Source organism: Nocardiopsis nanhaiensis, assembly GCF_054778635.1.
The window spans coordinates 1-207,506 of sequence record NZ_BAAGZJ010000002.1 but is presented as its reverse complement, the minus strand read 5'-3'; the positions used below and the strand labels follow the sequence as shown (position 1 = coordinate 207,506).

Genomic DNA, 207,506 nt, shown 5'->3' with positions numbered 1-207,506 from the left:
ACTTGCGCCGCCGGACCCACCGCTCCAGCTCGGCTCGGTCTTCAGCGGTCAGGTCCAGCGGTGCGAGTTTGGGTCCCGGTCGTGCCATGGCACAACCCTAGGCAATTTAACAACTCAGGACACTAGGCGCGGATGGGGGCGCCCAGGCCGGGCCGGCCAGTCGAAGGCCTCCGCCGGGGCCGCCGTGGCCGGCGTCTGCCTGATGTGCCCGAAATGGCCGCGGTGAGGGTCTGGTCCCCGGATTCGGGGAATCCCGTCGGTAACGGTCCGGAGGCCGGGGCGGGAGATCGGGAAACCACCGAGTTCTCCCCGGCTACTCAACAGCGACGGGCGCCGGGAGGGCACGTCGGGTGAGGAAGGCGTGCCGAGGTGGACGAGTGGTCGGAGACCGGACGGGAGGGTACCGAGGGGGTCGGACCCCGTCGGGTGAGCGTGCACCCCGAGCTCGGTGACGGGGACCGTCGGCGTCTGGCGGAGGGGCTGGCACTGAAGGCCAAGGAGGTCGGCCAGCCCAGCGATCTCGCGGGGCACGGGAACCCGGAGGCGGAGTCAGTCAAGGAGTCGTCCGCTGCCCTGCGGGTTCTCCTGTTGTCCATGGGCATGGTGTTGGCCGTGGTGATGTTGAACGACCCCGCGGTGTTCGTTCTCCTGTTGGTGCCCAGCATGGCCGTCGGCGGCGCCGCGTACTTCAGGCACGGACGCCTGCGCGCGCTCCGCGAACACCGGGCCGCGCGCGAGGCGGTCGAAGACGCCGTCGATGAACTCCAAGGGTTCTTCGTCAGCGGTGACATGCTCGACACCTCCGCCCGTCGGATGCTGGGGCGGACCCAGCGGGCAGTGGATTGCGTGTTGGGCTCGGACGCGCACCGGCGCGGCCTGCTGCTCGACGAGGTACGCAACAGGGTGGTGTTGGCCGACGCGGAGTGGGCGGTGGCCCAGTGCCTGCTCCGGCAGTCCCGGACCCGGCAGCGGATCGAGGCCACGCCCCTGGTCGGTGAGCGCAGCCGCCGGGCGGCCGAGCGGGCCCGAGGCGTCCTGGAGGAGGACGTGGCCGAGGTCGGGCGGCGGATCCGGACCCTGGAGGACTACGCGCATCTGGTCCGCGCGGCGGAGCTGGAGGAACAGGACCGCCGCACCGCCGCCGAACTCGACGCGCTCGCCGACCGCACCGCCGAGGCCGGTGCGGCCCACCCGCACCAGGAGGAGGCGCTCTCCCACCTCGTCCAGGCCCAGGCGCTGGCCCTGCGCGTGGCCGCCCTGACCACCGATCCCTAGGTCTCGCCGGTGGGCCGCTGGGCCCAGGCGGGTTTCCAGGTCTCGGCCGCGGCCGCCCTCAGGCCCCCGAGCGCCACGTTCCCTGGGCGACGTCGGGTACGAAGTCGGCGAGCCGCTCACGTGTGGCCGAGTCGGTGAGGTCGATCCTGCGGCCTTCCTGGGCCGACAGGTAGGCCGCCATGAGGAGTTCGGTGACGTCCCGGCCGTCGAGGAGGTCCTCCCGGGGCGCCTTGCCGTCCATGAAGCGCTCGGCCATGTGCCGGTTCTCGTCGGTGTAGCCGTAGGTCGCCGCCTCGTCGGGAACCACCGGCATCAGCCCGCCTTCGGCGTTCTGCTTCTCCACCAGGTCCTCGCCGGACCGGCCGGCGATCTCGCGGCTGAGGAACACCCGCGACTCGGTGTCCAGGCTGTTGGAGGACATGGAGTACTCCGGCCCCAGCAGTTCGTAGCTGAGCCGGAGCCCGGCGCCCACGTAGCTCCAGGACGTGGTGGCCTCGGCGACCACCTCGTGGCCGTCGCCGTTGCGGTAGACCACCGTGGCGCGCGCGTAGTCCTCCGCGGGGCGGTTCCGGTAGTCCACCTCCGGGCCGTAGCGGCTGACCAGCTCGTCGGAGTAGTGGGGGCGCGTCCACTTCAGGCAGGCGATGGTGGCCTCCACGCTCACCGGCCGAAGCCAGTCCCGTGCCCGGGTGCCGGGCGGGGTGAGGAGGTAGCGGGCGGCCTCGACGCTGTGGCACATCATGTCGTTCAGGACGCCGCCGCCCTGCTTGTCGCCCTGCCAGAACCACGCACTGTGCGGTCCGCTGTGCTCCTCGGCGCAGCGCGCCAGGTAGGGGGATCCGGACGCGGCGGCGCCGCGAGCCCACACCAGTTCGTGGGCGCGGGTGACCCCGGGCGCGAAGACCTGGTTCTCCAGGTAGCCGTGGAGCAGCCCGGCGTCTTCGACCAGACGCAGGACCTCCTCGGCCTCGGCGACCGTGCGCCCCAGGGGTTTCTCGATGGCTATGCCGCGCAGGCTCGCCCGGCCCGAGGAGACCTCTTCGCAGATGGCCCGCACCGTCTCCAGACGCACGTGGTTGGGCGTGGTCACCCACACCGCCTGCACATCGGGGTCGCGCACCATGGCGCGTACGTCGTCGTAGCCGGCGGGGTCGCCCACACGCAGCTGCCGTGCCAGGTCGCAGACCTGTGCCACGGTCTTGGCCGTCCGGCCGCAGACCGCAACCACGTCGGCCTCGCGCACCCCGCGGAAGGAACGGGTGTGGAAGTCGGCGATGAACCCGCTGCCGACGATGCCGACGCCGAGTCGGCCGTTCTGTGATGTCACGTTGGAGTCTCCAAATCCGGTGGTTGGCCACGCTGGCGCCGGGCGGGGAGCCTGTGGGGGCACGGCTTAGCCGCGTAGGCGCTTCTGTCTGCCGTAGGCGGTCAGGACGATGATCAGCACGATGCCGAAGAGGATCTGGCGCGGTGCGTCGCCCCATTCGCCGCCGCCGATCTGCATGGTGCGCAGCAGCGAGTCGAGGACGGTGAGCAGGATGGCGCCGATCACGGTGCCCAGGTAGCCGCCGACGCCGCCGATCAGCGCGGTGCCGCCGATCACCGCGGCCGCGACGCTGTTGAGCATGTAGTCGGCGCCCAGGTTGGTGTAGACGTTCTGGGTGTAGCCGAGAAGCAGCAGGCCGCCCACCCCGGCGAACAGCGAGGACAGCACGTAGGCGGTGAACTTCACCGCGGAGGGGTTGACCCCGGACAGGTAGGCCGTGGTGCGGTTGGCCCCCACCGCGTAGAGCCGCCATCCGAACGAGCTGCGCCGCAGCAGCCAGATCACCAGGATGGTCAGGCCGAGCCACAGCCACAGGACCCCCGGGATGCCGAAGACCGTGTCGCCGGTGACCAGCTGGTTGAGCAGGGGAGCCGCCGAGCCTTCGGGACGGCCGCCGGTGTAGAGCCGGATGAACCCGGTAACCACGGCGATCATGCCCAGGGTCATGACCAGTGGCGGGACCCTGAACACGAGGACGCCGATCGCGTTGACCACGCCGATCACGCAGGCCGAGGCCAGCGCGGCCAGTACGGCGAAGGTGAAGCCGTCGTTGCTGCCGTCCATGAAGCGGGAGGCGACGATCGCGGACAGCGTCGCCGCCGATCCCACCGACAGGTCGATGCCCTCGCCGCCGGCGATGATCACCAGGGTCTGGCCGATCGCGATCACGCCGAGGAAGGAGGCGACGGTCAGGGTGGTGACGATGTGGCCCCAGCTGGCGAAGGCTGGTGCGTAGAGGCTGGCGGCAGCCCACAGCACCAGGGTGACGGCGCCGGAGATCACCACCGGGTCGCGGGACAGGCGGCGCAGGGGGATGGTGGTGGTCATCGGTGGCCTCCCGTTGCCCCGAGGGTTTTGCCGTTGCGGGCGGTGAGCAGCCCGGCGAGCGCGATCGCGGCGATGATGATGCAGCCGTAGACGAATTCGCGCGCGTTGGTGGGGATCCCGGCGAAGAACACCAGGCCTTGGATGAGTGAGAGGACCACGGCGCCCACCAGGGCACCGCCGACCCCGCCGGATCCGCCGCGCAGCCGGGTTCCTCCGATGACCAGTGCGGCGATCGAGCCGAGGGTGAGTTCGGTGCCCAGGGTGGGGTCGCCGGCCCCGGCGTCGGCCAGGAGCGCGACCCCGGCCAGGGCCGCCACCAGTCCGCCCAAGGTGTAGGACAGTACCCGCACCGTCGACACCGGCACCGCTGAGGTGTAGGCGGCGTCGGCGTTGCCGCCGACGGCGTAGAGGTGTTGGCCGAAGCGGTGGCTCCGCAGCAGCCGCCAGCCGAGGAAGAGGGCCAGCAGCAGCACGGCGGGGATCGGCACGTACAGTGCCAGGACCATGCGGTAGGTCTCGGTGAGGACGGGGGACGCCTGGCCGCCCGGTGCCGGCAGTACCAGCAGCGCCAGGCCGCCGAACACCGAGCTGGTGGCGAAGGTCGCCACGATGGGTTGCAGCCGCAGGACCGCCACGACGAGGCCGTTGAACAGTCCGCAGGCGGCCCCGGTGGCCAGGCCCGCGGCCAGGGCCAGGGGCAGGCGGCCGTCGTCGCCCTGCATGAGTACCACCGACACCGCCGAGGAGAGGGTGACGATGGTGCCGATCGACAGGTCGATGCCGCCGCCGAGCACGATGATGGTCTGCGCGGCGGCGACGGTGGCCAGGGGGAGGAACGTGGCGAAGCTGGCGCTGAGTCCGTAGGGGGAGAAGAAGCCGGGTTGCAGGGTCGCCGAGGCCGCCACCGTGATCAGTAGCAGGAAGGCCACAGCCAGGGTGGGCATGCGCACTGACAGCACCGCTTGCACCGGACGCGGCCGGTGCGCCCGCTTGGGGCCGGTCGTGAGGTTCATGGCCGTCCTCCGTCCGGTCCGTCGTCTGTGCCGTGGTCCGAAGCGGGTCCCGGGTCGGGGCCTGGACCCTGCTCCGGGTCGGGCATCTCCGCCGCCGACTCTGCGCTGTGCGCGGCGGCCACGTCGCCGCCGGTGATGTGCATGGCGCTGGCGATCAGCGTGTCCTCGGTGAGCCGGTCCCCGGAGACCTCGTCGACCACCCGGCCCTCGAACAGGACCAGCACCCGGTCGCACACCTCGACCAGTTCCCGGTCGTCGCTGGAGCTGACCAGCACCGCCGCCCCGGAGGCCGCGAGTTCGGCCACCACCTGGAACATCTCGGCCTTGGCGCCGACGTCGATTCCCTTGGCGGGGTCGTCCATGAGCACCACCGTCGGTTCGGTGGGAAACCACTTGCCCACCACGATCTTCTGCTGGTTGCCGCCGGACAGCGTGGAGACCGGGTCGTCCAGTGATCCGTAGCGGGTGTTGACCCGCTCGGCCACCGCGCGGGCGGCGGCGACCTCCCGGCGTCGGAACAGCGCCACCCCCAGGGCCGCGCGCCGGCCCACCGAAGGCAGGGCGAAGTTCTCCAGGATGGGCCGCCCCAGGGCCAACCCCTGGCCGCCGCGGTTTCCGGGGACGTAGCAGAAGCCGGCCCGTACCGCCTGTTTGGGCGAGCGGGGGCGCACCTGCGCTCCGTTCAACAGCACGGTGCCGCCGGTGCGGCGTCCCGCGCCGAACAGGGTTGCCATCAGCTCGGACTGGCCCTGGCCTTGGAGGCCGCCGAGCCCCAGTACCTCGCCCGCGCGGACCTGGAGGGAGAGTCCGTCGAGCCGTGGACCGGTGAGTTCGCGTACTTCGAGGCGCGGGGTGGAGGCCGGTTCTCGATCGGGTGCTTGGTGGGGTGCTTGGTGGGCTGGCTCCTGTTCGGGCGCTTGGCCGGGTGCCCGGTCCGGGGCGGGCCGGGACGCGGCTTCGCCCGACATCAGTTCCACCAGTTCGCGCTCGGGCGTCTCACCGACCGTCACCGTGGCCACGGCCGTCCCGTTGCGCATCACCGTGGCCCGGTCGCACAGGGACAGGATCTCGGCCAGCCGGTGGGTGATGAACAGGACCAGCACGCCGCGCTCACGCAGTTCGGAGACGACATCGAAGAGCACCTCCACCTGGCCGCGGCGCAGGGAGGCGGTGGCCTCGTCCAGCACCAGGACCTGGGGGTCGCGTACCAGCGCCTTGCACACCTCGACGATCTGGCGCTCTCCGGGGTCCAGGTCGCCGGTGCGCTCCCGGGCTGGCACGCGGCCGCCGAAGGCGGGGGCGAACCGCTCCAGCCAGGGCAGGGCACGGGCCAGCGCGGCCCGCCGGTCGCGCAACCCGAACCGGGACGGTTCCACCCCGAGCACCAGGTTGTCCAGGACGGTGAAGTCCTCGACCAGCGACAGCTCCTGGTAGACGGCGCTCACCCCGGCGGCCAGGGTGTCGCGGGGCCCTCGGGGCCGCAGCCGCTCGTCCCGCAGGAGAACTCGGCCCGCGTCCGGGGCGACCACCCCGGTGAGTACCTTCAGCAGTGTCGACTTGCCCGAGCCGTTTGGGCCGAGCACGGCGTGCACCGTTCCCGCGTCGGCGCTGAAATCGGCTCCGTCCAGCGCGGTCACGCCTCCGTAGCGTTTGCGCACGCCGCTCATCCGTAGAAACGGCGGTGTGTCCACGAGTCCTCTCCCTGGTTCTGGGGGCGCGTTCGGCGTCCGGCCGTCGCCTACGCCCGAGTGGGGCGGTCGCGGCCGGAGGGTGTTCCGGGAGGTCACTCGAAGTAGGCGTCGGCCTCCTCCGGGGTGAGCCCGTGGTCCACCGCGTAGGCGTCGTTCTCGTCCTCGACCTCGGCGAACTGCTCGTCGAAGTTGTCGTCGGTGACCGTGTCGGGGATGGGCAGCCAGGCGTTGTTGTCCTCGATGGAGTCCTCGGCGAACTCCTCGCCCTGCAGCATGCGGATCACCACGTGCAGCGCCGAAACCGAGACCGACGGCGGGTTGGGAACGCCGACCGTGGAGAAGTCGCCGTCCTCGCGCTGGGCGTCCCACTCGCGCATGAAGCCCACGCGGGCCTCGCCGGTCATGGTGACGTCGTCCAGCGCGTCCTCGGCCTCCAGCGCCTGGAACGCGCCGAGCGCCATGCCGTCCTGTACGAAGAGCCCGTCGACGTCGGGGTTGCTGGCGATCAGGTCCCGGGTGACCGTCTGGCCCTGGTTCTGGTCCCATTCGGCGTAGTCGTTGGCGACCACTTCCACCCCGGCCTCGTCGAAGACCTCGCTCGCGCCGCCCCAGCGGTCCTCGTTGGCCGGGTGGCCGTCGATGCCGTTGACCGCGATGATCTCGCCGCCCTCGCCGACCTGCTCGGCCAGCCACTCAGCCGAGATGGAGGCCCACTCGCTCTGGTCGATGACGACGTTGACCACGTCCTCGGACTCCACGGCCTGGTCGATGGCAACGATCTGGATGCCCTGCTCGGCGGCTTCGGCGAAGACCTGGTCGAGCGCGGTGGGGGAGTTGGGGTTGACGACGATCGCGTCCACGTCGGACCGGATCAGGTTGCGGATCTGCTGGATCTGGCCGTTGACGTCGACGTCGGCGCTCTCCACCACCAGCTCGTCGACCACCCCTTCGGCCTCGTACTCCTCGAAGGCCTCCTCGAGCACCGACAGCATCTGCTCCCGCCACTCGCTGCCGATGAAGCCGTTGCTCACGCCGATGGTGAACGGGCCGTCGGCGCCGTTCCCGTCGGCGTCCCCGTTTCCTTCGGGCGTGGTGCAGGCGCCCGCGACGAGCAGCGTGCCCGCAGCGGCCGCGGCGCCAAGTGCGCGCAGTCCGTGACGACGTCGCCTAGGCATGATCCGGTGCGCATTCGAACCCATGAGGGCCTCCAAGTGCCTGGTTCGCTGAGGGGGGTCACGTGCTGTCTGGGAGGGCGTGCCGCCTTGTCGGGCGCGGCCGTGGACAGCGCACGGTCGATCTGCTCGGGGGTGGGGACGGGTCCAGGGCCAGGCAGTTCACCCTGTGACTGGGATCACGAACCTACGCACTCTTGTGTCGATCGTCAATGACCTTTTTGCCGATCGCTGATGAAAGTCACGGTTGATCCGAACTTAGGGCGCACAAAAGAGGGGGCGGGCGGTGCGCACACCACCCGTCCCCGCGCTCGATCCGTGCCTATCCCTAGGGGCGGGCCGCCGCACGTTCGGCCAGGCGCCGCCGCTGCGGAACGACCGTGTACTTCGGGTCGGCTGCCGACTGCACCCCCGCCTGGAAGACCCCGAGGCGGGTCGCGGCCGAACCCGCGAGCAGCGCTGCGCCGCTCAGCGCCGACACGGTACGGCTGCGGCGGCCCACGATCGCGCCGACCGCGCCCGCCAGTGTGAGGGCCTTCGCCGAACGCATGAGCGTCCCGGCGCGTCCGGTCTCGTAGGGTTCGCCGACCATGCCCATCCGGCGCTCCATGTAGGTGGACAGCGCTGCCTCGGCGACCGCTCCACCGACCGCGACCCGGCGTGCGGGCGCGCTCGGCTCGGTGGGGGAGACCAGTAGACCCATGCCGCCCGCGGCGGCCGCGGCCGAGGAAGCGAAGACGAACGGCATCTCCCGGTAGCCGTCGTGCCAGGCCGGAACGGCGGTGTCGCAGATCAACGGAGCCGTGTAGGTGGCCACGAGCGGGCCCATCAGGCCCGCGCTGACCGTCGCGGCCCGCCCGGTCCGGGGGAACCAGCCGGTCGCGGCGGTCACCGCGGCCACGCCCGCCATCGGCCCGTAACCCATCAGGAACCAGGAACCCACGCTCATCGGCGAGCTCGGTTTGAACACCCGCAGCATGTTGAGGAAGCGCTCGGGACGGCCGAGGTCGTGGATGAGGGCAGCCGTCGATCCGGAGATCGCCGCCAGCGCAACGTACTTCAACGGTCGTGCCAGGTCGGGGCGCCCCGTGGCCTCTGCCCCCGCAGCCAGGACCGACGAGCCCCCGGCGAGCCCGCCCAGGAAGAGGTATCCGCCGATGTCCCGGGCCTCCCACACGATCTGGTTCAGGATCGGGCGCCCGTAGTAGGAACGGAAGTCCGCGTCGGGCACCCGGGTCGGCTCGCCGCCCCGGCGCCCCTTGCCCCGGCGCTGGCCGCGCCCACCTCCGCGGTCCTCTTGGGCGCCTGTGCCGCGCACCTGCCGAGGGGCCGCCGTGTCGGCCGCGCCGGTGATCGCGTGCCGACCCTCGTCACGGGACTTCTCCCCGGGTGTCTCGGGTGTCGTCATCGTCGCCTCCCCATGAAAGCGGCCGCCGCACCGGCCAGCAACACGGCCGCGGCCGCCCCCGCGTGCCGCCACATCGACGGAAGGTCCCTGGTCGTGACCACCGGGTCCGGCGGCAGCCCGTAGACCTCCGGCTCGTCCAACAGGAGGAAGAAGGCTCCCGCGCCGTCGACGCCGTTGTCGGGGTCCTCCCCGTACAGCTGGGCGGACGAGATCCCCGCGCCGTGCAGGTCCGCCAACCGCTGGTCGGCTCGCTCCCGGAGTTCGTCCAGGTCACCGAACTGGATCGAGTCCGTGGGGCACGCCTGCGCGCAGGCGGGCTGCATACCGTCCCCGATCCGGTCGTAGCAGAGCGTGCACTTCCATGCCCGGCCGTCGACCTCCCTGCGGTCGATCACCCCGTAGGGGCAGGCCGGGACGCAGTAGCCGCAGCCGTTGCAGATGTCCTCCTGGACGACCACGGTGTCGAACTCGGTGCGGAACAGGGCACCGGTGGGGCACACGTCCAGGCAGGCCGCGCTCGTGCAGTGCTTGCACACGTCCGAGGACATCAGCCACCGGAAGTCGCCCCGGCCCTCGGACGGGGTTGCGGAGTCCTCCCCGGTCCGCTGGCCGGGGAGGGAGAACGAGGGCATCCCCAAGTCGACGGGGCCGTCGGCGGTGCGTCCCACCCCCGGATCCTGGTGGCCCAAAGGCTTGCGCTGCTCGATGAAGGCCACGTGGCGCCAGGTATCGGCGCCAAGTCCGCTGCTGTTGTCGAAAGACATGGCCGTGAAGTCGAGCCCCTCCTCGGGGACCAGGTTCCACTCCTTGCAGGCCACCTCACAGGCCTTGCAGCCGATACAGACACTGGTGTCGGTGAAAAAGCCCAAGCGGGGACGGTCTTCGTCCGCCGGTTCCCTCGGTTGGCCGTCAGCGGTCATGGTCACGCCTCCGTTCCGGACTGTTCCGTGATCCCGGCCCTGTGCCGGTACTCCTCGACCAGCTCGACCCGGTCGCGGCCCCTCGGCCGCCGGCCGGGTCTGATGTCGGCGGTGAGCGCCTTGACCTCCTGGATGTGTACGTTGGGATCCAGGGAGATGGACATCAGCTCGTTGGCCGCGTCGCCGGTCGTGTAGCCGTTGGGACCCCAGTGGTAGGGCATGCCGATCTGGTGGACCGGACGGCCCTGCACCCGCAGCGGGGCCATCCGGTCGGTGACCAGTACCCGTGCCTCGATGGCGTTGCGCGCGGTGACGACGGTGGCCCAGCCGCCGTGCTCCAGACCCTGCTCCGCGGCCAGCTCGGGGCTGACCTCGCAGAAGAACTCGGGCTGCAGCTCTGCCAGGTAGGGGGTCCAACGGCTCATGCCTCCCGCGGTGAAGTGCTCGGTGAGCCGGTAGGTCGTCAGCACGAAGGGGTAGACGTCTGCTCCAGAGCTTCCAGCGGCGGGGTGGTAGCGGTTGAGCTCGTGCGGGAAGAGTAGCCGGGTCGGGTTGCGCTCGTGCCCGTACAGCGGGTTGGTGAACGGGGTGTCCTGCGGCTCGTAGTGGGTGGGCATGGGGCCGTCGTTCAGTCCTGCCGGAGCGAACAGCCACCCCTTGCCGTCGGCCTGCATGATGAAGGCGTCCACCCCGCTCAGCGCCTCCACCCCCGCGGCGTCTTTGGAAGGCCGGTAGCCGGGCGCCTTGTCGGGTTCGAAGTCGGCGACGTCGTGTCCGATCCACCGGCCCCGCTCCTCGTCCCACCACACCAGGGCCTTGCGCTGGCTCCACGGCCGGCCGTGCGCGTCGGCCGAGGCACGGTTGTAGAGGATGCGCCGGTTGTCGGGCCAGGACCACGCCCACTCGGCGGCGATCCAGTCCTGCTCCCCGCCGGGCTTCTTGCGCGCCGCCTGGTTGACGCCGTCCTTGAAGACGCCGCAGTAGATCCAGCATCCGCACGAGGTCGAGCCGTCCTCGCGGAGCTGGGTGTAGCGGTCCAGCGCGCGGCCCTCGGCGTCGTGCCCGTTGATCTCCCGAAGGACCGCTTCGGCGTCGGGCTCCTCGCCCTCCTCCAAGGGGTAGTCCCAAGTGAGGTCGAGGATCGGGCGGTCCTTGGGGTCCTCGGAGTCGGCGAGCTCTTGGCGGATGAGACGCCCCAGGTGGTACATGAACCACAGGTCGCTGCGCCGGTCACCGCTCGGGAGGACCGCGCGGTCGTGCCACTGCAGCGTCCTGTTGGTGTTGGTGAAGGTGCCGGACTTCTCCGTGTGCGCCGCGGCGGGGAAGAAGAACACCTCGGTGGCGATGTCCTCGGTGCGCATCTCGCCGGACTCGATCTCGGGCCCGTCCTGCCACCAGGTGGCGCTTTCGATGAGCGAGAAGTCGCGGACCACCAGCCAGTCCAGGTTGGCCATGCCGAAGCGCTGGGCCCGGCTGTTGGCCGAACCGACCGCGGGGTTCTCCCCCATGAGGAAGTAGCCCTTGCAGACCCCCGCGATCTGCTCCATGACCGTGTCGTAGGTGCTGTGCGATCCGGTGAGCCTGGGGACGTACCCGAAGCAGAAGTCGTTGTCCGCGGTGGCGTGCTCGCCCCACCATGCCTTGAGCAGGCTGACCGTGTAGGACCGCATCTGCGACCAGAACCCCTTGTGCGGGTACCCGGCCGCCATGACGTAGCCGTCCAGGTCCTGTTCCTCGTGCGCGTGCGGCATGGGCAGATAGCCGGGCAGCAGGTCGAACAGGGTGGGGACGTCGCTGGACCCCTGGATGCTGGCGTGGCCGCGCAGTGCCTGGATGCCGCCGCCGGGGCGGCCGATGTTGCCCAGCAGCAGTTGGAGGATCGAAGCGGTCCGGATGTACTGGGAACCCACGGTGTGCTGGGTCCACCCGACCGCGTAGCAGAACGCGCTTGTACGGTCGGGCCCCGAGTTCTCGGTCAGGTGGTCGCAGACACGGCGGAAGACGTCCTGGGGGATGCCGCAGATCTCCTCCACCATCTCCGGGGTATAGCGCGAGTAGTGCCTCTTGAGGACCTGGAACACGCAGCGCGGGTCGGTGAGCGTCCGGTCCTCGCGGCCCGCGTCGCGGATCACCGCTCCGCCCGCGCCCTGCTGCTCCGGGCGCCCCGCGTGGCTGGTGCCCGGGTCACCCTCCTTGCGCGTGCGGTGCAGCTGGTTGCGGTCCCCGGCGGCCGCGGCCACCTCGGCTCCCTCATAGCTCCAGGAGGAGACGTCGTAGGCGCGGTCCGTCTCGGAGAACCCGGAGAACACCCCGTCCAGGTCCTCGGTGTCCTGGAAGTCCTCCCCGACGATCGTCGCGGCGTTGGTGTACTCCACGACGTAGTCGCGGAAGTACTTCTCCTCGGTCAGGACGTGGTTGATGACGGCCCCGAGGAAAGCGATATCGGTGCCCGCTCGGATGGGAACGTGCAGGTCGGCCAGCGCGCTGGTGCGGCTGAAGCGGGGATCGACGTGGATGACGACCGCCCCGCGCGCCTTGGCCTCCATCACCCACTGGAAGCCCACGGGGTGGGCCTCGGCGAAGTTGGAGCCCTCGATCACGATGCAGTCGGAGTTCTGCAGGTCCTGGAGGAACATGGTGGCCCCGCCCCGCCCGAAGGACGTCCCCAGCCCTGCGACGGTGGAGCTGTGGCACACCCGAGCCTGGTTCTCGACCTGGATGACGCCGAGGGCGGTGAGGAGCTTCTTGATCAGGTAGTTCTCCTCGTTGTCCAAGGTCGCGCCGCCCAGGCTCGCGATACCGAGTGTGCGGGCCACGCGCTGACCGTCGTGCTCCTGCTCCCAGGTCTCCTCCCTGGTCCGGATCACCCGCTCCGCGACCATGCGCATGGCGGTGTCCAGGTCGAGTTCCTCCCAGTCGCGGCCGTAAGGCGGCCGGTAGAGGACCCTGTCGCGCCGAGCCGAGCCGGTGGTGAGCTGGAGGCTGGCGGAGCCCTTGGGGCAGAGCCTGCCGCGGCTGACGGGGGAGTCGGGGTCCCCCTCGATCTGGATGACCTGCTCGCCGCGGACGTAGACGTTCTGTCCGCACCCCACGGCGCAGTAAGGGCAGACCGACTTCACCACGCGGTCGGCCTCCGCCGTGCGCGGACGCAGTGTCTCGCTGCGCTCGGACTTGGCCGCTGCGCCGAGGCCCATTCTGTCAGTACCGGTCACTTGCCGCAGGACCGGCCACGAAGCCAACCAGTTCCACACACCCATGGCAGACCCCCCGGGCCCGCGACTGGAGCGGGCCGTCGACGTGTCCCGCGCCGCTCCGGAAGATCAGGGCGCGGTTAACCACCGTGCGACGGATCGGGAGTGGAGACGAGCCGACACGCTTATGCCGAGCCGACTCCACCTTTGGCGAGGGTTTTCCTTGACCGGGGTGCGGGCAGTGCCGCCAGCAGGGACCCAAACATCGGGGGGTGAGAGAGGTGCCAGGAGTAGACGAACTTCCGGACACCCTGCGCCGGTCGCCGGAGAAGGCGCAGCGCACCTGGATCGAGGCGCACGACAACGCGGTCCGGCAGTACGGGGAGGGCGAGCGTGCGCACAGGGTCGCCTTCGCTGCCCTCAAGCGCACGTTCGAAAAGGTCGGCGACCGCTGGGAGCCGAAGCAGGCCAAGGGCCCGTCGGACGCGCAGGCCGAGAACCCCAGGGCCGGCCGGCGTGCGGGCGGAGACCTGCCGACGGCCGGAGGGGTCGACGCCAACGCCACCAAGGGCCACCTCTACAAGCGGGCCAGGCAGCTCGGTCTGCCCGGCAGGTCCCGGATGACCAAGGACGAACTGGTGGACGCCCTCCAGAAGGAGAGCGACCGCCGCACCGCGGGGTCCGGCGGATCCGCGTGAACCGCGCTACACCCGGACCGGCACTGGTGCCGGGCCGGTCGAGGAGGACGGGACATGGTGCAGAACGTCGCCAACCATCTGCTGCGGCGGCTGTCGCAGTGGGGTGTCACCGAGGTATTCGGATACCCGGGGGACAGCGTCAACGGGCTCGTGGCGGAGATGGCGCGAGTGGAGGACGGCCCGCGGTTCATCCAGAGCCGCCACGAGGAGATGTCGGCCTTCGAAGCGGTCGGCTACGCCAAGTTCGGCGGCCGCTTCGGCGTGTGTATGGCTACAGGCGGCCCCGGGGCGATCCACCTTCTCAACGGCCTCTATGACGCCAAGCTCGACCACGTACCGGTCGTGTCGGTGATCGGCCAGGCCAGCCGCAGCGCCATGGGCGGCGCATACCAGCAGGAGATCGACCTGCACAGCCTGTTCAAGGACGTCTCCAGCGCTTTCCTCGAGACCGTCAACGTCCCCGAACAGCTGCCCAACGTCCTGGACCGGGCGATACGCACGGCTCTCGCGGAGCGGGCACCGACCACCGTGATCATTCCGGCGGACGTTCAGGAACTCGACTACTCACCGCCGGAACACGCCTTCAAGCACGTGCCGTCCAGCGCGCCCGACCGGGCGGCCGCCGGTGGTTCGGTGCTGCCGCCCGACTCCGAGTTGGACCGGGCCGCCGACGTACTCAACGCCGGTGAGCGGATCGCCGTCCTGGTCGGCCAGGGTGCGAGGGGAGCCGCGGACGAGGTGCTCCGGCTCGCCGACGCGACCGGCGCGGGTATCGCCAAGGCACTCTTGGGCAAGGACGTCCTGTCCGATGACCTGCCGCAGGTCACCGGTGCTATCGGGCTGCTGGGCACCCGCCCTTCCTGGGAGCTGATGCGTGACTGCGACACCCTGCTGATCGTGGGGTCCAACCTGCCCTACACCCAGTTCCTGCCGCCCTTCGGCAGGCGGGCGGTGGAGATCGACATCGACCCGCGGTTCATCGGCATGCGCTACCCGACCGAAGTGAACCTGGTGGGCGACGCCGAGGGCACCGTGCGAGGGCTGCTGGACCGCCTCGAACCGGACCCGAAGCTGAAGAAGGGCCGGGACCGCTGGAGGCGGACGGTCGAGGACAACGTCCAACGCTGGTGGAGCGTCCTGGACGCCCAGGCCGGGGTCAGCGCCGACCCGGTCAATCCGATGCTCGTGGTGCACGAACTCTCGCCGCGCCTGCCCGGAGACGCCGTGGTCACTGCAGACTCCGGTTCGGCCACCAACTGGTATGCGCGCTTCCTGCGGATGGGCGCGCACAACCGCGGTTCGCTCTCGGGAACACTCGCCACCATGGGGTGCGCCGTGCCCTACGCGATCGGCGCCAAGCTCGCCGCCCCGGACCGCCCCGCCGTTGCCCTGGTGGGCGACGGTGCGATGCAGATGAACGGGTTGACGGAGCTGCTGACGGCCCGGCGCTACCGGGACCTGTGGGAGAACCCGACGCTGGTCGTGTGCGTACTGCACAACAACGACCTCAACCAGGTCACCTGGGAGCTGCGGGCGATGGCGGGGTCCCCGAAGACCCCCTACTCCCAGGACCTTCCCGACATGTCCTACGCGGAGTTCGCCGAGTCGGTGGGCCTGGTGGGGATCCGCGTGGACCGGCCGGAGGACGTCGGCCCGGCATGGGACCGTGCACTGGCCGCTGACCGGCCGGTCGTGCTCGACGTGCACTGCGACGGGGACGTGCCGCCGATCCCGCCGGAGGCGGAATGGGATCAGATCGCCGACATGCTCAGGTCCATGCTCGGGGGCGATCCCGACCGCAAGGGAGTGGTGGCCAGGGGGCTGGCCACCAAGATCCAAGAGTTTCTGCCGCACAGCCGGTAGACGCGCGGGCCAGTGGGCGCAGGAAAGGGGTGGGGCGTCGGCCCCACCCCCGATGCTCGGCTTCCGTCGGGCTCAACTCCCCTGGATCTCCCCGCCGGTCGGTGTCAGCGTCTCTCCCGTGTAGAAGGACGAGAGCCGGTCGCTGGCGAAGAAGACGTAGGACGGCGCGATCTCGTCGGGATCCGCGGCCCGCCCCATCGGCGCCTGCTTCCCGAAGCCCTCGGTGCGCTCGGACCCGAGCGTGGACGGGATGAGCGGTGTCCACACCGGCCCGGGCGCCACGCAGTTCACCCGCACACCCCGGTCCATCAGGACCTTGGACAGCGACAGTGACAGGTTCATGACGGCGGACTTGCTCGACGCGTAGTCGATCAGCGAGTTGTTGCCGCGCAGGCCGTTGATCGACCCGGTGATGATGATCGAGCCACCGTCGGGGATGTGCGGCAGGGCCTCGCGTACCGTCCAGAAGACCCCCATCACGTTGACGTCGAAGGTGCGCCGCAGCTGCTCGGTTGTCAGGTCGGTGAAATCCTCCACCGGGCTCTGCGTGGCCGCGTGCTCCACGAGGACGTCGATCCCGCCCAGTTCCTCGACGGCGCGCCCCACGAGGTGGGCGCAGTGCGACTCGTCGGCAACGTCGCCCCGGACGCCTACGGCGCGGCGTCCCTCCTTCTGCACCAGGCCGACCGTGTGCTGGGCTTCGGCGTCCTCGCTCAGGTAGCCGAAGACGACGTCGGCACCTTCCTTGGCGAAGGCCACGGCGACGGCCCGGCCGATCCCGGAGTCGCCGCCGGTGATCAGGGCCCGTTTGCCCTCGAGCAGCCCCCGGCCCTCGTAGCCGCGCATCTCGTCGCGCGGCTGCGGGTCCATCGGCTCGGTCCGGCCCGGATGCGGTTGCTCCTGGGCCGGTGGATGTCTCCCGTTCATGTACGGCCTCCCTTCCTCAGGTGCACCGCTGCCCGGACAGGGCAAGCGCCACACCCACTTGCCGGACAGATACCAATCCTTTGCCGTGGCGGCGACCTGGAACTGGGCGCCGGGAAGCGGCGCACACTTCGGGCTGAGGGGGAGCGGCTGGGAGTATGCGGGGCATGGACATTCTGAGCAGCCGCGTCCTCTTGCGGCCCATCGACCTCCTCCGCAGCCGGGACTTCTACCGCGACGTGCTGGGACTCGCCGTGCACCGCGAGTTCGGCGGCCCCGAGGCTCCGGGAACGGTCTTCTTCCTGGGCAACGGGCTGCTGGAGGTCTCCGGGACATCCGAGCCGTCCGGGGTGCCCCCGCTCTCGCTATGGGTGCAGGTGCGCGACGTCGAGGCCGAGTACGCCCGCGTGACAGCGTCCGGGGCCACCGGCCTGCGAGAGCCGAAGCAGGAGTTCTGGGGGCTGGTCGAGGCCTGGATCACCGACCCCGACGGGGTGCGGATCGTGCTCGTCCAGATCCCCGACGACCACCCCCTGCGCCGGGACCAGCGCACTTTCTGAGCCCTTCGCGCGATCCCGGGTGGTCAGGGGGAGGGGGAGGCCTCCGGTGCGGGCAGGTCTGCGTGCGCGGCCAGCAGGCGGCCGGCGTGGTTGACGTGGTCGCTCATGGCGCTCCGCGCGGCTTCGGGGTCGCGGGCCCGAAGCGCGTTCAGCACGGCGAAGTGGTCGTGCTGTGTCGCGTCGGGCCACCCGCCCACCCGGTGGTAGTAGCGCAGCGGCACGTACCGCGTGGCGGTTCTGAGGAACCAGGTCAGCTTCGTGGTGGCCGCGGCCCGGTTGATGGTGCGGTGGAACTCGTGGTTGAGGCGCTCGACCGCGGTCAGGTCGTCGCGGCCGAGTGCGTCGACCAGCTCGGCTTGGAGGGCGTCGAGCTGGTCGATCTGCTCGTCGGTGAGCAGCGGGGTCGCGCGCGCCGCCAGTTCACCCGCGATCTGTGCCTGGACCCAGAACAGGTCCAAGAGGTCCTGTTCGGAGAGCGGGGCGACCGTGAAGCCCCGCCGGGGCTCGAGGGTGAGCAGCCCTTCGCCCCGTAGGGCGACGAGCCCCTCGCGGACCGGTGTCACGCTCATGCCGAGCTCCTCGGCGATCCGCTCGACCCGCACGAACTCACCGGCGCGCAGTTGCCCCGTGAGGACGAGCTCGCGCACGTGAGCCGCCACTTCGTCGCTGAGCTGGGGTCGGGCCATCGGGTTGCTCCTGTCGGGTGCCGCTCTGCAGGTACCTCCTGAATCTACCCTCTCCATGGATAATGCATTATATTTTCTGTGGCGTGGAACGCGCGCCCCAACGAGAGCGTGAAGGAGGCGTGGTGGTCGAACACGGACACGACCAACCGCTGGCTGGCTTGAGGATCGTGGAACTGTCCAGCTTCGTGGCGACGCCGCTGTGCGGCCTGGCGCTCGCGCAGCTCGGGGCCGAGGTGATCCGGGTCGAACCGCTCGGGGGTGCCCCGGACCGCGGTCGGTGGCCGCTGAGCGAACAGGGGACCAGCCTCTACTGGACGGGGCTGAACCGCGGCAAGAAGGCGGTCGAGGTCGACCTGTCCCAGCCTGAGGGCCGCCGCCTGGTGGCCGAACTCGTCGCCGGTGGCGGCGAGGACGGGGGAATCGTCGTCAGCAACTCCGAGCGCCACACTGACCTGGGCTACGAAGCCCTGAGCCGACTACGCCCCGACCTCATCCACGTCCAACTGGTGGGCAGGCGCGACGGCGGCACGGCCGTCGACTACACGGTCCAGGCGAGCTCCGGGTTCCCCCTGGCGTCCGGTCCCGACAATCACGAGGGTCCGGTGAACAGCACCGTTCCCACCTGGGACCTGGCCGCGGGCCTGTACTTGGCCAGCGGACTGCTCGCCGCCGAGCGCCACCGCTCCAGAACCAGTCGGGGCCGCAGGATCCGGGTCGCTCTCGAGGACGTCGCCCTGGCCACCGCCGGCACACTCGGGCACCTCGCCGAGGCACAGCTGCGCCCCGATTCCGCCCGTACCCCGGACGGCAACCATGTCTACGGGTCCTTCGGACGCGACTTCCAGAGCGCTGACGGCGAGCGGTTCATGGTGGTCGCCCTGACCCCGCGGCACTGGTCCGACCTGGTGGAGGCGACCGGCCTCCGGGAGGTGTTCGGCGCGCTGGAGCACAGCCTCGGCACCGACCTCTCCGACGAGGGGGCGCGCTACACGCACCGGGAGGAGCTCGCCGGGCTCATCGCCGGGTGGTTCGCCCGTCACCAGTCCGACCGGATCCGCGAGGCCCTCGGCGCGACCAGGGTCCTGTGGTCGACCTACCGCAGCTTCGCCCGGATCGCGGCGAACGGCGCCGAAACCCTGCGCGAACACCCCCTGTTCCACCTGGCAGAACAGCCGGGCGTCGGCGCCCACTACGCCCCCGGAGGGCCGGTCGCCGTCGACGGCGAGAACGCCCGCCCCGGCCCGGCACCCCGGGTCGGTGAGCACACCGGGGCCGTTCTCGGCGGAGCGCTCGGGCTCGCCGAGGACGACCTGAAGGGCCTGGTGGAGCGCGGGGTCCTGCGCGGCGCCGACCCCGGCACCTGAGCGCTCTGCGCCCCCGAACACACCACGCCACGGCCCAGGCGCCACACGGGCTGCTTGGCATGTCGGCCGAACGAACATCGTACGAAGGACGGGAACGGATCATGAGCGGACTCTCACCGGACGAACAGGACATGGTGGACGTGGTCGCCACGTTCGTCGACCAACGGGTACGGCACCGGGTCAGGGACTTCGAGCCGACCGACACCTATCCCGAGGAGTTCATCGAGGAGATGAAGAAGCTCGGGATCTTCGGGCTCCTGGTGCCCGAGGAGCACGGCGGGGTCGAGGTCGGCGCCGCGTGCTTCGCGCGGATCACCGAAGAGCTGGCCCGGGGCTGGATGAGCCTGGCCGGTGCCATGGGAGGCCACTCGGTGATCAGCTACCTCATCCGCGAGTTCGGTACCCCCGAGCAGCGCGAGCGCTACCTCCCCGGCATGGCCGACGGCTCCGTCCGCGCCACCATGGCCCTCACGGAACCCGCAGGGGGCAGCGACCTGCAGGCCATGCGCACCCAAGCGCTGGCCGACGGCGACGCCTACGTCGTCGACGGGTCCAAGACCTGGATCTCCAACGCCCAGCACGCGGGGCTGATCGGCCTGCTGTGCGTCACCGACCCCGAAGCCGAGCCCGCCCACCGGGGCATGAGCGTCCTGCTGGTCGAGCCGGGTGAGGGGATGACCGTCTCCGGCAAGATCCCCAAGCTCGGCTACCGCGGTGTCGAGGCCTGCGAGGTGACCTTCGACCGGATGCGGGTTCCGGCCGGCGCGGTTCTGGGCGGGGAGCCGAACCGGGGCTGGGGCCACATGATGCGGGGCCTGGAGGTCGGCCGTATCCAGGTGGCTGCACGGGCGGTCGGTGTGGCCCAAGCGGCCCTGGCCGACGCCGTCTCCTACGCCCAGGACCGGGAGTCGTTCGGGAAACCGATCTGGAAGCACCAGTCGGTCGGCAACCTGCTGGCCGACATGGCCACGAAGGTGCGCGCGGCCAGGCTCATGACCGTCGACGCCGCCGAGCTCCTGGACGGGGGCGAGCGCACGGACATGGAGGCGGGGATGGCCAAACTGTTCGCCTCCGAGACCGCGATGGAGGTGGCGCTGGACGCCATGCGGGTGCACGGCGGTTACGGCTACTCGCGTGAGTACGAGGTCGAACGGTACTTCCGGGACGCGCCGCTGATGATCCTGGGTGAGGGAACCAACGAGATCCAGCGCAACGTGATCGCCGCGCAGCTCGTCGCCCGGGACGCGGGGGGTTAGGGCGTGTTCGGGCGGCACACCCTACGTCGGCTCGTCGGCGTTCGAGTGCTCGGCCGGCGGTGCCGCGGGCGGTCCCATCAACAGTCCGAACGAGACCAGCACGAGCACCACCGGCCCCGCGTATACGGCGAACAGGTTCCCCATGGGAAAACTGATCGCCACCCAGGCGTATCCGCAGGCCAGGCCGGAGAAGCGGACCATGTTGTGGATGCCCAGGGCCGTACCGTGCGTGGCGGCGGTCGAACGCATGACGCCGAGCGCGGCGCTGCTCTGGACCGCGCCGATGGCCGAGCCCACGACCACCAGGGCCACCACCGTCACCGCCACCACCGCGACCCGGTAGTCGGCCGTGCCCACCGCACCAAGGGCCAGCAGCCCCAAGCCGAGCGCCGCGAGCCCTCCCTGGAGTACCGCCCGTGGGGTGAGGCGCGTACCGATCCAGGACGACACGGGTGCGAACAACGTCATCGACACTGCCAGGGAGAGCGTGATCAGTGCGATCACCTCCGGGCCCATCCCGAAGTCGCGGCCCAGGTGGAGCGGGGTCGCGACGACCACGACCCCCAGACACGTCATCACCGTGCCCGCGGCGGCGGTGCTGCGCAGGTACCGGCGCTCGACCAGCAGGCGGAGGTCGACCAGGGCCGCCGGGCTGTAGTGGGCGAGCAGGGCGTGCACGCACAGCGCGACCACCCCGAAGCCGACGAGCCCCAGCCCCACGGCGAGGCCGCCCTGCTGTCCCGCCCAGGTGAACGCGCCCACCAGCGAGCCCACACCGATGATCAGCGTGATCATTCCTGTGGCGTGCATCGGCGGGCGCCCGGAGGGGGCGGCGGGCACCAAGCGCGCGATGAGCACCATGACGGCCAGGCTGATCAGCGCGTGGGTCCCGAAGACCGCCCGCCACCCGAGCAGGTCGGCGATCAGGCCGCCCAACGGCAGTCCCAAGGCCTGGCCGACACCGATCGCCGAAGCCCATGCGGCCATCATCCGTGCCCGCTGCCGAGGCCAGAAGTAGGCGAGCGTCTGCTGTACCGCCGGCGGCGTAGCCGAACAGGCGACCCCCTGCAGCGCGCGCATGAGGACCAGGAACCACAGCTCCTGGCTGAACGCGGCACCGATCTGGGCCGCCACCATCAGGGCGAGGGAGGACGTGAGGACGAGCCGGGGCCCCAACCGCTCGCACGCCCAACCGGCCACCGGTGAGAACAGCACCATCGCCAGGGTGAAGGCGCTGACGGCGAAGACGATGCCGCTCGGCGACGCGCCCAGGGCGGAGGCGATCACGTTGATCGGCGCGCTGATGATCGTGCTGGTCAGCGTGCCCAGGGTCGAGCTGGCCAACAGTACGACATAGGCCGTCCGTCTGGGCTCGATCGAGCCGCCCGGTGCGGCTTTCCCCGGGGCGTTCACTCGCCCCGGCTCGCCGCTGACCCGGGTTCGCGCTCCCGCTCGGTCGGCGCCTCGGCGGCGGCCGGTCCGACGGTCAGCCGGACCACCACGGCGAGCACGGCGACGACTGCCGTTCCCAGCAGGCTGCTGGCCTGTTCGGGAGCCAGGGCCGCGAAGCCCGCCACGAACGCGACCCCTCGGGTGAGGGGCCCCATCGGGCGCTCCACTCCGATCAGATAGCCCTCGAAGGCACAGCAGATGACGACCACCCCGATCACCGCGAACAGGATGGCCAGTGCGACCTCGCCGGGGGCGGCGCGTCCCACGAGGGCGGGGTTGAGGGCGAAGCAGAACGGGATGACGTACATCACCGTGCCCAGGCGCATTGCGGTCAGGCTTGTGGCCAAGGGTTTCGTCCCGGCGATTCCTGCCGCCGCGAAAGCGGCCAGGCCCACCGGAGGTGTGATGTAGGAGACCGTGGCCCAGTAGATGACGAACAGGTGGGCAGCGATCGGGTCGATGCCCAAGGCGACCAGCGCCGGGGCCAGCACGATGGCCAGCAGTACGTACACCGCCGAGACGGTCATGCCCATACCCAGCACGAAGGAGGTGATCGCCCCGGCGACGAGGACGAGCGCAACGGAGCCGCCCAGTGCGTGGACCATCTCCCGGGCCAGGGACAGCGACACCCCCGTTATCGACAGGCCTCCGATGATGAGTCCGACGCCCGCGATGATCCCGACGATCTCGGCCAGCGTCCGGCCAGCGCTGTAGAAGAGGTTGGCGACCTGCCGTCCTCCGAGCCGGTCGCGGCGGCGCAGCACGGCATACAGCAGCAGTCCGGCCACGACGATGAACGGGGCCTGCGCCTCGCGGTGGTAGTACACCAGGAGGGCCAGCAACGCGGCGAGGGCGACCACGAAGGGCCAGCCGCGCAGCAGGACGGGCACCAGGCGGGGTAGCTGGACGCGGGGAAGACCCCGCAGACGCTTCTTCGCGGCGTAGGCGTCCACTTGGACGTAGATGCCGAGGTAGAGCAGCAGAGCGGGGATGGCCGCAGCCAAGGCGATCTCACCGTAGGGGACACCGACGAAGGAGACCATGAGGAATGCCGCGGTCCCCATGATCGGCGGGGTGAGCGAGCCGCCCGATGAGGCGGTCGCCTCGACGCTGGCCGCGTACTTTCCGGAGAGCCCGGCTCGCCGCATCGCCGGGATGGTCATGGGGCCGCTGGTCAGCACGTTGGACACGGCGCTGCCGCTCATCATGCCGAGAGTGGCCGAGCTGGCCACGGACACCTTGGCCGACCCGCCTCGGGTGGTGCCGAAGATCGACTGGGCGAAGTCGTGGAAGAACGCGGCGCCGCCGGTGTGCTGGAGGACCACACCGAAGAGCAGGAACCCGATGAGGATGCTCGCCGCGGTCTGCAGGGGCAGGCCGAGGACGGACTCCACACCCATGGCGTGCATCTGCGCGAGTCCGACGAAGTCGTACTGGATGCCCTCGAGGATCCCGATCGGGATCCCGCCCGCGATCAGCGGGTAGAGGGAGAAGGCGGTGGCGATGCCCGTGACGATGATCCCCGCGGTGCGCCGCAGCGCCTCGAGTACGAGCACCCACTGCGCGTAGCTCAGCAGTACGGCCAGGCTGGGGGCGACGTAGTCCCATCCTTCGGTGAGGATGCGCTCGCCGTGGAGTCCGAAGTACACGTTGATGCCCAGGACCGCCGCGGCGAGGGCGGCGTCGTAGGCGGGCACGCCTGTGCGGCCGTGCCTCTTACTCACGGGGAAGGCGATGAAGACGATCGGGAGGAACGCCGCCAGGACGAAGTAGAGGAACTCGTTGATGAGCAGCGTGCGCCCGAACGGGTTCCAGTAGAAGACCTGGCTGAGGGTCAGGGCGATGCCGACCGCGGTGAGCAGGATGACGACGCCGCGCCAGGGGCCGTTGCACCGCGTGGTTGCCGGAGGGGCGGCCGCATCCTCGGTGGATGCGCTGCCGGTGGAGCCAGCTGGGCCGGGGGACTCTGGGTTGTCAGGGAACTTGGCGGCGGGTGGTGCGCTCGCGGGGCGCCCGAGGTCGCTCATGAGCCTTCTTCCTCGTTGGTGGTGTCCTCGGCCTCTGTGCCGCCCTGCGGTTCCCCGTCCGAGACGGGTTCGGGGACGGATACGTCGGCCTTCACCTCGGGCCAGGACTCGCGCCGGTTGTCGTCGTCGGCCACCTCGGGCCAGCGTTCGCGCAGCGTCTCGCCGCGTTCGACGAGTTCCTCGTTGAGGCGCTCGGCGTCTTCTGACCACGCGCCCTCCTCCTCGAGGAAGTGGACCAGGCCCTCGTGGAAGGGCACCTGTTTGGGGGCGGTGAGGACCTCGTCCTCGGACCAGTACGGGACCGTGGCCGTGGAGTTCTCGTAGTGGTCGAAGTTGTCGACGATGCTGCTGATCGCCTGGTGGACGATCTCCGGGTCCGTGTCGGCGTAGGTGACGACCGGAACGGAATAGAGCATGCCGTTGTCGGTCTCGCCCTCCTCTTGGCCGGGTGCGCCGCCGAACTCGCCGATCTCGACCGACGGGGATATGGACGTGACCTGCTCGACGCTCTCCGGTGAGGTGTCGTCCATGCTGAGCCAGCGGACGGAGAATGCGGACTCGAGCTCGTAGAGGGACGAGCCGTAGACCTGCTGGAAGAGGACGTCGAGCATGCCGGACTGCAGCGCGCCGGGCTGTTCTCCGTAGCCGACCTCGACGGGGTTGACATCATCCCAGGTCAGTCCGCCGTAGGCCAGGTAGGCCTCGAGCTTGTTGTTCACCGACGGGTTGGCGGTGATGTAGGGGAAGTCGGAGCCGCGCAGGTCCTCGAAGGACTCGATATCGGAGCTGTCCGGTACGAGGAGGCCGTGGGGTGCGACGGGGGCCCAGACGACACGGACGTCCTGTGGCCCCCACAGCTCGGTGGTGAAGTCCTCGTCCCCCTCGAAGGAGAAGATGTACTCGTCACCGGTCCGTGAGAAGTGGGCCGGGCCCTCGCGTAGGGGCGCGAGCCGCCCGATGCCCGTGTCGGAGGTGATGATTCGGACAGGGGTGTCCTCGTGGGTGGTGATGGCGTCGGCCACCGCTGCGACGTCGGCATAGGTCGAGGTGCCGGTGCCGTAGGTACTCCAGACCATCTGCCGGAGCTGGCCGTCCTCGTCCAGCTCGGAGGTGGTCGCGCAGCCGGTGGCCGCGATCGCGGCTGAGAGGGCGATGGCCGCGGCGCTCCGCCGGGGGCGGGCGGCGGGCTTTCTCATGATGGATCCTCCCAGGCATCGACTAGGGCGAACCCCTGTGTCTTGGATCACTGTGCCTGTGAGGTCATGCACATTTCCAATACTTTGTCATGGGGTGGCCGATACCTGGATCGCATCAATCTTTGGCTCTGGCTTGCTCCATCGCAAAAAATCTGGGCATGGGGGCGCGAGTGGGGGGCGCCGACGCTGTGCCCGCGCCGCGGGCCGGTGGCCGAGGTCAGGGCTGGTTCGCGCCGACCAGATGCGCCGGGGTGGGCAGGGCTTCCTCGGAGGCCAGGAGCACCTCGCGCAGGGCGGGGCTCACCTCGTGGCGGCGCCACGCCAGGCGGGCGAGGGAGGGTTCGAGGGGTTCCTCGATCCGGACGCGGCGGATGCGGTCCTGGGGGACGTTGTCTACCACGTTGTCAGTGGTGAAGGTCAGCCCCACCCCGGCGCCCACCAGAGCCATCACGGTCCACGAGTCCGAGGCGACCTGGACGATGTTCGGCGAGAAACCCGCTTCATAGGCCGTGCGGATGAAGGCGTCCCGCAGGCTCGACCCGGGGTCGGCCGGCAGTGCCACGAAGGGCTCGTCCCGGCACTCGGCGATGCTCACGACCTCGCGGTCGGCCAACCGGTGCCCTTCTGGGACCGCGAGGACGTAGCGCTCCTCGACCACGACCCGGTGTGCGATCCCCGGAGGTTCCACCCGCCACCGGACGATGGCCAGGTCCATGGTCCCGTCGATCACCGACCTGAGCGCTTCGTTGGCGTAGGTCGTGCTCCGCAGCCGCAGTTCGATCCCTGGCCGCCGCTGGCGCACCAGCCGGCTCAGGTCGCCGACGAGCAGGTGCGAGGACGGGCCCGCGAACCCGAGCCGTACCAGGCCCGTCTGCCCCTCCCCGGCGGAGCGGACCGCGCTGCGCGCCACCCGGCACCCCTCCATGACGTCGTTGGCTGGCTCGATGAGCGCCCTGCCCGCCGTGGTCAGCTGTACCGAACGGGTGGTGCGCACGAACAGCTGCGCGCCCAGGTCGCGTTCGAGCTGCTTGATGGTGCGGGTCAGTGGAGGCTGGGCCATGTGGAGCCGTTCTGCGGCGCGGCCGAAGTGCAGTTCCTCGGCCACGGCGAGGAAAGCTTCCAGGTGGTGCAGGTTCATGGGCAGAACCTATGCCACAGGAGTATCAATGGGCCATGGGTCGGGTATTGGACGCGCAGCAATGCGGCTCGGGAAGCTGGGCGGTATGACCCACACCGCTCCCAAGCCCCCAGTCCCGGAGGCCGCCGTCCTGACCGAGGACCGCGGCCACGTACGGATCCTCACGCTCAACCGGCCCGAACGGCGCAACGCCCTCGATCTGGCCGACCGCGGTGCGTTGCTGGCCGCCCTCGAGGAAGCCGACTCCGACGCCGGTGCGCGTGCCCTGGTGCTCACCGGTGCGGGCCCGGTCTTCAGCGCCGGCGGCGACATCGCCTCGATGTCGCCGGACCCGGAGGTCGCCCGGATCCGGCTCGACACGGTCAACCGGATCGCGCGCCAGATGCTCACCGCCGGTACGCCGGTCGTGGCGGCGGTGGAGGGGGGCGCCTACGGTTTGGGCCTGTCTCTGTCGTGTGCCTGCGACACCGTGGTGGCCGGGCGCGGGGCGGACTTCGCTGCCTCCTTCGCCCGGATCGGACTGGTCGCCGACACCGGCCTCTTCTACAGCCTGCCCAAGCGCGTGGGCGCTGCTCGGGCCCGCCAGCTGCTGATGAACGCCCGCACTGTGCCTGCTGAGGAGGCCGAACGGATCGGCTTGGCCGACGAGGTGGTCGACGACGGCGCGGCACTGGAGCGCGCCGTCGCGGTGGCCGCACGCCTGGCCCGTTGGTCCGCGCCGATGGTGGCCGCGACCCGGCGCATCCTGTCCCAGCCGGACCAGAGCCTGGAGGCCCTGTTGGCGGCGGAGGCCGAGGCGCAGATCGAGCTGCTCGCCGGGCCGGAGTCCGCTGAGGGACGGGCCGCGTTCCTGGAGCGCCGCCGAGCGGATTTCGTGGACCCATGATTGTTGAATTTGAGGTATTAATCAGGATTTATTAGGTATTGGACACGTATGAGCGGAGCGGTCATCATCGGGAGCATGAGTTCCGAGACAGAGGTCACCTCCGAAGACTTCGCCGACATCCACGCGCAGGTGCGCGACTTCGTGCGTACCAAGGTCGTCCCGCGGGAGAACGAGATTCTCGCGACCGACGCCATCCCCGAGGACATCCACCGGTCAGCCGCGGACATGGGCCTGTTCGGATACGCGATCCCCCAGCGCTGGGGCGGCCTCGGGCTGGACCTCGTCCAGGACGTCGAGCTTGCGATGGAGTTCGGCTACACCTCCCTCGCCCTGCGGTCCCTGTTCGGCACCAACAACGGCATCGCCGGGCAGGTCCTCGTCAACTTCGGAACCGACGCCCAGCGCGAGCGCTGGTTGGCGGGCATCGCCTCCGGCGAGGTGATCGCCGCCTTCGCCCTCACCGAGCCCGGGGCGGGTTCCAACCCCGCCGGCCTGCGTACCAAGGCCGTCCAAGAGGGATCAGAGTGGGTCATCGACGGCCGTAAGCAGTTCATCACCAACGCTCCGATGGCCGGCCTGTTCGTCGTGTTCGCCCGCACCGGTGAGCCCGGCCCCCACGGCAACGGTATCGCCGTCTTCCTGGTCCCGGCCGACGCGCCCGGCGTGACCGTGGGGCCGAAGGACGCAAAGATGGGCCAAGAAGGCGCCTGGACCGCGGACGTCACCTTCGACTCCGTACGGGTCGGTGCGGACGCCCTGGTCGGCGGTGAGGAGAAGGTCGGCTACAAGGCCGCCATGACCTCGCTCGCCAGGGGCCGCGTGCACATCGCCGCCCTCTCGGTCGGTGCCGCCCAGCGCGCGCTCGACGAGTCCGTGTCCTACGCCGCGGCCAACACCCAGGGCGGTGTCCCCATCGGGGAGCACCAACTGGTGCAGGCGATGCTCGCCGACCAGTACACGGGTGTCGCGGCCGGGAGGGCGCTCGTCCGCGACGCCGCCGCCAAGTACGTCAGCGGCGAGGACCGGCGCATCGCACCCTCCGTCGCCAAGCTCTTCTGCACCGAGATGGTCGGCAACGTCTCCGACTTGGCGGTCCAGGTGCACGGCGGAAGCGGCTACATGCGGGAGGTCCCGGTCGAACGCATCTACCGCGAGGTACGCCTGCTGCGCCTGTACGAGGGCACGAGCGAGATCCAGCGACTCATCATCGGGGGCGGCCTGGTCCGCCAGGAAGGTGCGAAGCGCCAGTGACCGGCCAAGCGGAGCCCGGGACCCTGCCCCTGGAAGGCGTCGTGGTGGTGTCGCTCGAACAGGCCGTGGCCGGCCCGATCGCGACCCGTCACCTCGCCGACCTCGGCGCCCGGGTGATCAAGTTGGAACGCCCGGGAGAGGGCGATTTCGCCCGCTCCTACGACGAAGCCGTCAACGGACTCGCCTCGCACTTCGTGTGGTTGAACCGTTCCAAGGAATCGGTCTGCGTCGACCTCAAGTCCGAGCAGGGACGGGCCGTCGCCCGCGCACTCATCGCCAGAGCCGACGTGTTCGTGCAGAACCTCGCGCCGGGCGCGACCGAGCGACTGGGCCTCGGTGCGCAGGACCTGCGCGAGGGCCACCCCGAGCTGGTCGTGGTGAACCTGTCCGGTTACGGCACCTCCGGCCCCAAGGCCGCACGGAAGGCCTACGACATGCTCATCCAGGCCGAGTCCGGGATGGTGTCGGTGACCGGGACGCCGGAGACCCCCACCAAGACCGGGGTGCCCAACGCCGACATCGCCGCCGGACTCTACGCCGGGATGTCCGTTCTGTCGGCGCTCTACCGCCGCGAGCGCACCGGGGAGGGGGCCACGGTCGAGGTCTCCATGTTCGACTCGGCTGTGGAGTGGATGGGCCACGCCATGTACATGCAGCTCTACGCGGAGCGGCAGATCCCCCGCATGGGCCTGAGCCACGCCTCCATCGCCCCGTACGACGCCTACCCCACCAAGGACGGCGACATCCTCATCGGGGTCCAGAACGACCGGGGGTGGCGCGCCCTGGTCGCGGACGTGCTCGGTCAACCCGAGTACGCGGACGACCCGCGCTTCCGGACCAACCTGCTGCGCGTGCGCAACCGGGCGGAGTGCGACGCGTTCGTGGCCGACCGGACCAGCCTCTGGAGCACGTCGGACCTGGACGAGCGTCTGGCCGAGGCGGGTATCCCCGCGGCCCGGATCAACCAGATGTCCGACCTGGTCGAACACCCCCAACTCTCCGAGCGCGACCGGTGGCGCACGATCGGCACCGAACGCGGAGGCATCCGAGCGGTGCTGCCTCCGATGACCTACGGCGACGTCGAGATGCGCATGGACCCGGTGCCCGCGCTCGGGGCGCACACCGAGGCGGTTCTGCGGGAGCTCGGCTTCGACGAGGAGGCCGTCGGTGAACGGTGACCGACACCCAGAGGAAACCGCGACCCCAAGGAAAAAGGACACCATGACACTGTTGGAGGGCCGCACCGCGGTCGTCACCGGAGGAGCCCAGGGCATCGGCCTCGCCGTGGCACACGAGTTCGTCTCCCATGGAGCCCGGGTGGTCATCGGCGACGTCGACGCCGACCGCGCCGCCGAGGCCGCCGCCGAACTCGGAGGGCCGGACACGGCCCGCGGGGTCGCCTGCGATGTCACCCGCGCCGACGAGGTCGAGGCCGCGGTCGCCCTGGCCGTCGAGCGGTTCGGCAGCCTGGACATCATGGTCAACAACGCGGGCATCACCCGCGACGCCACCATGCGCAAGATGACCGAGGAGCAGTTCGACCAGGTCATCGCGGTGCACCTCAAGGGTTGCTGGAACGGCACCCGGCTGGCCGCGGCCGTCATGCGCGAACAGGGAAGCGGGTCGATCGTCAATATCTCCTCCCTGTCGGGCAAGGCCGGCATGGTCGGCCAGACCAACTACTCCGCCGCCAAGGCCGGAATCGTGGGCATGACCAAGGCGTCCGCGAAGGAGCTCGCCCACCGCGGCGTCCGGGTCAACGCGATCCAGCCCGGACTGATCCGGTCGGCGATGACTGAAGCCATGCCCCAGAAGGCGTGGGATCAGAAGATGTCCGAAATCCCGATGGGCCGTCCCGGCGAACCCGCCGAGGTCGCCGCGGTCTGTACCTTCTATGCCTCCGACCTGTCCTCGTACATGACCGGCACGGTCTCCGAGGTCACCGGCGGACGGTTCATGTAGATGGGCACCGATACGACCGCCGGCCCCGGCAAGGACCCCGCCGACCCACCACCACGAAAGGTGCGCCCCATGCGTGATGTCGTCATCTGCGAACCCGTCCGGACACCGATCGGCCGCTACGGCGGCGTCTTCAAGAGCGTCACGGCGGTCGATCTCGGCGCTCAGGCACTCCGGGGACTCTTGGAGCGCACCGGCCTCGATCCGGCGGAGGTCGACGACGTCATCCTGGGCCACTGCAACGGCAACAGCGAGGCACCGGCGATCGGCCGCGTCGTCGCGCTCGACGCGGGCCTGCCGGTCACCGTGCCCGGCCAACACCTCGACCGCCGCTGCGGATCCGGGCTGCAGTCGGTACTCAACGCCGCCATGGGTGTGCTCAGCGGAGCCCAGGACCTCGTGGTCGCCGGCGGCGTGGAGAGCATGAGCAACGCGGTGTTCTACTCGACCGACATGCGCTGGGGCGGGGCCAAGGGCGGGATCCGTGTCCACGACGGGCTCGTCCGCGCCCGGGAGACCGCAGGAGGGTCGCACTACCCCGTGCCCGGCGGCATGATCGAGACCGCTGAGAACCTGCGCGCGGAGTACGGTATCCCCCGCTCTGAACAGGACGAACTCGCCGTGGCGTCGCACGCCCGAGCCGTGGCCGCCCAGCACTCGGGCGTCTACGCGGAGGAGATCGTGCCGGTCACGGTCCGCGGCCGCAAGGGCGAAACCGTGGTCGACACCGACGAGCACCCGCGCGCCGACACCACCCTGGAGAGCCTGTCCGGGCTCAAACCGATCATGGGGGCCCAGGACCCCGACGCCACGGTGACGGCGGGTAACGCCAGCGGTCAGAACGACGCCGCCGCCCTGTGCGTGGTCACCACCGGGGACAGGGCCGCGCAACTGGGGCTGCGGCCGCTGGTCCGCCTGCGCACCTGGGCCGCGGCCGGTGTGGCACCCAAGGTGATGGGCATCGGCCCCGTGCCCGCCACCGCCCGCGCCCTCGATCAGGCCGGGCTGGACCTGGCCGACATCGACGTCGTCGAGCTCAACGAGGCCTTCGCCGCCCAGGCGCTCGCCGTGATGCGGGAGTGGAAGTTCACCCCCAAGGACCTGGAGCGCACCAACGTCCACGGCTCCGGGATCTCCCTGGGACACCCGGTGGGCGCTACCGGCACCCGCATGGTCGGCACGCTCGCCCGCGAGCTCGACCGGAGCGGCGGAAGGTACGGCCTCGCCACGATGTGCATCGGCGGCGGCCAAGGGCTGGCCGCCGTGTTCGAGGCGGTGGACCCCCGATGACGCGCAGGATCACCGGTATCGACGAGGTCCGCGCCCTGATCGGCGCGGACCTCGCCCCGGGGCCGTGGCTGACCGTCGACCAGGAGCGCGTGGACCGGTTCGCCGAGGCCACCGGCGACCACCAGTGGATCCACGTCGACCCCGAGCGCGCGGCGGCCGGACCCTACGGGGGCACCATCGCCCACGGCTACCTCACCCTGTCGCTCATCCCCGGGCTCGCCCTCCAGGTCTACGAGCTAGCGGTCGGGTCCGCCCGGGTCAACTACGGGGTCGACGCCGTACGCTTTCCCCAACCGGTCCCGGTCGGCGGCCGTGTCCGGCTCGCCGCCCGCTTCCTGGAGCTTGCGGAACGGGGCGGATCCCACCGGCTGCGCACCCGGTTCACGATCGAGATCGAGGGGCGGGACAAACCCGCCTGCGTGGCCGAGGGCATCACCCTCCTCCTACCCTGAACGACCCCGCCGGTCCGCGACCACGTACCACAGCGAACCCGCGACGCCGCCAACCCCCGACCCGAAGGAGCGCCCGCGATGGGCCGTCTCGTCACCACTGAAGGACTGACCGAGGAGCAGCAGGAGATCCTCCGGGTCGTCCGGCAGTTCGTGGACCGGGAGATCCTGCCGGTCGCGACCGAGCTGGAGCACAAGGACGAGTACCCCACCGACATCGTGGAGGGGCTCAAGGAGCTGGGGATCTTCGGTCTGACGATCCCCGAGGAGTACGGGGGGCTCGGTGAGTCGCTCCTGACCTACGCGCTGGTCGTGGAGGAGATCTCCCGGGGCTGGATGAGCGTCTCCGGGGTCATCAACACCCACTTCATCGTGGCCTACATGGTGATGCGGCACGGCACCGAGGAGCAGAAGAGGGACCTCCTGCCGCGGATGGCCGCCGGCGACCTGCGCGGGGCCTTCTCGATGTCGGAGCCCGCGCTGGGATCGGACGTGTCGGCGATCTCCACCAAGGCGACCGGGCTCGACGGCGGCCGGTACTCGATCACCGGCCAGAAGATGTGGCTCACCAACGGCGGATCCGCCAACCTCGTTGCGCTCCTGGTCAAGACCGACGAGGGCGCCGACTCCGTCTACCGGAACATGACCACGTTCCTGGTCGAGAAGGAGCCGGGCTTCGGCGAGACCGCCCAGGGCCTCACCGTCCCGGGCAAGATCGACAAGATGGGCTACAAGGGGGTCGACACCACCGAGCTCATCCTCGACGGGCACCGGATCGGCGCCGACCGGATCCTCGGCGGTACTCCGGGCCGGGGCTTCTACCAGATGATGGACGGCGTCGAGGTGGGCCGCGTCAACGTGGCGGCGCGGGCCGTCGGTGTGGCCAACCGGGCCTTCGAACTCGGCATCTCCTACGCGCAGCAGCGCGAGACCTTCGGCAAGGCGATCGCCGACCACCAGGCCGTGCTGTTCCGGATCGCGGAGATGGGCACCAAGGTCGAGGCCGGGCACGCCCTGGTCGTCAACGCTGCCCGGAAGAAGGACTCCGGTGAGCGCAACGACCTGGAGTCCGGCATGGCCAAGTACCTGGCCGCCGAGTACTGCCGCGACGTCGTGGAGGAGTCCTTCCGTATCCACGGCGGCTACGGGTACTCAAAGGAGTACGAGATCGAACGCCTGTACCGGGAGGCCCCGATGCTGCTCATCGGTGAGGGCACCGCGGACATCCAGCGCATGATTATCGGCCGCCGACTCCTGGAGGACTACCGGCTCTAGCCGGTCAGAATTCTCTTCGGGGAGCCGGGACACCCTGCCAGCACGGGTGTCCCGGCTCCTTTCGTGTGCGCACCCCCTCCGCGTCGCGCCGCGGGCGTTGAATCCTGGGGGCCGAACCACTATCGTTCAGTGGTCACCTTAATCGTTCACTGAACGATTAACCCGTTTCCGCCGAAACCGAGCCACGGACACTGAGGGGAAGCCATGCCGCGTCCACCGCGCCCCGCGGAAGACCCGCCGCGGATCCCGCGCAGAACCACACTGCTGGGCGGCGCGGGGGCGCTCGGCGCCGCCGTCCTGCTGCCCGGCTGCGGCACGGTCGGCAGGGAGGCGGCACCCCCGATCCCAGAGGGTGCGGCCACCGGTACCACCGCCGACGGCGGGGTACTGCGGATGGCGCGACCGCCCGCGTCGCAGGCCGAGACGCTCGACCCGGTCAGCTCGCTGTCGGCCTACGAGTACCTCGGCGCGCTGTACAACCGCCTGGTCCGCATGGACGAGGACGGCCAGGCGGTGCCCGACCTCGCCACGGAGTGGGAGTCGACCGAGGACGGCACCACCTGGACCTTCCGCCTGCGCGACGGCGTAACCTTCCACGACGGCACCCCGTTCACCTCGGCGGACGCCGCCTACACTCTGCGCCGCATCGTGGACCCCGAGCTCGCCTCGCCCCAGGGCACGGTCCTCGAGCCCCTGCTCGACCCGGGCCGGATCGGCACGCCGGAGCCGGGCGTACTGGTCGTCGAGCTCAAGGAACCCCACTTCGAGTTCCCCGCGCTCCTGACCAACTACCACTGCTACGTCGTCCCCGACGGCAGCGGCGACACGATCGGCGAGACCGGGATCGGCACGGGGCCGTTCCGCCTCGACGCCTTCTCTCCGGGAGGCCGTGGACGCGTGGTCGCCAACGGCGACCACTGGGAGGGCCCGCCCGTCCTGGACGCCGTCGACATGGTCTCGATGACCGACATCCAGGCCCGTACCAACGCCCTGCTGGCGGGGCAGGTCGACCTGATCTCCCAGACCAACCTGGACTTCGCCACCGCTCGCGTGGTCAAGGCGTCCGAGCGGGCCACCATCGCGCGCTCGGTCAACGCCCAGTGGTACGTCCTGCCGATGCTCACCACCGCGGAGCCCTTCACCGACCCCCGGGTGCGCCGGGCGATGAAGCACGCCTACGACCCACGGCACATCATCGACGTCGCACTCCAAGGCACCGGCGTGGTGGGCAACGACAACCCGGTCCCGCCCGAAACCCCCTACTGGACCGACCACGCCCTCGAACACGACCCTGACCGGGCGCGCGCACTACTCGCCGAGGCGGGCCGGGAGAACCTGCGGCTGGACCTGTACACCTCCAGCTACGACCCGGTGTTCACGCCGATGGCGCTGGCCTACCGTGACTCGGTGGCCGAGGCCGGGATCGACATCACCGTGCGCAACGCCTCCGCCGACTCCTACTACACCCAGATCTGGATGCAGCGGCCGCTGATGGCCACCTACTGGTACACCGGCCGCCCCGCCGACCAACTGCTCAACCAGGTCTTCCGCGGCGGCTCCTCCTACAACGAGACCGCGTGGTCCGACGAGGACTTCGACGCCCTCCTGGACGACGCCCGCCGGGCCGCCGACGAGGACCGCCGCCGCACCCTCTACGAGGACGCCCAGCGCCTGGTGGTGGACGAGGGCGGCGCGATCACCCCGATGTTCGCCGACCGCCTGGTCGGCCACTCCCGGGACGTCCTCAACTACCGCGAGACCGGGTTCGAGTTCGACTACCTCAACATCGGATTGAGGCCCTGATGCTGATCTACGTGACAAGAAGGCTGCTGTCCGCGGTCATCACCGTCCTCCTGGCCTCGGTCATGGTCTTCGCCGCCGTGCAGCTGCTGCCGGGCGACGTGGCCACCCAGGTGCTCGGCCAGGACGCCACCCCCGATGCGGTGGCCGCGCTGCGCGACCAGATGGACCTGAACCGCCCGGCCGCCCTGCGCTTCGTCGACTGGATCACCGGCGTGGTGCGCGGCGACTTCGGCGTCTCCCTGGTCTCCGGGGAGGCCGTGGCCGGAACCCTCTGGCTGCACCTGCGCAACACCATGCTGATCGCGGTGGCCACCGTCGCCGTCGCCGTCACCTCCTCCATCGTGCTGGGCGTGCTCGCGGGACTGTACCGGGACCGCTGGCCGGACACCGTGATCTCCGTGCTCACCCTGGTGGGGATGAGCGTCCCCGAGTTCGTCGTGGCGACCCTGCTCGTGCTCGCGCTGTCCATCACGATCCCCGTCCTGCCCGCCGTGGTCCTGGACGAGGCCTCCGCGCCCGTCGCCGACCTGCTGCCCGCGATCGTGCTCCCCACCATCGCGTTGTCAGTCGTCATGACCGCCTACATCGTGCGCATGACCAGGACCAGCGTCATCGACGTCATGGCCAGCGAGTTCGTCACCACCGCCCGGCTCAAGGGCATCAGCACCGCCCGGGTCGTGGTCCGCCACGCCCTGCCCAGCGCCCTGCTGCCCACGCTCAACGTGATCGCGATGAACGTCGCCTGGCTGGTCGGCGGGGTCGCCGTGGTGGAGAACGTCTTCAACTACCCCGGCATCGGCCAACTGATGCTGGAGTCCGTGCACAACCGCGACCTGCCGGTCCTCCAAGCCATCGCCGTGATCAGCGCCGTGGTGTACGTCCTGTGCAACCTCGCCGCCGACCTCGGGGCGATGGCGCTCAACCCGCGCCTGCGCACCGGTGAGAGGAGCTCCTGATGACCGAGCCACACCAGGGCGGGAGCGCACCGGGCGCCGCCGCGTCCTCGGCGCCCGGAACCCTGCGTCGGACGCTGCGCTCGCTGACCCGGTCCACGCCCGCGATGGCCGGCCTCGGCCTGGTCGCCCTGCACGTCCTGCTGGCCCTGCTCGCCCCGCTGATCACCCCGTACTCGCCCACCGCGAACGCACCCGACCAGGCGCTCCTGGGACCGAGCTCCGGGCACTGGGCGGGCACCGACGCCATGGGGCGCGACGTGCTCACCCGGGTGTTGTACGGCGGGCAGTACGCGCTGATGGTCTCGTTCGCCGCGACCGCCTGCGCGGTGGCCCTGGGCACCCTGCTCGGCTGCGTCACGGCGCTCCGGGGCGGCTGGTTCGACGACGCCCTGATGCGCGTGCTCGACGCGGTCCTGGCGATCCCGCCGATCCTGGCCCTGCTGGTGGTCGTCACCGTGCTCGGCGCCGGACCCGTGGTGATCGTCCTGGCGGTGACCATCGTCTACGCGCCCCAGGTGGTGCGCGTGGTCCGCGCAGCCGCACTGGGGGTGGCGCCCCTCGACTACGTGACAGCAGCCCGCGCACGCGGTGAGCGCACCCTGTCCATCCTCGCGCGCGAGGTGCTCCCCAACATCGCCAACGTCGTCTCCGTCGAGTTCGCCATGCGCGCCTCCTGGGTGGTCCTGCTCATCAGCTCGCTGTCGTTCCTGGGCTTCGGCGCCAACCCGCCGACCCCGGACTGGGGACTGATGGTCGCGGAGAACCGAACCGCCATGGTCGTGGTGCCGTGGGCGAGCCTGGCCCCGATCATCGCTCTGGCGACCCTGGTCGTCGGGTTGAACCTGTCCGCAGACGGCCTCGCCAAGGCGTGGGGCGTCGACCGCGCGAAGGAGAGCTCATGAGTACCGGTAACCCGCACGGCGCCGGCGACCGGGGCGACGCCGTGGTGAGGGTCGAGAACCTGTCCGTGGCCTACCGTTCGGGCGGCACCGACGTCACCGTCGTGCGCGAGGTTTCGTTCGAAGCCGCCGCGGGCGAGACCGTGGCCGTGGTCGGGGAGTCCGGAAGCGGCAAGTCCACCGTCGCCGGAACCCTGCTGGGCCACCTGCGGCACGGCTCCAAAGTCACCGGCGGCCGCGTGGAGGTCGTCGGCCGTGACGTGCTCTCCCTCGACGCAGCGGGCCTGCGGGGCCTACGCGCCAACGACGTCGCCTTGGTCGGTCAGAACGCGGGCAACGCCCTCACCCCCTCGATGCGGATCGGGCGGCAGATCGAGGAATCACTGCTGCCCCAAGGGCTGGCCCGCGAGCAGCGCCGCGCACGGGCCCGCGCCCTCGTGGCCAAAGTCGGGCTGCCCGACCCCGACGGCATCACCCGCCGCTATCCGCACCAGCTCTCGGGAGGCCAACAGCAGCGGGTCGCGATCGCCATGGCGCTGGCCACCGAACCCCGGGTGCTGGTCCTCGACGAGCCCACCACTGCATTGGACGTGGTCACCCAGGCCCGCATCCTGGACCTGGTCGCCGGGCTCAGTGACGAACTCGGACTGACATCGGTCCTGGTCAGCCACGACCTCGGTGTCGTGGCCCGGATGGCCGACCGGGTGGTGGTCATGCGCCGGGGCGAGGTCGTCGAAGCCGCTGACACCGCAGACCTGTTCGCCGACCCCCAGCACGCCTACACCCGCCACCTGCTCGCCAGCGTGCCCCGGATCGGCGACCGGGGACTGGCCGAGGTCGGCGAGGACGGTACCCGGACCGTGCGCTCGCGCGAGCCCGTCCCGGACGAGGCCCCCGAAGTGGTGTCGATGCGCGACGTCACCATCGACTACGGGCGCAACCGGGCCGTGGACGGGGTCACGCTCGGCCTGCGCCGCGGCGAGGTCCTCGCGCTGGTGGGGGAGTCGGGCAGCGGAAAGTCGACGCTGGCCTGGTCCCTGGCCGGACTGCGCGCACCCACCTCCGGCAGCATGCGGCTCCACGGCGGTACCGACAGCGGTAGCGGCACCGGCACCGACGGGGACCGCGGGAACGGGGCGGAGGGAGACCTGGCCACAGGGGCACGGGAGCGGCCCCTGGCCGTCCGGCGGCGGGTCCAGCTGGCCTTCCAGAACGCCGACACCTCCCTCAACCCGCGCCGCATCGTCCGCGACGCGGTCCGCAGGCCCCTGCGCTTCTTCGGGCTCGCCGAACGCTCCGACGCCGACGACCGCGCCCGCGAGCTGATCCGGGACGTGGCCCTGGACCCCGCCCTCTCCGACCGCCTGCCCGAACAGCTCTCCGGCGGCCAGCGCCAGCGCGTGGGCATCGCCCGCGCCCTGGCCGGCGACCCGCGCGTGGTGGTCGCCGACGAGGTCACCACCGCGCTGGACGTCTCCGTCCAGGCTTCGGTGCTGGCCCTCCTGGACGACCTGCGCGCCCAGCGCGACCTGGCGTTCGTCTTCATCAGCCACGACCTGGCGGTCGTCCGCGGAATCGCCGACCGGGTGGCGGTCATGCGCGACGGGCGCGTCGTGGAGGAGGGGCCCGTCGACGCGGTCTTCTCCGGACCCAACCACCCCTACACCCGCCGCCTCATGGAGGCGGTCCTGGAACCGGCGCGGGGCGGGGGCACCGCGCCGGTTCCCCCTATCGGAGCGGTAGCCGAGCGGATCTCCGCCGAGGCAGCCAGCGGGGCAGACGACCCCGTATGGATCGACCTGGGCGATGGACACCGCATCCGCCGCTGGGACCCGGACGGTCCCGCCGACGGAGCTTGACACCACGAACACCATGAACGGGGGAGCATGCGGTACCGCGAGGACTTCGACAGAGAGGTCGAGGTACGGGAGCACTGGATTCCGATGGCCGACGGCACACGGCTGCACGCGCGTGTCTGGCTGCCGGCCGACGCGCTGGCGGACCCGGTGCCCGCGCTGCTGGAGTACCTGCCCTACCGGAAGGGCGACTGGACTGCGCCGCGCGACGCCCAGCGCCACCCCTACTACGCGGGCCACGGCTACGCCTCGGTGCGGGTCGACCTGCGCGGGTCGGGCAACTCCGAAGGGGTGATGCGCGACGAGTACAGCGAGCAGGAGATCGACGACGGCGTCGCGGTCGTCGAATGGCTCGCCGCCCAGCCCTGGTGCACCGGCAGGGTCGGGATGTTCGGCATCTCCTGGGGCGGCTTCAACTCGCTCCAGATCGCCGCCCGGCGCCCCGAAGCGCTCAAAGCGATCGTCACCGTGTGTTCGGCCGACGACCGCTACGACAACGACGTGCACTACATCGGCGGCTCCGTCCTGGGCATCGACATGGCAGGGTGGTCAGGCACCATGCTGGCCTTCACCGCCCGCCCGCCGGACCCGACCGTGGTCGGCGACGCCTGGCTGCCCCAGTGGCGCGAACGCCTGGAGGTCCTTGAACCGTTCATCCACACCTGGCTGGACCACCAGGAACGCGACGACTACTGGCGGCACGGCAGCGTCTGCGAGGACTACTCCGCCATCGGCGCCGCCGTCCTGGCCGTCGGCGGCTGGGCCGATCCCTACCGTGACACCGTGCTGCGCCTGACCGAGCACCTGCCCGGACCGGTACGCGGCATCCTTGGCCCTTGGGCACACCAGTACCCCGACATCGCGCTGCCCCCGGGCCCGCACATCGGGTTCCTCCAGGAGACGGTGCGCTGGTGGGACCACTGGCTCAAGGACGCCGACAACGGCGCCATGGACACACCGCTCCTGCGCTCGTGGATGCAGGAGCCGGTCCCGCCCGCGACCGCCTACGAACAGCGCCCGGGCCGCTGGGCCACCGACGAGGCCTGGCCGTCGCCGTCCACCCGGTGGACCGAGCGCGTGCTCGGCGGCAACGCCCCCGTCCGGGTGCACAGCCCGCAGCACACCGGGGTCGACGCCGGCCGGTTCTTCCCCTACGGCAACGCCACCGACCTGCCGCCCGACCAGCGCGAGGAGGACGGTCGCTCGACCTGCTTCGACACCCGTCCGCTCACCGACCGTACCGAGATCCTGGGCCGCGCCCGCGTCCGGCTGCGCATGGACGCCGACCGGCCCAAGGGCACGGTGATCGTGCGGGTGTGCGACGTCGCCCCCGACGGAGCCTCCACCCTGGTCACCCGGGGCGTCATGAACCTGAGCAGCCGCCACGGCCGCGACCGCACCGTGCCTTGGGGCCCCGGGACACCCGAGGACGTCGAGGTGGAGCTGACCGGCACCGGTTACGCCTTTCCCGCCGGGCACCGGATCCGCGTCGCCGTCTCCACCGCCTACTGGCCGTGGGTGTGGCCCCAGCCCGACGACCCGGCCCTAACCGTCTGGCCCGCCGACAGCGCGCTGCTACTGCCCGAACGCCCCGAAGGCGCGGACGAGGGGCGGGCACCGGTCGTGTTCGAGGAGCCCGAACAGGCCGCCCCGCTGCCGATCGTGCGCGGTGCCTCCGGTGAGCGCCCGGAGCGCGTGGTCACCCACGACGTGGGCACCGGTGAGTGGGTGCTCGACGTCGACCCCAACTACGGGGGTTCGCGCACCTACCCGGACGGCCTCGTCTACACCGAGAAGGCCCGTGAGCGGTACCGCATCCGAGTCGACGACCCCCTGTCCGCCGTGGCAGGATCCGACTGGGAAATCAGCCTGTACCGGGAGGGATGGGACGTATTGGTGCGGACGTCCAGTGAGCTCACCGCCACCGCCGACCACTTCGTCGTGCACAGCACACTGGAGGCGTTCAGCGGGGGAGAGGTCGTCACTACCAAGGAGTGGCGCCGGGAGATCCCCAGGACCGCGGGATGACCGCCGAACCCCGGGGCACCGACCCCCGGAGCGGACCCAAGCGCAGAGCCGTGGCACCCGACAAGCGCACCCGGCAGCCCACCGAGGTCCGCAGGAGACTCATCCTGGAGGCCGCGGTGCCGCTGGTCGCCGAGCACGGTGCCGGCGGGGTGAGCCTGCGCGACATCGCCCGAGCGGCCGGGGTGTCGGTCGGAACGGTCACGTACCACTTCGCCGGGGTCAAGGAGATCATCAGCGAGGCGGTGTCGATCGAGATCGACGGCTACTACCGGCCGCTGGGCGAGCGGATGCTCGCCCTGCCCACGGCGTCCGAGGGCCTGGAAGCCCTGGTCGAGGGCGTGTTCACCATCGAGACCGACCGGCACTGGCGGTTGTGGTTCGACAGCTGGGCCTCGTCGGCCAGCCTGGCCCCGGACTCGCGCCAGCACCGCCGCTACGAGGACTGGTCGGCCAGTGTCGCCCGGCTGATCAGCCGCGGGCGCGACTCCGGGGAGTTCCACTGCCCGGACGTGGAGGAGACCACCACCCGCTTCAACGCGCTGGTCGACGGCCTGGCGCTGCGGCGCCTGCGCGGGGCACCCCCGCTGTCCCTGGACCAGGCCCGGGCCCACCTGCGCCGCTTCCTCACCTCGGAACTCGGGTTGGCCCAAGGGCTGTGACACCGGTTCCGAGGGACCGCCGGAACCGTCCGGGCGCGGCACCGTAGGCACGCCGGAACGCCCGGGAGAAGGCGAAGGGCGAGGTGTAGCCCACGCGCGCGGCCACCGCCTCCACCGGCAGATCCGTGTCCCGGAGCAGTCCCCGGGCGGTGTTCAGCCGCCACCAGGCCACGTAGGCCATCGGCGGCTGGCCCGCCAAGGCGGTGAACCTGCGTGCGAAGGTCGCCCTGGACATCCGTGCCGCCGCGGCCAGAGCCGCCACGGTCCACGGACGAGCCGGGTCGCCGTGCACCGCGGCAAGGGCCGCACCGACCCCCGGGTCGGCCAGCGCCCGGGCCCACCCGTCGGGGGCCTCGCCCTCGGCCCTCTCCTCCAGGCAGGCGCGCAGCGTGTACAGGAGGAGGGCGTCGAGGAGCAGGGCCACCAGCGCGTCCGTGCCAGGGCGGGCGGTCGCGGTCTCCTCCCCGAGTACGGCCAGCACCCGCTCCAAGCGGGGCTCGCGGCCTTCGGAGGTCCGTACCCGTACGTGCTCGGGGAGGGCGGACAGGAGCGGGTGCGTGCGTTCCCGGTCCAGCCGGTAGCCGCCGCAGACGAGCACGGTGGAGGGCCCAGAACCGGGGACGGCGGGCGCACCGAGGGCCCCGAAGGTGTGCCGCCCGAACCCGCCGCCCGTATCGGGACGTGCTTCCTCCAAGGTCTCCGTCGGAGGATCCGGGGTGTCGCCGAGGCCGTAGCCGCCGCCGTGCGGGGACAGCACCACATCGCCCGGCCCGAGGCGCTCGGGTGGCTCGCCGTCCTCCGGGAACATCCAGCACCCACCGCTCAGGACGGAGAGGAACCCGGCCACGTCGGGATCGCCCGGCATCCACCACCCCCAGCTGCTTCCGCGCAACTCGACGCGGGCGCCGCCGGGGATGCCCGCACGCATCGATTCCACGACGTCGCTAAGGAGGTCCATGCCCGGAGTCTAGACCCGATGAGCGTCTGGGGTAGGGAAAGCAGACTCTAAAGCATGGAACGTCTCATCAGCACTTCCTAGGGTCGTCGGTATCCGATCCGAACAGTCGAGGAGACACCGTGCGCACCGCTGAGGAACTCTCCCGTACGCCAGTGGCCGAGGATCCCGCCTGGCGGGACCTGGTGGTCCTGTCCGAATCCCCGTTCGTGGCGCCGACCGCCGTCACCGTGGAAGGCGACCCGGCGGGCGCACCCGAACCGGAACGCCTCACCACCGAAGGCGGACAGCCGCTCGTGCTGCGGACCGACCGTCGGCACGGCACCGGCGTCGTCGTGGATCTGGGCCAGCTCGCCATGGGCTACCTGGAAGTGGCGGTCGAGCACGTGTCCGGGGCGCCGCTGCGGGTGGCGCACGCCCAGTTCCGTGACCAGCTCTCCCACGAAGGCGACGGACTGGCGGCCTTCTTCGGTACCGACGCCAAGCCGTGGGAAAGGGTCGACGTGTTCGCTCCGGTCGCCCGGCCGACCGTGCTGAGCAGCGAGGGCAAGCGCGAGACCCGCTACCTGCTCCTGACCCTCGACGGCCCGGGGGAGGCGGTGATCGACCACGTCCGGATCCGGTCCACCATCTATCCGGTGGTCCGGGACGGCTACTTCCTCTCCAGCGACGACCTGCTCAACCGGGCCTGGCACAACAGCGCGCACACCGGCGACCTGGCGTCGGTCAGCGAGGACAGCGCGCTCCCCGGCGCACCCAAGGGACCTACCCCCTGGATGCTCACGACCCCCTTCGACCGAGTGCTCTTCATGGGCGACCTCCACATGCAGGCACTGGCCGGATACCAGCAGAGCGGCGACTACCGGTGGCTCGTGCGCAACTCCCTGCGCCAGTACGGGTGGGTGCAGAACCCCGACGGGTCGCTTCCCACGGGCGTCTCACACCTGGTGCACGGCGACCCCGGCGACCCCGGGCCGCCCAACGGGTGGCGCGTACCGGAGAACGGGCCGGAGCCCGACCTGGCACTGGGATGGGTGAACGAGGGCGTCTCCCTGTTCCGTGACATCAGTATCCACAGCTTCACCGCCTTCTGGGTCGCGTCCCTGGCCGACCACCACCTGTACACGGGGGACACGCCCTTCGTCCGCGCACTGCTTCCGGTCGCCCGCAGGGCGGTGGCCTTCCTGGAAGCACGCACCGACGCCGACGGCCTCTTCCGCGAGGAACAGGACCGTCGGACCGACCCGGAGGCAGCCCTGGCGGTGGTCGCGAACTGGTCTCCGCTCGACCTGGCCGCCGGCGTCGACTCCCTGACCAACGCGGTCTACTACGACGCCCTCAGGGGGCTGGCCGCCCTTGAGCGCGACGCAGCCGACGACCCGGCCGCCGCTGAGCGCTGGACCGCCAAGGCCGAGAAGGTGCGCGCTGCCCTCGTCGCCCGCCTGTGGGACGAGCGGGCCGGAGCCCTGGTGCTCAACACCGACGACCCCACCCGGGACCACTCCGGCGACGCCAACGCGGGCAACCTCGTGTTCGGCACACTGGACCATGGGGATGCCAGGCGGGTCATGCACTTCCTGGGCACCGAGCTGGCCACCCCGTACGGCACCCGCTCCAGCGAGTTCGAGGACAATCCCTATCGGGCCTCGGACATCCAGGGCTACATCCAGGCCCTGGAAGCTCTGGGCCGGGTCCGGTACGGCGACGTCCAGGGCGCCCTGGCCCTGATCCGCCGCTGGTGGGGTCACATGCTCGACGGAGGGCCGGGCACCGGCTGGTTCTCCTGGAACACCGACGGCACCCGCGAGCGCGGCGAATACGCCAGCACCCCCTGGACCACCGCGGTCCCCGCGCTCGGCGAGGGCGTCCTGGGGGTGCGCCCCACCGCGCCCGGGTTCCGCCGCTGGCGGGTGGCACCGCAGCTCGCGGACCTCGCTTGGGCGCAGGGCAGGGTGCCGACGCCGGGCGGGGGCCTGGCGGTGCGCTGGAAGCGGGACGAGGACTCGTTCAGGCTCACCGTGGAGCCCTCCGGGGGCGAGGGCGAGGTCGTGGTGCCGCTGTCCGGCCGGGACCGGAGGATCGCCGTGGACGGCGTGGTGCTCTGGGACGGCGCTCGCGCGACGGACGCGGCCGGTTCGGAGAGCACCGGTACGGGGGTGCCCCGCCTCTCCGGTGACGGTGTCGTGTTCCCCGGGGTCCGAGGACCGCACACCTTCGCTTGGTCCCTAGAGGCCCACTAGCAGGTAGGCGAGCGGGCCGGCGATGAGGATGCTCAGAATGACCCGCTGGAACCAGATCACCACGAGCTGACCCACCGTCAGCGGGATCTTGGTGGCCAGGACACAGGGGACCAGGGCGGAGAAGAAGACGATCGCGGAGACGGACACGACGCCCACCACGAGCCGGAGCACCAGGTCCTCGTGCCCGGCGGCCACCGTGGCGGGCAGGAACACCTCCGCGATACCGACCGAGACGGCCCTGGCCGCCAGCTCCGGGTCGGAGAGCCGTACCAGCCAGGTGAAGGGCAGGAACACGTAGGCCAGAAGGTCGAAGACAGGGGTGAAGCGCTCCAGGATCAGACCCAGGGTGCCGACGGACATGATCGAGGGCAGGATCGCCATGGACATCCGCAGCCCGTCGCTGAAGTTCGTCCAGATGTTGCGCGGCAGGGAGGGCGCCGCTCCCAGCGTCTCCTTGGCCTTGCCCCAGGCGTGGCGGATCCGGTGTCCGGTGACCTCTTCTTCGGGTTGCGGCGCCGCGCCGGGGAACGGGGCGTCCGGGACGCGGCTCAGCGGCGGGATGCGCACGGCGACCGCGGTCACCGCGTAGGTCACGAAGAAGGTCAGGAAGAAGTAGGTCAGCCAGATCCCCATCAGGTCCAGCGTGTTCGCGATGACGACCATGAACGTCACCGAGACCGTGGAGAAGCCGACCGCGATGATGGCGGCCTCCCTGCCCGTGTACGTCCCGGACCGGTAGACGCGGTCGGTGATGAGCAGCCCCAGGGAGTAGCTGCCGACGAACGAGGCCGCGGCGTCGACCGCCGACCGGCCCGGTGTGCGCCACACGGGCCGCATGACGGGCTGCAGGAGCACACCGACGAAATCCATCAGGCCGTATCCCACCAGGAGCGCAAGGAAGATCGCACCGACGGGGACCAGCAGGCCGACGTTGACGGCGACGCTGTCGAACAGGAAGGGGGCCAGGTCCTCGTCCAGGAACCAGGCAGGGCCGACCTCCAGGACCACCATGGACGCGGCGACCAGCCCCACGATGTTGAGCAGGGCGAACACGAACTGCACCCGGGTGCTCCGCCAACGGCCGGTGGTGAAGGGCAGTACGGTCCCAGCGGCGATGATGAGCCAGATGACGTAGGGAAGGGCCGGCCCGAGCCCGGACTGGATGAGGGTGACCAGGTGGTCCAGCGGAATGGCGCTCTCCCCGGCGAAGGTCACCGGGACGAAGAACATGAAGATCCCGATGCCGCTGTAGACAACGAGGCGCCAAGGCGCGACGGCTCTGACGGCTGTGGCGTTCTCGCTCACGTGGGCTGCTCCTGCCTCCTGGGGTGGATTTCCCCGGAAGTGAAGCAGAATGTGGCCCGTCCCACCCTCGGTCGTGGTCAGGAAGAGTCTGATATTTCAGGCATTCAGCCGGATTCAGCTTCGGTCCGTGTCACTGTCAGTGCGATTGGTGTCCGAGGCCTCGGGTGCGGTCTTCCGCTGGAACGGCGCGACGACGGCGGCCATGACGAAGGTGAGCACGCCGAGCAGCATGATCGCCCCCAGGACCCGGGCGACGATCAGCATCGTCGGATCCGCCACGGTGTAGTCACCGGGGACGCCGAACAGCGCGGCCAGGTAAGCGCCCTGGGCCTCGGTCTGGCGCCCCGCCGAAGGCGTGTCGACGGCCAAGGCGCCGGCCGTCCCGAAGGCCGTGAGAACGGCGATCGCCGACGCGGCCGCGATATAGCCGAAACCGCTCCGGTTTCCCCGGTAGAGCTGGACCGCGCCGCGGGCCAGCAGTTCGACCGGTGCCCAAACGAAGATCAGCGCGATGTAGGCGAGGGGGATCGTCGCGCCCCCCAGCATCAGCATGACGAGCAGGGTCCGTCCTGACTCGAGCCCCTCGAGGTCGGCCGTGGAGCTGAGCACCGCGGGCGCGGAGAACAGCGCTCCCACCACGGGAAGCGCGTAGATCGCCCGCGGCTCGTGCCACGCGGCCCCGTCGGACTTCTTGTGGAGCATGGAGAGCCGGGCATACACCATGTGGGCCACCAGCTGGGCCCCGGCCACCCCCACGACGAGGACCACGCCGGCCGGTACCGGGTCCAGCGCGAACGGCACCGCGCAGCACACGGCGATGACGACCGCGGCGGCGACCACGGCCCCGATCTCGACTTCCCGCCGGTCGGTATGGGATCTGATGGTGTCGATCAACGCTGCCTCCGGAGGTTCCGCCATGGTGCACCAGCTAGTCACCAGAGTGGTACGACGCCACCGGGGCCGGCACGGTTCCATCGGGGCCGGTCCGACCTGCGGGTACAACGCTGAGGCACCCGCGGCGCAGCTGCGCCGCGGGTGCCGGGGGAGGAGGCGGCCCGAGGGAGTCGGGGAGGCCGGACCGCCTCCGGGGAGGGCTACCTCTTCGGGTAGCGGGGGTCGGGGACGGGGACCTCGGACCAGTCGATGTCGGAGCCCAGGTAGAAGTCCGGGTAGGTCGGCTGGTTGTACGTGGTCTGCTGCCAGGCCACGCCCACCCGGTACTGCGGGTCGTGCATCAGCGTGTAGAGCTTGCGGTCGGTGACCTCGGTGGAGGTGTAGATGCGGATCGCGGAGCTGTCCTCGGTACGCAACAGCAGTTCCTCGCGCCAGTCGCCGAACACGTCGGCGACCAGCCCGGGATTGCCCTTGGTCCAGTTGTTGGTGAGGGTGCCCTCGGCGGTGAGCAGCGTTCCCCGCTGCCAGTCGTCGACGGTGGGCGTCTCCAACTCCTCGGTGGCGGTGCCGTTGACCATCTGGGTGGTCATGTCGGCGGCCCAGCGGATGTTCATGTTGGTCCCCGGGGTGTCGGTCCCGAGGTACTCGCCGCTGGCGGTCCACAGGCCGGCGTCGACGTCCGCGTCGTCCGGCGGCATGGAGGACCACACCTGGTAGCCCGGCCGGTCGGGGTCGATGTCGCCGACCATGGCGCGTCCGGTGTCCACCCCGGTGTACTCACCGAAGAGGACCTCGCCCGTGGCCGCGTCGCGCATAGCGAATCCGTAGGGCGCTTCGGTGGCGCCCTCGTGCACGGTCCAGATCTGCTGGCCCTCGCGCTCTGGATCGAAGTGGCCCACGTGCATCGCGTCGCCGTGTCCGAGCTTGGCGTACTCCCCGGCGACATCGCTCTCCGGGGGACCGTACTCGTAGGAGGAATACAGCAGTGAACCGTCGTGGTCGATCGTCGCGGAGCCGTAGATGATCTCTTGACGGCCGTCACCGTCGACATCGGCAACGCTCAGCGAGTGGAAACCCTGAGTGGTGAGGGTGCCGTACTCGGGGTCTGTGCCCTCCACCCCGTGCGGGGAGTCGTTGAAGGGGTTGTCCATGGGGGCGTGTCCGCTGTCGACGGACCAGTCCTCGACGATCTGCTCGCCGTCCCAGGTGTAGGCGACCAAAGCGGTGCGGGTGTAGTAGCCGCGGGCGAAGACCGCCGACGGGTTCGCGCCGTCCAGGTAGGCCACCCCGGCCAGGAAGCGGTCCACACGGTTGCCCGGCTCGATGCGCTCCATGGCGTAGTCGCCCCACACGAGCCCGTCGTCGCCGCGCTCCGGCTCGTAGCGGATGGTCTCCAGCTCGCCGCCGGTGGCCCCGTCGAACACGGTCAGGTACTCCGGGCCGTCGACGATGAAGCCCTCGAACTCGCGCAGCTCGTTGTTCTCGCTGCGGTCGGGGGCGTAGTCGTCCATGAAGTGGTCGGCGAGCGCCTCGGCGTCCTCGCGGGAGAGCGGGTAGTCGTACTCCGGGTCGTTGCCGAAGGCCTCCTCCAGGGTGGCGGGCCAGTTCCCGGCCGTGACCTCGGGGTGTTCGTGCCAGTCGAGGAACATGCCGACCACGTGCTCGTAGTAGTCGTCGGTGCTCATCCGGTAGTCGTCGTCATGGGAGTAGCCGGCCTCGACGTCCTCCTCCGGCATGGTGACGTACTCCTCGGCCACCACCTCGCCGTCTTCGCCGTAGGTGGTGATGTTCGTGCCGGGCGCGGTCTTGAACATCAGCTCGGCCCGGCCGCCGCCGTCGAAGTCGTAGACGAGGAACTGCGTGTAGTGGGCGCCCGCGCGGATGTTGTGGCCCAGGTCGATCCGGTGCAGCAGGGTGCCGTCGAGGGTGTACGTGTCGATGATGGCGTTGCCGGTGTAGCCGACCTCGGACACGTCCTTGGAGTTGTCCGGGTCCCACTTGACGACGAACTCGTACTCGCCGTCCCCGTTGACGTCGCCGACGCTGATGTCGTTGGCCGTGTACTCGTACTCCCCGCCGGCGGGCGTGACACCGCCCTCCGGTTTCTGGAGGGGAAGGTCGTAGTAGCCGTCCTCCCAGGGGGAGGCCGGGTCGCTCGGCTCCTCGGCCGCGTCGCCGCCGACCGGGGTGACCGTGTACTCGGACTTCTCGGTGCCTTCAGCGTCGAGGTAGTTGGTGCTGTCGCTGACCTTCCCGATCGGCTCGCCGTCCCGGTGAACCTGGAAGTCGGGGCCGTCCATGCCCGATTCGGTGTGGCCGGTCACCTCGTGGCCGAGCAGGCGCCAGCTGAGGAACACGCCCTCGTCTGTGCTGACGGCGACCAGCCCGCGGTCGAGCTCCTCGAGCTGGACACCCGTGCCTGAAGTGCCGTCCGTAGGGGAAGCGCTGGTGCCGGAAGCGGCCGTGGTCGTTGCGGCAAGCGCAAAAACGATCGCTCCGGCCCCGGCCAAGTAAGCCATCTTGCGTGGAGGGCCAGCATGAGCTGCTGTGGTGCGACTGGTTGGCAAGGAACCTCCTGAACCTGGACCGTCCCGCCTGAAGCACCTGCCCAGGAGCGGCTGGCAGTCCGGTGCGGGCACTGCCTCGGGGGATGGGCAGTGGTGTGGATCACCCTAATGGGAAAGCGTTTTCCGTCAAGTTAAAACGTTCACATTCCTCATTGGAACCGACCCGGTCGTCGCTCGGAGAGCTCAGTCGGCTGCGTCGCCCGGTCCGCCGATCCACCGGTTATGGATCCTCTCGCTCACCCAGAAGACCAAGGGAAGGCTCAGCAGCACTGTCAGAATCCGCACCACGTGCACACCGATCACCAGGGCGCCGTCGAGGTCGAGTGCTATGGCCGCAGCCACCATTTCCCCCACGCCACCCGGCACCAGCGACAGGAGCGATTCGGCCGGATCCATGAGCCCCCAGGCGGCGAACAGCCACCCGAAAAACAGCCCGGCTCCCAAGACGACGATCACAGCGAGAGTCCCGGGGGCGAAAACCCGCTTGAACTGCCGGAAGACATCAGGGCCGATAGTGGCACCAATGGCTGTGCCGATCAGCAGCTGTCCAGTCAGCGCGAAGACCGTGGGTACGTCTGCGGCCAAACCGAAGCCGAGGTTCACCGCAGCTGCGCCCACCAAACCCCCTGTGAGGGGCCAGAGTGGTACACGGACCCGCCGAAAGACGAGGGCGGTAACCAGTGAGCCCGCCGTGACGGCGAACAGCGGTAGGAGCGTCATGTACTCAACACCACCAACAGGATGGGCAGGAGTACGAGCACCAGGGTGAACAGCCGGACCGCGTGCACGGTCATCACCACGCCCATCTGCGCCCCCTTGTCGATGGCCAGTGAAGTGACCTCCGCGAGGCCGCCCGGGGTAACGGCGAGCACTGCGGTAGCCGGGTCGACGTTGTAACGAGCCATCAGTAAGGAGATGAGTAGAAGGTTGACCACAACGAGTCCGAGGTAGGCCACGATTACCGGAACGGCGACCGAGGCTGTGCTCACCAGGGAATCGACAGTCAGCAGAACGCCGCTGACCAGGCCGACCAGTATCAGTCCGATATACCGCAGAGTTCGTGGAAAGGCAGCGGGCCGCAGGCGCGGGAACCACGGCTGGTTGACCAGGGCGGCCCCGATGGCGCTGCCCAGCAACATGCCTGCGGGGATCCCCATCAGCTCGAAGAGCGACCCCACCACCGCTGCCCCAGCCAGCAGTCTCAGCACTCCCGGGACCCGGCCCCATCGTGGCTTGTGCACTTGTGCCGTCACTTGACCGCCTCCGGGGTTCCCTGAACTGAGAGGAACCCATGCTTGATGGGCGCCCGATCCAGTGGCATACTTTTCATGATCTTGGTATACCAAAGGAGCCTGATTGTCCACCATCACGACCGACGTCCTTGTGGTAGGCGCTGGCAATGCCGCCATGTGTGCTGCTCACGCCGCCCGCGAGCAGGGCAGGCGAGTTCTGGTCCTGGAAGCTGCGCCTCGGAGGCAGGCTGGTGGCAACAGCTACTTCACCGCCGGTGCGACCCGCATGACCCATGAGGGCCTGGAGAGCCTGCAAGACCTCATCGAGGCGGACGGGCGCCACAGCTGTACAGAAGTACCGCCCTACTCCAAGGAGGAGTACGCCGCGGACCTGAAGGCGGTGACCAACGGGCGAAACGACCCGGAGATGACGGCGACCCTGACGTCCAACATCGCGGGGGACATGCGGTGGCTGAAGGCCAAAGGCCTGAAGTACCGGCTGATGTATGAGCGCCAGGCCTATGAGCGCCCCGACGGGAGCTACCTGTTCTGGGGCGGGCTACACGTCGGAAACGTCGACGGCGGGGCGGGTCTGGTTCGCGATCACTTCCGCGTGGCCGAAGAGACCGGTATCGAGATCCTTTTCAACGCCCGTGCGCTTCGCCTTGTCGAAACCGGCGGAGCGGTCACCGGCGTGGTCTTCGAACGCGACGGCGAAGAGCACACGGTTCAGGCCGGTGCCACCATTCTGGGGAGTGGTGGTTTCGAAGCCAGTCAACAGATGCGATCCGAACACATGGGGCCGCAGTGGCAGCACGCCATCACCCGTGGGACACCGTTCAACACCGGCACCATGCTCAACGAGGCACTGAAACTCGGTGCGGCCAAGGGCGGGGACTGGAGCTCCTGCCACGCCACACAGTGGGACGCGGGATTCGAGGACAACGAGTCCAACTACGAGGTCACCAATCGGCTGACCCGCCAGAGCTACCCGCTGGGCATTATCGTCAACCGCGACGGTCGGCGCTTCCTGGACGAGGGTGCCGACTTCCGCAACCTCACCTACGCCAAGTACGGCAAGGAAGTCCTCATGCAGCCCGGCGCCATCGCCTGGCAGATCTTCGATGCCCGCCTGCGCCCCATGCTGCGTCCGCAGGAGTACGAGGTACCCGGCGTCGGCGAGCACGTCGCCGACACTCTGGAGGGACTCGCCCGGGAAGCGGGTATAGACACGGCTGGCCTCCTGGGGACGGTCCAGGCCTTCAACGACTCGATCCGAACCTCGGTAGCGTTCGATCCCAACATCAGGGACGGCCGATCGGCCGATACCACCCCGCCGAAATCCCATTGGGCTAACCCCATCGCGGAGGGGCCCTTCTACGCGTACCCGGTCACCTGCGGCATCACGTTCACCTTCGGCGGGGTCAGGGGCGACTCGTATGCGCGGGTGCTGAACGAGGACGGATCGGTCATCCCCGGACTCTTTGCCTGCGGTGAGGCTCTGGGCGGCCTGTTCAGTGAGAACTATCCCGGGGGATCCGGGCTGGCAGCGGGTATCGTCTTCGGCCGGATCGCCGGACGGGCGGCGGCGTCGTGACATCCGGAACCCAAGTGGACAGCGTCTATCAGCAGCTGCGTGCACGAATCCTCGACGGATCCCTGGAACAGGGGCACGACCTCAACGAACGTGCGGTCGCCGACCTGGTCGGCACCTCCCGGACCCCTGTTCGTGAGGCTGTCGCACAACTGCTGGTCGACGGGCTGGCCGAACGGCAGGGCCGCAAGACCCGGGTCACTGTCTGGGACGACGAAAAGACCGGTCAGCTCTATGAGATGCGCAAGATCCTGGAATCGGAAGCCTGCCGACTCGCCGCAATGCGCAGAAGCGAGAACACGGTGGCCCAACTCCAGGCGGCGCTGGCTGAACAGGTCGAACTGGGCGACCCCTCTCCCATTCTTCGACGGGACCTGAACTACCGGTTCCACCACATCATCTGGAAGGCCAGCGGCAACCCGTTCCTCGTCGAGGCGAACACCAAATACGGAGTGCAGTCGATGTCGATCGCTCCCACTACCCTACGCACTGAGCAGCGCTGGAACACGTCCCTGGAAGAACACCAGCAACTGGTCGACCACATCAGCGCCCACAGTGCAGAAGAGGCAGCCATGCTCATGCGCCAGCACCTCGAATCAGCATTCCGGCAGAGGTAACACCCTTCTGCCCCTGGCTGGAACGCATTCCCCGTTCCTGCGCCGGCCTACCTCGACGCCTCACCGGTGGCCGCTGCCGGGCGGGATCCCGGCCGGTCCGCGGGTTGCCAGGGATCCCGCCAGCCACGTCTGCTGGTCGGCCGCGGGCGCAGCCGCCCTATGGTTCGCCGCGGGAGCACAGGGGCGGGCCGCGATGCGGGGTTCGGGCCCCAGGTATCGATCTCTTCGGGGCGACGGAAAGGCACATGATCCTTTCAAGGCACGCGGATTCAGCCTCGAACTGAGTGCACTACACAGCGTCATAGCGCCAAATCAAAATGTAGTTCCAGCGGTATCCCTTGAAGAATCGCGGCCCACTCGGGTCGCCGTGCCTCCGCAAATGGGCTGTGTAATCCGGCGTGTCGGGAAGTTGGGCTGTGCCGTTTGGTTCGGGAAAAGAAGCCTAGCCGCCGACGCTTCTCCGGGGGCATCTCACTCGATGTGCGACGGAGGTAAAATCTGTTCGGCTACTGGTCGGTAATGGTAATTGGGTGATAGTGTGTTATACCTCACGTCAGCTCGTACCCCGAGGTCGTGAGTCATGAGCCACCACTACCCCTGGTGGAGACTGCCTTCAATACCTTAAATTCTCGAAGGAGTGCCTTCATGCGTGCTCAGGCCTCGAATCCTGCCGTCGTTCCAACGGCGAGGAGGAACCGGCGTATCCTCGTGGTGACCGCGGCTATCGCGCCTCTGCTTTTGGCTAGCTGCGCAGACGACGGGGGAGAGTACCCCTCGGATTCCATCGAATACATCGTGCCCTACGAGCCGGGTGGCGGTGCAGATCCGGTCGGGCGCCATTTCTCCGATATGTTGGAGTCCGAGCTGGACGCCGATACAAATGTCATCAACGTGCCCGGCGGCGATGAGGCGGTGGGCATCACCCAATTGGCCAACTCAGAGGCCGACGGTTACACCATGGGTCTGGGTACCTCCGGAGGGTTCGTGGCCCAGCCCTTGGTCAGCGACGAGGCCCAATTTGAAACGCCGGAGGACTTCACCCCGCTGGCGAAGATGTCCGGGACGCCTTATGGGCTGTTCGTCTCGCCTGACTCCGAGTACGAGACGCTGGACGACCTCATCGAGGCTGCCGAGGAGAACCCGGGAGAAGTGCAGATCAGTACGCCCGCCGGTATGGGCAATCCCGCGTTCGTGATCTACTTCCTGGAGCAGCAGGCTGATATCGAAGTATCACTGATCACCACCGCCGGCGGCACAGGGGAGGCTGCCCTGGAAGTGATGAGCGGGCGCTTGGACGCGGTGGTCGGAAACGCTTCGGGCCAACTCGGCCTGGTCGAGGCCGGAGACTTGCAGGCGGTGGCCTACAGCGGTCCGGAGGACTACAGCGAGTTCCTTCCCGACGCGGTCCACTTCGACGAGGCCGGATACGACATCCCCTTCACCTCCGACTACATGACCATGGCCCCCGCCGGCCTGGAGGAGGACGTCGAGTCCTCCCTGCGTGGTGCCTCGGAGGCGATCGTGACCAGCGATGAGTGGGAAGAGTGGGCCCTCGAGCAGGGTGCTCTGCCCGATGTGGCCACCGGCGACGAACTGGACACCTACCTGGACGAGATCCAGGACAATATCGAGCGCGGTATCGAGCTCGGAGACAATCGAGAAAACTGATGACTGAAGTCACTGGTGAAGCATCAGAGAGCGCATCAGGGGGATGGCGGAACAACCCCAAGCGCACGGGGCGCATCCTCTTCGGAGCACTGTTTCTGGCCATCTTTATCGGATACTACATAGCCGGTATGGAGCTGGAAGACGGCACCTTGTCCCAGCCGGGTCCGGGCATGATTCCCGGATGGGTCGGTATCGCCGGTATGGTCATTTCCCTGATCGTGATCGCTGAAGCGTTTCTGGGTCGATCGGAATCCGGGACGGTCGGTTTTCCCCGCGGTCGTGATCTGAAGAACGTTCTGCTCTTCATTTCCATGGTGGTCGTCTACTACGCTGTGCTGATTCCGTTGCTGGGGCAGTATATCCCCTCAGTGGTCTTCGCCGTAGCCTTTATCCGCGTGGTCGGTCGGGCATCGTGGGTCAGATCCATCATCATCGGAGCGGCCATGGGATTGACCCTGACCTTCTTCTTCTCTGAGATCTTGGGAATCCAGTTGCCCAGCGGCTCGATCCTTCCGTAAGAGAGTCATGAACTATGGGAACCATTGAAGGATTTCTTTACGGGCTTGAACTGGCAGTCTCTCCAGAACTGCTGGTTGCCGCGTTTGTGGGCGCGCTTTCTGGAACACTGATCGGAATTCTTCCCGGCCTTGGTCCGGTGGCCGGTGCCGCACTGCTGCTGCCGCTGACATTCGCCTATGAGCCAGCAATCGGCATGATCATGATCGCTGGCATCTACATTGGAACTCAATTCGCGGGTTCGATGACATCGATCCTGCTAAATATGCCCGGTGACGCTCAGTCCGTGGCTGCCACTTTCGATGGCCACCCGATGATGAAGAATGGTCGCGGAGGCGCTGCCCTGACCATTATGACCGTTGGGTCATTCATCTCCGGGCTGATCGGACTGGGCATTGTGCTGCTGGTCATGCCACTGGTGACCGGGGTAGCCATGCAGTTCGGTCCCGCTGAGTTCTTCGCCCTGACCGCTGGAGGCCTGCTTGTCCTGGCCAGGATCTCCGGAGGATCTCTGGGATCCGGACTGCTGCCGATGATCATCGGCGTGGCGCTGGCGACGGTCGGCTTGGACGTCAACAGTTCGACGAACCGCTTCACGTTCGGCCACGTGGACCTGACCCTGGGAATCGCCCTGGCCAGCGTCGCGGTCGGTCTCTACGGACTCTCTGAGCTGATGTTCATGCTCACCGGGGATTCCAAGCGGCAGAAACCCAAGCGCCTCCGCTGGCGTGAACTGGTCCCGACCAAGGAAGAGTTCGGACGCTCGATCACCCCCTGGGGGCGCGGCTCCCTGATCGGCTTCGGATTCGGGCTGATACCCGGACCGGCGGCCGCGCTCTCCACCTTCGGCTCCTACAAGGTCGAACAGACGGTCTCCAAGAACCGGAAGAAATTGGGCACCGGGGCGGTCGAGGGCGTAGCCGGACCTGAAGCGGCCAACTCTTCAGCCACCATCGGCAGCATCGTCCCGGTGCTGATGCTCGGCATCCCCTTCTCCGCCACCCTGGCGCTGATGATCTCAGCAATGACGGTGCAGGGTGTGCAGCCGGGACCGCTGCTGGCGACTCAGCGCCCGGACCTGTTCTGGTCGGTCATCGCTTCGATCCTGATCGCCAATGTCATGCTGTTGCTGCTGAACCTGCCCCTGATCGGGCTGTGGATCAAGCTCATCATGACCCCGATACGCTACATGATTCCGTTTATCGTCATCATCGCCGCTATTGGTGCCTACAGCATCAACAGCAATTTCATCGACCTGCACATCGTGCTGGTCTCAGGTGTACTCGGATACTTCCTGCGCCTGCTCGACTTCTCCCCGGCATCACTGTTGGTGGGTCTGGTCCTCGGGCCGATGATCGAGCGGTACTTCGTCCAGGGAATGGTCACCTACCAGGGCGACCTCGGCGCGGTGATCGGCGCCTCCGGTATTTCGATCACCATCTGGGTGCTCGTGGTGGCGGTCCTCTCCGCGGGAGTCCTGAAGCCGGTCTGGACCGGGGTCAGGCGCAAGGTGGGCGAGCGTACCGCTTAGCCCGTGTATCTCAGGACGGTCGCGTCCGTGCCGGAACCCGGTTCGGTATGGACGCGACCGCCGGGTGCGGATACCCCTGTGGACGTCAGTCCTCCAGGGCCTCGTGGACGAGCGGGACGATCTCGTCCAGCGCGTGCGAGACGCCCGGTGCGGAACCGCTGGAGAAGGCGTCGGCCAGTTCCGGGTCGTCCAGGATGATCAGGCGGCCGTCCTCGGCCGAGGGGATGCCCTGCAGAACCGGGTCCTCGTGCAGGGTCTGCGCGGTCCCGCCGATCGGGAAGACGACGGTCAGGTCGGCGTCCAGGACCTCCACCAGCTCGGGGCTGAGATCGGTGTAGAAGGCCCCGTCGGCCATTTCGGTCACCTCCGGCTTGTACTCGAAGCCCAGGCCGGTGAGCACGTCCACGCGGGAGTCGCCCGGCACGTAGGCACCGTACTGGCCGTCGTAGTAGGCGCCGACGGCGATGGTGGTTTCGGCGAACTCGGGGTTGTCCTCGCGCAGCTCCGTGAAGCGGTCCTCCAACTCGGTGACCAGCTCCTCGCCGCGCTCGTCCTCCCCGAGGGCCTGTGCGACCTGGCGGGTCTGCTCCTGCCAGGTGGTCCCGTAGGTGACCTCGACTCCGGGCGGCGGACCGACGACCGGGGCCACCGGGGACAGTGTGTCTTGGCGCTCCTCCGTGTGGTCGGAGCGGGTGTCGAGGATGACGTCGGGCTCCAGGGAGGCGACCGCCTCCAGGTTGGGCTCCATGGTGCCGAGCTGCACCGGCTCGGAGTCGAACAGGTCCGCGGCCCAGGGGCCCACGCCGGTACCGCCGTAGTCCTGCCAGTCGGCCACGCCCAGCGGCTGCACGTCCAGCGCGAGGGCGGTCTCGGCGTCGGACCAGCCCATGGCGGCCACGTTCTCGGGGCGGTCCTCGATCTCCACGTCACCGTGGAGGGTCTCGACGGTGACCGGGAAACCCTCGGCCGTCTCGCCGGAGGACTCCGACGAGGTGTCGGAGCCGCCACCACCACAGGCTGCGAGCAGGACCGTGGACAGGGCACCGGCGGCGATCAGGCCGAAGCGGGCGGGCGGACCGGCGTTCATGAGACCTCACTGAAAAAGATGAGCTTAGCCTTGCCTAAGCAGTATTCGGCCACATTAGCGCCCTCAGGGGAAAGCGTGACCAGGGGGTCCTTGAACAACAGGACTCACAGGTCAGTCGACGCCCGAGACGCCCGCGCGCCAGTAGCCCACGAACGTGATGTCGCTCTTGGGGACGGACCGCTCGCGCACCAGTGCGCGCCGCAGCCCGGTTGGGAGGCCGTTCTCTCCCGCCACCCAGCAGTACGGGCGCCCCTCGGGAAGGGGTGTACTCCGCACCGTTTCCAATGCCAGCTGCCCGGGGGTGGCGTGCGGGTCCTGGCGCGGCAGCCAGTGCACGTCGACCCCGGGTGGCGCGTCCAGCTGTCGCACGTCGCGTTGGGAGGGGACCTCCAGGAAGACCTGGGCGCGCAGGTCCTCGGGGGCCTGCTCGACGATGGACATCAGGGCGGGCACGGCGCTCTCGTCTCCGACCAGCAGCTGCCAGTCAGTGTCGACCGGCGGCAGGTAGTAGATCCCTTCGGGGAACAGGCCCACCTCGTCGCCCTCCCCCGCGGACAGTGCCCAGGTCGAGGCCGGTCCTCCGTCGCCGTGCGCCACGAACTCGATGTCCAGCTCCAGGGCCTCGGCGTCGAAGCGGCGCATCGTGTAGTTGCGCACGTAGGGGCGCACCTCATCGGGCATCTCGCGGTATTCGGGGTACCAGCTGTCGTCCGCGGAGTCCGGCAGGATCAGCCGGTTCTGGCCTGGGCGCCGGAGGAAGACCCGAACACACTGGTCCAGGCCCAGGAACTCGAACCGGGCCAGGTCGGGGCCGCCGACGGTCACGGTGATGAAGTGGTCCGTGGTCTGCTCGGTGCGCACGACCCGGGCGCGGATCATCTGCCGGTGACGCGGGAACTGAATGCGCAACAGGGGCCCTTCGACGGTGTGCACAACCATGACGTGTGAGGTTAGGCTAACCAATATCACAAGTGCACGGAAATCGCCCCCTGAGCCGCAAACCAGTCATCCTCTGGTCGGAGGACGGTCCGCGAGTGGCTAGTCTTGCCCGGTCGGGGCGGACTCACGTGCCCGGTCGGGACGGTACTCAAGGGAGTAGGAGACGGATGACCACGCGTGCGGCCCCCGCCGAACCCCCACCCGGCACAGCCAGGGCCCTGCGTTCCCGCACCCTGCGCCGCCACCGCGGCCGGGTCGGTTTCGGGGTCGTCCTCCTCTCCCTCCACCAAGCGTGCGAGGCGCTCGTCCCCGTGGCCATCGGCCTCACCATCGACCTCGCCGTCTCCACGGGTGACTTCACCGCCCTGCTGTGGTGCGTGTCCGGGTTCGCCCTGCTGTTCACCGTCCTGGCCAGCGCCTACCGCTTCGGTGCCCGCCTCACCCTGGGCGCCGTCGAACGCGAGGCCCACCTGCTGCGCCTGGAGTCGGCCCGCCGCGTCCTGCACCCCCGGGGCGAACGCAGCGGCCTGCGCTCCGGCGAGGTCCTGGCCGTCGCCACATCCGACGCCGAACAGGCCGCCAGCTACGCCCGTGCCTGGGCCGTCGGCATCGCCCAGGTCACCGCCATCACCGTGACGACGGTCGTCCTGCTCTCCATCAACGTCCCCCTCGGCGTCGGGGTGCTCCTCGGCGTCCCGCTGATGCTGCTCCTGTTGCGCGTGCCCGCGGCGCGCATCACCCGCCGCACCGAGGCCAAGCAGGCCACCGCCGCCCGCGCCACCGCCATGGCCACCGACCAGGTCAGCGGTCTGCGCGTGCTCATGGGTATCGGTGCCCGACACAACGCCGCCCTGCGCTACCGGGACGTCAGCGACCGCGCCCTGACCGCCTCCGTCGGTGCCGCCGCCACCAACGGCCTCTACAAGGGACTGGTCAGCGCCGCCGGCGCCGTCTTCCTGGCCTGCGTGGCCGGAACCGCCGGGTGGATGGCCCTCCAAGGGCACATCACCATCGGCGAGCTCGTGATCGTGGTCGGCCTGGCCCAGTTCCTCTCTGAACCCGTCCAAGCGCTCGGCATGGTCGGCCAGATGTTCGCCGTCGCCCGCGCCTCCGCCCAGCGCCTGGTCCGCCTCCTCAACGCGCCCGACGCGGTCACGACCACCGGCGGCCGGATACTGCCCGGTGTCCTGCCCGACGTCCCGCACGCCGTGGAGCTCGAGGGCGTCACCCACCGCACGCTCGACGGTGTCGACCTGACGGTGGCCCAGGGGGAGTTCGTCGGTGTGCTGACCACTGACCCCCGCGATGCCGAGGCCCTGGTCGACGTCCTCGCCGGGCGATCAGAGGGGGCTGGCGGTACCGTCCGCGTGGGCGGGATCCCCGTGACCGAGCTCGACCTCACCTCGCTGCGGGGTGCCGTGCTGGTGGAGGAGCACGACAGCGTCCTGTTCGAGGGCACCCTCCACTCCAACCTGCACACCGATCCCACCCGCGTGGCCGACGAGTCCGCGCTCCGGGCCGCCCTGGCCGCGGCTGCCGCCGAGGAACTGGTCACCGGTCACCCCGACGGGCTCGACCGCCCCGTCACCGACCGTGCCGCCAACCTCTCCGGCGGCCAGCGCCAGAGGGTGGCCCTGGCCCGCGCCCTGGTCGCCGACCCGCCCGTGCTGGTTCTGCACGACCCCACCACCGCCGTCGACGCCGTCACCGAGGAGGCCATCGCCCAGGGCACGGCTGCCCTGCGCGCCGAGCGCTCCCCCCTTGGTGCCACACTCGTCATCGCTAACAGCCCCGCCCTGCTGGCCCGCGCCGACCGAGTGGTGGTCCTGCGCGAGGGCAGGGTGCACGCCTTGGGCACGCACACACGACTGGCCGAGGACGACCCCCACTACCGCGAGGCGGTGCTGCGTTGAGCACGGAAGCCCCTGTCCAGGACCGTCCTGAGGAGCCCGGTACGCCGCGGAGCGGCCCCGACCTCCTGCCCACGGCCACCGCCAAACGGACTTGGGCCGTCCTAGGTGACGGTGTCCGCTCCACGCCCTGGGCCACGGCCCTCGCCCTGGCCACCGTCCTCGCGGGCAGCGCCGCCGGCCTCGTGGCGCCCTGGGTCCTCGGGCAGATGGTCGACGATATCTCCGACGGATCGGGCCTGGACGCCATCCTTCGTTCGGCCGCGATCATCGCCGGGGCCGCGGTGGTGGGCGGTGTCCTGGTCGGGCTCGGTGCCTGGCAGGTCAGCCGGGTCGGTGAGACCATCCTGGCCCGGCTGCGTGAACGCGTGATGGAACGCGTCCTGCACATGCACGCCGCGCGGCTGGAGAAAGTGCGGATCGGTGACCTGCTCTCGCGGGTCGGCGACGACGTCGCCGTGGTCGGCAACGCCATCGCCCGCAACGGCCCGGAGGTGGTGACCGCCCTGGCCGTCGTCGTGCTCACCACCGCGGGCATGTCCGCCCTGGACTGGCGCCTGGGCCTGGCCGGACTGGCCGCCCTGCCCTTCTACGTCTGGGCGGTGCGCTGGTACATGCCCAAGTCGGGCCCCTACTACGCGCGCGAGCGCGTCGCCATGGGCGAGCGCTCCCACGCCCTGATGGGTGCCCTGCGCGGCCGCGACACCGTACGCGCCTACCGGCTGGAGGAGGAGCACGAGCAGCGCATCGCCGACCGCTCCCGCACCGCGATGCAGCTCACCCTCGACGTGTTCCGCCTGTTCACCAGGCTCGGCGCGCGCATGAACGGCTCGGAGTTCGTGGGTCTGGGCGCCGTGCTGGTCGTGGGCTTCTTCCTGGTCCGCGACGACATCGCCACCGTCGGGATGGTCACTGCGGCCGCCCTGTACTTCCACCGGCTCTTCGGGCCGCTCGGCTTCCTGGTGATGAACTTCAACGACGTCCAGCAGGCCGGGGCGAGCCTGGCGCGCCTGGCCGGGGTCGTCGACCTGCCCGTCGCCGAGGCCCCGGACGCGGAGGAGGGGCCGGCCGGTTCCTCCCTGCGGGTGGAGGCGGTCAGCCACACCTACGGGCCGGGAACCCCCAAGGCCCTGGACCGGGTGTCCCTCAAAGTCGCCCCTGGGGAACGGGTGGCGCTCGTCGGTGCCAGCGGCGCGGGCAAGACCACCCTCGCAGCCGTCATCGCGGGTCTGCGCACCCCCACCGCCGGAACCGTGTTCCTCGGCGGGATCCCCCTCGACGAACTCGGCGAGCAGCGCGTGCGCGAGCACGTCTTCCTGGTCAGCCAGGAGACCCACGTGTTCGCCGGAACCCTCCTCGACGACCTGCGCCTGGCCCGCGCCGATGCCGCACGCGAGGAGACCGAGGCGGCCCTGGAGACCGTGGGCGCGCTCGACTGGGTGCGTGCCCTGCCCGAGGGGCTGGACACCGTCGTCGGCGAGGGCGGTCACGCACTCACCGCCGAACAGGCCCAGCACCTGGCCCTGGCCCGCCTGGCCCTGGCCGACCCCGACCTCGCCGTACTCGACGAGGCCACCGCGGAGGCAGGCAGCTCCGGTGCCCGCCGCCTGGAGGGAGCCGCGGCCGCCGCCACCAAGGGCCGCACCACCCTGGTGGTCGCGCACCGCCTCACCCAGGCCCAGGCCGCCGACCGGGTGGTCGTCATGGACCGGGGCGGGATCGTCGAGGAGGGAACCCACGAGGAGCTCGTCGCCCGGGAGGGAAGGTACGCCCGCCTCTGGCGCAGCTGGCAGAGGTAATCAGGGCGGGGCTGGCTCAGCGGGCTGACCGCAGGCGTCCGGCTCCGTCACCGCCGGGCTCGTACGGCCTCACAATCGGGACCTCAGGACATCGACCTCGCAGCCCGGCGCGCATGGGTCGAAGCCGTGCTCGACCAGCCATCGGATCGCCAGCAGGCTTCGCAACGACCACCACGCGCGGATCACGTCGAGGTCGACGTCGGTGCCGTAGCCGGCGACGACGTCCCTAAGGTGCTCTTCGTGTCCGAAGGTCAGGGTGGCGAGATCGAAGAGGGCATCGCCCTGGCACGCCTCGGACCAGTCGATCACGCCGGTGATGACTTCGCCGTCGACGAATACGTGGGTGAGTTGCAGGTCACCGTGTATGCATGCCGGTGTCCAGTGCCGGAGCGCAGCCTCGGAGAGCCACCGGTTGCGTGCGACAAGGGCGGGGGAAGGACGCCATTCATGACAGGCCAGTCGCATTCGCGGTCGAGGTTCGAGGTTGAGGCGTCGAGGCTCGGACCGGGCCATGGTGTCAGTGGCGCGTCGTGCAGCTTCCGTGCGGCGGCGCCCGCAGCGGCCCACGCCGCCGATGACGCGTCCGACGGCTCGCCGAGGCGGCCGAGTGCCGTCCCTGGGAGTGCGGCGAGCGCGAGCACCGGCGGTTTCTGCCACAGGAGCTCGGGAGCCGGGACCGGTGCCATGGCCATCGCCCCGACCTCCACGTCGGTGCGCCTCTGATCAGTGTCGATCTTCAGGTAAACGTCACCGACGCGCAGTGTCGCGCGCTCGCGATGGGCAACGACGACCTCGACCTCTTCCCCGGCGCCATTGTCGCGGAGTCGACCCACGACGTCACCGGGTTTATCGCGTGCGGCTACACGGTTGACCGCGCTCCAGGTGTCCCTCGGGGGTAGCCCGGCGGTGTCGCGTCGCACACCGGTCGGTATTCCTCCGTCATGGCGGCATCGTCTAGTATGCAACTAGTATCTATGTTGTATTTATGGTGGGAGGGCGCATGGGCGAGAGCGGTTTCGGTAGTCCGGGGGCCATGGTCGGTGCGGCACTGACACCCGAGTCCGCCGCGGGGCGGGCCTACACCTTGGTGCGGGACCGGATCCTCGACGGGGAGGTCGAGGACGGGAGCATGCTCAGCGAGGGGCAGGTCGCCGCGGAACTGGGCATGAGCAGGACCCCCGTGCGCGAGGCTTTCCTCCAGCTCCAAGCCGAGGGCTGGATGCGCCTCTACCCGAAGCGCGGGGCCATGGTGCGGCCGGTCCCGCCGCACGAGTTCCGTGAGGTGCTCGAAGCCCGCCAACTCATCGAGTCCGCCGCGGTGCGCACCGTGTGCTCGTCCTCTGGCGGCGCCGACCGGTTGGTCCTGCGCCTGCTCGAGGTGATCGACCAACAGCGGCGCGCCTGGGACGAGGACGACCTCGCCACCTTCACCAAGGCCGACGTCGAGTTCCACCGCGAAGTGGTCGCCGCGGGCGGAAACTCGGTCCTCCAAGGCTTCTACCAGCTGCTCCAGGACCGGCACCGGCGCATGACCACCCAATCGATCAGCGCCGACAGCGCGCGGGCCGAGCGGGTGATCGAACAGCACACCCGGCTCGCGGCCCTCATCGAGGAGGGAGACGCCGAGGGCTTCGCCCGCGCCACCTCCGAGCACCTGACCGACATCCACGGACCCGGCCTGTGACCTCCGCACCCCCGACCCCCTGAAGGCCCCGGACACCCGTCATCAGCTACCCGCCACCCAACACCCGCCGAGGAAGTCACCGCCATGGCCACCGCCACGACCACCAGACCGCAGCGCCCACCGAGACCCGGTGCGGCGTCCCGGACGCCGCGGCGCCGGGGCCTGCCCGCCTGGTGGGCTGCCTGCGGGCTGCTCTTCGCGGTCGCCTGGGGCGGTAACCAGTTCACCCCGCTCCTCGTCATGTACCGCCTGGACAGCGGTATGAGCACCCAGATCGTCAACATCCTGCTCGGCGCCTACGTCCTGGGTATCGTGCCCGCGCTACTGGTCGGCGGGCCGCTGTCCGACCGGTACGGGCGCCGACCCCTCATGATCCCCGCCCCGCTCCTCTGCGTGGCCGGAGGGGCCCTGCTCGCCCTCGGCTCGGACTCGGTCGCCCTGCTGTTCACCGGGCGCGTGTTCTCGGGGCTCGCGCTCGGCCTGGCGATGGCCGTGGGCGCCAGCTGGGTCAAGGAACTCTCCCAAGCGCCGTACGACCCCGGAGTGTGGGCGGGGGCCGGGGCCAGCCGCGCCTCCCTCTCCCTGACCCTCGGTTTCCTCCTCGGCGCCGTGGTCGCGGCCGCCACCGCCCAGTTCGCCCCGATGCCCGCCGTTCTGCCCTACGCCGTGAACATCGCGATCACCCTCCTCCTCGCGGCCGCCGCGCTCCGGGTTCCCGAGACACTGCGGAAGGCGGCCGGCCAGCGGCGGCTCAGGGACGACCTGAGGGTTCCCGCGGTCGGGCACCGCCGCTTCCTCCTGGTGGTCGTGCCCATGGCTCCGTGGGTGTTCGGCGCGGCGGCCAGCGCCTACGCCGTCCTGCCCAACCTGCTCGCCCACCGGGTGCCCGGCTACGAGGTCGGCTTCTCCGGTCTGATGTGCCTGGTGGCGCTGGCCTGCGGCGTCCTGAGCCAGCAGGTCGCCAAGCGCGTCGACAGCCCCCACTCCTCGCGGGCGGTCGTCGTCGCCCTGGGCGCCACCGCCGGGGGCATGGCCCTCGCCGTGTGGGCGGCCACCGTCCTCAGCGTCCCGGCCGCGCTGGTGGCCGCGGCGGTGCTCGGCGCCGCCTACGGGCTGCTGATGGTCTCCGGCCTCCAGGAGACCCAGCGCATCGCGGGCCCGGACGGCTTGGCCGGGCTCACCGCCGTCTACTACTCACTCACCTACCTGGGGTTCTTCATCCCGGCCGTGCTGGCGGCACTGGCCCCCTGGTTCGGCTACCCGGCCATGTTCGCGGTCGGCGCGGCGCTCGCACTCCTGTGCGTGCTCGTCGTCGCGGTGTGCTGGCGCCGCCACCTGCCCGCCGCCGAAAGCAGGTGACGACGAGGACATGGACTCAGCTCCCGTACTCGGCGCGGATACGGTCGGCGAAGCGGGCGAAGTCGGCCCCGTGCAGGAACGCGGACTTCATGGTGCCCGGGTCCGCGATCCCCTGACCGGCGATGTCGAAGGCGGTCCCGTGGTCCACCGAGGTCCGCAGGATCGGCAGCCCGACGGTGACCGAGATGGTGCCGTCGAAGTCGAAGGTCTTGGCCGCGATGTGGCCCTGGTCGTGGTACTGGGACAGGACCCCGTCGAAGCGGCCCTGGAGGAGCTGGTGGAAGACCGAGTCGGCGGGCACCGGGCCGCGCACGTCCGCGCCCCGCCCACGCACGGCCTGCACAGCCGGGGTGATGTGGGCGATCTCCTCGTCGCCGAAGGCGCCGTTCTCCCCGCCGTGCGGGTTGACGGCGGCGACGGCGAGGCTGGGTTCGTCCTCGCCGAACACCCGCAGCGCGGTCAGCGCCTCGTCGATGCACCGGACCTGCTGCTCCCGGCTGATCTGGTCGAGGGCCCGGCGCAGCGACACGTGCCGGGTGGCGAAGAAGATCTTCTTGCCGCGCACCACGAACATGGTGTTCTGGCTGGTGACACCGGTGAGCGCACCGAGCATCTCGGTGTGTCCGAGGTGTTCGCTGCCCGCCGCCCAGATGGCTTCCTTGTTGATCGGACCGGTGACGATCCCGGAGACCTCGCCGGCCATCGCGGCGCGGGTGGCGACCTCGATGGCCCGCACCGCCGCGGTGCCCGCCCGCTCGTGGACCTCGCCCCAGGGGAGTTCCGTGTCGCCGAGGACCCCGATGTCGAGGCAGTCGATCACACCCTCCCGCTCGGGCTGGAGGTCGTCCCACACGGCGACGGAGCGGATCTCGACCTCGAGCCCGCACAGGTGCGCGGCTCTGGCCAGCACGGACGGGTCCGCCACCACCACGCCGCGCGCGGGTGCCCCGGTGCCGGCCTCGGCGAGCGCGCGCACGGTGATCTCCGGTCCGATACCGACCGGATCGCCCACGGTCACGGCCAGGATCGGGCGTTCTGTCATGTCGGGGTTCCTCCCTGTCTGGGGCGGGGCGCCTCTGGGCGGCGCCCCGCCGGGTACGAGTCTGCTGTGCCCGCCGTGTCCGGGTAGGGCACGGCGGGACGGTCGCGGCCCAAGGCCGCGGGGACGGTGCGCGCCCTGGTCCGAACGGCCTCGCGCAACCAGGACAGGCACTCCAGAACGGTGCCGTCGGCGCCGACGAGACCGCCCTTGGTGACCACGGCGGTGCCGTCGAGCGGCCCTCCGGCCAGATGGCCGTGTACCGCCAGCGGAACCACCTCACCGCTCACCTCGAAGGCGTGCGCCCCGAGGGCGTCGAGGACGGCCGTGGTCACGTCGCCGCCGCTGGTGTACAGACCGCCGGGCCGGACGGGTGCGTTCAGCGCCGCTTCGGTGACCAGAGACGCCAACCGCCGGGGCAGCGTGCGCTTGGCCTCCAGAGGCAGGTCGACCACGTCGTGGGCGGCGGAGGCGGTGCGTACCACCACGGTCTCCGGGAAGGCCGCCAGCGCCAACTGCTCGGCGATCCGGTCCCGCAGCAGGTCCGCTTCGTCGGCTCCGCCTTCGGCGAGCGCACGGGCGTCCACGTCAACGAACCGCACGCCGCCCGCCCGGTCGACCGCGTCGAGCTGGCGCCGGGTCAGGGAGGTCGCGCTGCCCACCACCGCCAGCAGGGGACCGGCCCTGACCGTCTCACCCCCGGACAGGCCGAGGGCCTCGGCCAGCAGGGCACCACAGGGTCCGGGATCAGCGGTCACCCACACGGTCCCGTCGCGCCGCCGCACCTCCGCGGCGGCTCGCGCGAGGTCGCCCAGGTGCCGTTCCGTGAGCGCGTCGCACAACACCACGGGTTCGGTACCCGCAGCGAGCCGGTCAGCGAGGCCCGGCCCGGTCACCTCGCCGATACTCACCCGGCGCACCCCCAACCGGCTCTGCCGGGCGACGATGTCGGAGACGACACTGCTGTCGGCGGGGGTGAGCGGGTCCAGGGCGAGTTCGGTCCGCTCCAGCGGTACCCCGTCCAACAGCTGGAGGCCGTTCACGGTCACCCGGCCGGATTCCGGGAAGGCCGGGGCGAACAGGACCCGGACCCGGTTCCCGGCCGGCACGCGTTCGCGAACCGTGCGCCAGGCCGCCTCCAGCTCAGCGCCGATGTTCCCCCGCAGCGTGGTGTCGGTGCGCTTGACCACCAGCGGGACCGACGGAACCGAAGCCACGGCCCGTGCCACCAGTTCGGCTGCCTCCGCGGCCGGTAGGTGCCGGCTGTCCAGGTCCACGACCACCACGTCGTACTCCGCGGCCGCACGGGCCGCGTGTTCGGGGCCCACGGTGGCAACACGCAGGCCCGACCGGGCGAACCGTGCCCCGGTGGCGTTCGCACCGGTGAGGTCGTCGGCGACAACGAGGATCCGGGCCATGTCCACCCCTACCCCAGAACCAGAGCCGCGACGCCCAGCAGCGGGAGGGTGCACAGCCAGAGCGTCGTGGTCATCCCGCTCCACATCTTCATGGCGGGTACCCCGGACAGGCCGGTGAACCGCGTGACCACCCAGAAGTAGGAGTCGCTGACATAGGAGAAGATGAAGGAGCCCGAGCAGGCCGCCAGAACCGCCAGCGCCGGATCGATGCCGCCCGCGCCCGCCAGCGGAGCGCTGAGGGTGGCCGCGGTGATGATGGCGACGGTCCCCGAACCCTGGGCGAGGCGCACGAACGTGGCGATGAGGAACGGCACCAGCACCAGGGGGAGCGGCCACCCGGCGACCGCGTCCGCCAGGTCGTCCCCGACGCCGGACTCCTGCAGCACCGCGCCGAAGGCACCGCCCGCACCGGTGACGAACACGATCATGCCCGCGGAGGAGGCCGCCATGGTCAGCCAGCCGACGACCGTACTCCGAGGGGTGCCGGCCGGGGGCAGCAGGTAGACGGCGATGACCAGTCCGATCCCCAGCGCTACGGGCGGAGCGCCGACGAAGGCGAACACTTCGGCCGCGGTCGAACCGGGGATTGCCGCTTCGCTCACGGTCTGGCCGATGATGAGGACCAGCGGCAGCAGGAGCGGGACGAGCGCGCGCAGCGCGCTGACCGGCGGGTCCGCGGGCTCTTCGGTGATCAGGCGGCCGTCCGCGGTCCGCGGCACCTCCGCGTCGGCGGACCCGCCGCCACCCGCCTTGACCAGAGTGGGATCGAGCTGGCGCTCCAGTCGGCGCCCGACCACGCGGGAGTAGACCACCACGACCGGCATCAGGAACAGGGCGAAGATCGATCCCGCGATCACGACCGTGCCCATGTCGGCTCCGATCAGCCCTACCGCGGCCAGCGGTCCGGGTGTCGGAGGCACCAGGTGATGGGTGACCGCCAGTCCCCCCGCCAGGGCGAGGGAGAGCACGACCAGCGGCTTCCCGTAGCGCCGGGCCAGCGACTTGGCCAGCGGGTGCAGGATGACGAACCCGGAGTCGCAGAAGACGGGGACGGAGACGACGGCACCGGTGGAGGTCAGCGCGACGTCCTCGCGGCCCTTCCCGGCCATGCGGACGAACATCTTGGCCAGGGCGTCCGCGCCGCCGCTCTCCTCCAGGACCTTGCCGATCATCACACCCATCACGATGACGATGCCGATCCCCGCCAGGGTGCTGCCGAAGCCGTCGGTGATGTGGCCGATCAGCTCCACCGGCGGCATACCGGCGACGGTTCCGGTGACCAGGGCGCCGACCAGCAGGCCGACGAAGGCGTCGAGGCGGCTCCACAGGATGAGCGCGACGGCGGCGCCCACGCCCAAGAGCAGCGCCGCGAGCAGGAGCGGTTCCATACAGTTCCCCTTTCTGGGGGGTGGGCCCAGCCCTTCGGGGCTTAGACCCGTTCGGGGGGTGGGTCGTGTGGGACGAGGACGAGCGGGGTGCAGTGCGGGTCGGCCTCGAGAGCGCGGCGGTCGGCACCGCTGAGCCCGTCGTCGGTGATCAGGGTGTAGGGGCCGGGGAGCACGGCCCAGTGGGCCTCGGTGTCCGCGCCGATCTTGCTGGAGTCCGCCACGACCACGGTGTGCCGGGCCGCGCGGGCCTGGAGTTCCTTGACCGCGGCCAGTTCGGGGCTAGGGCAGTTGATCCCGCGCCCGGGGACCAGGCCGTCGGCGCCGAGGAAGGCGAGGTCGGCGTTGATCCGTTCCAGGACCCCGCGGGTGTACTCGCCGACCAGGGCGCCCCGGCGGTGCCGGACGCGGCCGCCGACCAGGATCAGTTCGATCCCCTCGGCGTCGAACAGTACCGACATGGGACCCGTCCCGGTGGTCAGCACGGTTGGGCCGGATCGGGCGGAGAGCCGCTCGGCCACAAGGGTGGTGGTGCTGCCCGCGTCGAGGATGACCGTGTGGTCGTCCTCGACCAGCGCGGCGGCGTGTTCGGCGATGCGCCGCTTCTCCTGGGTGTGCTGCCGCCCCTTCTGGACCCAGGACAGCTCGGCGGCCGGGGCCAGGACCGCGCCGCCGTGGGTGCGCACCACCCTTCCCGCCTGTTCGAGTTCGGTGAGGCCGCGCCGCACGGTCGACGGGCTGACCCCCAGCTCCTGCGCGAGGTCGTCCACGCGCTGGACCCCGTCGGTCACCGCATCCAGGAGCTTCTGGTGGCGCACCCGGCCTCCTTGCTGCTCATCTCGGTCATGTGGTTCCGGTCACAATGAATGAAATGAGCAGAAAACACAAGGGGTGTTCCTAAATCTGCTTGAAATGAGCATCCAGGGTATCGGGGCAGGCCCGGAGACGGAGCCCGGGAATGCCCCGCCCCGGCCGGCCATGACCCCTTGGCGGTGTCGGAGCGCGTGCGCGATCCCCTGTGGCACAAGGGTTCTCGCGGTGGCAAAGGGGCATAGGATCAGTGGCTCCGGACAGCTATGGGCAGTGAGGCGTACCCCGATGAACGGTCAGGAACCGGCGATCGACACGACCGTCCCGCACTCCGCGCGCGTGTGGAACTACTGGTTGGGCGGCAAGGACAACTACCCGGTGGACCGGGAGGCCGGCGACCAGTTCCTGCAGGTCTTCCCCGGAATCGCGCAGATGGCACGGGCCTCGCGGGCCTTCCAGGAGCGGGCGGTCCGGCACTTGGCGGGCGAGCTGGGCATCCGGCAGTTCCTGGACGTGGGCACCGGCCTGCCCACCGTGAACAACACCCACGAGGTGGCCCAGTCGGTGGCCCCCGACGCGAGCATCGTCTACGTGGACAACGACCCGCTCGTCCTGACCCACGCGCGCGCTCTGCTGACCAGCACCCCGGAAGGGCGCACGCGGTATATTCACGCGGACCTGTACGAGCCCGAGGTGATCCTCGAACAGGCCGCTGAGTCCCTGGACATGGACCAACCGGTCTCCCTGATGCTGCTGGGCATCCTGGGCCACGTACAGGAGTACGAGGAGGCCGTGTCGATCGTTCGGCGCCTGCTGGCGGGGCTCCCTCCGGGCAGCCACCTCACCGTCAGCGAGGGCAGCAACGTGCACAGCGAGGAAAACGTCGATGCCCAGGACGAGTACAACGAGAGCGGGGCGGTGCCCTACATCCCCCGCAGCCCCGAGCAGATCGGCGGATACCTGGAGGGCCTGGAACTGATCGAACCGGGCTTGGTCTCGGTCACCCGTTGGCGCCCCGCGGTGACCGGTGACGGCCCGCCGGCTGAGGTGGACCAGTACGGCGGTGTCGGCCGGAAGGCCTGACCCGGGCGGGTCAGCACTCGGGAGGGAAGTCGTCGGCGGCGGCCATGGTGCCGTCGCCGCCGGTGTCCTCGCTCAGGTACAGGCCGTCCTCATCCGACAGCATCTCGGTGTCGAACCGCAGCGCGGCGATGTCGTGCTCGGACTCGCGCTCGACACCGTCCGCCGAGGTCACGCCCAGGGTGTACTCGGTCTCCGGTGAATCCGGCACGATCCGGTAGGCCGGGGCCCCCTCACCGTCGCTGATCTCCCAGTCCTCGCCCGGCGAGGCCAGGTTCACCTCGACCTCGTGGCCGGGGAAGTCTCGGTTGGCGGTCAGCCGCCACTCGTGGTCCTCCGACGTCAGGTCGATCTGCTCGGGCGGGCTGTCGCCGCACCAGGAGATCATGATGACCGGGAAGTGGTGGCGTGCGGAGAAGTGCCCCGTGGCGACGGCGCCCACAGCACCCCCGTCGGGCATGCAGGACGTCAGGAGCAGACAGGCCGGAGGCAGGAGGACCAGCTGTCTGAACGTGGTTCTGTCGAGGACTGGCATGCCGTGATTGTGCCAACCGGTGTCCCGTGCCGTGGGCCGTCAGGTGCTGCTTCGGGGCCTGCTGGGCAGGAGGAGCACAGGTCAGATCGGCCCTTCGGAAAATCGCCGACCGCTGTCGCTTCGGCGTGTCCCAGCCCGGTCAGTCCGGGGCCCCGCGTCTCCGATTCGTGATCCGTACTGCCCTTGACCTCGTGATCGGTGTTGCAAAGGATGGCAATGTCGGTTTTGGTGATCTGGGACACAGGGCGCGGCGCGTCGCACTCGCTACGGTCCGCCGCCCGGGGAGGAATGCACATGCGTTCACGGCGGTGGTCGGTAGCGGCGGCAGGGCTGGGCATGGTGCTCCTCGCCACGGGATGCGGTGACGGCGGCGAGGAGGCCGGCGGACAGGTCGAGGTCTTCTCCTGGTGGACCGGCGGTGGTGAGGAAGCCGGTCTGAACGCCCTCATCGAGCAGTTCGAGGAGGAGAACGACGGGGTCGAGTTCGTCAACGCCGCGGTGGCCGGGGGGTCGGGCACCAACGCCCAGGCGGTGCTGGAGGGGAGGCTGCAGAGCCAGGACCCGCCGGACTCCTTCCAGGGGCACGCCGGCGCCTCGCTGCAGGACTACATCGAGGCCGGCTACCTCGCCCCGCTGGACGACTTCTTCGATGACCAGGGCCTGCACGAGGCCCTGCCCGATCAGCTGGTCGAGCAGATCTCCTACGAGGACAGCGTCTACTCGGTGCCGGTGAACATCCACCGGTCCAACGTGATGTGGTTCAACCCCTCCCTGCTGGATGAGGCCGGGGTCGACGGTACGCCGGAGACCCTGGACGAGCTGATCGAAGCGTTGGAGGCGGTGGACGCCGAGACGGACGCGATCCCGATGGCGGTGGGCGCGCAGTGGACCGTCGACCACCTGTTGGAGTCGGTCCTGCTCGGCTCACTGGGCACCGACACCTACAACGAGCTGTGGGAGCCGGGTGCGGCCTGGGACACCCCGGAGGTGGCGGAGGCGCTGGAGTCGTTCGACGAGGTCATGTCCTACACCCAGGAGGAGTCGGCCGCTGAGGACTGGCAGGAGGCCTCACGCCGGGTCTCCGAAGGCGAGGCGGCCTTCAACATCATGGGTGACTGGGCCGCCGGGTACTTCGACGAGCTGGGAGCGGTCCCAGGCGAGGACTACGAGTGGGCGGCCTCTCCCGGCACGGACGGCACCTACATGTGGTTGTCCGACAGCTTCACCCTGCCCGAGGGCGCTCCCAACGAGGAGCAGGCGCTGTCCTGGCTCGAGCTGGTCGGCAGCCAGGAGGGGCAGGACATCTTCAACCCCCTCAAGGGTTCCATCCCGGCGCGCGAGGACGCCGATCCGGCCAACTACGCCGACAGCCCCTACTTGGACGAGGCCCTGGCGGAGTGGCAGGCCGCCCCGGAGCTGGCGGGCTCGTTCTGGCACGGCGTGACCGTCGGTAACCGGTGGCAGAACGACATCGACACCGCGGTCGGCCTCTACCTGCAGGACGGCGAACTGGAGACGCTCAACGACGCCCTGCACGAAGCCGCGCAAGCCGAATGAGCGAACCGGACCACGCTGCCGGGGCCGCCGCGCGCGGCCCCGGCCAACCGGAGAAGCAACAGGACCGGCAACAGGCGGCACGCCGCCGGGGCCGACCCGCCCAGCGGGGCCCGGTCCGGCGCGCCCTGATCCGGTCCCGCACCTGGATGCCCGGCCTACTGCTGGTCTCCCCGTCGATCCTGCTCATCGGCGTGTTCGTCTACGGGATGATCGGCTGGAACACCAGGGTGGCGCTGAGCGACCAGCACGCCCCGGTCCAGGACGGGTCGTTCGTGGGGCTGACCAACTTCGTCTCCCTGTGGCAGGAGGCCCGGTGGCCCGCCGCGGTGGCCAACGCGGTCGTGTTCACCGTGGTCTTCGTCGGCGGGGCACTGTTCCTCGGCTGGCTCCTGGGGCTGCTCCTGGACAAGGGCATCCGCGGCGAGGCCGTGTTCCGGACCCTCTTCCTGGCACCGATGGCGGTCTCCTTCATCGCCACCGGTGTGGTGTGGCGGTGGCTGATGAACCCCGCCCCGGCCGAGCGCGCCACCGGCCTCAACGCCCTGTTCGTCCACTTCAACGTGGACTTCCTGGTCAACGACTGGTGGACCGCGCCCGATCTCGGGATGGCGGCGATGGCGCTGCCCGCGGTCTGGCAGCTGAGCGGGTACATCATGGCGCTGTTCCTGGCCGGGTTCCGCGGGGTACCCGAGGACCTGCGCGAAGCGGCCCGCGTGGACGGCTGTTCGGAGTGGGGCGTGTACTGGCGGGTGGTCATGCCGCAGCTGCGCCCGGTCATGCTGAGCGCGATCATCATCCTGGGCCACATGTCGTTGAAGGTGTTCGACCTGATCATCGCGATCGCGGGGCAGCAGATCGTCGCCGACGTGCCCGCCGTGTACATGTGGGCGATGGTCTTCGAGGTCCGTGACCCGGCCAAGGGCGCCACCATCGCGTCCTACCTGTTGATCGCGGTCGCGGTGTTCGTCATCCCCTACCTGGTGTGGACCGTGCGCAAGGAACGGAGCGAGGGCCGATGACCCAGAGCGCACCCGAGCGCGTGGTCGCACCAGGCGGCGGCATGGCGGGGACCACGAGGCGCGGACAGGCGGTCAAGTTCACCTTCCTGTTCGTACTGGCGGCCGTGTTCCTCCTGCCCATGTACGTGCTGGCGGTCACCGGCTTCAAACCCTTCGACGAGGCCACCGCGGCCCAGGCGTGGATGCTGCCGCAGAACTGGAGCCTGGAGGGGTGGTCGGCGGCCTGGTCGGCCCTGGCACCGGGGCTGCTGAACAGCGTGCTCATGGCGGTACCCAGCGCGGTCATCTCTGCCGTGCTCGGCTCGATGAACGGCTACGTGATGGCGCGCTGGCGGTTCCCCGGCGCGGACACGGTGTTCACGCTGTTCCTGTTCGGGATGTTCATCCCCTACCAGGCGGTGATGATCCCGCTCCAGCAGATGCTGATGGGTGCCAACCTGATGGGCGGGCTCTTCCCGCTCATCCTGGCGCACACCGTGTACGGCATCCCGATCTGCACGCTCATCTTCCGCAACTACTACGCGAGTATCCCGCAGACGCTCATCGAGGCGGCCCGGGTGGACGGTGCGGGGCTGCTGCGCACCTATGCCTGGGTGGTGCTGCCGGTGTCGGCTCCCGCGTTCGCGGTGACGCTGATCTGGCAGTTCACCTCCGCGTGGAACGACTTCCTGTTCGCGGTGTTCCTGACCGGCCCCAACAGCTGGCCGGTGACGGTGCAGCTGAACAACGTGGCGGGCTCCATGGTGGTGCCCTACAACCAGCAGATGGCGGCGGCGGTCCTGGCCTCGCTACCGACCCTGGTCATCTACCTGATCCTGGGCCGGTACTTCATGCGCGGCATGATGGCGGGCGCGCTGAAGGGCTGAGGTGCACGGGATGGAACGGCCGCGGGACACCCCGTGCCCACGGCCGTCCCGTCTCGGCGTTCAGTCCCGGGCGGCGGAGTAGGTGCTCAGGTGCGTGTGGGCCAGGGAGAAGAGCGGGGCCGGTACCCCGAGCTCCCGGCCCCGGGCGACCAGGTCGCCGACGATGTGGTCGCCCTCCACGGGGTTGCCGTGGGTGAGGTCCCAGTACATGGACGTGGAGGTGTCGCGTTCGGTGTCGGAGATGACCTTGTCCGCGAACCCCCGGATCCGGTCGCTGGGCGGGTAGCCGGCCGCGGTGGCCACCGCGATCGCCTCGGCGAACATCCCGGCGCTGAACTCGGATCCGCCCGGGGCGCGGTTCACGCGGCCGATGGGCGCGCGCATGAGGCAGGTGACGGCGCCCAAGCTGGCCAGGAACACCCACTTGTCCCACATCTCCTGGCGGATCTCCTTGGTGGGCCGGGCCTTGAAACCGGCTTCCTCCAGAGCGGCGTGGACGCGCTCCAAGCCGACCACGGGGGAGTCGGAGAGCGGACCGTAGATGAGCTCGCCCATCCGGCCGACCTCGACGATGCCGCCTGCCTCGTCCAGGCGGGTCATCACCATGCACACTCCGCCGTAGACGCGGTCGTCGCCGAAGCGTTCGGTGAGCACGTCCAGGTGCCGTATGCCGTTGAGGAAGGGCAGCACGACGGTGTCGGGGCCCACCGCCGGGGCGAGGTCGTCGACGGCGGCGTCGAGTCCGTAGGACTTCACCGAGAGGATGACCAGGTCGTAGTCGGGCGTGAGCTGGTCCTTGGTGACCGCGTGCACGGGGATGTTCTCGCTGGTGCCGTCCACGGAGTGGATGTTCAGACCGTGCTCGTTCAGTAGTTCGGCGCGTGCGGGGCGCACCAGGAAGTCGACGTCGCGCCCGGCTTGGACTAGTCGCCCGCCGAAGTAGCCGCCGACGGCACCCGCACCCACGACAAGGATCCTCATCTTCACTCCCGACACGACCGAGCCAGCCTGACCGGAGCAAACGTATGACTGTCGGACCTTTGGGCGCAAGGGCGAAAGGTGCCGATGAGTGGGGTTCCGGGAGGTTCTCGCGGAGCGCTTTCCCGCGGGTACGGGGCGTTGACACCCGGGGTCCGTCCCGCCTAGGTTGGCACCGTCATTGGTTTACGACGTAAACCACTCTTGGCGGGAGTCACGCGGTTCCGCCCCTTCCCGGAAGGACCCTCCGATGTTCACGGCCCTGGGCGAGTTCACCCACCGCAGGCCGCGCTCCGTGCTGCTGGCCACCCTGGCCTTCACCCTCTTCGCGATCCTGTGGGGGACCGGCCTCTTCCCGCAGATGGGAACGGCGGGATACGCCGACCCCGACATCGAATCCGAACGCGCGGACCGGCTGATCGCGGAAGAGTTCGGGGACTTCGGCGTCGACGCCGTCGTCGTCTACACCGACGAGAGCGGCTCGCTCAGCGTCGACGACCCCGCGTTCGGCGATGCCGTCACCACCGTCGTGGACCAGCTGCCCGCGGAGTACGTCGACGAGGCGACCAGCTACTGGACACCGGACCTCGCCGATACTGACCGCGCTGCCCTGGTGTCCGAGGACGGCCATTCCACCTACGTGGCGCTCAACGTCTCCGGCGAGGACGAGGCCGAACGCCTGGCCGCCTACGAGGAACTGCTGCCGGCGTTGGAAGCCGAGGGCCTGACCCACCACACCGGTGGTGAACTCAACAGCCTCCAGCAGCTCCAGACCCTGGCCGCCGAGGACCTGGCCTCGGCCCAGATGATCGCGCTGCCACTGCTCTTCGTACTGCTGGTGGTCATCTTCCGCGGCCTCGTCGCGGCGTTCGTTCCCCTCCTTCTGGGCATCCTGTCCATCCTGGGATCGCTGGTGCTGCTGCGCGTGCTGGTGCAGTTCACGGAGGTGTCCGTCTTCGCCCTGCAGATCTCGGTCATGCTGGGCCTGGGCCTGGCCATCGACTACGGCCTGTTCATCGTCAGCCGCTTCCGGGACGAGCTCGCCCGCCACGGCGATACCTTCCGGGCCCTGCCCGCCACCATCGCCACCGCCGGGCGCACCGTCACCTTCTCGGGGCTGACCGTGGTCGCCGCCCTCTCGGGGCTGCTGCTCTTCCCCCAGCCGGTGTCGGTCTCCTTCGGGCTGGGCGGGATGTCCGTCGTGCTGTTCACGATCGTGTCGGCGGTGATCGTGCTGCCCGCGGCCCTGGCCCTGCTCGGCCACCGCGTCAACGCGCTGCGGCTGCCCTGGCCGCGCGGCGGGCCCGGAGGTGCGGCCACCAGCGAGAGCGGGTTCTGGTCCCGCACCGCCCACCTGGTGATGCGCCGCCCCGGACTGTCCCTGGGCGTGACCGGTCTGGCCCTGGTGCTGCTGGCCTCACTGCTGCTCACGGTCAACCCGGGCCTGACCAACCACCGGTACCTGCCCGCCGACAACCCCGGACAGGTCAGCTCGGACATGCTCGCGGAGGAGTTCCCCGAGGGCGGACCGGCGGCCTCGGTCGTGAGCGTCGCGGTCGTCGGCGCCGTGTCCGACCCGCAACTCCGGGACTACGCGGACCGCCTCGACGGACTGGAGGGGTCCACTGGGGCCGACCTGGAGCAGACCGGCTCCGACATTGCCCACGTCACCGTCGGCTACGGCGGGGAACCCGACGACGGGGCCAACCTTGACCTGGTCCGTGACGTACGGGCCGAGCCCTGGCCGGACGGTGCCGACGACGTACTCGTCGGCGGAGCGGGCGGGCCCGCACTGACCTTGGACAACAGCGAATCCACGCTGGACGCGCTGCCCGGGGTGCTGCTGTACATCGTCGTGGTCACCTTGGCCCTGCTCTTCCTCGCCTTCCGCTCGGTCCTGCTCCCGGTCAAGGCGGTCGTCCTGGGCTTCCTGTCCTTGGCGGCCTCACTGGGCATCATGACCTGGGGTATCCAGGAGGGCGGGTTCGCGTCCGCGCTTGGCTTCACGCCCGTGGGCACAACGGACGTGTGGACCTACGCGATCATCCTGGTCATCGCCTTCGGCCTTATCACCGACTACGAGATGTTCATCGTCAGCCGGGCACGGGAGGAGTTCCAGGCGACCGGCGACAATACCCGCTCCGTCGCTGTCGGCCTGCAGCGCACCGGCGGCATCGTCACCTGCGCCGCACTGCTCATGGTGGTGGTGCTCGGCACCACCGGGATCACCTCCAGTTCCCTGGTCATCACCACCATCGGTATCGGGCTGGCCCTGACCGTGGCCCTTGACGCCACGATCGTGCGAGCCCTGGTGGTCCCCGCTTCCATGCGGCTCTTCGGCGACCTCAACTGGTGGGTGCCGACCTTCGCGCGCCAGCGCGGGCGGCACGGCGACCCGACCGGAACGCAGGGTGGTCCGGGGCGGGGCGAGAACTCAGACCGGGAGCGTAGCGGAGCTCTTCCCACACGTTGACCGCCCCGTGGCTCCGACACCCGGGTCGGCGGTCAGGTGGCCGTCGGCCGGGTGACTCGGGCCTCGGCAGTGGTGCCCAGAAGGTCCAGCTGGTCGTCGAGAAGATCGCCGGGGTCGGCCCGGCCCTTGCCTTCGCGCGCCAGGTGCCCACCGAGGGAGAGCATGACCGCGCCGTGGACGGTGGACAGCAGCAGTGCCGCGCACCGCTCCGGTTCGCCGGGGGCCACCTCACCGGAGTCCTGTCCGCGGCGCACGGCGTCCACCAGCGCTCCCCGGGCCGCCTCGGCCGCCTCGCCCATCTCCTCCTGCTGCATCGACCAGCGGCCGAAGATCAGGGAGAAGCGCACCGGGTGGGCCAGCGCCCAGTCCACGTACGAGTGCAGTGCCCGGCGCAGTGCCCGACCCGGGGTGGGCTCGCGGGAGGCGGCGTCGTCGATGAGGGCGTGCATCCGTTCCAGCTCCTGGGTGGCCACGGCGGCCAGGAGCGCCTCCTTGTCGGCGAAGTGCTTGTACGGGGCCATGTGGGAGACCCCGCTCATCCGGCCGACCTCGCGGAGGGTTACCGCTTCGGCGCCGCCGTTGTCGAGCAGGGTCGTGGCAGATGCCAGGAGCACCGCCCGCGTGTTGTTGGCCATGCCGCCATAGTAGGTCCGAGGTGCGGACCCTCCACCGAAACCGTGTTAGGGCCGACTCTTGCGGGGCGGGCACGGCGGCAACAGGATGGTGCCGAGCCCGTGGCCCGCTCGCCGGGCCGCACCGACCCGACGGGAAGAGCAGGTGCCATGACCGGTGTGACGAACTCCAGCCGTGTGGACGACATCCTCCGGCGGAGCGCGGCCAGAGCCCCCGCCGACCGCGCGCTCAGCTTCGAGGGCCGATCGTGGACCTACGCCGACCTGGACGCCGCCGTGACGCGGGCCGCCGACCGGCTACTGGGCATCGGCGCGGTCAAGGGCGACCGCGTCGCCGCCTACGGGAAGAACTCCGACGCCTACCTCATCGGCTTCCTGGCCTGCGCGCGGGCCGGGCTGGTGCACGTTCCCATCAACTTCGCACTCCAAGGTGAGGAGTTGGCCTACCTGTTGGAGCAGTCCGGCAGCACCGTGGTCATGGCCGACCCCGCACTGCGCTCGGCGGTGGACGCCCTGCGCGACGAGACGGGGGTGGAACAGGTCCTGGAGCTCAGGGACGGTCCCGGGTCGCTCCTGGCCGAAGCCGCCGACGGTCCGGTTCCCGAGCTGGACGTGGAGGTGTCCGACACCGACCTGGTGCAGCTCCTCTACACCTCCGGCACGACGTCGCGGCCCAAGGGCGCGATGATGACGCACCGGGCCCTGGTGCACGAGTACCTGTCCTGCGTGGTCGGGCTGGACCTGCGCGCCGACGACAACCCGCTGCACGCGATGCCGCTGTACCACAGCGCCCAGATGCACGTCTTCCTGCTGCCGTGGCTGGCGGTGGGCGCGAGCAACACGCTGGTGGAGGCGCCCGAGCCCGCCGACCTGTTGCGCCGGATCGAGGCGGACGGGCACGGGGCGTTCTTCGCGGCACCGACGCTGTGGGTGGCGATGGCCAACCACCCCGACTTCACCGAGCGGGACCTGTCGAGCCTGGCGAAGGCCTACTACGGCGCTTCGGTGATGCCGGGGCCGGTCCTGGACAAGCTCCGCTCCACCCTTCCCGAACTGGGGTTCTACAACTGCTTCGGGCAGAGCGAGATCGGCCCGCTGGCCACCGTGCTGCGGCCGGAGGAACACGGGAGCAGGCCCGCTTCGGCCGGGCGCTCCGCCCTGTTCGTCGAGCTGCGGGTGGTGGACGACAAGGGTGCGGACGTGCCGCCGGGGGAGCTCGGCGAGGTGGTCTACCGGTCCCCGCAGCTGTGCCTCGGCTACTGGGACAAGCCGGAGGAGACCGAGGAGGCTTTCCGGGGCGGCTGGTTCCACTCCGGTGACCTGGTGCGCGCCGACTCCGAGGGCTACATCGAGGTGGTCGACCGGATCAAGGACGTCATCAACACCGGCGGTGTGCAGGTGGCCTCCCGGGAGATCGAGGACGTGCTCTTCGCGCACTCCGGGGTGGCCGAGGCCGCGGTGATCGGTGTCGCCGACGACAAGTGGATCGAGGCGGTGACCGCGTTCGTGGTGCCCGCGCCGGACACGGACACCCAAGCGCTGCCGGAGCTGCTGGTGGAGCACGTCCGGGAGCGGCTGGCCCCGTTCAAGGTGCCCAAGACGGTGCGGGTGGTCTCCGAACTGCCGCGCAACGCCTCGGGCAAGATCCTCAAACGCGAACTGCGCGACAGCACCGCCTGAACCCCGGGCCCGCCTCTCCTGGCCACCGGAGGCTCGTTCGATCTGCGCCTCAGCCCTGGTCCGTTCCGCCCGAGGGCGTTGGAACATCGGCGCCGTAGCGGCGGGCCAGGGCGTGGAAGGCCAGTTTGGGCTCCCAGTGGCCGTCGTCGGGGGAGAGCCCCGACTCCAGGGCGGGCGGGCGCACGATCCCGAGGCTGGCCATGTCGCAGTCACGGACGGGGTCGGTGGAGTACCGGAGGTCGCCCTCGACGAACATGCACACGAAGGCGGCGTGCACGTCCTCGGTCTCGTAGACGTCGACGCACTCCTCGATGTGGTCGGCCTGGTCCTGTTCACTGCGGACCAGCCCTTCGCGGACCTTGCGGTCCTCCAGGTCGCGCCAGTCCAGGACGTCGGCGCCCCCGCCGCCCTTGGCCGGGGCGCCCACGTACGTGCAGGAGCCGAACTCGGTGATCGCGACCGGTTTTTGGTGCCGACGCAGGTGGCGCAGCCCTTGGCGGTAGATGCCGCGGGTGGTGGCGTCGAGGTAGTAGTCGACGCCGACGATGTCGAACGGGTCCCAGTCCACTGCCTCCCAGCTGCCGGAACCGTAGGTGAGGGGGCCGTGGAAGTGTTCGCGCGCGGTGGCGGCCACCCGGCGCAGGAAGCGGTTGAGCCGCAGGTTCATGTAGACCGGGAGCAGAACGAACACCCACAGGATCCGTGCCCGGCTGTGCATGTGGCGGCCCGGGACGATGCCGCTGTTGAGCACGGTGAATTCGCAGCCCACGTTGAGCACGACCCGGTCCGGCTCTCCGTCCGGGGCCGGGTACTCCTGGCGCAGGCGTTCGGCGAAGCGTGCGGTACGGCCCACGTGGTCGACGATCTCGGCGTGCGCGGCCTCCTGGGAGCGCGGCTGGATCCACACGTCCAGGCCCTGGTCGAGGGCGGTCCAGGCCGCCTCCTCCAGGCGGGCCGGGTCCTTGCCGAACATGGTCACGGCGGTGCAGTGCAGGTCCTCCCGGATGACGCGCATCTCCTCGCGGACCACGTCGGGGCGCCAGTGCTCGCGGGAGTTCTGGCCCTCCATGTAACTTGAGCCGACGTCGTAGAGGATGCCCCGAACCGGGATCCGGTGGCGCTCAAAGCGGTCCTGCGCGGCGGCGGGGAGTGCGGTGAGCTCGGGACGCATGGCGTGGAGGAACCTGATCGCGAAGTACGCGGCCAGGGCGGCGCCGAGACCGAGGCCGAGGTCCCAGGCGCCCGGGTTCTGGACGAAGGTGAGTTCGGCCTGGGTGAGCACGATGCCGCTGGTGGCCAGGGCCAGCCGGGCGCCGACGCCCGCCCAGACGCCGCCGCTGATCTGGCGGAGGAGCCCCAGGTAGAGGCCGATCAGCGCGGATCCCGCGAGCTGGTCGGTGGTGCCCAGGATCAGGGCGCCGGACAGGGCGAACAGTGCGGCCTGGGCGAGCAGCACCACTAGCTGAGACGCGTGGTGACCGAGGAAGTGCTGGACGTAGCCGCGGAAGACCAGTTCCTCGGGCAGGACCTGGGCGGCCAGCAGCAGCGGGGCCAGAAGCAGGGCGCTCAGGGTGGCCGTTCCCAGCGCGCCGGGATCCAGCGTGGCGGCGCCGGAGGCCAGGGCCGCGGCGACGATGAGGGCGGTCACGGCCCAGATGACCACGGCGGCGGTGAGGAGTCCGGGCCAGGCGCGGCGGAGCGGGCTCAGCCCGATGGTGGCCAGGGTGGCGCCGCCGGTGGAGCGGCAGAGCAGCCAGAGCAGGGGCACGATCACGATCAGGGCGACGGCGGAGCGCGTGGCCAGGCCCACCCAGCCGTCGTAGCCGCCGGGAAACAGCCCGACGAGGGCGGCCGTGGCCGCTCCCAACAGCGTGAATACGGCGACCAGTAAGCCGACCCGGGCCCGAAGGCGCCAGGGGTCGGACCGGGCGGTCTTGTCGGTGCGGGTCACGGGGGTTCCTCCAAAACTCCGTACACTGTTCGATTAATGTAGAACAGTGTACGGAGTTTTGTGAAGTGTCAACGGCGGAGGGGTCATGAGCAAGGCGCGCAAGGGCATCGAGGCCACCCTCGACCTGCTGTGGAGCGGTTTGGGCCAACCCAAGCGCGGACCCCGCCACAACCTGACCGTGCACCGCCTGGTGGACACCGCGATGGCCGTCGCGGCGGAGGAGGGGGTCGGGGCGCTGTCCATGCGCAAGGTCGCCGCCCGTCTCGGGGTGGGCGCGGCCAGCCTGTACACCTACGTTCCGGACAAGGCCGCGCTGCTGGCCCTCATGACCGACACCATGACCGGCCAGGCAACCCTTCCGCACACCCGGCCGGGCGACTGGCGCGAGAAGGTCGAGGCCTGGGCGCGCGAGGACATCCGGGTCCTTCGGGAACACCCCTGGGCCGCCGAGATCACCTCTGGCCAGTACGTCGGTCCGAACGCCTTCGCCTGGACCGACTCCGCGATCCGTGCCTTCGACGGCACGGGCCTGAGCGCCCACGAGGCCCTCACCGTGGTGGAGGCGGTCAACGGCCTCATCCGGGGACACCTCACCCGGGTGGTGGCCGCGGACCGGGCGGAGCGGTGGACCGATGCCGACGGGCGTTCGTGGTCCACCGTGCAGGAGGCCTACCTGGTCTCCCAGCGGATCGATGCGGACCGCTATCCCGCGGTCCAGCGCCTGGAAACGTCCGGACCCACGCCCATGGAGGCCTTCGAGCAGGGTCTGGCCTGGCTCCTGGACGGGGTCGAGCGCAGGATCGAGGAGATCCGGGCAGCCGAGTACGGCGGGGGCGCACACGCCGGCGGAGAGGCCGGGGGAGCGCACGCGTAGTTGCGCTGCTCTGCGCGGTGCCGGGAGAATGCGACCGTCCCTCCGCCGCCGTCCGCGAAAGGCCCTCCATGGCCGGCACCTCTCCGATCGACACGACCGTGGCCCATTCGGCACGCGTGTGGAACTACTGGCTCGGAGGCAAGGACAACTTCCAGGTGGACCGCGAGGTCGGCGACCACGTGCTCCGGGCCTGCCCGGAGATGGCCGAGGCCGCCCGGGCCGACCGGCGGTTCCTCGTCAGCGCCGTCACGTATCTGGCCCGAGAGCGCGGCGTGCGCCAGTTCCTCGACATCGGCACCGGGCTGCCCACCCACCACAACACCCACGAGGTCGCCCAAGCGGAGGATCCCGGCGTCGGTGTGGTCTACGTCGACAACGACCCCATGGTCCTGGCCCATGCCCGGGCCCTGCTCACCGGTGGCCGGGCCGGCACGGTCAACTACGTCGACGCCGACCTGCACGAGCCGGACAAGGTCCTGGCCGGTGCCGCTGAGCACCTGGACCTCAGCCAGCCCGTCGGCCTCACCATCCTGGGCACCATAAGCCACACCCCGGACTACGCCCTGGCCAGGGCCACGGTGCGCGCCTACGTCGAGGCGCTCCCGTCGGGGAGTTTTCTGGCCCTGTGCGACGGGACCGACACCAGCGAGCCGATGGTCGAGGCGGCCCGCCGCTGGAACGACCGCGCGGCCATGCCGTACCACCTGCGCACCCCCGACGAGATCGCCGGGTTCTTCGACGGCCTGGAGCTGCTGGAGCCGGGGGTGGTCTCGGCCCCGAAGTGGCGTCCGGGCCCGGACGAGGAGGGCGAGGCGGCAGAGGTCGCGCAGTACTGCGGGCTCGCCCGCAAACCGTGACCCGGCGGCAGCCTGCGGGCCGCGGAACCTTTACGGACATCCCCCGGACCGCGCTCAGACGGGACGGCCGAGTTACACGAACGGGTTGGACGGGGCGGCCGCGATGGACAGGCGGTTCAGGAGGCCTGCGCCGACTCCAGCGCCTCGTCCACGGTCGCGACCAGCGGCACGCGGCGGTCCAGCCCGACCAGGCTCAGCGTCCGGGCGATCCGGTTGGTGGCGGCGGCGATGATGAGTACCGTCCCCTGGTCCCTGGCCATCTTGTAGGTACGGATGAGCACGGCCAGACCGCTGGAGTCGATGAAGCTCAGGGCGTGCAGGTCCAGGACGACCCGGCCGCCCGGTGAGGTGATGAGCGCGTGGTTGACGGCCTCCTCGAAGAGGTCCGCGGTGGCCATGTCCACTTCGCCCGCGACACTCAGCACCAGCCCGTTCTTCTGGTGGTGGGAGTCGAAGGAGACGACATCGGCTTCCGTCCCGAGGGGAGCACTGGATGCCCGCTGGAACGGAACGGCCGATTGGCCGTGAAACTGGTGGCCCTGCTGGCCGGGTAGGTGGCGCATCGCGTTCCTCGCCTCGTCCCTCCGGTCTTTCGGAGGCGTTCCAAGGGACCCCTGATACCGGATGGGTCCGAACAGCACTTATATCGGCTTAACGCCACCGAGCCGAAAAATGGTTCCCCGATCGCCGAAACTACGAACGGTCACGGACACCCGACCCCGCGCAGACACGCCATCAACGGGACCTCGCTGGTCACAGGCACCCGGCCGGTACCGGATCCCACCAGAGCCCGACGGTCAGCGGTGGGTGCCCGACGTGGTGAAGCGGGCCCGGCGGACCGCGCGTGCCGGATACGGACCCAGCGCGCCCAAGGCGATCGCGCCGAGCACGCTGTCGGTCGCCGGGTGCCCCGAGCGCCACATCATCCCCGTGACCGCCTCCGGGTCCCGCCACAGCGGGGCGTCCGCGGGTAGGGGACTGCCCACCTCGATGCGCAGGGCGTAGGTGTCGAGCAGGACCACCACCAACTGTTCGAGACGGACCCGGCCCGGTACCTGACGTGCGTGGGCGACCCAGCCGCCCAGGACGGGGTGGTCGCGGTAGCCGTCGAGCACCGCACCCAGCTCGGGCTCCAGACCGCGGAAGAGCCGGAACACGTCCACGCGCTGGCGCCAGGCACCGAGCTCGACGCACACCTCCAGGAGTTCGCGGGCCGCGGTCCGCACGCCCCGTTCGGCCATCCACCGGCGGCCCAACCGGGCGGTGTCGACCGGGCGGCCCTCCCAGAGGTGGAAGAGCAGTTCCCGCGCGGACATGCCGGAGGTGGGCGGGTAACCCGGCAGCGTGATCCCCCACCGCCACCAGCGGTGGGCCATGGCGTGGTCGCCCAGGGCGGTGATGCGCACCCCCGCCCCCGGGGCGGCCTCGACCGCGCCCAGGCGGGCAAGGGTCTCCACCGTCGCCGCCGTCCGGTCCGCCTCGGCCGCGTCGGACCAGGGGGCGAGCGCCTCCGTCAGCTCGGGAACAGTCCACACACCGCCGGAGGTGAAGAGTTCACCGAGGACCCGCAGGCCCAGGGTGCCGTGCGGGGACACCATGGCGGGCAGGGCCTCGGCCCAGGAACGCACGATGCGCGCGTCGTCCTTCCAGATCTGAGCGGCGTGGCCGGGGCGGGCCTCGGTATAGGTGGCGCGCAGGAACCCGGCACGCAGCGCGGTCTCGAACAGCAGCGGGATCCGCTCTGCGGGCAGCCCCAGGTGTGCGGCGGCCTCCTCTCGGGCGCCCCCGGCGAGGGCCTCGTGCTCGGTGCCGTCGCACAGGGGGAGACCCTCGCCCACCCAGCTGGCGAGGCGCAGCGCCTGTTCCAGGAGTGGGCAGGACCGTGCGGCGGGAGCCGACTGCGCGGCCGGTGGCAGGTGGACGCGCGGCAGCTCCTCGGGCTCCCAGAGCTCGTCCCACCAAGGGCTGTCGACCCCTTCCGGGCCCAGCGCGCTCAGCTGCCGCCGGGGGAGGAGCGCCGCGGACTCCACGGCGGCCCGCAGCCTGCGCGGGCTCTCCGCCGGACCAAGCAGTCCCCGGGCCACGAGGTGGTCGCACCAGGTCAGCCAGGTCTGGCGGAAGTCATCGGGCACCGGCCCCGAGGCGGACAGGGTGAGCGTGACCCGGGTGACGTCGTCGACGTCCCAGTCACCGGGGTCGGAGCGCACGCTGCCGTGGACGGTGAGGAGTCTGGTGAGGAACCGGGGGTCGACCGGGCGGGGCGGGTTGGAGCTTCGGGCCCAGTCGAGGCAGGAACGGACGGCATCGGCGACGGAAACGGTCATGCGCACTCGCAGTTCTCCCGTGGGGCCCGCGCCTTCCGCCGAGTCGGTGATGGCGCGGCTGCACCACCATCATCGGAGATCGCGGGCGTTTGCGCTGAGGGCCTGTGGACAACCCGTGCTCGGACCACGGCAGCCGGGGAACCGGGCCCGCCCCGAGGACTCGGTGCGGGCCGGAAACCCGGTGCGGGCGGACCTCGGGGCTGTTTCAATACGTCCATGATGATTCGTACCGCGCTGCCCTCCGAGCGGCAGACCATCGGCGAGCTCCGGGTCCGGGCCTACAACGCCCAGGGGCTGCTGGACGCGAGCCCCGTGTACGCCGACACCCTGCGGGACTTGGGCTGGAGCGGCCGCGACGAGGTACTGGTGGCCGTGGAGGACCAGCGTGTGGTCGGCACGGTGGTGTTCGTGCCCTGGGGGCCGCACAGCGAGATCGCCCGGGGCCCGGACGAGGTGGAGGTGCGCGCCTTCGCCGTGGACCCCACGGTCCAGCGGCGGGGGATCGGGGCTGCTCTGGTGCGCGCCGTGGCCGAACGGGCCGAGGAAGAGGGAGCGTCCCGTCTGGTGCTGTGCACACAGACGGTGATGACCGGAGCGCAGCGCCTGTACGAGGCGCACGGGTTCGTCCGCCTGCCCGAACGCGACTGGAACCCGGTGCCCGGGGTCGACCTCCTGGCCTATGAGCGCGTGCTCAAGGCCTGACGTTCGATACTCACGAGTACGCGGGCCTGGACGCCACCGGGCTGGCCGCGGCGCTGCGCGCGGGACAGGTGAGCCCGGCCGAGGTCGAATCGGCCGCCAGGGAATGCCTGGCCTCAGCGGACGCCGACCTCAACGCACTCACCCGGCCCCCCTTCGAACCCGGCCTCGCCTATGACCCCGATGGCCCACTGTCCGGGGTGCCCTTCGTGGTCAAGGACAGCGGACCGGTGGCCCGGGGCATTCCCTTCACCCTGGGTAGTCGGTCCCTGCGCGGGGCGGTGGCCACCGCCGACCAGGAGGTGATGGCCCGCTTCCGGAAAGCCGGGTTGACGGCCCTCGGCCAGAGCACCGCGCCCGAGCTAGGGCTGAGTTTCGCCACCGAATCCCTGGCGCACGGGGTCACGCGCAATCCGTGGGATACCGGGCTCGGGGTCGGCGGGTCCAGCGGGGGGTTCGGCGGCACTGGTGGCTGCGGGCGCGGTGCCGTTCGCCCACGGCAACGACGGCGGGGGATCGATCCGGATACCGGCTTCGTCCTGCGGTGTGGTCGGGCTCAAACCGAGCCGGGGCCGCGTCCCCTGCGGTCCCCTGGTGGGAGAGGCCGCCTTCGGGCTCGTGAGCGAGTTCGGTCTAACCCGGACGGTGCGGGACGCCGCCCTCCTGCTCGACCTGGTGGGCGCCCCGCCGATCGGGGAGAAGCACGTGGCGCCCCCGGTCCGGGGCTCCTACGCCGATGCCGTACGCGGCGACCCCGGGCGGCTGCGGATCGCGGTGACCACCCGGTCATGGGCCCAGAGCCGTGTGGACCCGCAGGTCGCCGAGGCCGCACGCGACGTTGGCCGGGTACTGGAGTGGGTCGGGCACGCGGTGGCGGAGGACGCGCCGGTGTTCGAGTCCGAGGACGTGGTGGAGGCGTCGGTGCTCGCCGCGGTGAGCACAACAGCCGCGCTGTTCACCGGGCCCCGACCGCCCGATCCCGCACTGATGGAGGCCGTTCCGGCGCGCATCCTGACCGAGGCACGGGGATACGGCGCCATGGACGTGGTCGCCTGCCTCCAGGCCCAGCACCGGGTCACCCGCCCGGTGGGCCGCTTCTTCCAGGAACACGACCTGCTGGTCACCCCCACCCTGGCGGCTCTGCCAGCCCCGCACGGCACCCTGGACCACGGGGGCGACCACACGGTGCGCTCCTGGCTGCGGAGCATCTACGCCCACGGGCCGTTCACCGCCCCGTTCAACGTGTCGGGCCACCCGGCGATCAGCCTGCCCCTGGCCCAGAGCCGTGAAGGGCTGCCCATCGGCGTGCAGATCGTGGCACCCTACGGGCGCGAGGACCTGCTGCTCGCCGTCGCCGCCCAGCTGGAGCAGGCCGTCCCCTGGAGCGACCGTCGACCCCCGCTCGCGGTGGGCTGATGCCTCTGGGTACTCTCCCCAGGTTCTAACGGGCCAGTGCGGCGGTGCCCTTCAGCGGGCCCTCCGCGAGGTGGGCGAGGACGACGTCTGCCCAGGGGCGCTCGACCACCGCGCGGACGAAAGCCTCCGTGCCGCCGTTGGCCGGGACCAGGCCCGCGTCGATCAAGGCGCGGGCAGCGTTCCCCGGAGCCTGACCGGCCAGCCAGCGGTCCAGCAGGGCCTCCACATCCACGGGTCGGGCCTCTTCCAGCAGGCGCAGGAACGGCCGCGCGTCCAAGCCGGACACCGGCGGGGACTCCGGCACTTCGACCCCGGACTCGCGCAGGTGGCGGGCGACGCAGTGATCGCCCAGGCCGGTGATCCGGTACTGCTCGCCGCCGACCTCTTCCACCGCGTCGAGGTCGGCCAGGACCGTCAGCACCTGACGGACGTGCTGCTCCGGCTCTTCCCCGTCGGGGACCGCCCCCGGGCCGCAGGAGCGGATCAGCTCGAACGGTGTGTGTGCCCGGCCGGCCAGGAACAGTTCGGTGAGCAGCAGGAACGGCGCCGGGCTGGACAGGGAGGCCATGGTGGTCAGGGCGTCCGCCCAGGCGTCGGCGTTCGCGCCGGGCCGCTCCTCGACCGCGGCGTGAGCGGCCGGGCCCGGCAGCACGTGGAGGTAGGTCGTGCGGAGCAGGGCCGCGGATCGGGCGACGGTGAACAGGAAGCGCACCTCGTCCGGGGTGGTGCCCAGGTCCTCGGCCGCCTGCTTGGTGTCCTGTTCGCAGAGGTCGTCGCGGTCGGTGCCCTCCCGCAGGAGCCGGTCCGGGTCCACCCAGGCGGCAAGCCGGGCGGCGCGCTGCAGGGTGGTGCAGGCCCAGGCCCGGCTGTCCAGTTCGGCCAGGGGCGCGGGCACGAAGGGCAGCAGAGGTTCGGGTTCGTCGACCGAACCGTAACCCAGCCGGTCCAGGAGAGGCGCGGCCACCTCGGCCAGGGGCTCGGGTGCGGGGCCGGTGATGTCGCCCGGGGCCAGGTCCACTTCCTCGATGGCGGCGCGCAGACGGCGCGGGCTCTCGGAGGACACCAGCCGACCGGTGGCGACGAGGTGGTCGCACCAGGACAGCCAGGACTCTCGGAGGCTCCCCGGCAGCTCCGTCCGGCCGCGGAGGAGCGCGGCGACCTCCCGCACGTCGTCTACGGTCCAGTCGCCGGGCTCGGGGGCTCCGGAGTCGAGGTGGGTGCTGAGGAGGAGGGCGAGGTCGGCCACCTCCAGCTCGGGTGGGGGCTCTGCGTCCTCCGCCCAATCGAGGCAGGCGGAGATGGCCGGTGCGATGCGCTCAGTCATGGCAAATTACCGAACGTTAGATGGTGCAAACGGCATCAGACTAACCCCGCCGGGTGCTCACGCATGGGAAAACAGCGAAACCCGCCAGCTCAGGGCCACCCCAGCACCTTCAGTGGCGGGTGCTCACCCGGCCATGGCGAAGTCCGGGTCGGCGCTCACACCCAGCCCGTCGACGTGAGCCAGGATCCGGTCATAGGCGGCCTGGTAGACCTCGCGGTCCTCCGCGGGCAGGGCGTCGTCGGCCAGCGCCTCGGCGAGGTTGACCAGGCGGATTCCCGGGTCCAGTGAGATCCAGGTGGGGACGGCCACGAGTGCTCCGCTCTCCCACTCACCCGGCTCCACCTCGGTGAACGCCACCTGCGCCATGATCCCTTCGCGCCGCGAGTCGATCGGCGGGGTCGACTGCCCGGCGAGCTGGTTGCCGACACCGTAGACGACCCAGTGGTCCTCGATCCGTTCCATCGACTGCACCACGTGTGCGTGGTGCCCCAGGATCAGGTCGATGTCGTCGTGGGTGACGAGGTCGGACAGCTCGTGTTGGGTCTCGTCGGCGGTGTGCGCGTACTCGGTGCCCCAGTGCATGGACAGCACGACGATCTCGGCCCCGGCCTCCCGCGCCCGTGCGGCCTCGACGAGGATGGCCTCCTCGTCGATGAGGTTGCCCATCCACTCCTTGCCCTCGGGAGGGAGAAAGCCGTTGAAACCGTAGGTGTAGGACAGGTGGGCGATCGGAACCGGCTCCCCGCCCTCAGCCGGGTCCACCTCGTAGACCTGCGGTGTGGCGGCCTCCTCCTCGGTGCGGGCGCTTCCCGCGGCCCCGAGCCCTGCCTCCTCCAACCCCTCCAGGGTGCGCACGACACCGTCCTCGCCCGTGTCCAAAGTGTGGTTCGAAGCGGTTGAGCAGCCGTCGTATCCGGCCGCGGCGATTCCCTCCGCGACCTGGGGCGGGGCGCTGAAGACCGGGTATCCGGAGAAGGGCCCCTCCTCCGGGGCGAGCGGGACCTCCAGGTGGCACAGGGCCAGGTCCGCCCCGTCGAGGACCGGAGCGACCCCCTCGAACATCGGGGCGAAGTCGAACTCGCCGCCGCCGTCGTGTTCGGCCTGTTCCCAGATGGATTCGTGCACGAGGATGTCGCCCGCGCCCAGGACGCTCAGGGTTCGAGGTTCATGTTCGGTGGGGCTGGGGGAGGGACCCGAGTCCGCGGCGGTGTGTTCCGGCGCGGGGGCGGTGCAGGCGGTGGCCGCCAGGGTCAGCGCGGCGATCACGGCAAGGATGCGTTCCGGGAGCGGTCGGTGCTGGAAGGGGGATTCGGCCATACGGTCAGGGTAGGAATGCGACCGTTTTTCCCTGAGGTCTTTGGGGGTGCGGTGAAGCGGGGTGGAAAAGCCCGGGAAAGGTGACGAAATCGTGAGCCCTCGGAGCTCTGGTCGGCCGGCAACTACCTCAAGAGCGTAATGGCCAACCATTGTTTCACTGGCCGAAAGCGGCCATTCTCTGGTTGAGCGTGACGTTTGGGGTCCGTGGGGCGGGAAGGGTCGCCAGGGGCGGACTCTGCCGACCGCCGCGGAGGTGTGCGGGTTCCCGGGTCAGGTCGCCGCTACGTTCGCGACCTAGTCGCGGGTGAGGTTTGTGAATACGCCAGGAGAGTAGATACGTGGGTAAATGCGATAATTGACAGAATTGCGCTCGCCCCTCGTCCCAGGAGGCCACCGACGTGGCAAGGAGCACCGAAGCGGAAAGACCCCGTGAATGGCCCGGAGGCATGGACGTCGACGGGCTGCTCGGACGCGGCTGGCGGCCCACTCCCTTTCGGGAGTTCATCCTCAAGATCCACAGCCGCTGCAACCTGGCCTGCGACTACTGCTACATGTACGAGATGGCCGACCAGAGCTGGCGCGCGCAGCCGCGGCGGATGTCCCGGCCGACGGTAGACCGGGTGGCCGAGCGCATCGCCGAGCACGCTCGCGCCCACGGCCGCGAACGCGTATCGGTGGTGCTCCACGGCGGCGAACCCCTCCTGGTCGGACTCGACCACCTCCGGCACACCGTCCAATCCCTGCGCAAGGCCTGCGAACCCGATGTGCACGCCGCCCTCACCGTCCAGACCAACGGTGTCCTGATCGACTCCCATTTCCTCGACCTGTTCGAGGAGCTCGGCATCCGGGTCGGAGTGAGCATCGACGGGGCCGAGGCCGACCACGACCGGCACCGGGTCAGGGCCAACGGGCGCGGAACCCACGCCGAGGTCCGCGCGGGGATCGAACGGCTCAACGCCAGGCACCCCCACCTGATGTCCGGGCTGCTCGCCACCGTGGACCTGGAGTCGGACCCGGTCACCACCTACGAGCACCTCCTGGAGTACGACCCGCCCAGCGTCGACTTCCTCCTCCCACACGGCAACTGGGACGAGCCGCCGCCCGGGTGGTCGCCGACCGAACCGCGCTACGGGGCCTGGCTCGTGTCCGTGTTCGACCGCTGGTACCGGACCGCGGAGCGGGAGACCAACATCCGCATGTTCAACGAGATCGTCCGCCTCGTCCTGGGCAGCCCCTCGCGCACCGAGACCGTCGGCCTGTCCCCGGCCGCCCTGGTGGTGGTCGAGACCGACGGCTCCATCGAGCAGGTCGACACCCTCAAGTCCGCCTTCGAGGGGGCGGCGAGCACACCCCTGCACACCTTCAACCACCCTTTCGACGACGCCCTGTACCTGCCCTCGGTCGCCGCACGCCAGATCGGGTCCCGTGCGCTCAGCCCCACCTGTACCGAGTGCCCGCTCTCCCGCGTCTGCGGCGGGGGCCTCTACCCCCACCGCTACCGCGAGGGGACCGGTTTCCTCAACCCGTCCGTGTTCTGCGCCGACCTGTTCCACCTCATCACGCACATCCATGACACCGTGGCCGCGGACGTGGCCCAGCTCAGAGAAGGGCGCTGAATGCCAGGGCCGGTCCCGGACGAGGAGTTCGACGCGCTGGCACGGGGCGGTGGAGGGACCGAGGCCACCGCCCTCCTGCGCGCAGCACAGTACGGCAAGCACCTCCTACTGCTGCGCCAGGTCGTGGAGGCGGCCGAGAGCGCGGACCACCCCGAGGCCGACCGGGCACGGAGCGCCTACGACCTGCTGTCCCGAGCGCAGGAGCACGACCCGCAACGGGTGTCGGCGGTGCTGCGCCACCCCACCGTGGGGGTGTGGGCCCGGCGGACCGCCCTGGCCCTGGCCGGGCACCGGCCCGAGGAGCCCAGAGTGGCCCCGATGGCTTCGCTCGCCGCCGCGGCCGCGCTGCGGAGCGGGACCGCCGCACGGATCGAGGTACCGCTCTACGGGCCCACCGCACCCCTGCCTTCGCTGGGCCGGGCCCTGGTCGGGGCCGGGGCCGGCCCGGCCCTGTTCGAAACCGAGGGCGGCCGGGCCACGGTATGGACGGGGCGCGGTCCGCGGGTACCGGTCCCCGAGGACCCCCACGAAGACGGGCCCGGTTGGCACGCCCTGCGCCGTCTGTCCGCCGAACACCGGAAAAGACGGATCGCGCTCCTCTTGGACGACCAGGACCCCGACCGCATGCCCGGTGCGGACCTGGTGGCCCACCGGCTCGGACCGGAGGAGCTCGCGCGGTGGCGCCGAGCCCTGCACGGTGCGTGGCGGACACTGGTGCGGGACCACTGGACGGTCGCGCGGGAGGCCGTCGACACCGTCGTGACCCTCACCCCCATCGCCGCCCCGGGCGGGCGCACCCACACCAGCGCCACCGCACAACACGCCTTCGGAAACCTCGGGCTTTCCACCCCTCCGGGGCCGGTACTGCTGGCGCTCACCTTCGCCCACGAGGTCCAGCACGCCAAACTCACGGCGCTGCTCGACCTGGTGGACCTCACCCTGCCAGAGGACGGCAGCCGCTACTATGCGCCTTGGCGCCCCGACCCCCGGCCCGCCGCAGGGCTGCTGCAGGGGGTGTACGCGCACCTGGGGGTGGCGGGGTTCTGGCGCAGGCACCGCCACACCGTTGCGGGGGAGGAGGCACGCCAGGCCCACGTGGAGTTCGCCCACTGGCGCCGCTCTACCGCCGACGCCTCACGTGCCCTGGCCGACTCCGGCAGGCTCACCACTGAGGGCAAGAGGTTCCTGTCCATCACGGACCAGACCCTGCGTTCCTGGCTGGCCGAGCCGGTCCCCCCGGAAGCCGAGGAGGCGGCCCAGGCGGCGGCCCGCGACCACCTGGCCCGATGGCGCCGACGCAACGCCTGAGCGGCATCGGGCCACACGCACGGGGCAGCCGGACGTAAGCCCTCACCAAACCCGCACGTATGGTCAGAGCAGGGGCGGGTCGAAGTCGGCCACCAGCCGGCGGCCCTCGCCCATCGCGTTGGTGAAGTCGTGCTCGCGCCCGAGGGTGCGCACATAACCGGTGAAGGTCTGGTCGGCCAGTTCGTCGGCCTCCTCCGTCTCCAACTCCCCTCGGAGGTCCAGCACCAGGTTGGTGGCGCAGGCCAGGGTGCTCGGGTGCTCCTCACCCAGCAGGGCCCGGTAGCGGCGCAGAGTGCCGCGGCCCAGCCGGGCCGCGTTCTTCGTTTCGCCGAGCGCCGCCAGGTCGCTGGCCAGGTTGGTGGCGGCCGCCAGCGTGTAGTGGTGGTTGCGGCCGAGCCGGGCCTCCAAGGCGGTGAGCGCCGACTCGTTCATCGAACGCGAGCGTGCCGGGTCGCCCATCAGGCGGTACAGCAGGGCCACGTTGCTCGTGCACCCGTGCTTGTAGGGGTGGTCGGCGCCATAGGCCTGGGCGTAGCGCATGTCGGTGTCTTCGGCCAGTTCCAGGGCACCGGCCAGTTCGCCGGTCATCCGCCACAGGTTGGCCAAGCACATCGCCGCCGCGAGGGTGCTCGGATGGTTGATGCTGTGCAGGCGCAGGTAGCGGGAGTGGGCGTCCTGACCGAGTTGGAGGGCCTCCTCGAGCTCTCCGGACAGGCGCCGGGCGATCGCCAGGTCGATCTGGGTGCGCAGGGTGCGCGGGTCCTCCACCCCGAGCTGGTCCCGACCGTAGGAGAGCGCGTCCTCGCCCAGGTCGCAGGCTTCGGTGAAGTCGCCGGACAGGCGTACCACCTGGGCCAGACCTGACCAAAAGTTCAACAGCGCCGGTGAACCGCCGGCCGGAGCGGTGCGCTTGAACAGCATGTAGGCGCGCTCATGCTTGCTCTGGGCACCGACGAAGTCGCTGGTGAGCGCGTGGTCGAGGGCGAGGTTGTTCAGCGCGCGCAGGGTGGCGGGATCGTTGGGGCCGAAGGCCTCCTGGTGTTGGCGCAGAACTTCCTCGTCGTGCTCGCGGGCCTGCCAGAAGTCGCCTCGGGCCCGGTAGTCCGCGCCCAGGCCGGAGAGGACGCCCAGGGTCTCCGCGTGGGACTCACCCAGTTGGGAGCGCATCTTGGGCAGGATCGACCGGTTGAGGTCGTGCGCCTCGACGTAGCGCCCCAGGTCGCGGAGCCGGTTGGCGTACTTGGCTTGGGCCTCGAGGACATAGGCGTCCTCGTCGCCGGAGTCCTCGGTCCACATCTGGATGAAGTTCCGGGCGTGCCAACTGGCGGTCTCGAAGTTGCCGGACACGTAGAGGAAGCTCAGCATGTTGAGCGCGAACCGGCGGACCTCGGGTAGGTCGGACTCGGCGACCCTCGCCGGGCCCACGTGGGAGAGGAGCTCGTGGTACCGCGACTGAGCGGGCTCGTCCGTGAAGGTCTTCGGCGCCGCCGCGCTGAGCAGGGACCACACCTCGTTCCGGATCACCTCCTGCTCGCCGTCGTCCAGTTCCTCGCGCAGCAGGGCCTGGATCAATCTGTGCATCTGGATGGTGCGGCTGGACTGGTCGAGGCGGACCAGCGCGTACCGGCCGAGTTGGCCGATGGCCTTGCTCAGGCGGATGGGGTCGGACATCAGGTCCGACATCTCCGGCCGCACCCTGCCGCCCTCGACCGGGAAGAACAGGTCGCGGGGGATCGGTTCCGGGCCGAAGAAGGCGCAGCTGCGCAGCAGCTCCATGCCCTCGGGCAGGTTCTCCCGGAGTTTGGCCACGGACAGCTGCCAGGCAGCCGTCATCGGCTTGGGGTACTCCGGTGGCTTGCCCTCGCGCAGCAGGGGGCCCGTGCGCTCCGCCAGCAAGCGCAGGTACTCCTCGGCGGACATCCCCGTCTCGGCCTGGAGTGCCCCGGCCTGTTCCAGCGCCAAGGGGAGGTGGCCGAGGGCCTCGGAAAGTTCCGCGGCCTCCGCGGTGGTGATGCCCCGGGGGATGCGCTTCTTGAAGAACTCCACGCTCTCCTGTTCGGTGAACACGTTCACCGGAACCTTCTCGGCTACGCCCTCCCACCGGTGGTTGCGTGTGGTGATCAGGACGTGCCCCGGGCCCTGCGGGATGACGTCGGAGAGCTCCTCGGGTTCGTCGGCGTTGTCGAAGATGATCAGCCAGCGCTCGTACGGCTCACCCCTGCGCAGCGCTTCGAGTACCCCGTTCGCGGCGTCCTCCACGCCGGTCACCGCCGGGCCGGGCAGGTTCAGGTGCGGCGCCAGGTGCGCAAGTGACGAGCGCACCAGGCCGGGCTGGTCGGCCATGACCCACCAGACCAGGTCGTACTCGCCCCGGAAGCGGTGGGCGTACTCCACGGCCATCAGGGTCTTGCCCACACCGCCGTAGCCCTGCAGGGTGCGGGGTACGACGGGGTCAGCCGGGGCCTGGGGGACCACGGCCGTGATCTGGTTGAGCAGGCTGGCGCGGAGGCTGTTGATCTGGTCGCTGCGTCCGGTGAAGTTCTTGTGGCGCGGTGGGACCCTTCCCCACACCTCCGGGAATCGGTTCTTGCCCTGGTTGGGGAAGTTCCCTTTGGAAGCGGTCACGCGGTGTCCTCCGGTTTCACATTGGCCCCAGCGGTCCCTTTTCCGGTCAACGGAAATACCGGGTGTTGTGTTGTGGCGGCGGATGTTGTCCGTGGGGGTTCGATATGGAATCAGCGTAGGCGATGAGGTTAGGGAGCGACAGGTCCGTGGTAAGAACTTCCTAGGACAACTCTGGAATCTGAAAGGACGGTACGCGCCGTCCTTTTACGCATGGCTGTCAAAGGTCGGACTGACGGAGGGAAAGTGATGGGCGAACACGAGTTCACCGGGCCGACAGCGCTGGTGGACGTGGGTGGACTTACACTGCGCGACCTCGACGGCATCGGCGGTTCAGCGATCGCCGAGGCGCTCCGGGCTGTGCTCGACCCCCGCGACGCGGGCGCCGAGGTGGTGGCCGGGTTCTCCAACGAGCCGGGCTGAGTTCACCGGCTTCTGGCCGGAAGTGTCGAAGGGCGCGACCCCTGGTCACGCCTTATGCCGACGGGGGCTGGACCGGAAGGTTCAGTGCAGCGAAAAGGACACAGGAATGTCGCCGGGTCTCGAAAGTCAGACCTGATTCATGGCACCATGGACAGCGCCGTTTCGCGCCAGAACCACTCCTATTATCGCTGGCCGGGAGCTGCTTCATGTCACGAGCCCCCATCGGGCGCACAGAGGGCCCGTTCGTCGGTCCGCGGCCTTTCCTTGCCTCGGACCGCCACTATTTCCTCGGCCGGGAGGAGGAGACCGAAGAGCTGGTGCGTTCCTGGCGCCGGAACCGGCTCACGGTGCTGCACGGAGACAACGGCGTCGGCAAGACCTCACTGGTGGCGTCCGGGGCCGTCCCCGTCCTCTGCGCTGACGGCAGCACGGTCCTGCCTTCGGGCGACCTGAGTTTCGACCCGGCCTTTCCCGCCGCCGTCCTGCCCGGCCAGAACCCCTACACCAGGGCCGTGCTGGCGCTCTGGAGCCCTTCGGAGTTTCCCACCCACACCCCCGGCACCTCCGTCACCGACTATCTGCGCACACACGAGAGCACGGACCGGTACGGGCTCCCGCGCCCCCTGTTCGCCGTGGTGGATCAGACCGAGCTCCTCCTGCGCCGTTCGGGCGCGCGCGAACAGTGGCGCAGGGACTTCCTGGACGAGTTGTTCTCCGCCATGGAGAACCGCGTCGACCTGCGCCTGTTGCTCACCGTCCGTACGGACCACCTCGACGATCTCCGGCGGCTGGTGGAGAAACGCGAGGTCGAACACGCCGAGGTCGGCCTGTCCCCGTTCACCCCGGGCACCGCCGTCGACGTGGTCGCGCGTTCCCTGGCCCGGTTCGGTTCCCGCCTCGCACCGGAGGAGCCCCGCCGCCTGGTGGAGGAAGCGAGGACGGTGCGCGATCAGCGGGGACGTCCCCGCGAGCACAGCGACACGGTCGACCCCTCCCTCCTCCAGCTCTTGGGCCTGACCCTGTGGGAGGAGGCGACCGAGACCGGTACCGCCCTGGTCCCGGAGAGCGACACCGAAGTCGACCGTGCACTCACCGAGCGGCTCGCGGGCGTCCTCGAGCAGGTCGCCGCCGAACACCTGGTGCCGCCGGACGTCCCCCACGCCTGGCTGCGCAGAGTGGCGGTCTCGGACCAGGGTGTGGGGAGATCGGCCTGCGAAGACCCGGACAGCGCGCTCACACCGGGGGCGGTCCACGCCCTGGAGGACCGCCACCTGGTCACCGCGGAACGGGACGGTTCCGCCTACCTGTTGCGCCACCCGCGGTTGGCCCGCCCCCTGATGGCACTGGCGCTGTCCTCCTACCCGCAGGGGCTGCCTTCGTGGAGCGGGTGGGAACGCTTGTACGTCGCCCGTGCGGCCTACACCCGGGGCGAGTCCGCCCTGTGTGTCGAGCACGTGCGGCAGGCCCTGCGCACCGAACCCCCTCCGGAACCCCGGGTGCGTGCGCTGCTCGCCGTGCTCCTGGGCGACCTGGCTTTCGAACGCGGCGATCACCGGTCCGCCGCCGAGCACTACGCCGAGGCAGGAAAGGCGTACGAGTCTGTCGGTGACGGGGCCGCGGTTTCGCGAGCGCTGGTCGCGGAGGCGCGCAACCGGTTGCTGAGCGGTGAGCGGGCGGCAGGGTTGGCCGGGGTGGCCGCCGCGGAGAGCCGGGTGCACGCCGACCCGAGCCTGCGGACCGGGATCGGTCAGGTGCTGTGGCTCGCGCGGCAGGCGCAGTCGGCACTGGACGTACTCGAAAGGGTTCTCGTGGGTGCGGGCGGGATGACCGAGGCGCGTCGGACCCGTGGGGAGATCCGCGCGGAGCGAGGCGGCGTTGTCGACGGGGGGTGGGGCTGAGCGTGGATCCCACTGTTCTGGTCGCCCTGATCACGGGGGTGGTGACGGCGGTCAGCACTTTGGGTGGGACGGCGCTGGCGGCTCACCGCGCGGAGATGGTCGAGCGCTGGAGGGCCGAGTACGCCCTGGAGCGGGAACGGGAGCAGCGTGAGGACGAGCGGGACCGCTCCTGGGGGCGCGAGGTCCGCACCCGGCTCGACGACGTGCGCCGGGCTGTGCTGCAGCTCGACATCGGCATGCGCCACATCGCTCAGCTGCGCGCGCACGGCCCGCCCAAGCAGGGCGGGAACGACCTGCCCGAACAGGTGCGTCAGGCCAGGGACCACCTCTATGAGGCGGTGGTCGCGGTCGAGCGCGTGCGCGACGTCTTGCCGCCGGACCGGCAGGAACCGGTTGACGACCTGAGGGAAGCGGTGGACCAGGCCCTCAACCACCTCCAGGTGGGGGACGGTCCGGGTGGAGAGGTGGAGCGGGCGCACGAGCACCTGACGTTAGGGCTTCGTCGGCTGGCCGAGGCGTTTCCGGCCGGGGCGGCCGGGACCGGTGGTGAGGTGGAGCCGTCAGAAGAAGACCAGACGTAAAAACGATGGTGAGGACGCCCGTGGTCCCCGCCACCAGCAGGACCGTGAGGTGCACACCCAGGGACTCCAGGGCGTAGCCGCCGGCCAGCATGCCTACCGGTAGCGCACCGCCGGTGAGGAAGCGGACTGTTCCGGTGAGGCGGCCCAAGAGCTCGGGCGGGACGTGGGTGGTGTGGTAGGTCGTCACGGTGACGTTCATGTGCGCGCCGATGAAGCCGATCCCGCCCCAGACCAGAGGGAGCGCGGCCACCAGCCACCCGGCCCCTGCACGGTCGGCCAGGGCGAGGAGAAGGGTCAGGGACAGCCACGCCCACAGGCACAGCGCCACCATCCGGGTGGGGTGCAGCCGGCGGACCAGGACCGGGGCCACCAGCGCGCCGAACACACCGCCGGCGCCTGTGGCGGCCAGCACCACCCCCAAGAGGAACGCCGACAGGCCCTCGCTCGTCGCGGTCAGCATGATGATCAGCCAGATCACCTGGAACAGGGCGTTGGTGACCGCGCACACGACCAGCGCCAAGCGCAGGAAGCGGTCTTCGCGGAGCACGAGGAAGCCCCCGGCCAGTTCTTGGAGGAGTCGCCGGGGACCCGACAGGCGTTCCGGGGGGTGCGACTGGTGCCGAACCCGGGGGAGGAGCAGGGAGGTCCACAGCGCCAGGGCGGAGACGACGGTGTCGAAGAGCGCGGGCAGCCCGTGCGCCACACCGTAGAGGGCGCCGCCGAGGGGGCGTCCGATCATCTGGGTGGCGTCGTTGCGGGCCTCGTTCTTGGCGGCGGCCCCGGCGAGCTCCTCGCGCGGGACCAGGCAGGGCACGGCGGCGGCCCCGGCGGTGGCGTGGAGGGTGCCGCACACCCCGTGCAGGGTCGAGGCCGCGGCGAGCAGGAGGACGGGCGCGTCGAACAGCAGGACCGGCGCGACCAGCAGGACCACGCAGGCGATGCGCGCCGCCAGTCCGACCGCCATGACGGTGCGGGGCTCGTGGCGGTCGACCATCAGGCCCATCGGGATGTGCAGAACGGTCCGGGGAACCATGCCGGCCGCCGCGATCCACCCGGCCACCACCGGCGACCCCGTGTGGAACAGGGCCAGGAGCGGAACCGCAAGGCTGAAGGTCATGGTCCCGAGGCTGGACAGCGCCACGCTGCTCCACAGCAGTGCGAAATGGTGCCGCCAACGGCCGGTGTCCCGGACCGGAAAAGTGCCCCCAGAGTTGGCGTGCATTGTAGACATCGTTCTCAATACAGGTGGAAAACGGTCAGTTCTCGAAACCCCGGAGGGGGTGCTGGGGTGACAAATCCGCATACGTCAGACCCTGTGGTTACCGGTCTGCGGGGCCCGAGGCGGCGTGGTCAACGTCGCGCGAAAGGGCGAGGCCCATGCTATCCGGAAACGCATGCCCTCCCGGACCGCCGGTATTCAAGCTGCGTTTTCTGACATGAATCACTTATCGGCAAAAAACCTGGGTGTGGATTTGTCGTGTTTCCTGATTGACCTCAACCGAGGTTGGGGGAGCACCCTGGTTTCCGCCCATCGCCCCCCGCCCTAGGAGCAACGTGACCACGACGCAGAACTCTGCCCCCGCCCCCGAAGCGCTGCACGAGCGGCTCAGCGCAGACCGCAACGTATGGCTGTGCACGCTGCGTGCCGACGGCTCACCGCACGTGACCCCCGTGTGGTTCGTCCACCTGCGGGAACGGTGGTGGATCGGGGCTTCCGTCACCGCCGTCAAGACCCGCAACGCCCGTCGCGACCCGCGGGTGAGCCTGGCCCTGGAAGACGCAGACGCGCCCGTCGTCGCCCAAGGGCTCGTCACCGTGCACACCGCAGACTTTCCCGGCGACGTGCTCGAGGCCTTCCGAGCCCGCTACGACTGGGACCCGCGCACGCGCTATGAGGGGCACTCGGGGCAGCGAGCCCTGCTGGAGGTCGGTGTCACCCGCTGGCTGATGGCGGGCGAGGCTCCCTGACCGCTCAGCCGGTGGACCTCGCTCAGCCGGGTGCGCGCTAGTTCAGCCGGGTGCGCGCTCCCAAGGAGGCCGCGTCGGCGGCTGCGCGGCCCTCGTACCAGCCCTCGGCGTTGGACGGCCCGCGCACCCGCGAGGTGGTCAGCGCCCCGAAGGCCTCGCCTACGGCAGCCTCCACCGCACGCTCACGGGCGGCGAACACCGGGACCAGGTCGGTACCGGTCTCGGCGGCGACCGCCTCCTCGGTGGTGCGCGCAGACTCGGTGAGCCGTTCGCCCACGCGTACGGCGAAGGCGGACATGAAGGAGGAACGGAAGGTCTTCTTGGCGCCGCGCCCCGACCGGTCCCGTGCCGAACCGCTGACCCGCATCGCCGCGTCTGCCTGTACCAGCAGCGACGTGTACAGCAGGTCCACGGCCTCCACGTCGCCGGGGAAGCCCATCACCGTGCTCAGCCCCAGCTCTCGGTGCCACACGGCCCGGCAATGGTTGGCCTCGGCGACCTCGTTCAGCAGTACTGCCCGGTGCTCGTCGTAGGGGGAGTCGACGGGCAGCCTGCGCGCCGCGGCCGCTTCGGGCTCGTCGGGGTCGGCCGCCACCAGGGCGAGGTCGATACTGTGCCGGGCCATCATCTCCTGGGCACGGGCGGTCAGTGCTTCGGCCTCCTGCGGGAACTCGGTGGACTCGGCCTTGGCGAGCAGCGCACGCACGCGTTGCAGGCGGTTCTGGTCCACCGGTGCCGCGGACCGCCTACCGGGACGGAAGGTGCCGGGCGGCGGTCCGAGGCGGCGCATCGGAGGCAGGGTACGCAGCAGTGCCAACAGCCGGAGGACCACATCGACCGCCTCGAAGCGCAACAGGTCGTGTTCGGAACCCAACCGGCTCAGGTGGTGGCCGTCCGAGGCCGGGGCATGGGTACCCATGCCCCGGACCTGCTCGCTCCAGCGGGGGTCCACCGTCGCGGCGGAGTGGCGTGCGAGATCGGCCGCCACGGCCTCGGCGCACACGGCGGCGGCCAACGCCCCGGATTCGCGCGTGACGTGCCGGACCGTTTCCGCGGGCTGCCAGCCGCGCGCCCAGGCGTCGGCCACCCCGAAGAGGAGGGTGTCGAAGAGGGTCCGGTCCGCGGCCCCGGCCCAGGTGGTGTCCTCGACGTCGGCCAGGCGGGCCACGGCCAGGTCCACGCCGCCGCCCTCCTGCCCGCGCACGAGCGCGTCGACGGCACCGGTGACCACCTCCACGAGGGTGTCCGAGGGGCCGGGGCCGGCCCACTCGGTGCCAGCCCGTGCGTCGCCGCGCTTGCGGCCTTTCCTGCCCACCGTGAATCTCCCTGGTCGAAGGGTGCTGGAGCCAGCGGGTCATCCTACCCGCCGCCGGGGAGTGGGAGTTCGGGCAGGTATGGGCCGCCCGCCCTCAGGGCTTGCGCGCCACACCCCCGTACTGGGCCGCTTCGCTGACCTTGCCGATTTCGGACGGGTTCGGGCGCCAGAACGGGATGGAGACCACACCCGGCGCGAGCAGCTCCAGTCCGTCGAAGTAGGCCTCGACCTCTTCCGGGGTGCGCAGGTGGATCGGCAGCGCCGCGTTTTCGTTCCAGGCCGCGGCGGCGTCGATGATCTGCTGGCTGGTGTCGGTGCTGTCGTTCAGGGCGAGGAAGCTGCCCGGGGGCAGGGCGTCCATGTAGGCCCGCACCAGCGCGTAGATCTTCTCGTCGACGGGGTAGTGGACGAGCGTGCCCATGAAGGTCAGCGCGATGGGCTGGGTGAAGTCCAGGTGCTGACGCGTTTGGTCCAGCAGCGGTTCCGGGTCGAGGAGGTCGGCGTCGATGTAGTGGGTGCTGCCTTCTTCGGTGCTGGTGAGCAGGGCTCTGGCGTGGGCGAGCACCATGGGGTCGTTGTCGACGTAGACGATGTGGGAGTCGGGTGCGGCTGCTTGGGCGACTTCGTGGGTGTTGTTGGCGGTGGGCAGGCCGGTGCCGATGTCCAGGAACTGGCGGACGCCTTCTTCGCGGGCGAGGTGGGTGACCGATCGGATGATGAACTGGCGGTCGGCTCGGGCGATGTCGGCGATCTCGGGGTAGGCCTGTTCGATCTGCTCGCCCAGTTCGCGGTCGACCGGATAGTGGTCCTTGCCGCCCAACCAGTAGTTCCACACCCGGGCGGAGTGCGGAACGGTCGTGTCCAGGGGCGCGGTGGGGGAGGTGTCCGTCATGGGGGCCTTCCGGGTCGGCAGGAAATCCAGCAAACAGCCGTATTCTCCTCCCTGGCCAGCAGCGAAGGCAAGCGGGATCCCCTCAACCACAGGGGTTCCCGCTGCTTTCCGTCTGCTTTCGGGGGACGGATCGGTGCGCGGGGCGTCGCACCCATGTGCGCTATGTCGCCTTCACCCGACGTGACCTGTGGTGTGCCACCGTGCCGGGCACCGAAAGGCGCAGCTTTCCTCGCGGAAGCACCTCGGAAACATCCACGACATAGCGTCGCCCCAACCGCCGCCACTCAGGAGTCTCCATGCGCCAGGGAACCGGATCCACGGGCCGCGACAACGTCCACGGAGGGAAGAGCGCTGAGCGCTGTCCCTACGAGGGGGCTCTGCCACTGCACCAGGGGGGCGGACTCCCCTGGGAGCAACTGCGTGCCCGGTTCGGCGGCCTGGTCCCGGTGGAGATCACGCCCGGCGTGCCCGGTTGGCTCCTGCTCGGCTACAAGGAGAACCTCCAGGTCCTGCGCGACCACGACTACTTCTCCGCCGACCCGCGGCCCTGGAGCCCAGGCGGTGCGCCACCGGCCCGCAGCGGGGCGCTGACCCGGGACGGGGACGAACACCAGCGGCTGCGCCTGCCCATCGTGGAAGCGCTGGCCTCCGTGGGCACCCCGCAGCTCGTCCCAGTGGTAGAGCGCGCCGCTGTGCACCTGCTCGGCGCGGTCGAGGCGGAAGGAGCGGCCGACCTCATCGGCGAATACGCGGCCCCGCTGCCCGCGCTCGTCCTCAACGAACTCTTCGGGCTGCCCGACCCGTACGGGCACCTGCTGACCGACCTCACCGAGCGGCTCTGGAGCGGCGACCCGCAACGGGCCGAAGCCGCCGCCCTGGGTGTGCGCTCCTATTTCCAGGGCCTGGTCGCCCGCAAGCGTGCCGTACCCGGTGAGGACATCGCCAGCCGGATCCTGGCGCACCCGCACGGGCTCACCGACGACGAGGCGGTGGAGGCGTTGTCCCTGCTGTGGGAGACCGGGCACGAGCCCACCACCCACCTCATCGGCAACGCCCTGCTCAAGCTCTTGGAGGACCCGAACGTGTGGACCGCCTACCTGGGCGGCACGCTCACCCCCGAGGACTTCGTCGACTACGTGATGTGGACCGACTCCCCGATCCGGATGCTCGCCGGGCGCTACTCCGTCAGGGACATCCGTTTTTCGGGGGCCCGGATCCGCCAGGGCGAACCCCTGCTGTTCGGCTTCGCCTCAGCGCACACCGACCCCTCCGTGGTCCGCGGCGCCGACGACGCCATGGCTTTGGCGGGAAACCGCTCCCACCTCTCCTGGGGTGCGGGTGCCCACCGCTGCCCGGCCACCGCCTTCGCCCGGGAACTGGTACGCACCGCCATCGACACCGCGGTGGACCGCATGCGCGGCATGGTGATGGCGGCTGAGCCCGGCGACCTGCGCTGGCGCACCTCACTGAGCGTGCACGGCCTCGTGGAGCTACCCGTGTGGTTCACCCCGACCGGCGAGCGCGGCCAGCAGCGGGCACGGTCCGAGCCCCGCCCCGAACGCGCCGCCTCGCGCTGGGTCCGCCGGAAGAAGCGCAAACCAGCGCCGCAGGGCGCCCGGTACCAGGCGCCGCTGCGGGAGGGTGGGGCCGAGCCCGAGGAAGGCTCCCGGACCGTCCCCGTGCGGCCCGCCGGGACTAGGACCCGGAAGCCGCGGCCGCAGGGCGCGGGCGCTCGCTACCAGGCGCCGTTCGCGGAGGAGGTCCGCGTCCCCGACCCGCTGGAACAGCTCCTGGAGACCTGGCGGCCGAAGGACCCCTAGGACCCGTCCGACCCCACCGTGTCACGGTCCGGCTCCACCACGAGCACCTCCAGGGTGCGGGGGCCGTGCACGCCCTCCACCCGGTTCAGCTCGATGTCGCTGGTGGCCGACGGGCCGCTGATCCACGTGAGCGGGCGCCCCGGGTCCAGGAGCCGCACGCCTTGGGGCACACCGACCACGACCTGATCCGCGCGCACCACGCACAGGTGGTAGTCGGGGACCAGCGAGATGGACCGCCGCCCCTGGTCGGGACCGGCGTCCAGGACGATGGTGCCGGTCTCGGCGATCGCCACGGCGCACCCGGTGACCACACCGTCGGTGGCGTCGAGTTCGGCCACCGAAAGCGGGGATCCGGGGGAGTCGCTGAGCCGCTGGGCCGAGACGGCGGTGAACCACTCCCCGGGTGCCCCCTCGGGGACCGCGACACGGGCCGCGCCCCTGCGCTCCAGGGCGGTGGCGATGTGGTCGGGCAGGTCAGCGGCCGACACCCGCTCCACCAGCGCCTTGTAGTCCAGCAACCGGTCCACCAGCACGTCCAGGGTGGCCCCCTCGGAGTGGCTTTCCGCGTAGTCGCGCTCCACCGGCCGCTCTGCCGGCTCGTCGGCGGGAACGTCGGACAGTGCGGCGCGCACGCGCGCCAGGACACGCTCTCGGGAGGTACTCAACCCTGCCCCTTTCCCTGCTCGCGCCACCACTGGCGGAAGGACTTCTCCGGAACCTCGGGGACGTCGCGGGTGTCCGTCCAGTTCCCCGCCAGTCCGGGAAGGTGGCCGGGGATGCTCCCGCGCGCCGCACTGGCGGCCCGTTGGGCCGCCTCCAGGGCCGTCGAGGACCCGAACACCGCTTCCGCTCCGGCCATCATCGCCTTCTCACCCAGGTGCCCCGGGCCCTCCGCGACCTGCTCGCGCAGGTGGACCAGGACTTCGGGGATGTCGATGGCCACCGGGCAGACGTCGTAACAGGCCCCGCACAGCGACGACGCGTACGGCAGCGCCTCGTCCACCTCCGAGGACATCCCTTGGAGCTGGGGGGTGAGGATCGCGCCGATCGGCCCCGGATAGACCGAACCGTAGGCGTGCCCGCCGGTGCGCTCGTAGACGGGGCAGATGTTGAGACAGGCCGAACAGCGGATACAGCGCAGTGCCTGACGGCCCACGGTGTCGGCCAGTACGTCGGTGCGGCCGTTGTCGAGCAGCACCAGGTGGAACTCCTGGGGGCCGTCGCCCGGGGTGACTCCGGTCCAGGTCGAGGTGTAGGGGTTCATCCGCTCACCCGTGGAGGACCGCGGCAGCAGCTGCATGAACACCTCGAGGTCGGACCACGTGGGTACGAGCTTCTCGATACCCACCACCGAGATGAGCGTCTCGGGCAGGGTCAGGCACATCCGGCCGTTGCCTTCGGACTCCAGGACCACGAGTGTGCCTGAGTCGGCCACCGCGAAATTGGCTCCCGAGACCGCCACCTTGGAGCGCAGGAACAGCTCGCGCAGGTGGACGCGGGCGGCCTCGGCCAACGCCTTGGGGTCGTCCGTGAGCCCCGGCGGGGCCGGAACGCCCCACTCGGACATCTGGTCCAGGAAGACCTCCCGGATCTGCGAACGTGCCAGGTGGATGGCGGGCACCAGGATGTGCGAGGGGAGGTCGTCTCCCAACTGCACGATCAGCTCGGCCAGGTCGGTCTCGTAGGCGGTGATGCCGGCGGCTTCGAGCGCGTTGTTCAGCTCGATCTCCTGGGTGGCCATCGACTTGACCTTGACCACCTCGGACTCGCCGGTCTGCCGCACCAGGCGGGTGACGATCTCGTTGGCCTCGGCCGCGTCGGACGCCCAGTGCACCGTCCCGCCGGCCCGTTGGACCGACTCCTCCAGCTGTTCCAGGTAGTGGTCCAGGTGGCGCAGCGTGTGCGTCTTGACCTGTTCGCCCTCGGAACGCAGGCGCTGCCAGTCGTCGCCCAGTTCGCCGACGACGGAGTCGCGCTTGCCGCGGATGGTGTGGGTGGCCTTGTGCAGGTTGTGGCGGGTCTGGGAGTCGTTGACCGCGCTGCGCGCGGCCTCGGGAAAGGGCGGAATGCCCAGGAACGTGGCGCTCATGCTCGCGCGTACTCCTTCTCGGTACTGGCCAGGATCTCGGCGATGTGCGCGATCCGCAGTCCCGCGCGCTGCCGCGACAGTGTGCCGCCGATGTGCATCAGGCAGGAGTTGTCCACCGCGCACAGGATCTCGGCGCCGGTCTCCACCGCGTGGCGGGCCTTGTCGAAGCCCATCGCAGCGGAGACGTCGCCGTTCTTGACCGAGAACGTGCCCCCGAATCCGCAGCACTCGGTGGCGCCGGGCAGTTCGAGCAGTTCCAGGCCGCGCACCGCGCGCAGCAGTTGGTAGGGACGGTCGCCCAGGCCGAGGAAGCGCAGCCCGTGGCAGGTGGGGTGGTAGACGACCTTGTGCGGGAAGTAGGCGCCCACATCGGTCATCTTCAGCACGTCCACGAGGAACTCCGTGAGGTCGTACACGCGCGGGGACAGGTCCGCCACCTTCCGGGAGAGGCGGCTCCCCTGTGCGCCCAGGCGCGGGTAGTGGGAGCGCACCATCGCAGCGCACGAGGCCGAGGGGACGATGACCGCGTCGGCCCGGTCGAAGATCTTCACGAACCGCACCGCGAGCCTGGCCGCGGGGCGCCGGTAACCGGTGTTGTAGTGCATCTGGCCGCAACAGGTCTGCTCGGTGGGGAAGACCACCTCGTGGCCCAGCCGCTCCAAGAGCCGCACCACCGACCGGCCCGTGTCGGGGAAGAGTGTGTCGTTGACACAGGTGATGAACAGCGCGATCCGCATGTGCCTCCTTCGTGCTCCGGCAACGCGGGCCAAGTGGTCCGACCACATTGCCTGATCAACGCGAGAGAGGCAAGGGGGGATCGACGGTTCGAAACGGGTAGGATTCCGCTGTCATCAGTCGTAACCCCGGCTCGGGAGGTGAAGGACGGAGTGCGCACCCCGGTCGCCCAGCGGACCGTCGGTCAGATCAAGGCGATGATCTCCAACGGAGAGGTAGGACCAGGAGAGCGACTTCCAACCGAACGCGAGCTCTCCTCCCGCCTGGGCGTCTCCCGCGGCACGGTCCGCGAGGCGATCAGCTCACTGACCACGCTCGGAGTCCTGGAGGTCCGCCACGGCGCCGGCGTCTACGTCACCGCCCTGCGCCCGTCCGACCTGCTGGAGGCCTTCTCCGTCCTGGCCGAGGTGTCTCAGGACCAGACCCTGCTGGAGGTCCTCCAGGTCCGCCGGATGATCGAGCCCGCCGCCACGGCGATGGCGGCCGCGCGCGCCACCCCCGAGGACCTCGCCCGGATCGGCTCCCTGCTCGACCGGATGGCGGACGGCGCGGCAGGGTGCGAGCCCGCCGTGCACGGCGCCGCCGACCTGGGGTTCCACCAGGCCATCGTGGCCTGCGTGGGCAATGCCACCCTCTCGGCGGTCCACTCCGGGCTGTCGTCGCGTACGTTCAATGAAAGGGTCTGGGCCGGGCACGGCGAGGCCGACGTCACCGAGGCCCTGCACGAGGACCACCGGCGGATCCACGAGGCCCTCGCGGCACGGGATCCCGAGGCGGCTCGCGCGGCCGCGGCCGCGCACGTGCTCAGGGTCGAGCACTGGCTCACCGCCCACACCGGCCCCGCAATGTAGGGGGTTCGGGCCTCATCGGCCGTGGCGTCGTTCCACGCGCTCGGCGTAGGCCTCGGCCTTGAGGAGCCGGAACAGCTCCTCACGTCCGGGAACGGGCGGCCGCTCCTCCGCGGGCGGGGGCGCCTGCTCCGGAACTTCCTTGCGGAGTTCGGCGTCTATACCGAGTGCCTCGTGGTCCTCGATCTCCTCGATCCGGTAGTCCTCGGGGTGCTCCTCCAGGTACTCCGCCACGGCGGTGTCCTGGCTCGGGGCGCCCACGTCCATTTCGGCGTCCACGTCGTCGATGTCCGTGACGCCGTCGTCGAAGTCTGCGGATTCCGTCACCGGCGGCCCCCTCGCCTCGGTTCCCTCCTTCGATCATGCCTGTTCGGGGCGGGAGACGCCAGTGCGGCGCGTACCGAGGGCAACGGTCGCTGAACGGGGCGCAGTTTTCGCGGATAGGCTTTTTCGCCGGTATCCGACAGCAGAGAAGGAGTTCCCGCCCAAGTGACCGTGCGCGAACGGGTCCGAACCATCGTCGAGGCCCGCTGGTTCCAGGCCGCTGTCATCACCGTCATCCTCGTCAACGCCGTCGTCCTCGGCATCGAGACGTCGCAGCGGATGATGGACGAACACGGCGAGCTCCTGTACGTCATCGACAGGGTGATCCTGTCGGTGTTCGTCGTCGAATTGGGACTGCGGGTCTTCGCCCACCGCAGGGCGTTCTTCCGCGATCCCTGGAGCTGGTTCGACATGATCATCGTCGGGATCGCCCTGCTTCCGGCCTCCGGGCCGTTCGCGGTCCTGCGGGTGCTCCGGGTCCTGCGCGTGCTGCGGCTGCTGTCGGTGATTCCGAGCCTGCGCCACGTGGTGGCAGGGCTGTTCCGTGCCATGCCCGGCATGGCCTCGATCATGGTGCTGGTGGTGCTGCTCCTGTACGTGTCGGCGGTGATGGCCACCAAGCTGTTCGCCACCGACGCCCCCCAGTACTTCGGCGACCTCTGGACCTCCCTCTTCACCCTCTTCCAGATCTTCACGGCGGACGGTTGGGCCGACATCGCCCAGGAGGTCATGGAGTCCCAGCCCATGGCGTGGATCTTCTTCGTGGTCTTCGTCCTGGTGTCCACCCTCATCGCCCTCAACCTGTTCATCGCCGTCGCAGTGGAGGCCCTCGACAGGTCCGGAGACGAGGAGCGCGAGGGCGGCGACGCGCCCGGCCAGGGCCCCGCGGACGGCGCCGGCGGTGAGGGCCCGCGCGGCAGGGGTCCGCACGGAGGCCGGGGCTCGGGTCAGGGAACTACCGCTCCGGCCGGTCCAACCGGTCCGGACGCCGGTCAGCTGCAGATCCTCGCCGAGCTGCGGACCCTGCGCGAGGAAGTCTCCCAGCTGCGCGCCGAACGCGAACGGGAGCGCAACGGACAACCCATGGGTTAAAGTCCTGACGTGCCGAAGGAAGCCCGTGGTTGCCGGTTTTCGTGGGAAGGTTGGGTGCACTGCCGCACACTGCGGACACGGCGCCCGGGACGGGTACCCGCTCGCCGTGTGCGCCTTTCCAGACCACGGAGGAGCGACCGGATGTCTGCCAGTACACCCCTCCCTCGCACCGAGGACAGCGGAGGCCGGTCCGAGGCGACCACACCCCTGGACCGCAGCGGGGAATGGGCCGCGCTCGACGAGCACCGCACCCGGTTCGGCGGAACCCACCTGCGCGATCTGTTCGCGGACGATCCCGCACGGGCCGACCGGTACGCGCTCGACGTCGGGGACCTGCACGTCGACTACTCCAAGAACCTCGTCACCGACGAGACCCTGCGCCTGCTCGGCGGCTTGGCGGAGGCCACCGGGGTCGCCCGGCTGCGCGACGCCATGCTGCGCGGCGACCGCATCAACCTGACCGAGGACCGCGCCGTCCTGCACACCGCCCTGCGCGCCCCGCGCGGCAGCGTCATCGAAGCGGACGGGTACGACGTGGTGCCAGAGGTGCACCGGGTCCTGGACCAGATGGCCGCCTTCGCCGAACGGGTGCGCTCGCGTTCGTGGCTGGGCCACACCGGCCAGCCCGTGACCCGGGTGGTCAACATCGGTATCGGCGGCTCCGACCTGGGGCCCGCCATGGCCTACGAGGCGCTGCGCCCCTACACCGACCGGGGCCTGGAGTTCCGCTTCGTCTCCAACGTCGACGGCACCGACCTGCACGAGGCCCTGGTGGACGCCGACCCCGAACGCACCCTGTTCGTGGTCGCCTCCAAGACCTTCACCACCATCGAGACCATCACCAACGCCACGGCGGCCCGCGACTGGCTCCTGTCCGGCCTGGACGCGGGACCCGAAGCGATCGCCCATCACTTCGTCGCGGTTTCCACGAACGCCGACGAGGTCGCCGGGTTCGGTATCGACACGGCCAACATGTTCGAGTTCTGGGACTGGGTGGGCGGCCGCTACTCCTACGACTCGGCGATCGGCCTGCCGCTGATGGTGGCCCTGGGACCGGAGCGGTTCCGGGAGATGCTCGCGGGGTTCCACACCATGGACACCCACTTCGCCACGGCACCCGCCGAACGCAACCTTCCGTTCCTGCTCGGACTGCTGGGTGTCTGGTACGGGGGCTTCTTCGACGCGCAGTCGCACGCGGTGCTGCCCTACAGCCACTACATGTCGAAGTTCCCGGCCTACCTCCAGCAGCTCGACATGGAATCCAACGGCAAGTCGGTGCAGCGCGACGGCCGACCCGTCGACTGGCAGACCGGGCCGGTGGTGTGGGGGACCCCCGGTACCAACGGCCAGCACGCCTATTTCCAGCTGCTGCACCAGGGCACCCGGTTCGTGCCCGCCGACCTCATCGGTTTCGCGCGCCCCGCGCCGGACCTGCCCGAGGGGCTGGTGCCCCAGCACGACCTGCTGATGGCCAACCTGTTCGCCCAGGGCCAGGCGCTGGCCTTCGGCCGCACCGGCAGCGAGGTGGCCGCCGAGGGCGTGCCCGCCGATCTGGTGCCGCACCGGACGTTCCCGGGCAACCGGCCCACGACCACGATCCTGGCCGACCGGCTCGACCCATCGGTGCTCGGCCAGATCGTCGCCCTGTACGAACACAAGGTGTTCGTGCAGGGCGCGGTGTGGAACATCAACTCCTTCGACCAGTGGGGTGTCCAGCTCGGCAAGGTGCTGGCCAAGAAGGTGGAACCGGCCCTGACCGAGGGCGCCGACGTGCCCGGCCTGGACCCCTCCACAGCGGCCCTGATCGAGCGCTACCGGGAGCTGCGCGGCCGTTAAAACGGTGCTCCCAAGGGCGCGTGCCACGTCGTGGTATGCGCCCTTTTGGGTTTTCCGGACGGATCGTCCCCCTGTTCGAAATTGGTTCCGACCGGCACCGGGTTCCAATTGTGTAAAACGCGGAGAGGTTAGGTGTCCGTCCTTTTCAATGTCAAATGCGGGGCGCGGGTAATCGGGTTCTGGCCGACATCGGGCCGGCTTGCTGTCCGCATGCGGCCGTGTTGGACGTGCGAGCCGTCCGGATGTGGCCTTCTTGGTGTCTCGTCGCGGATCCCTGGTTAGCATTCCTGGTGGAATCAACGACTTGATCAAACGTTGGTTTCGCAGTTCCGGTAGGAGTATTTTCTTTAACTGAAAGCTGGAGGATTTCGTATGGGAACCAAAGAGAACGGACGAGTTTCCCGGGTCGCCGCGACCCTGGGACTGACCGCTGCCGCTCTGCTCGGAGGGGCCGTACTGGCGGCCCCCGCGAGCGCAGCCCTCGCGGACTCGTGGCAGTCCGCTGACCATGCCTGGTACCCCGCTGACCTGGAGTGGTAGTCCGCTGACTATGACTCGCATGCCGCTGACGCGGAGTGGCAGACCTCCAGGGACTACGACTGGAGCTAGGGCATGTTCGGCGGACACATACCCTGCTGCGCGTCGCCCCAGCGGCACTGTCACTGCGCATCTCATCAGTCGACAGCCAAACCCGGGCTGACTCCTTCTTCGGCCTTGTGCCAGCACCACTGGATGCGCCGCTCGCGACGGGCAGCATCCACCGAACACGCCCTAGCCGAGTCCAACCGGGTACGGGTCCAGCCGACCTGACGAGCACTGCGGTCGACCGTGCCCGGACCCCTGCTTCGCTGAGGGATATCAGCTGATAGGCGGTGCGGCGGGTGCGAACCCGTCGCACCGCTCCGTCCCAGGACAACAAGGAGGTTCCCTTGCCCACCACGACGAAGTCCAGTGGCCTGGTGCTTGGCACGGCGCTCCTGGCCGTGGCCGCGGCGACCGCAGTTGGCGGAGCCGTGCTCTCGGCCCCCGCCCATGCGGCGGGCCCCGCCGCGCAGTCGGCTGATGCCCAGTCAGAGCCCTACTGCGTGCACGAGGCCATCGACGACGCACCCGTCCACGAAGCCCCCGGCGGGGAGGTCATCGACTACATCCCCGGGGGTGAATCGGTCGCCGCACGGCCGGCGGCATCGACCGACTGGATGGAGATCGCGAACACCGGATACGTGCAGGAACGCTTCCTCAGTGACAGGGACGGACCGTGCGTAATCCCCTGAGCCGGCGCGGCGCCACCCTCCACTGAGGAAGCGATCAAGCGCGCTGCGCCGTGAATTCAGCGGATTGATCCTCCGTTGATCTCGAAAATATTGGTTACTGTTCACAGATGTGCATTCAGGAACAGGAGTGAGGATCTTCGTGTACTTCACACAGAAGAGGAAGAACGGTCGTATCGCGCGCGGAGGAGCGGCGTTGGCCCTGGTCACGGCGGCCGTGTTCGGTGGGGCGCTGCTGAGCGCCCCCGCCCAGGCTGCCACCCCCGCGTCAGGCACGGCGCAGAACCAGATCTTTTGCCCCTACGAGGTCAGCGCCGCCGAAGCCTACTTGGTCGCACAGATGGAGCCCACCGCGCCCTTGGTGAGAGTAATGCCCCGAGGGGAGACGTTCTGGGGGACTCCTATTGACGGCTGGGTGAGCGTCGGGAGTGAGGGCTACGTGTCACAAAGTCCCCTGACCCGTACTGGTGATTGCAGGAACCCGTAGCCGACGATTCTCCTGAGCGGACGGTCGGTTCGGTTGCCTCTCCCGCCGGGCCGACCGTCCTTCTCTGTCTCTTGCGCCGCTTCAGTTGGTTAGCCCTTTGAGAAGGGCCCGCAGGCCGAACCGGAACCGGGCCTCGGACTCGGCCTCGTCCGGGGTGTCCTCCTGGCCGGAGTGCCTGACCTGGTGCGCCACCGCTCCCAGGCAGTAGCCGTACAGTGCGTCGCAGGCCCGAGGTACGTCCTCCTCGCCCAACCCGGCCTCGCTGAAGGCCGCGTGCATGAGGGCGCGCGTGTCCTCCTCGCCCAGGGTGTGCGGTGCGCGGTGCATGAGCAGGGACAGCGCACCGGAGTAGGCGAGCAGCCGCCCCCGGTAGGCCTCGGCCCAGGCGGTCAAACGCTCGTCCCACGGGCGGCCGTCCTCGGCGACCTCGGCCGGGGCGGTATCCGAACCCTCCTGCTCCTCCTCCGGCGGCCCCTGCTCCTCGGTCAGGCCGCTGATCACGCGGGCCGTGGTGACGTAGGCGGCGATCGCGTTGAACAGCTGTTCCTTGCCGCGGGGGAAGTGGTGGTAGATCGCCATGGCCTCCACCTCCAGGGCATCGCCGAGCCGGCGCATGGACAACCCGCCCAGCCCGCGCCCGGCGATGATGTGGAGTGCCTCGACGATGATGCGTTCACGGCTGAGGCCCGCGTAGTTCCTGCTCACTGTTGCTGCCTTCCGGGGGACCAGGGGACTGACGGTGTAAAGCTGGCAGTTCTGTCCGCGGGGCGCCAGTACCGACGCACGACCCGGGTCGCCAGATGATCTTGGTCACCCATAGGGTTGCCTCGACACGGCTGACGCTACGCCCCACGGAGAGCGGACATGGCACTTGCCAAGCAGGACAAAGAGGCGGCACGGACCCACCTCGCCGAGGACGAGGAGCGGGCCGAGCGCCTGCCCGGACTCCTGAGGTCGGTGGCCGAGGCGGAGCGGGATCTGGACGGGGCCCGGCAGCGCAACGCGCCGGTAGAGGAGGTCCACGAACGCGGCATGGCACTGGACACCGCGCTGACGGAGGCGATGCGCGCCGCCTACGCCCACGAGCGCACGCTGGTGGGGGTCAAGGGCTACACGGACCGGATCTACCGCCGCAAGCGCCTGGCCCGGCCGAAGGTCCGGGAGGCCACACTGGTCGCTGAAGAGCTCCTCACCGCGCGGGAGACGCACCGGCTGCACGGCATCCCCGGGGTGCCCCGTCCCGTGGTCTGACGACCCCTCACAGAGGTCCCGCGGCCCAAGGTCGTGGGACCTCTCCGCGCCGGGCACCTTCAAGCTGGGGTGGACAGGGGGATAGGTTTGGGGTGCGCCCGGACGAACTCCGGTCGAGAAGCAGGCGAGCCACGTAGGGAGCTAAGAGGGACATGGCGGATTTCATCCGCATTGATCCAGCGTCGAAAGTGCCGCCCTACGAACAGATCAGGGCCGTTGTCGCGATAGCCGCGGCCAACGGGGACCTACCGGTCGGATACCGGCTGCCGACCGTGCGGGCCCTGGCGGGCCAGCTCTCCGTCGCCGTCAACACCGTCGCCCGCGCCTACCGTGAACTCGAACAGGCCGGTGTGGTGGAGACCCGGGGCCGTTCCGGCACCTTCGTGGCCGCGGCCGGGGACGATCAGCGCGCCGAAGCCCTGGCCGCCGCCCGGGCCTACGCCGAGGTCATCACGCGAGTGGGCCTGGACCACGACGAGGCCGTCGAGATTCTCCGGGCGGCGCTGGAGGTCTGACCGTCGCCAGGCCGGGCCCGTGTCCCGGACCTCCCGTGAACGACGTACGATGCGTTCCCGCGGTTCCATGCGGACGGGGTGTTGACCATAACTGGTCGGAACCCCCGCAGAGCGCCCTGAACAGGTACGCTCACCGATATTCTTAGTGCGCGTCGACCTCCCCTCGGGCGGCGTTGAACCCCAACCCCCAAGGAGACTCCCATGAGTAGGAGATCTGGCGGCGGACGGTCATCGGGCGGACGAGGAGGACGTTCCGGCGGCAGGCGCTCCGGCGGCGCCTCGCGGCGCGGCGGCGGTTTCAGCTCCCGTAGCGGCAGCGGCGGATTCGGTTCCCGCGGCGGCGGGGGCTCCGCACGCTCCGGCGGCGGTTTCAGCTCCCGTTCCGGCCGCTCGGCCAGGGCCGGCCGTTCCCCGCGTGCAGCACGTTCCTCGGGTCCGGCGCGGTCCGGCCCCTCGCCCATGGTGGGAGCCGCCTACGCGGCCGGTTCCCGGCCCCGCTGGTACCACTACGGCCGGCGGCGCCACTACGGGCCCGGCTACGGCTATGGCTACGGACCCGGCTACGGTCGGCGGCGCGGCGGCGGTATCGCTGCGATGTTCGGTTGCCTGGCGGTCGCCGGTCTTCTGGTCGTCGTCGTGGTCCTCGCGTTCATCCTCTGAGCCGACGGGCCCGCTCGAGATTTCGTGGCCTCCCCTGAAGAAGTACCGAGAAGGAAACGAGCACAACCCGTGTCCCACCCCCGAACCCTCACCCGTCCCCTCTCCCTGGCCGCCGCCGCGCTGGCCGTGCCGCTGGCCCTGAGCGCCTGCTCAGGGAACAGGGCCGAGATCGACGCCGCCTGCGCCGACATCCGGGAGAACATCAGCGCGGTCGACTTGGCCGCGCAGAGCATCGAAGAGGACATCCTGGTCGACGGTGTTCCCTACCAGGACCAGCACGCGGACGAGCTGGTGGCGCACCTCGACGACGTGGAGCACCTTGAGGCGTACGCCAGCGGTTCCCTCCAGGACGACGCTGCCGAGCGGGCCGACGCCGTCGACGCTGTCCTGGTCGAGCTGGACGACGGTGACGAGGCCGGTCTGGCCGACGCCCTGGACTGGACGGATGAGACCCACGACATGATCCTCGACGCCTGCGACTGACGGGAGCGTGCCGCTTCCACGGACAGCAGGGGGGCGGGGCGGGACCGGCGTGGTCCCTGCCCCGCCCCTTCTGTGCGCCGACGCCCCCGTACTCGCTGACGCCCTCGAGCGGAGGTCTGCTCAGCGGCGCAGGCCGACGACGGAGATGATGTAGAAGGCGATCAGGCCGATCCACACGATGGTGACCCCGGCCGGGCCGACCAGTGTGGCGGTGGCGGCGGTCAACGGAATGCTCAGGCCCAGGCAGACCAGTGACAGCACCATGCGTACGTTGTTCGCCGGTAGCCCGCGACGCTCTTCCCTGGCGCCCAGCTGGCGTGCCACGTGGTGTTTGACGCGTTCCTCGATGGTGTCGTCGACGCGCTCCACGAGGGACGAGGCCACCGCTTCGTCGTATTCGGGGCCGAGTTCACGGCTGGCGCGAAGCGCGGCGGAGATCTCGTCCTGCTGTCGCCGGGAGTCGTTCGTCATTCGACCATTTTCCCACCGGACCGGGGGAAACACAGCGGATGGCGGGAGATACCAGGGGAAGCTCGGGGTTTCCCCTGATGCTCCCGGATACCGGTGGCGGCCACCGGTTTCGGCGGAGCCTTGACAGCGGTGGCCTCGGGCAGCGGTGGAGCCGTTCCCCTTCCGGGAACGGCTCCATACCGTGTCTGCGCTCTTGTCGCGGTTCTCGCGATGGTCGCCCTGGCGGCCTGTGCGCCCTAGCTGGCGAAGTCCAGCAGCTGCTGGGCCCGGCTCGGGTGCCGCAGCTTGGACAGCGACTGCTTCTCCAACTGCCGGATGCGCTCTCGGGTGAGCCCCAGGTGCTTGCCGATCTCGTCCAGCGTCCGCGGGCGGCCGTCCATCAGGCCGAACCGCAGGGACATGATGGTCGCCTCTCGCGGCTCCAGGTCCGACAGTGCGTTGCGCAGCTGGTCGGCCATGATCTGGCGGTCGACCACCTCGGAGGCCTCAGAGGCGTCCACGTCCTCGATCAGGTCACCGATGCGGGTCTCGCCGTCCTCACCGATGGTGGAGTCGAGGCTGATCGGCTGGCGGGTCACCCGCAGCAGTTCCTCGATCTGGGTCGGGGTCTTGTCCAGCTCCAGTCCGAGCTCCTCGGGCGTGGGTTCGCGACCGAGCGCCTGGTGCATGTCGCGCTCCAGACGGCTCACCTTGCTGAGCAGCTCCAGAACGTGCACGGGCAGGCGGATGGTGCGGGCCGAGTCGGCGAACCCGCGCTGGATCGCCTGGCGGATCCACCACATGGCGTAGGTGGAGAACTTGAAGCCCTTGGTGTAGTCGAACTTCTCGACCGCGCGGATCAGGCCGAGGTTGCCTTCCTGGACCACGTCCAGCAGCGACATTCCCCGGTCGCTGTACTTCTTGGCCACCGACACGACCAGGCGCAGGTTGGCCTCGAGCATGTGCGACTTGGCCTTGCGGCCGTCCTCGGCGACCCATTCGAGCTCGTCACGCTCGACGTCGGCCATCGGGACGGTCTCGTCGACCTCGCCGTGCTGCCCCAGCCGGTACTCGGCGTAGAGCCCGGCCTCGACGCGCTTGGCCAGGTCCACCTCCTGCTCGGCGGTGAGCAGCTGACGCCGCCCGATCGCCTTGAGGTAGGTGTGGACCGAGTCGCCCATGGCGGGTGACTGGTCGTCCAGGTCGGCCTCGCCGGTGTCCGGGTCGGTGTTGACCTGAGCGGTCTCGGTCTTCTTGGTGCGTCGCGAGGAGCGGGGCTTCCTCCGGGTGGAGGCGCTCTTGCGCGCAGCGGCCTTGGGTGCCTCGTCAGTGTCGGGCACCGTCGCGATGAGAGTGTTTTCCAGCACGTCGTCCTCGGCGTCAGGGTCGGCCACCATCGCGGAGTCGTCGCCCCCGTTGGCGAGTCGGACCCCGTTATCGGTGAGTTCACGCAGGATGGAGCGGCCGTCACTGGAGGTGACTCCGGCCGCTGAGAAAGCAGTACGTAGTTCGGAGAGGGACAGGTGTCCCTGAGCGCGCCCCTGGGCTATCAGGTCGGTCAGGGCCTCGTGGGCGACGTGGCCCTCTTTCTGAGCGTTGCCAACGGGGGCTTCGGCCTCATGGTCCGAAGCGGCTAGGGCAGTGCTCGTCATGTGGGCACCTCCCTCCCTTCCAAGACGTGTGGCACGTGGCGGAGGGTTCCCGCCGACTGGACGCGCCAATATGTCCAACGTGTCGGCGAGTCAAATGTTCCCTGTCTCGATTGGATATCGACGAGGGTGGCATAGATCACTGTGCCATGAGTGGCGGAATAAGGATCTGTGCGGGTAAAGCAACTCGCTCGGCTTAGGTGCTCGAAGCGCCGTGTGGTGGGCGTTCCTGGCGCAGGGGAGGTCGCAGGGCTGCGGATGATTGGACCGATGGCTGCCGCCAACTGCGGACCTCCTTGGGAGAGGGGCCGAAGATACCGGATACTCAGGTAGACGCCAGGGAGCTTTCGGAAGTTCCCCGCCTTCCGGACACGGTCACGGAAATCACTGTCCGTAGGCGCGAGGAAGCGTCGCGCACCCCGATCCACGCTGGTATCGATGGGCGCCGACGGCTCCGGGGGCGGCACCCGCTGGGGCCCAGGGTCCCACGTGTGCGGACTGCACCGGTAAACGCCGCTTCGCACCACCTGGGGGAGTGTGTGGCCAGCGGGATGCCCGGAGCGGGGGCAGGCGGCGGGGCAGAGGGCTGGGTCAGGAGGCGGCCGTGCGCAGCGCGACCAGGTCCGGCTTGCCCGATGCCAGCATCGGCAGGGCGGCGCGGACCTCCAGTTCACGCGGGGCCGCGTAGGCGGGCAGCCGTTCGCGCACCCAGGCGCGGAGCTCCTCGAGGGTCGGCGGGTCCTCCGGGTCTGCGGGGACCACGACCGCGCTCACCCGCTCACCCCACTCTGGGTCGGGGCGGCCCACCACCACGGACTCCGCGACGGCGGGGTGTTCGGCCAGCAGGTGGTTCACCTGGCCGGGGACCACTTTGTGACCACCGGTGTTGACCACCTCGTCCATCCGGCCCAGAACGCTCAGGCGGCCGTCCTCACCGAACCGCCCCAGGTCGTTGGTGCGCAGCCACACCGTCCCGGCGCCGTCGGTGGCCAGTGCCCGCGCGTCGCCCGCGACGCCGGGCGGCATGCGGTATCCGCTGAGCAGCATAGGGCCGCCGAGCAGAATGCGTCCGGTGACGCCGGTATCCGGCCCAGCGGCTTCCGGCTCGTGGGTCGGCTCGCCGTCTGGCCCATCGGTCGACTCGTCGGCCTCGATCCGGGCCAGGGCCCCGGCCAGGGGAGTGCCGTCGTAGACGCACCCGCCGCAGGTCTCGCTCATGCCGTAGGTGGTCATGACCCGGCCGCCGGCCTCGCGCGCCGCCGCCAGCAGCGCGGGTTCGGCGGCGGCACCGCCGATCAGGATGGTGCCGAACACCGACAGGTCGGCGCCGGAGGCCAGGAGGCGGCGCAGTTGGGTGGGGACCAGCGAGACGTGCGGGCGCAGCCGGTGCGCCAGCTCCTTCACTGTGTCGGGGTCGAAGGCGGCGTGCACGGCTTCGGTACCGGTGACGATCGCGCGCATCATCACCTGGATCCCGGAGATGTGCCCGGCGGGCAGGACACACAGCCAGGTGTCGCCCTCAGCGGCGCCGATCCGGGCCACGGAGGAGCGCGCGGAGGCGAGGAGGGCGCGCGCGGACAGTTCCACGCCCTTGGGGTGCCCGGTGGAGCCGGACGTCGTGATGACCAGTGCGGCGCCGGGGCCCGCGGGAAGCCCGTCTTCGAGGGCGGAGACGCCGTCGGGGGTACGCAGCGACGAGGGGCGCATGGCGTCGAGGAGATCGGCCGCGCGGGTGTCGGGTGTGCCGTCGGGGATCGGCAGGAGGGCGGGACCGGTGCCGTCCAGCGCGTCGCGGAGCAGCGGGTTCAGGTCCTCGGGTGACAGCCCGCGTACCGCCTGGAGGGGGCGCTCACCCTCGGAAGCGGGGACCTGGGACCGGTGTTCGTCTGCTCGTGTCACGGTCGTCCAGCGTATGCCGGGAAAGCGAGCGGACCGTCCAACGGGTCCGGCTGCCGGGTGCGTGCCTGTCTGTCCCGGCCCGCCTGGCAGAATGCGTAGGGTTGACGCTTGGACGCCGGGCCTGGTCGCCCGGAAGCATCCGCGCCGTCCCCGTCCCCGTCCCCGTGAGGAGAAACAGTAGCCGTGAGCAGCGTGATCGACTGGCAGCGGTCGGGCGAGTATTCCGACATCATCTACGAGACCGCGGAGGGCATCGCCAAGATCACGATCAACCGCCCAGAGCGGCACAACGCCTTCCGCCCCCAGACGCTCTTCGAGCTCCAGACGGCGTTCAACATCGCCCGGGACGACTCGAACGTCGGTGTGATCATCTTCACCGGCGCCGGCGACCAGGCGTTCTGCTCCGGCGGTGACCAGAAGATCCGCGGCGACGACGGCTACATCGGCGACGACGCCGTGGCTCAGAAGGGCATCGGCCGCCTCAACGTGCTGGACCTGCAGGTGCAGATCCGTCGCCTGCCCAAGCCGGTGATCTGCATGGTCGCGGGCTGGTCCATCGGTGGCGGAAACGTGCTGCAGGTCTGCTGCGACCTGACCATCGCGGCAGACAACGCCAAGTTCGGGCAGACCGGGCCGCAGGTCGGTTCCTTCGACGGCGGTTACGGCTCCTGGCTGCTGGCCGAGACCGTGGGCCTGAAGAAGGCCCGGGAGATCTGGTACCTGTGCCGCCAGTACAGCGCCCAGGAGGCGCAGGACATGGGCATGGTCAACACCGTGGTGCCGCTGGCGGACCTGGAGAAGGAGACCGTGCAGTGGGCGCGCGAGATGCTCGAGAAGTCGCCGCTGGCGCTGCGCATGGTCAAGGGCGCGATCAACGCCGTCAGTGACGGTGCCGCCGGGATGCAGCAGTTCGCGGGGGACGCGACGATGCTCTACTACATGAGCGAAGAGGCCCAGGAGGGGCGCGACGCCTTCAAGGAGAAGCGACGCCCCGATTTCGACAAGTTTCCGCGTCGCCCGTGACAGCGCTCCCGGAGCCGGACCCGGCGGGGGAGGACGCTGCGGGCAGGGCCTTCGCGATCGGTCTGCGCAACCGCTTCCGCGGCGTCACCGTCCGGGAGGGCATGCTCGTGCGCGGCCCCGCCGGGTGGGGTGAGTTCTCGCCCTTCGCCGAATACGGGCCGCGCGAGGCCTCGCGCTGGTGGGCCGCCTGCCGGGAGGCGGCCCACCGGGGCTGGCCGGAGCCACTGCGCGAGCGGGTGCCGGTCAACGTGACCGTGCCCGCCGTGGACCCCGAACGCGCAGCCGGGATCGTGGCCGCCGGAGGCTGTGCCACGGCCAAGGTGAAGGTGGCCGAGAAGGGCCAGGACTGGCGTGCGGACGTGGCCCGGGTGGAGGCGGTTCGCGCCGCGATCGGCCCCTCGGGGCGGGTGCGGGTGGACGCCAACGGCGCCTGGGACGTGGACACCGCTGTGCGGATGACGCGCGAGCTGGACCGGTTCGACCTGGAGTACGTGGAGCAGCCGTCCGCGACCCTGGAGGAGCTGGCCCGGGTCCGACGCCGCGTGGACGTCCCCGTCGCCGCGGACGAGTCGATCCGCCGAGCGGAGGACCCCCTGCGGGTGCGGGCGTCCGAGGCCGCGGACATCGTCGTGCTCAAGGTCCAGCCCTTGGGCGGTGTGCGCGCCGCGCTGCGGGTGGCCGAGGCCTGCGGCCTGCCGGTGGTGGTCTCCAGCGCCGTGGAGACGTCGGTGGGCCTGGCCGCCGGGGTGGCACTGGCTGCCGCCCTGCCAGAGCTCCCGTACGCCTGCGGACTGGCGACCATGCAGATGCTGACCGCCGACGTCACGTCGGATCCGCTGCTGCCGGAGCACGGTTCGCTGCCGGTCCGCCCGGTGGCCGTGGACGAGGCGGCGCTGCGGTCGGTCGAGACCGACCCCGGCGCCTGGCGGGAGCGGGCGGCGGCAGCCGAGGCCGCCGGAGGCACGGAGACTGTCGCGGATTCCGGCACCGCTGCGACCGAAGCCGTCGGACCGGAGCGGTCCGACCCGCGGTGACGGGAAAGTGGCACACGGTGGCGGTGGCGACCCCGATAGGCAAGAGATCACAGCCGGGCCGGGTCGCCCATCGCGACCGAACGGGGTTCACTGGAAGAGTGGGGAACCGTGCGTACTCGGGCGCGTGATCGGCGCACCGGGTAGGGCAGTGGAGTAGGGACCGGGAACAGGGGAGCCGTACGGTCGGGTCGGATCGCGCGGTCAAACTGGCACACACCTTGACGAACGAAAGTTTTTGATGAATCCGTCTACCGCCCTGGCGCGGGTCCTCGTCGACGAACTCGCGCGCTGCGGGTTGGTCGAGGCCGTCGTCGCGCCCGGGTCCCGCTCGACCCCCTTGGCGCTGGCCCTGGTCGCACATCCCGGGATCCGGGTCCACGTGCGGGTGGACGAGCGTTCCGCGTCCTTCCTCGCACTGGGTCTGGCCCGTGCCTCACGCCGTCCTGTGGCCGTGGTGTGCACCTCCGGCACTGCCGCCGCCAACTTCCACCCGGCGGTGATGGAGGCGGACGAGAGCGGTGTCCCGCTGCTGGTCCTGACCGCCGACCGGCCGCCGGAGCTGCGCGGTACCGGCGCCAACCAGACAGTGGACCAGATCGGCCTGTACGGCGGTGCGGTCCGCATGTTCGCCGAGGTCGGCACCCCCGACCCGGCCCCGGGCATGGTGGCCTACTGGCGTTCGCTGAGTTGTCGCGCCTGGGGTTCGGCCGTCGGAGGCCAGCCCGGACCGGTCCACCTCAACGTGGCCTTCCGCGACCCGCTCACCCCCGATGAGCCCGCGGACAGTCCGGCGTGGACGGCCCCGATCGACGGGCGCCCGGGCGGCCGCCCCTGGATCGGCCGGCCCGGTCCCGTCGCCGAACCGGCTCCCTTCGAGCTTCCGTCCGTGGAGCGGGGCGTCATCGTGTGCGGTGACGGCGACTACGATCCGGTGCCCTTCCTGGCCCTGTCCGAGCTGACGGGCTGGCCCCTGCTCGCCGAGCCCACCTCCAACGCCCGCCGGGCCGGCGCGGTCTCCACTTACCGGCAGCTGCTGGCCGCTCCGGGGTTCGCCGCCGAGCACACGCCCGAGCTGGTCGTGAGCGTGGGGCGCCCCAACCTGTCCCGCCAGACCCTGGCATACCTGCGCCGTGCCGAACGGCACGTGGTGGTGACCGCCGGTGCGGTGGGCGACCCCGCCGCGAGCCTGGCCAACGCCTTCTCCGACCCCGCGCGGACCGCCACGGACGTGGTGCCCGCGGTCGTGCCCCCCGCGGGGCTCGATTGGGAATCCCCCCAGCGCACCGACTGGTCCCGTTCCTGGGAACGGGCCGAGACCGCGGGTCGGGCCGCGGTCGACGGTGTACTGGACGCCGACGAGGCGCTCTCCGAACCCCGCCTCGCCCGCGACCTGGCTTCCCAACTGACCGAGGGGTCCTTGCTGTTCGCCGGGTCCAGCATGCCCATCCGCGACCTCGACGCCACGATGGGCGCCCGCTGCGGCGTGCGTCTGGTGGGCAACCGGGGGGTGAGCGGCATCGACGGGACCGTGTCGACGGCGGTCGGTGCGGCCCTGGCCCACCAGGCCGAGAGCGAGGGCCGCGCCTACGCGCTGCTCGGCGACCTGGCGGTGCTGCACGACCAGAACGGGCTGATCATCGGCCCGGGTGAGCCGCGCCCGGACCTGGCGATCGTCGTGGTCAACAACGACGGCGGCGGGATCTTCTCGGGGCTGGAGCAGGCGGGCCACCCCGACTTCGATCGGGTCTTCGGGACCCCGCACGGGGTGTCGATGGAGCGGGTCGCCGCCGTGGCCGACCTGCCCTACACCCGCGTCGAGTGGGCCACCGACTTGCCCAAGGCCCTCCTGGGTGAGGGCCTGCGCATCGTCGAGGTGTGTACGACCAGGGCGGGCAGCGCGGCCCTGCGCCGCCGCCTGCAGGACGCCGTGGACACCGCGGTCCGCGGCCTGTACTAGTGCTTCGAGTAGTGCGTTGAGCCCCGCGGCGAGGCAGCCCGGTGGCCCGACCCGTCCGCTTCGCGGAACCGGGGAGGGGCCACCGGGGCCGGGTCAGACCGCGGGTGCCTGGGAGCCGTCCAGGATCTCCAGCAGCACGTCGACGTAGTCGGTGATGATGCCGTCGACACCCATGTCGACGGCCCGCTCCATGTCCTCGGGCTCGTTGACCGTGTAGACGTGGACCTCCATGCCCGCGTCCTGCACGGCCTCGACGTAGTCACCGTCGATCTGGGCGTGGTTCGGGTTGACCTGGTCGGCCCACGCGTAGTCCTCGAGCTCGTCCTCGGGCACGATCCCCAGCAGCCCGTGCGGGACGTGGTCCGGGTAGAGCTCGCGTGAGCTCTCTACGACGTCCCAGTTGAAGTCCTGGATCGCGAGCCGGTCGTAGCCGGGCTTGCCGGGCAGCGAACCCGGGGCGAGGAACCACGGGTTGTCGTGGATGACCTCTGCGACGTCCTCCTCAATGCCGGGGTGGAGCTCGGACTCCTTGATCTCCAAGAGGAAGCCGAGGTGCAGGTCCTTCATGAGGTCCAGCCCCTCTTGGAGGGTGGGCACAGGCTCGCCCGCGAACTCCTCGTCGAACCAGGAGCCGGCGTCGAGCTTGCTGATCTCCTCCATGGTGAAGTCGGCGACGTCGTAGGAGTCCCGGTCCGGGAAGACCTCTTCGACGTCCGTGGTGCGGGTCAGGTCCTCGTCGTGCATGAAGATGAGCTCACCGTCCGCGGTGCGCTGCACGTCGGTCTCGATGGTGCTGGCACCGAGTTCGGCGGCCACCTCGATGGCGACGAGGGTGTTCTCCGGCGCGTATCCGGACGCTCCGCGGTGGGCGACGTCGAGGACGTCCGGGCCGGGCGGCCCGGACGGACCGGCGGTCGTGGTTGATTCCCCGGCTTCGGGCGCGGGGTCGGCGCTCGCCACACCCGTGAAACCGAAAACGGCCATCGCGGAGCTTGCCGCGACGACCGTGGTGTAACGCAGCGCGGTTCTCAGCCGCGCGTCGATGCCGGTACGGGGACGGGGATGGTCAGGCATGATCCGGGGGGTGTCGGACACAGTGCTCCTCTAGTCATGGCAGGACCGGGTGACCCGATGTGCTCCGTGCCGGGTCGCCACTGCTGCCAGTCCCGATGGGTCTCGGACGGGCGATGCGCAGTGTGAACGAATCGCCCAGACCGGGTATTAAAACCCCCAAGCATTCACAAAGCAATACCCAGGGATCGTCTTTCACTGTCGCGACGTCGGCTGACGCGGGCGTGACCTGTGAACTAACTCCGTCGGGAGGATTGAGGAACGCCGGATATCCGCACCTCAGCAGTGGGTCCGGTTCCGGCACCGGAGCACGTGGGGGAGGCACCCGGCCAGCGGGTGCCTCCCCCACGTCTGCCGCAAGAGTCCGCGCTGCCGGATCAGCGGCGCAGGACGTCCGTCAGGTCGAACTCCAGCTGCACCGGTGCGGAGGTCTTGAGCGTCCCGCGGTGCACGGTCGGCCGACCGCAGTCGCCGGAAGGGCTGCCCGGGTCGGCTTCAGCGCGCCTCCCAACAGGTTGGGCCGGTTCTTCAACTGAGCACCGAGGGCTTTCGCTTCGCTTCGGCTCGGGTCGGTGCTCTACCTGTGCCTTGCCCGGTGGGCGACCAGTTCGATATCCAGGTTGCAGGGGGCGCTGGCCTTGAGCTGCTCCCGATGGACTCCGGTCAGTACGTACGTGCCGTGGACCGGGTCCAGTTCGTACACGTAAGCCACCGCTGTGGCGCCGTTCTCCTGCTCGACCAACCAGAAGTGGGGGATGCCCGCCTCCGCGTAGATCTCGGGCTTTCGCTTGCGGTCCCGCTGTTCCGACTCCGGTGAGACGACCTCGACGGCCAGGCGAACCTCGTCCGCGTTGACCCGGGTGAGGTCCATGTCGTCGGGGTCGTTCGCCTGGATCAGCATGATGTCCGGTTCAGGCCGCTGTCTCGGACCCAAAACGACCGTCAACTCCCTCTCGACCGCCAAGTTCTGAGGGACTTGCTCGATCATCTGGAGTTCGAGCGACCTGAGCATGCGCAGATGGAAGCGCTTCTGCGGACTCACAAGGACCAGATTTCCGTCGATGAGTTCGGTGTGCGGCGGAAGATCCGGGATGCGGTCGAGGTCGTCGGCCGTGAAACCGTCCTGCGGTGGCATGGGGAGGACCACGTGGTCGTCGCCCTCGGACGCTTGTTGCCCGGCCACAGTCGGAGCGGACATGTGACTGCCTCCAGTCGTCGGATCGTTCTCGTCGCTCACCGTAGCCATCCCGCCGTCCCGTCAGGGTGCTTTTCTGGCATTGTCCTACCCGGAGCCCGATCCGGCACCCGCGGCCGGGGCCTGGGCGCGCGGGTGACTGAGCCATCGGTGAGGCAACCGCTCGTTGAGGAGGAGCTGTGGCCGAGTGGGAGACCCGTCAAAAGGCGTTGTGCTACGTGGTGCGCGACGGGCGGCTGCTGGTCTTCCGGCACGTGGACCACTCCCTGGAGGAGGTCGGCCTGCAGGTCCCGGCGGGGAGCGTCCGTCCCGAGGAGCGCCCGGAGGCCGCTGCCCTGCGCGAGGCCCGCGAGGAGACCGGTCTGGACGGCCTGCGCGTCGTACGCGCGCTGGGCGTGACGGAGTACGACGTGGCTCCGTACCGGTTCGAGTTCCAGCGCAGACACGTCTTCCAGCTGGCAGTCGAGGGTCCGGTACCCGAGCGCTGGACCTCGGTCGAGGAGCACGACGGGGAAGGGGAGCCGACCCGGTTCGAGTGCTTCTGGATCTCCTTGGCGGCGGGACACGTACTGCAGTCCGGCCAGGGTGCGCTGCTTGGTCGGCTCTTCGCCTGAACGCCGAGACGGTTTCCAGGGGCTTTCGACTCCGTTCGGCCCTGTGCTCTCCTCGGATGCCCGAGGAGACACGCCGGGCTGAACTGGGCGGTGCTCCTGGACCGGGGTGCGGGGGTAGGCAAGGATCACTCTGAGGTCCTACTGTGCGCACTCGCTCTCAATCACAGAGTAGTCAACTGACCCGTGTGTGGGAGTTGTGTGTCCGTTCATCCTGGTTTCACCGGTGCGTGTGGAGCCTCGGACAGGGTCGAGAGCGACCGGCAGGACCTTCTGCCCGACCGCCTCCGGCCCCCACCCCGCACTCCGGGGAGCCGGAGGAGCAGTCACGATCCGCGAGGAGAACGAGTGCCCGAATCCGCGCCCCGCCGCCGACTCCTGCCCCTGCTCGGAGTCGGCGGCGGCCGTTCCCCCAAGACCTGCCTGTACCGCTGCGGCAACGCCTGCTTCCACCCGGCGCCCAACAAGAGCGACAACCCCTACTTCGGTGACATCTTCCAGGGGGTCCTCTCCCGCAGGACCGCGCTCAAGGGCGCCGCGGTAGGCGCCGGGGCCAGCGCCCTGGGGCTGGCAGCCCTGAGCCCGGCCGCCGCCGACCGCGCACCCAACCGCCCCCACCCCTCGCCCCGGCCCGCGTTCCAGAGCGTCCAGCCCAACACCGAAGACGTCGTCACCGTCCCGGAGGGCTACGACCACCACGTCATCGTCCGCTGGGGCGACGCGGTGGAGCCCGACGCACCCGAGTTCGACTTCGAGAACCAGACCGGTGAGGCCCAGGCCAAGCAGTTCGGCTACAACTGCGACTACGTCGGCTTCTTCACGCTCGACGACAACCGCGGCCTGCTGTGGGTCAACCACGAGTACACGAACGAAGAGCTGATGTTCGCCGGTTACACCGATGGGGACGACGCCGACCCGGAGTGGATCCGGGTGGCCATGGCCGCCCACGGCGGATCCGTGGTGGAGTTGGAGCGGGTCGGCGACACCGGCGAGTGGCACATGGTGGAGGGCGACCGCCCCTTCAACCGGCGGATCACCCCCGAGACGCCCTTCCGGGTCAGCGGCCCCGCCGCCGGGCACGAGCTGCTGCGCACCGAGGCCGACCCGGAGGGGACCACGGTCCTGGGAACCCTCAACAACTGCGCGGGCGGGATGACCCCGTGGGGCACCATCCTCAGCGGTGAGGAGAACTTCCACCAGTACTTCGTCGGCGCCCCCGACTCGGAGGAGCACGCCCGTTACGGCCTGCCCACCGACTACTCCGGCCGCCGGTGGGACCGCGTGGACGAGCGCTTCGACCTGGCCAAGCACCCCAACGAGGCCAACCGCTTCGGCTACATCGTGGAGATCGACCCGCACGACCCGGACTCCACCCCGGTCAAGCGCACCATGCTCGGCCGCTTCAAGCACGAGGGCGCCAACGTCAACATCACCGAGGACGGCCGGGTCGCCGCGTACATGGGGGACGACGAGCGCTTCGACTACATCTACAAGTTCGTCAGCGCCAAGAAGTACGTCGAGGGCTCCCGCAAGCACAACATGGCCCTGCTCGACACGGGCACCCTGTACGTCGCCCAGCTCACCGGGAACAGCCCCGAGGAGGAGATCGACGGCACCGGGGCCCTGCCCTCGGACGGCGAGTTCGACGGCACCGGCGAGTGGACCCCGCTGTGCACGGACACCGAGAGCTACGTCGACGGCTTCTCCGTCGCCGAGGTCCTCGTCCACACCCGGCTGGCGGCAGACCAGGTGGGCGCCACCAAGATGGACCGGCCCGAGGACTTCGAGCCCAGCCCGGTCACCGGCAAGGTCTACTGCGCCTTGACCAGCAACGACGCGCGCGAGCCCGGCCAGGCCGACGAACCCAACCCGCGCGGCCCCAATAAGTACGGCCACATCCTCGAGATCATCGAGGACGGCGGCGACTCCGGCGCCACCACCTTCAGCTGGATCGTGCCCATCGTCTGCGGCGACCCTGAAGACGAGAGTACTTACTTCGCGGGCTACGACAAGTCCAAGGTCATGCCGATCGCGACGCCCGACAACGTGGCCTTCGACAAGCAGGGCAACCTGTGGATCGCCACGGACGGCCAGCCCAGCACCCTGGACACCAACGACGCGCTGCACGTCGTTCCCGTCGAGGGACGTTTCCGGGGTGAGCTGCGCACCTTCGCCACGTCGCCGTTCGAGGCGGAGACCTGCGGCCCGCTGATCACCGAGGACCAGAAGACCGTCTTCCTGGCCCCGCAGCACCCGGGCGAGAACGGCACGGCCGAGGAACCGACCAGCACCTGGCCCGACGGCGACTTCCCACGTCCGTCGGTGGTGTGCGCCTGGCACACGGGTGGCCGCGACGTCGGTACCTGATCGACCGCAGAGCGCCGGGCCCGCGCGGCCCGGCCGGCACAGGCCACCGGCCCCGGTCCTCTCCGTCGTGGGGGAGGGACCGGGGCCGGTTCGCGTCTGGGGCCCGGTCGGGTCGGGCCCAACCCGCCCGCAGCCAGGGTCAGGCCAGGGCGGCGGCACCCGCCTTGAGCCGCGCGGCCACCTCCGCCAGGCGGCGGCCCTGGTAGCGGGCGGCGTCCAGGACCGCGTCGGTGGGCTCCCCGGTGCCGCCGACGTGGGAGGTGCCGTACGGGTTGCCGCCGGCCGGGTAGACGGCCGGGTCGGTGTAGCCGGGCGGGACGATGACCGTGCCCCAGTGGTAGAAGGTGTTGTGCAGGGCGAGCAGGGTGGCCTCGTTGCCCCCGTGGGCGTTGATCGCGCTGGTGAAGCCGGTGGCGGGCTTCCCGGCAAGTGCGCCCCCCTGCCACAGTCTCGCGGGTGTGGTGTCGATGAACTGCTTCAGCTGCGAGGAGATGTTGCCGAACCGGGTGGGTGAACCGAAGGCGAAGGCGTCGGCCCACTCCAGGTCGTCGGGTGTGGCCTCCGGGATGTCGGCGGTGGCGTCCAGGTGTGCGCGCCAGGCCGGGGTCGAGTCGATGGCGGCGGCGGGTGCGAGCTCGGGTGCCCGCAGGAGCCGGACCTCGGCGCCCGCCTTCTCCGCTCCCTCGGCGAGTGCTTCGGCGAGGCTGTGCACGTTTCCGGTGGAGGAGTAGTAGACCACCGCGACCTTGGCGTTCATCGAATGGAGTCCTTTCCCTGAAGGTGTGCGGCGAGTGCCTTCGTGGCACGGACCGCAAAGTGGATAGTTATCCGCTTGGCTGGTTTCGAGTAAACCGGATAGCTATCCGTTTTTCAAGGGAGATTCTGAACCGGGCCGGAGAAGTCCGTTAGGGTCGGTTCCATGACCGGACCAGAGCTGCCCCTGATGGGCCAGGAACAGTCGCCGCCGGGGCGCGCCGACGCCTTGCGCAACCGGCGCGCGATACTGGACGCGGCCCAGCGGCTGTACGCGGAGCAGGGGCCCGGGGCCGTGACCATGAACGCCGTCGCCCGCGCCGCGGGCATGGGCGTGGGGACGGTCTACCGCCGCTTCGGGGACGTCGGCCAACTCCTCGCCGCTCTCATGGACGAGGACGAGCGGCACTTCCAGGAGTCGTTCCTGAACGGCCCCCCGCCGCTGGGCCCGGGCGCTCCGGCGCACGAACGCCTCCGCGCCTTCCTGCACGCGCTGACCGACCGGATGGTCGAGCGGTTCGGAATCATGCGCGCCGTCGAGGAGGCCGAGGCAGGCGCCCGGCACAGCGGGGGCGCCTACCTGGCCATGCACGCCCACGTGAGCATACTTCTGCGCGAATCCCGCCCGGGCACGCAGACCGAGGTCCTGGCGCACATGCTGCTCGCGCCTTTCGTGCCCAGCCTCCTAGGGCACCTCATCGAGGAGCGGGAGATCGACGTGGACACGGTCAAGAAGGGGATCGACGACCTCCTGGGGGCCGACCTCTCAGGTGAGCACCACTAGAGGACCCGCTCGAAACAGAGGGAGCTGGGCTCGTCCGCGTAGGCGCCGAAGGCGGGGATGGGTGTGTAGCCCGACCTCGTGTAGAACCGCACCGCGTCCGGTTGGCGGTCGCCGGTCTCCAGCCGCAGGCACTTCCAGTCGCGCCCGCGCGCCCACTCCTCCAGCGTGTGCAGCAGCGCCGCGGCCGCACCCGAACCGCGGCTCTCCGGCCGTACGTACATGCGCTTGACCTCTCCGAACCCGTCGCCCAGATCGCGCAGGCCACCGCAGCCCACGGCCACTCCGTCGGCGTCGCGCACTACCGCGAACACCGCCATGTCACCGGCGGAGGGCGGGGTACCCGGTTCGGAGTCGGGGGTGCCGTAGCGTTCGGCGATCTCCCGCCGCTGCCCGTCACGCAGACCGGTGGCCTCGGGGTCGTCCCAAGGGACCAGGTGGACGTTGATGGCGGGCCGCTCGATACGCATCCCTCGACCATGCCGCGCCGGTGTTTCACCGGCGTTTCACCGGCGTGAACAGGGGGCTCTCAAGCTCTCGGGAACCTTCAGGCCCTTGGAGCCCTCAGGCCCCGGGGTCGGTGAGGGCCTCGCGCATCACTCGGAACTTGGACTCCGCCTCGGCCACCTCGGAGGCGGGCTCCGAGCCCGCGACGATCCCGCACCCGGCGAACAGCCGTGCGCGTGCGCCGTCGACGCGGGCGCACCGCAGCGCGATACCCCACTCGGCGTTGCCCGCGCCGTCCAACCAGCCGACCGGACCGGCGTACCCGCCCCGGTCCATGCCCTCGACCTCGGCGATCAGCCGCATCGCCGCTTCGGTGGGTGTTCCGCCCACGGCGGCCGTGGGGTGGAGGGCGGCCACGGCGTCCAGCGCGGACACGCCGGGGGAGAGGCGGGCGTGCGCCCGGGTGGCCAGGTGTTGGACGTTGGCGAGCTTGAGCAGGTGCGGCCAGGCGGGGACGGCCAGTTCTTCGGTGAGCGGTCCCAGCGCGGTGCGCAGCGAGTCAACCGCCAGCCCGTGCTCTTCGACGTCCTTGGCCGAGGACAGCATCTCCTGGCCCAGCTGGTGGTCGGCTCCGGGATCCTCACCTCGGGGGCGGGTCCCGGCCAGCACCAAGGAGGTGAACTGGTCCCCCTCCTGCCGCAGCAACAGCTCAGGGGTGGCTCCGACCATGCCGTCGACGGAGAAGGTGAAGCAGTCGGGAAAGCCGGCGCTCAGCCGCTCCAGCAGGGCGCGCACGTCGATGGGGGAGCAGGTGTCGGCGACCGCGTCGCGCGCCAGCACGGCCTTCTCCAAAGCACCGGAGCGGATGCGCCGGACGGTTCCGGCCACGGCCTCCATCCATGCGTCCCGGGTCAGTGAACCGGGGTGCCACTCCAGGGGGCCGATCGGGCGGGGCACAGAGGTGGGGCGCAGCAGTTCCTCGGGGTGGGCGCCGGGCTCCTCAGTGACGGTGGTCAACCAGGTACGGCCGCCGCGGCGGCCCACGACCACGCGGGGCACGATCAGCGCGGAGCCGTGCGAGGTGGGCGCGAACGTGAACGTGCCGAAGGTGACCAGCCCGGTGCCGGGCAGTCCGACCTCGTCGTGGACGTCCGCGTGCTCCAACAGGTCGCCGAACCAGCGGGCGGCCGCCTCGAACCGGGCGGTGTCGGTGGGCGGGGTCCCCTCTGGTTGGGGCACCGGGTCGAAACGCGCGGCCTCGCCCCAGCCCACGATGCCGTCGTCACCGTTCAGCCAAGCCAGGGAGGAACCGGCGGGCAGGCGCCGGACGAGGCTGTCGGCGGGATCGCGCAGGGTGACGGTGCGGATGAACAGTTTCGGCTGGCCGGGTTCGTGCGGGCCCGTGGTCTGCGTGCTTGGGACGGCGTTCACAGGAGTCGAGTCTAGGACGTCGACCGGGGCGTTGTGTCCGGGTCCGTCGCAGGTCGGGTGGCACCTGGCCCGCCCGGTTCCCGAGCGTGCTTCGGCGGAGGCTGTCGTGGAGCGGTGGGGACTCTTTACCCTGGGGAGGGTGTAGGAGTCCCTGAAGCCCCTCCGGTGCGGTGCTTCGTTGACCTGCAAAAACATTCCCGTGAGCCGGAGGATGCGACCTTATCCACAGATTGGCCGAATTGTGTCCGAATATTGACATCTTCCTCTACTCTGGGTCGCGGCGCGGCGCCAGGGGGACGGCGGTGCGCGAACTGCTCAGAGGAGATGTGTAGATGCGTTCGATGGCACGGGCCGTGACCACGCCGCGCGCCAAGGTGCGGTGGGCGGCGATCGCCGCCGCGACCACAGTGCTTCTGGCCGGGTGCTCCACCAAAGGTGGCGACTCCTCGGCCGACGCCCCCGAACCCGGTGGCGAGGGACTGGCGGCCCCCGCGCTCTGCGAGGCCGACGGTGACAAGCGCGAGATGCGCGGCGCCTGGCTCACCACCGTCCGTAACATTGACTGGCCCTCCGAGCCGGGCCTGTCCGAGGAGGAGCAGAAGGCCGAGCTCGACGAGTACCTCGACGAATCCGTGGAGATGGGTTTGAACTCCGTCTTCCTGCACGCCCGGCCCACCGCCGACGCCGTGTACGAGTCCGACATGGAGCCCTGGGCCCGCTACCTCACCGGCGAGCAGGGTGGCGACCCCGGATACGACCCGCTGGAGTACGCGGTCGAGGAAGCGCACAAGCGCGGCCTGGAGATGCACGCCTGGTTCAACCCGTACCGCGTGGGCCTGCAGGACCCGGACATCGAGAACCTCGCCGACGACCACCCGGTCAAGGAGAACCCCGAGTGGCTGGTCGACTTCGGGACCGAGGCCTACGTCGACCCCGGCAACCCCGAGGTCCGCGAGTGGGTGACCTCCGTCATCATGGACGTCGTCGAGCGCTACGACATCGACGGCATGCACTTCGACGACTTCTTCTACCCGTACCCGCAGGACGGCGCGACCTTCGACGACGACGCCTCCTGGGAGGCGCACGGCGGCGACTTCGACAACCGCGAGGACTGGCGCCGGGACAACGTCGACCAGCTGATGCGCGACGTGCACGGGCAGATCCAGGAGACCAAGCCCTGGGTGAACTTCGGCGTCTCCCCGTTCGGTATCTGGCGCAATGACTCCAACGACCCCGCCGGTTCGCCGAGCTCGGGCCTGCAGTCCTACGACGACCAGTACGCCGACACCCTCACCTGGATCGAAGAGGGCACCATCGACTACGTCGCTCCCCAGTTGTACTGGGAGCGGGGCTTCGACACGGCCGACTACGAGGCCATGACCGACTGGTGGGCCGACGAGGTCGAGGGTACCGACGCCGACCTGTACGTGGGCCAGGCCGCCTACCGCCTCGGGGAGGACGGCTGGACCGGAGACGACGCTCTGAGCACCCAGATCGACTACTCGGGCGAGCTCGACCAGGTCTCCGGGGACATCTACTTCTCCATCAAGGACATGCGGGAGAACGGCGGCGCCGTCGACCACCTTCTCGACGGCCACTACGCCCAGCCCGCCCTGCCCCCGGTGATCGACTCGCCGGAGGACGAGGGGCCGCAGGTCGGCGCGCCCACCGATGTCGACGCCGTCGCCGGCGACGGCGAGGTCCAGGTCGAGTGGCAGGCCATCGAGGACGCCCGCTTCTACGCGGTCTATCGCCTGTCCGCCGACGCCGCCGAGGCCCTGGAAGCCGGTGACGACGAGGCCTACTGCGCGGCGTTGGCTCCGGAGAACCTGGTCGGCATGTCCGGCGAGACGCAGTTGACCGACACCGAGCCCCTGGAGGACGGCGCCGGTTACGTGGTCACCGCCCTGGACGACTACCGGGCCGAGGGGCCGGTCAGCGAGATCGCGGACACCCGCAGCTGACCGGGACCGTCCCGCAGCCTGTCGAACGGGCCCGCTCCCAGCACGGGGGCGGGCCCGTTTTCGTGTTCCCGTCTGGCATAATCGCCAAAGAAGTCGGAATCTCGTTGTGGTTTGCTAGGCAAATACACGTAACCCGATCGCATATGCGCATAGTAGGTTCTCCCCATGCCGACCTTCCAGATCAGTGAGGCCGCCGACCTGCTCGGGGTCAGCGCCGACACCGTCCGCCGCTGGGTCGACTCCGGTCGGCTGCCCGCGACCCGGGACCACACGGGCCGCCGTCAGCTCGACGGGGCCGAACTGGCGGCGTTCATGCGCTCGGGCTCCGAGGAGGACCCCGGCCTCCGATCCTCCTCCGCCCGCAACCGCTTCCAGGGGCTGGTCACCAACGTGGTCCGGGACCGGGTCATGGCCAGTGTCGAGATCCAGGCCGGCCCCCACCGGGTGGTCTCGCTGATGAGCCGCGAGGCCGCCGACGAGCTCGGCCTGGAGGTCGGGACCGTGGCCACCGCGGTCGTCAAGTCCACCAACGTCATCATCGAGACCACCGGAGAGCACCATGCGTGAGACCACCCCCAGCAGCCCGAGCTTCGGTCGGCGGTCGGCCGTGGGGCTGCCCGCAGCGCTCGCCGCCGTCTCACTCGCTCTGACCGCCTGCGCCGGCGAGGACACCGGGCCCGACGACGACGGCGGTGCGGCGGAGAACGGCGAGGCTTTCAGCGGCGAGCTCAACGTCTTCGCCGCCGCCTCCCTCACTGACGTCTTCTCCGACATCGCGGAGGGCTTCGAGCAGCAGCACCCCGGGGTCGAGGTCACGTTCAACTTCGCGGGCAGCAGCGAGCTGGCCCAGCAGATCAACTCCGGTGCTCCCGCGGACGTGTTCGCCGCCGCCAGCGTCCCCACCATGGAGCAGGTCCTCGACGGCGAGGGCCTCGACGGGGACTGGGCGGCCGAGCACGGCGAGGACGGCCTGACCTTCGTCACCAACACCCTCCAGATCGCCGTTCCGCCGGAGAACCCGGCCGGGATCGAGACCTTCGGCGACCTGGCCGGGGACGACGTCCAAGTGGCCCTCTGTGCCGAGGAGGTCCCGTGCGGGGCGGCCACCGCGGAGGCCATGGAGGCCTCCGGCGTGGTTATCACCCCGGTCACCATGGAGGAGGACGTCCGCGCCGTCCTCACCAAGGTGGAGCTCGGCGAGGTCGACGCCGGACTCGTCTACGAGACCGACGTCATCTCCGCCGGCGGCGCGGTCGAGGGCCTGGAATTCCCTGAGGCGCAAGAGGCGGTCAACGACTATCCGATCGGTGTGCTCGACGGCAGCGCCGACAGCGAGCTGGCCGCGGCCTGGGTGGATGAGGTCACCTCGGACACCGGTGCCGCGATCCTGGAGGACGCGGGGTTCGGCACCCCGTGACCACCGCGACGCCCCGCCGGACCGGGCGCGCTCCGGGCAGCCGAGCCCCGCGCGCCCGGTCCGGGCGGATTCCCTGGATCCTCTTCGCTCCCGCGGTGGTGGGAGTCCTCTTTCTGGTCCTGCCGTTCGCCGGGATGCTCGTCCGGGCCCCCTGGTCCACCATGGGCGCCCGTATCGCCGACCCGGACGTGCTGGCCGCCCTGTGGCTGTCCCTGTCCACAGCCACCGTCGCCACGGTCGTCTCCCTGCTCTTCGGTGTGCCGCTGGCCTGGCTGCTGGCCCGCACCGAGTTCCCCGGCCGCCGCTTCATCCGCGCACTGGTCACCGTCCCGTTGGTGATCCCGCCGGTCGTTGGCGGTGTGGCCCTGCTGATGGTGCTGGGCCGCAACGGGCTGATCGGCCAGTACCTGGACGCCTGGTTCGGGCTGACCCTGCCCTTCACCCCGGCGGCGGTGGTCATCGCCCAGGTGTTCGTGGCCATGCCCTTCCTGGTGATCAGCGTCGAGGGGGCCCTGCGCGGCGCCGACCGGCGCTTCGAGGAGGCCGCCGCGACCCTCGGCGCGAACCGCGTCACCATCTTCACCCGCGTGACCCTGCCCATGGTCCTGCCGGGCATCGGGGCGGGTGCCGTGCTGTGCTGGGCGCGCGCACTGGGCGAGTTCGGTGCGACCATCACCTTCGCCGGGAACTTCCCCGGCACCACCCAGACCATGCCGCTGGCGGTGTACATGGCCATGCAACGCGACCCCGAGGCCGCCATCGTGCTGAGCCTGGTGCTGCTCCTGGTGTCCCTGGTGGTCCTGGCCACCCTGCGCGAGAGGTGGGTGAACGCCTGATGGCACCGGCCAACCGGGCCACTGAGCCCCGGGAGTCCTCCCGGCCGCCTGCGGAGGCCCCGGCCCCCGCGCTCGACGCCGCGCTGCGCCTGCGTCGCGGCGACTTCACGCTCGACGTGTCCCTGGCAGCCGCGCAGGGGGAGATCCTCGCCCTGCTGGGGCCCAACGGCGCGGGTAAGTCCTCGGCCCTGCGCGCCCTGGCCGGGCTGATCCCCCTTACCGAGGGGTGCGTGGTCGTGGACGGCACCGACGAGACCACTACGGCGGTCGAGCGCCGCCCGATCGCCATGGTCTTCCAGGACTACCTGCTCTTCGAGCACATGAGCGCCTTGGACAACGTGGCTTTCGGCCCGCGCTGCCAAGGAGCGTCCAAGAGCGAGGCACGCTCCCGAGCCGCCGCGCTGCTGGACCACATGGACTTGGCGGACCACGCCCACAGCCGTCCACGACAGCTCTCCGGCGGCCAGGCCCAGCGGGTCGCCCTGGCCCGCGCCTTAGCGGTGCGGCCTCGGATGCTGCTGTTGGACGAACCGATGGCGGCGCTCGATGCCAGCACCCGCATCGACGTCCGGACCCGCCTGCGCCACCTGCTGGAGGGGTTCGACGGAGTGACGGTCCTGGTCACCCACGACCCCCTGGACGCCATGGTGCTGTCCGACCGCATCGCGGTGATCGAGTCCGGCAGGGTGGTGCAGCGGGGTGCGCCCGCGGAGGTGGCCCGGCGCCCCCGTACCGCCTACGTGGCCCGGCTGGTGGGGTTGAACCTCTTCCAGGGCGAGGGCGAGGGGGCGTCTGTGCTCCTCGAGGACGCGGACCACGGCGGACCCGTCCGCGTGGCGGTGCGTGAAGCCCACGAGGGGCCGGCCCTGGTGGCCTTCCCCCCGCGTGCGGTGGCCCTCTACCCGGAGCACCCGCACGGCAGCACCCGCAACGTGTGGCGCCTGGCCGTCGACGGGATCGAGCGCTTCGGCGACCAGGTCCGCGTACACCTGACCGGCCCGCTGCCCTTGGCGGCGGACATCACGCCAGCGGCCCTCGCGGAACTCGGTCTGGCCCGTGGCGACACGGTGTGGGCGGGGGTCAAGGCCTCCGAGGTCGAGTGCTACCCGGGATGAGTCCGCGGAGGTCCTCGAAGGCCATGGGTAACACGGTACGGGAGGTGCTCCCTGAGGTTCGCGAAGGGACGTCTGGGGGAGGGAAGGGCCCGGGTCCCGCCTCCGTGTGACCCTCGACTCTCACATAACGGAACAGTGGTTTCACCGTGGGGCGATCCGCAAAAAACCGGGACGGAAATCCGATTGACCCTTGGATATCCGGGGGTCACCTGGGGGAGACTGTAGAGCACCCGGCGACGACAGTCCTTCCCCCGGCGGTTGAGGAGGGTGCCATGTCACTGCGAGAGCACGAGCGGAGAATCCTCGCGGAGATCGAGCGACAGCTCAGCGAGGATGCCCCGGAGCTTGCCGGACGTCTGGAGGCCTTCGGTGCCGAAGACCCCGACTCCCCGGCCGATCCCGGACTGCGGAGCTGGAAACCCTGGGTCGCCTGCGGCCTGATAGCCGCGATCACGGCGAGCCTTCTGGTGATGCTGTTCGTCTTCACTCCGAGCGCACCCCAGCCGGAGAACCCGAGCCCCACCGAGACTTCGGAGAACAGTGTCCCGGGACCGGAATCGGAAGGCGACTCCGTGGAGGGGCCGCCGGCGCCGGCCGATCCGGCCGGGTAGCCGACCGGACAGTACGCCGCACGACGACGGCCCTGTCGGACCCGCGGTCCGACAGGGCCGTCAGGCGTCGCTAGAGCGCGTTGGTGAACTCGGCGGCCAGCGGTCCGGCGACGGCTGATCCGCCGCCCCCGCCTTCGACCACCAGGGCGAACGCGACGTCGTCCTTGTAGCCGACCATCCACGCGTGGCTGGGCAGCTCGTCGTCGTCGTTGGCGTCCTCTTCGGTGCCGAACTCAGCGGTGCCGGTCTTGCCGAAGACCTCACCCTCGAAATCGATGTCCTCGGCCGTTCCCTCGGTGATCACCGCACGCATCATGGGTTGGATCGCTTCGGCGTTGCCGATGGGTGTGGGCTCGGGGACGTCCTCCTGAGCGGGCTCGGTGACCAGCAGCGGTTGCCGCCAGGAACCGTCCGCGATCGCGGCGGGCACCGTCGCCATGTGGAGCGGCGAGGTGAGGATCTGGCCCTGGCCGATCCCCTGCGAACCCATCATGGTGGTGCTGTCCACCGGCGGGAAGGTCGGCTCCTGGGCCGTCACACCGATGTCCATCGGCGCGTTCATACCGAACTGCTCCGCACTGGCCTGGAGGGTCTCCGGGGACAGGTACTCACCGACCTCGTGCACGAGGGCGGTGTTGCAGGAGGTCGCGAACGCCTCGGTCACCGACTGCTCGCCGTACTCGGCGTTGCCCGCGTTGCGGAACGGCCAGCCGCCCAGCTCGTACTCCTCCGGGCAGTCCATGGTGGTGTCCACCGACATCCCGTTGTCCAACAGCGAGCTGTAGGTGACGATCTTGAAGGACGAACCGGGGGCGTACTGACCCTCGAAAGCCCGGTTGAACCCGCCGGGCACGTTCACCGCGGCCAGGATCTCCCCGGTGGAGGGGCGCACCGCCACCATTCCAGTGGGGTCGTCGGCCTCGATGATGGCGTTGGCCGCCGCGCTCTGCACGCCCATGTCGATGCTCGTGGTGATGTCCTCACCGTCCGAGCCGTCCAGCGTCGCGATCGTGTTGTCCTCGGTGGCCTCGATCGTCGCGGGGTCCTCGGCCTCGGCCGCGTCCACCATCACGATGGTGGTCGCCGCCTCACCTGCCAGGTGCTCCTCGTGGGTGCGCTGGAGCCCGCTCACACCGACGGTGTCGCCGACGCTGTACGCCGGCCCCAGGCGCTCCACGTCGTCCTCGTCGGCCTCGCCGAGCGAACCGGCGATCATCTGCATGGAACCGGACGCGTCCGGGCCGTCGATGCGGGTGCCGTCGGTGGCCAGGATCTGACCGCGCTCGCCCCACACCGCGGTACGGGCCAGGACCTCGCCCTCGCCCAGGTCGGGGTAGGCGACCTCGGGGGAGAAGTCGACCCACCACTCTCCGTCTTCGCGCAGCAGCGGCAGCTCGCCCTCCCAACCCCAGTTGTCGGCGTTGGTCAACGACACGGTCACTTCGTAGGAGGCGGTGCCGGTACCGCCGTCCGTGTTCGGATCCCCGACCTCGACGTCGACGGAGTCGACACCCAGGCCGCTGTCGATCCCGCTGAAGGTCGCCTCCGCGTTGTCACCGGTGGTGACGTCAGCCAGGCGCGCGTAGTCCTGTTCCTCCCAGGCGGCCTCGAACTCCGCAGTGGCCTCCTCGGGTTGGGGCAGCGTGTAGACGTACCACCCCGCGGCGCCCCCGACCAGGGCCAGCACGACCACGGCCGCGACCACGCCGATGACCAGCCCGCGACGGGACTTCTTGCGGGGCGGTGGCGGTCCCGGGTCGTAGTCGTCGCCGTACGGGTCGTCCGGGCCGTCGGGACCTCCCGGGCCGCCGTAGCCGCCGTGTCCGTGGTAGCTGTCGTAGCCGTCGGTGTTGCCGTGGCCGCCGTAGCCCTCAGACCCGCCGTGGCCCTCAGGCCCGCCGTAGCCCTGGGGGCCGCTCGGGCCGACCGCGCCGCTGTAGAGGAACTCGAAGCTGTCGCTACGGTTCTCACCCTCCTGCGGCCCGTTGGGGGCGAGCGGTGTGCCCGGGTAGGGGGTGTCGCCCTGGTAGGCGGGCTGGCCCCCGTACGGGGTCTCCCACGTCTGCGGCTGGGTTCCGGCAGCCTCCTGTCCGTGTCCGGACGGCTGGTCCCAGGACTGTTGCGGACCGGTCCCGGGGTTGTGCCAGCTTTCGTGGACGGCCGAGGGACCAGCGGGTGGCTCAGCAGGGGTGTTCCAGTCACGCGGGGGCTCGTACGAGCCTTCCGTCGGTGCACCCCACCCCTGGTCGGGGCCGTGCCCGACCACGGGCCACGGCGTCTCGGGGTGCTCGGACTGCTCCGGATGGCCCCAGGACTGCTGCGGAGCGGCCCCGGCGTCGTTCCAGTCCTGGTGGGAGGCGTGGGGCTCCGGCGTGCCAGCCCAGTGCTGCTGGGGGGCCTGCGGCTCGGAGGGAGTGTTCCAGCCTCCGTCCGGGATCTGCGGTTCGGCGGGTGCGCTCCAGCTCTCCTGCGCCGTGTACGGCTCGGCGGGGGTGTGCCAGTCCGCCGGGGAGGCTGCAGGTTCGGGCTCCGGGGTTTCCCAGGACGCCGGTTCGGGCTCGGCGGGCCGGTCCCAGGACGGGGGCTCAGGATCCGGGGTTTCCCAGGACGCCGGTTCGGGCTCGGCGGGCTGACCCCAGGCGGGTTCGCGCGCGGAGGCGTCCCATGCCTCGCCGACGGGCGTGGGCGAGACGGGGTCGTCCCAGCGTCCCCACGAGCCGTCGGAACCGCCGCGGCCCTCATCGGGAGTGCCGGCGGCAGCGGTGGTCTCGTGCTGGCCCTGGCGGGGGTCCCAGGGCTCTGCGGGGGTGCTGGGACCGGACGGGGACGGGGCGACGGGGTCCGCGGGGCGCGGGTGTTCGAAGCCGAAGTCTCCGGTTTCCGTGGGGCGAGCTCCGGGTGGCCGCTGAGGAATGCGGTAGGGATTCTCCGGACGCGACTGACGCGCCTCTGTACCGTCCGAATCTTCGGGCGGCCCGGAGGAATCCGGCTGCCGGGGGGACCGTTCGTCCACGCCTGACCGTCCTTCGTTGTGTTTCCTGGAGATACCACGATGCCCCACCCCCACCTCGGTGGGAGCGGGGCATGAGGATGATGGTCGGCGTGGCGGTCGCCTCTCGGCGCGGGGCACAACGGGGCTCCTGGCCGTCCGGTCCGCCCACCCCGAGAGGTGGGTGCCGGACGCGGTATTCCGCGAAGGCTATAGGTGAGGCCCGGGGGACACTTGCTACCACACCGACCAACAAAGACTCTAACCCATCGGGCCGCGGAGTTGTTCCACGAACCCTGAGAGAGCCGCATGTGCAATCTCACGGTGAGGGGCGACGTCGTTCGGGTAGGACGAAAAGCCGGTCCCGCAAAGGGGAGCGGGACCGGCTGGGAAGCTCACACGTTGGCTCTAGGGCGGCTCTAGGGCTGCCGTGCGACGCTGGTCTGTTCCTCGCGGGAGTGCAGCTTGAGGCGCTTGCGGCCGCGCTCGGCGCCCAGCTCCTCCTCCTTGGCCTCGATCCGCTGCCAACCCTCCCAAGTGGTGTACTCGACACCGCGCTCCTCGAGGAGCACACGGAAGGAGTCCGGGTCGGGCTCGGTGGCGGGCCTTGTGGACTCGCGGTCGGCGACCAGGTTGGTGACGGTCTCCAGGGCGTCGCCCTTGGTGTGGCCGATGAGGCCGACCGGGCCGCGCTTGATCCACCCGGTGGCGTACACGCCGTCGACGTGCTCGTCGTCCAGGTCCAGCACCCGGCCCTCGGCGTTGGGGACGACGCCCCGCTCGTCGTCGAAGGGCAGGTCGGTCAGGGGCGAGCCCAGGTAGCCGATGGCCCGGTAGACGGCCTGCACCTCGTGGTCGATGTACTCGCCGGTGCCCTTGACGCTGCCGTCGCCCGCCAGTTCCATGCGCTCGGTGCGCAGACCGGTGACGCGGTCCTCGCCGAGGATCTCCACGGGGGAGTGCAGGAAGTGCAGGTGCAGACGGCGGTCGGCACCGCGCTCGTCGCGGATCGCCCAGTTCTGCAGGACCTTGACGTTGGTCTTGACCTGGTTGGACTCCTCGCAGGCCGCCAGGCTGCCCTCGTCCATGTCGAAGTCCTCGGCGTAGACCAGGACCTCGACCCCGGGCTGCTTGTCCAGCTCGCGAAGCTCCATCGGGGTGGCTTTGCACTGGGCGATGCCGCGGCGGGCGAACACGTGGACGTCGGTGATCTGCTTGGCGCGCAGACCCTCGTAGACGTTGTCCGTGATGTCCGTCTGGAGGAGGTCGTCGGCGTCCTTGGCCAGGATGCGCGCGACATCGACCGCCACGTTGCCCGCGCCGAGGACGGCGACGCTGCTGCCCTCGACGTGCCAGGAAGGCGCGACGTCGGGGTGGGAGTCGTACCAGAAGACGAAGTCGGCGGCGCCGTGGCTGCCGGGGAGGTCGACTCCGGGGATGTCCAGCGGGCGGTCGCGGTTGCTGCCGGTGGCGAAGATGACCGCGTCGTAGTGGCGGCGCAGGTCCTCCAGCTTGAGGTCCACGCCGTACTCGACGTTGCCGTAGAACGTGATCTGCGGCTTGTCGAGGATCTTGTGCAGGGCGCCCTGGATCTGCTTGATCCGGGGGTGGTCCGGGGCCACTCCGTAGCGGACCAGGCCGTAGGGAGAGGGCAACTTGTCGAGAATGTCGATGCTGACGGACGTGCCGCACGCGGACAGGGTCTCGTCCTTGGTAAGCAGGTCCGCGGCGTAGATTCCCGCCGGGCCCGCACCCACGATTCCCACTCGCAGTGGTCGCGTCATCGCACAGCTCCAAGTCTTCGCGCCAGGGTCGGACGCCATAGGTAAGGCTTGCCTAATGTAACCGATGTTGCCATCGGAAATCCCTACTATAAGGGTAGGGAATTCTGCTTGCTCCCGAAGGGAGTGGCAGTCAGGCCGAAGTGCCGCTCGGTGCTGGTCACCGACGCATCCCAGGCGGGGCGCAGGATTCGGTGCCGCAGAAGGGGCCCTCAGTCTGGAGTCAACGCCCCCTCAAGGGCGATTAAGCCCGGGGTTCGCTGTGGGGAAAGTCACTGCTGGTCAAGCTCGGCCTTGACCGTCGCCGCGAACCTGGGTACCTGCTCCTGTCCGGACAACTTGGCGATGGCGGCCATGATGGCGTCCGTGGCCGCTCGGCGCGGGCGTGCCTTGTGCGCCTGGCCCTCCCAGGCCGACAAGTCCACCGGCTCCCCGATGCGTAGGGCCACCCGGTTGAACCGAGGCACCTTGCGTCCAGGAGGCAGGATCCGCTCGGTCCCGGCCAGGGCGACCGGTACCACGGGCGCCCCCGTCGTCAGGGCCAGCCAGGCCAGGCCGGTCTGCCCCTTGTACAGGCGGCCGTCGGGGGAGCGGGTGCCCTCGGGGAAGATGCCGAACACTTCGCCGCTCTGCAGGACCGCAAGGCTGTTGTCCATGGCTTCCTGGGCGCTCTGGCCCGGGCGCCGGTCCACGGAGAGCTGGCCGAAGGCGCGCAGGAGGCGGGTGAACGCGCGCTTGGGGAGGGTCCCTTCGTCGAAGAGCTCCTGCTTGGCGATGAACCGCACCGGCCTCGGACACGCCACCCCGATGAAGAGGGGGTCGATGAGAGCCAAGTGGTTGGCGGCGAGGATCACCGGGCCCCGCTCGGGAACGTTGTGCGCGCCCTCGACCTTCTGGGGCCACACCACCCGGCTGGCGGGTGCGACGACGACCTTGGCCGCTCCGTACAGTGACACGATGAAGTCGCCCCTTCTCGGTGGGTGGTTTCTCAGCTTGGGGTAGCGGACGCGATCGGGTGGGGGCCGCGGGTCCGTGGCTGTGCCACCAGAGCTTATCGGGGTCGCGGTGTCGTTCGTCTGCCGAGGGGTGTGCTCGGACTCGGGCGGAAGGATCTCAGAACCCTTGTCGTGACCCGTGCCACGCGCGTTAGGGTGGTGGTCTAGACCTCTGATCCAGGTCAGGGGTCGCTCCGGACGCGAGTGAGGAAGACAGCCATGGCGAAACTGGTCGATGTCAGCCACCAGATCACCGACGGGATGACGACCTGTCCTGGCCTGCCCGAACCGGTGATCGAGGAAAGCACCACGGTCGCGGGGGGTATCCCCGGGCACGGGAACAGCACCGGCAGGGTCACGATGGTCGGGGCGACCGGCACCCACGTCGAGATGCCCGCACACCGCTACCGCGACGGGGCGGACCCGGCCGATCTGGACCTGGAGCGGGTCGCCGACCTCCCCGGCGTCGTGATCACCGCGACCGAGGGCCACCAGATCGGACCGGAGGCCTTCACCGGGCTGGACGTTCGGGGACGCGCCGTCCTTGTGCGCACCGGTTGGGACCGGCACTGGAGGACGGAGTCCTACGGCCAGTTCGACCACCCCCACCTCACGGAGACGGCGGCCAAAACCCTCGTCCAGGCCGGGGCGACCCTGGTCGGCACCGACTCTGTCAGCGTCGACGACACCTCGCCCGCCGCCGAGGGCGCCCGCCCGGCGCAGGCCACCCTGCTCACCGGCGGCATCCCGATCGTCACGCACCTGTGCCGACTCGACCAGCTACCCGCCGACGGCTTCTCGTTCTACGCGGTCCCCGCGAAGGTTCGCGGCATGGCGGCCTTCCCCGTGCGGGCCTTCGCGCTCACGCCCTAGCGCTCGCTCAAGAGCCGGGGCGCGGTCCTCTACAGGTCCGCGTCGACGTCCTTCTGGGCCCGGCGCCGCTCGCGCTGGGCCCGGCGCTCGTCCTCCTGCCGCGCGGATCGCTCGTCCTGGGCCACGGCGCTGGTCATCGCGTTGGCCAGTGCGCGCAACTCCATGTGGATCCGGGGGTAGGCGGGTAGCCGCGGCAGGGCGCCCAGCCGCGGGGTGCGGCGCTCCTCCATCGCGGAGATGAGTTCGAGGAAGGCCAGGTCCACCCGTTGCAGGGTGATCGTGCCCGCTTGCTCAGGGGTGCGGTCCTGGGTGAGGGCGGCCAGTGCCAGGTATCCCATGCGCTGGGTGGCCACCACCACGGGCCACAGCGGCCGTGTGGACGCGGCCCGCGGCACGTCGCCGATCGCGCTCTCGTACACGCCGCGCAGGTTCAGCAGAGAGGACCGCATGTCCCGCCGCAGCCGGTAGCGGCGCTCCTCGGTGATCTCCACGTCCTGGTCCAGCACCGCCATCATGCACTGCCTGATGCTCTCCAACACCCCGGAGATCGCCTGCGGTAGCCGCGTCGCCGACGTCTTGCGCCAGAGCAGGAGCGCACCCGCCATACCGAACGCGGAGCCGACAAGGGTGTCGATGATCCTCGACCCGGCCAGCTCAGCGACGGGGTAGGGGTTGGCGGTGTAGGACAGCATCAGCGCCATCGGCGTCAGCAGCACCGAGGCATAGAAGAAGTTGCGGACCACCACGAGCTGGGTGGCGCCCTGGAAGAGACCCGCGAGGACGATGATCGCTATCAGCGACAAGTCGAGTGACAGCAGCGCGACGCCGCCCACCACGCCCAGCAGGGTGCCCAGTGAACGCTGTACCGAGCGGTTCATGGTCAGCACCACGTTGCCGCCCTGCAGGACGGCGGTCGTGGTCAGGGCCACCCAGTAGTAGTGGTCCAGGCCCATCCACAGGCCGAACGCCCCGGCCAGGGTCACGGTCAGACCCATGCGCAGCGCGGTGGGCCGGATCAGGGAGTCGCCGCTCAGGCTGGAACGCAGCGAGTTCCACAGCGCGGGGTAGCGGTCGTCGTGCAGGTCGGCGGCGCGCTTGTCGTCCTCCTCGTCGTCGTGTGCGCCGCGGCGGGCGGCGGTGGCGGCCCGCGACAACAGGTTGTACAGGCGCGCCTCCAGCGAGCGCGGGCGCATGCCCCTGCGCAGTTCGTCCAGGGCGTCCGGGTCGGGGGCGCCTTCGGAGTCGGCGACGGCCGCGGCCATGGAGTCGGCGAACTCCGCCGCCTGTGCAGGCAGCTCGGTGGTCCGGGCCATGCACACCTGGGTCGCGGCGAGGTGGACGTCCGAGACCCAGCGCAGCAGGGCGCGCAGGCGGGCCGCCTCCGCGGTGGTGCGGTATCCGCGCGTCTGGGCGAGTAGCACGATCCGCCACGCCTCGGCGACTGCAACGGACGCCTTGTGCTGGGCGTGGTCGAGCTCGGGGGTGCCCACGGCTCTGAGCAGTGTGGCCAGCGCACGGTAGGCCCCGGCTACCGCTTGGTACTCGGGGTGCCGGGCGCGTACGGGGGCGCCAGACATCGACACCGCCCATCCGACCGCCGCTCCCATGGCCGAGACCAGCGCGGCCAGGGGCACGTCGGCCGGGCCGGCCGGGGCGATGGTGGAGATGCTGGCGACCAGGACGAAGAACATCGTGCCCGGTTTGTCGACCCGCCAGGCCGCGCACACCCAGGTGGCCAGGCCCGCGGTCAGCCCGATGGTGACCACCGCCGCCCACGGGGTGATCGAAGCGGCCAGGGAGTTGAGGGTCACCGCCGCGACGAACCCCAGCCCCACCAGGGCCAGGGCGGCCGCACGGTAGGCGTAGGGGGTCTTCTTCTCGTACAGGACGGTCATCGACCCGAGCGCGGCCAGGGTGCCGATCTGGGGGCCGAACAGGAACGCCGCCAAGGCGAAGGACACCGTCATCGCGATGGTGGCCTGCGCTGCGGTCGTCCAAGCCCAGGTTCCCGTCTCCAGGCCGAACACCGCCTTGAGGTCGACACGGGGACGGGGGCGTTCACCCACGGTGACACGCTCCGGGCTCTTAGCGGATTCGTCACCGCTCAGGCTCATCGGACCGGTATCGCCAGTGGTTCCCAGATCTCGCACGGCCCCATCCTAAGCCGAACGGGACGAATGGGGACGTAGGTCATGGGCCGGCCGTGCGAGAGCTGTCGGGCGCGGTTTCGGCCCGCTCAGCCCGTTCTGCCCGCTCCAATGCCCGGTCCCGTGCCTCCTCGGCCACCGCCAGGCGCGCCGCCGCGGCCTCCCTTACCTCGGCGAGGGTGAGCTCGGCGTTGCGGCGCTGGGTGTCGAGTTCGGCGGCCAGGCGTTCGCGGTCGGTCGCCAGACGATCCAGTTCCGCGGTGAGGCGCGCGCGCTCGGCCTCGGCCGCCGCACGGTCGGACTCCACGCGCTGGTGGGCCCGCTCCAAATCGGCACCGAAGCGGGTCCGCTCGGCCTCCAGGGCCTGCGCGTCGCGGCGCGCCTGCTCCTCGGCCTGCTCGGCCCTGGCCAGGGCGCTCCGCTCGGCCAGCTCGGCCTCGTCCCGCAGCCGCGCCTGTTCGGTGAGTTCCGCGCGCAACCGCTCGGACTCCTCGGTGGCCCGCCCCAGCCGGGAAGCGGATTCGGCGCGTTCGAGCTCCAGGTCGGCGCGGGCGCGCTCGGCGGTCTCGGTGATCCGGTGCTCGGCCTCGGCCAGTCCGGCGTTGGCCTCGACCACGGCCGCGTCGCGCTCTCCGACGGCGACACGGGCCAGATCCGCCTGCCGGTCGCGCTCGGCCTCGGCGGCGTCCCGGCGGTGCAGGGACTCCTCGGCGATACGCTCGGCGTCCTGGGTGGCGGCGACGGCGGAAGCGGTGGTCTCCTCGGCGGTACGGCGGGCCGCCTCGGCCTCCCGGCGCCGGTTCTCCGCCTCCAATCGGGCGGAGTCGGCTTCGGAGACCTGGCGCGCGGCGGTCAACCGGGCCGCTTCGACCTGGGCCTCGGCGGCGGCCGGATCGGACATGGTGGAGAAGGCCTCGGTGGCCGCTTCCAGGGTCGTGTTGAGCTGTTCGGCCTGGACCGCGAACCGGGTAAGGAGGTCGTCGGCGCGCAGCCGGGCCAAGGTGACGGGCTCGCTTCCCTGGCCGGAGGCGGGGGCCGCAGCTTTCTCGTCCTGGTCGGTGCGGGCCGCCTCCTCAGCGTTGTCCGCTACCTGGGCTTGGCGCTGGCGTTCCTTCCACGCCCGCCAACGCGTGTGTTCGGGCAGGTCGCAGTATTGCGGCGGGCGTCCGGGGGAGGAGCCGCGGGGGACGGATCGCGTACAGCCGGGGAAGATGCAGGTGCTGGAGTCGGAGGAGGTCACGGGCCGAGGGTAGCGTCTCCGCCCTGTCCCGGAGGCGGTGTGTCGTCAGGTCCGAGGCGGTGTGTCGCGGGTGTGTGCGGGCGTGGAAGAGCCCCCGTGCGGGACGTGGGTATGACCGCACGGGGGCTGGTACTGGGAGGACGGTGGACCTCCGGCCGTGGAGCTCCTAGTCGTGGGCGCCGAAGCCGTCGACGCGGCAGACCATCGTGGTCACGAAGGGGCGGAAGCCCTCCTCCTCGAGGAAGTCGATGTCCTCGGACGCGGTGGCCAGCGCGGAGAACTCGATGTCGCGGATTCCCTGGCCCGCGAGCTGGCGACGGACCTCTTCGAGGAGCTTGGAACTGACACCGGAGCCCTTGTAGTCGGGGTCGATGGCGAAGGTCTGCACGACGGCGACCCGCTCACCGCGGTCCCAGCTGCCCTGGGCGTTCTCACGGATGGTGACCATGGCGTACCCGGCCAGATCCCCGTCGTGCTCGGCGAGGATCGCCATGGTGTCGGGGTCGGCGAGCCACGCCAGGTACTGGGCGCGGCGACGGCGCCAGGACTCGTCCAGGCTCACCGCGCTGATGATGTCCTCGAGATGCGGGGCGGTCACCGTGTGCTGCTGGTGCAGTGCGCCCCACAGGTCGGCGAGCTCCTCTACCTCGTGTGCTCCGAGGTAGCGGAAGCCAAGGACGCCGACGTTCGCCACGCGAGGTTTGGTCATCAGCGAAGTTTGCATGTTCTTCTCACCCGTTCCACCAGCATTGGATGCTGATCCCTTGGGATCCGCGTTGTGCGGATCCGTGGTTGAGCTGTGGATCTGACTGTACGTGCCGGTATCGACGGGAACAGGCGCGACACGAAGAAAAGGAAGCATGAGATCGCTTTAGAGAAAGAATCTCGGATCTTTCTTTCTGGAGTGGCCTGCTGGGGCCGATGGGGGCGACTTGGACGGTGTGCATGGAATCACGTGCATAGCGTGGTCTATCGGGCGGAAATCACCCCGAAACCTGGTCGTACTGTCATAAATTGGACGGCATGATCGACGTTCGGCGGTTGCAGCTCCTTCAGGCCCTTGACCACCACCGCACGGTGGCGGCGACCGCGGAGGCGCTCAACGTCACTCCGTCGGCGGTCTCCCAACAACTCGCCGCCCTGGCCAAGGAGACCGGGGTTCCCCTCGTCGAACGCCAAGGCCGCCGCTTTCTCCTGACCGGGGCCGCTCGCGTCCTGCTCAAACGGGCGCACGTGATCTTCGCCGAGATGGAGCGCGCCACCGCGGACCTGGCCGAGTACACCGACGGCGACCGGGGTGTGGTCCGCGTCGGCTCCTTCTCCACCGGCATCAGCGACCTGATCGCCCCGGCACTGGCCCGACTGAGCACCAGCCACCCCGGATGGACCTTCGAGGTCGTGCAGGCCGAACCCGAGGACAGTACCGAGATGGTGCGCTCGGGCTTTCTGGACGTGGCCCTGACCATGTCCACCACGCACATGCCTGCCGCCGGGGATCCGGACTTCCGCGCGGACCGGGTCATGGTCGAGCTGTTCGACGCGATCCTTCCCTACCAACACCCCCTGGCCACCCGGACGAGCCTGCACCTGGCCGACGACCTGGCTGCTGAGGGCTGGATCATGTCCGCGCCCGACACGGCCTGGCACTCCTGCGTGACCGCCGCCGCCAACCAGGCGGGTTTCCAGCCGCGGGTGATTCACACGGTCGACGACTTCAACGCCGTCTTCGCCATGATCCAGGCGGGCCTGGGCGTCGCACTGATGCCGCGGCTGGCCTGGACCGGTCTGAACAAGCCACAGATCGTGGTCCGCGGGGTGGAGGAGACCGCCCGGCGCCACATCTACGTCCTGTCCAGGGCGGGGGCGGCGCCCGAACCGCTGCTCACCGCCGTCCGGGAGGCCGCGAGCAAGGTCCCCGTCCCCTCGGTCGGTCCCTTCGCCATCGCGGGCTGACCCCGGACGCAGGATGGCACGGCGGACTGCGGTCCACCGGGCGGGGCACCGCTCAGACCGGCAGCGGCGGTACGTCGTCGAGCACGTCCTCGGCCGCCTGGTGCAGGTAGGTCGCGACCAGCCGGATCGGCTTCCACGCCCAACCGCCGGTGCGGCCGGCCAGGTAGACCCGGCGCGCCCCGCCCAGTTCACCCAGCGGGGCATGGGCGACCCCGCGCCGGGTGGTGGTCGACAGGCGGGGCACCACCCCCACGCCCACACCGGAGGCCACGAGCTCCTCGAAGAGCTCCAGGGTGTCGATGCGGTGCACGATCTTCGGTGTGAACCCCGCGTCGGCGCACATCCGGTGGAGCAGTGCCTCCTCGTCCCCTCGGTAGGGGCTGGCGATCCACGAGGCGTCCGCCAGCTCCCGCAGGCGGCGCCGGGTGAGGGTTCGGCTGTCTGCGCCCTCGGAGTGCTGGGAGAGGAGGAGGACCTCCGTTCCCACCGGGTAGACGGTCAACATCCCCGGGAATTTCCGGGGGAGAAGGCTGTACTGGTAGACCACCCCCAGATCCGCCCCGCCGTCCTGCAGGAGGTCCAGCGCCTGCTCCGACTCGTACTCGGTCAGGTGGATGTCGATCCCCGGGTGGTCGCGCCGCAGTCGACGGAGCGCGGGGAGCACGATCGGCGCGGCTGAGGTGTACATCACCAGGTCAACGCGGCCCACCGGTGCGGTGTCCCCGTCGAACTCGGCCTGGGCCGCCTCCACGCGGGCCAGGATGTCCACCGCGTGCTCGGCCAGCCTGCGCCCGGCCGGGGTGAGGCGCACCCGGCGCCCGTCCGGGATGAGCAACGGAACACCCGCTTCCTTCTCCAACACGGCGAAGTGTTTGGACACCGCAGAGGTGCTCATGCCGGTGACCTCCGACACAGCCGCCATGGTGCCGAGCCGTTCCAGTTCCACCAGCAGGCGCAGCCGCGTGAAGTCCATCAACCAAAAGTACACGGTAGATCAACCTTCAGTCCGTGGACAGAAACGAAGTGCTGGGATTCAGTGGTCGGGTGATCCGCTCCCTCCTTCCCTCGCCCCGCCGTGCCCAGTTCCGGCTCCCTGCGCCGTTGATGCTGCTCATCGGCATGTTCACGCTGCACACGGGCAGTGCCCTTGCCGTGACCGCCTTCGAGCACGCCAGCCCGGCCACGGTCACCTGGCTCCGGCTCAGCTGGGCAGCGCTGATCCTCCTCGCGCTCGGGGGTCCCTCTCTGTGGCGGGCCGTGCGCGGGGCGACCTGGCGCGAACTGGGTGCCGTGGTGATCCTGGGCACAGCGAGTGCGGGGATGATGCTGTTCTACTCCGAGGCGACGGCGCGGATCGAGCTCGGTACCGCCACCTCCATCGAGTTCCTCGGAACCCTCGTGGTGGCCGTGGCCGCCATGCGCCGCCGCCGCGAACTCGTGTGGATCGTCGCCGCCGTGGTCGGTGTGGTCTGCCTGACCCGCCCTTGGCAGGGCGACCTCGACCTGCTCGGGATCGGCTTCGCCCTGGCCGGGGCGGTCTGCGTGGTCGGCTACATCGTGCTGACGCAGCGGGTGGGCGCCGGCTTCGGCGCCGTACACGGCCTTGCCCTGGCGATGACGGTCGGCGCCCTGGTCACCGCGCCGTTGGGGGCTCCGGCCGCGATCGCCCAGCCCAACCCCGAACTCATCGTGTTCACGCTGCTCATCGCCCTGCTCTTCCCGCTGGTGCCGTTCCTGCTGGAGATGGTCGCGCTGCAGCGGATGAGCCGGACCGCCTACAGCACCTTCTCCAGCCTGGAGCCCGCAGTGGCCTTGGTGATGGGGTTGATCGTCATCGGCCAGGCGCCGGTGGCCGTGCAGCTGGTCGGGATGGGCTTGGTGGTGATCGCCGGGATCGGCGCGGCCCGAGGGGACCGCAGCGCCCGGCCCGCCGTGCCGAAGCGGGAGGGGGCGCGGATGCGGGGCGCCGACACCGCCGGGCAGCCCGTGGAGGCGGTGCGGGCCACCACGACGGGGCAGTCCACCAAGACCGGTCCGGGGGCGAAGGACGGCGCCCCCGGACCACAGGCCCAAAGGTCGCGGGGGCGGTCGGAAGGACCCGAGCGCGTGGCCCCGAACCCCGCACCCCGCGCCGACGGTCGGCCGCGCCGCCGCCCGGCGCAGCGGGGCACCTGACCCGGTCCTTCGCCGTGCGCCCCTGTACCAGGGCGGACGCCGCACGGCGGAGGGCCGTCATCCGCCACCGCGGCGGATCTCAGCCGTCGTCGGGCAGGTGTACCGCCGCGCCGGAGGCGATGTCGCGCAGGGCCTGGACGTGCTGTTCGAAGGCCTCGCGGCCCTGCGGGGTAAGGACGAGGGAGGTCCGGGTCCGCCGTCCCACACGGAACTTGGTCACACCCACGTACTCGGCCTCCTCCAGGGTCGCGATCTGTTTGGAGAGCGAGGAGTCGGAGACCTCCACGGTGTCCCGCAGGACGCGGAACTCGATCTCGTTTGCCGAGGCCAGGGCGGCCACGATGGAGAACCGGACGGGGGAGTGGATGACCTCGTCCAGTCGACTGCGCGGGTGGTTCACCGCTTGCCCCTGCTCTGACGCAGTGCGATCAAGCCCGCTACGGAGGTGGGAACGGCGCTCAGAACGGCCATCGGCACCCACCAGAGTAGTTCTCCTTGGAGGAAGGTGAGGCCCACGAAGAGGGAGAGTGTGTAGATCACGCCCCATCCGCCGATGCCCCACGAGTGCAGTTTGCCGTAGTGCAGCGGTTTGACCGGTTGCTTGGCCATGTAGAAGCTCAGCAGGGCGAGCGCTACCGCGAAGAAGGACGATCCCACGATCACGCCCATCGCGGAGGGGGCCAGGCCGAGGATGAGGACGAGGATTAGGCTGGCGAACCCGTAGCCGAGCCCGTAGACCGCGTACCAGCGCCCCCTGGGGCGAATTTTCGCGTCCAGTGCCTCAGCCTGCTCGAGGGCGTCCCAGGCCTCTTCCCTGCGCATGCGCGTCTCCTCCACCGTTGTCATATTTCCATGTTCACACTCACTTTCCATAATGGCAAGTGAAGATTCGCCGAGGATGCCCGAACCGGTGCCCCAGCGGACATGACCGGTCCCACCCTCGCGGCACGGCACTCCGGCGCGCGCCCACGCCCCCGCATGCACTAACTTGGTCCGAATCATGGCGGCCAAATCTGACCTCGAACTCCTGCGGGCCCACGAACCGGTGCTCATGTGCACCGAGGGGGAACTCTTCTTCCCCACCGACGTGGAGGCCTACGTACGCAACTGCAGCCTTTGGATCGAGGAACCCGGCGGGCGCGAGAGCGTGATCGTCCCCGCAGGGGAGCTCACCCTCGAACGGCTCTCCCAAGCCGAGGAGGAGTGGCCCGGGCGCCACAAGCACCTGCGCTTCGTGCAGGAAGAGACGCTCCGCGAGGAGGCGCGACGCTTCAAGGGCATCGCCCGCTCGGTCATCCCCAAGAGCGGCCGCCTGGCGGCCGTAGGCGTGCTCGGCCGCGTCCTCGACATCCTGATGAAGATCTCCCTGCTCATCCGCGGCGCCGTCCCCGGCGGCGTGACCTTTGCCTCGGTGACCCGCTACCGCGAGCGCGTCGACAACGGCGGCGCCACCTACTACGGGCGCGTCACCCGCGAGGGCGGCTACATCATCCTGCAGTACTGGTTCTTCTACGCCATGAACGACTGGCGCACCATCTACGGCGGCGTCAACGACCACGAGGCCGATTGGGAACGCGTCACCGTCTACGTAGTGGCCAACCCCGACGGCACCACCCGGCCCGTGTGGGTGGGCGCCTCCTCGCACGAGTACCACGGCGACGACCTGCGCCGCTCCTGGGCCGACCCGGACCTGCACCGGGACGGCATCCACCCCATGATCTACGTCGGCGCGGGCTCGCACTCGCACCAGATGCTCCCCGGCGACTACCTCATCCAGGTCGATCCCGCCTTCCTGCGCGGGTTGGTCCGTGCCTGGCGCCGATTCACCCAGCGCCTCTTCCGCGCCGACAGCGCCATCAACCGGCACGGCATCGGAGTGCCCTTCGTCGACTACGCGCGCGGTGACGGCGAACGCCTCGGGCCGGGCGGCGACCGCGAGTGGAACGCCGTCCTCATCGACGACGACACCCCCTGGGTGCGCGGTTTCCGGGGCCTGTGGGGCCGCGACACCCGCGACTTCTTCGAAGGGGAGCGCGCGCCCAGCGGGCCGCGCTACGAGCGCGACGGCACCATCCGGCGCTCCTGGGCCGACCCCCTTGCCTGGGTCGGGCTGCAGAAGGTGGCCCCCAGTGAACGGGCGGCCCGCGCCGAACTCCGCTCCCATGTGCGCGGCCTCGACGGGCGCCTGCGCGACATGGACGCCGACGTCGTCAGCCGACGCGACAAGCTGCGGCAGCTCGACTCGGCCCGGACAGCCCTCGACCGGGAGGCGCACTCCCGGCCCCGCGCCCGCGAGTACACACAGCGGATCGAGAAGCTGGAGGCCGAGCTCGCCGAGGTCTATGAAAAGCGCGTCCTGCTCGCCGACGAGCGCGACACGCTCCTGAGGTCCCTGGAGAGCGACACCCCGCTGGCGCCCTCACCCACCGGACACCTCAAGGCACCGCACATGCCCTACGCCACCGGTGACCAGCGCACCAACCGCTTCCTCCACCTGTGGGTCGCCCTGAGTACCCCTCTGCTGCTGATATCCCTGGCACTGACCCTGTTCCTGCTCGACGGACAGATGACCCTCTGGGCCATGCTCGGGGTGGTGCTGGCCTTCGCCGCGATCGACGCCGTCGCCCGCCGCAAGTTCGTCCAGTACCTGACCGGGATCGCGATCGCCGCGGTGATCATCGGGTTGATCGTGGGGGTGGTGGCCGCCTTCATCGCCGACTGGCGCATCGCGATCACCGTCCCCATCGTGCTGATCGTGGTGGTCCTGCTCGTGGTCAACGTCCGCGACCTCCTGCGCCGCTGACCGCGCCCGGTCCCAGGTCCCTGGCCGGGTGACCGCCGCGCCAAGCCGACGCCTCGCGCGGTCCGCGCGTGCCAGGCATGATGGCGCCATGGACGATGCGCTGTTCGGATCACCGCCCGTCACCGTCGCCCCCGGCGCGGTCTACTTGCCCGGTTGGCTCCGCTTCGACACCCAGGACGACCTGGTCCGGCGCTGTCGGGAGTGGGCCCGCGGGCCGGCCGGGATGCGCCGCCACTCCATGCCGCGCGGCGGTGTGATGAGCGTGTCCATGGTCTCGCTCGGCTGGCACTGGCAGCCCTACTCCTACGCGCGCACCCTGCCCGACGGCACCCCCGTCCAGCCCTTCCCGGACCTCCTCGGCGACCTGGCCACCCGCGCCGCCGAGACCGCCTACGGCGCCCCGTACGAGGGCGACCCCTACGACGTCGCCCTGGTCAACTTCTACGACGCCGACGCCCGCATGGGCATGCACCAGGACCGCGACGAGGCCTCCCGTGCCCCCGTGGTATCCCTCAGCCTCGGAGACACCTGCGTCTTCCGTTTCGGCAACACCGAGACCCGCACCCGCCCCTACACGGACGTCGAGCTCCGCGGCGGCGACCTGTTCGTCTTCGGCGGGCCCGCGCGCATGGCCTACCACGGGGTACCGCGCACCAGGCCGGGCACCGCCGACCCCCGGATCGGCCTGGACGGTCGGCTCAACATCACGATCCGCGCCTCCGGACTGGCGGACTGACGCCGCCGCTCGAGTCCCGCATGGCGTGTCGGCGCGCGTCCCCGGGCGGCCGGGGCCAGGATCGGGCAGGTCAGGCCAGACCGGGGGAGGACCGCCGATGAACGAATCCGCACCCGAACGCACCATGATCCTGGGCAGCGACAACGCCGTCCCGCCGACCGGTGCCCCGCCCGGAGAGCTCCGCACGCTCCTGTACCGGGACGGCAGGAGGGTGCACGAGGCCGCCACCCTCGGCGAAGCACGCGCGGCGGTGCGCGAGGACCCCGCGCTCTTCGCCTGGATCAGCATGACCGCGCCCAACCAGGAGCAGCTCAGGGAGGCCGCGCACCACTTCGAACTGCCCAGGCTCGCCCTGGAGGACGCGATCGTCGCCCACCAGCGGCCGAAGGTCGAGACCTACCGCGACGTCCTGTTCGTCGTGCTCCGCCCCGCCCGGTACGACCGGTCGGCGGAGACCGTCGAGACCGGTGAGATCCACATGTTCGGCGGGACCGGCTTCGCGATCACCATCCGGCACACCCGGCAGATCGATTTCGAGGACGTCCGAGCCGAGCTGGAGGCCCAGCCCCGGTTCCTCGCCCTGGGGTCTCCTCCGGTCGTCCACGCCGTCGTCAACCGGGTCGTGGACGCCTACGCACCCGTCATCTTCGACTTCCAAGACAGCATCGACGAGGCCGAGAGCCAGGTCCTCGACGGAGCCCCGGCCGCTTCCCGCCACACCTACCGGCTCGCCCGGCAGGCGATCCACCTCCACCGCGCGATCGATCCCCTCGACGTCGTCCTCAGCGACCTCACGGCCCTCCTGGACCACTCGGAAGAGGCCGACCCGGGCCTGCCGAAGGTCCCGGACCAGCACCGGCACCTCCTGCACAACTACCTACGCGACGTCACCGACCACGTCACCGCCGCACGCGAGCACGTTGAGGGCTTCCGCCAGCTCCTGCAGAACATCATGGAGGTCAACAGCGCGCTCATCGGACAGTCCCAGAACGAGGCCATGAAGAAGGTGTCCTCCTGGGGCGGCATCCTCGTCGTGCCCACCCTCATCTCCTCGATCTTCGGCATGAACATCGCGCCCCAGCCCGGTTTCCACTGGGTTTTCAGCTGGCCGTTGGTGCTGCTCTTCATGGTCGCGACCTCGGTGGGGCTCTACTTGGTCTTCAAGCGCAACGACTGGCTCTGACACCGCGGCCCCGGCCCGGCCGCGGGCGGCGCGTACCGGAGTTCACGGGTCGAGGAGGGGGCGGACCTTCTCGACCTCGGTCCGGGCCGTAGCCGCGTGCTCCTCCGCCTCCGCCCGGGTGCGGCGCAGGTCCCCGACGGTCCGTTCCACCTGCTGGTCCAGCTTCTGCAACAGGAGGCCGAGGGCCTCCTCCTTCTTGGCCTGGTCCCGTTCACCGGAGAAGTAGGCACCCGCGCCGACTGCCCCGGCAACCGCGGCCAGGAACCACAGGGCGTTGTTCAGCGTCAACAGGGCCAGGAGGACCAGCACGACAGTCGTCACCAGCGAGGCGAAGAGGACGGTCCGGTAACGGCTGTTGGGCGTGTGCAGATCACGCAGCTGCTGGCGGGCGCGGTCGACCTGCCGGGCGTCGGCCCCGGACCCGGTGACGGTGATGCGCGCACCGTACGAGTTCAGGACCGTCTCCTCCAGTACTGGCTCGCAGGCCCGTTCCACCAGGGTGTCGGCGGTGTCCAGGAGCGCGGTCCGCTGGAGGGCGAGGGCGAAGGTGCGGCGGTGGGCCGGTGCGTCTTCTCGGGACAAGTCCCGTTGGAGGAGGGTGCCGACGGTTTCGACGGGATCGCTCCAGGCCTGGATGGCTTGCCCTGCCCGGTTGTCCTCGATCACCGAGCGGAGGCGGTCGGCTTGGACCAGTAGGGGGGCTTCCTCGGCGGTGCCTTCCTCGACGAGCAGGCGCAGGGTCTCGGTGAGGAAGCCGGTGCTCGCTTGGTCGTGGGCCAGCACTTCGAACGGGGTGTCCTCACTTCCGAGGGCGGTGAGGCGGGCGACCCGCTCGCGCAGATCGCCGAGGGCCTGGGCAGCCTGAGCTCTGCGGAGGCTCGAGGACTCCCTCGTCCCGCGGCGGCGCCCTTCGACGGGGGAGAGGCGGATCCATTGGTTGGCGGCGGGGATCCGGACGTCCTCGGCCGACCAAGCGCGCGAGGTGGACCGCAGGAGGTGTTCGCGGGCGTCCTCGCCGTAGGAACCGTCGGCGGTCAGCAGCCACAACGCGCGCTGGACCCGGTTCAGGCGGGTCCCGGGGCCTGGAAGGTGGGGGAGCATGTCGGCGGCCACGCTCGCACCGAGCGTGCGCGCGTGCTCGGGGCGGGTGAGCGGAGCGGCCAGGGCCGTGAAGCAGCGGGCCCTTTCGTGGTCGAGCTCGGCGGCCTCGTCGAAGCGCACCCGAGCCTTGGAGACATCGTCGTTGAGGAGGGCGTGCAGGCCGTGGGCGGCGGGGACCAGCCAGTAGCCGGGCACGTCCTTGAGGGTGAGGTCGGGCAGGGCGGCGCCGTCCAGCAACTGGAGGGTGCGGTGGCGGGCGAGCGCCGCGTCGTCGAACATCGCCAGGTCCGCGCGGATGTCGGTGAGTTCCATGAAGGCGTCCAGCGTGGCGGAGACCCGGTCGAGCCTCTCCTCCAAGGTGCCCTGGATCTGGCCGAGCTTCGAGCGCAGGTGTGTGCGTTCACGGCTCAGCTGTGATTGCGAGTCGCTCAGCCTTTCCTCGAGGTCCCTGATTCGCCTGTGCTGCGAATACTGGCTCCACGTCATTCCTTCTCCCTTCCCGCGCGCCGGTAGTGACGGGACGCGCTGGGGGTTGTGACGGCGGCGGAGCGGTTCCGGTTCGGCGGCGGGAGACTCCTCGGCCGGGGTGGGTGGCGGGCCCGGTTGGCGGGGGGAGGAGAAAGTCGTTTGGCGGGGTTGTCGGGACGCGTTGCGTGGACCAGAATGGGAGCGCTCCCAACCCGAAGGGCCCCGCCATGGACCCCGCCACGCCCGAGCCGAGCCTCCCCCCGGGCCTGCTGTTCGGAACCGCCACCGCCGCCTACCAGGTCGAGGGCGCCGCCAACGAGGGCGGACGAGGACCGTCGATCTGGGACACCTACTGCCGCACCCCGGGACGGGTCGCCCGAGGAGAGAGCGGTGACGTGTCCTGCGACCACTACCACCGCTACGGCGAGGACGTCGCGCTGCTCGCCGACCTCGGGGTGGACCTGTACCGCTTCTCGGTGTCCTGGCCCCGTGTCCAGCCCACCGGACGGGGTCGCCCGAACGAAGAGGGCCTGGCCTTCTACGACCGCCTGGTCGACACGGTCCTCGGCGCGGGGATCGAGCCGGTCCTGACCCTCTACCACTGGGACCTGCCGCAGGCACTGGAGGACGAGGGCGGCTGGCGCGTACGCGACACCGCACGCCGGTTCGCCGAGTACGCGAGGATCGTCGCCGACCGCCTCGGCGACCGGGTGAACCGGTGGATCACCCTCAACGAACCCTTCTGCTCGGCGTTCGTGGGACACGCCGTCGGCCGCCACGCCCCCGGAACCCGGGAGGGGACCCCCGCCCTGGCCGCGGCCCACCACCTGCTCCTCGCCCACGGTATGGCCACCGGGGAGCTGCGCGCCTGCGCAGCCGGCCAGGTCGGCATCACGCTCAACCCCGACCACCTGCTGCCCGAGACCGACTCCGAGGCCGACCGGACAGCCGTGGAGCGCGCCCGGACGCTGCACAACCGGACCTGGTTCGACCCGCTGTTCACGGGCGCCTACCCGGACAACGAGAAGGAGACCTGGGGAGAACTCGCCGACGGCTCCTACCGGCAGGAGGGAGACCTGGAGACCATCGGTCAGCCCTTGGACTTCCTCGGCGTCAACTTCTACCGGCCGATCATGCTCCGCGACGCCCCGCACGCCGAAACCGATCCGGGCCTGCGGACCGCCTCCGACATCGGCACCGAACAGGTCCCCTTCAAGGGGGTCAGGCACACCACCATGGGCTGGCCCGTGGTTCCGGAGACCTTCGACGCGCTTTTGGTCGACCTCGACCGCCGCTACCCGGGGCTGCCGCCGATCCTCATCACCGAGAACGGGTCCGCGGAGGAGGACGTGCCCGACGGGCAGGGCCGGGTCCGCGACGGCGACCGCATCGCCTACCTGCGCGACCATTTGGCCGCGCTGTCCCGCGCGATCGACGCGGGGGTGGATGTTCGCGGGTACTTCGTGTGGTCGCTGCTGGACAACTTCGAATGGGCCTTCGGCTATGACCGCCGTTTCGGCCTGGTGCGCGTGGACTACGAGCTCTTGGCGCGCCACCCCAAGGACAGTTACCACTGGTACCGGGACTACTTGACCTCGCACCGGGCCCGACGGGCGCACACCGCTGACGGCCTCTGAGGGCCCTCCGGGTACCGCGGGCGGTCTCGATTGGTACCCGATCCCACAGGGGTGCCTCGCGGTCCAACGCCGTGTTGGCATCCGTTCCGATCTGCGGCAAGCTGGAGGGTGTAAGGCACACGAGGGCTGTGGGGGCTCATGACGGATGGATCGGGTATGACGGCGCCGCCGGATTCGAGTTCGGGTACCAGCGGGAGCCTCAGGGCCGCCCAGAGGATGCTTCAGCTGCAGAACAGCCTAGTGGAGCTCCTGCGGACCAAGCCCTTCAGCCAGATCTCCTACAAGGAGATCACTGAGGGCGTCGACATCGACCGCTCCACCGTCTACCGCTACTACAACCACAAGAACCAGGTACTCCAGGCCGCCGTCGACGTGCGCCTGACCGCCTTCGCCTCCCAGGTGGACCTCACGTTCGGCCGGATGGAGTCGATCGACGGTTACATGGGTCGCCTGCTGGACGCCTGGGTGGGGCTGTGGTTGTCGGACGGTGCGCTGCTCGCCGCCGCATCGGGTCTGGGCGCGGAGCCGGGACCGCAGCGCCAGTGGTGGCGTGAACGGATCGAACCGTGGATCGAGGCGGTGCGCGAGGCGATCGAGGTGGCCCGGTTCGTGGAGGAGCTCCCCAAGGACGGGCGGCCGGCGCTGCCGCTGGCGGAGATGACGGTGGGGATGTGCCTGTCCACGCTCAACAGCGAGCTGACCGTCGAACACGACGCCGAGCACCGCACGATGGTCCGGGACCTCCTGCTGGACGCGATCCTGCGCACCATGGGCCGCCATTAGCGGCGCCTGAGTCCGCTTCGGGCGGCCCCGCCTTGGGAGGAGAGACGGGGTCAAGCGTGCTGGCGCGCGGCTCTGCCGAAGGAGCCCACGACCGCTCCGAAGGCGAACATCGAGGCCTCGTCTTCGTCCATGTGGATGATCCCGGCGGGGATGCGCACCCGGAAGGGCTTGGTTTCGGCGGGGAGGATCTCCAGACCGTCGATGATCCCCTGTCCCTCCAGCATGGTGAGGGCTTCCCCGACCCTGCCGGTGCGGTCTGCCCGCGCCCATATCGACATGCGTTTACCCTAACTACGGCCCTGGGCCGACAGCGGATTCGGCCCGCGACCGGGAGAGCGGTGCGGCGGGAACACGGGAGGTTCCGTGATAAGGCGGACCCGACCTGGAATTCCCGCTCCGTCCGTCCCCCCGGTTTCCCCGTCGGGGTGTAGGGATACCTTCCCAAAGATGTCACCGGCGGTGCACCTGCACGTGCATTTTCATGTGTGGGTGACCGGATCCGGCCATCGGAGGGGGATGCGGCCGGATCCGTGCCGACGGGTGCCGTGCTGGGATTTTCTCGCCTTGGGGATGTCCGCGTCAGAGGCGCGAACCTCGGGGCGCACGCCTTAGGGGTGCTGGTCTCAGCGGGCCAGCACGGTCATCTCGTCACCGTGGACGTCCACGGCGCTGAGGTCGACCTCGTCCGCCGGGTGGGCCTCGGCCACCGGTCCCTCGACCTCCAGCACCGTCTCGCCGTCCTCACTGGACCCGTCGGCCCCGCCCTCCGCGGTGAGGGCGGCGGTCTCGCGGGAACCGGCGGCCAGGTAGTTCCACCGGTCGTCGGGGTCCTGCCACCAGGTGCCGGCCACCACCTGGCGGTTGAGGTTGCTGCAGTCCCACCCGCCCTCTCGTTCCCCGGCCACGGTGGCCTCGGTTCCGTCGTCGGTCTCGGCGACCAGGACCGCGCGGGCCAGGCCCCCGCCGTCGTGCCCGCCGAACCGCACACACGACCAGCGGCCGGTTCCGCCGCCGGGCAGGTCCTGGACGGCGAACTCCCAGGCGGTCGCGGTGCGTATCGGGTCCTCGGGCGGGTCACCGGCGCAGGCCAGCTCGCCCCACAGGTCGAAGCCCTGTTCCGGGCCGAGCACCTCATGCGGACCGAGCCTGCGGATGTCGGCGGGCGGGGGCGGCATGTACCCGAGGTGGGCGGTGTCCAGCCCGCCCAGGTCGATCGCCGTGTACGGCTCGCCGTGCGCCACTTCGGGAGCACGCAGGCGCAGGACGGGCCCCACGTCGCAGTGCTCCCCGGTGGACAGGGCCTCGGTGACACCGTCCTCGTGTTCGATCGGGGACCAGTCGGCGCCGTCCTCACCGAGCGGTGCGGTGTCGGCCTCGACGATCCACGGGGGCAAGAGGTAGTGGGTGCCCTCTTCGGTATCGGCCAGGCGCAGCGCGGGCCAGTTGGCCACTCCGTTGCCGGGTTCGGCGAACACCTCCACCCGCTCGTCGCCGTCCTGGTGGGTATAGCGGGCGACCCTGGGGCCGTCGTGCAGGAGCACGACGTCGCTGTCGGCCACATCGCCGGCGAACAGCAGCGCGGGTGAGTCCGGAGTGTCGGAGCCGGCTTGGCCCTCCTGCTCGATCCAGGCCGCCAGGGCCCGCTGGGTGAGGTCCCCGTCATCGGCTGCGTCGCCTCGGGGGTGCCAGGCGGTCAGGTCCAGTCGGAAGCTCTTCCGCCACGTGTCGGGCGCGGTCGGTTCGGAGAGCTGAGCCGGAGGCGCGGCGACCGTGGGGACGACGACGCCGCCGTCGGGCCCGGCGGTGGCCAGGCCGAGGGCGCTTGCCCCAAAGAGCAGGAGACCCGCGGCGGCGGCCAGGCCCCGGCGGTGCACCAGGGCACCCCGGCCGCTGACCCGCACGACCGTGGGGTCGGGCAGGTGCGGTGGCTCCAGTACCCGCTGGGCACGCTCCACGGCGGTCGCCGCGTCGCGGATCCCTGCGGCGGAGAGGACTTCGCTGGCCTGCTGGGTGTCCAGGCCCTCCACCTTCAGGAGGGCATAGGCGGCGCGGTCCGCCGAATCCAGGCCTGCCAGCGCCTCCAAGGCGCGGGCCTCGGCCCCCACCCCGTCGAGGGGTGAGACCCGCAGGCCCGCCCGGCCACGGGGGTGCCAGCCGCGGGGGAGGAGTGCTCGCCGCAGGACCCGGCGGCGGACGCGCGGGTAGTCGTGTGGCCGGGGGTGGCGCCGTCCCCTCGGAAGCGCGCCGGTCACGAGCCGGTGGGAGTGTTCCAGCAGACCGTGCGGTTCCCTGCTGCCGGAGAGGGTGAGTAGAGCGAGCAGGACCAGGTTCCGGTAGGGGGAGCGGGGGAGGGGCTGCTCGGGGGTGTCGGGCATCAGGGCTCCTCGGGATCTTTCCGAGCGACCCTAGAGAAACGGGGCGGGCCGCACCGGGCAAACGCCGATAGCCGTGGCCTATGTCAGGAATGTCCTGCTGACAGGGTCCTGGTGGACCGCCTGGCTGTTGAGCGCAGCGAGGTCGGGTCCAGCGATGCGATCGATCACGTTCCCGTCCTCGATGTGGCCACACCTGAGCATCGGCCCCGGGAACGCGTGCGCTGGCTCGGCCCCCGGCGCCGCCTGGGGCCTGCCTGATGCGGCACTTGGGAGACCGGGTAACCTCGTCAGGCCAGTCGGACTCCACCTTGTGGGCCAGTGAACCCGGATCGGATCCGGGTCTGACCCGCAGCGGTGCGGGGGACGGGCGGGCGCGTCCTGGCGGAGGACACCGCGCAGGCAGTCCGTACCCGCTCGCCCCCGCGTTCGAGGACCTGCTGGCGCCGACGGTACGAGCCGTCGGTCACCCCCGGGCCACGCGGAGCAGCCCCCTGACACGAAGGACGTCCATGCCGCCAACCGGTCGACCTGCATCGGGCCTACCCGGTCCGGGCAGCGACAGCACGGAGCTCCGTGCCCCGGGAACGGCCGGACCGCGCGACCGGCGCGACCGCTGCCCCGGCACGTTCAGACCGTGGGAGGCCGATGACGGGCTCCTGGTCCGGCTCCGGCTCATCGGAGGGCGCCTTTCCGCGGACGCCCTGACCGCTCTGGTCGGGGTCGCGGAACGGTACGGTGACGGCCGGGTCCGGGCCACCGTGCGGGCAAACCTGCAGCTGCGCGCCCTCCCGGGGGAGGACGGCACCCTCGCCCCGGAGGTCATCGGCGCGCTCGAGGGCACGGGGCTCCTCCCCTCGCGCACCCACGAACTGGTCCGCAACGTCATGGTCTCCCCGGGCTCGGGCCTCTGGAGCGGGCGGGCCGACCTGCGCCCGGTCGCCGCCGAGCTCGACCGGCTCCTGTGCGCGGCCCCGCACCGTGCAGGACTCCCCGGCCGGTTCCTGTTCGTGCTCGATGACGGCCGCGGCGACCTCATGGAACGCACCTGTGACCTGGGCCTGGCCGCCCTCGACGCACACCGCGCGCAGATCCGGGTCGGGAACGGCTGGGGCCCGGTGGTCGCCCTCGACGAGGCGGCAGAGGCCCTGGTCTCGCTCACCGACCGGTTCCTGGATCACCGCGGGGACGGCCCTTGCGCCGCGTGGCACGTCAGCGAACTCCCGGCCCCGCTCACCGAGCCTGCACCGCCCGACCCGCGACTGCCTCCCCCCGCGCCCTCACTCCCGTACGGCCCCGTGCCAGGGGGAGGGCAGCACGTACCCGTCCACGGCACCGGACTGGACCGAGCCGCCGCCGACACGCTCACCGAGGAGATCCGTGCCACCGGCCACGGCACCCTCGTCGTGACCCCGTGGCGCGGCGTCCTCGTCCCCGGTGTCCCCGTCCCCGGAGGTAGCTCTTGACGCCCCTGAACCGGCTGAACCGACCGAACCGGCACTATCACTACATCGACGACGGGCCGGCGATCTACACCGACTCCTTCGCCACGATCCGGCGAGAAGCCTCGCTGGGGCACCTGCCGCCGGACGCCGAACGGCTCGCGGTGCGCATGATCCACGGCACCGGCCAGGTCGACCTCGCCGCGGACCTGGTGGTCCACCCCGGTCTGCTCTCCTCGGCCCGGAAAGCGCTGGGCTCGGGCGCGCCGATCCTGTGCGACGCGGGCATGGTGGCGGCGGGCGTCACCCGCGCGCGGCTGCCCGCCGAGAACGAGGTGCGGTGCCTGCTGTCCGACCCGCGGGTTCCCGGCCTCGCGCGGGACTGGGGCACCACCCGGTCCGCGGCCGCCGTGTCCCTGTGGGAACCGGAGCTTGAGGGCGCCGTAGTGGCCGTGGGCAACGCGCCCACCGCGCTGTTCCACCTGCTGGAGATGCTGATCGACGGCGCCCCGCGCCCTGCCGCGATCGTCGGCTGCCCCGTCGGGTTCGTCGGCGCTGCGGAGTCCAAGCAGGCCCTGACCGAGCTGGCCGACCGGCACGGCATCGACGTCCCCTTCGTGACCGCCCTCGGCCGTCGCGGAGGGTCCGCGATGACCTCGTCGGCCCTGAACGCACTTGCCAAGGAGGAGGAGTGACCGGCCGTTTCCACGGTGTCGGCGTAGGCCCCGGGGACCCCGAACTCATCACGCTCAAGGCCGCCCGGCTCATTTCCGCCGCCGACGTCGTCGCCTACCACGCCGGCGCGGGCAAACGCTCGAACGCCCGCCGGATCGCCGCCGAACTCGTCCCGGACACGGCGATCGAGGAGGAGCTCACCTACCCGGTGACGACCGGTACGACCGACCACCCGGGCGGGTACACGGGCGCGCTCGCGGACTTCTACGCACGTTCCGCGCAGCGCCTGGCCGCGCACCTGGACGCCGGGCGGGACGTCGTGCTGCTGTCCGAGGGCGACCCGCTGTTCTACGGCTCGTACATGTACATGCACGACCGGCTCTCGGATCGGTACCCGACCGAGATCGTTCCGGGTATCCCCGCGTTCGCGGCCGCCGCCTCGGCCGCGGAGTCCCCATTGGCCCGGCAGACCGACGTACTCACGGTGCTTCCGGGGACCCTGCCCGAACCGGAGCTGGCCCGGCGCCTGGCCGGCACCGACGCGGCCGTGGTCATGAAGCTGGGGCGCACGTTCCCGGCGGTCCGGCGGGCACTGGAGGCGGCCGGGCGTCTGGAGCACGCGGTGTACGTGGAGCGGGCGTCGATGGAGGAGGAGCGCCGGATGCCGGTCGCGGAGGTCGACCCGGCGACGGTCCCCTACTTCTCGCTGATCCTGGTGACCGGGGACAGCCGGAACGGAACACGGTCCCGCACCGGCCGGACCGCCCCGCAAGCCGTGCCCGAGGCTGCCGAGCCGGCCGCGGAACTCCTGGTCGTCGGCCTGGGGCCGGGACCGGACCACTGGCTCACCGCCGAGGCGTCCGCCGCGCTGGCCGAGGTGGACCACGTGGTGGGGTACGGCGCCTATGTCGACCGGGTACCGCAGCGTGCCGGGCTCACCCGGCACTCCTCCGGCAACACCGTGGAACTCGACCGGGCCCGCCTCGCCCTCGACCTGGCTCGGAAGGGGGAACGGGTCGCGGTGGTCTCCGGCGGGGACGCGGGGGTCTTCGGGATGGCCACGGCCGTGTTCGAGGCGGCCGAGAACCCCGACTACCGGGACGTACCGGTCCGGGTGCTGCCCGGGGTGAGCGCCGTCCAGGCCGTGGCGGCGCGTGCGGGTGCCCCGGTCGGCGGGGACTTCGCGGTCATGAGCCTGTCCGACCGGCTCAAGCCGTGGGAGGTCATCGAACGCCGGCTTCGTGCGGTGGCCGGGGCCGACCTGGCGCTTGCGGTCTACAACCCGGCCTCACGGTCCCGGACCGAACAGATCGCCACCGCACGCCGGGTCCTGTTGGAGCACCGCGCGCCGGAGACGGTCGTGGTCGTGGGCCGGAGCGTGGGCCGGGAGGGCGAATCCCTGGAGGTGACGACGTTGGGTGACCTGGATCCGGCAACGGTGGACATGCGGTGCCTGCTGATCGTCGGCGCGTCCGGGACCCGGGTCTCCGAAGCCGGACGTGTGTGGACCCCGCGGTGGGTGGAGCAGGAGGCGCGGCAGTGACCGTGCACTTCGTGGGCTCCGGGCCCGGTGCCGCCGACCTGTTGACGGTACGCGCCACGCGCATGCTCGCAGCGGCGGACGTGGTGCTCTACCCGGGCACGTACCTGGACCCGGGGGTCCTGGACCACTGTGCACCCGGCGCGGAGCTGGTCGACACCCAGGGCCTGGACCTGGACCGCATCACCGAACGCCTCGTCGCCGCGCACACGGGGGGTCTGGCGGTGGTGCGGCTGACGTCCGGGGATCCGTCGGTGTACTCGGCGCTGTCGGAGCAGACCCGGCGGCTCGACGCGCGCGGCGTGCCGTGGGACGTCACGCCCGGGGTGCCCGCCTTCGCGGCCGCTTCGGCGCTGGTGGGACGTGAGCTGACCGTGCCGCTGGTGTCGCAGTCGGTGGTGCTGACCCGGACCCAGTCGCGGTCGAGCGCGATGCCGGAGACGGAGTCGCTGGAGGCGTTCGCGGCGACCCGGGCGACGTTGGTGCTGCACCTGGCGATCCGGCGGGTGCGAGAGCTCATGGAACGGATCGAACCGGAGTACGGGGCGGACTGCCCGGTCGTGGTCGCACACCGGGTCGGCGGGCCGGAGGAGGCGGTGCTGCACGGGACCGTCGGCGACATCGCGGACGCGGTGGAGGAGGCGGGGTTCCGCCAGGCCGCGGTGATCCTCGTGGGGCGCGCGTTGACACCAGGGGAGGGGGGCGAGTCGTTCCTGTACGACCCCGAGCGCCCCCGTGGCGGTACCTAGAGTGTCAGGGACCACTGCGTGACGGTGCGGGCCGGGGTCCATCCCGTGAACGTGCCGACGGGTGCGGTGGTCTCCACCGCGGTCCGGGTCAGTTCCCCGCCGCGGGCACGGTAGGCGTCGGCGAGCAGGTGTTCGGTCTCCAGAGTCACCCCGTGGACGACGATCCGCCCGCCCGGTGACAACGCCTCCAAACAGGCCTCGAGCACCCCCGGGCGGGTGGCTCCCCCGCCGACGAAGACGGCGTCGGGGGAGGGCAACCCCTTCAAAGCCTCCGGCGCGCGCCCGTGCACCACCTCCAGCCCGGGTACCCCGAGCGTGCCGGCGTTGCGCCCGATCCGCACGGCGCGCTCGGCCCCGGACTCGACCGCGGTGGCCGTGCAGGTCGGGTCGGCGCGCATCCATTCGACACCGACCGAACCCGCGCCCGCACCGACGTCCCACAGGTGCTGACCCGGCGAGGGCGCCAAGCGGGCCAGCGCCGAGACCCGCAGGTCGCGTTTGGTGAGTTGGCCGTCGTGTTCGAAGGCGTCGTCGGGCAGGCCGGGGAACAGGCCGTACCCGACCGGGTCGACGGTCTCCAGCGCGAGCATGTGCAGGGCCGGAACCTCCGCCGGAGGCGAGGCGCACCAGGCCTCGGCGGTGCCCTCCCAGCGGGACTCGTCCGCGGCCCCCAGGTCGCCGAGCACGGTTATCCGGCATGCGGGGTGCCCGGCGCCGGTCAGCAGAACGGCGACCTGCGCGGGGGTCGACGGTCCCGAGGAAAGGACCAGCAGGCGGCGCCGCGGCCCCAGGTGGCGCAGCACCAAGCGGGGGTCGCGCCCGACCAGGCTCACGACCGTGCACCGTTCCGCGGGCCAGTTCATGCGGGCGCGCGCCAGGGCGACCGAGGACACCGCAGGCTCCACCCGCACCGCGCCGGCACCGAGCACATCGACGAGGGTGGTGCCGATACCGGAGACGAAGGGGTCACCGGAAGCGAGGGCGACCACCCTGCCGTCCCCGAGCGACGACAGCAGGGACGGCAGCCCTTCGCGCAGGGGTGACGGCCACGGTTCCCGCTGCTGCCCGGGGCGCTCCGGGAGCATCGCCAGGTGTCGGCGCCCGCCCAGGACCGTGTCCGCGTCCAGGACGAGCCGGCGCGCCCGCTCCGGGAGCCCTTCCCAACCCTCGGCGCCGACCCCGACAACGGTGATCCCGGGGCGGGGCGGAGGGCGCTTGTCGACCGTCATGGCTGTGACGTTATCGTGGCGTGCACAGGCACGAGGTGCCCCGGGTCCCCAACCGTCGGAAACGGCGGCTACGGAGGCTGGGGAGAATCTGGGAAGACCGGTGAGAGTCCGGCACAGGCCCGCTGCGGTGAACCGGGCCCCGAACACGGGGACCCGGCAAGTCCGAAGACCGGCCTCGCGCCCGCCCCTTACCGACGGCGAACACGAGCGGGAGCCTCACTATGCCTCAGCGGCCTGCGCACTACCCCTTCTCCGCGATCGTGGGGTGTGACACCGAGCAGCTCGACGACCTGGGGCTGGCGCTCGTCCTCACCAGCGTGTCCCCCGAGATCGGAGGGGTGCTGGTGCGCGGACAGAAGGGCACCGCGAAGTCCACCGCCGTGCGCGCGCTCGCCTCACTCCTGCCCCCGGTCGAGGTGTACCGGGGCGACCGTTTCTCCGTGGACCCCGCCGACTCCGGACAGCAGTCCCCCGACGGCCCCTTCGGCGCCGAGACCGCCGTGGAGAGCCGACCGGTCCGCTTGGTCGACCTGCCCGTCGGCGCCACCGAGGACCGGGTGCTGGGATCGCTGCACTTGGAGCAGGCGCTTACGCACGGAAAGGTCGCCTACGAGCCGGGGTTGCTGGCGCGGGCCCATCGCGGACTCCTGTACGTGGACGAGGTGAATCTACTCCACGACCACCTCGTCGACCTGCTCCTGGACTCCGCCGCGACCGGCCGGGTGACGGTGGAGCGCGACGGGTTCTCCGTGGAACACGCGGCCCGGTTCCTGCTCATCGGAACCATGAACCCGGAGGAGGGCGAGCTGCGGCCCCAACTCCTGGACCGGTTCGGGCTGACCGTCGAGGTGACGGCGCCGACCGACCCCGCCGCACGGGCCGAGGTGGTGCGTCGGCGGCTGGCCTACGACAGCGATTCCGCGGGGTTCGCCGCCAGGTACCACGACGCCGAGGAGGCCCTCGCCGACCGCATCGCGAAGGCGCGCAGCGCGCTGGAGCGGGTGCACCTGTCGGAGGCGGCGCTGCTGAAGATCGCCGAGGTGTGTTCGGCCTTCGAGGTGGACGGGCTGCGGGCCGACATCGTGACCTCCCGCGCAGCAGTGGCGCACGCCGCCTGGGCGGGGCGCGAGACGGTCACGCGCGCCGACATCCGCCGCGCGGCCCTGCTGACGCTGCCGCACCGGCGCCGTCGCAACCCCTTCGACGCACCGGGACTGGACGAGGAGCTGCTCGACCGGATCCTGGGTGACGAGGAACCGCCGCCGGACCCGCCGCAGCCGCCGGATTCCTCGGACTCCCCAGAGACCACGGACCCTTCGCAGGCCCCCGACCCGCCGGAACAGTCCCCGGAGGACACGGGGCCCGAGGGGGCGGGCCCCGACACCCAGGGCCCGGAGAACGCCTCGGAGGAGACCGGCGAGGCCCAGGAGACCGACGTACCCCCGAACACGGACGCCCCGCGGGACCCCAGTGAGGATTCCGAGGACGGCGGCACCCCGCCCCCCTCGTCGGAGAAGGCCACGAGCACGGTCGGATCCACGGCCCCCTACCGCGCCCGCAAACTCACCGTGCGCGGGGCGGGCCAGGGCGCCGACGGCAAGCGGAGCCGGGCGGTGGGCCGGCGCGGCCGCCGGATCGGCGCCACGCGGCCCGGTGCCGGTTCCGGATCATCGCTTCACCTGGTGGAGACCGTGCGCGCCGCGGCGTCCGGTCCCAGGGACGGCGACGGGGTGCGTATCCGTCCGCAGGACCTGCGGATGGCGGTGCGCGAGGGCCAGGAGAGCAACCTGATCCTGTTCTGCGTGGACGCGTCCGGATCGATGGCGGCACGCAAACGCATGGGCGAGGTCAAGACCGCGATCCTGTCCCTGCTCCTGGACGCCTACCGGCGCCGCGACAAGGTCGGGCTCATCACCTTCCGCGCGCAGCGGGCCGAGCTGGTGCTGCCGCCGACACATTCGGTGGACGTGGCCGCGGCCCGGCTGGAGGACGTGCCCGCGGGCGGCCGGACGCCGTTGGCGGAGGGGTTGCTGGAGGCCGACCGGGTGCTGCGGCGCGAACAGCGGCGCGACCCCCGCCTGCGTCCGCTGCTGGTCGTGGTGACCGACGGGCGGGCCACCGGTTCGCGCGGTGCCGTCCAGCAGTCCCTGGCCGCGGCCGACCACATCGCCGGGCAGGAGGTCTCCACCGTCGTGGTCGACGGCGAGTCCGGGCCGATGCGGCTGGGGCTGGCCCTCGCGCTCGCCGCACGCCTGGGAGCCGAACACCTGCCGGTCGGCGAGGTCAACGCCGATGCTCTGAACACCGCCGTACGAGAAAGGGCCGCCTGATGCCGCAGGGCCAACCGTCCGTAGTGCCCGACGACGGGCTCACCACACGACAGCGCCGCCACCAGCCGCTTCTGGCCGTCCACACCGGGGACGGAAAGGGCAAGTCGACCGCGGCCTTCGGGCTGGCGCTGCGCAGCTGGAACCAGGGTTGGCGGATCGGGGTGTTCCAGTTCGTCAAGTCGGCCAAGTGGAGGATCGGCGAGCAGACCGTCCTGGAGCGGCTGGGGAAGCTGCACGAGGAGACCGGTGAGGGCGGCCCCGTCGAGTGGCACAAGATGGGTTCCGGATGGTCGTGGATCCGCCGTAAGGACGGCGAGGAGGACCACGCGGCGGCCGCTGCGGAGGGCTGGGCCGAGATCAAGCGCCGCCTGGCCGACGAGCGGCACGACCTCTACGTGCTCGACGAGTTCACCTACCCGCTCGCGTGGGGCTGGATCGACGTGGACGATGTCGTGGAGACCCTGTCGAACAGGTCGGGGCGCCAGCACGTGGTCATCACCGGGCGGCGGGCCGACCCGCGCCTGATGGAGGCCGCAGACCTGGTCACGGAGATGGCCAAGGTCAGGCACCCGATGGACAGCGGCCGCAAGGGCCAGCGGGGGATCGAGTGGTGACGTCCTCGGTAGCTGCCCGAACGGAGGCGGCGGGGACCCTGCCGCGGGTCATGGTGGCCGCACCGATGACCGGCCAGGGCAAAACCACGGTCGCGACGGGGCTCATGGCGGCCCTGCGCGGGTCCGGGCTCGCGGTGAGCGGGCACAAGGTGGGGCCCGACTACATCGATCCGGGGTACCACGCGCTGGCGACCGGGCGACCGGGCCGGAACCTGGATCCGCACCTGGTCGGTGAGGACCGTGTGGCGCCGCTGCTGCTGCACGGGGCGCGCGGGGCGGATACGGCCGTGGTCGAGGGCGTCATGGGCCTGCACGACGGGCGGATCGGCACGGATGGATTCGCGTCGTCGGCGCACGTGGCGGCCCTGACCCGGACCCCCGTGGTGCTCGTGGTGGACGTGGCGCGGATGTCGCGTTCGGTGGGCGCGCTGGTAGCGGGCATGGCCGACTATGACCCGGCCGTGGAGGTCGCCGGGGTGATCCTGAACCGGGCGGGATCGGACCGCAACACCACGGAGGTCGTGCGGTCGCTGCGTCTGCCCGTGCTGGGTGTGGTGGGCCGGGACGAGGGGTTGGCCTCGCCGTCCCGGCACCTGGGGCTCGTGCCGGCGGCCGAGCGGGACGGTGCGGCGCTGGTCGTCGAGCGCATGGCCGAGCAGATCGCGCGGCAGGTGGACCTGGACGCGGTACTGGAGGTGGCCCGGTCCGCGCCCGCGCTGGAGGCGGAACCGTGGTCGCCGGTGCTGTCGGGGGTACCGGGGGCCGGGGCGCGTGCTTCGGGTACCGACGACCGCCCGGTGGTGGCCGTGGCCGGCGGCCGGGCGTTCACGTTCCGGTACGCCGAGACCGAGGAGCTGCTGGCCGAGGCCGGATGCCGGGTGGAGGTATTCGACCCGCTCCGGGACTCGGCGTTGCCAGCGGGCACGCGCGGACTGTACCTGGGGGGCGGTTTCCCCGAGGTGCACGCCGGCGAGCTGGCCGCGAACCGGGGGCTGCTGGGGGAGCTGCGGCAGGCGGTGCGCGACGGTGTCCCGACGGTCGCCGAGTGCGCCGGGATGCTGTACCTGGCCAGGACCCTGGACGGGGAGCCCATGGCCGGGGCGCTGGACGCGGACGCGCGGATGTCGGAGCGGCTGACCCTGCGCTATCCGGAGGCCGTCGCGCCGTCGGACACGCTGCTGACGCGCGCCGGGGAGCGGGTCACGGGGCACGAGTTCCACCGGACGCGGCTGGCACCGGGGGCCTGCGGGCGGACGCCGGCGTGGGAGATCGACGGAACGGCCGAGGGGTTCGCGTCCCCGAGCGTGCACGCCTCGTACCTGCACGTCCACTGGGCCGGACACCCGCGGCTGGCGGCGCGGTTCGCCGCTGCCGTGTACGGGACCGGTCCGCACTTTGCCGCCACCGCGCCGAGCGCCGCCACCGCCGCTCCGCGCGCTGCCACCCGCGGGCACGAACAGGGTTCGGCGGACACACACGGTCCAGGGGAGGCGGCAGCCGTACCAGTCCCCGTGTCCGATCCCCTGCGCCACCACGGGGACCGCGAGACCGGTAACGGGCTCCTCGACTTCGCCGTCAACGTCTACTCCGGCCGCCGGCCCGAGTGGCTCGACCAGGCACTGCGGGACAGCCTCGACGACGTGGGCGCCTACCCCGACGCGGCGCCGGCGCGGGCGGCCATCGTCCACCGGCACGGCCGTCGCGCCGACGAAGCCCTGCCGACGGCTGGCGCTGCCGAGGCCTTCACCCTGCTCGCACGGGTGCGCCCGTGGCGGCGTCCAGTGGTCGTGCACCCCCAGTTCACCGAACCGCACTCCGCCCTGGAACAGTCCGGGCACGCCGTGACGACCGTGCTCTGCCGGGCCGAGGACGGATTCGCTTTCGACCCGGAAGCGGTGCCCGAGGACGCCGACCTCGTGGTCGTCGGCAACCCGACCAACCCCACGGGGATCCTGCACCCGGCCGAGACGCTGCGGCAGCTGTGCCGACCGGGCCGGGTGGTGGCGGTGGACGAGGCGTTCATGGACGCGGTCCCGGGAGAACCCGAGTCCCTGGCGGGGGAGGCGCTCCCCGGGCTGGTGGTCCTGCGCAGCCTCACCAAGCACTGGTCCATCCCGGGCCTGCGCGCCGGCTACGTGGTCGGCGACGCGCGGGTGGTGGACGAGCTCACCCGCGCCCAGACGCCGTGGTCGGTCTCCACCCCCGCGATCGCCGCGACCGCGGCCTGCACCGACACGCGGGCCACCGCCGAGGCCGACGCGCGGGCGCGGATCCTGGAGAACCAGCGCGCCGTGCTCGAGGCCGGGCTGCGCGAGCTGGGGGTGGCGTTCGTTCCGTCCCGTGCGCCGTTCGTGCTGGTGCGGGTGGGGCACGGGGTACACGGCCGTCTGCGGGACGCCGGGATCGCCGTGCGCCGCGCGGACACTTTCCCCGGGCTCGACGCCTCCTGGATCCGGGTGGCGGTCCGCCCCGAGCGGACCACCCGGCGCTTGCTCACCGCCCTGGCCGGACTCCCGAGGGCCGAGGAGGCTGCGCGCGACGCGCACATATGACGGGCGCCTATGCGGCCGGACCGCTGCCGGAAAGGCGGTCGGCCCTTACCGCAGGGAGAGCACCCAGGTGAGCGCCGCGGACACGTCGTGCACGGCCGGGACCCCTGGGGGACCGGGTGGCCTGCGGACCACCACGACCGGGACACCGAGGGAGCGCGCCGCCGCCATCTTCGGCCAGGTGTAGGTTCCGCCCGCGTCCTTGGTGACGAGGACGCCGGTGCCGTGGCCCTGCATGAGCCCGTGTTCCCCGTCGAAGGTGTAGGGGCCGCGGCTGGTGACGAGTCTCCATGCCTCGGGCAGATCGAGGTCGGGCACGTCGACCACCCGTGCGAGCACGGAACGGCTCCCCAGGGCGGGCACGAACCGCTTCAGCTCCTGGCGGCCGACGGTGAGGAACGGGTGCCCGCCCAGTTCCGCGGCACGGTCGGCGGCCTCCTCGTGGGTGTCCGTGAAGTGCCAGGCCGGGTCGGGCTCCCACGGCGGGCGTTCCAACCGCAGCAGGGGGAGCAGCCCGGTGCAGGCGGCGGCCGCGTTGGCGGTCATGCCGAGGGCGAAGGGGTGGGTGGCGTCGACCACGGCGTCGTAATCCGACAGGGCCGCGCGCAGCCCGTCGACGCCACCGAACCCGCCGATACGGACCTCGCCGACGGGCAGCCTCGGGCGGGCCACGCGTCCGGCGAGGGAGGAGGTCACGTGCACCCCGGCCTCCACCAGGAGGGCGGCGAGCTCGCGTGCCTCTGACGTCCCACCCAGGATCAGCACCCGCGGGGCGGCGGGGCCTGCCGCAGGAACGGCCCCGCGCTGTGCCTCCTGGGCGGGCGTCCTCTGCGCCGACCCGCCGGGCACGGCAGCCCCTGCCTCGCCCGGCGCCCCGGGCGGCAGCACCGGCATCCCACCGGGCGCGCCCGCGCGGGCGAGGCCGAGCAGAGCGTCGACGTCGAGGTGCCGCTCCACCAGGTCGCCCAGCAGGTCCAGCCGCCGTTCCCGCGCGGCCGCGAACTCCGTACCGGACGACTCCAGGCCCAGCGTCCGCGCCAGGAACGCGGACCGGAACCCGTCGCCCTCCAAGCTCCCGTGCCACATGGTCCCGTAGACCGCACCCGACCGGGTCCCGCCCAGGAACTCCTCGCCCCCACCGCCGACGGTGACCCGCCCGTGGTGGATCTCGTAACCGTGCGCGGGTGCCCCGAGCGCGCTCCCCCTGGGCAGGCGCAGGGTCTTGTCCGCGGTGAACTCGGTCCGCACGTCCAGCAGCCCGAGCCCGTCGGCAGACGCCCCGGCCCCGGCCTCCACCCCGTCCGGGTCGGCGATCGTCCGCCCCAGCATCTGGAACCCGCCGCACACCCCGAGCAAGGGTCGGCCCCGCCGCACGTGGTCGTGCAGAGCCCGGTCGAGGCCGCGCGCACGCAGCCAGGCCAGGTCGGCGAGGGTGGACCGGCTCCCGGGCAGCACCACCAGGTCCGCGTCGGACAGGTCGTGCGGGGAGGAGGCGAATACGACGTCGAGCCCCGGCTCCAACCCGAGGGCGTCCACGTCGGTGAAGTTGCTGATCCGCGGCAGCCGCACCACCGCGACCCGGCGCACGGACCCGCTCTCCGATCGGTCCCCGGCCCGGTGCGGAGCCAGGTCCAGGGCGTCCTCGGAGTCGAGCCACACCCCGGCGTCCCACGGCAGGGTCCCGTACACCCGGCGCCCGGTGAGCCGTTCGAGGTCGTCCAACCCGGGCCGCAGCAGGCTCGGTTCCCCCCGGAACTTGTTGATCACGAAACCGGAGACCAGCGCTTGGTCGGCGGCCTCCAGCAAACCCACGGTGCCGTAGAGCGAGGCGAAGACCCCGCCCCGGTCGATGTCGCCGACCACCACCGTAGGTAGCCCCGCGTGCCGGGCCAGGCCCATGTTCACGTAGTCGCCCGCGCGCAGGTTGATCTCGGCCGGGCTGCCCGCGCCCTCGGCCACGACGACGCCGTACCGGGAGGAGAGGTCGCCGAAGGCTTCGTGGGCGGCCTTCGCCAGGTGCCGGCGCCCCTGTTCCCAGTCGGTGGAGGACAGGTCCCCGGCCGGGTGCCCAAGGAGCACAGTGTGGCTGCGCCGGTCGGTGCCGGGTTTGAGCAGCACCGGGTTCATCGCCGGTTCCGGGTCCGCCCCCGCCGCGAGCGCCTGCACCCACTGGGCCCGGCCGATCTCGGCGGGACGCCCGTCAGGGCCGCGGCAGACCATGGAGTTGTTGGACATGTTCTGCGCCTTGTACGGCGCGACGCCCACCCCGCGGCGGGCCAGCGCCCGGCAGAGCCCGGTGGTGACCACACTCTTGCCGGCGTCGGAGGTCGCCCCCGCCACCAACAGGCCACCGCCGCCGGATCCGCCGGGAGCCCCGTGCGCCCCCGTGAGGCCTCCTGCTGCGTCCCCGCTCACGACGGCCTCCTCAACAGTGCGGTGTCCATGACCCAGCCGGCCCGTTCCTTCGCGCGGGTCCGGGCCTCCCCGATCTCCGGGAGCACGTCGGCGACCCGCCCGGCCACCAGTTCCTCCGATCCGGTGCCGAGGTTGGCGCCCCACCACACGGACCACTCTCCCAACCCTTCGAAGGCGGGGCGGGCCCCGAGCATGACGACGATGTTGTCCTGGCCGGCGGCGACGGCCTCGTCCAGCCTCCGCAGAGGCGTGACGTGCACCGGCCGCCCCACGTCGTGCAGCACGATCCGGTGCCGGGCCGCGAGGAGCTGCGGGGCGCTGATCCCGGGCAGCACGTCGTACTCCACGGGCACCTTCCCCCGGTCATCGATGCGGGCCACGATCCGCAGCGTCGAGTCGTACAGGGACGGGTCTCCCCAGACCAGGAACGCCGCGCTGCCGCCCCGCTCGGCCAGGACCTCCTCGACGGCCCGCACGCGCGCCTCGTGCCAGTCGGCGACCGCCGCGCGGTAGTCGGCTGGGTCGTCGCGGTCGCGTTCCGGGTCCGCCACGGCCACCAGCGGCACCCCGTGGGCGTCGCACACCGCACGGCGCAGGTCGAACAACCCGTCGTCCCGCCGCTTGCGCGCCGCCACCGCGTAGTCGCACCCGCGCAGCGCGGCGGAGGCCTCCGGGGTGAGCTGGTCGGGGCCCATCCCGATGCCGACGATACGGACCCTCATTCGGAGCGTTCCTCGATGTCGCCCTCGACCTCCAGGTACACCTCCGACAGCGCCTGCAGCGTCTCCTGGGCCGGCTCGGCCCACAGACCGCGCCGCGCCGCCTCGTGCAGCCGCTCGACGATGCCGTTGAGGGCCCACGGGTTGGAGCGGCGCATGAACGCCTGAGTCTCCTCGTCGAGCACGTACTCCGCTGCGAGCTTCTCGTACATCCAGTCGTGCACGACCCCGGCCGTCGCGTCGAACCCGAAGAGGTAGTCGACGGTTGCGGCCAGCTCGAAGGCCCCCTTGTACCCGTGGCGGCGCATGGCCCCGATCCAGCGCGGATTGACCACGCGGGCGCGGAACACCCGTGCGGTCTCGTCGGCCAGGGGCCGGGTGCGCACCGCGTCGGGGGTGGTGGAGTCGCCGACGTAGGCCTTGGGTTCGGCGCCCGAGAGCGCGCGCACGGTCGCGATCATGCCGCCGTGGTACTGGAAGTAGTCGTCGGAGTCGGCGATGTCGTGCTCGGCGCTGTCGACGTTCTTCGCGGCGACCTTGATGCGCCGGTAGTTGGTGCGCATGTCGTCGGCGGCCGGAACCCCGTCGAGGCCGCGCCCGTAGGCGTAACCGCCCCAGGCCGTGTACACCTCGGCGAGGTCGCGGTCGTCGCGCCAGTTCCCGGACTCCACGAGCTGCAGGATCCCGGCGCCGTAGGATCCGGGCGCGGAACCGAAGATCCGGGTGGTGGCGCGTCGGTGGTCGCCGTGGTCGGCCAGGTCCGCGCGGGTGTGGGCGCGCACGTAGTTGTCCTCGTCGGCTTCGTCGAGATCGGCGACCAGTGCCACGGCGTCGTCGAGCATGGCGACCACGTGCGGGAAGGCGTCGCGGAAGAACCCGGAGATGCGCACGGTCACGTCGATGCGCGGGCGCCCCAGCTCCTCCAGCGGGATCACGTCGAGCTTGCTGACCCGGCGGGAGGCCTCGTCCCACTCGGGGCGGACACCGAGCAGGGACAGGACCTCGGCCACGTCGTCGCCGGAGGTGCGCATCGCCGAGGTGCCCCACACCGACAGGCCCACGGACCCGGGGTAGGTGCCGGTCTCCTCCATGTGGCGGCGCAACAGGGAGTCGGCCATCGCCTGGCCGGTCTCCCAGGCCAGGCGGGAGGGCACGGCGCGCGGGTCGACCGTGTAGAAGTTCCGGCCGGTCGGGAGCACGTTGACCAGCCCGCGCAGGGGGGAGCCCGAGGGGCCGGCCGGCACGAACCCGCCGTTGAGGGCGTGCGTGAGGTGGTCGAGTTCGTCTGTGGTGCGGGCGAGGCGCGGCACGACCTGGTCGGCGGCGAACTCCAGGACCCGGCGCACGTCGGGGTCTTCGTGCAGGTCGGCCACGGCGGAGCGGTCCCAGCCGGCGGCCTCCATCCCTTCGACCAGGGCGCGGGCCTGGGCCTCGACCTCGTCGACCTCGTTGGTGGGGGCCTCTCCCTTCAGTCCCAGGGCTGAGCGCAGGCCGGGCACGGCGGCGCCGACCCCGCCCCAGACCTGCGCGGCGCGCAGGACGGCCATGGTGAGGTTGACGCGGGGTTCGCCCTCCGGAGGCTCGCCGAGCACGTGCAGGCCGTCGCGGATCTGGGTGTCCTTGATCTCGCACAGCCAGCCGTCGACGTGGAGCAGGAAGTCGTCGAACTCCTCGTCGTCGGGGCGCTCCTCGAGCCCGAGGTCGCGGTGCATCTCCGCGGCGCGCATGAGCGACCAGATCTCAGCCCGGATCGCGGGGAGTTTGGCCGGGTCCATGGCGGCGATGTTGGCGTGCTCGTCGAGGAGCTGCTCCAGGCGGGCGATGTCGCCGTAGCTCTCGGCGCGGGCCATGGGCGGGACGAGGTGGTCCACGACGGTGGCGTGGGCGCGACGCTTGGCCTGGGCACCCTCGCCCGGGTCGTTGACCAGGAACGGGTAGATGAGCGGCAGGTTCCCGAGCACCGCGTCGGGGCCGCAGTCGGCGGACAGGGCGGCGTCCTTGCCGGGCAGCCACTCCAGCGACCCGTGTTTGCCGAGGTGGACGACGGCGTCGGCGCCGAACCCGTGCTCCAGCCACCGGTACGCGGCCATGTAGTGGTGGCTCGGAGCGAGTTCGGGATCGTGGTAGATCGCGATGGGGTTCTCGCCGAAGCCGCGCGGGGGCTGGACCAGGACCACGACGTTGCCGGCCCGGAGCGCGGCCAGGACGAGTTCGCCCTCGTCGTTGACGTAGAGCTTGCCGGGGGCCGGACCCCAGGTCTCGGCCATGGCGTCCTTGAGGGAGGCCGGGAGGCCCTCGGTCCAGGCGGCGTACTGCTCGGGGGTGATGCGTACCTGGGCCTCGGTCATCTGCGCGTTGGTCAGCCAGTCCTGGTCCTGGCCGCCGGCCTCGATGAGGGTGTGGATGAGGGTGTCGCCTGCCTCGGTCTCGTCCGGCAGGTCCAGGCCGGGCAGGGCGTCGGGCTCGCCCAGGTCGTAGCCGTCCTCGCGGAGCCGCCGCAGCAGGCGCACCAGGGAGCGGGGGGTGTCGAGGCCGACCGCGTTGCCGATGCGGGAGTGCTTGGTGGGGTAGGCCGAGAGCACGACGGCCAGGCGCTTCTCGGAGGCCGGGACCTGGCGCAGCCGGGCGTGGGAGGCGGCGATCCCGGCCAGGCGTTCGCAGCGCTCGGGCTCGGCGGTGTAGCGGGGCAGGCCGTCCTCGTCGATCTCCTTGAAGGAGAACGGCACGGTGATGATGCGCCCGTCGAACTCGGGGATCGCGATCTGGGTGGCGGAGTCGAGCGGGCTGACGCCCTCGGAGGTCTCCTGCCAGTCGGCGCGGGAGCTGGTCAGGCACAGGCCCTGCAGGACCGGGACGTCGAGGGCGGCGATACGTTCCACGTCCCAGGCCTCGTCGTCCTCACCGGCGGTCGCGGACGCGGGGACACTGCCGCCGGCGGCCAGGACGGTGACGATGAGGAGGTCGAAGGCGCGCAACGCCTCGAACAGGTCGTCGGGGGCCGAACGCAGCGACCCCGCGAAGACCGGCACGCCCACGGCCCGGCCCGTGGCGTCGACGGCGTCGGCCAGGGCGTGCACGAACGCGGTGTTCCCGCCGGCCTGGTGGGCGCGGTAGTAGAGGATGCCGATTTTGGGCAGGGACGGGTCCTGCGGGACCTCGCGCTCGGCCATTCCCCACAGGGGCACGTGCTGCGGGGCTTCGAACCCCTCGCCGGTCAGCAGCACGGTGTCGGACAGGAACGCGTGCAGGCGGGCGAGGTTGGTGGGTCCGCCCTCGGCCAGGTACCGGTGGGCGTCGGTGACCACACCCATGGGAACCGTGGAGCGCTCCATGAGTTCGGCGCTGGGCTGCTGTTCACCGCTGAGTACCACGAGAGGGGTGCCGCGCTCGCGGACCGCGGCCAGGCCCGGCCACAGGTCGTGCGGGGAACCCAGCATCCGGACCACGACGAGGTCGGCGCCCTCGACGGTTTCGGTGAGTTCTGTGTCGGTGGCACGCGAGGGGTTGGCCCACACGTACGCGGAGCCGCTGGCCCGCGCGGAGAGCAGATCGGTGTCGGACGTGGAAAGCAGCGCGATCCGTACCGTCATGGCCGGAATTCCTCCCCAGGGGTTCTCGCCCCGTCGATGGTCGGACCGCTCGTGGACAGTGTCTGACTTGCACCTGGTGTGAGGTGTCACAGTGGCGGAACCGTCCCGGACTCGCACCGGGTTCCTGTGCCACGAACGAGGAGCTCACACACTAACGGGCGCCGCGAGCCGACTCGCGACGGGCCTCCCCTTTCGAGGGCGGCCGACCGCGGGAACGTATGGCGAGCGGGACTCCGTTCGAGAGGCGCACAGTGCGGTCATGTCGTGGGATCGTGCCCCGGGTGCGTACGGGAGCCCGGTTGCTCCGGATCCCGTCGGCGCAGGAACCGGACGACGGGGCGCTCACCGTCGGTGGTGACCTCGGCCCGGACCCCGTAGACCTCTCCGATGAGCTCGGGTGTGAGCACCTGGCCGGGCGATCCCTCCGCCACCGCCCGACCGGCTCGGAGCACGACGAGCCGGTCGCAGTACATCGCGGCCAGGTTGAGGTCGTGCAGCGCGATCACCGTGGTCACGGGCAGGCTCACGGCCAGCTCCAACAGGTCGAGCTGGTACTGGATGTCGAGGTGGTTGGTGGGTTCGTCGAGCAGGAGCTCACTGGGTTCCTGAGCCAGGGCTCGGGCGATCTGGACCCTTTGGCGCTCCCCACCGGACAGGGTGTGCCAGGACTGCCCGGCACGGTCGGTGAGCCCGGTGCGTTCCAGGGCCGTGTCGACCGCGCGCAGGTCGTCGGCGGAGACCGGGGTCCAGGCGCGGCGGCGCGGGATACGCCCCAGGGCGACGACGTCGCGCACGGTCATCTCGGTCTGTGTGTGGGAGTTCTGCTGGACCACGGCCACGCGTCGGGCCACTGCTCTGCGGCCGATGCGCGGCAACGGGTCCCCGTCGAGGGTGACCGTCCCGGCGGTGGGTCCGAGAACCCCCGCGAGGAGCCGGAGCAGGGTGGACTTGCCGGATCCGTTGGGGCCCAGCAGTCCGACGGTCTCACCGGGGCGCGGGGCGAGGGTGACCCCGTCGAGCACGATGCGGTCGGCGATCCGGTGCACCACACCGTCGGCGCGCAGGTGGCCGCCCCCGGAGCCGGTCTCGGGCGGACCGTGACCGGACCATCCGCGGCCGGGTGAACTGGATCCGGGAGAGCTCACGTCTGCCTCCTCGAGCGGTACAGAACGGCGATGAAAGCGGGCACGCCGACGAGCGAGGTGACCACACCCACAGGGATCTCCTGCGGGTCCAGGACGGTCCGGGCCAGCGTGTCCACCCACACCAGGAACACGGCCCCGATCAGCGCGGTCACCGGAAGCAGCCGGGCATGCATCGACCCGGTCAGGATCCGGGTGGCGTGCGGCAGGATCAGCCCGACGAACCCGACCGCGCCCACGCTGCTCACGAGTGCGGCGGTGAGCAGGGCAGTCGCGGTCAGCAGCAGCACACGCGCCCGCGCCACACGCACGCCGAGCGAGGCCGCGGCCTCCTCCCCGAAAGCGAACGCGTCCAAGGTGGTGGTGTGGGCCAGGCACACGGCCAGCACGACCACCAGGACTCCCGCGCACAGAGCCACGTCGGCCCAGCCCACGTTGCTGAAGGAACCCAGCAGCCAGAAGAGCACGCCCTGCGTGGTCTCGGCGTCGGCCGACAGGAGCACGATGAACGAGGTCAGGGCCGAGAAGAGCTGCATGGCCGCGACCCCGGACAGCACGACCCGGTCCATGGTCCCGCCGAGGGTGTGGCTGAGCAGCATGACCATCCCGAAGGAGAGCAGCGCACCGAGGAAGGCCCCGGCCGACAGGGAGAGCACACCGGCGCCCCAACCGAGCACGATCACCGCGACCGCACCGGTGGAGGCGCCGGACGAGACCCCGAGCACGAAGGGGTCGGCCAGCGGGTTTCGCAGCAGGGACTGCATGACCGCACCGCACAGGGCCAGCCCCGCCCCGCACACCGCGGCGATGAGGGTGCGCGGCATGCGCAGGTCCCACACGATGCCGTCCTGGATGGGGGTCAGGGGGCTCTCGCCGATCCCGAGGCGGGCACCGAGCGAGGCCCACACCTCGCCGGGGGTGATGGCCGCGGGGCCGATGGTCACGGTCACCGAGACCGACACCGCCAGCGCCGTCAGCCCGCCCACCAGGAGCAGGGTCAGGCGGGCGCCTCTCACTGGGCGAGCCCGAGATCCCGAAGTCCGTCGGCCACCTGCTCGACACCCTCGACGGTCCGGATCGAGGGGTTCATGGCCTGGCCGCTGAGCAGGACGTAGCGCTCCTCCTGCACGGCGGTCAGGTTGCTGGTGGCGGGGTGGTCCGCCAGGAAGGCGATCTTCTCCTCGGCCGACTCGGCGGTTTGGGAGTCGCGCGTGAGGTCGCCGAGCACTATGGCGTCGGGGTCGCGGTCGGCGACGGTCTCCCAGTTGATCTGGGGCCACTCCTCATCGGTGTCGTCGAAGGCGTTCTCCGCGCCGATCTCCGCCGTGATGGCCCCGGGCGCGCCGCAGCAGCCGGCGAGGAAGGGGGACTCGGAGTTGGCGAACCAGTACATGAGGGAGACGTCGGAGGCGTCGAGTCCTTCGGTCGCGGTGTCCACGCGGCTCTGGAGTTCGCCGACGAGTTCGTCGCCGCGATCCTCGGCGTCGAAGAGGTGGGCGAGGTCTTCGATCTCCTCGTACACGGCGTCGAGGGTGAGCTCCTCGGACCGGGAACCGTCGCCGCCGCCTTCGTTGTCCTTGCCCCAGGCACAGTCGGACGGTGAGACGTAGGCGGGCACGCCGAGGTCTTCGAACTGGTCACGGGTGGCGACACCGCCCTGGCCGACCGTGGAGGCGAACGAGGCGCTGACGAAGTCCGGTTCGGTGTCCAGGACCCGTTCGAAGGAGGGCTGGTTCTCGGCCAGGCGCGGGATCGCATCGGCCGCCTCTTCCAGACCGTCCATGACCGGGTCGGTCCAGGTGGCGCTGCCGACGATGCGGTCCTCCAAGCCGAGGGAGAGGAGGATCTCGGTGCTGCCCTGGTTGAGGGAGACGGCCCGTTCCGGCGGCGCCTCAGCGGTGACCTCGTGGCCGCAGTTGTCGAGAGTCCGCGGGTAGCCGGCCGCATCGGCGTCGGAGGGGCCGGCCTCGGTCCCGTCGGGGGACGTGCAGGCGGCGAGCAGGAGGGAGGAGGTGAGGAAGAAGGCCGTCACCCGGAATGGGTTGCGACGGGACGTGTGGGAGAACGCGTAGCGGGTCGCGAGCTGGGACATGGGTGTGCCTCAGAGGTGTCGGGGCTCGAGCGCGGAGCCTGGTTTCTGATTCCTCGTGCACGTGCAACGGAGGTGCCAGCAGGTCTTCGGACTCGGGTTCAACCGGACGGAGCGCCTTCCCAGGCGGCGCCTCCCCGGCCCTGCGGTCGAGGGGGCCCTTCCCAGTGGCATTCGTGCTCCGCCCGTCCCCCACACCGCTGCGCGTCAGTTCCGGATTCACACCGGATTCCCTGACCACATCTGTGGTATCGACTGGCCGGGGAAGAGTACCAAGCCACCTGAACCCGGGGAGCCCCGACCCATCTGTATAAGATCTGGAACCGGCTCTCCTCGGGCACCTATTTCCCGCCGCCGGTGAAGGCGGTGGAGATCCCCAAGGCCGGGGGTAAAGGGGTGTCCTGGGCGTGCCGACCGTGGCTGACCGGATCGCCCAGACGGTGGTCGGGATGTATCTGGAGGCGAAGGTCGAACCGATCTTCCATCCGGACTCCCATGGCTACCGACCTGGGAGGTCGGCGTTGGACGCGGTCGGGGTGTGCCGTCGGTAGTGCTGGCGGGCCAACTGGGTGCTCGATCTGGACATCCGGGCGTACTTTGACACCGTTCCGTGGGACCTCGTGCTCAAAGCGGTCGCCCACCACATTGCACCGGACCAGAAATGGATCCTGCTCTATGTCGAGCGGTGGCTGCAAGCACCGCTGCGGCAGGAAGACGGGATGCTGGTCGAGCGGGATCGCGGGACCGCGCAGGGGCCGGGTATCTCACCGTTGCTCGCCAACCTGTTCATGCATTACGCGTTCGACGGCTGGCTGGTGCGGGAATTTCCCTCGGTCACCTTCGAACGGTACTGCGATGACGCGGTGGTGCACTGTCGCAGCCAGAAGCAGGCGATCTTTGTCAGGGATGCGATCGCGCGGCGGCTGAGGGGCAGCCTGGAGTTGCATCCGGACAAGACCCGCATCGTCTACTGCAAGGACGCGGACCGGCAAGGCTTGTATGAGCACACCAAGTTCACGTTCTTGGGGTATGAGTTCCGGCCGCGGCTGGCCAGGAACAAGCACGGGAAACACTTCGTGTCGTTTCTGCCGGCTGTGAGCACGGACGCGATGAAGGCCATGGGGCGGGAGATCCGGTCCTGGCACCTGGCCCGCCGCAGTGACAAGTCCCTGGACGACCTTGCGCGCATGTTCAACAGCATCGTGCAGGGGTGGGTCAACTACTACGGGCGCTTCTACAGTCCGAGTTGCTCTACTTCCTCCGCGGGCTCAACCGGCAGCTGGTCTGGTGGGCCTGTCGGAAATACAGACAACGGCTGCGCAACCGGGAACGCCGTGCGATGGGCTGGCTTGCCGAGATCGCTTGTCGGTCTCCGCGCCTGTTCGCGCACTGGCGTCTTGGTGCACGTCCTGACGGTTGGGCGATGGGAGTCGAATGCCTGGAAATCGGGCCTGTCCGGTTCGGGAAGGGGCCTTCGGAAAGGGACCTCAGCCGGAGGCGCCTCGTCGGCGGCCCACTTCACTCGGAGGGCGGGCCGTGGAAACCTACCGTGAGCGATCACTGCAAGGCGCCACGGTCCGACCCTACTGAGGGGATGAGCGCGTAGGTATTGTCCGAGCCTGGTAGGGGAGTGCGACCAGGGCACTGTGGACCACCAGCCAGACCGTCCTGTTCTTCACCGGCCCGGAGGTCGGCGGGAAGCTGGTCGTGACCGCTTGCCTCGACCAGAGCTTCGCCCTGGTCGACCCGGAGTTCCCGGTCGCGTGAGGACAGCCGAGTCGACGCCTTAATCGGCCAGGGCAAACACGCGCGCGAGGACCCCACGGCCGACCGTGGCGACGCGTTGGCCAGAGGTGCTCCCACCCGCACCCCGTCGGCGCGGAGGAGTTCTGCGACCAGGACCGAGGCTTCTCCGCACAGTCACGACCCGGGCGGACCAAAGGAGGCGGCGACCTCCTCCACGAGGGGCCGGTACACCTCACGCAGGTCCGCGGGAAAGTTGGCGAAGAGGAAGTACTCGGCCCGCTCCTCGGTCCGGAGCTTCCGCTGCTCGAGGAGCCACCGCTCGGACTCCGCACGCGCAGGGTTGGTGTGGAGTCCCTCCAAGGACCCGACGTCCCACACCTCGGACCCAGGGGAGAGGTCCTCCAAAACCAGGAACTCCCAGTCCTCGAGGCCGCCCTCAGCGTAGCCCTCCTCCCAGCGCTTCAGCCCTTCCACACCGGGCGTCGGTTCACCGTCGTGGTGGTACACGCTGAGCACCAGCGTCAGGTCCTCCACGTACGGGTCGCGCAGGGTGTATCTGACCACGGCCGCATCATTGCCCTCCAGAGCCTCATCGGTCATGTCCGTGCTCTGCCAGTCCTCCGGCACCCGGGCAGTGAAACTGTCGTTCTCCAGAGTCGTGAACCCGATCTCCTCGACCGGGGGCAGCGGGCCCGCACTGTGCGTGGGTGCCGGGGAAGTCGGCTCCTCTCCGGCCTCGACGGGGGACTCCGGCGGCGTCCACGGCCCCCTCAGGTTCCCCCAGGGGCCGGTGAACACGGCGGCGGCGACCACGGCCACTGCCAGGACCGAGCTGAGGACGGCGGTCACAGGACCTTTCCGGAACGGGCGCCGCCCGACCGGGTCGGAACCCACCGATCTCCCCTCGTCCGACGGTTTCCCGACCAGCTCCAACGCGCGTTCCACGGTCAACCGCTGATCGGGGTCGCGGACCAACAGCCCTTCGATGAGCTCACGCAACGGTCCCTCGCACGGTGGCGCGGGGATCGGGCTGGCCAGGATCGCGCTGAGACTGGTGGCGAGGTTGTCCCTCCGGAAGGGCGACTCCCCGGACACAGCCGCGTACAGGGTCGCGCCCAGACTCCACAGGTCCGAGGGCGGCTCGGCGCTCTTGTGTTCCAGCCGCTCGGGCGCCAAGTACTCGGCGGTGCCCAAGACCGAACCGGTCGTGGTCAGTGACACCGAACCGCTCTCCAGGACACTCGCGATGCCGAAATCGGTCAGGACGGCAGTCGGCTCTCCGCCGGTGAGCATGATGTTGGCCGGTTTGATGTCGCGGTGCACCACCCCGGAACGGTGGGCCGCCGACAGGGCTTCGAGCAGGGTCCGTGCCACGGACAGGGCTTCTTCGGCCGTCAGCGGCCCCGCCTCGTTCAGGCGGGTACGCAGGGACACACCGTCGATCAAGGACATGACGATGAACGGAGTGTCGTCGACCTCCAGGACGTCGTGCACGGTGACCACGGAGGGATGGTTGATCCGGGCGGTGGCTTGCGACTCCCGCGCCACCCACGCCTTGGCCGACTCCCGAGCTTCCCGGGACAGGTGTTCTGGGAGTAGCACCTCCTTGATGGCGACCTCACGGCGCAGGCGGGGGTCGTGGGCACGCCAGACGACTCCCATGCCGCCGCTGCCGAGCTCGCCGCGTATCAGGTATCGGTCGATGGAGGTCCGCTGCATCGTGAACTCTCAGGTGGGGACGGAGGCACCAACAGGGTAGTCCCCCTGGCCCGCCTCACCTGGGCCTCCGGTCGCGTGCCCGCCAGGCGTGGCCGTGTCCGTCGAGCTGCACCCGGTTCGGGGAGCAGATTCTGACCCCGCAGTAGTCCACGTCGTCCCACGCCCGGTCCCAGTCGGCGGGGTCCTCCCGTTCGAAGACCAGACGGTCATAGCCGGAGTAGTCGTCGTTGCGGTGGGTGTGGTCGATGTTGCGCGGGACCTCACGGGCCGGGCTCACCTCCTCGTTGAAGCAGTACTCGACGGTGGTCCGGTGCTCACCGTCGGGATTGTGGAAGACGGCGTTCTCGAACGGCTCCCCGCCTTTCAGCGATCGCCTCACTGCCCACACCGGACTCGCGTGTCTAATACGACAAGAAGCGCCAGGAGGGAAACACCACGTCCCAGCGACCTCGCCCCTTCCCGGCGACGTATCGATGTGCTCTCCGCATGCTCCGAGACGGCACCTCCTACCAACCCCCAGGGCAGCTTGACGAAAACCACTGGGGAACCCTTACGCAACACACCCGGGTACGGCGGCGGTCAGCCGCGGGCGTCCGGGCAGGTGGTGCCGTCCTCGGGCGGGGACGCCGTCACTAGGAAGTCGTCGACGGCCTCGGTCACGCACTCGCTGCCGCTGAAGAACCCGTAGGCACCGTGCCCGGCGCCCTCGTAGGTGAGGAGGGAAGCACGGTCGCCGAGCTGTTCGGCGACGCGGGCGGCCTGGTTGTGGCCGGTGATCGGGTCCGCGACGGTGGAGGTGAGCAGGATCGGTGCCTCCCGGTCCGTCTCCTGCCCGTGTTGGGGTCTGGTGGCTGGGTGGTGCCCGCCCAGGCAGTCGGCGATTCGCTGAACGGCGTTCGGACTGAGCCCCACGTCCGGGCCGTGTTCGTCACCAGTGCGTTCCATGAGGTCGTGCCACCCCTCGTGGTCATCGACGGCGAGGTCGTAGTCGGAGCAGAAGTTGGCCACGGAAAGGCCCCGCGAGTCCTGGATCTCGACCGGCGGCCCGGCGTCCTCCTCGTCCCCGCCGCAGGCAGTGCCCTCGGCCACCTGCCCGGAGCCGAGTGCCGCCAGGTGGTCGGCCAGCCCCGCCCAGTCCGGCTCGTACGCACACTCGTGGACCTGTTCAACGAGCTCGTAGGAGGTGAGGGGGCCCTCCTGCCCCTCCAAGCCGTCGGCATCGGCCCGTTCGAGGAGATCGGCCCAGATCTCGGGCACGCTTTGACCATGGAGTGCACACGAGCCCTCGTCAGCACACCAGTCGACGAACGCGTCGAAAGCTGCCTGCATGGATTCCACGCGCAGTCCCACGAAGTCTTCGGTGTCCGCGTTCCGGTCGACGAGACCGTCCAGAGCCATGGCCCGTACACGGTCCGGGTACTGCTCAGCATAGAGCGCACCGACAGCCGTGCCGTATGAGGTCCCGTAGGCGGTGATGCGCTCTTCCCCCATGGCCGCACGGACGGCGTCGACGTCGTGGGCGACGGAGAGGGTGTCCACGTGGTCGTACAGCGGCCCGGTGTGCTCGCGGCAGTCCTCCCGCAAGGCGCGGTTGTACTCGACCCGTTCGTCGAAGTCCTCCTGGCTGTGCAGGTACGCGTCGGGCTCGGCGTCCAGCAGGTCCTCGGAGCAGACCACGGCCCCGCTGTCGTTGACCCCGCGCGGGTCGAGGCCGACCAGGTCGAACTGTTCCCGTACCCGTTCCCCGAAAAGCTCCGGCATGAAGCGCACATGGAGCGCCCCCGGGTCGCCCGGCCCACCGGCGAGGTACAGGAGCGGGCCGATGCGCTCGTCGGGGTCCTCGGCAGTGTGCCGGGTCAGTGAGAGGTCGACGGTCGCGCCGTCGGGGTCGTCCCAGTCGACGGGCACGGTGAGCGTTCCGCATTCGGCACCCTCGCCGCCACCGCACGGCTCCCACTCGAGGGCCCCGTCCCAGGAGCCGGTGTCGGCGGCGCCCCGGCCTTCTCTGTCAACGCCGGGGTCGTCCGCACACGCCGTTGCTGACAGGAGAAGAGCGAGACCTCCAACGACGGAGGCTTGCACCTTGCGGTGTGTGGTGTGCGTTCGTGGGTCCATGCCACGAGCCTCCACCGATGAGGAGAGCGTTGTCAGTAGCCCTGGGTGCCGAACGAGGTGCACAAAAGTGCAGGTTGACTGCCCTCCCCCGAAGCGAGGAAAATGGGAACATGTATTCTGAGAAGAGTCCTTCCGAAGTCATGGGTCCTCGTCGTCTCCGGGCCCTGGCACACCCTGTCCGACTCGATCTCCTCCAGCTCCTCTCCGAGGAGGGCAGCCTCACCGCGAGCGACGCCGCCGAACGCCTCGGCCTCACCCCGAAGACCTGCTCCTACCACCTGGGACTGCTCGGCCGTTACGGGCTGGCGGAGGAGACCGGGGAGGGTAAGGGACGGGCGCGCCCGTGGCGGATCGTGCCCACCGACCTCGGGTACAGTCCGTCCTCGGACGACGATCCCGAAACAGCACGCACCCAGGACGAGTTCGCCCGCGCTGTGCTCGACCGCGACGGCCGCATCGTGCGCGAGTTCATCGACCGGCGCCACCGCCTGCCCTACGCCTGGCGAGGCCTGTCGAAGATGTCGAGCACCCCGCTGCGCCTCACCGCCGACCAACTGGCCGGACTGCGCGACGAACTCTCCGAGGTTATCGACCGCTACCAACAGGCCGCGCGGGATACGCAGCCCGGAGCCGTGCCGGTGCACGCGGCCGTCTACGCCGTGCTGTCCGACGTCGGCGCTGTTCCGCAGGAGGACTCGTGAGCACCGCCCTCTCCCCGATACAGGTGGAACGCCTGCTCTCCGACCTCGCGCGGGCCCTCGCGAGCACCCCGGCGCACGCGGACGAGCCCGCTGCCGACCTGCCCGAACCCGGGGCCCTACTGCGGCTGACCCCACGCGAACGCGAGGTCCTGGCGTTCATGGCCCGCGGACACTCCAACGCGGGCATCGCCGCCGAGCTCGTGCTCAGCGACAGCGCCGTCGCCAAACACATCAACGCGATCTTCACCAAGCTCGGCATCACTTCCCACCGCGCGCACAACCGGCGGGTCCTCGCGGTCCTCGCCCACTTGCGCACGTGAGCTGGGCCGCGACGCTGAGACCGGTGACGGGGTCCACGTGTTCCACGTCGAGGAGGCGTTCACCTGTCTTCCAGGGCGGAGGGGGCGCCGAGGCGTCAGCTCATGGCCATTGCCAGGTGGGTCACGATCGGGTCCACTGTGCGCTTCCGTTGAACGCGGTCCCGGTGAGCTCTTCCGAGAGGTCCCAGAGACGTTGTGCCGATCGCGGGTCGCTGGCCTGAGCGCTGCGCCCGACCAGGGCCGGGTGACCGTGCATCTCGCGTCGGCCGTCGGGTCCGACGTAGCTGGCGCCCGGCAGGTCCTGAGTCGCCGCGTACAGGCTCGGTAGCGCGCCCATCGCGGGGTTCTGGGCGAGTACGGACCCGGCCAGCCTCGCCGCGCCGACCAGGATGCGGCCCCGTCCCTGTGTGCCGAGGTTGGACGCGGTGTAGCCCGGGTGCGCCGCCAGGGACCGGACGGCGGAACCGCGCTGGGTGAGCAGTCGCTGCAGCTCGAGGACGAACAGGAGGTTGGCGAGTTTGGACTGGCCGTACGCCTCGACCGGCCGGTAGGCGCGGTGGTGAAAGTTCGGGTCCTCGAAGTCGACGGTGCCGAACCGGTGGGCCCCCGAGGAGAGTGTGACGACGCGGTCGGTGATGTACGGGAGGAGCAGGTTGGTCAGGGCGAAGTGGCCGAGGTGGTTGGTGCCGAACTGCATCTCGAACCCGTCGGCCGTGGTCGCGGCCGGCCCCATCGCCACGCCGGCGTTGTTGACGAGCACGTCGAGGCCGCCCCGCCAAGTGTCGGCGAACGCGCGGACGGAGGCCAGATCGGCCAGATCGAGCCTGCGCACCTCGTTGCTCCCCCGTACGGCCTGGGCCGCCGCTCTGCCGCGGTCGGGGTTGCGGACGGCGAGGACGACGTGCGCACCGGCACGGGCGAACCCTCGGGCGGTCGCCATGCCGACTCCGCTGCTCGCGCCGGTGACCACCACCGTCCGCCCGTCGAGCCGCGGCATGTGGTCGAAGTTCCATCGCGTCTGCGCCATCGGATCGGTGCTCCGTTTTCCTGCCGGACTTCTGCCGGGTTCGGGAGGGGCGGGCTCGTTGTGATCTTTCTCGGCCTCTACAGATACCAGTCTGCCGTGCCTCTCGCCGTGCCCGGACCTGCACGGAGGCCGCGGAGGAAAGGCGGGGGAAAGGTGGCGGTGCTGGTGTGGTGTGCAGCAGTCGAGTGCGGAGGAGTTCCCATGCGCGCCGTCGTCATGCACGGCCCCCGCGACGTTCGTGTCGAGGAAATCAAGGACGCCGCGGTCATCGAACCGACCGACGCGGTCATCCGTGTCACCGCCACCTGTGTCTGCGGATCCGACCTGTGGCCCTACCGGGGTGTCCAGCCGCAGGACGGCCCAACCCCGATGGGCCATGAGTACATCGGAGTTGTCGAGCAGACCGGGCCCGAGGTCCGCGACGTCCAAGAGGGTGACTTCGTGGTCGGATCGTTTGTCGCCTCTGACAACACCTGCGAGAACTGCCGGGCCGGATACCAGTCCTTCTGCGTTCGCCACGTCTTCCTGGCCGCCGTCGGTACCCAGTCGGAGTACGCACGGATACCCCTCGCCGACGGCACCTTGGTGAAGGTCCCCGGCGAGCCGACACCGCGCCAGGCCCGAGGGCTGCTGGCGGCGTCCGATGTGCTCGGCACCGGCTGGTTCGGCGCGGCCGAGGCTGGAGCCGGTCCCGGCAAGACGGTCGCGGTGGTCGGAGACGGCGCGGTCGGCCTGTGCGCGGTCCTGGCCGCCAAGCGCCTGGGCGCGGAGCGGATCATTGCCGTGTCCCGCCATGCCGACCGCCAGCGCCTCGCCGAGCGTTTCGGTGCCACGCACATCGTGGAGGAACGCGGCGACGCGGGCGCGGCCGAGGTCAAGGAGCTCACCGGCGGCTACGGTGCGCACGCGACCGTGGAGGCTGTCGGTACCGGGGAGTCCATGAAGCAGGCCATCCGCTCGACGCGCCCCGGTGAGAGCGTCGCCTACGTCCGACTCCCTCACGGGGTCGAGCTGGACGGCACAGAGCTGTTTTTCTCCGGGGTGCGCCTGCACGGCGGCCCGGCTCCTGCCCGATCTGATCGACCAGATCATGACCGACCGGATCGACCCGGGAGCCGTCTTCGACGTCACTCTCCCGTTGGCGGAGGCCGCTGAGGCCTACCGGGCAATGGACGAGCGCCGCGCCACCAAGGTGCTGCTTACTCCCTGATCTGTGGCGGCACCGTGCCGCGTCAAGCAGCGCCCCGTCGAGCCGCGCCCCGCCGCGTCGGGCTCGGCGGGGCGCGGTGCTCTTGGCCGGTCAGCCGTACACGGTGGGGCGGGCGATCAGCACCGAGTTGACCACGTCGTCGCAGGGGTGCATCTCCACCAGTGCGGTGAAGCCCTCCAGGTCGTCGGGGGACACCGCGGGGTAGAGCGCGGTGCGCAGGCGGTGGGCCGAGCGGGTGAGCAGGTGGGCGTCGGGGCGCATCGCCTTGGCGAGAGGCCGCGTGATGTCGCGTTTGGCCGCCCCGTCGCTGCCCGCGAGCGCGGCCAGGAGCACGCCGTCGCTCAGGGCGACCGCGGGGAGGTCCGCCGACCCCCGTGCGTCGTCGCAGACGGTGTCGACCATCGCCGCCAGTCCCAGCGCGCGGACCAGCTCCGAACCGAGTTCGCACGCCTCGGCGTCGTGGTCGACGTTGGTGACGCGCACACCGTGGTCCCGGGCCAGGACCAGCCCGGTCAGCGGGAGCGGGCCCGCTCCCAGGACCACGGTGGACCGCGGCGGTTCGGCGCCGACGGCGAGCAGGCCGGCGAGCTCGAAGCGCACCAGGCGCTGGTAGTTGCGCAGGTAGGGGAATCGTCTCAGCTCGGCCCAGGGGTCGTCGGCGGCGATGACGCGCCGGGCCCAGGCGCGTTCGAGCTCGCTCTCCCCGCGGGAGCTGACCGCGCGCAGGGAGTCGATGAGGGCAGCGGCGGCCGGGTCGCGGAGCACCTGGCCGGTCAAGTGGTCGTCGATGACGGTGCACAGCTCGACCAGGCGTCCGAAGGCCTCGTTGACCTCGGGACAGGGGCGCAGGTCCGTCGCGTTGAGCCGGGCGGCGAGCTCGTGGAGTTGGGTGAGGAAGTCGGATGTGGCGCGTGTCTTGGTGGGGGAGAGCGCAATCGGTGGTGTCTCAGTCACGCCTGACCATTCCGTGAAGGTGGGTGCGGTTCTGGCGCCTGGGGCGGTGAGTCGCCCGAGGCGCCTTGATGCGGCTTAGGGGGCCGTGGCCGCGAAGGGGCGGTCGCGAAGGCATCGGTAGTTATGATAATCATTTTCATATGGATCATGCCAACGATGCCCGGGAGCCGGGGATGCTCGAAGTGCGGAACCTGCGCGTGTGCGCTCGCGGTGGCGGCCCGGACCGACCGGACGGGGCACCCTTGGTCGACGGCGTGGGCTTCGCGCTCCGGCCGGGTGAACGGGTCGGCCTGATCGGCGCGTCCGGCTCGGGCAAGTCGGTGACGGCCCTGGCCCTGATGGGGCTGCTTCCGCAAGGGTGTGTGGCGGAGGGGAGCGTGCGGCTGGCCGACCGGGAGCTGCTCGGCCTCGACGAACGGCGTCTGAGCCGGATCCGCGGCAGCGGGATGACCATGGTCTTCCAGGACGCACTGAGCGCGCTGAACCCGCTGACGCGTGTGGGGCGCCAGGTCGCCCAGCCGTTCCGCCGTCACCAAGGGAGGGGCCTGCGCGCGGCGGACCGGGCGGCAGTGGAACTGCTCGGACTGGTCGGGCTCGACCGGCCCGAGCAACAGGCCCGCGCCTTCCCCGCGCAGCTCTCCGGAGGCCAGCGGCAGCGCGTCTGTATCGCCATGGCGCTCGCCTGCCGGCCACGCCTCCTCATCGCCGACGAACCGACCACCGCACTGGACGTCACGGTCCAGGCCGACGTCCTGGACCTGCTCGACCGGATGCTGGGCCTGGAGAACGACCCCCGCCCCGGCCTGCTGTTCATCACGCACGACCTCGCGGTCGTCTCCAGAGTCTGTGAACGGCTGCTGGTGATGCACGAGGGCCGGATCGTCGAAGAGGGCCCCGTCGAGCGGCTGCTCAGCAGTCCCCGGCACGAACGGACCCGGTCCCTGCTGTCCGACGCGAGAGCAGCCGCGGCCCCGTGAGCCCCGACCCCGAACCGAGGCCCGACCCTGCTCCCCCTGAACGCCCTTCCAGAGAGGACCCTTGTCCATGACCTCTCCCGCCTTGCTCACGGCCGAAGAACTCTGCCGCAGTCACCGTTCCCGCCCCGCGCTGGTCTCACCCGCCCGCGAGGTGCGCGCCCTGGACCGGGTGAGCTTCACGCTGGCCCCGGGGGAGCGGCTGGGCGTGGTCGGCGAGTCGGGGTCGGGTAAGTCCTCCCTGGTCAGAGTCATCCTGGCGCTGGAGCGGCCGGACTCGGGGGAAGTCAGGTTCGGCCCCGACCAGCGGCCGGTGCGCGCGGGCAGTGCGCGCCGCACCCGCTGGTTCCGATCCCGCGTGCAGTTCGTGCCCCAGGACCCCGGAAGCTCCTTCAACCCCCGCCTGCGTGTGGGGGAGAGCATCGCCGAGCCCCTGGTCTGCCTGAACGTCGGCACCGACCACGGCTCCCGGGTCGCCGAGGTCCTCACCGCCGTCGGGCTGGACCCGGACATGGCCCGACGCTTCCCCGGCGAGTTCTCCGGAGGGCAGCGCCAGCGCCTGGCCATCGCCCGGGCGCTCGCCCCCGAACCGAGCCTGCTGGTCGCCGACGAGCCCGTGAGCGCGCTCGACGTGTCCTCCCGCACACGCGTCATCGAGCTGCTGAAGGGGTTGAGCCTGGCCCGGGGCCTCGCCCTGGTGCTGGTCTCCCATGACCTCGGCGTGGTCCGAGCCCTGTGCGATCAGGTGCTGATTCTGCACGAAGGGCGGGTCGTGGAGCAGGGCGCCGCCGCTGAAGTGCTGACATGTCCGAACGAGGAACACACCCGGCGCCTGGTCGACGCGGTCCCGCGCCTGCCGACGCCCGAGCCCGTCCACGGTCCCGGAGCACGGGCCACCCAGAACGACACCACCCGCTGACCCCAGTGAAGGATCCCATCCGTGTCCACCGCCGCCAGGCGCCGCCCCAACCCGTTCCGCAGATGGTCGCTGCTGACCAGATTCACCCGGCTCAACGGCATCACCCGATTGCTGCTGCTCACCCAGCTCGCGTTCAACCTGGGCTTCTACCTCGTGGTCCCCTTTCTGGCGGTGCACCTGGCCGAGGACCTGGCCATGGCGGGATGGGCTATCGGTGTCGTGCTCGGAGTGCGCACGTTCAGCCAACAGGGGCTGTTCGTGGTCGGCGGCGCGCTCGCGGACCGCTTCGGGACCCGGTGCGTGGTACTGGCAGGGTGCGCCGTGCGCATCGCGGGCTTCCTGGTGCTGGCCGTCGCCCCCACCTTCCCGGTGGTCCTGGTCGGGGCGGTGCTGACCGGGTTCGCTGGCGCCCTTTTCTCCCCGGCAGTGGAGGCGGCGCTGGCCGAGGAAGGGGCCGACTGCGAGCGGCGCGGGGTGATGACCCGCGCCGAGCTGTTCGCCCTCTTCGCGGTCTGCGGAGAGATCGGGTCGGTGACCGGGCCGGTGCTGGGCGCGCTGCTGCTGAGCGTGGACTTCTCCCTGACGTGCTCGGTCGCCGCACTCGCCTTCACGGTCATCCTGGTCGCCCACTACCTCCTGCTGCCGCGAGCGCCCGGCCGCAGTTCGGACGAGCCGGTCCTGTCCGGATGGGCCGATGTGCTGCGCAACCGCGCCTTCCTGGTGTTCGCGCTGGGTTACAGCGCCTACCTGGTCAGTTACAACCAGCTCTACCTGGCGCTCCCGGTGGAGCTGGGCCGGTCCACGGGCGGCCAGTGGGCGCTGGGCTGGATGTTCGCCCTCGCGTCAGTGCTCATCCTGGTGTGCCAGCTGCCGTTGGCGGCCTGGGCACGGGGCCGCCTGGGACCGGTCCGCGCACTGCCGCTCGGATTCGCGCTGCTGTCCGCGGCCTTCGCCGGTGTGGCGGTGAGCGCCCCCTTCGAACCGCTCGGTGGGGGGTGGTCGCTGGCCCCGGCGGTGGCCCTGGTGGTGCTGCTGACCTTCGGCCAGATGCTGTCCGTTCCCGTGGCCCAGGACCTGGTGGCGCGCTTGGCGCGCGGGCAGCGCCTGGGCAGCTACTACGGGTTCCTCGCCTCGATCGGCGGCGTGGCCGTGCTGGTGGGCAGCGCCGTCATGGGCGCACTCCTCGACCGGGCCCACACCCCGGCACCCGAAGCGGCGCTGCCCTGGGCGGCCATGGCCGCCGTGCCGGCCGTGGGCGGCGTGCTCGTGTGGCTGGTCGCCCGGAGAAGGGCACCCAAGCCCGTACCGGAGCGGAGTGCGGCCGTGTGACCGCCGTCCCCGGCCCGTAACACCCCTCGGGCACCCTGCCTCCCGGCCTGCGCGGGCACGCCTCCGGCCCGTGTGCGCTGACTTTCAGCGCACACCTCTGCCTTCCAAATGAAAACGATTGTCATTTATAGTTTCCCTGGCGCCCCTGAAACGGAGACCGTTCCCCATGGCTTCCCCACTCCCGCGCACTAGCGCCACGATGAGTGCCCTAACCGCCCTCGCGCTCCTGGCCACCGGTTGCTTCGCCGAGGGCGGAACCGAAGACGACACACACCTGCGCGTGTCCTTGGCGTTCCCCCCGGTCCAACAGATGTCGCCCTACAGCGACGACGCCCTCCTACTCGGCCGCGTGGGCGCAGCCGAACCCCTGACCAGAGTCAGCGACGGCGGCGAGCTGGAACCCCTGCTCGCCCTGGACTGGGAACAGACCGAGGACACCGTCTGGACGCTGCGGCTCCGTGACGACGTCGACTTCCACGACGGAACCCCGCTCGACGCCGACCACGTCGCCGAGGCACTCAACCACGCCACCGGCGCCAGCCCGAAGCCACGAGCCCTCGCGGGCGTCGGCATCGAGGCCGAGCCCGACGGCGAAGACACCGTCAGCATCACCACCGACCCGGCAGACCCGATCCTGCCGCAGCGGCTCTCATCACCGGAGCTGGCGATACTCGGGCCGACGGCCTACGAGGACGACCCCGCCGTCCCCGACCCGGTCGGTGCCGGCACCGGACCCTTCGAGCTGGTCGACGTCGACCGCGGCTCCGCAGAGCTCACCGCCCACGAGGACTACTGGGCCGGGACACCCGCGGCCGATGGAGTCGACGTGAGCTTCGTGGAGAACGACGCCACCCGCGTGGGAGGTCTGCGCACCGGTGAGGTCGACATCGTCGACGCGGTGCCGATCGCGGAGGTCGACAACATCAGCGGCGGACACCTCGTCGAGGTGAGCACCCCCCGCACCGTAGGGCTGATGCTCAACTCCGAAGACGGCCCCTTCACCGACCCCGCACTACGGGCGTCCGCGGTCAGCGCCGTCGACACCGGGCCCATCGTCGAGGGGGTGTACGAGGGGCGCGCCGACGAGGTCGGCGGCCTCTTCGGCCCCGTGAGCGAATGGGCCGAGGACCGCCCCGCCCCGGACATGCAGGGAGCGGGCGACGCCGACGGAGAGACCGTCTCCCTGGCCACCTACAGTGACCGGCCCGAACTCGCCGAGGCCGCCTCGGCGGTAGCCGAGGACCTGCGAGCGGTCGGCTTCGAGGTCGACGTCACGGTGCAGGAGTTCGCCACCATGGAGTCCGACCTTCTAGAGGGGGCGTACGACGCCGTGATCGGCACCCGCTCCTACCTGGTGGAGACCAACGACCCGGTCGGCTACCTCGCGTCCGACTGGAGCTGCGGGGGCAGCTACAACCTCGCCCGGTTCTGCGACGAGGAGATCGACGGCATGATCGCCGACGCCTCGGGCGAGGTCGACCTCGACGACCGCCTGGCCGCGGCGGTGGAGGTCGAGACCGCTGTCCTGGACACCCACACGTTCGTGCCGCTGGCGGGCGAGCGCGCCCGCGTCGGTGTCGTGGACGGGGTCGACGGCGTGGCGGAGGACCCGCTCGAGCGGGCCATCATCACCTGGGAGACGCAGAGACAGTGACCGAGGGGACGAAGCAAAACCGAACCGTCACACGCACCGGATCCTCCCTCTCCCTGATCCGCGGGCCCGCCGTGGTGGCCGCCTCCCTCACCGGGGTCGCGTTCGTGGTCGGGGCGCTGCCCTGGCTCAGCGGCAACGACCCCGCGCAGACGGTCCTGCGGGCCCGGTCGGCTGAACGGGAAGCGGATCCGCAGGCCCTGGAAGCGATCCGCGACGAACTGGACCTGCCCGGCGACCCGTTCAGCGCCACCGTGGACTGGTTGAGCCGGGCCGCGACCGGCGACTTCGGAGTGTCCTGGGTCAGCGGCGCACCCGTCGCCCCAGCACTGGCCGACGCCACCGGCGTCTCGGCCTCGCTCGCCGGGGCCGCCGCCCTGGTCGCCCTGGTCAACGGCCTCACCGTGATCCTGCCGGGGCTGGTGCGCGCGGTGCGGACCGGCCGCCCGGCGGGGCGCGGGGCCGACACGACGGGGGCGGTCCTGGCCGCCACCCCGGACTTCCTGCTGGCCTCGGTCCTGCTCTCCGTGGTCGCCATCGGGTTGACGGCGGCCCCCTCCGCGGGATGGCAGGGGCCCGAACACATGGTGCTCCCGGCGCTGGCCCTCGGGCTACCCACGGGGGGACTGCTGAGCCGCGTCCTGGCCGGGGCTCTGGCGGCGACCCTGGCGGAGAACTGGGTGCGTACCTGGCGCGTCGTGGGCTACGCGCCGCTGCCCCTGGCCACGGCCCTGATGGTGCGCACGGTCGCGGTGGCCCTGCCGCAGGTCCTGCTCATCTTCGCCGGGCTGGTCGGCTCCTCGGTCATCGTGGAGCGCGTCTTCACCATCCCCGGGCTCGGGCACATGGCATTGGACGGTGTGCTCTCCCAGGACCTGCCCCGTGTCCAGGCCGCGGTCGCGGTGCTGGTCGTGCTGGGTCTGCTGGTCGGCGGTGTCGGCATCGCGGCGCACCGGGCACTGCTCGGACCGGCCCTGGGGGCATCCGGGCTGGCCCTCGCGGTGGCGGTGGCCCCGCGCAGGACGCGCGCGCCCCAGGTGGTCGGTGCCGTGCTGCTGGCGGTGATCGCGGTGGGGCTGCTCCGCGACCCCGGTGCGGTCGCGCTCGGCGCGCGCCTCGAACCCCCGACTCCACAGAGCCCGATGGGTACCGACGCGCTGGGTCGGGACCTGTGGGCACGCCTCAGCCACGGAGCGCTCATCAGTGTGGGGGCCGGGGTCGCGGTGAGCCTGGTGGCGCTGCTGCTGGGCACGCTCTTCGGGGTGGCCGGCCAGCGGGCCCGCGCGGGCGCGGGGGACGTGCTGAACGCGCTTCCTCCGGTGCTGATGGGAGTCCTGACCGCCGCGGTGCTCGGCCCGGGGCTGCTCGGGGCGGCCGTGGCCGTGGCATCGGTGGCGTGGATCCCGATCGCCGTGCACGCCCGTACCCTGGCGGCCGAAGTGCGGGCCTCGGGCTTCCACCAGGCGGCGATCGCGGGCGGCGCCGGCCGGGTGTGGCTCGCTCGCCGCCACCTCGTTCCGTCCGTGTTGCCCGCGGTGTCACGGCACGCGCTGATGCGCATCCCGCACAACACGCTCGCCCTGGCCGGTCTGGGTTTCCTGGGGCTCGGCGCGCCGCACGACTCACCCGAGTGGGGCGCGATGCTGGCCGAAGGTGTGCGCTACGTGGAACGGGCCCCGTGGACGGTGGCGGTGCCCGCCCTGGGACTGGCGCTGCTCGGCGTGATGGCCAGCCTCATCCGCACCGAACGGCGTTGAGAGGGAGGGCCCGGCTTTGGGCGGCTCGGGCCCTCCCAGCGGACCGTGGCGGGCTCCGCCTCCGGGGCGGGCGGTTCTGTGGCGGAATGCTAAGAACATGTGAAATCTTGGCCGAACAGCTCTCACGACCAGGGCTTTCGCGGGGCCGGTCGGTAACCTCAACGGAGGCACCACCTCTTTCGAAAGACGGGAAAGTCCCCCGATGCCCCTGCAGAGCAAGCCCGCGATGCCCGGTACGGTCACCGCCGCCCGGACCCTGCTGTTCGTGGTCTCCGGCCTGTCCGGAGTGGTCCTGATCATGAACGCTGTGGCGCTCATGGCGGTCGTGACCCACCCGGAGGGGACGGACGTGCTCCTCGCCGAGGGCGGTCAGACCATGCCCGGTGTCCTGCTCAACTTCGCGCTCGGCCTGGCCGTGATCGTGCTCCTCCTGCTCGCTGGCCTTCAGGTGGCCAAGGGAGGACGCCGGAACCACCTCGTGGTGCGCCTCATCGTGGGCGGAGGCGGCCTGGTGTCGCTCCTGCACGCCGTCCTGGCCGGTCAGAACGCCGCGTTCATGGGTTTCGTCCTGCCCCTCATCGTTCTCATGCTGCTCCAGTCGAAGTCCTCCCGAGAGTGGTTCGGCGCCGTGGAGTCCGCGCGCTGAGCCCGGCGGGTGCGAGTGATCGGCAGAAGTCCCGAGGACTTTGCCGAACCGCCCACCCCCGTTGGGTCCGAGTCCGTAGTCTGGACCCGCGCGAATCCGCGCGAGCGCCGGTGCGGGACGTAGTGGACGGGCGTCCCGCGCCGGTTTCCGCCATGCCCGGAATGCCTTTTCCGCGCCGCCTGCCGGCGGCGCGCTCAACGGGACAGCAGCCAGTGGGGTTCCCAGGACCAGCCCAGGAACTGAGAGCTGTCCGCGGCGCGCGTGCCCTCCATGGCCTCGGCCAACCCGGCCAACAGAGCCTCCATCCGGGGGCGGGTGTGCGCGGGCAGCGCGGCGGCGTCGGCGACCATGCGCTCCAGGCTCTGCCTCTGCTCGGTGTCCGTGCAGTGGGAGAGGTAGAAGAGGCTCTGGCACCAGGAGGTTGCCGCCCGCCGGAGCCGGTGTTCGACGGCCACGCCGTGGTGGAGGTCGAGGAGGGCACCTGTGGTGACGGTGTGGGCGCGCAACGCCAGGTCGGCCCAGCCGGACTCAGGAACCCAGCCCAGGTCGACCAGGGTCGCCAGGTTGTGCGTGGTCAGGACCTGGGCCTGTTCGATCATCATGCTGTCGGCGACGTCCGCGCGGCGGCGTCCCCAGCGCGGCGCTTCGCAGGAGGAACCGGATTCCATGCCGGTGCGGGCACGGCACAGCCGCGCGAACGCGGTGGGTTCGCGGTAGGCGTGGTCGTTGGTGAGCCTCCAGGTGTTGCGGGCGACCCGGACGTACTCGGGGCCTTCACGCCGCTCCTCGGGAAGCGCCCGGACTAGGGCGGTGTCGATGCCGTAGTAGCGGCTGTAGACGGTGTCGTCGAGCTGGTCGGCGGCGAGCCGGGCCACCTTGGCGAACCGCGGAGAGAATTCGGGGAAGAAGGTGTGCGCCGCGACCTGGGGCAGGAACGGCGGTAGTGATCCGGTGGTGGCGGAGACGCGGTTGAGCCCTTCGGCCAGGTTGGAGGCCAGAGGGCTGGCGGGGAAGGCCTCCACGTACAGGCCGTGGACCTCGACCAGCAGGGCCCGGTGGGCCTCGTGCTCGTGTTCGGGGTGGGAGAGGTGCGCGCGCAGCGCCTGGAGCCAGGGTTCGTGGCGGTCCGGCCGCTGAGGGCGGCTGCCTTGGGCCCAGGGCGGGGTGGGAAACCGGGGCGGGTCGGGGCGGGGCCGAGGGTGGTGGCGGTCCCAGAACTGGGCCGGGTAGCGGGGGATGCAGGTCCGCTGGTGCTCGGTGAGCAGATGGGCCAGCGCGGGATCGTCGGTGCCCGTTCCCGAGAGCGCGATGCGCACCCCGGGCAGAGCGTGGACGAGCGCAGTGGCGAGGATCTCGTTGGACGGAAACCGAGGGGCGGGGGCGGATGCTGCCTCGGAAACGGGGCGGGCCGTCAAGGCGTCCTGTGCCGCCTGCGCAGACCGGAACGCAGTGTGCTGTGCGGATCCGGGGGTACCCCGTTTACGGAGCATGGCGGTGACCGCGTTGTACAGGAGACCGCGGCGGCGGGCGGTGAGCCGGTTCGACGGGACCGCCTCGCGCAGGGCCGCGAGAAGGACGGCGAGGTTCTCCTTGGGCCTGCGGTGCTTCGTGCAGTGCGGGTGCTGCTCGGCCAGCTCCCCGTACTCGGCCAGCAGCGCGGTGGCCTGTTCGGCCCAGCCGTCGGGGCGGTGGGCGTCCACGCGGCCGTCCGGCCCGAGGGTGGCCAGCCAGTGGGTGAGGACCCGGTCGGTGAACGGGTTCCAGACCGTCAGCGCCTCGTGCTGGGCCAGGGCCCGCGGGCCGGGGTGCCCGGTGCGGGCGGCCCGGGTGTTCCGGGGCCGCTGGGGACGAGCCGCGTCAGCCCGGAGCTGAGCGGCTACCGCCGCGATCCCGTCCCGGCGCCCGGCGGGTCGGCTGGATGCCGAAGCTCCCGGGAGCGGGGTGAGCGGAAGCTCGCTGACCTGGGCCTCCAAGGCGGCCATCAGTCGTAGCGCGGCGGGCACGTGCCCTGCCCGGACCAGCCAGGCCACTGCCAGCAAGGACGCTTCCTCGGGGTTTTCCAGGTGGTAGTCCCGGCTCTCCAAAAGCGCGGTGAGGTGGGCGAAGCCGTCGCGGCTGAGGTGGTGGGCGTACAAGGCGGAGCGGCTGTTCGGTAGGCCGTAGCGCTGTTGGAGGGACCCTTCGTGTGGGCGGAACCGCCGCCAGAAAGTCTCTGTGGAGCGGACGTGGACGGCGAGGTGGTGCCGGAACCGCAGCCTGTCCTCGGCCAAGGCGCGGACTTCGGGGTCCTCGTCGCCGAGGGCACGGGTGAGGAACGCGGCGGGTTCACCGAACGCGGGAGTGTACTGGTCGTGCATAGCCAGCGTGGCGGGTCCTGCCCCCGCACCCTCCGGATGGATACTCCGGCGCTCTGCTGTTGAGCTACACGCTGCGGGCCAGAGGCTAACGGATCCGGGTGCGCACTGCGAAACGGATTTTCGGCCCGCCGACCGATGCGGTCAGGCGGTGGACCCGAGGCCGTGACGCGGGATGAAGTAGGTCGAGAGCTCGAAGATCCGGGTGGCGCTGGGCAGGGTCGGGGACTCGTTGCGGAGCCCGCGCAGGCACGGGCACCAGTCGGCGTTGCCCTGCAGGTGGCAGGCCTGGACCCCGAGCAGCCGCAGGGTGAGGGCCAGGTCGCGCAGCGGCGGGTGCGGGTCGACGGGGCGCATGCCTCGGGTTTGGGACCGTGCCGCGACCTGGTTCTGGCGGGCCCCGGCCAGGGCGCGGACGATGCGGTGTTCCGCGCCGTCCCGCAGGTCGGCGAAGCCGTCGTCGGCGATGGTGCGCAGGGTGTTGTGGGCGACGGCCCTGGTCGGGTGGCAGGCTCGGGCCATCGTCTCCAGGGTGGGGCAGTCGGCGGTGGCGCGAGGGCTCGTGAGGCGGCGCCACAGGCGGTCGGGCACGAGGTCGGTGAAGGTGTGCAGTGCCGTGCGGGTGTGCGCGGTGTACCAGCCGCGGACGACCGCGGCGTCCGCCGGGCGCTGGATCAGGGCGGGGGCGGGTTTGGGGCCCATCAGGGCTCGCAGGGACGCCCCGTTGCGGCGGGGGCGGTCCAGCAGGTCGGGGTAGCCGGTCCAGGTCGCGGGGCGCTCTGCCATACCTCCGAGGGTCGGCGAAACGGGAACGGAGTTCCATGGCCGCGGAGGTGAGGGTCGTCGGGCCTTCCGGTAAGCAGGGGGATTCGGGGCCGGTGCCGGTGTGGCTCCGGTGCCGGGTGTATTTTCCCCTTGTGCGTGTGTACGGACCGGTGTTGCATGTTCTGTGGTTCCGCTGCCGTTTTGCGGTGCGCATCGTACGGTGAGTGCCCGAAGGCAGCGGTCAGGTCGCCTTGGGTGGAGGAGCGCGTACGCATGGCTGACGGCAACTGGCAGTGCGGGATGTGCGCGGCCTACAACGAACCGTCGAAACAGGCGTGCATGGTGTGTGAAACCGTCCGGGCACTGGGTGCACGCGGAAACACCGCCGAAGAGGGCGACCTGCTCGCCCCCGGACTGGGCATGTTCGCCGACCACGGAGAGAGCGCGCGGTATCCGACCCCGGACGAGGGGGAGCTGCCTCCGATGCGCGTGATGGAACCGCCGCCGCCACGGCCCGGGACGGCCGTGCCCGACCGTGACCGGGCAGGTCGGGTCCCGGGTCCGGGCCCGTGGCATCGGCCGCGCTCGGATGGGGGGACGCGAGCGGAGGCGGGTCCCCCGCCGCGCACGGCTGCGGATCGGCGAAGGGCCCCGGAGCCGCGCCCCCACGAGCTGGAGGCGGACGTGGGCACCGGGGCGCCGCCC

169 protein-coding genes, 5 pseudogenes and 3 riboswitches are annotated in these 207,506 nt (G+C 70.6%); of the genes and pseudogenes, 95 read left to right on the top strand and 79 right to left on the bottom strand.

The features are described from left to right. Positions 1-369 precede the first annotated feature (369 nt). A complete protein-coding gene (locus ACYVD1_RS01810) occupies positions 370-1,275 on the top strand; it encodes a hypothetical protein (RefSeq protein ID WP_460766730.1) in 906 nt (301 codons plus the stop codon). A 58-nt stretch (positions 1,276-1,333) separates the two neighbouring features. Here ACYVD1_RS01810 and ACYVD1_RS01805 read toward each other — a convergent pair whose 3' ends face one another. From ACYVD1_RS01805 to fdh, 8 genes are all read right to left on the bottom strand, one after another. Next, entirely contained in the window at positions 1,334-2,602 is a 1,269-nt protein-coding gene (locus tag ACYVD1_RS01805; protein WP_460766725.1) for a Gfo/Idh/MocA family protein, read from the bottom strand. Between the two features lie 66 nt (positions 2,603-2,668). Continuing rightward, complete coding sequence (locus ACYVD1_RS01800) at positions 2,669-3,649, bottom strand: ABC transporter permease (protein WP_460747173.1); 981 nt, start codon at positions 3,647-3,649, stop codon at positions 2,669-2,671. Further along, on the bottom strand, positions 3,646-4,662 hold the full coding sequence (locus ACYVD1_RS01795; protein ID WP_460766721.1) for an ABC transporter permease: 1,017 nt from the start codon (positions 4,660-4,662) through the stop codon (positions 3,646-3,648). Before ACYVD1_RS01795 ends, ACYVD1_RS01800 begins: the two co-directional genes overlap by 4 nt. Continuing rightward, on the bottom strand, positions 4,659-6,353 hold the full coding sequence (locus ACYVD1_RS01790; protein WP_460766716.1) for a sugar ABC transporter ATP-binding protein: 1,695 nt from the start codon (positions 6,351-6,353) through the stop codon (positions 4,659-4,661). Before ACYVD1_RS01790 ends, ACYVD1_RS01795 begins: the two co-directional genes overlap by 4 nt. Positions 6,354-6,445: 92 nt before the next feature. Next, positions 6,446-7,552, bottom strand: a complete 1,107-nt coding sequence (locus ACYVD1_RS01785) for a substrate-binding domain-containing protein (protein WP_460766709.1) — start codon at positions 7,550-7,552, stop codon at positions 6,446-6,448. 301 nt (positions 7,553-7,853) lie between these two features. Beyond that, on the bottom strand, positions 7,854-8,933 hold the full coding sequence (gene nrfD / locus ACYVD1_RS01780) for an NrfD/PsrC family molybdoenzyme membrane anchor subunit (protein ID WP_460766704.1): 1,080 nt from the start codon (positions 8,931-8,933) through the stop codon (positions 7,854-7,856). Continuing rightward, complete coding sequence (locus ACYVD1_RS01775; protein WP_460766700.1) at positions 8,930-9,853, bottom strand: 4Fe-4S dicluster domain-containing protein; 924 nt, start codon at positions 9,851-9,853, stop codon at positions 8,930-8,932. The genes nrfD and ACYVD1_RS01775 overlap by 4 nt, the downstream gene beginning before the upstream one ends. A gap of 2 nt (positions 9,854-9,855) precedes the next feature. Beyond that, on the bottom strand, positions 9,856-13,110 hold the full coding sequence (gene fdh / locus ACYVD1_RS01770; RefSeq protein ID WP_460766697.1) for a formate dehydrogenase: 3,255 nt from the start codon (positions 13,108-13,110) through the stop codon (positions 9,856-9,858). Between the two features lie 215 nt (positions 13,111-13,325). On the opposite strand from fdh, the gene ACYVD1_RS01765 reads away from it, so the two are divergent. Continuing rightward, positions 13,326-13,742, top strand: coding sequence for a ChaB family protein (locus tag ACYVD1_RS01765; protein WP_460766694.1), 417 nt, complete (start codon positions 13,326-13,328; stop codon positions 13,740-13,742). A 54-nt stretch (positions 13,743-13,796) separates the two neighbouring features. After that, positions 13,797-15,605: a thiamine pyrophosphate-requiring protein gene (locus ACYVD1_RS01760; protein ID WP_460766690.1), complete on the top strand. Its 1,809-nt coding sequence runs from the start codon at positions 13,797-13,799 to the stop codon at positions 15,603-15,605. Between the two features lie 72 nt (positions 15,606-15,677). On the opposite strand, the gene ACYVD1_RS01755 is transcribed toward ACYVD1_RS01760, so the two are convergent. Then, positions 15,678-16,532 (bottom strand): SDR family oxidoreductase, encoded by an 855-nt coding sequence (locus ACYVD1_RS01755; protein ID WP_460766685.1) that lies wholly within the window; start codon positions 16,530-16,532, stop codon positions 15,678-15,680. Positions 16,533-16,696: 164 nt separating this feature from the next. Between ACYVD1_RS01755 and ACYVD1_RS01750 the strand changes: the two genes are divergently transcribed. Beyond that, a complete protein-coding gene (locus tag ACYVD1_RS01750; RefSeq protein ID WP_460766680.1) occupies positions 16,697-17,089 on the top strand; it encodes a VOC family protein in 393 nt (130 codons plus the stop codon). 23 nt (positions 17,090-17,112) lie between these two features. On the opposite strand, the gene ACYVD1_RS01745 is transcribed toward ACYVD1_RS01750, so the two are convergent. Further along, positions 17,113-17,775 (bottom strand): GntR family transcriptional regulator, encoded by a 663-nt coding sequence (locus ACYVD1_RS01745; protein ID WP_460766677.1) that lies wholly within the window; start codon positions 17,773-17,775, stop codon positions 17,113-17,115. 122 nt (positions 17,776-17,897) lie between these two features. Between ACYVD1_RS01745 and ACYVD1_RS01740 the strand changes: the two genes are divergently transcribed. Beyond that, positions 17,898-19,139: a CoA transferase gene (locus ACYVD1_RS01740; RefSeq protein WP_460766674.1), complete on the top strand. Its 1,242-nt coding sequence runs from the start codon at positions 17,898-17,900 to the stop codon at positions 19,137-19,139. Positions 19,140-19,240: 101 nt separating this feature from the next. Further along, positions 19,241-20,395, top strand: a complete 1,155-nt coding sequence (locus tag ACYVD1_RS01735) for an acyl-CoA dehydrogenase family protein (RefSeq protein WP_460766671.1) — start codon at positions 19,241-19,243, stop codon at positions 20,393-20,395. Between the two features lie 21 nt (positions 20,396-20,416). Here the strand turns inward: ACYVD1_RS01735 and ACYVD1_RS01730 are convergent, their stop codons facing one another. The 4 genes from ACYVD1_RS01730 to ACYVD1_RS01715 form a co-directional block, all read right to left on the bottom strand. Then, positions 20,417-21,739, bottom strand: coding sequence for an MFS transporter (locus ACYVD1_RS01730; RefSeq protein WP_460766668.1), 1,323 nt, complete (start codon positions 21,737-21,739; stop codon positions 20,417-20,419). A gap of 65 nt (positions 21,740-21,804) precedes the next feature. Next, positions 21,805-23,874, bottom strand: a complete 2,070-nt coding sequence (locus tag ACYVD1_RS01725; protein WP_460766664.1) for a TRAP transporter permease — start codon at positions 23,872-23,874, stop codon at positions 21,805-21,807. Next, positions 23,871-25,070 (bottom strand): TAXI family TRAP transporter solute-binding subunit, encoded by a 1,200-nt coding sequence (locus ACYVD1_RS01720; protein WP_460766661.1) that lies wholly within the window; start codon positions 25,068-25,070, stop codon positions 23,871-23,873. The genes ACYVD1_RS01725 and ACYVD1_RS01720 overlap by 4 nt, the downstream gene beginning before the upstream one ends. Before the next feature lie 217 nt (positions 25,071-25,287). Next, complete coding sequence (locus tag ACYVD1_RS01715; RefSeq protein ID WP_460766656.1) at positions 25,288-26,208, bottom strand: LysR family transcriptional regulator; 921 nt, start codon at positions 26,206-26,208, stop codon at positions 25,288-25,290. 85 nt (positions 26,209-26,293) lie between these two features. On the opposite strand from ACYVD1_RS01715, the gene ACYVD1_RS01710 reads away from it, so the two are divergent. The 13 genes from ACYVD1_RS01710 to ACYVD1_RS01650 all read left to right on the top strand — a co-directional run bounded on the left by ACYVD1_RS01710 (position 26,294) and on the right by ACYVD1_RS01650 (position 41,519). Beyond that, positions 26,294-27,094: an enoyl-CoA hydratase/isomerase family protein gene (locus ACYVD1_RS01710; protein ID WP_460766653.1), complete on the top strand. Its 801-nt coding sequence runs from the start codon at positions 26,294-26,296 to the stop codon at positions 27,092-27,094. Between the two features lie 75 nt (positions 27,095-27,169). Further along, positions 27,170-28,345: an acyl-CoA dehydrogenase family protein gene (locus ACYVD1_RS01705; protein WP_460766650.1), complete on the top strand. Its 1,176-nt coding sequence runs from the start codon at positions 27,170-27,172 to the stop codon at positions 28,343-28,345. Next, positions 28,342-29,523, top strand: a complete 1,182-nt coding sequence (locus tag ACYVD1_RS01700) for a CaiB/BaiF CoA transferase family protein (protein ID WP_460766645.1) — start codon at positions 28,342-28,344, stop codon at positions 29,521-29,523. The genes ACYVD1_RS01705 and ACYVD1_RS01700 overlap by 4 nt, the downstream gene beginning before the upstream one ends. 43 nt (positions 29,524-29,566) lie before the next feature. Beyond that, a complete protein-coding gene (fabG, locus tag ACYVD1_RS01695) occupies positions 29,567-30,307 on the top strand; it encodes a 3-oxoacyl-ACP reductase FabG (RefSeq protein ID WP_460766642.1) in 741 nt (246 codons plus the stop codon). Positions 30,308-30,376: 69 nt separating this feature from the next. Then, complete coding sequence (locus ACYVD1_RS01690; RefSeq protein ID WP_460766637.1) at positions 30,377-31,594, top strand: acetyl-CoA C-acetyltransferase; 1,218 nt, start codon at positions 30,377-30,379, stop codon at positions 31,592-31,594. Further along, positions 31,591-32,046, top strand: coding sequence for a MaoC family dehydratase (locus tag ACYVD1_RS01685; RefSeq protein ID WP_460766632.1), 456 nt, complete (start codon positions 31,591-31,593; stop codon positions 32,044-32,046). Before ACYVD1_RS01690 ends, ACYVD1_RS01685 begins: the two co-directional genes overlap by 4 nt. Positions 32,047-32,124: 78 nt before the next feature. Beyond that, the gene (locus ACYVD1_RS01680; RefSeq protein ID WP_460766625.1) at positions 32,125-33,318 is read left to right on the top strand and encodes an acyl-CoA dehydrogenase family protein; all 1,194 of its coding nucleotides are present in this window, start codon (positions 32,125-32,127) and stop codon (positions 33,316-33,318) included. Positions 33,319-33,522: 204 nt separating this feature from the next. Further along, positions 33,523-35,121: an ABC transporter substrate-binding protein gene (locus tag ACYVD1_RS01675; protein ID WP_460766622.1), complete on the top strand. Its 1,599-nt coding sequence runs from the start codon at positions 33,523-33,525 to the stop codon at positions 35,119-35,121. Next, positions 35,121-36,077, top strand: coding sequence for an ABC transporter permease (locus ACYVD1_RS01670; protein WP_460766617.1), 957 nt, complete (start codon positions 35,121-35,123; stop codon positions 36,075-36,077). Before ACYVD1_RS01675 ends, ACYVD1_RS01670 begins: the two co-directional genes overlap by 1 nt. Next, positions 36,077-36,979: an ABC transporter permease gene (locus ACYVD1_RS01665; RefSeq protein ID WP_460766613.1), complete on the top strand. Its 903-nt coding sequence runs from the start codon at positions 36,077-36,079 to the stop codon at positions 36,977-36,979. Before ACYVD1_RS01670 ends, ACYVD1_RS01665 begins: the two co-directional genes overlap by 1 nt. Continuing rightward, positions 36,976-38,835, top strand: a complete 1,860-nt coding sequence (locus tag ACYVD1_RS01660) for a dipeptide ABC transporter ATP-binding protein (protein ID WP_460766610.1) — start codon at positions 36,976-36,978, stop codon at positions 38,833-38,835. Before ACYVD1_RS01665 ends, ACYVD1_RS01660 begins: the two co-directional genes overlap by 4 nt. A gap of 27 nt (positions 38,836-38,862) precedes the next feature. Beyond that, entirely contained in the window at positions 38,863-40,860 is a 1,998-nt protein-coding gene (locus ACYVD1_RS01655; protein WP_460766606.1) for a CocE/NonD family hydrolase, read from the top strand. Next, a complete protein-coding gene (locus tag ACYVD1_RS01650; RefSeq protein ID WP_460766603.1) occupies positions 40,857-41,519 on the top strand; it encodes a TetR/AcrR family transcriptional regulator in 663 nt (220 codons plus the stop codon). Before ACYVD1_RS01655 ends, ACYVD1_RS01650 begins: the two co-directional genes overlap by 4 nt. On the opposite strand, the gene ACYVD1_RS01645 is transcribed toward ACYVD1_RS01650, so the two are convergent. Beyond that, positions 41,485-42,477, bottom strand: a complete 993-nt coding sequence (locus ACYVD1_RS01645; RefSeq protein ID WP_460766600.1) for an AraC family transcriptional regulator — start codon at positions 42,475-42,477, stop codon at positions 41,485-41,487. The two genes, ACYVD1_RS01650 and ACYVD1_RS01645, sit on opposite strands and share 35 nt — an antisense overlap. A 119-nt stretch (positions 42,478-42,596) precedes the next feature. Here ACYVD1_RS01645 and ACYVD1_RS01640 point away from each other — a divergent pair, with 119 nt between their 5' ends. Next, the gene (locus tag ACYVD1_RS01640) at positions 42,597-44,714 is read left to right on the top strand and encodes an alpha-L-rhamnosidase C-terminal domain-containing protein (RefSeq protein ID WP_460766596.1); all 2,118 of its coding nucleotides are present in this window, start codon (positions 42,597-42,599) and stop codon (positions 44,712-44,714) included. Here ACYVD1_RS01640 and ACYVD1_RS01635 read toward each other — a convergent pair. The 5 genes from ACYVD1_RS01635 to ACYVD1_RS01615 form a co-directional block, all read right to left on the bottom strand. Further along, a complete protein-coding gene (locus tag ACYVD1_RS01635; protein ID WP_460766593.1) occupies positions 44,700-46,019 on the bottom strand; it encodes a YjiH family protein in 1,320 nt (439 codons plus the stop codon). The two genes, ACYVD1_RS01640 and ACYVD1_RS01635, sit on opposite strands and share 15 nt — an antisense overlap. A 114-nt stretch (positions 46,020-46,133) precedes the next feature. After that, the gene (locus ACYVD1_RS01630) at positions 46,134-46,937 is read right to left on the bottom strand and encodes a hypothetical protein (protein WP_460766590.1); all 804 of its coding nucleotides are present in this window, start codon (positions 46,935-46,937) and stop codon (positions 46,134-46,136) included. A 176-nt stretch (positions 46,938-47,113) separates the two neighbouring features. Further along, positions 47,114-49,432, bottom strand: a complete 2,319-nt coding sequence (locus tag ACYVD1_RS01625) for a rhamnogalacturonan lyase (RefSeq protein ID WP_460766780.1) — start codon at positions 49,430-49,432, stop codon at positions 47,114-47,116. A 231-nt stretch (positions 49,433-49,663) separates the two neighbouring features. Then, entirely contained in the window at positions 49,664-50,200 is a 537-nt protein-coding gene (locus ACYVD1_RS01620) for an AbrB family transcriptional regulator (protein ID WP_460766587.1), read from the bottom strand. Beyond that, a complete protein-coding gene (locus ACYVD1_RS01615; protein WP_460766776.1) occupies positions 50,197-50,847 on the bottom strand; it encodes an AbrB family transcriptional regulator in 651 nt (216 codons plus the stop codon). The genes ACYVD1_RS01620 and ACYVD1_RS01615 overlap by 4 nt, the downstream gene beginning before the upstream one ends. Between ACYVD1_RS01615 and tcuA the strand changes: the two genes are divergently transcribed. The 5 genes from tcuA (at position 50,837) to ACYVD1_RS01590 (ending at position 56,638) form a co-directional block, all read left to right on the top strand. Beyond that, positions 50,837-52,309: an FAD-dependent tricarballylate dehydrogenase TcuA gene (gene tcuA, locus ACYVD1_RS01610; protein ID WP_460766584.1), complete on the top strand. Its 1,473-nt coding sequence runs from the start codon at positions 50,837-50,839 to the stop codon at positions 52,307-52,309. The genes ACYVD1_RS01615 and tcuA overlap by 11 nt on opposite strands. Beyond that, positions 52,306-52,923 (top strand): GntR family transcriptional regulator, encoded by a 618-nt coding sequence (locus tag ACYVD1_RS01605; protein ID WP_460766582.1) that lies wholly within the window; start codon positions 52,306-52,308, stop codon positions 52,921-52,923. The genes tcuA and ACYVD1_RS01605 overlap by 4 nt, the downstream gene beginning before the upstream one ends. A 795-nt stretch (positions 52,924-53,718) precedes the next feature. Next, positions 53,719-54,591 (top strand): Bug family tripartite tricarboxylate transporter substrate binding protein, encoded by an 873-nt coding sequence (locus ACYVD1_RS01600; RefSeq protein WP_460766577.1) that lies wholly within the window; start codon positions 53,719-53,721, stop codon positions 54,589-54,591. Continuing rightward, positions 54,591-55,109 (top strand): tripartite tricarboxylate transporter TctB family protein, encoded by a 519-nt coding sequence (locus ACYVD1_RS01595; RefSeq protein ID WP_460766571.1) that lies wholly within the window; start codon positions 54,591-54,593, stop codon positions 55,107-55,109. Before ACYVD1_RS01600 ends, ACYVD1_RS01595 begins: the two co-directional genes overlap by 1 nt. Before the next feature lie 14 nt (positions 55,110-55,123). Further along, positions 55,124-56,638 carry a tripartite tricarboxylate transporter permease gene (locus ACYVD1_RS01590; RefSeq protein ID WP_460766568.1) on the top strand — a complete coding sequence of 505 codons (1,515 nt, stop codon included), beginning with the start codon at positions 55,124-55,126 and terminating at the stop codon, positions 56,636-56,638. An 85-nt stretch (positions 56,639-56,723) separates the two neighbouring features. Here ACYVD1_RS01590 and ACYVD1_RS01585 read toward each other — a convergent pair whose 3' ends face one another. Next, the gene (locus ACYVD1_RS01585) at positions 56,724-57,725 is read right to left on the bottom strand and encodes an iron-siderophore ABC transporter substrate-binding protein (protein WP_460766563.1); all 1,002 of its coding nucleotides are present in this window, start codon (positions 57,723-57,725) and stop codon (positions 56,724-56,726) included. 111 nt (positions 57,726-57,836) lie between these two features. Continuing rightward, complete coding sequence (locus ACYVD1_RS01580; protein ID WP_460766771.1) at positions 57,837-58,604, bottom strand: siderophore-interacting protein; 768 nt, start codon at positions 58,602-58,604, stop codon at positions 57,837-57,839. 227 nt (positions 58,605-58,831) lie between these two features. Between ACYVD1_RS01580 and ACYVD1_RS01575 the strand changes: the two genes are divergently transcribed. Both ACYVD1_RS01575 and ACYVD1_RS01570 read left to right on the top strand, forming a co-directional pair. After that, a complete protein-coding gene (locus tag ACYVD1_RS01575; protein ID WP_460766560.1) occupies positions 58,832-60,577 on the top strand; it encodes an ABC transporter ATP-binding protein in 1,746 nt (581 codons plus the stop codon). Beyond that, positions 60,574-62,373, top strand: a complete 1,800-nt coding sequence (locus ACYVD1_RS01570) for an ABC transporter ATP-binding protein (protein ID WP_460766557.1) — start codon at positions 60,574-60,576, stop codon at positions 62,371-62,373. The genes ACYVD1_RS01575 and ACYVD1_RS01570 overlap by 4 nt, the downstream gene beginning before the upstream one ends. Positions 62,374-62,442: 69 nt before the next feature. Here ACYVD1_RS01570 and ACYVD1_RS01565 read toward each other — a convergent pair whose 3' ends face one another. Further along, positions 62,443-63,030, bottom strand: coding sequence for a phosphotransferase (locus tag ACYVD1_RS01565; RefSeq protein ID WP_460766554.1), 588 nt, complete (start codon positions 63,028-63,030; stop codon positions 62,443-62,445). A 343-nt stretch (positions 63,031-63,373) separates the two neighbouring features. Between ACYVD1_RS01565 and ACYVD1_RS01560 the strand changes: the two genes are divergently transcribed. Next, positions 63,374-64,057, top strand: coding sequence for a GntR family transcriptional regulator (locus tag ACYVD1_RS01560; RefSeq protein ID WP_460766551.1), 684 nt, complete (start codon positions 63,374-63,376; stop codon positions 64,055-64,057). An 84-nt stretch (positions 64,058-64,141) separates the two neighbouring features. Continuing rightward, the gene (locus ACYVD1_RS01555) at positions 64,142-65,416 is read left to right on the top strand and encodes an MFS transporter (RefSeq protein WP_460766548.1); all 1,275 of its coding nucleotides are present in this window, start codon (positions 64,142-64,144) and stop codon (positions 65,414-65,416) included. Positions 65,417-65,432: 16 nt separating this feature from the next. On the opposite strand, the gene pdxA is transcribed toward ACYVD1_RS01555, so the two are convergent. Genes pdxA through ACYVD1_RS01535 form a run of 4 tightly spaced genes read right to left on the bottom strand, consistent with a single transcriptional unit; the run spans position 65,433 to position 70,076 of the window. After that, positions 65,433-66,458, bottom strand: coding sequence for a 4-hydroxythreonine-4-phosphate dehydrogenase PdxA (gene pdxA / locus ACYVD1_RS01550; RefSeq protein WP_460766545.1), 1,026 nt, complete (start codon positions 66,456-66,458; stop codon positions 65,433-65,435). Then, the gene (locus ACYVD1_RS01545) at positions 66,455-67,873 is read right to left on the bottom strand and encodes a four-carbon acid sugar kinase family protein (RefSeq protein ID WP_460766541.1); all 1,419 of its coding nucleotides are present in this window, start codon (positions 67,871-67,873) and stop codon (positions 66,455-66,457) included. The genes pdxA and ACYVD1_RS01545 overlap by 4 nt, the downstream gene beginning before the upstream one ends. Positions 67,874-67,881: 8 nt before the next feature. Continuing rightward, positions 67,882-69,261, bottom strand: a complete 1,380-nt coding sequence (locus tag ACYVD1_RS01540; RefSeq protein ID WP_460766538.1) for a GntP family permease — start codon at positions 69,259-69,261, stop codon at positions 67,882-67,884. A gap of 41 nt (positions 69,262-69,302) precedes the next feature. Then, entirely contained in the window at positions 69,303-70,076 is a 774-nt protein-coding gene (locus tag ACYVD1_RS01535; protein WP_460766535.1) for a DeoR/GlpR family DNA-binding transcription regulator, read from the bottom strand. A gap of 280 nt (positions 70,077-70,356) precedes the next feature. Here ACYVD1_RS01535 and ACYVD1_RS01530 point away from each other — a divergent pair, with 280 nt between their 5' ends. Next, a complete protein-coding gene (locus ACYVD1_RS01530) occupies positions 70,357-71,151 on the top strand; it encodes an SAM-dependent methyltransferase (protein WP_460766532.1) in 795 nt (264 codons plus the stop codon). Positions 71,152-71,161: 10 nt separating this feature from the next. Here ACYVD1_RS01530 and ACYVD1_RS01525 read toward each other — a convergent pair whose 3' ends face one another. After that, positions 71,162-71,683, bottom strand: a complete 522-nt coding sequence (locus ACYVD1_RS01525) for a hypothetical protein (protein WP_460766529.1) — start codon at positions 71,681-71,683, stop codon at positions 71,162-71,164. Positions 71,684-71,977: 294 nt separating this feature from the next. Between ACYVD1_RS01525 and ACYVD1_RS01520 the strand changes: the two genes are divergently transcribed. The 3 genes from ACYVD1_RS01520 to ACYVD1_RS01510 are packed head-to-tail and all read left to right on the top strand — an operon-like array spanning position 71,978 to position 75,125. Further along, positions 71,978-73,240: an ABC transporter substrate-binding protein gene (locus tag ACYVD1_RS01520; protein ID WP_460766524.1), complete on the top strand. Its 1,263-nt coding sequence runs from the start codon at positions 71,978-71,980 to the stop codon at positions 73,238-73,240. After that, positions 73,237-74,259, top strand: a complete 1,023-nt coding sequence (locus ACYVD1_RS01515; protein WP_460766519.1) for a carbohydrate ABC transporter permease — start codon at positions 73,237-73,239, stop codon at positions 74,257-74,259. Before ACYVD1_RS01520 ends, ACYVD1_RS01515 begins: the two co-directional genes overlap by 4 nt. Beyond that, positions 74,256-75,125, top strand: coding sequence for a carbohydrate ABC transporter permease (locus ACYVD1_RS01510; RefSeq protein WP_460766516.1), 870 nt, complete (start codon positions 74,256-74,258; stop codon positions 75,123-75,125). The genes ACYVD1_RS01515 and ACYVD1_RS01510 overlap by 4 nt, the downstream gene beginning before the upstream one ends. Before the next feature lie 60 nt (positions 75,126-75,185). Here ACYVD1_RS01510 and ACYVD1_RS01505 read toward each other — a convergent pair whose 3' ends face one another. Beyond that, positions 75,186-76,106, bottom strand: a complete 921-nt coding sequence (locus ACYVD1_RS01505) for a ketopantoate reductase family protein (protein WP_460766512.1) — start codon at positions 76,104-76,106, stop codon at positions 75,186-75,188. Between the two features lie 247 nt (positions 76,107-76,353). On the opposite strand from ACYVD1_RS01505, the gene ACYVD1_RS01500 reads away from it, so the two are divergent. Then, positions 76,354-78,576 carry an MMPL family transporter gene (locus ACYVD1_RS01500; RefSeq protein ID WP_460766509.1) on the top strand — a complete coding sequence of 741 codons (2,223 nt, stop codon included), beginning with the start codon at positions 76,354-76,356 and terminating at the stop codon, positions 78,574-78,576. 32 nt (positions 78,577-78,608) lie between these two features. Here ACYVD1_RS01500 and ACYVD1_RS01495 read toward each other — a convergent pair whose 3' ends face one another. Further along, positions 78,609-79,211: a TetR/AcrR family transcriptional regulator gene (locus ACYVD1_RS01495; RefSeq protein WP_460766505.1), complete on the bottom strand. Its 603-nt coding sequence runs from the start codon at positions 79,209-79,211 to the stop codon at positions 78,609-78,611. Between the two features lie 147 nt (positions 79,212-79,358). Here ACYVD1_RS01495 and ACYVD1_RS01490 point away from each other — a divergent pair, with 147 nt between their 5' ends. Further along, on the top strand, positions 79,359-80,888 hold the full coding sequence (locus tag ACYVD1_RS01490) for a fatty acyl-CoA synthetase (RefSeq protein WP_460766503.1): 1,530 nt from the start codon (positions 79,359-79,361) through the stop codon (positions 80,886-80,888). A gap of 49 nt (positions 80,889-80,937) precedes the next feature. Here ACYVD1_RS01490 and ACYVD1_RS01485 read toward each other — a convergent pair whose 3' ends face one another. Continuing rightward, positions 80,938-82,839, bottom strand: a complete 1,902-nt coding sequence (locus tag ACYVD1_RS01485; protein WP_460766500.1) for a CPBP family intramembrane glutamic endopeptidase — start codon at positions 82,837-82,839, stop codon at positions 80,938-80,940. 85 nt (positions 82,840-82,924) lie between these two features. Here ACYVD1_RS01485 and ACYVD1_RS01480 point away from each other — a divergent pair, with 85 nt between their 5' ends. Continuing rightward, positions 82,925-83,713, top strand: coding sequence for a TetR/AcrR family transcriptional regulator (locus ACYVD1_RS01480; protein ID WP_460766496.1), 789 nt, complete (start codon positions 82,925-82,927; stop codon positions 83,711-83,713). Positions 83,714-83,781: 68 nt separating this feature from the next. After that, the gene (locus ACYVD1_RS01475; protein ID WP_460766492.1) at positions 83,782-84,570 is read left to right on the top strand and encodes an SAM-dependent methyltransferase; all 789 of its coding nucleotides are present in this window, start codon (positions 83,782-83,784) and stop codon (positions 84,568-84,570) included. A 116-nt stretch (positions 84,571-84,686) separates the two neighbouring features. Here ACYVD1_RS01475 and ACYVD1_RS01470 read toward each other — a convergent pair whose 3' ends face one another. Both ACYVD1_RS01470 and ACYVD1_RS01465 read right to left on the bottom strand, forming a co-directional pair. After that, complete coding sequence (locus ACYVD1_RS01470; RefSeq protein ID WP_460766487.1) at positions 84,687-85,133, bottom strand: STAS domain-containing protein; 447 nt, start codon at positions 85,131-85,133, stop codon at positions 84,687-84,689. Between the two features lie 234 nt (positions 85,134-85,367). Next, positions 85,368-86,894, bottom strand: coding sequence for a hypothetical protein (locus tag ACYVD1_RS01465; RefSeq protein WP_460766484.1), 1,527 nt, complete (start codon positions 86,892-86,894; stop codon positions 85,368-85,370). 216 nt (positions 86,895-87,110) lie between these two features. On the opposite strand from ACYVD1_RS01465, the gene ACYVD1_RS01460 reads away from it, so the two are divergent. The 3 genes and pseudogenes from ACYVD1_RS01460 (at position 87,111) to ACYVD1_RS01450 (ending at position 89,009) form a co-directional block, all read left to right on the top strand. Continuing rightward, entirely contained in the window at positions 87,111-87,596 is a 486-nt protein-coding gene (locus ACYVD1_RS01460) for a GNAT family N-acetyltransferase (RefSeq protein ID WP_460766481.1), read from the top strand. A 68-nt stretch (positions 87,597-87,664) separates the two neighbouring features. Beyond that, positions 87,665-87,994: pseudogene (locus ACYVD1_RS01455) on the top strand (amidase family protein); the annotation flags it as partial. A gap of 67 nt (positions 87,995-88,061) precedes the next feature. Further along, positions 88,062-89,009, top strand: a complete 948-nt coding sequence (locus ACYVD1_RS01450; protein ID WP_460766478.1) for an amidase — start codon at positions 88,062-88,064, stop codon at positions 89,007-89,009. 25 nt (positions 89,010-89,034) lie between these two features. Here the strand turns inward: ACYVD1_RS01450 and ACYVD1_RS01445 are convergent, their stop codons facing one another. Both ACYVD1_RS01445 and ACYVD1_RS01440 read right to left on the bottom strand, forming a co-directional pair. Continuing rightward, positions 89,035-90,333, bottom strand: coding sequence for a hypothetical protein (locus ACYVD1_RS01445; protein WP_460766475.1), 1,299 nt, complete (start codon positions 90,331-90,333; stop codon positions 89,035-89,037). Positions 90,334-90,456: 123 nt separating this feature from the next. Continuing rightward, positions 90,457-91,650 (bottom strand): CapA family protein, encoded by a 1,194-nt coding sequence (locus ACYVD1_RS01440; RefSeq protein ID WP_460766472.1) that lies wholly within the window; start codon positions 91,648-91,650, stop codon positions 90,457-90,459. 446 nt (positions 91,651-92,096) lie between these two features. Between ACYVD1_RS01440 and ACYVD1_RS01435 the strand changes: the two genes are divergently transcribed. Further along, on the top strand, positions 92,097-93,266 hold the full coding sequence (locus ACYVD1_RS01435) for an FxsB family cyclophane-forming radical SAM/SPASM peptide maturase (RefSeq protein ID WP_460766764.1): 1,170 nt from the start codon (positions 92,097-92,099) through the stop codon (positions 93,264-93,266). Next, positions 93,267-94,574, top strand: coding sequence for an HEXXH motif domain-containing protein (locus ACYVD1_RS01430; RefSeq protein ID WP_460766469.1), 1,308 nt, complete (start codon positions 93,267-93,269; stop codon positions 94,572-94,574). It abuts the gene before it with no gap. Between the two features lie 63 nt (positions 94,575-94,637). On the opposite strand, the gene fxsT is transcribed toward ACYVD1_RS01430, so the two are convergent. Further along, positions 94,638-97,199: an FxSxx-COOH system tetratricopeptide repeat protein gene (gene fxsT / locus ACYVD1_RS01425; RefSeq protein WP_460766463.1), complete on the bottom strand. Its 2,562-nt coding sequence runs from the start codon at positions 97,197-97,199 to the stop codon at positions 94,638-94,640. 246 nt (positions 97,200-97,445) lie between these two features. Between fxsT and fxsA the strand changes: the two genes are divergently transcribed. Then, positions 97,446-97,619 carry an FxSxx-COOH cyclophane-containing RiPP peptide gene (gene fxsA / locus ACYVD1_RS01420; RefSeq protein WP_460747265.1) on the top strand — a complete coding sequence of 58 codons (174 nt, stop codon included), beginning with the start codon at positions 97,446-97,448 and terminating at the stop codon, positions 97,617-97,619. A 206-nt stretch (positions 97,620-97,825) separates the two neighbouring features. Then, entirely contained in the window at positions 97,826-99,517 is a 1,692-nt protein-coding gene (locus tag ACYVD1_RS01415; RefSeq protein WP_460766459.1) for a tetratricopeptide repeat protein, read from the top strand. A gap of 426 nt (positions 99,518-99,943) precedes the next feature. Here ACYVD1_RS01415 and ACYVD1_RS01410 read toward each other — a convergent pair whose 3' ends face one another. After that, on the bottom strand, positions 99,944-101,215 hold the full coding sequence (locus ACYVD1_RS01410; protein WP_460766456.1) for an MFS transporter: 1,272 nt from the start codon (positions 101,213-101,215) through the stop codon (positions 99,944-99,946). Positions 101,216-101,652: 437 nt separating this feature from the next. Here ACYVD1_RS01410 and ACYVD1_RS01405 point away from each other — a divergent pair, with 437 nt between their 5' ends. Next, positions 101,653-102,066: a pyridoxamine 5'-phosphate oxidase family protein gene (locus ACYVD1_RS01405; protein ID WP_460766453.1), complete on the top strand. Its 414-nt coding sequence runs from the start codon at positions 101,653-101,655 to the stop codon at positions 102,064-102,066. 37 nt (positions 102,067-102,103) lie between these two features. On the opposite strand, the gene ACYVD1_RS01400 is transcribed toward ACYVD1_RS01405, so the two are convergent. Further along, entirely contained in the window at positions 102,104-103,381 is a 1,278-nt protein-coding gene (locus tag ACYVD1_RS01400; protein WP_460766450.1) for a DUF2786 domain-containing protein, read from the bottom strand. A gap of 94 nt (positions 103,382-103,475) precedes the next feature. Next, positions 103,476-104,273 carry an SAM-dependent methyltransferase gene (locus ACYVD1_RS01395; protein ID WP_460766444.1) on the bottom strand — a complete coding sequence of 266 codons (798 nt, stop codon included), beginning with the start codon at positions 104,271-104,273 and terminating at the stop codon, positions 103,476-103,478. Positions 104,274-104,569: 296 nt separating this feature from the next. On the opposite strand from ACYVD1_RS01395, the gene ACYVD1_RS01390 reads away from it, so the two are divergent. Then, entirely contained in the window at positions 104,570-106,093 is a 1,524-nt protein-coding gene (locus ACYVD1_RS01390; protein ID WP_460766441.1) for a cytochrome P450 family protein, read from the top strand. Here the strand turns inward: ACYVD1_RS01390 and ACYVD1_RS01385 are convergent. The 3 genes from ACYVD1_RS01385 to ACYVD1_RS01375 are packed head-to-tail and all read right to left on the bottom strand — an operon-like array spanning position 106,090 to position 108,919. Continuing rightward, on the bottom strand, positions 106,090-106,758 hold the full coding sequence (locus ACYVD1_RS01385; RefSeq protein WP_460766436.1) for a LutC/YkgG family protein: 669 nt from the start codon (positions 106,756-106,758) through the stop codon (positions 106,090-106,092). The genes ACYVD1_RS01390 and ACYVD1_RS01385 overlap by 4 nt on opposite strands. Then, positions 106,755-108,182 carry a lactate utilization protein B gene (locus ACYVD1_RS01380; RefSeq protein WP_460766433.1) on the bottom strand — a complete coding sequence of 476 codons (1,428 nt, stop codon included), beginning with the start codon at positions 108,180-108,182 and terminating at the stop codon, positions 106,755-106,757. Before ACYVD1_RS01380 ends, ACYVD1_RS01385 begins: the two co-directional genes overlap by 4 nt. Then, positions 108,179-108,919: a (Fe-S)-binding protein gene (locus ACYVD1_RS01375; RefSeq protein ID WP_460766429.1), complete on the bottom strand. Its 741-nt coding sequence runs from the start codon at positions 108,917-108,919 to the stop codon at positions 108,179-108,181. Before ACYVD1_RS01375 ends, ACYVD1_RS01380 begins: the two co-directional genes overlap by 4 nt. A 150-nt stretch (positions 108,920-109,069) precedes the next feature. On the opposite strand from ACYVD1_RS01375, the gene ACYVD1_RS01370 reads away from it, so the two are divergent. Then, positions 109,070-109,768, top strand: coding sequence for a FadR/GntR family transcriptional regulator (locus ACYVD1_RS01370; RefSeq protein WP_460766425.1), 699 nt, complete (start codon positions 109,070-109,072; stop codon positions 109,766-109,768). Positions 109,769-109,780: 12 nt separating this feature from the next. Here the strand turns inward: ACYVD1_RS01370 and ACYVD1_RS01365 are convergent, their stop codons facing one another. Next, positions 109,781-110,092, bottom strand: coding sequence for a hypothetical protein (locus tag ACYVD1_RS01365; RefSeq protein WP_460766422.1), 312 nt, complete (start codon positions 110,090-110,092; stop codon positions 109,781-109,783). 162 nt (positions 110,093-110,254) lie between these two features. Between ACYVD1_RS01365 and ACYVD1_RS01360 the strand changes: the two genes are divergently transcribed. From ACYVD1_RS01360 to ACYVD1_RS01345, 4 genes are all read left to right on the top strand, one after another. After that, positions 110,255-111,181 carry an ion transporter gene (locus tag ACYVD1_RS01360; RefSeq protein WP_460766419.1) on the top strand — a complete coding sequence of 309 codons (927 nt, stop codon included), beginning with the start codon at positions 110,255-110,257 and terminating at the stop codon, positions 111,179-111,181. Positions 111,182-111,322: 141 nt separating this feature from the next. Continuing rightward, the gene (pgi, locus tag ACYVD1_RS01355; protein WP_460766416.1) at positions 111,323-113,017 is read left to right on the top strand and encodes a glucose-6-phosphate isomerase; all 1,695 of its coding nucleotides are present in this window, start codon (positions 111,323-111,325) and stop codon (positions 113,015-113,017) included. 372 nt (positions 113,018-113,389) lie between these two features. Next, positions 113,390-113,557: a hypothetical protein gene (locus ACYVD1_RS01350; protein WP_460766413.1), complete on the top strand. Its 168-nt coding sequence runs from the start codon at positions 113,390-113,392 to the stop codon at positions 113,555-113,557. A gap of 389 nt (positions 113,558-113,946) precedes the next feature. Next, positions 113,947-114,291 carry a hypothetical protein gene (locus tag ACYVD1_RS01345; protein ID WP_460766410.1) on the top strand — a complete coding sequence of 115 codons (345 nt, stop codon included), beginning with the start codon at positions 113,947-113,949 and terminating at the stop codon, positions 114,289-114,291. A gap of 565 nt (positions 114,292-114,856) precedes the next feature. Here ACYVD1_RS01345 and ACYVD1_RS01340 read toward each other — a convergent pair. Then, the gene (locus tag ACYVD1_RS01340) at positions 114,857-115,480 is read right to left on the bottom strand and encodes a TetR/AcrR family transcriptional regulator (protein ID WP_460766408.1); all 624 of its coding nucleotides are present in this window, start codon (positions 115,478-115,480) and stop codon (positions 114,857-114,859) included. Between the two features lie 159 nt (positions 115,481-115,639). Between ACYVD1_RS01340 and ACYVD1_RS01335 the strand changes: the two genes are divergently transcribed. From ACYVD1_RS01335 to ACYVD1_RS01320, 4 genes are all read left to right on the top strand, one after another. Continuing rightward, positions 115,640-116,026, top strand: a complete 387-nt coding sequence (locus tag ACYVD1_RS01335) for a hypothetical protein (protein ID WP_460763180.1) — start codon at positions 115,640-115,642, stop codon at positions 116,024-116,026. A 152-nt stretch (positions 116,027-116,178) separates the two neighbouring features. Next, a complete protein-coding gene (locus tag ACYVD1_RS01330) occupies positions 116,179-116,541 on the top strand; it encodes a GntR family transcriptional regulator (RefSeq protein ID WP_460766405.1) in 363 nt (120 codons plus the stop codon). A 201-nt stretch (positions 116,542-116,742) separates the two neighbouring features. Then, a complete protein-coding gene (locus ACYVD1_RS01325; protein ID WP_460766402.1) occupies positions 116,743-117,201 on the top strand; it encodes a hypothetical protein in 459 nt (152 codons plus the stop codon). Between the two features lie 69 nt (positions 117,202-117,270). After that, complete coding sequence (locus tag ACYVD1_RS01320; RefSeq protein WP_460766397.1) at positions 117,271-117,684, top strand: hypothetical protein; 414 nt, start codon at positions 117,271-117,273, stop codon at positions 117,682-117,684. 120 nt (positions 117,685-117,804) lie between these two features. On the opposite strand, the gene ACYVD1_RS01315 is transcribed toward ACYVD1_RS01320, so the two are convergent. The 3 genes from ACYVD1_RS01315 to ACYVD1_RS01305 all read right to left on the bottom strand — a co-directional run bounded on the left by ACYVD1_RS01315 (position 117,805) and on the right by ACYVD1_RS01305 (position 121,682). Then, positions 117,805-118,155, bottom strand: coding sequence for a hypothetical protein (locus ACYVD1_RS01315; RefSeq protein ID WP_460766394.1), 351 nt, complete (start codon positions 118,153-118,155; stop codon positions 117,805-117,807). 236 nt (positions 118,156-118,391) lie between these two features. Continuing rightward, complete coding sequence (locus tag ACYVD1_RS01310) at positions 118,392-119,786, bottom strand: sigma-70 family RNA polymerase sigma factor (protein ID WP_460766391.1); 1,395 nt, start codon at positions 119,784-119,786, stop codon at positions 118,392-118,394. Between the two features lie 588 nt (positions 119,787-120,374). Further along, positions 120,375-121,682, bottom strand: coding sequence for an AMP-binding protein (locus tag ACYVD1_RS01305; RefSeq protein ID WP_460766388.1), 1,308 nt, complete (start codon positions 121,680-121,682; stop codon positions 120,375-120,377). Positions 121,683-121,865: 183 nt separating this feature from the next. On the opposite strand from ACYVD1_RS01305, the gene menB reads away from it, so the two are divergent. The 3 genes from menB to menD all read left to right on the top strand — a co-directional run bounded on the left by menB (position 121,866) and on the right by menD (position 125,696). Next, positions 121,866-122,705 carry a 1,4-dihydroxy-2-naphthoyl-CoA synthase gene (menB, locus tag ACYVD1_RS01300; RefSeq protein ID WP_460763158.1) on the top strand — a complete coding sequence of 280 codons (840 nt, stop codon included), beginning with the start codon at positions 121,866-121,868 and terminating at the stop codon, positions 122,703-122,705. Further along, positions 122,702-123,739, top strand: coding sequence for an o-succinylbenzoate synthase (locus ACYVD1_RS01295; protein WP_460766385.1), 1,038 nt, complete (start codon positions 122,702-122,704; stop codon positions 123,737-123,739). The genes menB and ACYVD1_RS01295 overlap by 4 nt, the downstream gene beginning before the upstream one ends. Positions 123,740-123,977: 238 nt before the next feature. After that, positions 123,978-125,696 carry a 2-succinyl-5-enolpyruvyl-6-hydroxy-3-cyclohexene-1-carboxylic-acid synthase gene (menD, locus tag ACYVD1_RS01290; RefSeq protein WP_460766382.1) on the top strand — a complete coding sequence of 573 codons (1,719 nt, stop codon included), beginning with the start codon at positions 123,978-123,980 and terminating at the stop codon, positions 125,694-125,696. Positions 125,697-125,789: 93 nt separating this feature from the next. On the opposite strand, the gene ACYVD1_RS01285 is transcribed toward menD, so the two are convergent. Beyond that, positions 125,790-126,791 (bottom strand): glycerophosphodiester phosphodiesterase, encoded by a 1,002-nt coding sequence (locus tag ACYVD1_RS01285; RefSeq protein ID WP_460766377.1) that lies wholly within the window; start codon positions 126,789-126,791, stop codon positions 125,790-125,792. 553 nt (positions 126,792-127,344) lie between these two features. Then, positions 127,345-127,965, bottom strand: coding sequence for a Uma2 family endonuclease (locus ACYVD1_RS01280; protein ID WP_460766374.1), 621 nt, complete (start codon positions 127,963-127,965; stop codon positions 127,345-127,347). A 176-nt stretch (positions 127,966-128,141) separates the two neighbouring features. Between ACYVD1_RS01280 and ACYVD1_RS01275 the strand changes: the two genes are divergently transcribed. Both ACYVD1_RS01275 and ACYVD1_RS01270 read left to right on the top strand, forming a co-directional pair. Next, on the top strand, positions 128,142-128,576 hold the full coding sequence (locus tag ACYVD1_RS01275) for an NUDIX hydrolase (protein WP_460766371.1): 435 nt from the start codon (positions 128,142-128,144) through the stop codon (positions 128,574-128,576). A 345-nt stretch (positions 128,577-128,921) separates the two neighbouring features. Beyond that, the gene (locus tag ACYVD1_RS01270; RefSeq protein ID WP_460766368.1) at positions 128,922-130,940 is read left to right on the top strand and encodes a PhoX family protein; all 2,019 of its coding nucleotides are present in this window, start codon (positions 128,922-128,924) and stop codon (positions 130,938-130,940) included. 139 nt (positions 130,941-131,079) lie between these two features. Here ACYVD1_RS01270 and wrbA read toward each other — a convergent pair whose 3' ends face one another. Further along, positions 131,080-131,697, bottom strand: a complete 618-nt coding sequence (wrbA, locus tag ACYVD1_RS01265) for an NAD(P)H:quinone oxidoreductase (protein ID WP_460766365.1) — start codon at positions 131,695-131,697, stop codon at positions 131,080-131,082. A gap of 162 nt (positions 131,698-131,859) precedes the next feature. Here wrbA and ACYVD1_RS01260 point away from each other — a divergent pair, with 162 nt between their 5' ends. Then, entirely contained in the window at positions 131,860-132,477 is a 618-nt protein-coding gene (locus ACYVD1_RS01260; RefSeq protein WP_460766362.1) for a TetR/AcrR family transcriptional regulator, read from the top strand. Here the strand turns inward: ACYVD1_RS01260 and ACYVD1_RS01255 are convergent. Further along, positions 132,474-132,923 carry a GNAT family N-acetyltransferase gene (locus ACYVD1_RS01255; RefSeq protein WP_460766758.1) on the bottom strand — a complete coding sequence of 150 codons (450 nt, stop codon included), beginning with the start codon at positions 132,921-132,923 and terminating at the stop codon, positions 132,474-132,476. The genes ACYVD1_RS01260 and ACYVD1_RS01255 overlap by 4 nt on opposite strands. Before the next feature lie 115 nt (positions 132,924-133,038). Next, entirely contained in the window at positions 133,039-134,352 is a 1,314-nt protein-coding gene (locus tag ACYVD1_RS01250; RefSeq protein ID WP_460766359.1) for an isochorismate synthase, read from the bottom strand. Between the two features lie 332 nt (positions 134,353-134,684). Between ACYVD1_RS01250 and ACYVD1_RS01245 the strand changes: the two genes are divergently transcribed. From ACYVD1_RS01245 to ACYVD1_RS01220, 6 genes are all read left to right on the top strand, one after another. After that, positions 134,685-136,316 carry a glycoside hydrolase family 10 protein gene (locus ACYVD1_RS01245; RefSeq protein WP_460766356.1) on the top strand — a complete coding sequence of 544 codons (1,632 nt, stop codon included), beginning with the start codon at positions 134,685-134,687 and terminating at the stop codon, positions 136,314-136,316. Positions 136,317-136,481: 165 nt separating this feature from the next. Then, positions 136,482-136,883, top strand: a complete 402-nt coding sequence (locus ACYVD1_RS01240) for a TOBE domain-containing protein (protein WP_460766353.1) — start codon at positions 136,482-136,484, stop codon at positions 136,881-136,883. Further along, on the top strand, positions 136,876-137,733 hold the full coding sequence (gene modA / locus ACYVD1_RS01235; RefSeq protein ID WP_460766350.1) for a molybdate ABC transporter substrate-binding protein: 858 nt from the start codon (positions 136,876-136,878) through the stop codon (positions 137,731-137,733). The genes ACYVD1_RS01240 and modA overlap by 8 nt, the downstream gene beginning before the upstream one ends. Then, positions 137,730-138,569, top strand: a complete 840-nt coding sequence (locus ACYVD1_RS01230; RefSeq protein ID WP_460766347.1) for an ABC transporter permease — start codon at positions 137,730-137,732, stop codon at positions 138,567-138,569. The genes modA and ACYVD1_RS01230 overlap by 4 nt, the downstream gene beginning before the upstream one ends. Beyond that, positions 138,569-139,684 (top strand): ABC transporter ATP-binding protein, encoded by a 1,116-nt coding sequence (locus tag ACYVD1_RS01225; protein WP_460766344.1) that lies wholly within the window; start codon positions 138,569-138,571, stop codon positions 139,682-139,684. Before ACYVD1_RS01230 ends, ACYVD1_RS01225 begins: the two co-directional genes overlap by 1 nt. 272 nt (positions 139,685-139,956) lie before the next feature. After that, positions 139,957-140,295, top strand: a complete 339-nt coding sequence (locus ACYVD1_RS01220) for a DUF3040 domain-containing protein (RefSeq protein WP_460766341.1) — start codon at positions 139,957-139,959, stop codon at positions 140,293-140,295. Positions 140,296-140,365: 70 nt separating this feature from the next. On the opposite strand, the gene ACYVD1_RS01215 is transcribed toward ACYVD1_RS01220, so the two are convergent. The 3 genes from ACYVD1_RS01215 to ACYVD1_RS01205 all read right to left on the bottom strand — a co-directional run bounded on the left by ACYVD1_RS01215 (position 140,366) and on the right by ACYVD1_RS01205 (position 146,021). Then, entirely contained in the window at positions 140,366-143,308 is a 2,943-nt protein-coding gene (locus tag ACYVD1_RS01215) for a penicillin-binding transpeptidase domain-containing protein (RefSeq protein ID WP_460766338.1), read from the bottom strand. Between the two features lie 395 nt (positions 143,309-143,703). Next, complete coding sequence (locus ACYVD1_RS01210) at positions 143,704-145,050, bottom strand: FAD-dependent oxidoreductase (protein WP_460766755.1); 1,347 nt, start codon at positions 145,048-145,050, stop codon at positions 143,704-143,706. Positions 145,051-145,337: 287 nt separating this feature from the next. Next, on the bottom strand, positions 145,338-146,021 hold the full coding sequence (locus tag ACYVD1_RS01205) for a lysophospholipid acyltransferase family protein (protein WP_460766331.1): 684 nt from the start codon (positions 146,019-146,021) through the stop codon (positions 145,338-145,340). Between the two features lie 258 nt (positions 146,022-146,279). Here ACYVD1_RS01205 and ACYVD1_RS01200 point away from each other — a divergent pair, with 258 nt between their 5' ends. Next, positions 146,280-146,933 carry a cyclase family protein gene (locus ACYVD1_RS01200; protein ID WP_460766328.1) on the top strand — a complete coding sequence of 218 codons (654 nt, stop codon included), beginning with the start codon at positions 146,280-146,282 and terminating at the stop codon, positions 146,931-146,933. Positions 146,934-146,962: 29 nt separating this feature from the next. On the opposite strand, the gene ACYVD1_RS01195 is transcribed toward ACYVD1_RS01200, so the two are convergent. The 3 genes from ACYVD1_RS01195 to ACYVD1_RS01185 form a co-directional block, all read right to left on the bottom strand. Continuing rightward, entirely contained in the window at positions 146,963-149,047 is a 2,085-nt protein-coding gene (locus ACYVD1_RS01195; protein WP_460766752.1) for an FUSC family protein, read from the bottom strand. 76 nt (positions 149,048-149,123) lie between these two features. Beyond that, positions 149,124-150,320, bottom strand: coding sequence for a hypothetical protein (locus ACYVD1_RS01190; protein WP_460766325.1), 1,197 nt, complete (start codon positions 150,318-150,320; stop codon positions 149,124-149,126). Positions 150,321-150,486: 166 nt separating this feature from the next. After that, entirely contained in the window at positions 150,487-151,029 is a 543-nt protein-coding gene (locus ACYVD1_RS01185; protein WP_460766320.1) for a GNAT family N-acetyltransferase, read from the bottom strand. A gap of 314 nt (positions 151,030-151,343) precedes the next feature. On the opposite strand from ACYVD1_RS01185, the gene ACYVD1_RS01180 reads away from it, so the two are divergent. Further along, positions 151,344-152,273 (top strand): LysR family transcriptional regulator, encoded by a 930-nt coding sequence (locus ACYVD1_RS01180; protein ID WP_460766317.1) that lies wholly within the window; start codon positions 151,344-151,346, stop codon positions 152,271-152,273. Between the two features lie 52 nt (positions 152,274-152,325). On the opposite strand, the gene ACYVD1_RS01175 is transcribed toward ACYVD1_RS01180, so the two are convergent. Next, complete coding sequence (locus ACYVD1_RS01175; protein ID WP_460766313.1) at positions 152,326-153,246, bottom strand: LysR family transcriptional regulator; 921 nt, start codon at positions 153,244-153,246, stop codon at positions 152,326-152,328. A 71-nt stretch (positions 153,247-153,317) separates the two neighbouring features. Between ACYVD1_RS01175 and ACYVD1_RS01170 the strand changes: the two genes are divergently transcribed. Then, on the top strand, positions 153,318-154,448 hold the full coding sequence (locus tag ACYVD1_RS01170) for an EamA family transporter (protein ID WP_460766749.1): 1,131 nt from the start codon (positions 153,318-153,320) through the stop codon (positions 154,446-154,448). A 79-nt stretch (positions 154,449-154,527) separates the two neighbouring features. Here ACYVD1_RS01170 and ACYVD1_RS01165 read toward each other — a convergent pair whose 3' ends face one another. After that, positions 154,528-154,848, bottom strand: a complete 321-nt coding sequence (locus ACYVD1_RS01165) for a winged helix-turn-helix domain-containing protein (RefSeq protein ID WP_460766308.1) — start codon at positions 154,846-154,848, stop codon at positions 154,528-154,530. Beyond that, positions 154,845-155,294 (bottom strand): hypothetical protein, encoded by a 450-nt coding sequence (locus ACYVD1_RS01160; RefSeq protein ID WP_460766304.1) that lies wholly within the window; start codon positions 155,292-155,294, stop codon positions 154,845-154,847. The genes ACYVD1_RS01165 and ACYVD1_RS01160 overlap by 4 nt, the downstream gene beginning before the upstream one ends. 154 nt (positions 155,295-155,448) lie before the next feature. Between ACYVD1_RS01160 and ACYVD1_RS01155 the strand changes: the two genes are divergently transcribed. The 3 genes from ACYVD1_RS01155 to ACYVD1_RS01145 all read left to right on the top strand — a co-directional run bounded on the left by ACYVD1_RS01155 (position 155,449) and on the right by ACYVD1_RS01145 (position 159,170). After that, positions 155,449-157,251, top strand: a complete 1,803-nt coding sequence (locus ACYVD1_RS01155; RefSeq protein ID WP_460766301.1) for a hypothetical protein — start codon at positions 155,449-155,451, stop codon at positions 157,249-157,251. A gap of 88 nt (positions 157,252-157,339) precedes the next feature. After that, a complete protein-coding gene (locus ACYVD1_RS01150; protein ID WP_460766298.1) occupies positions 157,340-157,987 on the top strand; it encodes an alpha-ketoglutarate-dependent dioxygenase AlkB family protein in 648 nt (215 codons plus the stop codon). Between the two features lie 97 nt (positions 157,988-158,084). Beyond that, positions 158,085-159,170 carry a magnesium and cobalt transport protein CorA gene (locus ACYVD1_RS01145; RefSeq protein ID WP_460766295.1) on the top strand — a complete coding sequence of 362 codons (1,086 nt, stop codon included), beginning with the start codon at positions 158,085-158,087 and terminating at the stop codon, positions 159,168-159,170. A gap of 42 nt (positions 159,171-159,212) precedes the next feature. Here ACYVD1_RS01145 and ACYVD1_RS01140 read toward each other — a convergent pair whose 3' ends face one another. Beyond that, the gene (locus ACYVD1_RS01140; RefSeq protein WP_460766292.1) at positions 159,213-160,757 is read right to left on the bottom strand and encodes a hypothetical protein; all 1,545 of its coding nucleotides are present in this window, start codon (positions 160,755-160,757) and stop codon (positions 159,213-159,215) included. 209 nt (positions 160,758-160,966) lie between these two features. Here ACYVD1_RS01140 and ACYVD1_RS01135 point away from each other — a divergent pair, with 209 nt between their 5' ends. Next, a complete protein-coding gene (locus tag ACYVD1_RS01135; protein ID WP_460766287.1) occupies positions 160,967-162,376 on the top strand; it encodes a GH1 family beta-glucosidase in 1,410 nt (469 codons plus the stop codon). Positions 162,377-162,592: 216 nt separating this feature from the next. Beyond that, entirely contained in the window at positions 162,593-163,159 is a 567-nt protein-coding gene (locus tag ACYVD1_RS01130) for a TetR/AcrR family transcriptional regulator (RefSeq protein ID WP_460766284.1), read from the top strand. A 50-nt stretch (positions 163,160-163,209) separates the two neighbouring features. Here the strand turns inward: ACYVD1_RS01130 and ACYVD1_RS01125 are convergent, their stop codons facing one another. Together ACYVD1_RS01125 and ACYVD1_RS01120 are read right to left on the bottom strand one after the other, a co-directional pair. Beyond that, a complete protein-coding gene (locus tag ACYVD1_RS01125; protein WP_460759941.1) occupies positions 163,210-163,437 on the bottom strand; it encodes a hypothetical protein in 228 nt (75 codons plus the stop codon). A gap of 345 nt (positions 163,438-163,782) precedes the next feature. Then, the gene (locus tag ACYVD1_RS01120) at positions 163,783-165,534 is read right to left on the bottom strand and encodes a hypothetical protein (protein WP_460766278.1); all 1,752 of its coding nucleotides are present in this window, start codon (positions 165,532-165,534) and stop codon (positions 163,783-163,785) included. Positions 165,535-166,043: 509 nt separating this feature from the next. Between ACYVD1_RS01120 and ACYVD1_RS01115 the strand changes: the two genes are divergently transcribed. From ACYVD1_RS01115 to ACYVD1_RS01100, 4 genes are read left to right on the top strand one after another with little or no spacing between them, the layout of a single operon-like run. Beyond that, a complete protein-coding gene (locus ACYVD1_RS01115; RefSeq protein WP_460766275.1) occupies positions 166,044-166,997 on the top strand; it encodes a nitrite reductase in 954 nt (317 codons plus the stop codon). A gap of 5 nt (positions 166,998-167,002) precedes the next feature. Further along, on the top strand, positions 167,003-167,668 hold the full coding sequence (locus ACYVD1_RS01110; protein WP_460766746.1) for a precorrin-8X methylmutase: 666 nt from the start codon (positions 167,003-167,005) through the stop codon (positions 167,666-167,668). After that, the gene (locus ACYVD1_RS01105) at positions 167,665-169,191 is read left to right on the top strand and encodes a precorrin-2 C(20)-methyltransferase (protein WP_460766272.1); all 1,527 of its coding nucleotides are present in this window, start codon (positions 167,665-167,667) and stop codon (positions 169,189-169,191) included. Before ACYVD1_RS01110 ends, ACYVD1_RS01105 begins: the two co-directional genes overlap by 4 nt. Beyond that, a complete protein-coding gene (locus tag ACYVD1_RS01100; RefSeq protein ID WP_460766269.1) occupies positions 169,188-169,937 on the top strand; it encodes a cobalt-precorrin-4/precorrin-4 C(11)-methyltransferase in 750 nt (249 codons plus the stop codon). The genes ACYVD1_RS01105 and ACYVD1_RS01100 overlap by 4 nt, the downstream gene beginning before the upstream one ends. Here the strand turns inward: ACYVD1_RS01100 and cbiE are convergent. Beyond that, the gene (gene cbiE, locus ACYVD1_RS01095; protein WP_460766266.1) at positions 169,934-171,166 is read right to left on the bottom strand and encodes a precorrin-6y C5,15-methyltransferase (decarboxylating) subunit CbiE; all 1,233 of its coding nucleotides are present in this window, start codon (positions 171,164-171,166) and stop codon (positions 169,934-169,936) included. The two genes, ACYVD1_RS01100 and cbiE, sit on opposite strands and share 4 nt — an antisense overlap. Before the next feature lie 42 nt (positions 171,167-171,208). After that, a riboswitch (cobalamin riboswitch) is annotated at positions 171,209-171,342 on the top strand. 45 nt (positions 171,343-171,387) lie between these two features. Between cbiE and ACYVD1_RS01090 the strand changes: the two genes are divergently transcribed. Genes ACYVD1_RS01090 through ACYVD1_RS01080 form a run of 3 tightly spaced genes read left to right on the top strand, consistent with a single transcriptional unit; the run spans position 171,388 to position 176,662 of the window. Beyond that, positions 171,388-173,496, top strand: a complete 2,109-nt coding sequence (locus ACYVD1_RS01090) for a VWA domain-containing protein (RefSeq protein WP_460766262.1) — start codon at positions 171,388-171,390, stop codon at positions 173,494-173,496. Continuing rightward, complete coding sequence (gene cobO / locus ACYVD1_RS01085) at positions 173,496-174,110, top strand: cob(I)yrinic acid a,c-diamide adenosyltransferase (protein WP_460766259.1); 615 nt, start codon at positions 173,496-173,498, stop codon at positions 174,108-174,110. The genes ACYVD1_RS01090 and cobO overlap by 1 nt, the downstream gene beginning before the upstream one ends. A 50-nt stretch (positions 174,111-174,160) precedes the next feature. After that, positions 174,161-176,662, top strand: coding sequence for a cobyrinate a,c-diamide synthase (locus tag ACYVD1_RS01080; RefSeq protein WP_460766742.1), 2,502 nt, complete (start codon positions 174,161-174,163; stop codon positions 176,660-176,662). A 45-nt stretch (positions 176,663-176,707) separates the two neighbouring features. Here ACYVD1_RS01080 and ACYVD1_RS01075 read toward each other — a convergent pair whose 3' ends face one another. The 7 genes and pseudogenes from ACYVD1_RS01075 to ACYVD1_RS01045 all read right to left on the bottom strand — a co-directional run bounded on the left by ACYVD1_RS01075 (position 176,708) and on the right by ACYVD1_RS01045 (position 186,617). Beyond that, complete coding sequence (locus tag ACYVD1_RS01075; protein ID WP_460766739.1) at positions 176,708-177,418, bottom strand: cobalt-precorrin-6A reductase; 711 nt, start codon at positions 177,416-177,418, stop codon at positions 176,708-176,710. 108 nt (positions 177,419-177,526) lie between these two features. Continuing rightward, positions 177,527-179,074, bottom strand: a pseudogene (locus ACYVD1_RS01070) (cobyric acid synthase); the annotation flags it as partial. Continuing rightward, positions 179,071-179,796 carry a precorrin-6A synthase (deacetylating) gene (gene cobF, locus ACYVD1_RS01065; protein ID WP_460766255.1) on the bottom strand — a complete coding sequence of 242 codons (726 nt, stop codon included), beginning with the start codon at positions 179,794-179,796 and terminating at the stop codon, positions 179,071-179,073. The gene cobF and the pseudogene ACYVD1_RS01070, both read right to left, overlap by 4 nt. Beyond that, a complete protein-coding gene (gene cobN, locus ACYVD1_RS01060; RefSeq protein WP_460766252.1) occupies positions 179,793-183,383 on the bottom strand; it encodes a cobaltochelatase subunit CobN in 3,591 nt (1,196 codons plus the stop codon). The genes cobF and cobN overlap by 4 nt, the downstream gene beginning before the upstream one ends. 36 nt (positions 183,384-183,419) lie before the next feature. Continuing rightward, a riboswitch (cobalamin riboswitch) is annotated at positions 183,420-183,564 on the bottom strand. Between the two features lie 76 nt (positions 183,565-183,640). Continuing rightward, a complete protein-coding gene (locus tag ACYVD1_RS01055; RefSeq protein ID WP_460766734.1) occupies positions 183,641-184,447 on the bottom strand; it encodes an ABC transporter ATP-binding protein in 807 nt (268 codons plus the stop codon). Positions 184,448-184,524: 77 nt separating this feature from the next. Further along, the gene (locus ACYVD1_RS01050; protein ID WP_460766249.1) at positions 184,525-185,541 is read right to left on the bottom strand and encodes a FecCD family ABC transporter permease; all 1,017 of its coding nucleotides are present in this window, start codon (positions 185,539-185,541) and stop codon (positions 184,525-184,527) included. Next, complete coding sequence (locus tag ACYVD1_RS01045; RefSeq protein WP_460766244.1) at positions 185,538-186,617, bottom strand: ABC transporter substrate-binding protein; 1,080 nt, start codon at positions 186,615-186,617, stop codon at positions 185,538-185,540. Before ACYVD1_RS01045 ends, ACYVD1_RS01050 begins: the two co-directional genes overlap by 4 nt. Before the next feature lie 60 nt (positions 186,618-186,677). Next, positions 186,678-186,889: riboswitch (cobalamin riboswitch) on the bottom strand. 132 nt (positions 186,890-187,021) lie between these two features. Between ACYVD1_RS01045 and ACYVD1_RS01040 the strand changes: the two genes are divergently transcribed. Both ACYVD1_RS01040 and ACYVD1_RS01035 read left to right on the top strand, forming a co-directional pair. Beyond that, entirely contained in the window at positions 187,022-187,165 is a 144-nt protein-coding gene (locus ACYVD1_RS01040) for a hypothetical protein (protein WP_460766241.1), read from the top strand. Positions 187,166-187,183: 18 nt separating this feature from the next. Further along, positions 187,184-188,167 carry a reverse transcriptase domain-containing protein gene (locus ACYVD1_RS01035; protein WP_460766238.1) on the top strand — a complete coding sequence of 328 codons (984 nt, stop codon included), beginning with the start codon at positions 187,184-187,186 and terminating at the stop codon, positions 188,165-188,167. Positions 188,168-188,534: 367 nt separating this feature from the next. On the opposite strand, the gene ACYVD1_RS01030 is transcribed toward ACYVD1_RS01035, so the two are convergent. The 3 genes from ACYVD1_RS01030 to ACYVD1_RS01020 form a co-directional block, all read right to left on the bottom strand. Beyond that, positions 188,535-190,079 carry a protein kinase domain-containing protein gene (locus ACYVD1_RS01030; RefSeq protein ID WP_460766235.1) on the bottom strand — a complete coding sequence of 515 codons (1,545 nt, stop codon included), beginning with the start codon at positions 190,077-190,079 and terminating at the stop codon, positions 188,535-188,537. 55 nt (positions 190,080-190,134) lie between these two features. Beyond that, positions 190,135-190,458 (bottom strand): hypothetical protein, encoded by a 324-nt coding sequence (locus ACYVD1_RS01025; protein WP_460766232.1) that lies wholly within the window; start codon positions 190,456-190,458, stop codon positions 190,135-190,137. 200 nt (positions 190,459-190,658) lie between these two features. Next, on the bottom strand, positions 190,659-192,194 hold the full coding sequence (locus tag ACYVD1_RS01020) for an alpha/beta fold hydrolase (RefSeq protein WP_460766229.1): 1,536 nt from the start codon (positions 192,192-192,194) through the stop codon (positions 190,659-190,661). 110 nt (positions 192,195-192,304) lie between these two features. Between ACYVD1_RS01020 and ACYVD1_RS01015 the strand changes: the two genes are divergently transcribed. Both ACYVD1_RS01015 and ACYVD1_RS01010 read left to right on the top strand, forming a co-directional pair. Next, positions 192,305-192,895 carry a helix-turn-helix domain-containing protein gene (locus ACYVD1_RS01015; protein ID WP_460766222.1) on the top strand — a complete coding sequence of 197 codons (591 nt, stop codon included), beginning with the start codon at positions 192,305-192,307 and terminating at the stop codon, positions 192,893-192,895. After that, positions 192,892-193,215, top strand: a complete 324-nt coding sequence (locus ACYVD1_RS01010) for a response regulator transcription factor (RefSeq protein WP_460766219.1) — start codon at positions 192,892-192,894, stop codon at positions 193,213-193,215. Before ACYVD1_RS01015 ends, ACYVD1_RS01010 begins: the two co-directional genes overlap by 4 nt. Positions 193,216-193,336: 121 nt before the next feature. Here ACYVD1_RS01010 and ACYVD1_RS01005 read toward each other — a convergent pair whose 3' ends face one another. After that, the gene (locus tag ACYVD1_RS01005) at positions 193,337-194,242 is read right to left on the bottom strand and encodes an oxidoreductase (RefSeq protein WP_460766213.1); all 906 of its coding nucleotides are present in this window, start codon (positions 194,240-194,242) and stop codon (positions 193,337-193,339) included. A 201-nt stretch (positions 194,243-194,443) separates the two neighbouring features. On the opposite strand from ACYVD1_RS01005, the pseudogene ACYVD1_RS01000 reads away from it, so the two are divergent. Then, positions 194,444-195,452 (top strand): annotated as a pseudogene (locus tag ACYVD1_RS01000) (zinc-binding dehydrogenase). Between the two features lie 90 nt (positions 195,453-195,542). On the opposite strand, the gene ACYVD1_RS00995 reads toward ACYVD1_RS01000, so the two are convergent. Continuing rightward, positions 195,543-196,406 carry a nicotianamine synthase family protein gene (locus ACYVD1_RS00995; protein WP_460766209.1) on the bottom strand — a complete coding sequence of 288 codons (864 nt, stop codon included), beginning with the start codon at positions 196,404-196,406 and terminating at the stop codon, positions 195,543-195,545. Between the two features lie 140 nt (positions 196,407-196,546). Here ACYVD1_RS00995 and ACYVD1_RS00990 point away from each other — a divergent pair, with 140 nt between their 5' ends. From ACYVD1_RS00990 to ACYVD1_RS00960, 7 genes and pseudogenes are all read left to right on the top strand, one after another. After that, complete coding sequence (locus ACYVD1_RS00990; protein WP_460766206.1) at positions 196,547-197,383, top strand: ABC transporter ATP-binding protein; 837 nt, start codon at positions 196,547-196,549, stop codon at positions 197,381-197,383. Between the two features lie 67 nt (positions 197,384-197,450). After that, positions 197,451-198,299 (top strand): ABC transporter ATP-binding protein, encoded by an 849-nt coding sequence (locus ACYVD1_RS00985; protein WP_460766200.1) that lies wholly within the window; start codon positions 197,451-197,453, stop codon positions 198,297-198,299. A 21-nt stretch (positions 198,300-198,320) separates the two neighbouring features. Continuing rightward, complete coding sequence (locus tag ACYVD1_RS00980) at positions 198,321-199,628, top strand: MDR family MFS transporter (protein ID WP_460766196.1); 1,308 nt, start codon at positions 198,321-198,323, stop codon at positions 199,626-199,628. Positions 199,629-199,827: 199 nt separating this feature from the next. Next, a complete protein-coding gene (locus ACYVD1_RS00975) occupies positions 199,828-201,282 on the top strand; it encodes an ABC transporter substrate-binding protein (protein WP_460766193.1) in 1,455 nt (484 codons plus the stop codon). Then, a pseudogene (locus ACYVD1_RS00970) lies at positions 201,279-202,214 on the top strand (ABC transporter permease); the annotation flags it as partial. The gene ACYVD1_RS00975 and the pseudogene ACYVD1_RS00970, both read left to right, overlap by 4 nt. Before the next feature lie 357 nt (positions 202,215-202,571). Beyond that, a pseudogene (locus tag ACYVD1_RS00965) lies at positions 202,572-203,036 on the top strand (ABC transporter permease subunit); the annotation flags it as partial. A gap of 202 nt (positions 203,037-203,238) precedes the next feature. Further along, positions 203,239-203,682 carry a hypothetical protein gene (locus ACYVD1_RS00960; RefSeq protein ID WP_460766190.1) on the top strand — a complete coding sequence of 148 codons (444 nt, stop codon included), beginning with the start codon at positions 203,239-203,241 and terminating at the stop codon, positions 203,680-203,682. Between the two features lie 194 nt (positions 203,683-203,876). Here the strand turns inward: ACYVD1_RS00960 and ACYVD1_RS00955 are convergent, their stop codons facing one another. Together ACYVD1_RS00955 and ACYVD1_RS00950 are read right to left on the bottom strand one after the other, a co-directional pair. After that, the gene (locus ACYVD1_RS00955) at positions 203,877-206,039 is read right to left on the bottom strand and encodes a hypothetical protein (RefSeq protein ID WP_460766187.1); all 2,163 of its coding nucleotides are present in this window, start codon (positions 206,037-206,039) and stop codon (positions 203,877-203,879) included. Between the two features lie 141 nt (positions 206,040-206,180). Then, complete coding sequence (locus ACYVD1_RS00950; protein WP_460766181.1) at positions 206,181-206,822, bottom strand: hypothetical protein; 642 nt, start codon at positions 206,820-206,822, stop codon at positions 206,181-206,183. A gap of 252 nt (positions 206,823-207,074) precedes the next feature. Here ACYVD1_RS00950 and ACYVD1_RS00945 point away from each other — a divergent pair. Then, a partial coding sequence (locus tag ACYVD1_RS00945; RefSeq protein ID WP_460766176.1) for a zinc finger Ran-binding domain-containing protein occupies positions 207,075-207,506 on the top strand: 432 nt, incomplete at its 3' end.

What these genes read in the sequence shown, in the direction of transcription:
- ACYVD1_RS01800 (WP_460747173.1), bottom strand. Translation starts at nt 3,649, where the DNA reads ATGACCACCACCATCCCCCTGCGCCGCCTGTCCCGCGACCCGGTGGTG.
- ACYVD1_RS01795 (WP_460766721.1), bottom strand. Translation starts at nt 4,662, where the DNA reads ATGAACCTCACGACCGGCCCCAAGCGGGCGCACCGGCCGCGTCCGGTG.
- ACYVD1_RS01785 (WP_460766709.1), bottom strand. Translation starts at nt 7,552, where the DNA reads ATGGGTTCGAATGCGCACCGGATCATGCCTAGGCGACGTCGTCACGGA.
- nrfD (WP_460766704.1), bottom strand. Translation starts at nt 8,933, where the DNA reads ATGACGACACCCGAGACACCCGGGGAGAAGTCCCGTGACGAGGGTCGG.
- ACYVD1_RS01775 (WP_460766700.1), bottom strand. Translation starts at nt 9,853, where the DNA reads ATGACCGCTGACGGCCAACCGAGGGAACCGGCGGACGAAGACCGTCCC.
- fdh (WP_460766697.1), bottom strand. Translation starts at nt 13,110, where the DNA reads ATGGGTGTGTGGAACTGGTTGGCTTCGTGGCCGGTCCTGCGGCAAGTG.
- ACYVD1_RS01760 (WP_460766690.1), top strand. Translation starts at nt 13,797, where the DNA reads ATGGTGCAGAACGTCGCCAACCATCTGCTGCGGCGGCTGTCGCAGTGG.
- ACYVD1_RS01755 (WP_460766685.1), bottom strand. Translation starts at nt 16,532, where the DNA reads ATGAACGGGAGACATCCACCGGCCCAGGAGCAACCGCATCCGGGCCGG.
- ACYVD1_RS01750 (WP_460766680.1), top strand. Translation starts at nt 16,697, where the DNA reads ATGGACATTCTGAGCAGCCGCGTCCTCTTGCGGCCCATCGACCTCCTC.
- ACYVD1_RS01745 (WP_460766677.1), bottom strand. Translation starts at nt 17,775, where the DNA reads ATGGCCCGACCCCAGCTCAGCGACGAAGTGGCGGCTCACGTGCGCGAG.
- ACYVD1_RS01735 (WP_460766671.1), top strand. Translation starts at nt 19,241, where the DNA reads ATGAGCGGACTCTCACCGGACGAACAGGACATGGTGGACGTGGTCGCC.
- ACYVD1_RS01725 (WP_460766664.1), bottom strand. Translation starts at nt 23,874, where the DNA reads ATGAGCGACCTCGGGCGCCCCGCGAGCGCACCACCCGCCGCCAAGTTC.
- ACYVD1_RS01720 (WP_460766661.1), bottom strand. Translation starts at nt 25,070, where the DNA reads ATGAGAAAGCCCGCCGCCCGCCCCCGGCGGAGCGCCGCGGCCATCGCC.
- ACYVD1_RS01715 (WP_460766656.1), bottom strand. Translation starts at nt 26,208, where the DNA reads ATGAACCTGCACCACCTGGAAGCTTTCCTCGCCGTGGCCGAGGAACTG.
- ACYVD1_RS01710 (WP_460766653.1), top strand. Translation starts at nt 26,294, where the DNA reads ATGACCCACACCGCTCCCAAGCCCCCAGTCCCGGAGGCCGCCGTCCTG.
- ACYVD1_RS01705 (WP_460766650.1), top strand. Translation starts at nt 27,170, where the DNA reads ATGAGTTCCGAGACAGAGGTCACCTCCGAAGACTTCGCCGACATCCAC.
- fabG (WP_460766642.1), top strand. Translation starts at nt 29,567, where the DNA reads ATGACACTGTTGGAGGGCCGCACCGCGGTCGTCACCGGAGGAGCCCAG.
- ACYVD1_RS01690 (WP_460766637.1), top strand. Translation starts at nt 30,377, where the DNA reads ATGCGTGATGTCGTCATCTGCGAACCCGTCCGGACACCGATCGGCCGC.
- ACYVD1_RS01685 (WP_460766632.1), top strand. Translation starts at nt 31,591, where the DNA reads ATGACGCGCAGGATCACCGGTATCGACGAGGTCCGCGCCCTGATCGGC.
- ACYVD1_RS01680 (WP_460766625.1), top strand. Translation starts at nt 32,125, where the DNA reads ATGGGCCGTCTCGTCACCACTGAAGGACTGACCGAGGAGCAGCAGGAG.
- ACYVD1_RS01675 (WP_460766622.1), top strand. Translation starts at nt 33,523, where the DNA reads ATGCCGCGTCCACCGCGCCCCGCGGAAGACCCGCCGCGGATCCCGCGC.
- ACYVD1_RS01670 (WP_460766617.1), top strand. Translation starts at nt 35,121, where the DNA reads ATGCTGATCTACGTGACAAGAAGGCTGCTGTCCGCGGTCATCACCGTC.
- ACYVD1_RS01665 (WP_460766613.1), top strand. Translation starts at nt 36,077, where the DNA reads ATGACCGAGCCACACCAGGGCGGGAGCGCACCGGGCGCCGCCGCGTCC.
- ACYVD1_RS01660 (WP_460766610.1), top strand. Translation starts at nt 36,976, where the DNA reads ATGAGTACCGGTAACCCGCACGGCGCCGGCGACCGGGGCGACGCCGTG.
- ACYVD1_RS01655 (WP_460766606.1), top strand. Translation starts at nt 38,863, where the DNA reads ATGCGGTACCGCGAGGACTTCGACAGAGAGGTCGAGGTACGGGAGCAC.
- ACYVD1_RS01650 (WP_460766603.1), top strand. Translation starts at nt 40,857, where the DNA reads ATGACCGCCGAACCCCGGGGCACCGACCCCCGGAGCGGACCCAAGCGC.
- ACYVD1_RS01645 (WP_460766600.1), bottom strand. Translation starts at nt 42,477, where the DNA reads ATGGACCTCCTTAGCGACGTCGTGGAATCGATGCGTGCGGGCATCCCC.
- ACYVD1_RS01630 (WP_460766590.1), bottom strand. Translation starts at nt 46,937, where the DNA reads ATGGCGGAACCTCCGGAGGCAGCGTTGATCGACACCATCAGATCCCAT.
- ACYVD1_RS01625 (WP_460766780.1), bottom strand. Translation starts at nt 49,432, where the DNA reads ATGGCTTACTTGGCCGGGGCCGGAGCGATCGTTTTTGCGCTTGCCGCA.
- ACYVD1_RS01620 (WP_460766587.1), bottom strand. Translation starts at nt 50,200, where the DNA reads ATGACGCTCCTACCGCTGTTCGCCGTCACGGCGGGCTCACTGGTTACC.
- ACYVD1_RS01615 (WP_460766776.1), bottom strand. Translation starts at nt 50,847, where the DNA reads ATGGTGGACAATCAGGCTCCTTTGGTATACCAAGATCATGAAAAGTAT.
- ACYVD1_RS01595 (WP_460766571.1), top strand. Translation starts at nt 54,591, where the DNA reads ATGACTGAAGTCACTGGTGAAGCATCAGAGAGCGCATCAGGGGGATGG.
- ACYVD1_RS01590 (WP_460766568.1), top strand. Translation starts at nt 55,124, where the DNA reads ATGGGAACCATTGAAGGATTTCTTTACGGGCTTGAACTGGCAGTCTCT.
- ACYVD1_RS01585 (WP_460766563.1), bottom strand. Translation starts at nt 57,725, where the DNA reads ATGAACGCCGGTCCGCCCGCCCGCTTCGGCCTGATCGCCGCCGGTGCC.
- ACYVD1_RS01580 (WP_460766771.1), bottom strand. Translation starts at nt 58,604, where the DNA reads ATGATCCGCGCCCGGGTCGTGCGCACCGAGCAGACCACGGACCACTTC.
- ACYVD1_RS01575 (WP_460766560.1), top strand. Translation starts at nt 58,832, where the DNA reads ATGACCACGCGTGCGGCCCCCGCCGAACCCCCACCCGGCACAGCCAGG.
- ACYVD1_RS01560 (WP_460766551.1), top strand. Translation starts at nt 63,374, where the DNA reads ATGGGCGAGAGCGGTTTCGGTAGTCCGGGGGCCATGGTCGGTGCGGCA.
- ACYVD1_RS01555 (WP_460766548.1), top strand. Translation starts at nt 64,142, where the DNA reads ATGGCCACCGCCACGACCACCAGACCGCAGCGCCCACCGAGACCCGGT.
- pdxA (WP_460766545.1), bottom strand. Translation starts at nt 66,458, where the DNA reads ATGACAGAACGCCCGATCCTGGCCGTGACCGTGGGCGATCCGGTCGGT.
- ACYVD1_RS01545 (WP_460766541.1), bottom strand. Translation starts at nt 67,873, where the DNA reads ATGGCCCGGATCCTCGTTGTCGCCGACGACCTCACCGGTGCGAACGCC.
- ACYVD1_RS01540 (WP_460766538.1), bottom strand. Translation starts at nt 69,261, where the DNA reads ATGGAACCGCTCCTGCTCGCGGCGCTGCTCTTGGGCGTGGGCGCCGCC.
- ACYVD1_RS01530 (WP_460766532.1), top strand. Translation starts at nt 70,357, where the DNA reads ATGAACGGTCAGGAACCGGCGATCGACACGACCGTCCCGCACTCCGCG.
- ACYVD1_RS01525 (WP_460766529.1), bottom strand. Translation starts at nt 71,683, where the DNA reads ATGCCAGTCCTCGACAGAACCACGTTCAGACAGCTGGTCCTCCTGCCT.
- ACYVD1_RS01520 (WP_460766524.1), top strand. Translation starts at nt 71,978, where the DNA reads ATGCGTTCACGGCGGTGGTCGGTAGCGGCGGCAGGGCTGGGCATGGTG.
- ACYVD1_RS01515 (WP_460766519.1), top strand. Translation starts at nt 73,237, where the DNA reads ATGAGCGAACCGGACCACGCTGCCGGGGCCGCCGCGCGCGGCCCCGGC.
- ACYVD1_RS01510 (WP_460766516.1), top strand. Translation starts at nt 74,256, where the DNA reads ATGACCCAGAGCGCACCCGAGCGCGTGGTCGCACCAGGCGGCGGCATG.
- ACYVD1_RS01505 (WP_460766512.1), bottom strand. Translation starts at nt 76,106, where the DNA reads ATGAGGATCCTTGTCGTGGGTGCGGGTGCCGTCGGCGGCTACTTCGGC.
- ACYVD1_RS01500 (WP_460766509.1), top strand. Translation starts at nt 76,354, where the DNA reads ATGTTCACGGCCCTGGGCGAGTTCACCCACCGCAGGCCGCGCTCCGTG.
- ACYVD1_RS01495 (WP_460766505.1), bottom strand. Translation starts at nt 79,211, where the DNA reads ATGGCCAACAACACGCGGGCGGTGCTCCTGGCATCTGCCACGACCCTG.
- ACYVD1_RS01490 (WP_460766503.1), top strand. Translation starts at nt 79,359, where the DNA reads ATGACCGGTGTGACGAACTCCAGCCGTGTGGACGACATCCTCCGGCGG.
- ACYVD1_RS01480 (WP_460766496.1), top strand. Translation starts at nt 82,925, where the DNA reads ATGAGCAAGGCGCGCAAGGGCATCGAGGCCACCCTCGACCTGCTGTGG.
- ACYVD1_RS01475 (WP_460766492.1), top strand. Translation starts at nt 83,782, where the DNA reads ATGGCCGGCACCTCTCCGATCGACACGACCGTGGCCCATTCGGCACGC.
- ACYVD1_RS01470 (WP_460766487.1), bottom strand. Translation starts at nt 85,133, where the DNA reads ATGCGCCACCTACCCGGCCAGCAGGGCCACCAGTTTCACGGCCAATCG.
- ACYVD1_RS01465 (WP_460766484.1), bottom strand. Translation starts at nt 86,894, where the DNA reads ATGACCGTTTCCGTCGCCGATGCCGTCCGTTCCTGCCTCGACTGGGCC.
- ACYVD1_RS01460 (WP_460766481.1), top strand. Translation starts at nt 87,111, where the DNA reads ATGATGATTCGTACCGCGCTGCCCTCCGAGCGGCAGACCATCGGCGAG.
- ACYVD1_RS01445 (WP_460766475.1), bottom strand. Translation starts at nt 90,333, where the DNA reads ATGACTGAGCGCATCGCACCGGCCATCTCCGCCTGCCTCGATTGGGCG.
- ACYVD1_RS01440 (WP_460766472.1), bottom strand. Translation starts at nt 91,650, where the DNA reads ATGGCCGAATCCCCCTTCCAGCACCGACCGCTCCCGGAACGCATCCTT.
- ACYVD1_RS01435 (WP_460766764.1), top strand. Translation starts at nt 92,097, where the DNA reads ATGGACGTCGACGGGCTGCTCGGACGCGGCTGGCGGCCCACTCCCTTT.
- ACYVD1_RS01430 (WP_460766469.1), top strand. Translation starts at nt 93,267, where the DNA reads ATGCCAGGGCCGGTCCCGGACGAGGAGTTCGACGCGCTGGCACGGGGC.
- fxsA (WP_460747265.1), top strand. Translation starts at nt 97,446, where the DNA reads ATGGGCGAACACGAGTTCACCGGGCCGACAGCGCTGGTGGACGTGGGT.
- ACYVD1_RS01415 (WP_460766459.1), top strand. Translation starts at nt 97,826, where the DNA reads ATGTCACGAGCCCCCATCGGGCGCACAGAGGGCCCGTTCGTCGGTCCG.
- ACYVD1_RS01410 (WP_460766456.1), bottom strand. Translation starts at nt 101,215, where the DNA reads ATGACCTTCAGCCTTGCGGTTCCGCTCCTGGCCCTGTTCCACACGGGG.
- ACYVD1_RS01395 (WP_460766444.1), bottom strand. Translation starts at nt 104,273, where the DNA reads ATGACGGACACCTCCCCCACCGCGCCCCTGGACACGACCGTTCCGCAC.
- ACYVD1_RS01390 (WP_460766441.1), top strand. Translation starts at nt 104,570, where the DNA reads ATGCGCCAGGGAACCGGATCCACGGGCCGCGACAACGTCCACGGAGGG.
- ACYVD1_RS01380 (WP_460766433.1), bottom strand. Translation starts at nt 108,182, where the DNA reads ATGAGCGCCACGTTCCTGGGCATTCCGCCCTTTCCCGAGGCCGCGCGC.
- ACYVD1_RS01375 (WP_460766429.1), bottom strand. Translation starts at nt 108,919, where the DNA reads ATGCGGATCGCGCTGTTCATCACCTGTGTCAACGACACACTCTTCCCC.
- pgi (WP_460766416.1), top strand. Translation starts at nt 111,323, where the DNA reads ATGTCTGCCAGTACACCCCTCCCTCGCACCGAGGACAGCGGAGGCCGG.
- ACYVD1_RS01350 (WP_460766413.1), top strand. Translation starts at nt 113,390, where the DNA reads ATGGGAACCAAAGAGAACGGACGAGTTTCCCGGGTCGCCGCGACCCTG.
- ACYVD1_RS01335 (WP_460763180.1), top strand. Translation starts at nt 115,640, where the DNA reads ATGGCACTTGCCAAGCAGGACAAAGAGGCGGCACGGACCCACCTCGCC.
- ACYVD1_RS01330 (WP_460766405.1), top strand. Translation starts at nt 116,179, where the DNA reads ATGGCGGATTTCATCCGCATTGATCCAGCGTCGAAAGTGCCGCCCTAC.
- ACYVD1_RS01325 (WP_460766402.1), top strand. Translation starts at nt 116,743, where the DNA reads ATGAGTAGGAGATCTGGCGGCGGACGGTCATCGGGCGGACGAGGAGGA.
- ACYVD1_RS01315 (WP_460766394.1), bottom strand. Translation starts at nt 118,155, where the DNA reads ATGACGAACGACTCCCGGCGACAGCAGGACGAGATCTCCGCCGCGCTT.
- ACYVD1_RS01310 (WP_460766391.1), bottom strand. Translation starts at nt 119,786, where the DNA reads ATGACGAGCACTGCCCTAGCCGCTTCGGACCATGAGGCCGAAGCCCCC.
- menD (WP_460766382.1), top strand. Translation starts at nt 123,978, where the DNA reads ATGAATCCGTCTACCGCCCTGGCGCGGGTCCTCGTCGACGAACTCGCG.
- ACYVD1_RS01280 (WP_460766374.1), bottom strand. Translation starts at nt 127,965, where the DNA reads ATGTCCGCTCCGACTGTGGCCGGGCAACAAGCGTCCGAGGGCGACGAC.
- wrbA (WP_460766365.1), bottom strand. Translation starts at nt 131,697, where the DNA reads ATGAACGCCAAGGTCGCGGTGGTCTACTACTCCTCCACCGGAAACGTG.
- ACYVD1_RS01260 (WP_460766362.1), top strand. Translation starts at nt 131,860, where the DNA reads ATGACCGGACCAGAGCTGCCCCTGATGGGCCAGGAACAGTCGCCGCCG.
- ACYVD1_RS01245 (WP_460766356.1), top strand. Translation starts at nt 134,685, where the DNA reads ATGCGTTCGATGGCACGGGCCGTGACCACGCCGCGCGCCAAGGTGCGG.
- ACYVD1_RS01240 (WP_460766353.1), top strand. Translation starts at nt 136,482, where the DNA reads ATGCCGACCTTCCAGATCAGTGAGGCCGCCGACCTGCTCGGGGTCAGC.
- modA (WP_460766350.1), top strand. Translation starts at nt 136,876, where the DNA reads ATGCGTGAGACCACCCCCAGCAGCCCGAGCTTCGGTCGGCGGTCGGCC.
- ACYVD1_RS01225 (WP_460766344.1), top strand. Translation starts at nt 138,569, where the DNA reads ATGGCACCGGCCAACCGGGCCACTGAGCCCCGGGAGTCCTCCCGGCCG.
- ACYVD1_RS01220 (WP_460766341.1), top strand. Translation starts at nt 139,957, where the DNA reads ATGTCACTGCGAGAGCACGAGCGGAGAATCCTCGCGGAGATCGAGCGA.
- ACYVD1_RS01200 (WP_460766328.1), top strand. Translation starts at nt 146,280, where the DNA reads ATGGCGAAACTGGTCGATGTCAGCCACCAGATCACCGACGGGATGACG.
- ACYVD1_RS01195 (WP_460766752.1), bottom strand. Translation starts at nt 149,047, where the DNA reads ATGAGCCTGAGCGGTGACGAATCCGCTAAGAGCCCGGAGCGTGTCACC.
- ACYVD1_RS01185 (WP_460766320.1), bottom strand. Translation starts at nt 151,029, where the DNA reads ATGACCAAACCTCGCGTGGCGAACGTCGGCGTCCTTGGCTTCCGCTAC.
- ACYVD1_RS01180 (WP_460766317.1), top strand. Translation starts at nt 151,344, where the DNA reads ATGATCGACGTTCGGCGGTTGCAGCTCCTTCAGGCCCTTGACCACCAC.
- ACYVD1_RS01175 (WP_460766313.1), bottom strand. Translation starts at nt 153,246, where the DNA reads ATGGACTTCACGCGGCTGCGCCTGCTGGTGGAACTGGAACGGCTCGGC.
- ACYVD1_RS01160 (WP_460766304.1), bottom strand. Translation starts at nt 155,294, where the DNA reads ATGACAACGGTGGAGGAGACGCGCATGCGCAGGGAAGAGGCCTGGGAC.
- ACYVD1_RS01155 (WP_460766301.1), top strand. Translation starts at nt 155,449, where the DNA reads ATGGCGGCCAAATCTGACCTCGAACTCCTGCGGGCCCACGAACCGGTG.
- ACYVD1_RS01150 (WP_460766298.1), top strand. Translation starts at nt 157,340, where the DNA reads ATGGACGATGCGCTGTTCGGATCACCGCCCGTCACCGTCGCCCCCGGC.
- ACYVD1_RS01145 (WP_460766295.1), top strand. Translation starts at nt 158,085, where the DNA reads ATGAACGAATCCGCACCCGAACGCACCATGATCCTGGGCAGCGACAAC.
- ACYVD1_RS01140 (WP_460766292.1), bottom strand. Translation starts at nt 160,757, where the DNA reads ATGACGTGGAGCCAGTATTCGCAGCACAGGCGAATCAGGGACCTCGAG.
- ACYVD1_RS01135 (WP_460766287.1), top strand. Translation starts at nt 160,967, where the DNA reads ATGGACCCCGCCACGCCCGAGCCGAGCCTCCCCCCGGGCCTGCTGTTC.
- ACYVD1_RS01130 (WP_460766284.1), top strand. Translation starts at nt 162,593, where the DNA reads ATGCTTCAGCTGCAGAACAGCCTAGTGGAGCTCCTGCGGACCAAGCCC.
- ACYVD1_RS01125 (WP_460759941.1), bottom strand. Translation starts at nt 163,437, where the DNA reads ATGTCGATATGGGCGCGGGCAGACCGCACCGGCAGGGTCGGGGAAGCC.
- ACYVD1_RS01120 (WP_460766278.1), bottom strand. Translation starts at nt 165,534, where the DNA reads ATGCCCGACACCCCCGAGCAGCCCCTCCCCCGCTCCCCCTACCGGAAC.
- ACYVD1_RS01115 (WP_460766275.1), top strand. Translation starts at nt 166,044, where the DNA reads ATGCCGCCAACCGGTCGACCTGCATCGGGCCTACCCGGTCCGGGCAGC.
- cbiE (WP_460766266.1), bottom strand. Translation starts at nt 171,166, where the DNA reads ATGACGGTCGACAAGCGCCCTCCGCCCCGCCCCGGGATCACCGTTGTC.
- ACYVD1_RS01090 (WP_460766262.1), top strand. Translation starts at nt 171,388, where the DNA reads ATGCCTCAGCGGCCTGCGCACTACCCCTTCTCCGCGATCGTGGGGTGT.
- cobO (WP_460766259.1), top strand. Translation starts at nt 173,496, where the DNA reads ATGCCGCAGGGCCAACCGTCCGTAGTGCCCGACGACGGGCTCACCACA.
- ACYVD1_RS01080 (WP_460766742.1), top strand. Translation starts at nt 174,161, where the DNA reads ATGGTGGCCGCACCGATGACCGGCCAGGGCAAAACCACGGTCGCGACG.
- cobF (WP_460766255.1), bottom strand. Translation starts at nt 179,796, where the DNA reads ATGAGGGTCCGTATCGTCGGCATCGGGATGGGCCCCGACCAGCTCACC.
- cobN (WP_460766252.1), bottom strand. Translation starts at nt 183,383, where the DNA reads ATGACGGTACGGATCGCGCTGCTTTCCACGTCCGACACCGATCTGCTC.
- ACYVD1_RS01045 (WP_460766244.1), bottom strand. Translation starts at nt 186,617, where the DNA reads ATGTCCCAGCTCGCGACCCGCTACGCGTTCTCCCACACGTCCCGTCGC.
- ACYVD1_RS01030 (WP_460766235.1), bottom strand. Translation starts at nt 190,079, where the DNA reads ATGCAGCGGACCTCCATCGACCGATACCTGATACGCGGCGAGCTCGGC.
- ACYVD1_RS01020 (WP_460766229.1), bottom strand. Translation starts at nt 192,194, where the DNA reads ATGGACCCACGAACGCACACCACACACCGCAAGGTGCAAGCCTCCGTC.
- ACYVD1_RS01015 (WP_460766222.1), top strand. Translation starts at nt 192,305, where the DNA reads ATGTATTCTGAGAAGAGTCCTTCCGAAGTCATGGGTCCTCGTCGTCTC.
- ACYVD1_RS01005 (WP_460766213.1), bottom strand. Translation starts at nt 194,242, where the DNA reads ATGGCGCAGACGCGATGGAACTTCGACCACATGCCGCGGCTCGACGGG.
- ACYVD1_RS00990 (WP_460766206.1), top strand. Translation starts at nt 196,547, where the DNA reads ATGGATCATGCCAACGATGCCCGGGAGCCGGGGATGCTCGAAGTGCGG.
- ACYVD1_RS00985 (WP_460766200.1), top strand. Translation starts at nt 197,451, where the DNA reads ATGACCTCTCCCGCCTTGCTCACGGCCGAAGAACTCTGCCGCAGTCAC.
- ACYVD1_RS00975 (WP_460766193.1), top strand. Translation starts at nt 199,828, where the DNA reads ATGAGTGCCCTAACCGCCCTCGCGCTCCTGGCCACCGGTTGCTTCGCC.
- ACYVD1_RS00960 (WP_460766190.1), top strand. Translation starts at nt 203,239, where the DNA reads ATGCCCCTGCAGAGCAAGCCCGCGATGCCCGGTACGGTCACCGCCGCC.
- ACYVD1_RS00955 (WP_460766187.1), bottom strand. Translation starts at nt 206,039, where the DNA reads ATGCACGACCAGTACACTCCCGCGTTCGGTGAACCCGCCGCGTTCCTC.
- ACYVD1_RS00950 (WP_460766181.1), bottom strand. Translation starts at nt 206,822, where the DNA reads ATGGCAGAGCGCCCCGCGACCTGGACCGGCTACCCCGACCTGCTGGAC.